The 230686-nt window shown below is 72.8% G+C and carries 202 protein-coding genes (2 of these 202 cut by a window edge); 95 read left to right on the top strand and 107 right to left on the bottom strand.

Annotation, left to right across the window (positions count from 1 at the left end; all coding sequences use genetic code 11):
• The 8 genes from NDW01_RS15100 to NDW01_RS15135 form a co-directional block, all read left to right on the top strand.
• Positions 1-312, top strand: the end of a protein-coding gene (locus tag NDW01_RS15100) for an SDR family oxidoreductase (RefSeq protein WP_252820950.1). The gene continues 456 nt to the left of window position 1, outside the view; only the last 312 of its 768 coding nucleotides appear in the window; its start codon lies off the left edge, out of view; it ends in the stop codon at positions 310-312.
• Positions 309-1208, top strand: coding sequence for an SDR family oxidoreductase (locus NDW01_RS15105; RefSeq protein ID WP_252820951.1), 900 nt, complete (start codon positions 309-311; stop codon positions 1206-1208). The genes NDW01_RS15100 and NDW01_RS15105 overlap by 4 nt, the downstream gene beginning before the upstream one ends.
• Before the next feature lie 148 nt (positions 1209-1356).
• Positions 1357-3759 carry an MFS transporter gene (locus tag NDW01_RS15110; protein WP_252820953.1) on the top strand — a complete coding sequence of 801 codons (2403 nt, stop codon included), beginning with the start codon at positions 1357-1359 and terminating at the stop codon, positions 3757-3759.
• Positions 3760-3761: 2 nt separating this feature from the next.
• Positions 3762-4385, top strand: coding sequence for a MarR family winged helix-turn-helix transcriptional regulator (locus NDW01_RS43795; RefSeq protein ID WP_252820955.1), 624 nt, complete (start codon positions 3762-3764; stop codon positions 4383-4385).
• Entirely contained in the window at positions 4382-5158 is a 777-nt protein-coding gene (locus tag NDW01_RS15120) for an MSCRAMM family protein (RefSeq protein WP_252820957.1), read from the top strand. The genes NDW01_RS43795 and NDW01_RS15120 overlap by 4 nt, the downstream gene beginning before the upstream one ends.
• Positions 5159-5171: 13 nt before the next feature.
• Entirely contained in the window at positions 5172-5978 is an 807-nt protein-coding gene (locus tag NDW01_RS15125) for a YceI family protein (RefSeq protein WP_252820959.1), read from the top strand.
• Positions 5979-6086: 108 nt separating this feature from the next.
• A complete protein-coding gene (locus NDW01_RS15130; RefSeq protein WP_252820961.1) occupies positions 6087-6446 on the top strand; it encodes a hypothetical protein in 360 nt (119 codons plus the stop codon).
• Positions 6439-6846: a hypothetical protein gene (locus NDW01_RS15135; RefSeq protein ID WP_252820963.1), complete on the top strand. Its 408-nt coding sequence runs from the start codon at positions 6439-6441 to the stop codon at positions 6844-6846. The genes NDW01_RS15130 and NDW01_RS15135 overlap by 8 nt, the downstream gene beginning before the upstream one ends.
• Positions 6847-6907: 61 nt before the next feature.
• Here the strand turns inward: NDW01_RS15135 and NDW01_RS15140 are convergent, their stop codons facing one another.
• Complete coding sequence (locus NDW01_RS15140; protein WP_252820966.1) at positions 6908-7288, bottom strand: hypothetical protein; 381 nt, start codon at positions 7286-7288, stop codon at positions 6908-6910.
• 132 nt (positions 7289-7420) lie between these two features.
• On the opposite strand from NDW01_RS15140, the gene NDW01_RS43800 reads away from it, so the two are divergent.
• On the top strand, positions 7421-8602 hold the full coding sequence (locus NDW01_RS43800; RefSeq protein WP_252820968.1) for a sensor histidine kinase: 1182 nt from the start codon (positions 7421-7423) through the stop codon (positions 8600-8602).
• 12 nt (positions 8603-8614) lie between these two features.
• A complete protein-coding gene (locus NDW01_RS15150) occupies positions 8615-9253 on the top strand; it encodes a response regulator (protein ID WP_252820969.1) in 639 nt (212 codons plus the stop codon).
• Between the two features lie 62 nt (positions 9254-9315).
• Here NDW01_RS15150 and NDW01_RS15155 read toward each other — a convergent pair whose 3' ends face one another.
• A complete protein-coding gene (locus NDW01_RS15155; RefSeq protein WP_252820971.1) occupies positions 9316-10407 on the bottom strand; it encodes a lysylphosphatidylglycerol synthase transmembrane domain-containing protein in 1092 nt (363 codons plus the stop codon).
• Positions 10408-10760: 353 nt separating this feature from the next.
• On the opposite strand from NDW01_RS15155, the gene NDW01_RS15160 reads away from it, so the two are divergent.
• Genes NDW01_RS15160 through NDW01_RS15170 form a run of 3 tightly spaced genes read left to right on the top strand, consistent with a single transcriptional unit; the run spans position 10761 to position 13515 of the window.
• The gene (locus tag NDW01_RS15160; protein ID WP_252820974.1) at positions 10761-11303 is read left to right on the top strand and encodes a hypothetical protein; all 543 of its coding nucleotides are present in this window, start codon (positions 10761-10763) and stop codon (positions 11301-11303) included.
• Positions 11303-12388 carry an alpha/beta hydrolase gene (locus NDW01_RS15165; RefSeq protein WP_252820976.1) on the top strand — a complete coding sequence of 362 codons (1086 nt, stop codon included), beginning with the start codon at positions 11303-11305 and terminating at the stop codon, positions 12386-12388. The genes NDW01_RS15160 and NDW01_RS15165 overlap by 1 nt, the downstream gene beginning before the upstream one ends.
• A gap of 5 nt (positions 12389-12393) precedes the next feature.
• Positions 12394-13515, top strand: coding sequence for an alpha/beta hydrolase (locus tag NDW01_RS15170; protein WP_252820978.1), 1122 nt, complete (start codon positions 12394-12396; stop codon positions 13513-13515).
• Positions 13516-13724: 209 nt separating this feature from the next.
• Here NDW01_RS15170 and NDW01_RS15175 read toward each other — a convergent pair whose 3' ends face one another.
• Positions 13725-15338, bottom strand: a complete 1614-nt coding sequence (locus tag NDW01_RS15175; RefSeq protein WP_252820980.1) for an MFS transporter — start codon at positions 15336-15338, stop codon at positions 13725-13727.
• 276 nt (positions 15339-15614) lie between these two features.
• Between NDW01_RS15175 and NDW01_RS43805 the strand changes: the two genes are divergently transcribed.
• The 5 genes from NDW01_RS43805 to NDW01_RS15200 all read left to right on the top strand — a co-directional run bounded on the left by NDW01_RS43805 (position 15615) and on the right by NDW01_RS15200 (position 21465).
• Positions 15615-18647: an FHA domain-containing protein gene (locus NDW01_RS43805; RefSeq protein WP_252820982.1), complete on the top strand. Its 3033-nt coding sequence runs from the start codon at positions 15615-15617 to the stop codon at positions 18645-18647.
• A complete protein-coding gene (locus NDW01_RS15185) occupies positions 18644-19489 on the top strand; it encodes an SAM-dependent methyltransferase (RefSeq protein ID WP_252820984.1) in 846 nt (281 codons plus the stop codon). The genes NDW01_RS43805 and NDW01_RS15185 overlap by 4 nt, the downstream gene beginning before the upstream one ends.
• Before the next feature lie 174 nt (positions 19490-19663).
• The gene (locus tag NDW01_RS15190; RefSeq protein WP_252820986.1) at positions 19664-20680 is read left to right on the top strand and encodes an ROK family protein; all 1017 of its coding nucleotides are present in this window, start codon (positions 19664-19666) and stop codon (positions 20678-20680) included.
• Between the two features lie 75 nt (positions 20681-20755).
• Positions 20756-20953: a hypothetical protein gene (locus tag NDW01_RS15195; protein ID WP_252820988.1), complete on the top strand. Its 198-nt coding sequence runs from the start codon at positions 20756-20758 to the stop codon at positions 20951-20953.
• 38 nt (positions 20954-20991) lie between these two features.
• Entirely contained in the window at positions 20992-21465 is a 474-nt protein-coding gene (locus NDW01_RS15200; RefSeq protein WP_252820991.1) for a MarR family winged helix-turn-helix transcriptional regulator, read from the top strand.
• Between the two features lie 31 nt (positions 21466-21496).
• Here the strand turns inward: NDW01_RS15200 and NDW01_RS15205 are convergent, their stop codons facing one another.
• The 4 genes from NDW01_RS15205 to NDW01_RS15220 form a co-directional block, all read right to left on the bottom strand.
• Positions 21497-22975, bottom strand: a complete 1479-nt coding sequence (locus NDW01_RS15205) for an NADH-quinone oxidoreductase subunit NuoF family protein (RefSeq protein WP_252820993.1) — start codon at positions 22973-22975, stop codon at positions 21497-21499.
• Entirely contained in the window at positions 22972-23877 is a 906-nt protein-coding gene (locus NDW01_RS15210) for a hypothetical protein (protein WP_252820995.1), read from the bottom strand. The genes NDW01_RS15205 and NDW01_RS15210 overlap by 4 nt, the downstream gene beginning before the upstream one ends.
• On the bottom strand, positions 23864-25078 hold the full coding sequence (locus tag NDW01_RS15215) for a M23 family metallopeptidase (RefSeq protein ID WP_252820998.1): 1215 nt from the start codon (positions 25076-25078) through the stop codon (positions 23864-23866). The genes NDW01_RS15210 and NDW01_RS15215 overlap by 14 nt, the downstream gene beginning before the upstream one ends.
• A gap of 343 nt (positions 25079-25421) precedes the next feature.
• Entirely contained in the window at positions 25422-28298 is a 2877-nt protein-coding gene (locus NDW01_RS15220; RefSeq protein WP_252821000.1) for a glycoside hydrolase family 2 protein, read from the bottom strand.
• Positions 28299-28736: 438 nt separating this feature from the next.
• Here NDW01_RS15220 and NDW01_RS15225 point away from each other — a divergent pair, with 438 nt between their 5' ends.
• Entirely contained in the window at positions 28737-30206 is a 1470-nt protein-coding gene (locus NDW01_RS15225; RefSeq protein ID WP_252821002.1) for a cellulose binding domain-containing protein, read from the top strand.
• A 103-nt stretch (positions 30207-30309) separates the two neighbouring features.
• Here NDW01_RS15225 and NDW01_RS15230 read toward each other — a convergent pair whose 3' ends face one another.
• The gene (locus tag NDW01_RS15230; protein ID WP_252821004.1) at positions 30310-31164 is read right to left on the bottom strand and encodes an SDR family oxidoreductase; all 855 of its coding nucleotides are present in this window, start codon (positions 31162-31164) and stop codon (positions 30310-30312) included.
• Between the two features lie 142 nt (positions 31165-31306).
• Between NDW01_RS15230 and NDW01_RS15235 the strand changes: the two genes are divergently transcribed.
• Positions 31307-31747: a winged helix-turn-helix transcriptional regulator gene (locus NDW01_RS15235; protein ID WP_252821006.1), complete on the top strand. Its 441-nt coding sequence runs from the start codon at positions 31307-31309 to the stop codon at positions 31745-31747.
• A gap of 13 nt (positions 31748-31760) precedes the next feature.
• On the opposite strand, the gene NDW01_RS15240 is transcribed toward NDW01_RS15235, so the two are convergent.
• The 6 genes from NDW01_RS15240 to NDW01_RS15265 form a co-directional block, all read right to left on the bottom strand.
• Entirely contained in the window at positions 31761-32285 is a 525-nt protein-coding gene (locus NDW01_RS15240; protein ID WP_252821008.1) for a hypothetical protein, read from the bottom strand.
• A 194-nt stretch (positions 32286-32479) separates the two neighbouring features.
• Entirely contained in the window at positions 32480-34126 is a 1647-nt protein-coding gene (pgm, locus tag NDW01_RS15245; protein ID WP_252821010.1) for a phosphoglucomutase (alpha-D-glucose-1,6-bisphosphate-dependent), read from the bottom strand.
• An 82-nt stretch (positions 34127-34208) separates the two neighbouring features.
• A complete protein-coding gene (locus tag NDW01_RS15250) occupies positions 34209-35384 on the bottom strand; it encodes a cation:proton antiporter (protein ID WP_252821011.1) in 1176 nt (391 codons plus the stop codon).
• Between the two features lie 6 nt (positions 35385-35390).
• Positions 35391-35873: a cation:proton antiporter regulatory subunit gene (locus NDW01_RS15255; protein WP_252821013.1), complete on the bottom strand. Its 483-nt coding sequence runs from the start codon at positions 35871-35873 to the stop codon at positions 35391-35393.
• A gap of 38 nt (positions 35874-35911) precedes the next feature.
• Positions 35912-36073: a hypothetical protein gene (locus NDW01_RS15260; protein WP_252784756.1), complete on the bottom strand. Its 162-nt coding sequence runs from the start codon at positions 36071-36073 to the stop codon at positions 35912-35914.
• A gap of 198 nt (positions 36074-36271) precedes the next feature.
• Positions 36272-36655, bottom strand: a complete 384-nt coding sequence (locus NDW01_RS15265) for a hypothetical protein (RefSeq protein ID WP_252821015.1) — start codon at positions 36653-36655, stop codon at positions 36272-36274.
• A gap of 318 nt (positions 36656-36973) precedes the next feature.
• On the opposite strand from NDW01_RS15265, the gene NDW01_RS15270 reads away from it, so the two are divergent.
• Positions 36974-37900 carry a sensor histidine kinase gene (locus NDW01_RS15270; protein ID WP_252821017.1) on the top strand — a complete coding sequence of 309 codons (927 nt, stop codon included), beginning with the start codon at positions 36974-36976 and terminating at the stop codon, positions 37898-37900.
• Positions 37901-38264: 364 nt separating this feature from the next.
• On the opposite strand, the gene NDW01_RS15275 is transcribed toward NDW01_RS15270, so the two are convergent.
• The gene (locus NDW01_RS15275) at positions 38265-38840 is read right to left on the bottom strand and encodes a hemerythrin domain-containing protein (protein WP_252784759.1); all 576 of its coding nucleotides are present in this window, start codon (positions 38838-38840) and stop codon (positions 38265-38267) included.
• Between the two features lie 289 nt (positions 38841-39129).
• On the opposite strand from NDW01_RS15275, the gene NDW01_RS15280 reads away from it, so the two are divergent.
• Positions 39130-40296 (top strand): glycosyltransferase family 4 protein, encoded by a 1167-nt coding sequence (locus NDW01_RS15280; protein WP_252821019.1) that lies wholly within the window; start codon positions 39130-39132, stop codon positions 40294-40296.
• Positions 40297-40305: 9 nt separating this feature from the next.
• On the opposite strand, the gene NDW01_RS15285 is transcribed toward NDW01_RS15280, so the two are convergent.
• Together NDW01_RS15285 and NDW01_RS15290 are read right to left on the bottom strand one after the other, a co-directional pair.
• Positions 40306-41322 (bottom strand): CNNM domain-containing protein, encoded by a 1017-nt coding sequence (locus NDW01_RS15285; protein WP_252821021.1) that lies wholly within the window; start codon positions 41320-41322, stop codon positions 40306-40308.
• Positions 41310-42845, bottom strand: coding sequence for a hemolysin family protein (locus NDW01_RS15290; RefSeq protein ID WP_454923417.1), 1536 nt, complete (start codon positions 42843-42845; stop codon positions 41310-41312). The genes NDW01_RS15285 and NDW01_RS15290 overlap by 13 nt, the downstream gene beginning before the upstream one ends.
• A gap of 418 nt (positions 42846-43263) precedes the next feature.
• Between NDW01_RS15290 and NDW01_RS15295 the strand changes: the two genes are divergently transcribed.
• From NDW01_RS15295 to NDW01_RS15350, 12 genes are all read left to right on the top strand, one after another.
• Positions 43264-44274: a LacI family DNA-binding transcriptional regulator gene (locus NDW01_RS15295; RefSeq protein ID WP_252784762.1), complete on the top strand. Its 1011-nt coding sequence runs from the start codon at positions 43264-43266 to the stop codon at positions 44272-44274.
• 74 nt (positions 44275-44348) lie between these two features.
• The gene (locus NDW01_RS15300) at positions 44349-45623 is read left to right on the top strand and encodes an ABC transporter substrate-binding protein (RefSeq protein WP_252821025.1); all 1275 of its coding nucleotides are present in this window, start codon (positions 44349-44351) and stop codon (positions 45621-45623) included.
• A gap of 58 nt (positions 45624-45681) precedes the next feature.
• Positions 45682-46698, top strand: coding sequence for a carbohydrate ABC transporter permease (locus tag NDW01_RS15305; protein ID WP_252821027.1), 1017 nt, complete (start codon positions 45682-45684; stop codon positions 46696-46698).
• The gene (locus NDW01_RS15310) at positions 46695-47564 is read left to right on the top strand and encodes a carbohydrate ABC transporter permease (protein ID WP_252821029.1); all 870 of its coding nucleotides are present in this window, start codon (positions 46695-46697) and stop codon (positions 47562-47564) included. Before NDW01_RS15305 ends, NDW01_RS15310 begins: the two co-directional genes overlap by 4 nt.
• 40 nt (positions 47565-47604) lie before the next feature.
• Positions 47605-49239 carry a glycoside hydrolase family 13 protein gene (locus tag NDW01_RS15315; protein ID WP_252821032.1) on the top strand — a complete coding sequence of 545 codons (1635 nt, stop codon included), beginning with the start codon at positions 47605-47607 and terminating at the stop codon, positions 49237-49239.
• Positions 49240-49421: 182 nt separating this feature from the next.
• The gene (locus tag NDW01_RS15320) at positions 49422-52064 is read left to right on the top strand and encodes a glucosidase family protein (RefSeq protein ID WP_252821034.1); all 2643 of its coding nucleotides are present in this window, start codon (positions 49422-49424) and stop codon (positions 52062-52064) included.
• A 70-nt stretch (positions 52065-52134) separates the two neighbouring features.
• Positions 52135-54183: a glycogen debranching N-terminal domain-containing protein gene (locus NDW01_RS15325; protein ID WP_252821036.1), complete on the top strand. Its 2049-nt coding sequence runs from the start codon at positions 52135-52137 to the stop codon at positions 54181-54183.
• 182 nt (positions 54184-54365) lie between these two features.
• Positions 54366-55217: an NAD(P)H-binding protein gene (locus tag NDW01_RS15330; protein ID WP_252821038.1), complete on the top strand. Its 852-nt coding sequence runs from the start codon at positions 54366-54368 to the stop codon at positions 55215-55217.
• Between the two features lie 73 nt (positions 55218-55290).
• Entirely contained in the window at positions 55291-57009 is a 1719-nt protein-coding gene (locus NDW01_RS43520) for an FUSC family protein (protein ID WP_308211709.1), read from the top strand.
• A gap of 19 nt (positions 57010-57028) precedes the next feature.
• Entirely contained in the window at positions 57029-57532 is a 504-nt protein-coding gene (locus NDW01_RS15340; protein ID WP_252821043.1) for a MarR family winged helix-turn-helix transcriptional regulator, read from the top strand.
• A 112-nt stretch (positions 57533-57644) separates the two neighbouring features.
• Complete coding sequence (locus tag NDW01_RS43810; RefSeq protein ID WP_252821045.1) at positions 57645-59063, top strand: serine hydrolase; 1419 nt, start codon at positions 57645-57647, stop codon at positions 59061-59063.
• Positions 59064-59189: 126 nt separating this feature from the next.
• Positions 59190-59867 (top strand): hypothetical protein, encoded by a 678-nt coding sequence (locus NDW01_RS15350; RefSeq protein ID WP_252821048.1) that lies wholly within the window; start codon positions 59190-59192, stop codon positions 59865-59867.
• Between the two features lie 252 nt (positions 59868-60119).
• Here NDW01_RS15350 and NDW01_RS15355 read toward each other — a convergent pair whose 3' ends face one another.
• The 5 genes from NDW01_RS15355 to larE all read right to left on the bottom strand — a co-directional run bounded on the left by NDW01_RS15355 (position 60120) and on the right by larE (position 67201).
• On the bottom strand, positions 60120-61088 hold the full coding sequence (locus NDW01_RS15355) for a lysophospholipid acyltransferase family protein (protein ID WP_252821050.1): 969 nt from the start codon (positions 61086-61088) through the stop codon (positions 60120-60122).
• On the bottom strand, positions 61085-62662 hold the full coding sequence (locus NDW01_RS15360) for a lactate racemase domain-containing protein (RefSeq protein WP_252821052.1): 1578 nt from the start codon (positions 62660-62662) through the stop codon (positions 61085-61087). The genes NDW01_RS15355 and NDW01_RS15360 overlap by 4 nt, the downstream gene beginning before the upstream one ends.
• 73 nt (positions 62663-62735) lie before the next feature.
• Positions 62736-63932, bottom strand: coding sequence for a zinc-dependent alcohol dehydrogenase (locus NDW01_RS15365; RefSeq protein ID WP_252821054.1), 1197 nt, complete (start codon positions 63930-63932; stop codon positions 62736-62738).
• A complete protein-coding gene (locus NDW01_RS15370; protein WP_252821056.1) occupies positions 63929-66214 on the bottom strand; it encodes an HAD-IB family hydrolase in 2286 nt (761 codons plus the stop codon). Before NDW01_RS15370 ends, NDW01_RS15365 begins: the two co-directional genes overlap by 4 nt.
• Before the next feature lie 159 nt (positions 66215-66373).
• Positions 66374-67201 carry an ATP-dependent sacrificial sulfur transferase LarE gene (larE, locus tag NDW01_RS15375; protein WP_252821058.1) on the bottom strand — a complete coding sequence of 276 codons (828 nt, stop codon included), beginning with the start codon at positions 67199-67201 and terminating at the stop codon, positions 66374-66376.
• 27 nt (positions 67202-67228) lie between these two features.
• Between larE and larB the strand changes: the two genes are divergently transcribed.
• The 5 genes from larB (at position 67229) to NDW01_RS15400 (ending at position 72065) form a co-directional block, all read left to right on the top strand.
• A complete protein-coding gene (gene larB, locus NDW01_RS15380) occupies positions 67229-67921 on the top strand; it encodes a nickel pincer cofactor biosynthesis protein LarB (RefSeq protein ID WP_252821060.1) in 693 nt (230 codons plus the stop codon).
• A 95-nt stretch (positions 67922-68016) separates the two neighbouring features.
• Positions 68017-69201: a nickel pincer cofactor biosynthesis protein LarC gene (gene larC, locus NDW01_RS15385; RefSeq protein WP_252821062.1), complete on the top strand. Its 1185-nt coding sequence runs from the start codon at positions 68017-68019 to the stop codon at positions 69199-69201.
• A gap of 144 nt (positions 69202-69345) precedes the next feature.
• Positions 69346-69573, top strand: coding sequence for a FeoA family protein (locus tag NDW01_RS15390; protein ID WP_252784781.1), 228 nt, complete (start codon positions 69346-69348; stop codon positions 69571-69573).
• Entirely contained in the window at positions 69566-71728 is a 2163-nt protein-coding gene (feoB, locus tag NDW01_RS15395) for a ferrous iron transport protein B (RefSeq protein ID WP_252821064.1), read from the top strand. Before NDW01_RS15390 ends, feoB begins: the two co-directional genes overlap by 8 nt.
• Before the next feature lie 64 nt (positions 71729-71792).
• Positions 71793-72065 (top strand): FeoC-like transcriptional regulator, encoded by a 273-nt coding sequence (locus NDW01_RS15400; RefSeq protein ID WP_252784783.1) that lies wholly within the window; start codon positions 71793-71795, stop codon positions 72063-72065.
• Here NDW01_RS15400 and NDW01_RS15405 read toward each other — a convergent pair.
• Positions 72046-73257: an MFS transporter gene (locus tag NDW01_RS15405; protein ID WP_252821066.1), complete on the bottom strand. Its 1212-nt coding sequence runs from the start codon at positions 73255-73257 to the stop codon at positions 72046-72048. The genes NDW01_RS15400 and NDW01_RS15405 overlap by 20 nt on opposite strands.
• Before the next feature lie 48 nt (positions 73258-73305).
• Positions 73306-73779 (bottom strand): RrF2 family transcriptional regulator, encoded by a 474-nt coding sequence (locus NDW01_RS15410; protein ID WP_252821069.1) that lies wholly within the window; start codon positions 73777-73779, stop codon positions 73306-73308.
• A 134-nt stretch (positions 73780-73913) separates the two neighbouring features.
• On the opposite strand from NDW01_RS15410, the gene NDW01_RS15415 reads away from it, so the two are divergent.
• Complete coding sequence (locus NDW01_RS15415) at positions 73914-75245, top strand: PP2C family protein-serine/threonine phosphatase (protein WP_252821071.1); 1332 nt, start codon at positions 73914-73916, stop codon at positions 75243-75245.
• A gap of 50 nt (positions 75246-75295) precedes the next feature.
• Here the strand turns inward: NDW01_RS15415 and NDW01_RS15420 are convergent, their stop codons facing one another.
• Both NDW01_RS15420 and NDW01_RS15425 read right to left on the bottom strand, forming a co-directional pair.
• Positions 75296-75388 (bottom strand): DUF397 domain-containing protein, encoded by a 93-nt coding sequence (locus NDW01_RS15420; RefSeq protein ID WP_252821074.1) that lies wholly within the window; start codon positions 75386-75388, stop codon positions 75296-75298.
• Positions 75379-76155 (bottom strand): helix-turn-helix domain-containing protein, encoded by a 777-nt coding sequence (locus tag NDW01_RS15425; protein ID WP_252821076.1) that lies wholly within the window; start codon positions 76153-76155, stop codon positions 75379-75381. The genes NDW01_RS15420 and NDW01_RS15425 overlap by 10 nt, the downstream gene beginning before the upstream one ends.
• Positions 76156-76347: 192 nt before the next feature.
• On the opposite strand from NDW01_RS15425, the gene NDW01_RS15430 reads away from it, so the two are divergent.
• Together NDW01_RS15430 and NDW01_RS15435 are read left to right on the top strand one after the other, a co-directional pair.
• Positions 76348-76740, top strand: coding sequence for an ATP-binding protein (locus NDW01_RS15430; RefSeq protein WP_252821078.1), 393 nt, complete (start codon positions 76348-76350; stop codon positions 76738-76740).
• Positions 76737-76967 (top strand): hypothetical protein, encoded by a 231-nt coding sequence (locus NDW01_RS15435; protein WP_252821081.1) that lies wholly within the window; start codon positions 76737-76739, stop codon positions 76965-76967. The genes NDW01_RS15430 and NDW01_RS15435 overlap by 4 nt, the downstream gene beginning before the upstream one ends.
• Before the next feature lie 278 nt (positions 76968-77245).
• Here the strand turns inward: NDW01_RS15435 and NDW01_RS15440 are convergent, their stop codons facing one another.
• On the bottom strand, positions 77246-77953 hold the full coding sequence (locus NDW01_RS15440) for a hypothetical protein (protein ID WP_252821083.1): 708 nt from the start codon (positions 77951-77953) through the stop codon (positions 77246-77248).
• Positions 77954-78058: 105 nt separating this feature from the next.
• A complete protein-coding gene (locus NDW01_RS15445) occupies positions 78059-80860 on the bottom strand; it encodes a SpoIIE family protein phosphatase (RefSeq protein ID WP_252821086.1) in 2802 nt (933 codons plus the stop codon).
• 144 nt (positions 80861-81004) lie between these two features.
• Between NDW01_RS15445 and NDW01_RS15450 the strand changes: the two genes are divergently transcribed.
• Positions 81005-82417, top strand: coding sequence for a purine-cytosine permease family protein (locus NDW01_RS15450; RefSeq protein ID WP_252821088.1), 1413 nt, complete (start codon positions 81005-81007; stop codon positions 82415-82417).
• A gap of 142 nt (positions 82418-82559) precedes the next feature.
• Here the strand turns inward: NDW01_RS15450 and NDW01_RS15455 are convergent, their stop codons facing one another.
• The 3 genes from NDW01_RS15455 to NDW01_RS15465 form a co-directional block, all read right to left on the bottom strand.
• The gene (locus NDW01_RS15455) at positions 82560-84266 is read right to left on the bottom strand and encodes a glycerol-3-phosphate dehydrogenase/oxidase (RefSeq protein ID WP_252821090.1); all 1707 of its coding nucleotides are present in this window, start codon (positions 84264-84266) and stop codon (positions 82560-82562) included.
• Positions 84267-84424: 158 nt separating this feature from the next.
• The gene (glpK, locus tag NDW01_RS15460) at positions 84425-85942 is read right to left on the bottom strand and encodes a glycerol kinase GlpK (protein WP_252821091.1); all 1518 of its coding nucleotides are present in this window, start codon (positions 85940-85942) and stop codon (positions 84425-84427) included.
• Between the two features lie 118 nt (positions 85943-86060).
• Positions 86061-86885: an MIP/aquaporin family protein gene (locus tag NDW01_RS15465; protein ID WP_252821092.1), complete on the bottom strand. Its 825-nt coding sequence runs from the start codon at positions 86883-86885 to the stop codon at positions 86061-86063.
• A 295-nt stretch (positions 86886-87180) separates the two neighbouring features.
• Between NDW01_RS15465 and NDW01_RS15470 the strand changes: the two genes are divergently transcribed.
• Positions 87181-87948 carry an IclR family transcriptional regulator gene (locus NDW01_RS15470; protein WP_252784796.1) on the top strand — a complete coding sequence of 256 codons (768 nt, stop codon included), beginning with the start codon at positions 87181-87183 and terminating at the stop codon, positions 87946-87948.
• 34 nt (positions 87949-87982) lie between these two features.
• Positions 87983-89494 carry a glycerol kinase GlpK gene (glpK, locus tag NDW01_RS15475; protein WP_252821093.1) on the top strand — a complete coding sequence of 504 codons (1512 nt, stop codon included), beginning with the start codon at positions 87983-87985 and terminating at the stop codon, positions 89492-89494.
• Between the two features lie 9 nt (positions 89495-89503).
• Here glpK (NDW01_RS15475) and NDW01_RS15480 read toward each other — a convergent pair whose 3' ends face one another.
• The 5 genes from NDW01_RS15480 to NDW01_RS15500 all read right to left on the bottom strand — a co-directional run bounded on the left by NDW01_RS15480 (position 89504) and on the right by NDW01_RS15500 (position 94212).
• Entirely contained in the window at positions 89504-90181 is a 678-nt protein-coding gene (locus NDW01_RS15480; protein WP_252821094.1) for an aggregation-promoting factor C-terminal-like domain-containing protein, read from the bottom strand.
• Positions 90182-90264: 83 nt separating this feature from the next.
• Positions 90265-91233 (bottom strand): carbohydrate kinase family protein, encoded by a 969-nt coding sequence (locus NDW01_RS15485; RefSeq protein WP_252821095.1) that lies wholly within the window; start codon positions 91231-91233, stop codon positions 90265-90267.
• A gap of 70 nt (positions 91234-91303) precedes the next feature.
• A complete protein-coding gene (locus NDW01_RS15490; RefSeq protein ID WP_252821096.1) occupies positions 91304-92116 on the bottom strand; it encodes an ATP-binding cassette domain-containing protein in 813 nt (270 codons plus the stop codon).
• Between the two features lie 64 nt (positions 92117-92180).
• A complete protein-coding gene (locus NDW01_RS15495) occupies positions 92181-93191 on the bottom strand; it encodes an ABC transporter permease (RefSeq protein ID WP_256511918.1) in 1011 nt (336 codons plus the stop codon).
• A 4-nt stretch (positions 93192-93195) separates the two neighbouring features.
• Positions 93196-94212, bottom strand: coding sequence for a sugar ABC transporter substrate-binding protein (locus tag NDW01_RS15500; RefSeq protein WP_252821099.1), 1017 nt, complete (start codon positions 94210-94212; stop codon positions 93196-93198).
• A gap of 168 nt (positions 94213-94380) precedes the next feature.
• On the opposite strand from NDW01_RS15500, the gene NDW01_RS15505 reads away from it, so the two are divergent.
• On the top strand, positions 94381-95421 hold the full coding sequence (locus NDW01_RS15505; RefSeq protein WP_252821102.1) for a LacI family DNA-binding transcriptional regulator: 1041 nt from the start codon (positions 94381-94383) through the stop codon (positions 95419-95421).
• Between the two features lie 73 nt (positions 95422-95494).
• Here NDW01_RS15505 and NDW01_RS15510 read toward each other — a convergent pair whose 3' ends face one another.
• Positions 95495-96778 (bottom strand): extracellular catalytic domain type 1 short-chain-length polyhydroxyalkanoate depolymerase, encoded by a 1284-nt coding sequence (locus NDW01_RS15510; RefSeq protein ID WP_252821104.1) that lies wholly within the window; start codon positions 96776-96778, stop codon positions 95495-95497.
• 240 nt (positions 96779-97018) lie between these two features.
• Between NDW01_RS15510 and NDW01_RS15515 the strand changes: the two genes are divergently transcribed.
• Together NDW01_RS15515 and NDW01_RS15520 are read left to right on the top strand one after the other, a co-directional pair.
• The gene (locus tag NDW01_RS15515) at positions 97019-97489 is read left to right on the top strand and encodes a MarR family winged helix-turn-helix transcriptional regulator (protein ID WP_252821106.1); all 471 of its coding nucleotides are present in this window, start codon (positions 97019-97021) and stop codon (positions 97487-97489) included.
• Between the two features lie 61 nt (positions 97490-97550).
• Positions 97551-100385 (top strand): type 1 periplasmic-binding domain-containing protein, encoded by a 2835-nt coding sequence (locus NDW01_RS15520; RefSeq protein WP_252821109.1) that lies wholly within the window; start codon positions 97551-97553, stop codon positions 100383-100385.
• Positions 100386-100425: 40 nt separating this feature from the next.
• On the opposite strand, the gene NDW01_RS15525 is transcribed toward NDW01_RS15520, so the two are convergent.
• The 5 genes from NDW01_RS15525 to NDW01_RS15545 all read right to left on the bottom strand — a co-directional run bounded on the left by NDW01_RS15525 (position 100426) and on the right by NDW01_RS15545 (position 108536).
• Positions 100426-103746, bottom strand: coding sequence for an error-prone DNA polymerase (locus tag NDW01_RS15525; protein ID WP_252821110.1), 3321 nt, complete (start codon positions 103744-103746; stop codon positions 100426-100428).
• 86 nt (positions 103747-103832) lie between these two features.
• Positions 103833-105620, bottom strand: coding sequence for a DNA polymerase Y family protein (locus NDW01_RS15530; protein ID WP_252821111.1), 1788 nt, complete (start codon positions 105618-105620; stop codon positions 103833-103835).
• Positions 105617-106279, bottom strand: coding sequence for a hypothetical protein (locus NDW01_RS15535; protein ID WP_252821113.1), 663 nt, complete (start codon positions 106277-106279; stop codon positions 105617-105619). The genes NDW01_RS15530 and NDW01_RS15535 overlap by 4 nt, the downstream gene beginning before the upstream one ends.
• Positions 106280-106398: 119 nt before the next feature.
• Positions 106399-107835 (bottom strand): sensor histidine kinase, encoded by a 1437-nt coding sequence (locus NDW01_RS15540; protein WP_252821115.1) that lies wholly within the window; start codon positions 107833-107835, stop codon positions 106399-106401.
• Positions 107835-108536 (bottom strand): response regulator transcription factor, encoded by a 702-nt coding sequence (locus NDW01_RS15545; RefSeq protein ID WP_252821117.1) that lies wholly within the window; start codon positions 108534-108536, stop codon positions 107835-107837. Before NDW01_RS15545 ends, NDW01_RS15540 begins: the two co-directional genes overlap by 1 nt.
• A gap of 109 nt (positions 108537-108645) precedes the next feature.
• On the opposite strand from NDW01_RS15545, the gene NDW01_RS15550 reads away from it, so the two are divergent.
• Positions 108646-110799, top strand: a complete 2154-nt coding sequence (locus NDW01_RS15550; protein ID WP_252821119.1) for an MMPL family transporter — start codon at positions 108646-108648, stop codon at positions 110797-110799.
• 19 nt (positions 110800-110818) lie between these two features.
• Here the strand turns inward: NDW01_RS15550 and NDW01_RS43815 are convergent, their stop codons facing one another.
• Together NDW01_RS43815 and NDW01_RS15560 are read right to left on the bottom strand one after the other, a co-directional pair.
• Entirely contained in the window at positions 110819-113314 is a 2496-nt protein-coding gene (locus NDW01_RS43815; RefSeq protein ID WP_252821121.1) for a poly(A) polymerase, read from the bottom strand.
• Positions 113301-115127, bottom strand: coding sequence for an RNA ligase family protein (locus tag NDW01_RS15560; RefSeq protein ID WP_252821123.1), 1827 nt, complete (start codon positions 115125-115127; stop codon positions 113301-113303). Before NDW01_RS15560 ends, NDW01_RS43815 begins: the two co-directional genes overlap by 14 nt.
• A gap of 222 nt (positions 115128-115349) precedes the next feature.
• Here NDW01_RS15560 and NDW01_RS15565 point away from each other — a divergent pair, with 222 nt between their 5' ends.
• A complete protein-coding gene (locus NDW01_RS15565) occupies positions 115350-115910 on the top strand; it encodes a GtrA family protein (RefSeq protein ID WP_252784814.1) in 561 nt (186 codons plus the stop codon).
• A gap of 33 nt (positions 115911-115943) precedes the next feature.
• Here the strand turns inward: NDW01_RS15565 and NDW01_RS15570 are convergent, their stop codons facing one another.
• Together NDW01_RS15570 and NDW01_RS15575 are read right to left on the bottom strand one after the other, a co-directional pair.
• The gene (locus NDW01_RS15570) at positions 115944-118148 is read right to left on the bottom strand and encodes a molybdopterin oxidoreductase family protein (RefSeq protein ID WP_252821125.1); all 2205 of its coding nucleotides are present in this window, start codon (positions 118146-118148) and stop codon (positions 115944-115946) included.
• A 174-nt stretch (positions 118149-118322) separates the two neighbouring features.
• A complete protein-coding gene (locus NDW01_RS15575; RefSeq protein ID WP_252821127.1) occupies positions 118323-121292 on the bottom strand; it encodes a M36 family metallopeptidase in 2970 nt (989 codons plus the stop codon).
• A gap of 327 nt (positions 121293-121619) precedes the next feature.
• Here NDW01_RS15575 and NDW01_RS15580 point away from each other — a divergent pair, with 327 nt between their 5' ends.
• Together NDW01_RS15580 and NDW01_RS15585 are read left to right on the top strand one after the other, a co-directional pair.
• On the top strand, positions 121620-122306 hold the full coding sequence (locus NDW01_RS15580) for a response regulator transcription factor (protein ID WP_252821129.1): 687 nt from the start codon (positions 121620-121622) through the stop codon (positions 122304-122306).
• A gap of 22 nt (positions 122307-122328) precedes the next feature.
• The gene (locus NDW01_RS15585) at positions 122329-123759 is read left to right on the top strand and encodes a sensor histidine kinase (RefSeq protein WP_252821131.1); all 1431 of its coding nucleotides are present in this window, start codon (positions 122329-122331) and stop codon (positions 123757-123759) included.
• Here the strand turns inward: NDW01_RS15585 and NDW01_RS15590 are convergent.
• Genes NDW01_RS15590 through NDW01_RS15605 form a run of 4 tightly spaced genes read right to left on the bottom strand, consistent with a single transcriptional unit; the run spans position 123707 to position 129186 of the window.
• Positions 123707-125251 carry an MFS transporter gene (locus tag NDW01_RS15590; RefSeq protein ID WP_252821133.1) on the bottom strand — a complete coding sequence of 515 codons (1545 nt, stop codon included), beginning with the start codon at positions 125249-125251 and terminating at the stop codon, positions 123707-123709. The genes NDW01_RS15585 and NDW01_RS15590 overlap by 53 nt on opposite strands.
• Positions 125248-126609, bottom strand: coding sequence for a cytochrome P450 (locus NDW01_RS15595; protein WP_252821135.1), 1362 nt, complete (start codon positions 126607-126609; stop codon positions 125248-125250). The genes NDW01_RS15590 and NDW01_RS15595 overlap by 4 nt, the downstream gene beginning before the upstream one ends.
• Positions 126603-127640, bottom strand: coding sequence for an alpha-hydroxy acid oxidase (locus NDW01_RS15600; protein ID WP_252821137.1), 1038 nt, complete (start codon positions 127638-127640; stop codon positions 126603-126605). The genes NDW01_RS15595 and NDW01_RS15600 overlap by 7 nt, the downstream gene beginning before the upstream one ends.
• A gap of 10 nt (positions 127641-127650) precedes the next feature.
• On the bottom strand, positions 127651-129186 hold the full coding sequence (locus NDW01_RS15605; protein WP_252821139.1) for an NAD(P)-binding domain-containing protein: 1536 nt from the start codon (positions 129184-129186) through the stop codon (positions 127651-127653).
• A 178-nt stretch (positions 129187-129364) separates the two neighbouring features.
• Here NDW01_RS15605 and NDW01_RS15610 point away from each other — a divergent pair, with 178 nt between their 5' ends.
• Positions 129365-130405: a hypothetical protein gene (locus NDW01_RS15610; RefSeq protein WP_252821141.1), complete on the top strand. Its 1041-nt coding sequence runs from the start codon at positions 129365-129367 to the stop codon at positions 130403-130405.
• 67 nt (positions 130406-130472) lie between these two features.
• On the opposite strand, the gene NDW01_RS15615 is transcribed toward NDW01_RS15610, so the two are convergent.
• The 3 genes from NDW01_RS15615 to NDW01_RS15625 form a co-directional block, all read right to left on the bottom strand.
• Entirely contained in the window at positions 130473-131378 is a 906-nt protein-coding gene (locus NDW01_RS15615; protein WP_252821143.1) for a TIGR03619 family F420-dependent LLM class oxidoreductase, read from the bottom strand.
• An 85-nt stretch (positions 131379-131463) separates the two neighbouring features.
• Positions 131464-131823, bottom strand: coding sequence for a hypothetical protein (locus NDW01_RS15620; protein WP_252821145.1), 360 nt, complete (start codon positions 131821-131823; stop codon positions 131464-131466).
• Positions 131820-132122 carry a hypothetical protein gene (locus tag NDW01_RS15625; protein WP_252821147.1) on the bottom strand — a complete coding sequence of 101 codons (303 nt, stop codon included), beginning with the start codon at positions 132120-132122 and terminating at the stop codon, positions 131820-131822. Before NDW01_RS15625 ends, NDW01_RS15620 begins: the two co-directional genes overlap by 4 nt.
• A 144-nt stretch (positions 132123-132266) precedes the next feature.
• Between NDW01_RS15625 and NDW01_RS15630 the strand changes: the two genes are divergently transcribed.
• The 5 genes from NDW01_RS15630 to pip all read left to right on the top strand — a co-directional run bounded on the left by NDW01_RS15630 (position 132267) and on the right by pip (position 136014).
• Positions 132267-133049: a helix-turn-helix domain-containing protein gene (locus tag NDW01_RS15630; RefSeq protein WP_252821149.1), complete on the top strand. Its 783-nt coding sequence runs from the start codon at positions 132267-132269 to the stop codon at positions 133047-133049.
• Positions 133040-133135 (top strand): DUF397 domain-containing protein, encoded by a 96-nt coding sequence (locus tag NDW01_RS15635; RefSeq protein WP_252821151.1) that lies wholly within the window; start codon positions 133040-133042, stop codon positions 133133-133135. The genes NDW01_RS15630 and NDW01_RS15635 overlap by 10 nt, the downstream gene beginning before the upstream one ends.
• A 181-nt stretch (positions 133136-133316) precedes the next feature.
• Complete coding sequence (locus NDW01_RS15640) at positions 133317-133781, top strand: hypothetical protein (RefSeq protein WP_252821155.1); 465 nt, start codon at positions 133317-133319, stop codon at positions 133779-133781.
• Positions 133782-134151: 370 nt separating this feature from the next.
• On the top strand, positions 134152-134988 hold the full coding sequence (locus NDW01_RS15645) for an alpha/beta fold hydrolase (protein WP_252821157.1): 837 nt from the start codon (positions 134152-134154) through the stop codon (positions 134986-134988).
• A 54-nt stretch (positions 134989-135042) separates the two neighbouring features.
• A complete protein-coding gene (gene pip / locus NDW01_RS15650) occupies positions 135043-136014 on the top strand; it encodes a prolyl aminopeptidase (RefSeq protein WP_252821159.1) in 972 nt (323 codons plus the stop codon).
• Here pip and NDW01_RS15655 read toward each other — a convergent pair.
• A complete protein-coding gene (locus NDW01_RS15655) occupies positions 135983-137530 on the bottom strand; it encodes a nitrilase-related carbon-nitrogen hydrolase (RefSeq protein ID WP_252821161.1) in 1548 nt (515 codons plus the stop codon). The genes pip and NDW01_RS15655 overlap by 32 nt on opposite strands.
• A gap of 200 nt (positions 137531-137730) precedes the next feature.
• Between NDW01_RS15655 and NDW01_RS15660 the strand changes: the two genes are divergently transcribed.
• Both NDW01_RS15660 and NDW01_RS15665 read left to right on the top strand, forming a co-directional pair.
• A complete protein-coding gene (locus NDW01_RS15660; RefSeq protein WP_252821163.1) occupies positions 137731-138927 on the top strand; it encodes a sensor histidine kinase in 1197 nt (398 codons plus the stop codon).
• Positions 138924-139619, top strand: coding sequence for a response regulator transcription factor (locus tag NDW01_RS15665; RefSeq protein ID WP_252821164.1), 696 nt, complete (start codon positions 138924-138926; stop codon positions 139617-139619). The genes NDW01_RS15660 and NDW01_RS15665 overlap by 4 nt, the downstream gene beginning before the upstream one ends.
• Before the next feature lie 99 nt (positions 139620-139718).
• Here NDW01_RS15665 and xylB read toward each other — a convergent pair whose 3' ends face one another.
• Both xylB and xylA read right to left on the bottom strand, forming a co-directional pair.
• Entirely contained in the window at positions 139719-141098 is a 1380-nt protein-coding gene (gene xylB, locus NDW01_RS15670; protein ID WP_252821166.1) for a xylulokinase, read from the bottom strand.
• Between the two features lie 34 nt (positions 141099-141132).
• Positions 141133-142275, bottom strand: coding sequence for a xylose isomerase (gene xylA, locus NDW01_RS15675; RefSeq protein ID WP_252821168.1), 1143 nt, complete (start codon positions 142273-142275; stop codon positions 141133-141135).
• A 93-nt stretch (positions 142276-142368) separates the two neighbouring features.
• Here xylA and NDW01_RS15680 point away from each other — a divergent pair, with 93 nt between their 5' ends.
• From NDW01_RS15680 to NDW01_RS15690, 3 genes are all read left to right on the top strand, one after another.
• Positions 142369-143613, top strand: coding sequence for an ROK family transcriptional regulator (locus NDW01_RS15680; protein ID WP_252821170.1), 1245 nt, complete (start codon positions 142369-142371; stop codon positions 143611-143613).
• A 116-nt stretch (positions 143614-143729) separates the two neighbouring features.
• Positions 143730-144569 (top strand): PaaX family transcriptional regulator, encoded by an 840-nt coding sequence (locus tag NDW01_RS15685; protein WP_252821173.1) that lies wholly within the window; start codon positions 143730-143732, stop codon positions 144567-144569.
• Between the two features lie 53 nt (positions 144570-144622).
• Positions 144623-145132 carry a helix-turn-helix transcriptional regulator gene (locus tag NDW01_RS15690; protein ID WP_252784844.1) on the top strand — a complete coding sequence of 170 codons (510 nt, stop codon included), beginning with the start codon at positions 144623-144625 and terminating at the stop codon, positions 145130-145132.
• 185 nt (positions 145133-145317) lie between these two features.
• Here the strand turns inward: NDW01_RS15690 and NDW01_RS15695 are convergent, their stop codons facing one another.
• Both NDW01_RS15695 and NDW01_RS15700 read right to left on the bottom strand, forming a co-directional pair.
• Positions 145318-146997, bottom strand: a complete 1680-nt coding sequence (locus tag NDW01_RS15695; protein ID WP_252821175.1) for a class I adenylate-forming enzyme family protein — start codon at positions 146995-146997, stop codon at positions 145318-145320.
• 68 nt (positions 146998-147065) lie between these two features.
• Positions 147066-147917, bottom strand: coding sequence for an SAM-dependent methyltransferase (locus NDW01_RS15700; protein WP_252821176.1), 852 nt, complete (start codon positions 147915-147917; stop codon positions 147066-147068).
• A gap of 250 nt (positions 147918-148167) precedes the next feature.
• On the opposite strand from NDW01_RS15700, the gene NDW01_RS15705 reads away from it, so the two are divergent.
• Together NDW01_RS15705 and NDW01_RS15710 are read left to right on the top strand one after the other, a co-directional pair.
• A complete protein-coding gene (locus NDW01_RS15705) occupies positions 148168-149022 on the top strand; it encodes a helix-turn-helix domain-containing protein (protein ID WP_252821178.1) in 855 nt (284 codons plus the stop codon).
• A gap of 155 nt (positions 149023-149177) precedes the next feature.
• Positions 149178-149378, top strand: a complete 201-nt coding sequence (locus NDW01_RS15710; protein ID WP_252821180.1) for a hypothetical protein — start codon at positions 149178-149180, stop codon at positions 149376-149378.
• On the opposite strand, the gene NDW01_RS15715 is transcribed toward NDW01_RS15710, so the two are convergent.
• Together NDW01_RS15715 and NDW01_RS15720 are read right to left on the bottom strand one after the other, a co-directional pair.
• Complete coding sequence (locus NDW01_RS15715; protein ID WP_406567723.1) at positions 149375-150373, bottom strand: ADP-ribosylglycohydrolase family protein; 999 nt, start codon at positions 150371-150373, stop codon at positions 149375-149377. The genes NDW01_RS15710 and NDW01_RS15715 overlap by 4 nt on opposite strands.
• Positions 150370-151896 (bottom strand): MFS transporter, encoded by a 1527-nt coding sequence (locus tag NDW01_RS15720; protein WP_252821182.1) that lies wholly within the window; start codon positions 151894-151896, stop codon positions 150370-150372. The genes NDW01_RS15715 and NDW01_RS15720 overlap by 4 nt, the downstream gene beginning before the upstream one ends.
• Before the next feature lie 176 nt (positions 151897-152072).
• On the opposite strand from NDW01_RS15720, the gene NDW01_RS15725 reads away from it, so the two are divergent.
• Both NDW01_RS15725 and NDW01_RS15730 read left to right on the top strand, forming a co-directional pair.
• Positions 152073-152705, top strand: a complete 633-nt coding sequence (locus NDW01_RS15725) for a TetR family transcriptional regulator (RefSeq protein WP_252821184.1) — start codon at positions 152073-152075, stop codon at positions 152703-152705.
• A 12-nt stretch (positions 152706-152717) separates the two neighbouring features.
• Entirely contained in the window at positions 152718-154262 is a 1545-nt protein-coding gene (locus tag NDW01_RS15730; RefSeq protein ID WP_252821186.1) for an AMP-binding protein, read from the top strand.
• Positions 154263-154393: 131 nt separating this feature from the next.
• On the opposite strand, the gene NDW01_RS15735 is transcribed toward NDW01_RS15730, so the two are convergent.
• Positions 154394-155128, bottom strand: coding sequence for a hypothetical protein (locus NDW01_RS15735; protein ID WP_252821188.1), 735 nt, complete (start codon positions 155126-155128; stop codon positions 154394-154396).
• Between the two features lie 144 nt (positions 155129-155272).
• Positions 155273-156346, bottom strand: coding sequence for an alkene reductase (locus NDW01_RS15740; RefSeq protein ID WP_252821190.1), 1074 nt, complete (start codon positions 156344-156346; stop codon positions 155273-155275).
• Between the two features lie 100 nt (positions 156347-156446).
• Between NDW01_RS15740 and NDW01_RS15745 the strand changes: the two genes are divergently transcribed.
• The 3 genes from NDW01_RS15745 to NDW01_RS15755 all read left to right on the top strand — a co-directional run bounded on the left by NDW01_RS15745 (position 156447) and on the right by NDW01_RS15755 (position 160639).
• Entirely contained in the window at positions 156447-159299 is a 2853-nt protein-coding gene (locus NDW01_RS15745) for a helix-turn-helix transcriptional regulator (RefSeq protein ID WP_252821192.1), read from the top strand.
• 19 nt (positions 159300-159318) lie between these two features.
• The gene (locus tag NDW01_RS15750) at positions 159319-159651 is read left to right on the top strand and encodes an ArsR/SmtB family transcription factor (RefSeq protein ID WP_252784855.1); all 333 of its coding nucleotides are present in this window, start codon (positions 159319-159321) and stop codon (positions 159649-159651) included.
• 103 nt (positions 159652-159754) lie between these two features.
• Entirely contained in the window at positions 159755-160639 is an 885-nt protein-coding gene (locus NDW01_RS15755) for a TIGR03620 family F420-dependent LLM class oxidoreductase (RefSeq protein ID WP_252821194.1), read from the top strand.
• A gap of 57 nt (positions 160640-160696) precedes the next feature.
• On the opposite strand, the gene NDW01_RS15760 is transcribed toward NDW01_RS15755, so the two are convergent.
• A complete protein-coding gene (locus tag NDW01_RS15760; protein ID WP_252821196.1) occupies positions 160697-161122 on the bottom strand; it encodes an OsmC family protein in 426 nt (141 codons plus the stop codon).
• Between the two features lie 105 nt (positions 161123-161227).
• Here NDW01_RS15760 and NDW01_RS15765 point away from each other — a divergent pair, with 105 nt between their 5' ends.
• Complete coding sequence (locus NDW01_RS15765; protein ID WP_252821198.1) at positions 161228-162328, top strand: DUF5925 domain-containing protein; 1101 nt, start codon at positions 161228-161230, stop codon at positions 162326-162328.
• Between the two features lie 47 nt (positions 162329-162375).
• On the opposite strand, the gene NDW01_RS15770 is transcribed toward NDW01_RS15765, so the two are convergent.
• The gene (locus NDW01_RS15770) at positions 162376-162933 is read right to left on the bottom strand and encodes a hypothetical protein (protein WP_252821200.1); all 558 of its coding nucleotides are present in this window, start codon (positions 162931-162933) and stop codon (positions 162376-162378) included.
• A gap of 156 nt (positions 162934-163089) precedes the next feature.
• Between NDW01_RS15770 and NDW01_RS15775 the strand changes: the two genes are divergently transcribed.
• On the top strand, positions 163090-163764 hold the full coding sequence (locus NDW01_RS15775) for an esterase/lipase family protein (RefSeq protein ID WP_252784861.1): 675 nt from the start codon (positions 163090-163092) through the stop codon (positions 163762-163764).
• A 62-nt stretch (positions 163765-163826) separates the two neighbouring features.
• Here the strand turns inward: NDW01_RS15775 and NDW01_RS15780 are convergent, their stop codons facing one another.
• Positions 163827-166559 carry an AAA family ATPase gene (locus NDW01_RS15780; RefSeq protein ID WP_252821202.1) on the bottom strand — a complete coding sequence of 911 codons (2733 nt, stop codon included), beginning with the start codon at positions 166557-166559 and terminating at the stop codon, positions 163827-163829.
• A gap of 212 nt (positions 166560-166771) precedes the next feature.
• On the opposite strand from NDW01_RS15780, the gene NDW01_RS15785 reads away from it, so the two are divergent.
• From NDW01_RS15785 to NDW01_RS15805, 5 genes are all read left to right on the top strand, one after another.
• Positions 166772-167977 carry a PucR family transcriptional regulator gene (locus tag NDW01_RS15785; protein ID WP_252821204.1) on the top strand — a complete coding sequence of 402 codons (1206 nt, stop codon included), beginning with the start codon at positions 166772-166774 and terminating at the stop codon, positions 167975-167977.
• Between the two features lie 34 nt (positions 167978-168011).
• Positions 168012-170411: an ATP-dependent helicase HrpB gene (gene hrpB, locus NDW01_RS15790; RefSeq protein ID WP_252821206.1), complete on the top strand. Its 2400-nt coding sequence runs from the start codon at positions 168012-168014 to the stop codon at positions 170409-170411.
• A gap of 335 nt (positions 170412-170746) precedes the next feature.
• Entirely contained in the window at positions 170747-171958 is a 1212-nt protein-coding gene (locus NDW01_RS15795; protein WP_252821207.1) for an MFS transporter, read from the top strand.
• A gap of 212 nt (positions 171959-172170) precedes the next feature.
• Complete coding sequence (locus NDW01_RS15800; protein WP_252821209.1) at positions 172171-172662, top strand: DUF485 domain-containing protein; 492 nt, start codon at positions 172171-172173, stop codon at positions 172660-172662.
• The gene (locus NDW01_RS15805) at positions 172659-174353 is read left to right on the top strand and encodes a solute symporter family protein (RefSeq protein ID WP_252821211.1); all 1695 of its coding nucleotides are present in this window, start codon (positions 172659-172661) and stop codon (positions 174351-174353) included. Before NDW01_RS15800 ends, NDW01_RS15805 begins: the two co-directional genes overlap by 4 nt.
• Here NDW01_RS15805 and NDW01_RS15815 read toward each other — a convergent pair.
• From NDW01_RS15815 to NDW01_RS15830, 4 genes are all read right to left on the bottom strand, one after another.
• A complete protein-coding gene (locus NDW01_RS15815) occupies positions 174305-175354 on the bottom strand; it encodes an ABC transporter permease (protein WP_454923414.1) in 1050 nt (349 codons plus the stop codon). The genes NDW01_RS15805 and NDW01_RS15815 overlap by 49 nt on opposite strands.
• 86 nt (positions 175355-175440) lie before the next feature.
• Positions 175441-176346, bottom strand: coding sequence for an ABC transporter ATP-binding protein (locus tag NDW01_RS15820; protein ID WP_252821213.1), 906 nt, complete (start codon positions 176344-176346; stop codon positions 175441-175443).
• A 103-nt stretch (positions 176347-176449) separates the two neighbouring features.
• Positions 176450-177679 (bottom strand): multidrug effflux MFS transporter, encoded by a 1230-nt coding sequence (locus NDW01_RS15825; protein ID WP_252821216.1) that lies wholly within the window; start codon positions 177677-177679, stop codon positions 176450-176452.
• Positions 177680-177826: 147 nt separating this feature from the next.
• Complete coding sequence (locus NDW01_RS15830; protein ID WP_252821218.1) at positions 177827-178396, bottom strand: TetR/AcrR family transcriptional regulator; 570 nt, start codon at positions 178394-178396, stop codon at positions 177827-177829.
• A gap of 139 nt (positions 178397-178535) precedes the next feature.
• On the opposite strand from NDW01_RS15830, the gene NDW01_RS15835 reads away from it, so the two are divergent.
• Positions 178536-179951, top strand: coding sequence for an MFS transporter (locus NDW01_RS15835; protein ID WP_252821220.1), 1416 nt, complete (start codon positions 178536-178538; stop codon positions 179949-179951).
• A 63-nt stretch (positions 179952-180014) separates the two neighbouring features.
• Here the strand turns inward: NDW01_RS15835 and NDW01_RS15840 are convergent, their stop codons facing one another.
• Positions 180015-181016: an NADP-dependent oxidoreductase gene (locus tag NDW01_RS15840; RefSeq protein WP_252821222.1), complete on the bottom strand. Its 1002-nt coding sequence runs from the start codon at positions 181014-181016 to the stop codon at positions 180015-180017.
• Positions 181017-181291: 275 nt separating this feature from the next.
• Here NDW01_RS15840 and NDW01_RS15845 point away from each other — a divergent pair, with 275 nt between their 5' ends.
• On the top strand, positions 181292-181717 hold the full coding sequence (locus NDW01_RS15845; RefSeq protein WP_252821224.1) for a hypothetical protein: 426 nt from the start codon (positions 181292-181294) through the stop codon (positions 181715-181717).
• Positions 181718-181839: 122 nt separating this feature from the next.
• On the opposite strand, the gene NDW01_RS15850 is transcribed toward NDW01_RS15845, so the two are convergent.
• The 6 genes from NDW01_RS15850 to NDW01_RS15875 are packed head-to-tail and all read right to left on the bottom strand — an operon-like array spanning position 181840 to position 189161.
• Complete coding sequence (locus NDW01_RS15850) at positions 181840-182655, bottom strand: glutamate ABC transporter substrate-binding protein (RefSeq protein ID WP_252821226.1); 816 nt, start codon at positions 182653-182655, stop codon at positions 181840-181842.
• Positions 182656-182667: 12 nt separating this feature from the next.
• Entirely contained in the window at positions 182668-184089 is a 1422-nt protein-coding gene (locus tag NDW01_RS15855; protein ID WP_252821228.1) for a hypothetical protein, read from the bottom strand.
• A complete protein-coding gene (locus tag NDW01_RS15860) occupies positions 184086-184892 on the bottom strand; it encodes an FHA domain-containing protein (RefSeq protein ID WP_252821230.1) in 807 nt (268 codons plus the stop codon). The genes NDW01_RS15855 and NDW01_RS15860 overlap by 4 nt, the downstream gene beginning before the upstream one ends.
• A gap of 2 nt (positions 184893-184894) precedes the next feature.
• Positions 184895-186190 (bottom strand): vWA domain-containing protein, encoded by a 1296-nt coding sequence (locus tag NDW01_RS15865; RefSeq protein WP_252821232.1) that lies wholly within the window; start codon positions 186188-186190, stop codon positions 184895-184897.
• Positions 186187-187185, bottom strand: a complete 999-nt coding sequence (locus NDW01_RS15870; RefSeq protein WP_252821234.1) for a PP2C family protein-serine/threonine phosphatase — start codon at positions 187183-187185, stop codon at positions 186187-186189. Before NDW01_RS15870 ends, NDW01_RS15865 begins: the two co-directional genes overlap by 4 nt.
• 2 nt (positions 187186-187187) lie before the next feature.
• Complete coding sequence (locus tag NDW01_RS15875; protein ID WP_454923418.1) at positions 187188-189161, bottom strand: tetratricopeptide repeat protein; 1974 nt, start codon at positions 189159-189161, stop codon at positions 187188-187190.
• Between NDW01_RS15875 and NDW01_RS44635 the strand changes: the two genes are divergently transcribed.
• Positions 189097-189477 carry a hypothetical protein gene (locus NDW01_RS44635; RefSeq protein WP_454923419.1) on the top strand — a complete coding sequence of 127 codons (381 nt, stop codon included), beginning with the start codon at positions 189097-189099 and terminating at the stop codon, positions 189475-189477. The genes NDW01_RS15875 and NDW01_RS44635 overlap by 65 nt on opposite strands.
• Positions 189478-189673: 196 nt before the next feature.
• On the opposite strand, the gene NDW01_RS15880 is transcribed toward NDW01_RS44635, so the two are convergent.
• Complete coding sequence (locus NDW01_RS15880) at positions 189674-190831, bottom strand: hypothetical protein (RefSeq protein WP_252821235.1); 1158 nt, start codon at positions 190829-190831, stop codon at positions 189674-189676.
• Between the two features lie 329 nt (positions 190832-191160).
• Here NDW01_RS15880 and sigJ (NDW01_RS15885) point away from each other — a divergent pair, with 329 nt between their 5' ends.
• Together sigJ (NDW01_RS15885) and NDW01_RS15890 are read left to right on the top strand one after the other, a co-directional pair.
• Positions 191161-192159 carry an RNA polymerase sigma factor SigJ gene (sigJ, locus tag NDW01_RS15885; protein ID WP_252821237.1) on the top strand — a complete coding sequence of 333 codons (999 nt, stop codon included), beginning with the start codon at positions 191161-191163 and terminating at the stop codon, positions 192157-192159.
• Between the two features lie 31 nt (positions 192160-192190).
• Positions 192191-192547, top strand: coding sequence for a DoxX family protein (locus tag NDW01_RS15890; protein WP_252821239.1), 357 nt, complete (start codon positions 192191-192193; stop codon positions 192545-192547).
• A 29-nt stretch (positions 192548-192576) separates the two neighbouring features.
• Here the strand turns inward: NDW01_RS15890 and NDW01_RS15895 are convergent, their stop codons facing one another.
• From NDW01_RS15895 to NDW01_RS42930, 3 genes are all read right to left on the bottom strand, one after another.
• Complete coding sequence (locus tag NDW01_RS15895) at positions 192577-193854, bottom strand: RNA-guided endonuclease InsQ/TnpB family protein (protein WP_252821241.1); 1278 nt, start codon at positions 193852-193854, stop codon at positions 192577-192579.
• 90 nt (positions 193855-193944) lie between these two features.
• Complete coding sequence (gene pqqB / locus NDW01_RS15900; RefSeq protein ID WP_252821243.1) at positions 193945-194814, bottom strand: pyrroloquinoline quinone biosynthesis protein PqqB; 870 nt, start codon at positions 194812-194814, stop codon at positions 193945-193947.
• A 5-nt stretch (positions 194815-194819) separates the two neighbouring features.
• Positions 194820-194942 carry a hypothetical protein gene (locus NDW01_RS42930; protein ID WP_256511940.1) on the bottom strand — a complete coding sequence of 41 codons (123 nt, stop codon included), beginning with the start codon at positions 194940-194942 and terminating at the stop codon, positions 194820-194822.
• A 215-nt stretch (positions 194943-195157) separates the two neighbouring features.
• Between NDW01_RS42930 and NDW01_RS15905 the strand changes: the two genes are divergently transcribed.
• The gene (locus NDW01_RS15905) at positions 195158-195850 is read left to right on the top strand and encodes a sigma-70 family RNA polymerase sigma factor (protein ID WP_454923415.1); all 693 of its coding nucleotides are present in this window, start codon (positions 195158-195160) and stop codon (positions 195848-195850) included.
• Entirely contained in the window at positions 195847-196668 is an 822-nt protein-coding gene (locus NDW01_RS15910) for a zf-HC2 domain-containing protein (protein ID WP_252821246.1), read from the top strand. The genes NDW01_RS15905 and NDW01_RS15910 overlap by 4 nt, the downstream gene beginning before the upstream one ends.
• A 114-nt stretch (positions 196669-196782) precedes the next feature.
• On the opposite strand, the gene NDW01_RS15915 is transcribed toward NDW01_RS15910, so the two are convergent.
• The 7 genes from NDW01_RS15915 to NDW01_RS15945 form a co-directional block, all read right to left on the bottom strand.
• Positions 196783-197382, bottom strand: coding sequence for a GTP-binding protein (locus NDW01_RS15915; RefSeq protein WP_252784896.1), 600 nt, complete (start codon positions 197380-197382; stop codon positions 196783-196785).
• A complete protein-coding gene (locus NDW01_RS15920) occupies positions 197363-197815 on the bottom strand; it encodes a DUF742 domain-containing protein (RefSeq protein WP_252784897.1) in 453 nt (150 codons plus the stop codon). Before NDW01_RS15920 ends, NDW01_RS15915 begins: the two co-directional genes overlap by 20 nt.
• A gap of 2 nt (positions 197816-197817) precedes the next feature.
• Positions 197818-198231 (bottom strand): roadblock/LC7 domain-containing protein, encoded by a 414-nt coding sequence (locus NDW01_RS15925; protein ID WP_252784898.1) that lies wholly within the window; start codon positions 198229-198231, stop codon positions 197818-197820.
• Between the two features lie 11 nt (positions 198232-198242).
• On the bottom strand, positions 198243-200735 hold the full coding sequence (locus NDW01_RS15930) for a nitrate- and nitrite sensing domain-containing protein (protein ID WP_252821248.1): 2493 nt from the start codon (positions 200733-200735) through the stop codon (positions 198243-198245).
• 229 nt (positions 200736-200964) lie between these two features.
• Positions 200965-202578, bottom strand: coding sequence for a prenyltransferase/squalene oxidase repeat-containing protein (locus NDW01_RS43820; RefSeq protein ID WP_252821250.1), 1614 nt, complete (start codon positions 202576-202578; stop codon positions 200965-200967).
• A complete protein-coding gene (locus NDW01_RS15940) occupies positions 202575-203474 on the bottom strand; it encodes a terpene synthase family protein (RefSeq protein WP_252821252.1) in 900 nt (299 codons plus the stop codon). Before NDW01_RS15940 ends, NDW01_RS43820 begins: the two co-directional genes overlap by 4 nt.
• A 97-nt stretch (positions 203475-203571) precedes the next feature.
• Positions 203572-204936, bottom strand: coding sequence for a cytochrome P450 (locus tag NDW01_RS15945; RefSeq protein ID WP_252821254.1), 1365 nt, complete (start codon positions 204934-204936; stop codon positions 203572-203574).
• A 578-nt stretch (positions 204937-205514) separates the two neighbouring features.
• Here NDW01_RS15945 and NDW01_RS15950 point away from each other — a divergent pair.
• Positions 205515-206582 (top strand): polyprenyl synthetase family protein, encoded by a 1068-nt coding sequence (locus tag NDW01_RS15950; protein WP_252821256.1) that lies wholly within the window; start codon positions 205515-205517, stop codon positions 206580-206582.
• A gap of 77 nt (positions 206583-206659) precedes the next feature.
• Here NDW01_RS15950 and NDW01_RS15955 read toward each other — a convergent pair whose 3' ends face one another.
• Complete coding sequence (locus NDW01_RS15955) at positions 206660-207412, bottom strand: class I SAM-dependent methyltransferase (RefSeq protein ID WP_252821258.1); 753 nt, start codon at positions 207410-207412, stop codon at positions 206660-206662.
• A 172-nt stretch (positions 207413-207584) separates the two neighbouring features.
• Between NDW01_RS15955 and NDW01_RS15960 the strand changes: the two genes are divergently transcribed.
• Positions 207585-207761, top strand: a complete 177-nt coding sequence (locus NDW01_RS15960) for a hypothetical protein (protein WP_252821260.1) — start codon at positions 207585-207587, stop codon at positions 207759-207761.
• A 427-nt stretch (positions 207762-208188) separates the two neighbouring features.
• Here the strand turns inward: NDW01_RS15960 and NDW01_RS15965 are convergent, their stop codons facing one another.
• On the bottom strand, positions 208189-208809 hold the full coding sequence (locus NDW01_RS15965; protein WP_252821262.1) for a DedA family protein: 621 nt from the start codon (positions 208807-208809) through the stop codon (positions 208189-208191).
• A 131-nt stretch (positions 208810-208940) separates the two neighbouring features.
• On the opposite strand from NDW01_RS15965, the gene NDW01_RS15970 reads away from it, so the two are divergent.
• On the top strand, positions 208941-209336 hold the full coding sequence (locus NDW01_RS15970; protein ID WP_252821264.1) for a glycosyltransferase family 2 protein: 396 nt from the start codon (positions 208941-208943) through the stop codon (positions 209334-209336).
• Here the strand turns inward: NDW01_RS15970 and NDW01_RS15975 are convergent.
• Positions 209329-209472 (bottom strand): hypothetical protein, encoded by a 144-nt coding sequence (locus NDW01_RS15975; protein ID WP_252821266.1) that lies wholly within the window; start codon positions 209470-209472, stop codon positions 209329-209331. The two genes, NDW01_RS15970 and NDW01_RS15975, sit on opposite strands and share 8 nt — an antisense overlap.
• 111 nt (positions 209473-209583) lie before the next feature.
• On the opposite strand from NDW01_RS15975, the gene NDW01_RS15980 reads away from it, so the two are divergent.
• From NDW01_RS15980 to NDW01_RS15990, 3 genes are all read left to right on the top strand, one after another.
• Complete coding sequence (locus NDW01_RS15980) at positions 209584-209853, top strand: glycosyltransferase (RefSeq protein WP_252821268.1); 270 nt, start codon at positions 209584-209586, stop codon at positions 209851-209853.
• The gene (locus NDW01_RS15985) at positions 209805-210479 is read left to right on the top strand and encodes a glycosyltransferase family 87 protein (protein ID WP_252821270.1); all 675 of its coding nucleotides are present in this window, start codon (positions 209805-209807) and stop codon (positions 210477-210479) included. The genes NDW01_RS15980 and NDW01_RS15985 overlap by 49 nt, the downstream gene beginning before the upstream one ends.
• A gap of 141 nt (positions 210480-210620) precedes the next feature.
• Entirely contained in the window at positions 210621-211622 is a 1002-nt protein-coding gene (locus tag NDW01_RS15990; RefSeq protein WP_252821272.1) for a lysylphosphatidylglycerol synthase transmembrane domain-containing protein, read from the top strand.
• Between the two features lie 7 nt (positions 211623-211629).
• Here the strand turns inward: NDW01_RS15990 and NDW01_RS15995 are convergent, their stop codons facing one another.
• The gene (locus tag NDW01_RS15995) at positions 211630-211878 is read right to left on the bottom strand and encodes a hypothetical protein (protein ID WP_252821274.1); all 249 of its coding nucleotides are present in this window, start codon (positions 211876-211878) and stop codon (positions 211630-211632) included.
• Between the two features lie 282 nt (positions 211879-212160).
• On the opposite strand from NDW01_RS15995, the gene NDW01_RS16000 reads away from it, so the two are divergent.
• The gene (locus NDW01_RS16000; RefSeq protein WP_252821276.1) at positions 212161-213396 is read left to right on the top strand and encodes an undecaprenyl-diphosphate phosphatase; all 1236 of its coding nucleotides are present in this window, start codon (positions 212161-212163) and stop codon (positions 213394-213396) included.
• Positions 213397-213489: 93 nt separating this feature from the next.
• Here the strand turns inward: NDW01_RS16000 and NDW01_RS16005 are convergent, their stop codons facing one another.
• The 5 genes from NDW01_RS16005 to NDW01_RS16020 all read right to left on the bottom strand — a co-directional run bounded on the left by NDW01_RS16005 (position 213490) and on the right by NDW01_RS16020 (position 216627).
• Entirely contained in the window at positions 213490-213633 is a 144-nt protein-coding gene (locus tag NDW01_RS16005; protein ID WP_252821278.1) for a hypothetical protein, read from the bottom strand.
• Positions 213634-213699, bottom strand: coding sequence for a hypothetical protein (locus tag NDW01_RS44340; protein ID WP_406567726.1), 66 nt, complete (start codon positions 213697-213699; stop codon positions 213634-213636).
• 359 nt (positions 213700-214058) lie between these two features.
• Positions 214059-214868, bottom strand: coding sequence for a hypothetical protein (locus NDW01_RS16010; RefSeq protein WP_252784911.1), 810 nt, complete (start codon positions 214866-214868; stop codon positions 214059-214061).
• Positions 214869-215088: 220 nt separating this feature from the next.
• Complete coding sequence (locus tag NDW01_RS16015; RefSeq protein WP_252821282.1) at positions 215089-215256, bottom strand: helix-turn-helix domain-containing protein; 168 nt, start codon at positions 215254-215256, stop codon at positions 215089-215091.
• A 75-nt stretch (positions 215257-215331) separates the two neighbouring features.
• Positions 215332-216627, bottom strand: a complete 1296-nt coding sequence (locus NDW01_RS16020) for a COG4705 family protein (RefSeq protein ID WP_252821284.1) — start codon at positions 216625-216627, stop codon at positions 215332-215334.
• A 92-nt stretch (positions 216628-216719) separates the two neighbouring features.
• Here NDW01_RS16020 and NDW01_RS16025 point away from each other — a divergent pair, with 92 nt between their 5' ends.
• Both NDW01_RS16025 and NDW01_RS43825 read left to right on the top strand, forming a co-directional pair.
• Positions 216720-217388 carry a response regulator transcription factor gene (locus NDW01_RS16025; RefSeq protein WP_252821286.1) on the top strand — a complete coding sequence of 223 codons (669 nt, stop codon included), beginning with the start codon at positions 216720-216722 and terminating at the stop codon, positions 217386-217388.
• Entirely contained in the window at positions 217385-218686 is a 1302-nt protein-coding gene (locus tag NDW01_RS43825; protein ID WP_252821288.1) for a sensor histidine kinase, read from the top strand. The genes NDW01_RS16025 and NDW01_RS43825 overlap by 4 nt, the downstream gene beginning before the upstream one ends.
• Positions 218687-219093: 407 nt before the next feature.
• Here NDW01_RS43825 and NDW01_RS16035 read toward each other — a convergent pair whose 3' ends face one another.
• The 7 genes from NDW01_RS16035 to NDW01_RS16065 form a co-directional block, all read right to left on the bottom strand.
• Entirely contained in the window at positions 219094-220011 is a 918-nt protein-coding gene (locus tag NDW01_RS16035) for an NADP-dependent oxidoreductase (RefSeq protein WP_252821290.1), read from the bottom strand.
• Between the two features lie 56 nt (positions 220012-220067).
• Complete coding sequence (locus NDW01_RS16040; RefSeq protein ID WP_252821292.1) at positions 220068-220658, bottom strand: PP2C family protein-serine/threonine phosphatase; 591 nt, start codon at positions 220656-220658, stop codon at positions 220068-220070.
• Between the two features lie 354 nt (positions 220659-221012).
• Positions 221013-221972: an RNA polymerase sigma factor SigJ gene (gene sigJ / locus NDW01_RS16045; protein ID WP_252821294.1), complete on the bottom strand. Its 960-nt coding sequence runs from the start codon at positions 221970-221972 to the stop codon at positions 221013-221015.
• 218 nt (positions 221973-222190) lie between these two features.
• Positions 222191-223054, bottom strand: coding sequence for an MIP/aquaporin family protein (locus tag NDW01_RS16050; protein WP_252821296.1), 864 nt, complete (start codon positions 223052-223054; stop codon positions 222191-222193).
• Between the two features lie 220 nt (positions 223055-223274).
• Positions 223275-223928: a class I SAM-dependent methyltransferase gene (locus NDW01_RS16055; protein ID WP_252821299.1), complete on the bottom strand. Its 654-nt coding sequence runs from the start codon at positions 223926-223928 to the stop codon at positions 223275-223277.
• A gap of 13 nt (positions 223929-223941) precedes the next feature.
• Complete coding sequence (locus tag NDW01_RS16060) at positions 223942-225288, bottom strand: hypothetical protein (protein WP_252821300.1); 1347 nt, start codon at positions 225286-225288, stop codon at positions 223942-223944.
• A gap of 157 nt (positions 225289-225445) precedes the next feature.
• Positions 225446-225712 (bottom strand): hypothetical protein, encoded by a 267-nt coding sequence (locus NDW01_RS16065; RefSeq protein ID WP_252821302.1) that lies wholly within the window; start codon positions 225710-225712, stop codon positions 225446-225448.
• 261 nt (positions 225713-225973) lie between these two features.
• Between NDW01_RS16065 and NDW01_RS16070 the strand changes: the two genes are divergently transcribed.
• Positions 225974-227128, top strand: a complete 1155-nt coding sequence (locus NDW01_RS16070; protein WP_252821304.1) for a glycerate kinase — start codon at positions 225974-225976, stop codon at positions 227126-227128.
• 6 nt (positions 227129-227134) lie between these two features.
• Here the strand turns inward: NDW01_RS16070 and NDW01_RS16075 are convergent, their stop codons facing one another.
• Together NDW01_RS16075 and NDW01_RS16080 are read right to left on the bottom strand one after the other, a co-directional pair.
• Positions 227135-227932, bottom strand: coding sequence for an SAM-dependent methyltransferase (locus NDW01_RS16075; protein WP_252821306.1), 798 nt, complete (start codon positions 227930-227932; stop codon positions 227135-227137).
• A 72-nt stretch (positions 227933-228004) separates the two neighbouring features.
• The gene (locus tag NDW01_RS16080) at positions 228005-229498 is read right to left on the bottom strand and encodes a pyridoxal phosphate-dependent decarboxylase family protein (protein WP_252821308.1); all 1494 of its coding nucleotides are present in this window, start codon (positions 229496-229498) and stop codon (positions 228005-228007) included.
• Positions 229499-229598: 100 nt separating this feature from the next.
• On the opposite strand from NDW01_RS16080, the gene NDW01_RS16085 reads away from it, so the two are divergent.
• On the top strand, positions 229599-230060 hold the full coding sequence (locus NDW01_RS16085) for an Lrp/AsnC family transcriptional regulator (RefSeq protein WP_252821310.1): 462 nt from the start codon (positions 229599-229601) through the stop codon (positions 230058-230060).
• A 30-nt stretch (positions 230061-230090) separates the two neighbouring features.
• On the opposite strand, the gene NDW01_RS16090 is transcribed toward NDW01_RS16085, so the two are convergent.
• Both NDW01_RS16090 and NDW01_RS16095 read right to left on the bottom strand, forming a co-directional pair.
• On the bottom strand, positions 230091-230522 hold the full coding sequence (locus NDW01_RS16090; protein WP_252821312.1) for a nuclear transport factor 2 family protein: 432 nt from the start codon (positions 230520-230522) through the stop codon (positions 230091-230093).
• On the bottom strand, positions 230519-230686 hold the 3' portion of the coding sequence (locus NDW01_RS16095; RefSeq protein WP_252821314.1) for a nuclear transport factor 2 family protein. Its footprint extends 279 nt past the window's final position; the window shows 168 of its 447 coding nt (coding positions 280-447); its start codon lies beyond the right edge, outside the window — the gene reads right to left on this strand; it ends in the stop codon at positions 230519-230521. The genes NDW01_RS16090 and NDW01_RS16095 overlap by 4 nt, the downstream gene beginning before the upstream one ends.

Consider the following 230686-nt stretch of genomic DNA (forward strand, 5'->3'; position numbering starts at 1 on the left):
GACAACCTCACCCGCAGCCTGGCCGTCGAGTGGGCGCCGAAGGTGCGCGTCAACGCGCTGACCCTCGGCATGGTCCGCACCGAGCGATCGCACCTGCACTACGGCGACGAGGAGGGCATCGCCGCCGTCGAGCGCACCGTGCCCCTGGGCCGGCTGGCCGACCCGTACGACGCCGGGGCCGCGTGCGTCTTCCTCGCCTCCGACCTCGCCGGGTACGTCAGCGGCTCGGCGCTGCTGGTGCACGGCGGCGGCGAGCGCCCCGCCTTCCTCGGCGCGGCCAACACGGACCGGACGAACCGGGAGGATGAATGATCTGTGAGGGCCGTGTCGTCGTCGTCACCGGGGCCGGGCGCGGGCTCGGGCGTGCCCACGCCCTGGAGTTCGCCCGGCAGGGCGCGGCGGTCGTGGTGAACGACATCGGGGCCGGGCCGGACGGCTCGGGCGGCTCCCCGGGCCCGGCCGACGACGTGGTCGCGGAGATCCGGGGAACGGGCGGGGAGGCGGTCGCCGCGCCGTACGACGTCGCCACCTCCGAGGGCGCGGAGGCGCTGGTGCGGACCGCCCTCGACGCGTTCGGGCGGCTCGACACGCTCGTCTGCAACGCCGGGTTCCTGCGCGACCGCATGCTCGTGAACCTGTCGGAGGAGGAGTGGGACGCGGTCACGCGCGTCCACCTCAAGGGGCACTTCCTGCCGCTGCGGCAGGCGGGTCTGCACTGGCGGGCCGAGGCGAAGGCGGGCCGTCCCGGGACCGGCCGCGTCGTCATGACCTCCTCGGGGGCGGGACTGCTCGGCAGCGTCGGCCAGGGCAACTACGCGGCGGCCAAGGCGGGCGTCGTCGGGCTGGCCCTGGTGGCGGCGGCCGAGCTGGGGCGCTACGGCGTACGGGTCAACGCGATCGCCCCGGCGGCCCGTACCCGTATGACCGAGGAGGTGTTCGCCGCGACGATGGCGGCGCCCGGGGACGGCGGCTTCGACGCGATGGCGCCGGAGAACGTGTCGCCGCTCGTCGCCTGGCTCGGGTCGTCCGGCTGTGACGTCACGGGCCGGGTGTTCGAGGCCGAGGGCGGCCGGATCTGCGTGATGGAGGGGTTCCGGCACGGGCCGGCCGTCGACAAGGGGGCGCGGTGGGACGCCGCGGAGCTGGGGCCCGTGGTCCGCGGCCTGCTGGCCGGGGCCGCGTCACCGGAGCCGGTGTACGGCGCCTGAGACCCGCAGATGGCCGGCGCGTTCTCTCCCTGATTGCCTACTTGGGACGTATCTCGCCGGGCGGGCGTCTCGGACGAACCGGGTTGCTCTATAGTTAGTTAGCGCTAAGCAACATTTGTGCTGACGAACTATCAGGAGCGCATCCCCCATGACGACGGGCGCACACGCGACCGGACGACCAGACCACCGGGCCCTCGGGCCCGGATACAAGTGGATCGCGCTGTCGAACACGACGCTCGGCGTGCTGATGGTCATGATCAATCAGTCGATCGTGCTCATCGCGCTGCCGAACATCTTCGACGGCATCGGTCTCGACCCTCTCGGCGCCGGAAACACCAGTTACCTGCTGTGGATGATGATGGGCTTCATGGTCGTCACCGCGGTACTGGTGGTGTCCTTCGGCCGGCTCGGCGACATGTACGGCCGGGTCCGGATGTACAACCTCGGCTTCGCCGTCTTCACCGTCTGCTCGATCCTGCTGTCGATCTGCTGGATGCACGGATCGGCGGCGGCCCTCTGGCTCATCGGCTGGCGGATCGTCCAGGGCGTCGGCGGCGCGCTGCTGTTCGCCAACTCGACCGCCATTCTCACCGACGCGTTCCCCGCCACCAAGCGCGGCATGGCCCTCGGCATCAACGCGATCGCGGGCATCGCCGGCTCGTTCATCGGGCTGATCCTCGGCGGCATCCTCGGCCCGGTCAACTGGCACTACGTCTTCCTGGTCTCGGTGCCGTTCGGCATCTTCGGGACGTTCTGGGCCTACATCAAGCTGCACGACACCGGTGTCCGCAAGAAGGCCAAGATCGACTGGTGGGGCAACCTCACCTTCGCTATCGGTTTGATCTCGGTTCTGATCGGCATCACCTACGGGATCCAGCCGTACAAGGATCACACCATGGGATGGACCAACCCGTGGGTGCTCACCGCGCTGATCGGCGGCGCGCTCGTCCTGTGCGTCTTCCTCTTCATCGAGACGAGGATCGCCGAGCCGCTGTTCAACCTCTCGCTGTTCAAGAACCGCACCTTCACCGCGGGGAACCTGGCGAGCCTGCTGACCGCGCTCGGCCGCGGTGGCCTGCAGTTCATGCTGATCATCTGGCTGCAGGGCATCTGGCTGCCCCAGCACGGCTACAGCTTCGAGGACACGCCGCTGTGGGCGGGCATCTACATGATCCCGCTGACCGTCGGCTTCCTGCTGTCGGCACCGCTGTCCGGGATCCTGTCGGACCGGCTCGGCGCGCGGGTGTTCACGGTCGGCGGCGCGCTCGTCACGGGGCTCAGCTTCCTGCTGCTCCTCGCCATCCCGGTGAACTTCTCCTACTGGGTCTTCGCCCTGCTGCTCGTGATCAACGGCATCGGGTCCGGCATGTTCGCCTCGCCGAACCGCGCCGACATCATGAACTCGGTCCCGGCCGACCAGCGGGGCGTCGGCGCCGGCATGACCGCGACCTTCCAGAACGCCGCGATGGTGCTGTCGATCGGCATCTTCTTCAGCCTGATGGTGGCGGGCCTGTCGCACAGCCTGCCGTCGTCGATGGAGAGCGGCCTGACGGCCCAGGGCGTCCCGGCCCAGACGGCCCACGGAATCTCGCAGCTGCCGCCGATCGCGGTGCTGTTCGCGGCGTTCCTCGGCTACAACCCGATGCAGCAGCTGCTCGGCCCCGAGCTGCACAAGCTGCCCGCCGACCACGCCTCGTACCTCACCGGGCGCAGCTTCTTCCCGCACCTGATCACGCAGCCGTTCCACGACGGCCTGACGGTCGCGTTCTGGTTCGCGATCGTCGCCTGTGTCGTCGCCGCGATCGCGTCGCTGCTGACCAAGCGGAACAAGCCGGGCCAGGAGCCCGCCGAGCACGAGTCGCTCGGCTCGGAGCTGGCCGGGGTGACCGGCGAGGCCGGGATCGCGCTCAGCGAGCCCACCGTCCCGCAGATGGTCCCGACGGCCGGCCACGCGCCGGCGGACGCCCGGCCCACGGCCCAGGACCTCGTCACCACGCACGCGCCGGGGGCGGCCCAGCGGGCCGTGTCGAACGGCCGGCAGGGCCCGGTCATCGCGGGTCTCATCCACGACGGGTCGGGCGCGCCCGTGAGGGGCGCCGCCGTCACGGTCACCGGCCCCGACGGACACCAGCTCGGGCGGGCCACGACCGGCCCGGACGGCCGGTACTCCATCGCGGTCACGGACGGCGACCACCTCGTGATCGCCACCGCGCCCGGCCGCGTCCCGCAGGCCGCGACCGTCATCGTGGGGGAGGCGTCGGTCGTACGGGACTTCCCGCTCGTTCCCGACAGCGTCGCCCCGACCGGCGCGCTGCACGGCGTGGTGCGCTCCCCGCACGGAGAGCCGGTCGCCGGGATCACCACGACCGTCACCGACGAGAACGGCGAGGTGGTCGCGACCACCGTCACCGACGAGAACGGCGCGTACCGGATCACCGGGCTGGCGGACGGCGGTTACACGCTGGTCGCGGCCGGCCACCGTCCCGTGACGGCGACCGTCCAGGTGACGCCCGGCGTGCCGTCCGACGTGCGCGTGGCGCTGGGCGACTGACCGTGGACGCCGATCCGCGGGCGGACCGCGCGGACGCGGACCGCGCGGACGCGGACCGCCTGGACGGGGTCCGCACGGACGCGGGCGCAACGGACGCGGACCGTACGGCCACGGACCGTGCGAACGGGGAGCGCGCGGGCGCGGGCCGGGAGCACGTCGGCCCGGTCCCCGTCGGCGAGGGGTCCGGGGCCGTCGCGGGGCGGCTCAGGGTCGCCCTCGTCGCCCTCAACCGCAGGATGCGCAAGGACTGGCCGGAGCACCTGACCCCGAGCCGGCTGTCGGCGCTGACCACCATCGCCGCCGACGGGCCGCTCCCCGTCGGGGAGCTCGCCCGTCGGATGGCGGTCAGCACCCCGACCGTCTCCCACATCGTGGACGCGCTGGCGAAACTCGAACTGATCGATCGGCGGCCCGACCCACGGGACCGCCGGGTGTGCCGGCTCGTCCTGAGCGACGCCGGCGACGAACTGCTGGACGATCTCGGGCGGCGTACGACCGGGTTCCTCGAGGAGGAGATTCGGCGGCTGCCGGCGGAGCAGCGGGCCGGCCTCGCCGCCGCGCTGCCCGCCCTCGAAGCCCTGGCCGCGGCCCCGGAACGGCCGCACGACGGAGGAATGGACCGATGACTGAGAACACGGCGCTGAGCGAGACGCTCACCGTCTTCGGCACGGTGCAGCGGACGGAGGGACCGCCGGTCGCCGACGCGGTGGTCACGCTGGCCGACATGGCCGGCCGCAAGATCGGCTCCGCGTACACGGGGATGGACGGGGAGTACCGCCTGACCGTGCAGAAGGGCGGTACCTACCTGATCATCGCCTCGGCGCCCGGACACGAGCCGATCGCCTCGCTCGTGGCGGTCGGAACGGGGACCGTCCGCCACGACATGACGATCGCCGGCGTCGGGGGACTGATCGGCATCGTCCGGTTGTCCGGCACCCGCCGGCCGGTCTCGGACGCCACGATCACCGTGACCGACGTCCAGGGCGACGTGGTCGCGACGGCGCGCAGCACGGAGGGGGGCGGCTTCTCGTTCATCAGCCTCCCCGAGGGCGCCTACACGCTGGTCGCCTCGGCGCCCGGACAGCGACCGGTGGCCGTCGCCGTGACGGTCCGGCAGGGCACGCAGACCCGGCAGGACCTGGAACTCCTGGCCCGCGGCACGCTGAACGGCGAGGTACGGCTGCACGACCGGCCGTATGACGGCGCGCGGATCACGCTGATGGACCAGGCGGGCGGCATCGTCGGGAACGCCGTGAGCGGCGCGGCCGGTGAGTTCTCCTTCGAGGACCTCGAACCGGGGACGTACACCGTCGTCGCCGCGGGTCCCGGCCCGGCCGCCGTCCCCGTCCACATCATCGGCGGCCGGCCCGTCGAGGCCGACGTCACGCTGACCGCCTGAAAGGGGCCTCTGAGTGAACAACGCGAACGCCGTCACGGCCCGGATCGTCGCCCCCGGCGGATGGCCGGTCGAGCACGCGATCCTGACGCTCACCGACGCGACGGGCCGCCAGGCGGCCCGCACCGCGGTCGACTCGACCGGCCGCGCCGCCCTGGAGGGGGTCGCGCCCGGCGTCTACACGCTGATCGTCTCCGCCGCGGGACACCAGCCGGAGGCCCGGACCGCGGTCGTCGGCCCGGCCGGCCTCGACCTCGGTGACATCGAGATCGCGGGGACCGGCGGGCGACGGCTCCCCGAACCGGGGGTCTGGGACATCGACCCGGTGCACTCTTCGGTGCAGGTCCGGGCCCGGCACATCGGGCTCGTCAGCGTGCGCGGGCGGATCGCCGACTTCAGCGGCGAGATCGTCGTCACCGATCCGGTGGAGAACTCCACGGTGGAGGTCGCGCTGCGGGCCGCCAGCATCGACACCGGGAACTCCGACCGCGACACCCACCTGCGCAGCAAGGACTTCCTGTACGTCGACGAGTACCCCGAGATCACCTTCCGCAGCAAGGGACTGCGGCGGCTCGCCGACGACCGGTGGGCGATGGACGGTGAGCTGACCATCCGCGGGACGACGCGCCCGGTGACGCTCGACACCACCTACCTCGGCACGGGCCCGGACCCGTGGGGCGGCGTGCGCTGCGGCTTCCACGCGATCACGGAGCTGAACCGCGACGAGTTCGCCGTCGACTGGAACCAGGCCGTGCGCGTCGGAATCGCCGCGGTGGGCGGGACGCTCCTGGTCGAACTCGACATCGAACTCGTGAAGCGCTGAGGGGCCCGGGCCGGCGCCCCGGGGCCGCCGATCGCCAGTACTACATCCCGTAGTACGGTCTTCGTCCTGGAGAGGAAGCGAACGGCGAACCCAGAGGAAGGCTGACGCGTGGTCCACGCCCTGGCGGTGTCACTGATCATCGGCGCGCTCGTGCTCGCCGGTCTGGCCCTGGTGACGGCCGCCCTGAACCGCCGGGTCGGAGTCGTCCTGCTGGGCGCGGCCGCGCTGGGCGAGGCCGGGCTGCTCCTCCAGGTGATGTGGGCGATCGTCCGGCTGGCGGGCGGCGCCCGGCCGGCCGGCGGGATGCCGATCTTCATCGGCTACCTCGCGGGATCGCTGGTCATCCTGCCCGTCGCCGCCTTCTGGGGACTGGCCGAGCGCACCCGATGGGGCCCGGTCGTCCTCGCCGCCGGCTTCCTCGTGATCGCCGTCCTCGTCGTCCGCATGCAGCAGGTGTGGCATGGCTGAGCCGGTCGCGCGGCGATCCGGACCCGGGCGGGTGCTGGTCGCCGTCTACGGCGTGTTCGCCCTCGCCGCCGGATCGCGGGCGGGCGTGCAGCTCGCCACGAAGTTCCACGAGGCGCCGGTCGCGTACCTGCTGTCGGCGTTCGCCGCGGTCGTGTACGTGCTCGCCACCGTGATGCTGGCCCGCTCCGGTCGTACGTCGTATCGCGTCGCCGTCGTGTCCTGCACCGTCGAACTCGTCGGCGTGCTCGCGGTCGGCACCTACAGCCTGGCCGACCGCGCCGCCTTCCCCGACGCGACGGTGTGGTCGGGCTACGGCAGCGGGTACGGCTTCGTGCCGCTCGTGCTCCCGGTGCTCGGCCTGCTCTGGCTGCGCCGGACCGCGCCCCGTTCCGCCTCCTGAGCCGCGCCGGCCGCCCGTGCCGGCCTCGAGGCGGCGGATCGACCCGGTGCCGTGAGCGTGCTCACCGCCACGTCCGCGTCCAGACGCGCAGCGCGAAGACGGCGCAGGCGGCGCCGAACGGCAGTTCCAGCGCGAGCGCCATCACGATCGACGTGGGCCGGTAGGCGGGCCGGGCCGTCATCACGTCGAACCAGACGTCGGCGAGCATGAGCGCGGCCAGCCCGGCGGCGGTCAGGGCCGCTCGCCCGTCCCGGCGGCGGGCCAGCCATCCGGTCAGCGCCATTCCGGCGACGAGCAGCAGGTCGAATCCGATCCAGAGAGGACGGACGGCGGCGGAGGCGTGGAAGCCGAGCAGCACGGTCCATGCTCCGACGGCGATGGCTCCGCCGAGGAAGACGAACGCCGCGATGGCACTGTCCCGGTGGGCGATGTGTGTCGTCATGCCCCTACCCTCCGCGGCGACGTGCGGGTGGCGCGTCCGCCGAGCGGCCCGACCCGGCGGCCGGTCGGAGGAGCCGCCCTCCTCCCACAGGAGGACCGTGGGGCTTCGGGACAGGCCCTAGTCTCGGGCGGTGTGGACAGGATCCGGCTCGGCCGCCCGCGCGGGAACGACCTCCCCCCGGCGCGGACGGCCCTGCTCGGGAGCGGGTTCGGCCCCCTGCGGGCGGTCCTGCTCGCCTGTGCGTTCGGCTACCTCCTCCTGCACCGGACCACCGCTCCGCAGGCGCCGGCCGACTGGGGCCCGGCGCTCGGCTCGCTCGCACTGGGAACGCTCGGCGGACGGCTGCCGCTGACCGTGGCCCTCGGGCAGGCGGCGCTCCTCGTCATGGCCGAGCGATTCGGACACCTGCCGCCGATCGGCATCAAGATCATGGCGAGCATGGCGCTGTTCGAGGTCGCGCTCCGCCGCTGGGGCGCGCCCGCTCTGCTCACCGCGTCCGCGCTGACCACGGTCTACGTCGCCATCGGCCTGCCGGGCGACGTCCCGGCCCTGCTGTACAAGCTGGCCGCGGTCGTGGGCGGCCCGATGCTGCTCGCCGCGTACGTCCGCTCGCTCGAACAGGTCGCGCGCAGTGCTCAGGAACGCGCCGCGGAGGCGGAGCGAGCCACCCGGATGAGCGAGCGCACCGCGATCGCCCGCGAACTGCACGACATGGTCGCTCACCATCTGGCCTCGGTGGCGCTCCGGGTCGGCGTGGCCCGGCACGTCATCCCGCAAACCGACCCGAGAGTGACCGAGGTACTCGACGACGTGCACGCCAGTGCCTCCAGCGCCCTGGCCGACCTGCGGCGGCTGCTCACCGCGCTGCGCGACCCGGACGACCCCGGCCGCCTGCTCGCCGAGCCGACGGACCTGCCCGTCGCGCTGGACGGTCTCGTGGACCGGGCCCGTCAGGCGGGGCTCACCGTGGTGTCGTCGGTCGCCCCCGAACTCGCCGGGCTCGACGCCGTGCGCGGCCTGACGCTGCTGCGGCTCGTCCAGGAGGGACTCACGAACATCGTCAAGCACGCGGGGCGGCAGGCGTCCGTACGGCTCGACGCGGCGATGACGGGGGACGGCTCCGTCAGCTTGGAGATCCGCAATGACGTTCCCGGCGGCCTCGCGGCGGCCGGCGACCGTCCGGCGGTCGGCGGCGCCGGGCACGGCCTGCTCGGCATGCGCGAGCGCGTGGACCTGGTCGGCGGCAGCCTCCAGGTCGGTGCCACTTCCGGTGGATGGCGGCTGTCCGCCCTGCTGCCGGAGCCGAGGTCGTGATCGGATGAGGGAATGATCCAGGTGCTCATCGTCGACGACCAGCATCTCGTGCGGGCGGGCCTGCGGATGCTGTGCGAATCGACCGACGACATCGAGGTGGCCGGAGAGGCGGCCGGCGGGGCCGAGGCCGTACGGCTCGCGGCGCGCCTGACACCGGACGTCGTCATCATGGACCTGCGGATGCCGGGCGTGGACGGCATCGCCGCGACGGCGCGGATCCTCGCCGAACGGCCCGCCACGCGTGTCGTCGTCCTCACGACGTTCGATGACGACGACCATCTCTACCCGGCGCTCGCCGCCGGGGCATGCGGCTTCCTCGCCAAGGACGTCGCGCCGGGGGCGCTGGTGGACGCGATCCGGAGGGCGGCCGACGGGGACAGCCCCTTCAGCGCGCCGGTGCTGCGGAGGCTGGTCGCCCAGGCGGTCGGCGCTCGCCAGGACGATTCCGCGGCCCCCGGCCTGCACCTCACGGAGCGGGAGCGCACCGTCCTGTCGCTCCTGGCGGAGGGCTCGTCCAACGCGGAGATCGCCGAACGCCTGCACATCGGCGTCACGACGGTGAAGACGCACGTGGCGGGTCTCATGGCCAAGACGGGATGTCCGAACCGGGTGCGCCTCGCGGTCTTCGCCGCCCGGCACGGCCTGGCCTGACCACGGCCTGGCCTGACCACGGCCTGGCCTGACCGGACGGACGGCCCGGTGCCCGGGGAGGGCTACAGCCCGTGCCTGCGGCGCAGGAGCCGGGTGCTGAGCACGCCCACCGGGACCGGCGCCCAGAAGGTCATGGCCCGGAAGAGCAGGACCCCTTCGGCCGCCTGACCGGTCGGGACGTGCGCGGCCGCCAGCGCGGTGATCAGCGCGGCCTCGGTCGATCCCACCCCGGCGGGTGTCGGGATCGCGGCGCCGGCCGTGGCGCCGAGCAGGTAGACGGCCGGCAGCGCGACGAAGCCCCCGCCGACCGTACCGGGGACGGCGAGCAGGCTGACCGCGAACGCCAGCGCCAGCGCGACGTGCGCGCCGGTCGACGCGGCGAGCGTCCACAGCAGGCAGCGCGGCCGATGGAGGAGGTGCCGCAGCGATCGGCCCACCCCGGCGATGGTGGCGCGGGTCCAGGCCCGTGCCCGGCCGCCCGGCCAGCAGAGAACGATCAGGGCGAGCAGGACCGCGGCGCCCGCCACCCCGAGGAGGATCGGGACGATCACCCCGGAGTGACGGCTCACGGCCCGGTCGAGGCGGATGGCCGGCACCGACGGGTCGTCCAGGCCGTTCCACACGCCCACGGCCAGCACCATGAGGCCGAGCTTCGTCACGCCCCGCAGGACACCGGCCGCGGCCATCGCCGCCGTCGCCTCGTACACCGGCAGGCCGCGCCGGGTGAGGTACCGGCACGTGACGGCCGCGGAGCCGAGCCCGCTGGGCGCCAGGCGGTTGGCCGCGGCCCCGGCGAACTGCGACGCCGTCACCTCCCACAGGCGGAGCCGCCGGCCGGAGACGCCGTCGGCCGCGGCGCGTACGCCGAGACCCGACGCGAGGTAGTGCAGCGACGCCAGGGCGGCGATCAGCGGCACGAACTCCCAGCGGATCCGGCCGGCCCGGGCGGACAGATCCTCGGCCCAGTCGCCGACGTCGATGTCGTGGAAGCCGAGGTCGGCCAGGCGCGCGCCGGCGACCACCCCGCACAGCGCGGCGGCGAGCAGTCCGGCGGCCACCCACGTACGCAGCGGGAATCGCGCGGCGATCGACCCGTCGAGTCGCTCGGCGACCGGCTCGGACACCCGTCGTCGGGTCAGGATGCGCGGGCTCATGACCTCGACCTCCCCCGTCGGATCAAGCATTCGTCGAACGGGGGATGAGGGACGGATGACGTGATGGGTTCCTCCAGGTCCACCGGCGGAGGGTGCCGGACTCGACCGGCGGCCGCCGTGGGTCTCACTGCCTGAATGGTACAACGTGACTGCTGTGGGTGATCATTGTTACCGCGTTGCCCGGTGCCGGAGAGACGATCGCACCCGGAGCCGAGCGCCGCATCCAGGGCGACTGGAAGAAAGGTGAGCGTTCCGCTAACCAGGCGTTGAACGAGTGCTGACCATCCGATTCCTACGCTGTCCGCAGCGATGTCGAGGGGATTGGATCAACGCTCCCGCGGGAGCAAGAACACATGCTGAACGCTCATTCGGTCGGCGGTCACCTGGCGCACCTGGCCCTGGTCGGCTGGGCGACGTTCGGACCGGTCCTGTACGCGGCCCTGCTCGTCGGCGGCTGGTGGACGGCCCGGCGCCGGCGCGCCGCCGTCATGGCCGCGGCGATCTGGGCGCCGTTGGGCGTCATCGCCGCCGTGCTGGTCAACCAGCCGATCGAGGAGATGCCGACCGTACGGCTGCCGGTGCCGCACGAGGCGACGGCGCACACGGCCGAGCTTCCCGCGCCGAGTGATCATGTGGCGGTCGCGGCGGCCACCGCCGCCGGCCTGGTCCTCGTCCATCGCCGGCTGGGACTGGTGGCGGCCGGCGCTGCGCTGATCATGGCAGCGACCTTCGCCGTCGGCGGCGTGCCGCTGAAGGACATCGCGGGCGGAGCCGTCGTCGGGTCCACGGTCACGCTGATCGGTTACGTCCTGTTCGAAGGGCCGGTACGGCGTCTCGTCGCGCGAGCCCGCCGGACGCGGCTGCGCCCGATCACCGGGCCGGGGAAGGTGTCCTGATGGGTCTGACCGACGGCCCGTTCGCCGTCCTTCTCGGCGTCCTGGGCCTCGTCGCGTTCACGGCCTGCGTCGTCCTGCTGCCCCGGGTCGCGGGCCGCGGTCCGCGACAGGTGGCGGCGCGGGCGGGGCTCGTGGTGGGCGCCCAGTCCATCGTGGTGTTCGCGGTGCTCGTGGCGGTGAACTCCTCGTTCGGCTTCTTCGGGTCCTGGGCCGACCTGCTCGGCACGGACAAGAGCCGGGTGCGAGTCGTCGGGGGAGCGGCCGTGGCCGCGCCGCCCGCCGCCGCGCAGCCGTCTCTGCGGCCCACCTCCGACGCGTTGTCGCGCGCCCTGTCCCCGAAGGATGGGCGCCTGGACGCGGTGGTCTTCCACGGCCTTCGCTCCGGCGTCACGGCCACGGGCTACGTGTACCTGCCCCCGCAGTACACCCGGCGGGCCTACCGCCATCGGCGGCTGCCCGTCGTGCTCGTCCTCACGGCGGACGTGCGGGGCACGCTCACCCGGCTGCGCCTGCCGGCGGTCGCGGCCGGTCAGATCGCCGGCGGCGCGGTACAGCCGACCGTGTACGTCCTCATGAGCCCGGTCGGCGCCTGCGTCGACGTGCCCGGCGGGCAGCAGGCGAACACCTTCTTCGCCGAGGACGTGCCGATGGCGGTGGCGACCTCCTACCGGGTCGCGCAGGACGGCCCCGGCTGGGGCGTCATCGGCGACGCGTCCGGTGGTTACTGCGCGGCCAAGCTCGCCCTGCGGGACGGTGACCGCTTCACCGCGGCGGCCTCCGCCGCGTCGTCGTACGGCGCTCCGCCCGGCGACCTGTACGGCGACCGGTACGGGCGCAGCACGGCGATCCAGCACGAGAACGACCTGCTCTGGACGCTGGGCCACCGTCCGCCGCCCCCGGCGCACCTCCTCGTCCTCACCGCCGGCGGCACGGGCGAGGCGGCGCGGCGGCTCACCGCACTGGTCCGCCCGCCGACGAGCGCCGACTCCCTCACCGTCCACGGTGGCGGCGCGCTCCCGACCTGGCAGCGGGACCTTCCTGCCGTACTGCGATGGCTCAGCGGCCGGCTGAGTCCGGAGAACTGACGTCAATGGGCCTTACCGGCACCCCGTTCATCCTCCTCATCTGCGTCCTCGCCCTGGCGGCCCTGGCCGGCGTGGTGTGGGCCGCGCCCCGTGCCGGACGCGTGCTCCCGGCGCGGGTGGGCCTGCTCCTGGTCTCCCAGGTCCTCCTCCTGGCGGCCCTGCTCACCGTCGCCAACGCGTACTTCGCCTTCTACGGGTCGTGGGGCGACCTGCTGGGCATGTCCGGGGGCGCGGGAAGCGGCACCGGCGATCCGGCCGGCCACCGTCCTCAGGGCGGGAGCGGCCCGGACGGACCGGACCCGCTGCTCGTCCCGGTGCACGACGCCTTCATCGACGGCCATCGGCTGCCCGCCCAGGACGGGCGGCTGGAGGCGGTGACGATCCACGGCGCGCGGTCGGGGATCACCGCCCTGGCCTACGTCTACCTGCCGCCGCAGTACTTCCAGGACCGGACCCGCCGGTTCCCGGTGACGCTGGCGCTCACCGGCTACCCGGGGAACGCCCAGAACCTCGTCACCCGCCTCCGGCTCCCGCAGACCGCCGCCCAGGAGATCGCCGCCCACCGCATCAAGCCGATGATCTTCGTCATGATGCGGCCCATGGTCACCCCGCCGCGCGACACGGAGTGCACCGACGTCCCGAACGGCCCGCTCGCCGAGACGTTCTTCGCGCGGGACCTGCCCGCCGCGGTCCAGGCGGCGTACCGCACCGCCCCCGCGCCGGCCGGATGGAGCGCGCTGGGGGACTCCACCGGCGGCTACTGCGCGCTGAAGCTGGCCATGCGCCACTCGGACCGCTTCGCCGCGGCGATCTCACTCTCGGGCTACTACAAGGCGCTGCGCGACATCACCACCGGCGATCTGTACGGCGGGAGCCCGGCGTACCGGAACGAGAACGACCTGGACTGGCGGCTCCGGCACCTGCCCGCCCCGCCGGTCGACGTGCTCGTCACGACCAGCCGGGTGGGGGAGAAGGACTACCAGGCGACCCGGCGGTTCATCGCGCTCGTCCGTCCCCCGATGCGCGTCGCCTCGATCACCCTGCCCACGGGCGGGCACCACTTCAGCGTCTGGAACCGCGAGCTCACCCCCGCGCTCCGCTGGCTGAGCGGCCGCCTCGGCGTGTGACCCGCCCGCCGGCGCCCCTCGTTCGTCCGGGCACCGCGCGATCCGGGAACCCGGGGAACCCGGGCGCCGACGCGGCCCAGGACCCGGGATGGCCGACGTGCTCCCAGGAACCCCGGGGTGTCAGCGCGATCCGGACCCCGGGGTGTCGGCGTGCTCCCAGGAGCCCCGGGCGCCGGTGCGGCCGAGGAGCCGGGCCACCGGCGCGTCGTTCAGCTCGGGCAGGAGGAGCCGCGGGGGAGGCGGTACGGAGCGCCGATGCGGTAGCGGCCGGGGGTGGGAGCGTACAGCCGGGTCCAGTCGCCGGCCTTCGCCAGGCAGCCCGGCCGGCCGTCGAGGACCGCCAGCCACGGCGACCAGGGGACCCGGAGCAGCACGGAGCCGGTGGCCGGGACCGTGACGTCCAGTTCGTTGTCGAGCGCGTGGTTCACGGTCGCCGGCGGGTCGGCGAGCGGGACGGCGTCGGTGACGCGGTACAGCCGCCAGTGCCGGTTGTGCCACACCGGCTGCAGCCACGGCTGGCCCGAGCGGACGATGCGGGCCTCGTCGATGGCCTGCCAGTCGGGCTGTGCGGAGGGCAGGACGACATAGCCCACGGCCCAGCGGCGCAGCCACGCGTGGTAGGTGTCCGGGTTCAGCGTCCCGTCATAGAACAGGGCGTTGCGCTGGACGTCGGCCTGGCGGTTCCAGCCGCGCGCCAGGTTGATCTGCGAGGCGAGCTCGGACGCCTCCAGGTGAGTGCGCTCGGGCACGACCTCGACCCGGCTCTGGTCGGCGCGCACCCGGCGCAGTTCGCCGACCAGGCTCGTCGTGTGCCCGACGGTCGCGGCGGTGTTGACGAGGTCGAAGACCGGCCGGGCCACCTGGGAGACGACCGTGGCCGCGAAGGCGACGAACAGGACGGCCGTGCGCCGGTGCAGCGCCGCGGCCAGCAGCGCGGTGCCGCCGAACAGCAGTGCCATCCGGTCGACGTTGCTGCCCACCTGGGACGGGATCACCCAGGTGAGGAGGGTCCCGATCGCGTACACCACCGCTCCCAGGCGCACGGTCCGCCACTCGCGCGGCGCGAACGCGACCAGGGCCACCGAGGCGACGACGGGCGCCACCACGAGGTACCAGGGGAACGGCTGGACGCCCTGGAAGGGGAAGAGCAGCGCGGAGCCGGCCACGACGACCGGCGGACCGGCGGCCACCGCGTACGCGGCCGGGCGGCGCCGGGTGAGGAACAACGCGCCGGCGACCACCTCGAGGAAGAGGCCCGCGACCGGGCTGGCGAGCGTGGCCAGCACGCCGAGGCCGATGATGGCGACCGCTCGGAGCGCGCGAGGGCCGCGCGTCACGAACACCACCGTCACGGCGGCCAGCCCGAAGAACACGCCCAGCGCGAAGGTCACGCGGCCGGACGCGGCGTTGCAGGACAGGGAGAACGCGGCCCACAGCGCGGGCGCCAGCGGGCGTGAGACGCCGGAGCGGACGAGCAGCAGGGCGACGAGGGCGGCGGAGAGTGTGCCGGCGATGACCGCGGCCGTGCGCACCCCGATCAGCGCCATGAGGTACGGCGAGATGACGCTGTAGGACATCGGGTGCATGCCGCCGTACCACGCGAAGTCGTACGCGGAGCCGGGATGACGCCCCACGAATCGCGTCCAGGCGTACTGCGCGGCGAGGTCGCCGCCGTCGGTCGCGGCGTATTTGGCCCACAACAGGTGCAGGACGGCCGCGGCGGCCGTCGCGACCACGATCGGATGGAACAGCCATCGCCGATGGGTCGCGCGGCGGGTACGTGGAACGTCGGCCCTGGGGGCCGGCTGCAGGGTGGTGGTCATCGCCCGGCGGCACTCTCCGGATGCGCCTGGTGAGACGCTTGAGGCTCGGGGGACATTCGGTCAATGATCGAGGATGCGCGGCTCGGGGGCAAATCAGGCGCGCGAATGTGAGATGAATGTCCTCCCCGGCATATCGCTCCCAAGGTGATCCGTCCCAGTTTTGCGAAACATTGCAGCGTTTGTCGGCGAAGCCCTAGTGTTTAGCCTCGGCCAGGGGGCACGCGTGCGGAGAGCCGCTCCACCCGGCTTACGGGGCAGTGACGGGAAGGCGGTTTCGTGACTCAGCTTTTCGTGGATGGCAACGGCACTTCGGTGGCTCTGGATCCACGACGCGCCTACCGCGTGGGCCGGGATCCGGGATCGGACATCGTCATCGCCGTCGACGGCGTCTCCCGGACGCACGCGATCCTTCGCTTCGAAGCCGGTCAGTGGCTTCTTGAGGACAACGGCAGCGCCAACGGAACCTACCAGGACGGCCACCGGATCCAGCGGATCGTCGTCGCCTCCGGCAGCCAGGTCCGCCTCGGCCACCCGGCGGAGGGCGTCCCGCTCGTCTTCCGGGCCGCCCAAGCCGAGCCCCCTGCCGGCCCGGGCGCCATGGGACCGGGCTCGGCCGCCCCAGGCTCGCCCGCCGGTTTCCCGGGCTCGCCCGCCGGTCTCCCGGGCTCGCCCGCCGGCCCCGGGCACCTGCCGCCGGGGTCTCCGGGCGCCGCGCCCGCCACCCAGGGCGGCGGCGCCCCCGCGCCGGGCCGTCCGCCCGTCTCCGAGCCGTCCCCCCGCCCCGCGGCGCCGTACCAGCAGGACGCCTCCTGGCAGGGGGTGCCGCCCGCCGGCCCGTCGCAGCCGGGCGTCCCCGGCCAGTACCCGCCGCCTCCGCAGGCCGCCGCGGGCGGGACCGCGCCCCACGTCTATCCGCCGGTCTCCCCGGGTGTCCCGGCGGGCGGGACCGCGCCCCACGCCTATCCGCCCGTCTCCCCGGGTGCCCCGGCGGGCGGGACCGGCTCGCACGGGTACCCGCCCGCGCCCGAGGCGTACCCCGGTCAGAACGCCCCGACGGTGGATCCGTCCGCCACGGGCCGGCCCGGTCCGTACCCCGGCGGGGCACCCGACCGGCAGGCCGCGCCGTACGGCGGCACCGCCCCTCAGACGCCCCCCGGATACGGCGGCGGCCCGGCCCCGTACCAGGCTCCCCCCGGCCCCGCCCCGGCCCCGTACCAGGCTCCGCCCGCCGCCGGCCCAGGCCCCGCTCCGGGGCCCGGTGGCGCGGCGACCGCGGCCGGTCAGCCCGGACCCGGCCCACGGCCGCGGTCGCCGATCGTGCAGACGATGAGCGGGCAGTACCGCGAGCCGACGCAGATCCGCAGGCTCGAAGGCTCGCGGGTGGTGCGCATCGGCCGCGGCCCCGAGAACGACCTGGTGGTCGCGGACCTGCGGGTCTCGCGCCAGCACGCCGAACTGCGCTCCAACGGCGGGTCGTATGAGATCGTCGACCTGGGCAGCCGGAGCGGCACCTACGTCAACGGCCGGCAGGTGCAGCGCGCGCCGATCGGGCCGCAGGACATCATCGGCATCGGGCCCTCGACGTTCCACCTCGTCGACGACGTCCTCATGCAGTACGTCGACACCGGCGCGGTGCGCCTGAGCGCGCACGACCTCACCGTCACCGTCGACAAGGGCAAGGTGCTGCTCGACCACGTGTCGTTCCCGCTCGGCGAGAAGTGCCTCGTCGCGGTCATCGGGCCCAGCGGCTCGGGCAAGTCGACGCTGCTGCGCGCGCTCACCGGCCTGCGCCCCGCCGACCAGGGCATGGTGTCGTACGACGGGCGTGACCTGTACCGGGACTACGCGGAGCTGCGCTCCCGGATCGGGCTCGTGCCGCAGGACGACATCCTCCACACCCAGCTGACGGTGCGCCGCGCGCTCCTGTACGCCGCGGAGCTGCGGTTCCCCGACGACACCCGGCAGAGCGAGCGCAAGGCGCGCGTCGACGAGGTCCTCAAGGAACTCGCCCTGGACCACCGCAGGGACAACAAGGTCTCCGCGCTGTCCGGCGGCCAGCGCAAGCGCGTCAGCGTCGCCCTGGAGCTGCTGACCAAGCCGTCGCTGCTCTTCCTCGACGAGCCGACCTCCGGCCTGGACCCGGGCCTGGACAAGTCGGTGATGCAGATGTTGCGCGGCCTGGCCGACGACGGCCGCACGGTCGCCGTGGTCACCCACAGCGTCGCGAACCTCGACATCTGCGACCGCCTGCTCGTCATGGCGCCGGGCGGCCGGATCGCCTACTTCGGCCCGCCGAAGGAGGCGCTGCCGTTCCTGGGCTTCGACGACTGGGCGGACGTCTTCCAGGCGTTCGACGACCCGTCCATCGACTGGGGCGGCCGCTACCTGCGGTCCGCCGAGCACCAGCGGTACGTCCAGGCGGAGCTGGTCCAGCCGGTGGCGCCGCAGACCGGGCCGGTCGCCTCGTACCAGCCGCCGCCCAAGCCGCAGAAATGGCCGGAGCAGCTGAGTACGCTGATCCGCCGCTACGTGCGGGGCATCGCCGCCGACCCGATGTTCCTCGGCATCACCGTGCTGCTGCCGATCATCATGGGCCTGCTGGCCCGGGTGGTGCCCACCGGCGACCTGCTCGCGCGCCCCGGCACGAACGGTCAGGCGGCCAACCTCCTGCTCATCCTGTGCATCGGCGGCTGTCTCACCGGCGCCGCGAACGCGGTGCGCGAGCTCGTCAAGGAAAGACCGATCTATCAGCGAGAACGCGCGGTCGGACTGTCCAGATCCGCGTATCTCGCCTCGAAGCTGCTCGTGCTCGGCCTGATCACCATCGGCCAGGGGATCGTGCTGACCCTGGTGGCCATGCTCGGCGTCAAGACGCACGACAAGGGCGTGCTCACGACTCCGCTCACCGAACTGGTGCTCGCGATCGCCCTGCTGTCCTTCACCGCGATGACCCTGGGCCTGCTGATCTCGGCGATGGTCAAGACCAGCGAGATGACGATGCCGCTCCTGGTGATGTCGACGCTCGTCCAGGTCGTCTTCTGCGGTGCCCTCGTCCACCTGGACGGCAAGCCGGTGCTGGAGCAGATCTCGTGGCTGGTGCCCGCCCGATGGGCGCTCGCCGCGATGGCCGGAACGCTGAACGCGGGCCAGCTGATCCCGCACCGGGACACCCCGCCGGACCCCCTCTGGAAGCAGGACCTCGGCACCTGGAGCCTGGACATGGGCATCATGGTCCTGCAGGTCGTCGTGCTGTCCTTCCTGGTCGCCCGGATGCTCCGCCGCCAGGAGCCGGAGGTCATGCGGAAGTGACGCCGGACCCGCGCGGAACGGGCTCGCATCCGGGCATCGACACCTCGGTGCCGCACACGGCCCGCATGTACGACTACCTGCTGGGCGGCAAGGACAACTTCGCGGTCGACCGGGCGGCCGTGCGGAAGGTCCTCGAGGCGATGCCGGACATGCCGCAGAGCATCCGGCTGAGCCGGCTGTTCCTGCGCCGCGCGGTCCGGTACGCCATCCGACGGGGCGTCACCCAGTTCCTCGACATCGGCACCGGGATCCCGACCGCCGGCAACGTGCACGAGGTCGCCCACGAGCTCGCCCCCGGGGCCCGTGTCGCCTACGTCGACCACGATCCGATCGTGCTGACCCACGCGCGGGCGCTCCTCTCGCGCGAGCAGCAGGACCGGGTCACGATCGTGGCGGCCGACCTGCGCGAGCCGGAGAAGATCCTGGCGGCTCCCGAGATACGCGATGTCCTCGACTTCGAGCGGCCGGTCGCGCTGATGCTGGTGTCGGTGCTGCACTTCCTGCGGGACGACGAGGACCCGTACGGCGTGGTGAAGAGGCTCTGCGACGGGCTGGCGCCGGGCAGCATGCTGATGCTGACGCACGCGTCCCTGGACCCGGATCCGGAGACCGGCCTGGCCGCCTCCGCCGGCTGGGCCAACGCCACGTCCACGATGAACATGCGGACCCATGAGGAGATCCTGCGGTTCTTCGACGGCCTGGAGCTGGTCGAGCCGGGCCTGACCGCCACCTGGAACCCCGACGGGGAGCCCACGGAGGTGCTGGAACGCGCCATCCGGAACATCTGGGGTTACGGCGGCGTCGCGGTCAAGGCGCCCGCCGGAACCCACCCCGATCACTGACCCCGGCGGGTCGACCCCGGCGGACCGGAAGGAGTCCCGAGCGACCTCGGGACCAGGGCCGCGGCCGGCCGGGGCCGACCGAGCACGGACGGACGACCCGCGGCCGGATCAGGCCCCTCACGGTGCGCGCGTCGCCGTGAGCCGTACCATCATGGGGCCGAAAGGGGATGCGGAATGCCGGACACGTGGGTGGTCGTCGGACTGGACAACGGCGGTACCAGCAATAACGCGACCGTGCTGGACGCCTCGGGGAACTTCCTCGTCGACCGTCTCGTGGAGACTCCCAGCCGGGTGCTCGAAGGGCCGGAGGTCGCCGTGGAGGCCCTGGCGGCGTCCCTGGCGGGGGTTCTGGAGGTGACCGGCACCGATCCGGCGCGGGTCCGCGCCGTCGGCCTCGACACCCCCGGCCCGGCGAGCGCGACCGGTGTCATCTCCAGCAAGGGCGCCACGAACTTCCCCCAGCCCGAGTGGTGGGGCTTCGACATCCGCGCCGCCCTCGAGGAGCGCCTGGGACTGCCCGTCGTCTACAACAACGACGGGAACGCCGCGGCGCTGTACGCCCACCACGCCCACTTCGGCGCCGACGCGTCCCGGCACTCCTCCGTGTCCGCGATCGTCGGCACCGGCCTGGGCGGCGGCGTGGTCGAGTCCGGAAAGGTCGTCAAGGGCGCCGCCGGGATGGCCGGCGAACTCGGGCACGTCCACATCCCGATGCACGGGCTGCTCGAGGACGGGCAGCCGGTGCCCGCCTGCAACTGCGGCTTCTCCGCCGACGCCGAGAGCGTGGCCTCGCTCACCGGGATCGCCAACAACCTCCTGCCGTACTGGCTCACGAGGTTCGAGGGGCACCCGCTGGCCGACGAGCCGCCGGGCAAGGCCGCCAAGCTCGTGCGGGGCTACGCCGAACAGGACGACCCCCTCGCGCTCAAGATCTTCGAGCAGCAGGCGATCGCGCTCGGCCGCCTCTTCACCATCGCCGCGAACTTCACCGACCCCGGCGCGTACTTCGTCGGCGGCGGCGTCGTCGAGACCGGCCCGAGGTTCCGGGAGTGGTTCCTGGGCAAGGTCCGCGAGCACACCGTGCTGCGGGAGGAGCAGGCCCGCGCCGCGCGGTTCTCCCTGGTGCCCGACCTCGACATGGCGGGGGCGCGCGGCGCCGCGATCGCCGCGCGCGACGCCCTGCCGCGGTAGCGCGTTCCCGGCGTGACGGGCGCCTGCCGCAGGAGCAGTCCCGCGCATCGTCGCAGGTCACCTACGCTTTGCGGCATGGCGGGACGCTGGAGCGCGGCAGGCGGCTGGGTGATCGAGGCGATCGTTCTCGGCGACCGTCCCTGCTATCGCGTGAGCCGGCGGGGCTACCTCGTCGGCGACGGCTACTGCTATCGCCTGGCCGAGCTGGAGCGGCTGCTGCGGCGGCACGGCATCGCGCTGGGCGACCTGACCGAGGAGGGCCCTCCGCCGTAACCGGTTGAAGGCTCAAGCACGTGACTAGACTCGCCGGGATGAGCGAGACGCGATGGCTGAGCCCGGACGAGCAGCACACCTGGCGCGCGTACCTGACCGCCCATCGTCTGCTGCTCGACGAGATCGACGCCCAGCTCCGCCGCGACTCGGGCATTCCGCACGCCTACTACGAGATCCTGGTGCGCCTCTCGGAGACGCCCGGCCGCACGCTGCGGATGTCCGTGCTCGCCGAGGGCACCCGTGTCTCCCCGAGCCGGCTGTCCCACGCGATCACCCGGCTGGAGGAGCGCGGCTGGGTGCGCCGGGAGGACTGCCCCACCGACCGGCGCGGTCAGCTCGCCGTCCTCACCGACGAGGGGTACGCCGCGCTGGCCGCCGCGGCGCCGGGCCACGTCGAGGCCGTACGGCGGGCGCTGTTCGACGCGCTCGACGCCGATCAGGTCCGGTGGCTCGGCGCCATCAGCCAGACCCTCGCCGACCACCTGGACACCGCCGGATCTCCGGAGGCGTGAGCGAGCCGATCTCATGGAGCACGGGCGGGCGTCAGGGCGTCTTGAAGCGCATCGCGAGGGCGGGGCACATCTCGATCGCCTGATGGGCCTGCCGTAGCAGGCGCCGCGGCACGGACTTGCTCTCGACGACCGGGAAGCCGTGCTCGTCCAGGCTCACCAGGTCGGGGACGAGGTGCCCGCACAGTCCGTGCCCGGCGCAGCGCGTCCAGTCCACCGTCAGGCGCAGCCCGGTGTCCTCGGACTCCTCCGCCGCGGCCACCTCCTCGCCGTCGATCGGCAGCAGCCCGCGCACCGGGCGGCCGCAGGTCCCGGAGGACAGGTGGACGGCGACGTCCTCCTGGAAGACCTCGAGCGCCGAGGCGATGAAGCGCGACGTGCCGTCCGGATGGTGGCAGGCTCCGCGGCCCTTGACGACCTGCATGCCCTGCCGCACGGCCGACAGCGCCTCGGACCGTGAGTCGCCCTCCGCCAGCGCGCGCAGCGACCGGGCGAGGGCCGGCAGGCCCAGGCGGCAGGGACCGCACTGCCCGGCGGTCTCCATGCCCATGTAGACGGCGACCCGGGCGACCTCGCCGAGCGGGCAGACGTCCCGGGCGAGCGGCAGGATGATGCCGGCCCCCAGACTGGCGCCCGCCCGGGCGATGTCCTCGCGTGAGACGCGGGCGCGGTTCGCGGCGGTGGGGGTGAGCCAGGCGCCGTGGTAGCCGCCCATCAGGACGCCCTGGCCGACGTCGGCCCGGCACAGGTCGAGCACCTGGAACAACGGGGTGCCGGCCGGGGCCTCGACGACGACGGGCCGCCCGCCGGGCCCCCAGACGGTGAGGAGGACGGTGCCCGGTTCCTCGGCCGTGCCGATGGCCCCGTAGAGGTCCGGGCCGAGCTGGGACAGCAGTGCGAGCTGGGCGAACGTCTCCGCGTTGGACAGCAGGGTGGGCAGCCCGTCGACGCCGCGTTCGGCGGCCCGCACCTTGCGGCCCGGGGGCAGCGCCGGCGCGCCGTTCACCCCGTTGACCAGCGCGCCGCCCTCACCGGTGACGAACCGCTCCGGCAGGCGGACGACGCGGATGAAGCCCCCGAGGTTGCTCTCCACGACCGCGCTGCGGATGGACCGGCCGGCCCGGCCGCCGTCGGTCACGCCGATGACGACCTCGCGGGCGCCGAGCGCGAGGGCGGCCAGCATCGCCCCGTCGAGAATGAGGTGCGGAACGCGGGACATCAGCAGCTTGTCCTTGGCGCTGGCCGGCTCGCCCTCGGTGGCGTTGACCAGGACGACGGTCTGGGCGTCCTGCCGGCGGGCCGCCGAGACGACCGCCTTCAGCTTCCGCGCGAACGGGAAGGCCGCGCCGCCCCGGCCGCGCAGGTCGACCTGCGCGGCCATCGCCTGCAGTTCGCGCACGCTGCGCCGCCGGAACTCCCCGTGCACCTCACGGTGGGCGGTCTGGTCGATGCGCTGATGCCGGTCGAGACCACGGCCGAGGCGCGGCGGCCCCACGTACCGGAAGTCCCTCATCGCCGGTCACCGAGCCAGGGCGAGGTCTCGGCGCGCAACGCCGCCCAGAACTGCTCGTCGGGCAGGTCGCCGGTCTCCGCGGCCGCCCGGGCGTCCGCGCTGACCCGGTCACGGGGGTCGGCGGCGCCGTGGCGCGCCCCGGCCCCCGTGACCCGGCCGTCTCCTCTGGCCCTGCGGGCGCGCAGCATGCGGCGGTCACGGGCCAGGCGCGGCAGCCGGCCCGTCGCCGCGACCAGCACCAGCGCGGCGCAGACGATGTAGCTCCACGTGACCCAGGCCTTGGGCGTACGGCCGGCCGCCAGACCGTGGACGAGCGCCGCGGCCCACATCACGTACGCGAGCGCGTGCACCGTGCGCCACAGCCACGGACGGGGACCGGTGACGAACCGGCCGCGCAGCACGCCGGTGGCGACGATGACGACCAGCAGGTCACCGGCGATGGTGCCCAGGCCGACCAGGACGGCGCGCCGGCCGTGGCCGGTGAAGGGCAGGAACGCGTCGAGGACCGTCGCGTGGGCCTCCATGACCTTCAAGGCGATGTGGGCGACCAGGAAGCCGACGGCCATGACCGCGGTCGCGCGGTGGGCGCCCTGGGCGAGGATCCGCAGTCCGATCGGCAGGATCCGCTGTGCGGCGACGACCCCGGCGACGACCGCCGCGGTCGCGGCCAGGAGGGTGAACACGCCGACGTAGAACTCCAGGAACCGCCGCAGCCGCTCGATCTCGGCCGCTCCCCACGAGGTCCGGCCGACGACCAGGACCACCGCGAGGAGCACCAGGGTCAGGAAGGCGGCCCGGGTCCGCCCGGGTCTTCGGGAGGGACGGCGCCGCGCCCGCCTCCGCCGCGCCCCGGGCTCCCTGGGGGCGTGGCGGGAGGCGGCGGTCCGCTCAGAGGACGCCATCGGGGCTCCCACCGGGCAGGGGGACGTTCGGGACGCGCGTGCTGGGCCCGCCCGGCTTGGGCGTGCGGCTGGGGGAGGGGCTCTTGGACGGTGCGGGGGTCGGGGACGCGGACACGGCCCCGAAGTTCAGCAGCGGGTTGCCCGCGTCGACGCGGACGCCGGCCCGCTCGGCGAACGTCGCCGCCGCCGTCTCGCGCAGGGTCCAGCCGCCCAGCTGGAAGTGGTCGAGCTGCATGGTGCCGGTCGCGTCGCCGATCGCGAACCGCACCATCCGCTGGGGCGCCTCCCCGCCGCCGCACGGCTGCTCCGTGCCGGTCCTGCCCAGGTAGTCGCCGCGTTTCACGAGGCTGCCGTCGCGCACCTTCGTCACGTCGGACAGCTGGTAGTACTGCGTGGCCAGGCCGTTCGGGTGGATCAGGAGCACGAGCCCGTGGCCGGCCGCGGAGGAGCAGAGCCGGTAGATCCGGCCGTCGCCCGGGGCGAGGACGCGCCCGTCCCCGCCGTCGAAGCCGGACACGCCCTTGTCCGTGGCCAGGAGGGTCCAGGACTGCCCGACCCCCCAGGGCAGCATGAGGCCCGTGTCCAGTGGCGTGTCGGCCGTGCCGCTGAACTTCTCCAGCGCCGGGCGTTCGCCGGCCGGCACGACCGAGGCGGGCGCCTTCCGCAGGAGCGTGGTGAACCGCGGGGTGCCGGCCAGGGCCACCTGCCAGCCGGCGCCGGTGCGCTGCGCGACGTAGAGCGAGGACTCCGGCATGACCGCCATCCCGCGCGGCGGCGGGATCGTCTCGGTGCCGAACGCCCAGGTGCGCGTGTGGTCCATCCGGCTCAGCCGCACGATGGGGGCGGACAGTGTGCCGACGCCGTAGTCCTGGCGGACCGTGTGGCTGCGTTCGGCGAGGACGACCGTCTCGACCTTCTTGTTGAGCTGGACGGCCGGGCTGACCGGAGCACGGGACGGCAGGGAGGGGGACGGCGCGGGACGTGGCCGGTGGGAGCGCCCGGCGTGTACGGGACGGCGGTCGGCGACCGGGTGCCGGGCGGCCGGCGGCATGACGGCCTGCTCGACGATGGCGGCCAGCGCGAGGCCCACGGCGACGACGACCACTCCGCCCAGGGCGGAGATCCTGTCGCCCAGCGACGCCGTCAGCCTCCGGCGCCGTGGGGGGCCGGGCCGTCCCTGCCTTCGGTGCGTCCTCGGCATCGACCTGCCCTTCCAAGGACGATCGCATTAGTGATCGAAACCGGATTGCGTGAGGAGTGTAGGAGGCCGGGGGCCTTTAAAGTGTCGAAAACATGAAAAATCGTCATGGAGACGATCGTCTTAGCGGAGCGGAATGGCGCCGTCACCCGATGGCGCCGAACGCGCGGGGCGAGCCGCCGTCAGGCCACGTCAGGCGGGGTGTGCGGAACCGCCCAGAGGGCGGGCCGGACGGAACGGCGTCCTCGCAGAGCCGCCATTTCCGCCGGACACGCGCCTCCGGGCGGTGTCGATTGTCCGGATCCGGTCACGATTCCGGACAGTGCGAAATAAGTCGCGAACGGTATCAGCCGCGTGCGGGCACGGTGAGAGCGGAGAGGTTCCAGCCCGTGATCCCGACCACCGGGGCCGCGCCTCGCAGGTCCGCGACGCGGTACCGCGCGGTCAGCGTCTGGCTCTGCCCCGGCCAGAGGGTGACGGCGTTGTCGCTCCACTCGATCGGCAGGACCTGGTCGTCACCGCCCAGCGCGCGGCCGCCGGACGTGCCCCGGCGGACGTCGGCGCGGGTGAACACCGCGGGCACCGGCTTGGAACCGACGTTGCGGATGGTCACCGTGGTGGTCGCCTCTCCGCCGTTCCGGCGCGTCGACGCGGAGACCCTGACGTTCGCGGCGGGCAGGCTCTGCAGTCCGGTCAGGTCCGCGTAGCCGCCGGGCTTGAACACCGCGCCGAAGCCCTGGCCGAGCGACTTGGACCAGTCGACCTCGTCCTGCTTCGTGGAGAGCCAGTAGACGTTGCGGCTCACTGTCGCGCCCGGCCGTGTCAGCGTCAGCTCCAGGAAGTACGTACGGGAGATCCCCGCCGGCACCTTCGGCGTCAGCACGGTCCGTACGTCCTGGCTGGACAGCGCGGGCACCGCCTGCCGGGCCGTCGCCCGGACCGTGCCGTTCAGGTCGATGAACCGCGCCGTGGCGGTCAGGCCCGACTGCCGGGCGTTGGTCAGGTTGGCCACCCTGATCGAGCCGTCGGCGTAGTCGTACATGACGTGGACGGGCTCGCCGGCCTTCTTCGCGCCGAAGTACACGCCGGGCTGGTCGAAGTCGTAGTTGTACAGGTTCCAGTGCAGCGACGGCCAGGCCTTGTTCATCATCCAGTAGATGACGCCGGTGCTGGGGTTGACCGGGTCCTTGAAGTGCCCGAGGTAGGCCTCGAACTGCGCCCGCGTGACCTCGTAGCCGCCCATCTGTGCGATCCGCTGGTAGGAGGCCATGTCGGACCAGTGGCCGTAGCGGTTCCACAGCGGGGTGTTGTACTGCCCCATCCGGGCGGTCTTCGTGTAGCTCGTGTACTTCTGGTACACGTGGAAGATGTCCGGGCCCGTCCCCGGACCGTTCGTCGTGCTCAGGTCCCAGATCTTCTTCTGGTCCGCCGCGGTCAGGAACCGGTTCAGCGAGTCCTGGGTCGGCACCGTGTTGCCGGCGCTGGTCTCGGTGTCGTACGCCCAGGCGCTCCCCGCGTTCGTGAAGGTCGGGTCGCCGGGATCGACCGTCTCCGGTCCGTTCGCCCACCAGTAGCCCGGCGGGACGTAGTTGTACGGGCCCTCCTTGTTACCGGACGGGCCGAGCTGCGGCGAGGACTTGTACTCCGCGGCGGCGACCTGCGGCGTCGGCCAGTCGGCCGCCGAGAACGCCTTCAGGTAGATGGCCTCCTTGGCCGCGTCGGGCGCCTCGTCACTGCCCTGGTAGAACACGAAGACGCTCGGATGGTCGCGCAGCCATCGCGCCACGTGCGCCGCCTGGACGCCGGCGTTCTCCTTCAGGGCGTCCGGCCACTTCGACGACGGGTCCTCCCACCGGTCGCAGCACTGCCAGCCGGGCATGGCCAGGATGCCCGCGCGGTCCATCTGGGCGAACATGTCGTCGGGCGGCAGGTTCCCCTCGAAGCGCAGGGTGTTCAGGCCCAGGTTCTTCACGTAGGCGAGCTGGTCGCGGATGTTCTGCGGCGAGTAGCGCATGAACATGTCCGGCGACCATCCGCCGCCCCGGATCACCAGCGGGACGCCGTTGATGACGAACTGCCGCGAGCCGTGCGTGGTGTGGGTGCCCGCCTTGACCGGCGTCAGGTGCGAGGTGACGGTGCGGATGCCGAAGTCCTCGTCCGTGCGGTCGGAGACCCCGCCGCCGGCGTTCGCGGTCGCGGTCAGGTGGTAGAGCGGCTGCCCGCCGAGCTGGTACGGCCACCAGACGGCCGGGTGCCTCAGGTGCAGCGCCCGGTGGTCCGCCGGCGTCAGCGTCACCGTCCGGGTGGACCCGGCGGGGACGGTCGCGTTCGCCGACACGGCGATCCGCGTGCCGCCGTGGGTGATCGTGGCGTCCAGCCGCGCCTTCTGCTCGGTGTTCGTGTCGTTGCGCAGGTCGGCCTTGACCGTGAGGTCCGAGCTGGCGAGGTCGGCGGCGTTGTGCTGGACGACGTGCACGTTGCGCAGCGCGACCGGGCCGGCCTGGGCGAGCTGCGGCGCGAAGCGCAGGCCGGTGTTCTGGTCCGGCGCGGGCGGGTTCCAGTCCAGCGTGCTGTCGGTGAGGTACGTCTTCGGGGCGTTCTTGGCGATGTCGAGCGCGATGGCGTTCTGGCCGTCCCGGACGTACGGGGTGATGTCATATTCGAACCGGCCGTACGCGCCCTGCAGCTGTGACCGGTCGGCGACCTTGATGCCGTTGACCCACAGGTCCGCGGTGCCGAGCACCCCGTTCATGATCAGAACGGTGCGGCCGTCACGCCGCGGGTGGACGGTGAGCTGCTCGCGGTACCACCAGTTCGGGGTGAACTGGTCGGTGGGGACCTTGGCCAGGTTGTCGGAGAAGAAGACGTTCGGGTAGCGCCCGTTCTCCAGCAGGCCCGCCATCAGCGTCTCGGGGCGGCTGATCGGCAGCCAGCCGGTGGTCGCGTAGCCGGGCCGGGAGATCGCCGCGCCCGACCCGCCGGCGACGGCCGAGGACTGGATCTTCCAGCCGGTGTTCAGGTCGGTCGCCGAGGAGGGCGTGGCGGAGGTGGTGACCGAGGCCGTGCCGGGCGGCGGTGTGCCCTGGTCCGCGGGGAGTGTGCCGGCCGCCCGCGCCGCGCCACCGGCGGGGGAGGCCGGGCGGGCGGCCGCCGCGGCCGGGGTGGCGACGGCGAGCAGGGCGCATGCCGCCAGGATGATCGGATGTGACCTCAACCTGGTCACGGCGCCTCCTGAGGATCGTCGGATCGCATCCGGTGGTGTCCCGTGCGTGATCGTTAATCACCTTAACGATTTATTGTTAGGAACATTAACGATGGCCGGAAGTGGACAGCGGCCGTCGCGCGGATCGGTTCCGGGCGCCTCCCGGGGCCGGGCGGCGCGGGTGAACGGCCCTGGCGCGGGAAGAGCGCCCGCCGTCAGGGGCCGCGCCGTCGCGTGCGTCGGATCGGTGGCGGCGGTGACGGCCCCGAGCCGGGACGGCGCCGCCGCGCGTTCCTGCCAGCGTACCCGCGGGGCGCGGACCGCCCGATGCCCGGACCTGCGAGGTCTCCGGCGTGAACGGCCGTGAAAAGGCCTTCCCCGGCTCCGGTCCCCGGGGTTACCTTCGCTCGGATTGGGAGCGCTCCCACGTCATCTCCCACCACCCGCATGGAGCCGTCAATGCGACCTCGACGCGCGATCTCCTTCCTCGTGGCCTTCCTGCTGAGCATCTGCGGGGTCGGCCTCGTCACCGGCACGGGCACCGCGCACGCCGCCGTGGCGTGCGACGTCACCTACGCGAAGAACGACTGGGGGTCGGGCTTCAGCGCCACCATCACCCTCAAGAACCTCGGCGACGCGCTGAGCGGATGGACGCTGACCTATGCCTACGCGGGCGACCAGAAGCTGACCCAGGGCTGGAGCGGCACGTGGTCCCAGAGCGGTAGGAACGTCACGGTCACCAACGCCGGCTGGAACGGCGCGCTGGCGAACGGCGCCACCACCCAGATCGGCGCGAACTTCACCTACACCGGTACGAACACCGACCCGACGTCCTTCTCCATCAACGGCACCGTGTGCAACGGCTCGGGCTCCGGTGGCGGTGGCGGTGGCGGTGGCGGTGGAGGCGGCACGACCGGACCCGCGCCCGCGCTGCACGTCTCCGGCAACAGGCTCGTCACCGCGAGCGGCGCGACCGTACGCCTTCGCGGGGCGAACCGCTCCGGCGGCGAGTTCATGTGCGTCCAGGGCCGCGGGATCTGGGACGGCCCGGTCGACGACGCGTCGATCAACGCCATGGTCGCGTGGAAGATCACGGCGGTCCGCATCCCGCTGAACGAGGAGTGCTGGCTCGGCCTGAGCAACATCGACTCGCGGTACGGCGGGACGGCCTACCAGACCGAGGTCAAGGGATTCGTGTCGCGCCTCGAGGCGCACGGCATCACCCCGATCGTCGAGATGCACTGGAACTACGGCACCTACACCGGTCCCTCGTCCGGCTGCTCGGACGTCCACGCCACCTGCCAGAAGCCGATGCCGGACGCCCAGTACGCGCCGTCGTTCTGGACGGGGGTCGCGAACGCCTTCAAGGGCGACGACGCGGTGGTCTTCGACCTGTTCAACGAGCCGTACCCGGAGCGCGCGACCGGCGGCGAGACCTCCGGCTGGACCTGCTGGCGGGACGGCGGGACCTGCTCCGGCATCCCCTACCAGGTGGCCGGCTTCCAGAGCCTCGTGAACGCCGTACGGGCGACGGGCGCCACCAACGTGATCCTCGTCGGCGGGCTGGCCTACTCCAACGACCTGACGCAATGGCTGCAGTACCGGCCGACCGACCCGAAGAACAACCTCGCGGCGTTCGCGCACATCTACAACTTCAACAGCTGCTCGAGCACGTCCTGCTACGACGGTCAGCTCGCTCCGGTGGCCGCGCAGGTGCCGCTGACGCTGAGCGAGATCGGGGAGAACGACTGCTCGCACGGCTTCGTCGACACGCTGATGAACTGGGCCGACGCGCACGCCGTCGGATACCTGGGGTGGACGTGGAACACCTGGGACTGCAGCAGCGGCCCGTCGCTGATCAGCTCCTACGACGGCACCCCCACCTCCTACGGCGTCGGCCTACGGGACCACCTGGTCGCCACCAACTGACGCGCCGCCGCCACGGAGGCGCCGCCGCCGACTGAGGCGGGCGGGGCCTCGTCGAGACCCGCGCGGGCCGGTGTCCGGCCGACGGAACCGGCCCGCGCGCCGTTCAGCCGGCGAGCGCGGCCGCGACGGTGTCGGCGATCGGGGTGGTCGGACGGCCGATGAGGGCCTTCAGGTCGCCCGGCGTGTCGGCCAGCGCCCCGGTCGCGATGCCGCGGTCGACGTCGACGAGCACGTCGGCGAACGCCTCGGGAACACCGGCCGCGATCAGGGCCGCGCGGTGCTCCTCGGCGGGCAGGTTCCGGTACACGATCTCCTTGCCGGACGCCCGGGAGATCTCGGCGGCGAGGTCGCCGAGACTCCAGGCCACGTCCCCGGCGAGCTCGTAGATCCGGTTCTCGTGGCCCGCCTCCGTCAGCACGGCGACCGCCGCGGCCGCGTAGTCCGCGCGGGTGGCGCTGCCGATCCGCCCGTCACCGGCGCCGCCGATGACGGCGCCGGTCTCGACCGCCTGGGTGATCGCCGGCACGTACATCTCGCTGTACCAGTTGTTGCGCAGGAGCGTGTACGTCAGCCCCGTCTCGCGGATGATCTCCTCGGTCGCCTTGTGCTCGGCGGCCAGGCCGAGGACCGAGGTGTCGGCGTGCGGCGCGCTGGTGTAGACGATGTGCGGGAGACCGGCGCCCTGCGCCGCCTGGACCGCCGCGGCGTGCTGCGGGACGCGCCGCCCGACCTCGCTGCCGGAGATGAGCAGCAGCCTGGTCCCTCCCTCGAACGCGGGGCGCAGCGTCTCGGGACGGTCGTAGTCGGCCTCGCGGACCTGCACGCCGCGCGCGGCGAGGTCGGCGGCCTTCTCCGGGCTGCGCACGGCGGCCACCACCTGGTCCGCGGGCACCTTCTCCAGCAGCCCGTCGATCACCAGACGGCCGAGCTGACCGGTGGCGCCGGTAACGATGATCATAAGAGTCTCCCGCTTCGAAAGAACCTCGGCCGCAGGGCCCGAGGTGAGCATGCCTCGACGGTAGTACTAACTTTTTCACAGTGCAATCTGTGAGTGAGTACCTGGCGTGAGGTCAGTGCGGTGGAGAAGTATGCTGGGCGCCATGGACAGCGGCGCGACTGACGGATCGCCGACCCCCGCCCCCGGCGGCGGAGCGGCCTGCGACGCCTACGGCGACATCGTCTTCGACGTGTTCGCCGGCCGGTGCATCTCCCGCGAGGCGCTCGGGCACGTCACCGGGCGCTGGGGGATCCTCGCGCTGGGCGCGCTGAGCGAGGGGACGTACCGATTCAACGCGCTGCGCCGCCGGGTCGACGGCGTGAGCGAGAAGATGCTCGCCCAGACCCTCCAGGCGCTCGAACGCGACGGCTTCGTGCTCAGGAAGGCCGAGCCGACCATTCCGCCGCGCGTGGAGTACAGCCTCACCCCGCTCGGCCGTGAGGCCGCCGAACGGCTCCTGGGCGTCATCGAGTGGCTGGAGGCCCGCATGCCCGAGGTGATGGCGGCGCAGGCCCGCTACGACGAGGCCAGGTCCACCGGCTGACGGCGGGGGCCCCTCAGCCGTCGCGCGGGCCCGGACGGGTGATCGCGGGCACCAGGCGGTAGTCGCGCTGGAAGACGAGGTTGTGCAGGTCGGCCGCTGCGATGGCGCGCATCGTGCACACCTCCGCGGCGGCCTGCTGGTCGGTGAAGACGTTGAGCGGCCACTCGCCCACCGTCGCGCCGCGCAGGTGCGGATGGTGGAAACCCCGCTCGAAGTGGGCCTCCAGCGTGATCGGGCGGACGCCCGCCGCGCGCTGCTCCGGCCAGGACAGGGTCCAGGACGCGGCCAGGCCGCCGTCCTCGGTCCGGCACAGCCCGGACTCGTCGACGCGGCCCGTCCCCTCCAGCAGGGAACGGTCGATCTCGGCCAGCACCCGCCGGGCGTACGGGGCGAGCAGCACGACCGTGTCGGCGAACCGCTCCTCCTTGTCCGCCCGCGCCTCCACGCCGCCGTGGGTGCCGTCCCGCAGGTCCTCGAAGTGCCGTCGCAGGGCCGGCAGCGTCGGGTTGTCCCCGTACGCGGTCGATGGTTCGCTCATACGTTCATTCTGCGCCGCGACGCCCCGGGCGGGCGTCGCGGCGCAGCCTCGGCGAGGAGGCGGACCCGTCGCGCCGGCGCGCGGTCCGGGCCGGGAGGCGCGCGGTGCGGCTCAGGGGGCGTGGCGCCTGGGCCGGAGGCACGCGCGGTCCGGGCCGGGAGGCGTGCCGTCCGGGTCGGAGGCGCGGGGGCGGGTCAGGAGGCGGCGGCGAGCGTCGCGTTGACCAGGTCGCGGGCCTCCTCCTGGACGCGGGCGAGGTGGTCCGGGCCCTGGAAGGACTCGGCGTAGATCTTGTACACGTCCTCGGTCCCGGACGGCCGGGCGGCGAACCAGGCGTTCTCGGTGCAGACCTTCACGCCGCCCAGCGGCGCCCCGTTGCCGGGCGCCTCGGTGAGCACCGCGGTGATCGGCTCGCCGGCGAGCGTGTCCGCGGTGATCTGCTCGGCCGACAGCTTCTTGAGGACCGCCTTCTCCTCGCGGGACGCGGGCGCGTCGACCCGCGCGTACGCGGGGTCGCCGTACCGGGTGACCAGGTCGGCGTAGTTCTCGCTGGGGGACCGGCCGGTGACCGCGGTGATCTCCGAGGCCAGCAGGGCCAGGAGGATCCCGTCCTTGTCGGTGGTCCACACCGAGCCGTCGCGCCGCAGGAACGAGGCGCCCGCGCTCTCCTCACCCCCGAACCCGAGCGAGCCGTCCAGCAGACCGGGCACGAACCACTTGAACCCGACCGGCACCTCGACGAGGCGGCGGCCGAGCCCGGCCGCGACCCTGTCGATCATGCTGCTGCTGACGAGCGTCTTGCCGACGCCGGCGTCACCGGGCCAGTCGGGCCGGTGGGCGTACAGGTAGGAGATGGCGGCCGCGAGGAAGTGGTTGGGGTTCATCAGGCCGCCGTCCGGCGTGACGATGCCGTGCCGGTCGGCGTCCGCGTCGTTGCCCGTGGACACCGCGAACTCGTCCTTGCGGGCGATCAGCGAGGCCATCGCGTACGGCGAGGAGCAGTCCATCCGGATCTTGCCGTCCCAGTCCAGCGTCATGAACCGCCAGGTCGGGTCGGTGTGCGGATTGACGACCGTGAGGTCGAGCCGGTGGCGGTCGGCGATCTCGCCCCAGTACGCGACGCCGGCGCCCCCGAGCGGGTCCGCGCCGATTCGTACGCCCGCCTCGCGGACGGCGTCCAGGTCGAGGACCGAGGGCAGGTCGTCCACGTACGCGCCGAGGAAGTCGTAGCGGCCGGTGGTGTCCGCGGCGAGCGCGCGGGCGTACGGGATGCGCCTGACCTCTTTGAGATCCTCGGCGATCAGCGCGTTCGCACGGTCCTGGATCCACGACGTGGCGTCGGTGTCGGCCGGGCCGCCGGACGGCGGGTTGTACTTGAAACCGCCGTCGGCCGGCGGGTTGTGCGAGGGCGTCACGACGACGCCGTCCGCGAGGCCGGACTCGCGACCGCGGTTGTAGGTGAGGATGGCGTGCGAGACGGCGGGCGTCGGCGTGTAGCCGTCCCGGCTGTCGATGAGCACCCGTACGCCGTTGGCGGCGAAGACCTCGAGCGCCGACACGCGCGCGGGCTCCGACAGGGCGTGCGTGTCGATGCCCAGGAACAGCGGCCCGTCGACCCCCTGGGCCGCGCGGTACTCACAGATGGCCTGGCTGGTGGCCAGGATGTGCGCCTCGTTGAACGCGGTGTTCGACGCGGATCCGCGATGCCCCGACGTGCCGAAGGCCACCCGCTGCTCGACCCGTGCGGGATCGGGTCGGAACGCGTAGTACGCCGTCACCAGCCGCGCGACGTCCACCAGGTCTTCGGGCTGCGCGGGCCGCCCCGCACGCTCATGCGCCATCGGTCACTCCTTCGGCCCTCGCGGGCCGTCGACGTTCGGTTCTCCAAGTCTGTCCCAGCGCCAGGAAGGTAACCGACGCGGGTCACGGCCGGCGCCCGCGGGCGCCGGCCAGGGCGACGGCGCGGGCCAGGGAGTCGGCGCTCCGGGCCAGCAACGGCCCGGCGACCGCGAGGATCAGGACGTACGCCGCGGCGAGCGGCCCGAGCCGCGGGTTCGTGCCGGCGCCGGCCGCCAGGCCGGCGACGACGATGCTGAACTCCCCGCGGGGGACCAGCGCGGTCCCGGCGCGCAGCCGGCCCGCCGGGCCGACACCCGCCCGGCGGGCCGCCACCCACCCCGTGGCGAGCTTGGTCACCACCCCGGCGATCGCCAGGACGGCCGCGACGCCGGCGACCGGCGGCAGGTCCGCCGGATCGGTGTGCAGTCCGAAGAAGACGAAGAACACCGCCGCGAACAGGTCCCGGAGCGGGCTGAGCAGCTGCCGGGCGTCATGGGCGAGCGGCCCGGACAGCGCGATGCCGACGAGGAACGCCCCGACGGCGGCCGACACCTGCAACTGCTGGGCGAGCCCCGCCACCAGGACGGTGAGTCCGAGGACCTTCAGCAGGAGCACCTCCCGGCTGGGGCTGGCGACGAAGCGCTGCACGACCTCGCCGTGGCGGAGCGCGACGAACAGGATCAGGCCGATGGTGACGGCGGCGGCCAGGAGCGCGACCACGCCGCCGAGCAGACCGGCCCCGGCCAGCAGCGCCGTGAGGATCGGCAGGTACGCGGCCATCGTGAGGTCCTCGAAGACCAGGACCGACAGCACGCTGGGAGTCTCGCGGTTCCCGAGCCGGCCCAGGTCGCCCATCACCTTCGCGGTGATCCCGGAGGAGGTGACGTACGTGATGCCGCCCAGCGCCACCGCCGCGACCGGGCCCCAGTGCAGCAGGAGAGCGGCGGCGACGCCCGGGACGGCGTTCAGCATCAGGTCGGACAGGCCGATCGGCGCGGACGTCCGCATGGTGGTCACGAGTTCGTCGGCCGTGTACTCGAGGCCGAGGGTGAACAGCAGGAGGATCACGCCCACCTCGGCGCCGACCGAGACGAAGTCCTCGCTGGTCGTGAGCGGGAGCACGCCGCCGGATCCGAAGGCGAGTCCCGCCAGGAGGTACAACGGGATCGGCGAGACGGAGAACCGGACCGCGACCGCGCCGAGCAGCCCCAGGCCCAGGATGATCGCGCCGAGTTCGATCAGTTGGGTCGTCGAGTGCACGGGCGGCTACCGCGTGCCGAGCAGCGCGGCGACCGCCGCGGTGCCGTCGGCGGTGCCGACCACGAGGACGATGTCGCCCGCCTCGAACACGAAGTCCGGGCGGGGGCTGGCGACCACACCGCCGCCGCGGACGACGGCCACGATCGACGCGCCCGTGCGGGTCCGCGCACGGGTGTCGCCGAGCGGCCGTCCGTCGTAGGGCGAACCGGCGGTGATCGGGACCTGCCGGCTGACCAGGCCCTCGACGTGACGGTGCAGTTCGGCCAGGCGTTCGACGACGCGGGCGGTGCCGAGGAGTTCGGCGACCGCGCCGGCCTCCTCCGACGTCAGCACGATCGTCGTCGCCGCGGTGTCGGGGTCGTCCCGGTCGAAGACGACCAGGTCGCGCCGGCCGCTGTGGTGGGAGACGATCCCGACGCGGCGGCCGCGGGCCGTCGTGAACACGTGCTGCAGGCCGATTCCGGGGAGGGAGGTGCGTTCGATCTCCACGAGAGTCCTCTCAGGCTCGTCGATCGGAGGCAGGGGGATCACTGGTCGAGGGCGGCGTACACCATCGCCATCACGGTGGCGATGATCAGCACCGCCAGCGCGGGCAGGCCGAGACGCGCGTCGTCGCGGCGGAACATCGAGCCGAGCAGGAGCACACCGCCGAGCACGAAGACGGCGATGGCGAGGAACAGGTAGGTCACGGTCGTCTCTCCACGTCGGAACGCCGATGCGGCACACCGGCGGCCCACGGGACGGCGGCACGCGCACGCCGCCCGCGGACAGGGAACGGTCGGGGAACGGGCGCGCGCCGTCACGCGGCGGGGACGCCCGTCTTCCGGGCGGCGGACGCCCGGGCACACGCGCGCCGGCGACCGACGGCGCGGTTCGCGACCGTGCGGCTACGCCGACGCGTACGGGGAGAGGACCGGAGGCGCCCGGCCGCCCCGCGCCGGCAGGTCACCCGCCGGCGTACGGGAGGAGGCCCGGTGCGGCCCACGCCACCAGACGGGCAGCCCGGCCGCCACGGAGGCGCCCTCCGGGCCCGCCGCCCTCAGCGGCGCCTTGCCGGTCTGCCGGTGCTCGCCGAGCCGGGGCGCGTGCCGGCCGTGCTCGGCGGCGGGACTCACGCCGGCGAAGGGAGCGGTCGCCGCGACCGCGGCGGTCAGGGGACGGGCGTCCGGGGAGGAGGACGAGGCGGCGCCGAGCCCGCCTCCGACACCGAGGAACAGCACCAGTGAGACGAGGATCGCCGGAATCCGCCGGCGCGCCCGCTCACCGGACACCGCACACCCTCCCCACCTGGCCGGAGCCGTCCACCTGACCTCGACCCTACCGGGAATCCGCGGACCCGGCCGTGGACCGGTGCGAGGCTCGGCCGCGGATCACGGCCCGCGGACGTGCGGGCGGACCGGCCCGGGGACCGGCCGCGCGGGGGCGGGGCCCGGACGTGAGCGGCGCACTCCCGGACCGGGCGCCCGCGAGCCCTCCGGGACGAGGCCCGGGGGACGGCCCGGCGAGTGGTGCGGAGGCCGCCTTATCCTGGTCGTTCAGCCGTAACCTCACGGTAGTGTTGCTCAGTGGCCGACGAGCGAGGTACCGGGATGAGCATCCCCACCCCCTTCTCCCACCCGGCACTCATGTACCGCGGTGAGCGGGAGTACCTCGCCGGGACGCTGCCCTTCGTGCGAAGCGGTCTCGACGCCGGTGAGCCGGTCGCGATCGCCGTTCCCGGTGACCGGCTAGCGCTGCTGCGCGCCGGCCTCGGCACGGCGGCCGGGCGGGTGCGGCTCATCGACATGAGCGTGGCCGGACGCAATCCGGGCCGGATCATCCCCGGTGTCCTGCGCCATTTCGCCGACGCGCACCCTGGACGACGGGTGCGGATCATCGGCGAGCCGATCTGGCGTGGCCGCTCGGCGGCCGAGTACCCCGCCTGCGCCCAGCACGAGGCCCTCATCAACCTGGCCTTCGCCGGACGCGCGGTCACGATCCTCTGCCCCTACGACGCGACGGCACTCGATCGGCGGGCGCTGGCGGACGCGGCTCTCACCCACCCGGTCCTCATCGAACGCGGCGTCGAGCGTTTCAGTCCCGACTTCGATCCAGAGAAGGTCATCGAGGTGTACAACGACGTGGGCCCCGAGCCCGTGGACACGGCGGCCCTCGACTTCGACGCCGACGCGCTCGGCGAGGTGCGCCTCTTCGCCACGGCCGAGGCCGCCCGGCGCGGTCTCACCGGCGACCGCCTCCTCGACCTCGAGCTCGCGGTCAACGAGCTGGCCGCCAACTCGATCGTGCACGGCGGTGGCCGCGGCACGCTCCGCGTATGGTCGCTGCCCGGATACGTCGTCTGCGAGGTCAGCGACGAGGGTCGGCTCGCCGATCCGCTGGCCGGACGGCGACCGGTGCCCGCCAACGCCCACGGCGGGCGCGGCCTCCTCCTGGTCAACCAGGTCGCCGACCTCGTCCGGATCGCCCGCTCCGACGACGGCACCCGCGTCCAGGCCCATTTCGCCGTGAACCGCTGATCGCGAAGAGCCGTGACCGGCCGCGAAGGCCGAAGATCCACGACCGATCGGGGAGGGCTGAAGGACCAGGACCGATCGGGGAGGGCTGAAGAGCCACGACCGATGGGGGAGTGCCGCGACCGGCCGTGACGGGCGATCGGGATCGTCTCCCGATCGCCCTTCCGGGAAGGCCTGACCCGGATTCGCCGAGTCCGGCCCGGTAGCCCGTACGGCGACCGAGTCAGACGACCGGCGATGAAAGTGCCATCGCTTTCCGAAACGACCGCATTGCGCGGTCCCCTCAACTGTGCCGGTAACGGACAGTAGCGTCAAGAGCGCAAATAGTAAACAATCGTTCACCGCCCAGGGGCGGAATCACCCCGCGTCACTTCCGCTCGCGGCCGAGCGCCTTGCGCACCACGTCCCGCGTCCGGTCGGCGGCGGAGGCGAACGTACCGATGAGGATGTTCTTGGCGGCGGACTCCACGCCCGGGTGCGGGTGCGTCGGCGCCATCGCCTCGGCCGCCTTGATCGCCGCTGCCAGGCCGCGCAGTTCGGTGCCGCCCATCTGGCGCAGCCGGGTGAACTCCTCGCGCTCCTCGTTCTCCGCGTGCTCGATGACGGACTTGCGGAACTCGGCGAACAGCGGTTCGAAGCCGGCGGCCGAGGTGCCCATCTTCTCCAGGGCCTGCAGGACGCGCTTGCCCTCGTTCTCCTCCTCCAGCCGGGCGTCGATCACCCGGTCGCCGTCGGGGATGACCCGGCGGGCCAAGGGGTGCACGACCTCCTCTTCGGCCGTCTCGTGCACGGCCAGGAAGCGGCAGAGCTTCTCGAACGCCTCCTCGCGGGCGTGGCCCGTGCTCCGGTCGACGTCCTCGAACAGGCGACGGATCTCCTCGTGCTGGCGGATCAGCAGGTCGATCGCGTCTCTCTCCGGCATCGTCTCAGGTCGCTGAGTCATCTCGCGGTACCTTCCCCCCTGTGTTCCCCGTATGTGCCTATTGCGACATTTCCGGTGCCGACCTGGTTAAACGCGGTCCCCGGCCGGACGGCGCGGGGTGAAAGGCGGGAAAGGATCGGCCGCCGAGCCCGGGAGGACCGGCCGGACTTTCTTCGATCATGTAGGTCGGGCGACCCTGGTTTTGATCGACGATCTCTAGCCTGATTCCCGGAGTGGTCACGGACGGTGGCGTCCGTCCACAGGGGCCGTCGTCCGACCTCGGGAGGGGCACAATGCCCGGCACGATCAGGTGGGTCGTCGAGAGCGGGCGGCCGTGCCGCCGTGGCTGACGGCGGCGGGCGCGGCCCTCGCCGCGCTCGTGCTGGCCGACATGCTGAGCGCCGGGCTCGGCCGGTACGCCCTGCGGCGCGGGATCGTCGACCGGCCGGGCGTCCGTAAGGCCCACGACCGGCCGACGCCGTACCTCGGCGGGGTCGCGATCGCCGTCGCCGCGCTGACGGGGGGCGCGGTGTCGATCCCTTACTGGGACCGGCGGGTCACGGTCCTCGTCGTGGCCGGCGTCGTCGTCGCGCTGGTCGGGCTGCTCGACGACCTCAGGCCGACGCATCCGGTGCTCCGGCTGGCCGTCGAGGTCGGCGCGGCCACCGCGGTCGTCCTGGCCGGAGGCCGCATCGGCGTCTTCGGCCACTGGACGGACCCGGTGGCGACGGTGACGTGGGTCGTGGTCCTCGCCAACTCCTTCAACCTGCTGGACAACATGGACGGGGCGGCCGCGGCGGTGGCCGTCCCGGTCGGCTGCCTCATCGCCGGCGCGGCCTACCTCCAGGGCCGGAGCGGCCTGGCGCTGCTGCTGATCACGCTCTCCGCGGCATGCTTGGGATTCCTCGTGCACAACTGGGCGCCCGCGCGGATGTTCATGGGGGACGCGGGCTCGCTGTTCATCGGCTTCATCCTGGCGGCGGCCACCGTACTGGTCCGGGTGCCGGGCGGCGCGGGCGCCAGGCTGGCCGAGCTGCTCCTGTTCACCTTCGTCGCCACCGTGGACACCTGCCTCGTCGTCATCGCGCGCCCGCGCGCCGGACTGTCCTGCTTCACCGCCGGCACCGATCACGCGGCGCACCGGCTGCGCGCGATGGGGCTCACCGTCCCGCAGGTCGCCCTGACCCTGTTCGCCGTCGCGGGCCTGGCCGGGCTCTGCGGCGTGGGAGTCACCGCGGCCCGGCTGCCCGGCGTCCTCACCCTGGCGGCGGCCGGCACCGGGGCCGCGGCGCTGATCCTGTTGCTGATCAAGGTGCCGGTGTACGCGATGGTCCCGGAGGAGACGCCGGGCACCGCGGACGTGCTGCCGATGACGGTTCGTCCGGCTGCCGAGCCCGGCCACGGCGACCTCCCGCTGAGGAGGACGCCGGCGGCGGGCCCGGGCTCGGTCCTGCACATCGACGAGTGGCGGAAATGACGCCGGTCGTCAGTGGGGGTTGCCGGCGAGCAGTTCGCTGAGCAGGTCGTCGAGGCTGACGATGCCGATGAACGGGTTCTCCGGCGTCGCGACGAGGGCGAGCTGCGCGCGGGCGCGGCGCAGCGCGCTGACCGCGGCGAGCACCGTGGTGTCCAGGGAGAGGGTCGGGACCGGGTAGGTCATGTCGCCGGCGGTCCGGCCGTCCGGCCCGGGGGAGAGGGCGTCTCGTACGTGCAGCAGCCCGGAGACGCGGGCACGGCCGTCCCGGACGAGCAACCGGGTGTGCCCGCTCGCCGCGGAGGCCCGCCGGATCTCCTCGGGTGCGGCGTCGGCGGGAACCGTGGTGACCCGCTCGGCGGGCACGACCAGATGGTCGATGCCCTCCTGCCGGGTGGTGATGGCCCGGCCGAGGAGGTCGTGCTCGGCCCGGTCGATCAGCCCCAACCGGCGAGACTCGCCGATCAGATGGGACAGGCGCTGCGGGTCGGCCGGCGGGTCCGCCTCCGCGCCCGGCCGTACGCCGCAGAGCCGGAGCAGGCCGTCGGTCACTCCGCCCAGAACGGCGAGGACCGGGCGTGACAGCCGGGCGAACACCCGGAAGGGGATCGCCAGGGCCAGGGCGGAGCGTTCGGGATGGGCGATGGCCCAGGACTTCGGCGCCATCTCCCCGGCCACCATGTGCAGGAAGGTCACGACGCCCAGCGCCAGGGTGAACGCCACCGGGCGCGCGGCGGACTCCGGAAGGCCGACGGCCGCCAGCGGCGCGTCCAGCAGGACCTCGAAGGCCGGCTCGGTGACGACGCCGAGCCCCAGCGAGCACATCGTGATCCCCAGCTGCGCGCCGGCCAGCATCAGTGACAGCTCGTCGATCCCCGCGACGGCGGCCCGGGCGGCGGCGCCGCCCCGCGCGGCCGCCCGCTCCAGGCGCGGGCGTTTGGCGGCGACGAGGGCGAACTCCGAGGCGACGAAGAAGGCGTTGCCCGCCAGCAGCAGGAGCGTGACCAGGGCGGAGGTCAGCGGGCCCACGAGACCTCCTCCTCCGTCGCCCCGGGGGCGGCGGTGGCGAGCGGGAGGACGCGGAGCCGTACGGTCCGGGCCACACGACGGCGTACGGCGATGACCTCGATCGCGGCGCGTCCCGGCGGGCCGTGCTCGGGATCGAGCTCGACCTCGATCCGGTCGCCCGCGCGCGGCAGGCGGTGCAGCCGCGTCATGACGAGCCCGCTGAGGCTGTCGTACGCGGAGCCGGCGGGCAGCGCGAGCCCCGTCAGGTCCCGGACCTGCGCGATCCGGGTGCCGGCGGCCAGCACCCACACCCCGTCGCCGCGGATGGGATCCGCCGCGGCGGCGTCGTTCTCGTCGGCGATCTCACCGACGAGCTCCTCGGCGATGTCCTCGAAGGTGAGGATCCCGGCCAGGCCGCCGTACTCGTCGACGACGGCGGCGAACTCCTGACCGGCCTCGCGCATCCGCGCCGTGACCGCCTGCAGTTCGAGGGTGTCCGGGACGAGCAGCGCGGGGCGCATCACCGCCTCGACGGTGCGTCCGGCACCCGGCACGCCCGTGCCGGCCGTGCCCGTGCCGGCCGTGCCCGTGCCGGCCGTGCCCGTGCCGGCCGTGCCCGTGCCGGCCGTGCCCGTGCCGGCCGTGCCCGTGCCGGCGCCCGGCGTGCCCGTACCCGGCGCGTCGGCGGCGGTCCGGCGGGGCGGGCCGGGCGGGCCGGCGACGTCGAGCGCGGCCAGTTCCCGCACTCCGACGACGCCGATGACGTCGTCGATGTCCCGCCCCCACACCGGATAGTCGGTGTGGCCGGCGCGGGCGACCAGGTCGGTCAGCTCGGTCACGGTCGTGGACCGGGGAACGGCGACGACGTCGGGACGCGGCACCATGACCTCGGCCGCCGTACGGTCCCGGAAGGTCAGCGCGCGCTGGAGCAGGTCGGACAGGTCCGGCGGGAGATGGCCCGCGCGGCGGGACTCGCCGATGATGTCGCCGAGCTCCTCCAGCGTCGCGCCGTGGTGCAGCTCCTCCACGGGCTCGACCCCGAACAGCCGCACCAGCCGGGCGGCCGCCGTGTCGAAGAGTCTGATCACCGGGCCCGCCGCCGTCAGGTAGGCCAGGGTCGAGGCGGCGAGCGCCTTGGCGACCGGCTCGGCGCGGGCCAGCGACAGGTTCTTGGGCAGCAGTTCGCCGAGCACCATCTGGACCGCGGTCGCCAGGAGGAACCCGGCGACGACCGCGGCGCCGCCGGCCGCACCCGCGGACAGGCCCGCGTGCCGCAGCAGCGGAGCGATCAGCCGGGACGTGGCGGGCTCGGCGATGAAGCCGACGACCAGCGCGGTCACCGTGATCCCGAGCTGCGCCCCGGACAGCATGAACGACAGCCGGTTCGTCACGGCCAGGGCCCGCCGGGCCCCGGCGTCGCCGCGCTCGGCCTGCGCGCCGAGCGTCGCGCGGTCGACGGCGACGAAGGCGAACTCCTGGGCGACGAAGTACCCGGTCGCGGCCGTCAACGCCAGGATGGCGGCGATTCCGGCGAGGGCGCTCACCACGGCGGTGCCCCCGCCGCCCCAGGACTGGAAGGGTCCGGCGCCGCGGACACCCACATCCCCCCTCTTGTCGGTCGTACAGCCGGAACGACCGGACTCCGCCCCGGTGTTCCCGGACGGATCGCCGGACGTCCCGGGCGGCCGGCGGAGGCCCTGCCCGGGATCGGCCGTCCTACCCCTCTTCCGAGAACGCGTTCCTCGTGGCATCGTCCTGTCCAAGGGAGAAAACGCCCTGTTTCGGGGGGTTCCGAGTTGCTCGGACCCGAGGGTGCGAGCCGCTTGGACTCGGTACCAACACGCCCGTGTAACGAGCCGGAAACGTGTTGGACATCTGCTTGACACGACTTCTCGCGTGGTGGCAATTTGAACGATCAAATCGCCCCGGTCACCAGGAATTTCGCGAAACGCGAGGGAAAGAATGAGCGGTCGAGACGCCAACGGAGTGACGATCTCCGATGTCGCCGCGGCCGCCGGAGTCTCCCGCCAGACCGTGTCGAACGTGCTGAACCGCCCGGCGCGCGTGGCGCCGGAGACCGCCGAGCGCGTACGGCAGGCGATCGACGAGCTCGGCTACCGGCCGAACCGCGCGGCGCAGAACCTCCGCGAACGTGCCAGCCGGTGCATCGGCCTGAAGATCCCCGCGCCGATCGGCGTGAGCAACTTCCTCGACCGTTTCCTTTACTCGCTGACGGTGGCGGCCGGGTCGGCCGGTTACCACCTGCTGCTGTTCGCCCCGACGGCCGTGGACGAGGAGCTCGCGACCTACGAGGACCTGATCCGCACCGGCACGGTCGACGGCTTCGTGGTGGCCGACGTGTCGGCGCGGGACCGGCGGCTGCCGTGGTTCGCCGAGCGCCGCATCCCCTTCGTCTGCTTCGGCCGGCCCTGGGGGCAGGAGGACGGGCCGTACACCTGGGTGGACGTCGACGGGGCGCACGGCATCGCGCAGGGCGTCGACCACCTGATCGGCCGCGGGCATCGGCGCATCGCCTACCTCGGCTGGCCCGAGGGCACCGGGTTCGGCGACGAGCGGCGGAGGGGCTGGCAGCGGGCCATGAGCCGGCACGGCCTGGACACCGACGGGCTGATCGGCGTGTGCGCCGAGGGCGTCGCCGTCGCCGCCGAGGCGGCCGAGCGGCTGCTGGCGCGGCCCGAGCCGCCGACCGCCTTCGTCTGCGGCAGTGACACGCACGCCGTCGGGGCCAGGCTCGCCGGCGGCCTCGACGCGCAGGGCCGCCCGCGCGTCGAGGTGGTCGGCTTCGACGACTCGCCGGCGGCGACCTTGATCTCGCCTCGGATGTCGAGCATCCGGCAACCGCTCGACGAAGTGGCGCGCCGTGTCGTCAGCCTGCTGACGACACGTGTTCAGGGCAGTGATTCCCCGCCCGAGGGGGTGATGTTGCGCCCAGAGCTCGTGGCACGGGAGTGACGAGGGCCGGGGGTCTCCGGCAGCAGTACCGAAGAAATCCTCAGGATGGAGTGAAGGTGGCATCCGTTTCGAGAATGACCCGCTTCGCGGTCATCGCGGCGAGCGTCGCCGTGGTCGCCGCTGCCTGTGGCGGTAGCAAGAGCGACGACAAGAAGGACGCGTCCGGCGGCAGCGGCGGTGCGCTGACCGGCCGGGGGCCGATCACGCTGGCGACCGGCAAGGACACGTCGGGCAACCTGCAGAACCTGGTCAACACCTGGAACCAGCAGCACCCGAAGGAGCAGGCCCGGATCATCGAGCTGCCCGAGGACGCGGACGCGCAGCGGCAGCAGATGGTGCAGAACGCCCAGACCAAGTCCAACGCGTACAGCGTCCTGAACCTGGACGTGGTGAACACGGCGGAGTTCGCCGCGAACCGGTGGATCGCGCAGCTGCCGAAGGACCAGTTCGACCTGTCGAAGTTCCTGCCCGCGGCGGTTAAGACCGGTGAGTACCGGAACAACCTGTACGCCGCCCCCTGGAAGACCGACTCCGGTCTGCTGTACTACCGCAAGGACCAGCTGGACAAGGCGGGCATCAAGGAGCCGCCGAAGACCTGGGCGGAGATGCAGCAGGACTGCAGCAAGATCAAGGGCTTCAACTGCTACGCCGGCCAGTTCGAGAAGTACGAGGGCCTCACGGTCAACTTCTCCGAGGCCGTCAACAGCGCCGGCGGCCAGGTCGTCGACGACTCGGGCAAGCCGAACGTCAACACCCCGCAGGCCAAGCAGGGCCTGGACTTCCTCGTCAACGGCTTCAAGAGCGGGATGATCCCCAAGGAGGCCATCAGCTTCAAGGAGGAGGAGTCCCGGCGCGCGTTCGAGAAGGGCAACCTCCTCTTCTACCGGCAGTGGCCGTACGCGTACGCCCTGTCGAACAAGAAGGGTGACTCCAAGGTCGTCGACAAGTTCGCCGTCGCCCCGCTGCCGGGTCTGAACGGCCCGGGCGCGCCGACCCTCGGCGGTCACAACCTGGCCATCTCCCAGTTCGCCCCGAACAAGGCCACGGCGCTGGACTTCATCAAGTACCTGACCAGCGAGCAGACCGAGCGCGCCAACCTCATCGCGTCCTCGGAGGCGCCGACCCTGGCCTCGCTGTACGACGACCCCGAGTTGCAGAAGAAGTTCCCCTACCTGCCGACGCTCAAGGCGTCTCTCCTCAACGCCAAGCCCCGGCCGCAGGTCGTGCGCTACAACGACGTGACGACCGCGATCGAGGAGGCCGCCTACTCGGCCCTCACCGGCAAGTCGACCACCGACCAGGCGCTGGCCGACCTGCAGAACAAGCTCGGACAGCTCATCACGCCGTAGCCGCGTTCCCGTGGCGGGACGCCCCCCGCGTCCCGCCACGGGCCCCGAGGAGGGCTCAATGACTACTACGACCGCCGAACCGGGAACCGTGGCCCCGGTAAAGCAGAAAAAGAAGAGCGACGTCCAGGGCTCGGGTCGCCTGGCCGCCATCCTGCTCTCGCCGACCTTCCTGGTCCTCGCCCTGGTGGTCGGCTACCCGCTCATCGACGCGCTCCGTGAGTCGCTGTACCAGAAGAACCAGGGGCTGGACGCCAACGGGTTCGTCGTCAGCGGAGACAAGTTCGTCGGCCTGAAGAACTACACCGACATCCTCACCGGCGCCAACTCCCACGCGTTCTGGAACGCGTTCTACAACACCACCTTCTTCACCGTCGTCGGCGTCATCATCGAGACGATCCTCGGTGTGGCGATGGCGCTGATCATGCACCAGGCCTTCCGCGGCCGGGGCTTCGTCCGGGCGAGCATCCTGGTGCCCTGGGCGATCCCGACGGCGGTGTCCGCGCTGCTGTGGCGCTGGGTGTTCCAGGCCGACGGCGTGGCCAACGCGATCATCGGTCACCAGATCCTCTGGACCACCGAGGGCTTCCACGCGAAGGTCGCCGTGCTCATCGCCGACACGTGGAAGACGGCGCCGTTCGTCGGCCTGCTCGTCCTCGCCGGCCTTCAGCTGATCCCCGCCGAGGTCTACGAGGCCGCCAAGGTGGACGGGGCCGGCACGTGGTACACGTTCCGCAAGATCACCCTGCCGCTGATCAAGCCGGTGCTGCTCGTCGCCGTGCTGTTCCGGCTGCTCGACGTGCTGCGGTTCTTCGACCTGCCGTTCGTGCTGATCGGCGCGCACAAGGACTCGGTCAACACCCTGTCCATGCTCGCCTACGACGAGGCGAACAACCTGCGGTACGGCCCCGCGGCCGCCTACGCGACGATCCTGTTCGTCTACGTCGCGCTCGTCGCGTACGCCTTCGTCAAGCTGCTCGGCGCCGACATCATCGGCGACGCGCGGGCGCGTAAGAAGTCCACGCCCTCCAAGCGCGCCAAGAAGGGCTCGCGCACCATCCGGGAGGCAACGGCATGACCGCCATTTCCACCGCGAAGTCCGGTCCCCCGAGGCGCCGGAGCTTCAGCGCGGGCAGGGCGCTCTCGTATCTGGGCATGATCGTGGTGGCGCTCTACTGTCTGGCGCCGTTCTACTGGATGGTCGTCTCGGCCTTCCGGCGCCCGGAGGACCAGTTCGACAACTCGCCGATCCCCTCGCCCATCTCGATCAAGAACTTCACGGCGGTGTTCAAGCACGACGTGGGGTTCCAGCGGGCGCTGCTGAACAGCGTCATCGTGGCGGGCGTGACGACGGCGCTGACGCTGGTCGTCGGCACCTTCACGGCGTACGCGCTGGCACGGCTGGACTTCCGGTTCAAGAACATGGTGCTCGGCATCATCGTGGCGACCTCGATGTTCCCGACGATCTCCCTGATCGTTCCCCTGCTGCACCTGTTCACGAACATCAAGTGGATCAACTCCTACCAGTCGATGATCATCCCGAACCTCTCGTTCGTGCTGCCGCTGGCGGTCTGGAACCTCAACGCGTTCTTCCGGCAGATGCCGTTCGAGCTGGAGTACGCGGCGATGGTCGACGGGTGCACCCGCGGCCAGGCCTTCCGGAAGATCATCGTGCCGCTCGCGGCACCGGGCGTCTTCACCACCGCGATCATCGCGTTCATCGCCGCGTGGAACGAGTTCATGATCGCACTGAGCATGGTGAACAAGAAGGAGATGCAGACGGCCACCGTGTCGATCTCCAAGTTCACCGGGGCGTACGGTTTCGACCAGCCGTTCGGCACGCAGATGGCGGCCGGCGTCCTCGTCACCGTGCCGCTCGTCATCGTCGTGCTGATCCTCCAGCGCCGCATCATCGCCGGTCTCACCGCCGGTGGCGTGAAGTAGGTTCGCGCGACAACGTCCCCGACCCCCCTGAAGGGAAACCGTGCACGTCAACGCCCCCTGGTGGCGCAGCGCCGTCATCTACCAGATCTACATTCGCAGCTTCGCCGACGCGAACGGTGACGGGATCGGTGACATCGCCGGAATCCGGTCCCGGCTGCCGTACCTGCGCGACCTCGGCGTCGACGCCGTCTGGATCACGCCGTGGTACCCCTCGCCGATGGCCGACGGGGGCTACGACGTGGCGGACTACACCGATATCGATCCGATGTTCGGCACCCTGGCCGACGCGGACGCCCTGATCCGTGACGCACACGACCACGGCATCCGGGTGATCATCGACATCGTTCCCAACCACACCTCCGACCGGCACACGTGGTTCCAGGCCGCGCTCGCGGCCGGCCCCGGCAGCCCCGAACGCGACCGGTACGTCTTCCGGTCCGGGCGCGGGGCCGACGGCGAGCTGCCGCCGAACGACTGGCGCAGCACGTTCGGCGGCAGCGCCTGGACCCGCCTGCCGGACGGAGAGTGGTACCTCCACCTGTTCGCCCCCGAGCAGCCGGACCTGAACTGGGAGAACCCCGAGGTCCGCGCCGAGTTCGAACGGGTGCTGGCGTTCTGGTTCGACCGCGGCGTCGACGGCTTCCGCATCGACGTCGCGCACGGCCTGATCAAGCAGGACGGGCTGCCGGACCTCGGCGGCGAGGCCGAGGACGTCCTGGAGCCGAGCATGCGGCTCGACCACCCGCACTGGGACCGCGACGGGGTCCACGAGATCTACCGCGGCTGGCGGCGGGTGGCCGACCGCTACGACGGCGACCGTACGTTCGTCGCCGAGGCGTGGGTGGCGACGCCGGAGCGGCTGGCGCGGTACCTGCGCTCCGACGAGCTGCACACCGCGTTCAACTTCGACTACCTGCGGGCCTCCTGGGACGCTTCGAGCCTGCGCGAGGTGATCGACGCGAGCCTGGGAGCGTTCGCCCTGGAGCACGCCCCGGCCACGTGGGTCCTGTCCAACCATGACGTGGTCCGCCACGTCACGCGGTACGGCCGGGCCCACACCGGCGGCCGCGGCCCGCAGAGCGACGTCGAGGAGCCCGTCGACCTGGAGCTCGGCACCCGCCGGGCCCGGGCGGCGGCGCTGCTCATGCTGGCCCTGCCCGGCGGCGCGTACGTCTACCAGGGCGAGGAGCTCGGCCTCCCGGAGGTCGAGGACCTGCCCGAGTCCGCGCTGCAGGACCCGGTTTGGGAACGTTCCGGCCACACGTCGCGTGGGCGGGACGGCTGCCGGGTGCCGATTCCGTGGTCCGGGGACGCCGAGCCGTACGGATTCGGCCCGGACGGCAGCACCCCCTGGCTGCCGCAGCCGGAGTCCTGGAAGGGCTACACGGCCGAGGCGGAGGCCGCGGACCCGGCGTCCACGCTCGAGCTGTACCGTGCCGCGCTGCGGCTCCGGCGGGAGCACGCCGCCCTGGGCGACGGCGACCTGACCTGGGACGACGGCGCTCCCGACGGGGTGCTGCGGTTCACCCGCGCGCCGGGCTTCGCCTGCGTCGTGAACCTGTCCGGGACGCCGCAGGAGCTGCCCACCGACGCCGAGGTGCTGCTGGCCAGCGGCCCGCTCGACGGAGGGCTGCTGCCCACGGACACCGCCGCCTGGCTCGCGGTCTCCGACTGATGAGCGTGCGCCGATGCCGGGGCGCCGCCGACCGGCGGCGTCCCGGCACCGGCGCGCCATAACCCCCCGGAGCCGGCCCGACCGGCCGGCTCCGGGGGTCCGCGCACGTTCGGGGGCGATCCACGAGAGGTGATGACATGCGGCTTCCTTCGTCAGAGGAGAGATCCAGAGATGCTGTGCCCATGGTCCGCTCGCTCCGCTCGCTCATGAGAGGACATGTCCTGCGGCCGCTGCCGACGGCGGCGGTCGCGCTCGCACTGGCGGCCGGGACGGTCGCCGCCGCGCGGCCGGCGCCGGCGCGCGCGGCCACGGGCCCCGCGGTGTCGGCGGCGCCGGCCGAACTCTCGGAGACGACCCGGCTGCCGGACCGGCGGTCGGTCGTCATCGGGGACCGCTTCTACTCGGTGTCCACCGAGGACGGGCTGTACCCGGCGGCGGGCTGGCACACGAACGGCGAGATGGGCGGGCTCTGGACGCCGCCGCTCAAGCTGCTCGACGGCGTCTGGTTCGGCCTGGACGGCGCGTGGCTCGGCAAGCAGGCCGCCGCGCAGCGGTTCACCAGTGGGCAGGGGTACACCCGGATCGCGTACGCGGCGGCGGACGGCGTGCGCGCCGAGCGCACGGACGTCGCGCCCGACGGCGTACGCGCCGGGCTCATCGGCATCACCCTCAGCTCCGCGTCCCGCAAGACCGTACGCCTCGACGTGGACGCGCACTCGGAGCTGATGACCGCCTACCCGTGGGGCTCGACGACGCCGAGTCAGCAGGCGATGAACCTCCCGGACACGGGCGCGTACGACAAGGGGACGCTCGTCTTCCGCGAGCAGGGCACCCCGGACGTCCCGAACGCGACCCGGCACGACTACGCCGCGCTCGTCGCCGCCGACCGTACCCCGGCCGCGCACCGGCTCGGCCCCGACCACCGGGGGCCGCAGGACCCCGCCGTCATCTGCCCCGCGAGCGGCGACCAGCCGAAGCGCTGCGACGACACGGCGCTCGGCAAGGGGACCGGCGGGCGGCTCTCCTACGACGTCACCGTTCCGGCGGGCGGCAAGGCCACCGTCTGGATCGCGGTCGCCGGCTCGGACCACGGTCTGCCGGAGGCCCGGGGCGCGCTGCGCACCGCGCTGCGCGACCCGGCCGGCCTGCTCGCCCGTAAGATCGCCGCGCGTCGCGCCGTCGCCGCGAACACCGTCGTCGACCTGCCCGGCGACCGGCTCCTGCAGCAGAGCGTCGAGTGGAGCAAGCAGAACCTCGCCGACTCCGTGCAGGAGGCCCGCGACCTGAAGATGCGGGTCACCCATGAGGGCAAGGACTACCCGGCGCCCAAGGGCACCGTCGCGAAGGCCCGCTGGCTCGGCGCCGGCTGGCCGGACTACCCGTGGCTGTTCGGCACCGACGGGGAGTACACCGCCTACGCGACCGTGGCGGCGGGGCAGTTCTCCTCGATCGAGGACCACCTGCGGGCCGTCCGTGACACGAGCGACATCGTCAACGACCGCAGCGGCAAGGTGATCCACGAGGTCGTCTCGGACGGCTCGGTCTACTTCGGCGCGAACGGCGAGGCGGGCAACACCGACGAGACCGCGAAGTTCCCCAGCGCGGTCGCGCTGGTGTGGCGCTGGACCGGCGACCGGGCCTTCCTCGACTCGATGTACGCCTTCACGAAGCGCAACATGCACTACATCGTGGACAAGCTCGACGCCGACGGCGACGGCTGGCCGGAGGGCTCCGGCAACGTCGAGCGTCCCGGTATGGGCGTCGAGAAGCTCGACAACGCCGTGTACACCATCCGCGGTCTGCGGGACCTGGCCGACCTGGCCACCGCCGAGGGCGACGGCGCCACCGCCGCCTGGGCGGGCGGGCACGCCGACGCGCTGGAGAAGAAGTTCGAGGCGGCCTGGTGGTACGGCGGTGACACCGCCCAGTACGCCGACTCCATCGACCGGCCCGACGACCCGGCGAACGACAACACGAAGATCTTCCAGCGGCACTGGATCGGCGTGACCCCGATGGACGCCGAACTCGTCCGTCCCGGTCAGGTCACCCGGCCACTGGCCGACGACCAGCACGCCCAGGCGGCGCTGGCCCGGCGCGAACAGCCCTGCTACACCGGCACGACCGGGCTCTACCACACGGGTACCGGACCGACCTCGGCCGACGGCGGGAACAAGGGACCGTCGTGCGACGGCGTGGTGTCGTCCGTGCAGAGCGACCGCGAGGTCTTCTCGCTCGGCAACGGCATCATGGCCGTCGCCGAGGGCAACTACGGCCGCCTCGCGCAGCAGCGGACGTACACCACCGACAACGCCCGGATCCAGCTCGACCCGTCGCTGTGGGAGATGCCGGGCGCCATGCCGGAGATCGCGCCGAGCCCCGACTTCGACCCGGCCAACATCGACCGTCCCCTGACCGGACGCTCGATGGTCCTGCAGGCGTGGGGCGCGTACGGCAACCTGTGGCCGGTCGTCCACCAGCAGCTCGGCGTCTCCCCGGACATGGGCCGGGCGCGGCTGGAGGTCGTCCCGCAGGTGCCGCCGGGCCAGTCCCGCGTCGCCGGGCGTCACATCCGGGTGGGCGGCGGCACGGTCGACGTGATCGCCGAGGCCGCGGGCAGGACGCTGCGCACCACCGTCACCGGCCGGTCCACCCGGGCGAGCCTGCTGATCGGCCAGGTCCTGCCGGGCGGCGCGACCGTCGCGTCGGTGACCCTCGACGGGCATGCCGTGAAGTACCGGGTACGGCAGACCGCGCGCGGCTCCGAGATCGTGGCCGACGCCGGATCCGCGGGCGGCACCGCCGTCCTCGCCGTGACCCTCCGCTGATCCCCTGAGGGACGCCCCGCCGGCTTCGGCGGGGCGTCCCTCACGTCTTCCTCACTCCACGGAGCTCCCCGTGTCCCAGTCCCTCCACGAACACCTCACCTGCGTGGCCGCGCCCGCCGTCTGGCTCTCCCCGCCGAGCGGGCAGCTCACCGGCGGCGCCGACGGGCTCTACGTCGCCGACCGCCGTGTCCTGTCACGGCTCGTGCTCACGCTCGACGGCGCCGAGCCCGCGCCCGTCGGCGCCACCATGGCCGGCGCGGACCGCGCCCGCTTCACCGCGGCGTCGGGCGTGCTGACCGTCGAGCGGACCCGTACGGTCGGCCGCGACGGCGGGACCGAGGAGATCCGCGTACGGAACGACGGCGCCGATCCGGTCACCGTGGCCGTCGCGGTCGAGGCGGCCGCGGACCTGGCCGAGATCAGCGACGTCAAGGCCCGGCACGCCGGGGAGCCGGGCCGGGCCGGCGACCGCGACGGTGGGCATGGGACGGACGGGACGTCGCTGCGCGACGGGGTCGCGCACACCGGACCGGACGGCTACACGGTGCTGCTGACCGGGCCCCTGCGGGCGGAACCGACCCTGGCGCCGGGGGAGGAGTTCACGGCCACGCTGACCGTACGGGCGACGCCACCGCCGGTGGAGGGGTTCCGGCCGCTGCCGCCGGGCGCGCCGCCGCCCTGGTCGGCGACGCCCCTCACCGTTCGGTCCGAGGACCGGCGCCTGGACGCGCTGGTCGGCCAGGGGATCGCCGACCTCGGCGCGCTCCTGCTCACCGACGAAGGAGACCTGTACTGCGCGGCCGGCAGCCCGTGGTACCTCACGCTCTTCGGCCGGGACTCCCTGTGGACCGCCCGGCTGGCCCTCCCGCTCGGGTACGAACTCGCCGCCGGGACGCTGCGGACCCTGGCCCGGCACCAGGGCGTCCGCCACGACCCGGAGACGGAGGAGGCGCCCGGCAGGATCCCGCACGAGCTGCGGCCCGCGCATGCCGCGGGGTGGCTGCCGCCGGTGTACTACGGCACGGTCGACGCCACGCCGCTGTTCGTCACCACGCTCGCGGAGGCGTGGCGGTGGGGGATGCCGGAGGCGGAGGTCGCGGCGCTGCTGCCCGCCGCCGAGCGGGCCCTGACCTGGATCGAGGGCTTCGGCGACGCCTTCCTCTCCTACACGGGGTCGCCGGACCGGCTCGTCAACCAGGGCTGGAAGGACTCCACCGACGGCGTCCAGCACGCCGACGGCCGCACGGCGACGCCGCCGGTCGCCCTGTCGGAGGTCCAGGCGTACGCCTACCAGGCCGCCGTGCTCGGCGCCGACCTGCTCGACGCGTTCGGCCGGCCGGGCGGCGAACGCCACCGCGAGTGGGCGGCGGCCCTCGCGGAGCGGTTCCGCGCGCGGTTCTGGGTCGACGGGTACCCGGCGATCGCGCTGGACGGCGGGGGAGAGCCGGTCGACGGCCCGGCCTCCAACATGGGGCACCTCCTCGGCACCGGCCTGCTCACCCCGGCCGAGGAGGACCTGGTCGCGGCCCGCCTCGCCGGACTGGACTCCGGCTGGGGGCTGCGGACGCTGGGCACGGCCTCGGCGGGCTTCGACCCGCTGTCGTACCACCTCGGCTCGGTCTGGCCGCACGACACCGTGATCGCCGTGCTCGGCCTCGTACGGTCCGGTCATCCCGACGTCGCCGCGAGCCTGGCGCGCGGCCTGATCGCCGCGGCGCCGAGCTTCGGTCACCGGCTGCCCGAGTTGTTCGGCGGCCAGGCCGCCCCACCGGGCCACGGGTCCGGCGCCGAGCGGAGCCACCGGAGGGTCGAGGACTCGGGGCACAGCGGCCCGGTCGGCCGGACGGACGATGACGCGGCGGTGGGTCCGGTGCCGTATCCGGCCGCGTGCTCGCCGCAGGCATGGGCCGCCGCGGTCTCGCCGGCCCTGGTCACCGCGCTGCTCGGGCTCGCCGTCGACGTGCCGGCCGGCCGGCTCACCGTGTCCCCGGTCCCCGGCTTCGGACCGCTGTCCGTGAGCAACGTCCGCGTCGGCGCCGCGACCGTCTCGATCGACGTCGACCCTCAGGGCGCCGTGTCGCTCATCGGCGTGCCGCCGGGCCTGACCCTGGACCTCTGAGGCGCGCGGTCGTGACGACCGGACGGGCCGCCCGGCCTGACGCCGGACCGCTGAGCGGCCCGGTCGCGTACGGCCGGGCGGAACGCTCGGGCTGACGCCGGACCTCTGAGGCGCGCGGTCGCGTACGGCCGGTTGGGCCGCCCGGGCCGACGCCGGACCCTGAGCGGCGCGGTCGTGTACGGGTGGACGGGCTCGCCCGGCGGGGGTACACCGGGGATGCCGGGTCGTTCGAGGGCGAGAGGGAGGGTCCCACGAAGATCGCGATCACCGGGGGTACCGGCCGGATCGGCGGGCGCGTGACGCGGCTGCTGGCCGGCGACGGACGCCACGACGTCGTCCCGCTGTCCAGCCGTAGCGCGCCGTACGACGACCCCGAGGCGCTGCGAAGGGCGCTGGACGGGATCGACACGCTCGTGTTCGTCTCCAGCGACGGCGAGGCCGCACGGGTCGTCGTGCACCACCAGAACGTCCTGAACGCGGCGGCCCGGTGCGGGGTCGGCCACATCGTGCTGCTCAGCGGCCTCGACGTGGACCTCGACTCGCCGTTCTGCTACGCGTTCACCAACGGCCACAACGAGCGGTCGCTGCGCGCGTCCGGGTGCCGGTTCTCCATCGTGCGCGCGAGCGTGTACACCGAGTTCCTCCTCGACCTGCTGCGCAAGGCGGCGGTCGGCGGCACCGTCGCGCTTCCGGCCGGCGCCGCCCGCGTGTCGCCGGTCGCCCGGGAGGACGTGGCGCGCTGCCTGGCCGCCCTCGCGCTGCGCGCACCCACCGGCCGGCACCACGACGTGACCGGACCGCGGAGCCTTCCCGTGGGGGAGATCGCCGCCATGGCGGGATACCGGTACGCGCAGACCACTCCGGCCGAGTTCGCCGCCACGCTGCTGCGCCGCGGCGAGGAGCCGTGGTGGGCGTACGCCTACACCGGCATGCTCGCGTCCATGCGGCAGGGCCGGTGGGCCAAGGCGCCGGGCGCGGTCACCGAGCTGACCGGCCGCCCGCCGCTGTCCGTCCGGGACCTGCTGGGCGGGTGACGCCCTCCGCCCGGAATCCGCCGGGCGGGGCGAGGAAAATGTTTACGAGTGAAATACCTGTTAAGCTTCTCGGGTGGATCGACAGGGGACGGACGGGAGGCGGCTGCTGCCGCTGCGGGGCGTGTTGCGGGTCGGCCGGGGCAGCGACATCTGGCGCAAGGTCGCGTTGAGCGTGGTGACGGCCCTCGCCGTTCCGGACTTCACACTTCTCGCCCTCGGCCGGCTCGACCTGGTCCTCTACACCTCCGGCGGGGCGATGTGCGCGCTGTACGCCCACGGCCGGCCGTACGCCGCCCGCGCCCGTACCCTGCTGTGGGTCGTGCTCGGCATGCTCGGGAGCATGGCCGTCGCGCTGCTCACCTCCGCGTCGACCGAGTCGGTGGTGATCCGGGTCGCGGTGGCCGCCCTCCTCGCGGCCGCGCACAAGGTGGTCTGCGACGCCGTCCGCATCGGCCCGCCCGGGAATCTGATCTTCACGTTCATCGCCGCGAGCTGCGCGTTCGTGCCGCAGCGGCTCGGTGACGTCCCCGCCCATGTGGGGCTCGGCCTGCTCGGGGGCTGCGTGGCCTGGCTGGTGTGCATGGCACCGGCGCTGGTCCGCCGGGACGGCCCGGAGCGCGTCGCCGTCGCCCGTGCCCTCGACACGGCGGCCCGGCTCCTCCGCGCCGCGCCCGGGCAGACGGCGCGGGCCCGGCATGACGCCGCCGCCGCGGCCAACGCCGCGTGGCACACCCTGGCCCTCGTGCCCGCCCGTCAGCCTGGCCGGGGCGCCGCCCGTAAGCTCGGCCGGAGCCCCGCACGTACGCCCGGACGGGGCGCGACCCGCGCGACGCTGGAGCGGTTCGTCGCCCGCGCCGAGTCCGCCCTCGCGGCCGGGCCGGGACACGCCGAGGAGGCCGACCGGCTCGCTCGGTGGGCCCGTGACCTGCGCCGCGGCCGGACTCCGATGACGCCCGCGCCCAGTCCCGCCGAGGCGGGCGAGCTGGTCGGGCTCGCGGTCGAACGCGCCCGGGGTTCGCGGCGCCTCCTGCGCGCGCTGCGGCCCGGTTCGCCGGTCATCCCGATCGGCGCGCGGGTGGCCGTCGGCGCCGCCCTCGCCGGGTGGTGCTCGGCCGCCCTCGGCGTGGGCCGCCCCTACTGGGCGGTGGTCACCGCCGCCGCCGTCTTCCAGGCGAACCTGTCGCTCACCTGGCAGCGCGCCGTGCAGCGGGTGCTCGGCAACCTGGTCGGCCTGCTGGTCTTCACGGCGGTCCTGCCGCTGACCCGCACCGCCCAGGTGGCGCTCGTCCTGACCGCGCTGGCCTTCCAGTTCGGCGCCGAGGCGCTGATCGGCCGCAACTACTGGCTCGGGACGGTCTGCGTCACACCGATGGCGCTGCTCGTCGTCGAGTTCGCCGGGGCGCAGCCCGCCGGACGGCTCATCGCCGACCGCTGGCTCGACACCTGCGTGGGCGCGGTCGTCGGCCTGCTCGGCTGCTTCCTGATCGCCGACCGCCGGGCCGGGCACCGGATCGACGAGCTCCTGGACCGGGTCGTCCTCGCGGACGCCACCGCGCGTGCCCTGCTCGGCACGGCCTGGGGCATGGACCCGCGCGACCTGGCCACGGCACGGGACCGCCTGGTGGCGTCGCTGGTGGAGCTGCGCGAGGCGGTCGACGCCGTGAACGGGGAGTGGTGGCGGCACCCGCTCCCGGAGGAGCGGATCGCGTCGGCCGAACGGGAGGGGCACCGCACGCTCGCCCGCACGGCTCTGCGCCTGTCGACGCCGGTCGCCACGGCACTCGCCTCCTGACCGGGGAAGGAGTAAGGACATGGAGGACGCGGTCGCCGAGGTCCTGCGCCAGTGGCAGCGGGTCCATCCCGACCTGGACACCCTCCCGATCGCGGTGATCGGCAGGCTCACCCGCTGCGCGACGCTGCTCCAGCAGGCGGCGGACGCCCCGCTGACCCGCGAGGGGCTCGCCCGCCCGGAGTTCGACCTGCTCGGCGCGCTGCAGCGGGTCGGCCGCGAGCTGACCCCGACGCAACTCGCGCGGGAGACGTTCTCCTCGGGCGCCGCCGTCACCAAGCGCCTGCGCCGGCTGGAGGAACGGGGACTGGTCGAGCGCCGCGCCGACGAGCGCGACCGCCGGGTCGCCCACCTGTCCCTCACCGAGGAGGGCCGGCGGCTCATCGCCCGCCTCGTTCCCGAACAGGTCGGCTACGAGGCCTCCCTGCTCTCCGCGCTCGGGGTGGACCGGCAGCGGGATCTGGCCGACGTCCTGAGCGAGCTGCTCGTCCTCCTCGAAGGCCGTCTCGGCGGCGTGCCGATCTGACCGGTCCGGCCGCCTCCGCCCCCGGCGTGCGCGCCGCGCCGGCGCGCCCGAGTATGTAACCGTTCTGTGACAAGGTGGCATCCAAGATCATCTTTCGGTCTACGCTGGCGCGGTGATCTCACTTCGCATCCGACAACGGCGTCAAGCCGTGGTCGCGCTCGGGGGCGCCGCGGTGCTGCTGGCCACCCTGGGCCGGCCGGCGCACGCGGCCACGCACCCGTCCGACGCGCTCGCCCAGCGGCTCCAGCAGACCATGGCCGGGCTGAACTTCGGCGACCTCATCGACACCACCCCGCCCGGATCGGCCCAGGCCCGCGCCCTCGCCGCCCAGCCGGAGACCGAGTCGGGCCTGCCGGACCACGCTCCCGCGCTCAAGGCCGCCGCCGGCACGACGATCCACCAGCAGCCGCAGGTCGACGTCACCGTCATCGAGCTGGACAAGAAGGGACGGCCGGTCTCCTCCGGCACCGTCCTGATGAGCCCGCAGTACAAGAACGGCGTCGTCGTCCCGGTGGACCGGAACCTCCGCACCACCGCCGTGCGGTACCGCCTGTGGGACGACAACGAGTGGGACGCCAACGGCGGCCAGGGCACGATCGACACCGTCCCGGGCCGTGAGAACGCGCCCATCGACTTCATGGAGCCCTACCCGGCGTCGATCATCAAGCTGACGGTCGGCTTCGGGATCCTGCAGCTGGTGGACAAGGGCGTCATCAAGCTGAGCGACACCTACGCCTACACGCCGACGAAACCCTCCGACCGCTGCGAGGGCGCGACCACCCGGACCATCGGCGAGTACTTCGACCGGATGATCACCATCTCCGACAACGGCGCGACGTGCTCGCTGATCAAGGTGATGCACGAGCATGGCGGGGTCGACTGGCTCAACCAGCGGTTCCAGGACCTCGGCCTGGACATGCTCCAGCTCAAGGGCACGGACCCGGCCAACGGCGACTGGTCCCCGCAGGTCACCATGTCCTCGCTGGACACCGCCAAGCTGCTGATGCTCATCAACGGGGTTCCCGGTGAGGCGTGGACCGCTCCGAACGGCAAGCCGGTCACCAGCGACGTCCTCAGCAGGTCCTCCCGCGAGTACTTCCTGAAGGAACTCGGCGACCAGGGCTGGAACAACGTCCTGTCGACGACCAACTACTGCGGCTACAGCTACCCGACCCAGGGCATGCCGCAGCGGATCTCGCAGCGGTGGATCGGCCCCGACGGGACCGTGACGGTCAACCAGGATCCGACCGACGGGAAGTACCTCTACCCCGTCCAGCCCTGCCAGGACGCCGCGGAGGTGACGTTCGCCCACAAGACGGGGCTGACGGCGGTCGCGGCCGGTGACGCGGGCATCGTGCACTCCCTGCCCGGCAAGGCGAAGCGGAACTACATCATCGTCGCGTTCAGCAACCTCGGCTGGCGTTACCAGGACACCGATCGTCCGAACCCGGGCGTCCAGCCCGCCGTGAACCGCACCGAGAAGTTCGCCGAACTCGGCCGCGCGATGGACGACTACGAGGCCGGACGGTAGCGGTACCGTCCTCAGAGGTCGAGTCCGGGGACACGGGCGAGATCCTCAGGACGAGGAGGGGCCGGATCTGCGGCCCCTCCTCGTCTCACGGGGACGCGCGGCACGGACGCCACGGAGGGGGAGCCGATGGATGAGGTCCGGCTGGTTCCGGTGGTCGAGGCGTACACGGGGGTGCTCGACGACGCCGACCTCGGACCGATCGGCGAACCGCGGTGGGACGCGTACTGCCGGGAGCGGATCGTCGCGGCGGGCCTGCCCGCGCCGGTTGCGGCGCATCCCTGGCTGGTGCCCGCCGCGGGCCTGCGGGGAGCCGGCCTGGCCCGGCTCGTCCGCGCGGTCTCGTTCACGGACGGGCCGGACGACGACCGGCTGCTCGATCGGCTCCGCGACCCGGGGACGCGGCAGGACGCGCTGGAGGAGGTTCCGGCGCTGTCGGGAGGCTACGTGCTGGAGACCCGCGAAGGCCGGTGTCTCGCGCTCCCCGGCTGCTGCGGAGACCTCGGGAATCTCGACGAGTGGCGGGCGGCCGTCCGGCATGACGCCGCGGCGCCCGCCGTGCTGTGGACCGGTCATCCCTGGCTGCTGGTCGGCGGCGACGGGGCCGTGCTGACGCTGAGCGGACCCACCGAGGACGGCGCGGCCCCCGCGCCGGTCGTCGCCCAGGTCTCGCGGGACGCGCTCGCCGCGGCGGTCGTCACGGCGGAACGGGACGTCGCGCACTTCGGCGAAGGACTCCGCGCCGTCTGCGCGGACCTCGTGGGCGCGGAGGCGGCCCCGCTCATGGCCGGCGCGCTCATCGGGTGAGCGCGTTCCCTGAGGACATGCCGGCGCCTCATTCCGCGGACGGCCGATCCGGCGTCGCTGCGCGATTCAGGGGACGGTGGTCCGCGCGACGCGGGCCGGGCGAATCCGCCGGTGCCGGGCGTCCGCTGCCATTCCGTCGGTGCCGGGCGTCCGCTGCCATGAGGGTCGGAGACCGGGCGTCATCCGGAACGAGCGAGCCCCGGGTCGCCTGTACGGCGTGGCCCCCGGGGCTCGTGAGGCGCGATCGACGCGTCAGTTGCGCCAGACGCGGCGGCGACGGCTGGTGAGGGGCTCGGTCGAGGCCCAGATCCGGCGCCAGTCGGCGGTCTCGCCCGCCTTCTCGCCGTCCTCACGGACCGCGCCGGGACGGGTCGGCTGGGAGCCGCCCGGGACCTCGAGGCGGTCGTCGGCCGCGTGGCGCAGCGCGTCGTACCAGCCCAGGTCCTCCTCGGCCGCGAGCGCGGCGACCGCCTTGGCCATCCGCGCGCGGAACGCCCGGACGTCCTCACCCTCCTCGGGAACGAGGGGACGGCCGTACCGGACGGTGACGCGCGGCTTGCCCGGCTGCGGCCAGTTGCGCCCGCGCGGCATCGCGGCGTACGAGCCCCGGATCGCGATCGGCACGCACGGGATGCGCTTGGAGACGCACAGCACGGCCGCGCCGAGCTTGAAGGGGTTCATCCAGCCGTCCTCCGACCGGGTGCCCTCCGGGTACAGCAGCAGGCTCCAGCCGTCGTCGACCAGGTCGAGGGCCAGGCTGCGCAGCCGCTTTGAACCGTACCGCTCGACGGGGAAGGCGTTGAAGAACACCGCCGTCAGCGTCGCGCGCCAGCGTACGTCGAAGAAGTAGTCCGACGCGGCGCCGACGGCGACGCGGTTGGCGAACCGCTCCGGCAGCGAGCCGAGGATCAGCGGGGTGTCCAGGTGGCTGGAGTGGTTCGCCACGAACACCACCGGACCGCGCACGCCGTCGAGGTACTCCGTGCCCTCGATGACCGGCGTGATCTGCCGCCACGCGACGGGCTTCAGCAGCCCCTTGCGCAGCACGGACCGCGCCGCGACCGCGAACGGCGTGCGCGCCCACGCGGTCGGGAAGACCTTCTCCTCCGGCTCGACGACGTGGGGCTCCGCCGAACGGGGCACCGTGGAGCGCCCGCGCCAGTCTCGCCCGTGCCGCAGCAGGCGAAGCTCCCCACGGACGCTCAATCGTTTCCGGCTCATCGCACGTCCGCCAGGGCGAGCGGCGGGGCGTGGAGGTAGGAGATCGACGGGCTGCCGCCGACGGTGTCCTTGGCCATCTCCAGCGCGTCGGCGAGGGTCGTCGCCGAACGGAAGCCCATCCGCGCGGTGGTCTTGCGGTTGCCGCCGACGAAGATGACGTCGCCGAGGTGCTCCAGCGCGTGCGCCCCCCAGTACCACATGTAGAAGGGGTGGACGCCGTGGTAGGCGTAGCTGTTGCGGTACAGCTGGATGTACCACGGGTCCGTGGCGAACTGCTCCTCGTACTTCGTCTCCAGGAGCACCGGGTCGGTGCTCTCGGTGAGGATCTCCTCGAAGAAGTCGATGTAGCTCGGGTGGTGCACCGGGTGGAACTCGTTCGGCACCGGGTGGTAGAAGATCGCCACGCCGCCCTGCCGGACGATCGGCTTGTTCATGTAGAGGTTGAAGAAGTAGCCGAGCCCGAGCGACATCACCAGGATCGGGTTCATCACCGAGTTGACGTTGTACGGGCAGATGTACGGCAGCCCGTAGATCGCGATGTCGGACTGGCCGTTCACCTCGGTGCGCTGCTGCCGGTGGACGTTCTGCAGCGTCAGCGGGTGCACCTCGGACTGTAGGCCGGCGTGCACGCCGGTCACGCCGTACGGCGCGGCGGTGTTCTGCCAGATGCGCCGCCGCGTCTTCTTCGGCATCAGCTCGTTGGCCCGCTTGACCCCGAGGTAGGTCGCCTGGTCGCGGACGTTCCACTCCCACTCGCGCTTGTTCAGGAAGCCCATCGAGGAGGGGAAGGTGTCGTTGTTGAGCGTCGTCTCGATCGTGAAGACCTTGACGTGCTCGTCGATCAGGCCCTTCATCCGCTCGTACGAGTGGTGCATCGCGGAGTTCGGGGGGTCGTTGAAGGAGTTGGAGTGCCGCAGCGTGTGCACGTTGTGGTGGTGCCGGAGGCTGCGGTAGCTCGCCAGGCCGACCGACACGGACTTCGCGCCGCCGCTCATCGCGGTCAGCGTGATGTTCACGTAGACGATCAGGTCGCTCTCGGCGGCGCGCCGGTTGATCTCGACGTCCTCCCCGTGGCGGGTCTTGCCCATGTGGAGGAGGTTGTCGCGGTCCTCGGCGTCGTGGTTCTTCAGGTGCTCGGGGAAGAACGCGCGGAACACCCGGTCGCCGACGGTGCGCCGCAGCTCCGCCGGGGTCATCCGGCGGTGGAGCGCGTTGGCCGCGATCAGCTCGACGTCGTCGACGCCCTTGGCCGCCGCCATCTCCAGGACATGCTCGATGATGCGCTGGCGCACGTCCGGGGTCTGCATCTGCGGCAGCGGCAGCGACAGGTCGTCGAAGACGATCGTGAGCCGCATGCCGGCGCGCAGCAGCTCCGGGAGCGGCTCGGTGCCGTGCGGGTGCAGCAGCGCGTTGCGGATCGCGGCGTCGACGTCGCGGATGCCGGGCAGGGAGTCCGGCGGATAGATGACCTTGGACCCGAGCGGCAGCCGCTCCAGCCGGAAGCCCTCGCCCTGGTGCACGACGAGCGGCGGCGTCCGCTCATCCACATCGAGTACGAAGCCTGGTCTGCTCACTCGTAGTTCCTTTCCAAACCAACCTGCACCCGGCCTACCTCCCGGTCCTTTTCCAACAACCCTGTTACGCCGCTCAGCGCGCCAGGTCGAAGGCGACTTTGACGGTTCCCAGCCGCCCGGAGTCGGCCGCGTGGTTCAGTGCCTCCCGCCAGCGGGCGAGAGGGTAGGTCGTGCCGACGTAGCCGTCCAGCGGAGCCGAGCCGGCGAGCCGGAGCGCGTCGGCGAAGTCGGCCCCGTCGGCGCCGGAGCAGTACGCCCCGACCAGCTCCAGCTCCCGGAACCACAGCGGCGTCAGGTCGACGCCGCCGGACGGCATGCCGGACATCACGACGGTACCTCCCGCGCGCGCGAGCCGCAGGGAGGTGTCCAGACCGCTCGCGCCGCCGGTGCACTCGAAGACGGTGTCGACGCCGCCGAGCAGGAAGTCCGCCCCCATCTCCGGCGTGTGCATCCGCGCGGTGGTGACGCGCCGCAGCGCGCGCACGGCCTTGCGGGGCTCGATGACGGCGGTGGCGCCGAGCGCCTTGGCCTTCTCCTTCTGGTGACCGTGCTTGGCGATGACGTACACCGCGCCGACCTGGGTCAGCTCCCGCAGCGCGATCAGCGTCAGCAGCCCGACCGTGCCCGCCCCGACGATCACGGCCGTGGAGTTCGGCTCGATCGGCACGCGGCGTACGGAGTGCACGGCGCAGGCGAGGGGCTCGGCGAGCACCGCGCGCTCGTCGGGCAGCGCGTCGGGCACGACGTGCAGCTGGCTGGCGTGCGCGACCATCTGGCGGCTCCAGCCACCGCCGGTGTCGGCGCACGTGCCGGTCTGGATGCCCGCCGAGATGCGGCCTGCGGTGACGTGGTCGCAGCGGCTCTGCTGGCCCGAGGCGCACCAGCGGCAGGGCTCCATGCCCCGCACGGCGCACGACAGGACCGGGTCGATGACGACGCGGCTGCCCTTCGGGATGCCGGGCAGCTCGTCCATGGTCCGGCCGACGACCTCGTGTCCCGGCACGAACGGCATGGACGTCATCGGGGACAGGTACGGCGAGGAGTGCCCGGTGAGCAGGCTCAGGTCCGAACCGCAGATGCCGGACAGGATCGGCGTGACGCGCGTCCAGCCGTCGCCGGGCAGCTCGGGCGCCTGCCGGTTGACCAGGCGCAGCGGCGCGACGTTCCCGGCGACCATGCCGCTGAGCCTGCTGCCCATCCGGGTGGAGGTCAGGCCGCGGGCGGCGACGAACCGGCCCGGCGAGCGGTGGTATTCGAGCGCGAGGATCATCGGGCGGACCTCGCTCCCACGGTGTCGATCAGCACGTCGCCCCGTCCACGGGTATGGGCGCCCCACTCATGGATGCGCCAGTGCTTGCGCTTGGCATGGCGGTACAGCGAGGGGTCCGGGTTGACCGCGTTCGCGTTGCCCACCGCCTCCAGCAGCGGCCGGTCGGAGTAGCTGTCCGCGTAGGCGTACGACTGCGACAGGTCCAGGCCGGTGTCGGCGGCGTGGCGGCGCAGCCACGCCGCCCGCGCCTCGTCCACCAGCGGCGGCGCGTCGAGGTAGCCGGTCAGCCTGCCGTCGCGCTCGTGCATCCGGCTGGCGACGACCTCGTCGAACAGCGTCGCGAGCGGCTCGACGAACACGTCGATCGTGCCGGTGATGAGGATCGTCTTGTGCCCGGCCGCGCGGTGCGCCCGGATCCTGCGGACGGCCTCCGGCATGACCCGCTGCAGCACCGCCTCGCCGAGCACGTCCTTGACCAGCGCGTTCAGCTCGGCGACGTCGGCGCCCTGGTAGCGCCGCAGGAACGCCCGGACGAAGTCTCCCCGGTCGCGCCGTTCGGCCCGCAGGTAGCGGGGGAGCGAGCGGGCCAGGTCGGCGAGCTCACCGCTCCACTGCGAACGCGGCATCGACGACAGCCGCGCCCACAGGTACGACTCGATGAGGTTCGAGGCGATGATCGTGCCCTCGAGGTCGAACACCGCGGCCACGTCGGTGCGCTCCGGCAGCACCGGGTCGGCGCTCTTGCGGCCGCCGCCGCGGCCCTTGGAGAAGCCGCGCATCAGCTCGGTGACGCTGGGGGAGTGCACCTCCTGCAGGTAGTGCTCCCAGTCGATGACCGACGGGTCGAAGCCGTGCTCGTCGACCCGGTCGGCCGGCACCGTACGGTGCAGCGCGTGCGTGCGGCTGTCGTCGTAGATGACCTCGGCCTTGGTGTACGCCTGGTACAGGTCGGAGTAGCGGCGCAGGAAGTCGAGGTTCGTCTGCTGCCGGTGCACCGCGGTCATCCACTCGCGCGTCTTGGCCGACGCGGGCAGCCGCAGCAGCGCGCGCTCGGCCGCGGACGTCGCCCGCTCGCTGCTGCTCAGCATCATCTCGACCTGACGGCTGCCCGGGAACCGCCACTGCGGAACGCGGATGTGGCCGCGCTCGCCGGCCGGCATCGGGTGCCGCCGGAAGTAGTCGCGGACGTTCTCGTACAGGCCGCGGAAGGACAGCGGGTTGCGCGAGCCGGAGCCGACGTGGAAGTAGCCGGGCGTGCCGCGCTCGGGCGGCGTGGCCGCGACCGCGATCGTGGCGTTGACGACCAGGTCGACCGGGATGATGTCGACGACGCTGTCGGGCAGGCCGGGGAACTCCGGCAGGACGCCGCGCCCGTACGCGATGATCAGCGGGTCGGCCATCTTGTAGCCGTCGATCCAGCCGGGGTAAGGGTGGCGCAGCGAGCTCTCGACGATCGCCGGGCGGACGATGGACAGCCGCCGCTCGCCCCACAGCTCCTCGGCGGCGCGCTCGCCCAGGGCCTTGGTGAAGGTGTAGACGTCCGGCCAGCCGAGGCTCTGCGCCCGCGCCCGGCCGTAGTCGACGAGACGCTCGGTGACCCACGCCTGCCGGGCCTCCTCGGCGGCCGCGACCACCGACTGCGGACCGGCCTTGCGGTGCTCGCCCTGCGCCCGCGCCATCGACTTGCGCAGCACCTCCGGGCGCCGTGAGTCGCGCTCGACGTCGGCGTGGGCCGCGAGGGCCTCGCCCAGCTCGGTGCGCCAGTCGACGCCGTGGTCCAGCCGGGCCTCCGGCACGACGCCCTTGCGGACGCCCGCGACGTACGCGGTGGAGACGTGGACCACGTGCGGGTCGGCGCCGGCCTTGTGCAGCGCCTCGTACAGCGTCACGACACCGGAGACGTTCGTGCGGAACGCCTCGTCGATCGGCGGGTCGAAGGACACCGTGGACGCGCCGTGGATGACCACGTCGATGTCGGAGGGGAGGGTCACCTCGCCGAGGTCGCCCTCGATGACGTTGACCCGCTCGGCCGCGATGCGGCGCAGCTCGTCCTCGCCGATCCGCTCCCGCATCGTCCGGAAGACGGGCTTGCGCAGCAGGCCGTCGAACCGGCGCTGCGCGGACGTGCCGCCGCGCGGCCGGATCAGCACCGAGACGCGAACGCCCGGGTGCGCCGACAGCAGCTTCTCCAGGGTCGCCTGCCCGAGGAAGCCGGTGGCGCCCGTCAACAGGACGTGGGAGTCACCCAGGGACGGGAACTCGTGAGGTCGGTCTGGCGTCATCCGCTGTTCTTCTCCGATCATGGGCATGAGCCGTCCCGGCCGCGATCTGACAGGGAAACCCTAACGGTTAATGGACACTCCACGAACGGCCGGACGCGTCACCCGTCGTTCATGTCTCGCACATCGAACCGCCGGGTCGGCCCGCGGGCCCGTGCGTGGTCAGCGTTCGGACGCGGCGAGCCGGTCGTTCATCGAACCGGACCGGAACACCTCGACGCGGATCGGCGCCGCCGCGAACCCGGCCTCGCGGATCGCGGCGTGCACGGCCTCGTCGTCGCGGGCGCGGTCGACCAGGTCGGGGTCGACCTCCAGCCGCACGGCGTCGCCCAGGTCACGGACCCGCAGGTCCCGGACCGCCCCGCCGAACAGCCCGCGCACGGCCGTCTCCGCGCGCTCGATCCGCTTGAGCCGCGCCGAGGTCACCTCGATGCCGTACGCGACGCGGCTCGCCATGCACGCCGCGGCCGGCTTGTCCCACATCGGCAGGTCCCAGTGCCGGGCGATGGCGCGCACCGTGTCCTTGTCCAGGCCGAGGTCGGCCAGGGGCGTACGGGCGCCGCGCTCGGCGGCGGCGCGGATGCCGGGCCGGAACCCGGCGACGACGTCCGAGGCGTTCGTGCCGGTCGTGATGGTGGAATAGCCCAGGTGGTCCGCGAGCGCGTTGGCGGTGTCGACCAGGACGCTCTTGCAGAAGTAGCAGCGCTGCGGCCCGTTCTCCCGGTAGCCGGGCACCTCCAGCTCGGACGTGGCGGGCGTGTGATGCGTCACGCCCAGGTCCGCGCAGAACCGCCGCGCCGCGTCGAGTTCGGCGGCCGGCAGCGACGCCGACACGGCCGTCACGGCGGCGACCTGTTCGGGCCCGAGCGCGCGCGCCGCCGCGGCGAGCACGACACTGGAGTCCACGCCGCCGGAGAACGCCACCAGCGTTCTGCCGTAGCCTGCCATCTCGGTCAGCAGTGAGTCGGAGAGGACCACGACGTCCACCATGCAACCCCGATCCGTTGAGGAACATCGATGACGGTATCTCAGCCGGACGGCGTCGCCGATCTCGGCTTCGCGCGGCTCGACGTGGACCGCGCCGCCCGGACCGGCGACCCGGAGGTGGTGTTCGGCCAGGGCAAGACGCCCGAGCAGATCGTCACCGCGCTGCGCACCCTGCACGAGGCACACCCGGACCGCGCCGTGCTCGCGACGCGGCTGGCGGATGAGGCGATCGCGATGTGCGCGGAGCGGCTGCCGGACGCCGAGGTCGACCCGGTCGGCCGCACGGCGGTCCTGGGCACGGCCGAGACGCACGGGACGGTCGCCGTCGTCGCCGCCGGCACGTCCGACCTGCCGGTCGTGCGCGAGTGCGCGACCACCGTGCGGGTGTTCGGCGCCGAGCCGGACGAGATCGTGGACGTCGGCGTGGCGGGCCTGCACCGGCTGCTCGCCCAGCGCGACCGGATCGCCGAGGCCGACGTCGTCGTCGCGGTCGCGGGCATGGAGGCGGCCCTGCCGTCCGTGCTCGGCGGGCTCGTCGGCGCGCCCCTGATCGCGGTGCCGACGAGCGTCGGCTACGGCTGGCATATGGAGGGCGTCACGGCCTGGCTGGCCACGGTGAACAGCTGCGCCCCCGGCATCGTGTCGGTCAACGTCGACAACGGCTTCGGCGCCGGCGTCGCCGCCGCCCGCATCGCCCGCCGCACCGCACGGACGCGCCCGTGAGCCCTTCCGAGGAGCCCATGGGCCCTTCCATGGAGTCAGTGGGCACTTCCGCGGGGCCCGTGGGCCCTTCCGCGGAGACGCGTCCGGCGCGGACGTTGTGGGTAGATGCGGGCAACGGCGCGGCCGGGGACATGCTGCTCGCCGCCCTGCTGGACGCCGGCGCCGACCCGGAGGCCGTGCGCTCCGGGCTGCGGGGGCTGGCCGTCGAGCCCATCGACGTCGAGGTGACCCAGGTGCGCCGGCACGGGCTGCGCGCCCTGCACGCCGACGTACGGGCGCCGCGCAGCGACGTCTCGCGGGACCTCGCCGACGTCACCGCGATCCTCACCGCCGCCGCGCTCCCGGACGAGGCGAGGGCGTTCGCGCTCGCGGTGTTCGAGCGGCTCGCCCGCGCGGAGGCGCGCGTGCACGGCGTGGCCGTCTCGGAGATCCACTTTCACGAGGTCGGGGCCCTGGACGCGATCGCCGACGTCACCGGCTGCGCCCTCGCCCTGCACGACCTCGGCCTGCTCGGGTCCGCCGTGCGCGTCGTGTCGCCGGTCGCGGCCGGCTCCGGCGTCGTGCGGGCCGCGCACGGCCCGCTGCCCGTCCCGGTGCCCGCCGTGCTGGAGCTGCTCACCGAGGCCGGCGCGCCGCTGCGCTCGCACCCCGCCGCGATGGAGCTGTGCACCCCGACCGGCGCCGCGCTGCTCGCCACGCTGGCCACCGGCTGGGGCCCCGCGCCGGACTGCGTGCCGCGCGCCACCGGCACCGGCGCCGGCAGTGCCGACCCCGAGGGCCACCCGAACGTCCTGCGCGTGCTGATCGGGGAGGCCGCCGGAGCCTCCGGGTGGTCGTCCGCGGAGATGCGGCGCGTCGACACGACCGTGGACGACCTGGACCCGCGGTTGTGGCCCGACGTGCTGGAGGCGCTCCGCTCCGCGGGGGCCGCCGACGCCTGGTGCGTGCCCGCGCTCATGCGCAAGGGCCGGCCGGGTCAGGTGCTGAGCGTCCTGGCGCCGCCGGACCGGCTCGACGCCGTGTGCCGCGTCGTCTTCGAGCAGACGACCACCCTCGGCGTCCGGGTGTCGGCGGTGGAGCGGCGCTCGCTGCGCCGCGACCAGGTCACGGTGACCGTGGCCGGGGGAGCGACGGTCGCGGTGAAGCGCGGCCTGCTCGGCGGCCGGGTCGTGACCGCGCAGGCGGAGTACGACGACGCCCGCGCCGCCGCCGAGCGCACCGGCCGTCCCGTGCGCGAGGTGCTCACCGAGGCGCTGACCGCCGCCCGCGCCCTCTCCTGAGCGGCTCCTGAAAAGCCCGGACGGTGAGTCCGGGTTTCCAATGCATTGTCACGGTCATGCCTTAGCGGGTGATTTGAATCTCACGAGGGTTGATATACGCCTAGGTAAGGCTAGCCTTAGCAGCATCGGGCTTCTGGAGGATCGATGACACTGCGGGGCTGCGCGGTCGGGTCGCGTCTCGAGGTCTGCCGGGTCACCGGCGGCCGGCGGCACCGGCGGCGTCTCATCGAGCTGGGTTTCGTGCGGGGCGCCGTCCTCTCGGTCATCGGCAGGGGGACCATGGGCGGGCTCGTCCTCGCCCTCGGCGACTCGCGGATCGCGGTCGACTCGTTCACCGCCGAGACCCTGCTCGTCAAGCCCGCTCATGTCTGAGCGCCCGCTGACCCGGCTCGTCCTGGAGAAGCCCTGCTGCGACGCCGACGCCCCGGGCGTCGACGAGGGGCACGCGCGCGTGGCGCTCGTCGGCAACCCCAACGTCGGCAAGTCGACGCTGTTCAACATCCTCACCGGGGCGCGCCAGCGGGTCGGCAACTGGCCCGGCAAGACCGTGAGCGTCGCGCGCGGCACGTGGCGGACGCCCGACGGCGAGATGACGCTCATCGACCTGCCCGGCACCTACAGCCTGCTGCCCGACTCGCCGGACGAGGCGCTGACCCGCGACCTGCTCGTCGACCGGGGCATGGACGACCGCCCCGACGTCGTCGTCCTCACCCTCGACTGCTCCAACCTCGCCCGGAACCTCTACCTGCTCGCCCAGGTCATGGAGACCGGCGTCCCGATCGTCGTGGCCCTCACGATGGTCGACATCGCCGAGGGCCGCGGCATCCGGGTCGACGCCGACCGGTTCGCCGAGCTCATCGGCGCGCCGGTCGTCCCCGTCGTGCCGCGCCAGAACCGCGGGCTGGACGCGCTGCGCGCGGCCGTCGCGGGCGCGCTCGCCGCGCGCCGCCCGCCGGGCGAGCCGGACCTCGGCGAGGACGTCGAGACGGTCCTGGCGGACGTCGCCGCCCTCCTGCCCGCCGACGCGCTGCTGCGGTACCCGGAGCGCTGGCTGGCCACCGCCCTCCTCACCGGCGAGACGGTCCCGGGCGTGCCGGAGGAGGTCGGCGCGCGGGCGCGGGCCCTCGGCGCGGGACTGCTCGCCGACGACGGGACGGACGACCTCGGCGGGCTCGATGACCTCGACGACCTTGAGATCATCGTCGCCGAGCAGCGGTACGCCTGGGCGCACCGGCTGATCGCCGAGACGGTCCGCCGGAAGAACGACGTACGCGCCACCGTGTCGGACCGGGTGGACCGGCTGCTGACCTCCCGCTGGGTCGGCCTGCCGATCTTCTTCCTGGTCATGTGGGGCGTGTTCATCCTCACGACGAAGATCGCGGCACCGCTCCAGACCGGCCTGCAGGACCTCATCGACGGCCCGGTCACCACGGGGGCGGCGCACGCCCTGCGCGGGATGTCGGCTCCGGGCTGGCTGTCCGGCCTGGTGCTGAACGGCATCATCGGCGGCGTCGGCCAGCTCCTCAGCTTCGTTCCGCTGATGGCGATCATGTTCGTGCTGCTGTCGGTGCTGGAGGACTCCGGTTACATGGCGCGCGCGGCGTTCGTCGTCGACCGGCTGATGCGCCTGATCGGCCTGCCGGGCCGGGCGTTCCTGCCGCTGGTCGTCGGGTTCGGCTGCAACGTGCCCGCCCTGGCCGGCACGCGCATCCTCGCCGACCGGCGGCACCGGCTCCTGACCGGCCTGCTGATCCCCTTCGTGAGCTGCAGCGCACGCCTCACCGTGTACGTCCTGGTGGCGGGCGTCTTCTTCGGCAGTAACGCGGGCACCGTGGTGTTCGCGATGTACGTCCTGTCCATCGTCCTGGTCGTCGGCATGGGCCTGCTGCTGCGGGGCACGCTGTTCCGCGGGATGAGCTACGAACCACTGGTCCTGGACCTGCCGCCGTACCGCCTGCCGACCCTGCGGGTCATCGGCACGCAGACCTGGCAGAAGCTCTGGGCGTTCCTGCGGACCGCGAGCGGCCTCATCGTCGCGACGGTCACGGTGGTGTGGCTCTTCGCCTCCATCCCGGCGGGCGGCGGCCACGGCGGGTTCGGCCGGACCCCGATCGAGCACAGCCTGTTCGGGAGCACCGCGCGGGCGGTCGCCCCGGCGTTCGCCCCTGCGGGGTTCGGTGACTGGCATCCGTCCGCGGCGCTGATCACCGGCTTCGTGGCGAAGGAGGCCGTGGTGTCCACGGTCGCCCAGACCTACAGCATGAGCGAGCCGTCGGACAACCACCGGGCCGGGAGCCTCGGCCCGGCCATGCGGCAGACGTTCGAGCGGACCTCCCACGGCCATCCGATCCCGGCCGTACTGGCGTTCATGGTCTTCCTGCTCGCGTACACCCCGTGCATGACGACCGTCGCGGCCCAGCGCGCCGAACTCGGCGGCAGGATGACCCTGTTCGGCATCGGCATGCAGCTGGTGGTCGCCTGGCTCCTCGCGGTCGCCGTCTTCCAGATCGGAGCGCTGTTCCTGTGAGCGAGCGAAGCGAGCGAACCATGGGCACGGCGTCTCCGGTCCCTCCCCCGACGAAGGAGGGCGCATGACCGCCCTGCGCCAGATTCTGAAGGAGATCACCAACTCGCGCGGGGCCAGCCTCGACGAGATCGCCCGCCGGGTCGGCGTCAGCCGCGAGGAGGCCGAGTCGATGGTCGACTACTGGGTCCGCAAGGGCCGGCTGTCGGCGGAGGACATGGCGGCCGCCTGCCCGAGCGGGGGCTGCGGCGGCTGCCCCCAGGGCGACCACGGCAAGCCGGGCTGCGGCACCCGGCGCGACGGCCCGGTCCTGCTCGCCATCAGCGTCCGCCGCCCCTGATCCCCGCGCCCCGGCCGGTCCAGCGCAGGAAGCCCCAGGCGAGGGCCGCGACCACGGCCGCCAGGCCGTACGTCACGGACGGGCCCGCGCCGAGGGTCGCGCCGCCGAGGGCGGTGCCCGCGCCGATCCCGACGTAGATCGACGAGGCGTTGAGCGAGACGGCGAGCGGCGCCTCCTGCGGCGCCGCGGCGATGAGGCGGTGCTGTTGCGGGGGCGTCTGCGTCCAGGTGCTCGCGCCCCACAGCAGCACGAGCGCCCCGGCCGCCGGCGCGGACCCGGCGCCCGTCGCCGCGACGATCCCGAGCGCCGCCAGGGACGCGGTCAGGACGAGGTAGCCGCCGCTCAGCACGCGCATCGGCCCCCACCGGTCCGTGGCGCAGCCGGCGACGAGGTTCCCCGCCACGGCGCCCGCGCCGTACAGGAAGAGCATCAGGACCATCGAGTCCTCCGGCACGCCGACGCCCTTCAGCGCCGGAACGCTGTAGGCGTACACGGTGTAGCTCGCCCCCATGCCGAGGACGGTCAGCGGCAGCACCGACGCCACGGCCGGCCGCCGCAGCAGCGCCAGGCGCGTCCGCAGCGGCACGCGCGGGCCCCCGGGCAGCGACGGCATGATCAAGGAGACCCCGGCGGCGGCGACCAGGGAGAGCGCCGCCACCAGGCCGAGCGCCGTACGCCAGCCGAACCAGTGCCCGGCCAGGTCGCCCAGCGGCACCCCGATCGCGGTCGCCACCGTCAGCCCGCCCACGACCACGGCCAGCGCGCGCGCCCGCACCTCCGCGCGGACCAGGGCCGCGCTCACCGCGCCGGCGCCCGGCGTGTAGACGGCGGCGCCCGCCGCGGCCAGCACACGGCTCGCGATCAGCAGGGGGAGGTCCGGCGCGAGCGCCGAGGCGAGGTTGGCGAGGCCGAGCACGACGAGCGCGCCGACCAGCAGCGTGCGGCGCGGCAGCCGCGCCGTCGCGGTCGCCAGGACGGGCGCGAGGACGGCGTACGCGACGGCGAACACCGTCACCGACTGGCCCGCCGCCCCGGCGGAGGCGTGCAGCGTACGGGCCATGGAGGGCAGGAAGCCCGCCACGACGAACGCGTCCGTCCCGACGGCGAAGGTCCCCAGGGCCAGGACCAGCGTCGAGGTCAGACCGCCCGTCCGCGCCCGCTCGTCGGCACGATCGATCGGGACATCGGACATCCGGATTCTCCTCACGCGTCGTTCCGTGCTCGTTCGCCGGTGTTCCGGTCAGCCGTTCACGCGCTCGTGCCAGCGCCGGGCGCGGGCGGCGGCGGAGGGCGGCGCCTCGGCCATCAGGTCGGCGAGCGTCTGGGCGGCCAGTTCGCGCCGCCACGCCAGCTCCGCGCGCCGCATCGCGACGGAGACGCCGCACGCGTGCCGGAACTCGCTGGCGGGCGCCTCCGCGCCTGCGCCCCGCTGCCGGATCTCGGAGCAGCGGAACGTCTCTTCCGGCCCCTCGATCGCGGTGACGACGTCCATGAGCGTGATCTTCTCCGGCGGGCGGCCCAGGCGGAATCCGCCGCGCGCGCCGGCGGTCGAGGTCAGCACCCCGGCCCGTACGAGCGCCTGGAGGCGCTTGTTCAGGTACGCGGGCGGCAGCTCGAACCACTTCGCGAGCTTCGCCGTCGACAGCGCCTCGTCGTCGCCGATCCACGCCAGCACCAGACAGCAGTGCAGGCCCCATTCGACCCCTTCGCCCATTCGCACGATCCTGGATATTACATGTCCAGGAAGAACCGTCATGAGCGGTGCGGGCGCCGGGAGGCACCGGTCCTGAATCGAGCTCGCACGGCCCGGCGTAGGCTGTTCGAGAAGCAGCGAACGTGGAGAACGGCATGGTCAGGAAGCCCGTCTCCGACCAGTCCGGCGGGCCGGTCGGGGGCGGAGCGCACAGCGCGCGATTGGACGCCGAGGACCTGGACCGGATTCAGGCAGGCCTGCGCCAGGCGGTGCATGCTCAAGAGCGGATGTGCCAGCTGCTGGATGCGGTGCTCGCCATCAGCAGCGCCCTGGATCTGAGAGTGGTCCTGCATACGATCACGGACACCGCCAGGCAGCTGGTCCAGGCCCGGTATGCCGCGGTCGGTGTGCTGGGCCAGGAAGGGGAGTTCGCCGAGCTGATCACCTCGGGATTCGGCACGGATCAGTCCCGGTCGGCGGGGGACGAGATGCCGCACGGCGCCGGCCTGCTCGGCGACCTGGTGCGCGACCCGCGCCCGCTGCGCGTGGACAACGTGGTCACCCATCCTCACGCGGTCGGCTTTCCTGAGGGACACCCCATCATGACCACCTTGCTCGGGGTGCCGATTCGGGTCCGGGAGACCGTCTACGGCAATCTCTACCTGGCTGACAAGGCGGACGGCCCGTTCACCGGCGAGGACCAGGACATCGTCACCGCGCTGGCCGGCGCCGCCGGCGTGGCGATCGAGAACGCACGTCTGTACGAGCGGCTGCGGCAGGCGACGGAGGAGTTCCAGCGGCGCCTGCTGCCCCGGATGCCGCGCCCGGAGGGCCTGGAACTGGAGGCCCGCTACCAGCCTTCCACCGAGACTCCCAGGATCGGCGGGGACTGGTACGACGTGATCCATTTCCCCGGGAAGGTGTGCTGTCTGGTGGTCGGCGACGTGATGGGTCACGGCCTGGAGTCCGCCACCATCATGAGCCAGATCAGCAACATGCTCCGGGTGATCGCGTTCGAGGAGCGCGAGCCCCCCAGCCGCATCCTGCACCGCCTCGACGACGTCCTGCACGCACTGCACGGCGGCCCCCTGGCGACCGTGCTGGTGGCCCGCCTGGAGCCCGCGGCCGGCGGCGGCAGGCTGATGCGCTGGTCCCCCGCCGGTCATCTGCCACCCCTGCTGGTCACGGCCGATCGAGAGGCCTGCTATCTGCACGCCGATGCGGGCCTGCCGCTCGGCGTCGACCCCACACTGCCCCGGCCCGACAATGAACACTTCATCCCTGCGGACTCCACGGTGCTGCTGTACACCGACGGGCTGGTCGAGCACCCCGCCGACACCCTGGAGGACGGTATGCGTCACGTCGCCGAAATGGCGGCCGCTCGCGCCACCGAGTCACTGCCGCACCTGTGCGACGCGCTGCTCACGCACCGCCGAGGACGCTTCCACGACGACGTCGCTCTCCTCGCCGCACGCGTCACGCACTGACCGAGTGGCCCTGAGGCGACGACGAGATCACCCGACCGGATCGAGCCGGACTAGAGGCCTTCCAGGACGGTCACCTCGACGCAGTTGCCGCCGTTCTCAGTGCTGCGGGTCGCCTTGCGCCAATCAGCGTACTTCAGGTCCATTTTTCCGCCACCACCTTCGTGATGAACTCGACCGATTCCTGTTGTGACAGGGTGAAAGTCCGGATGGACTCCCAGGTATCCGACAGGATAGAGATGTCCTCCCGGTTGCTGGTGACCACGCCACGAACGGCCGTTTCCACGTAGGCTACCTCGCCGCCGTCGACGGTGGCGAGAAGGAATCCACCCCCTCTGTGCGGATTTGCGGTCGCGGGGACCACTTGAACGGTCAACTGCGGAGATACGCGGGAGACCAGATATTCCAGTTGGGTGCGCATGACGGGAGGGCCTCCGATCTGGCGGTGGAGGACCATTTCGTCGATGACGCACCGCAGGGTCGGCGCGGTCTCCCCGGAGAGGATCTCCTGGCGCTCCAGCCTGGCGGCGACCGCTGTTTCGTCTCCACCCAGCAGCGCGCGGGCGTACTCCTCATGCTGGAGCAGCCCGGGGACCACGGTCGGCTCGAACGAGCGAAAAGCCGTTGCGGCGCGTTCCTCTTCGAGCCAGGGGCGGAACCAGCCGGGCGGAGTCTCCTCCATGAGCAGGTCGTAGAGGTCCATGAGGGCACCGCCGGGGAGGCCGAGTGCCTTCTCGACCGAGCCGACGGCCGTGCGCCGGGGGCGGAGCTGGCCGGTCTCCAGGTTGCTGAGCCAGCCCTCGGAGTAAGTGACCCGCTGAGCGAGTTGCGCCTGCGTGAGCCCGCCGGCCTGCCGATAGCGGCGGACGGCCGCGCCGAGTTTGATCAATATCGGGCTGGGGGGATTGCCCATTTGTTCCTCCGTGCCGGAGTTCAGTGTCGCTTCGAGAACTCCTCAGGTCGATTTCGTTGTGCGTGATCCGTGTTCGATCGCCTACGAGTTGTAGTCGACGCGGCGCATCGTAGGAGGTCAATCGCAACGACGGGAGGACGGCTCATGACGTCCCGAGAAATGACCGGGGTGAGGATTCTCGGAGGATTCCGCATGCCGGCGGCGGCTCCGGATGTCGCCCGAATGCGTCACTGGGCGTACGGCATGCTCGTACCGGCCTACGAGGCGATCGCCGACGACACGGTGCTCCTCGCCTGTGAATTGGCGACCAACGCGATTCGCCATTCGGGCTCCGGGACCGTGACGGTCACGCTGCTCTCGCTCACCGACGCGATCCGCGTCGAGGTCGCGGACTCCGGGGCCTCCGGTGACGTTCCACGGATCGTCGAGTCGGGACCGGACGCCACCGGAGGGCGCGGACTGCACATGGTCGCCACCCTCACGTGCGGACGGTGGGGCACCTATGTCGGTGACACCGGGCGGATCGTCTGGTGCGAGGTCACGCTCCCGCTCGGGCGGAACACCGGGGAGGGGCCGACCGTATGACACCGGAGGAAGGGCTGCGGCGCTCACTCGCGGAGTTTCAGGCGACGCTCGACTCGATGCGGCTCGCCGGAGTCTCGCAGGTCGCGGAGGTCCAGCAGTTGAGGCACCTGGTCATGAAGTATCCCGACCGGGCGCGGCACTTCCTGGCCGGTCTCGACCTGCCCGGTAGGCGAGGCCGCCACCGGGCGGAGAAGCGGAGCCGTCCCTTCGGCGCGTCCGGTGGCTGAAGCGAGGTCCGGCCTGCTCGCCAGCCCACGCGAACCGTCCCCTTCCCCGCCGTCCTTTGCTCTGCTCACCCCCGGTATGCATCCGGACCGGACCAGTGCTCACCCCGCGTGAGCAGAGCAAAGGCACTGGGGAGGCGTGCGGCCCTGGCCGGGTCCGGATGACCACCGGCGGACGACCCCCAGGGGGCGCCCGCCGAGCCGACCGGGATGGTCGCGCCGGGTGCCGGAGTCCTCGCCGGACATGCATGCCGGGAGGACTCCGGCTTCTCGGGAAACCCTTAGTGGACGGTCACGCCGGTCGTGGCGGAGACCGCCGCCACGTAGATGCTGCTGCCGGCGTAGCGCGCCTGCCAGGTGCCGGACTTGGACGCGGTGACCTTCTTGGTGAACTTCCCGCCGCTGACGGTCGTCGTCGAACCGGCGTAGGCGTAGGTCTTCGCGCCCTTCTTCTTGAAGTAGAAGGTGACCTTCTGCCCCTTGTAGCCCACGTACTGGTAGGAGCCGTCCCAGCGCTTGAGGGTGCCGGACAGCGTGAACTTCCTGCCCTTCTTGACCTTTGTCGAGGAGGCCTTGAACTTCGAGAGCGAGATGTTCCGCTTGACCGAGATCCGGACCGTCTTCGAGGCGTCCGGACCGTCGGCCTCGTAGTCGATCGCGTCGATGTCGACGTTCCAGGGGCCCGGGGCCTCGAAGTTGTAGATGAAGCCCGAGCCGGTCCACACCCCCGGCGCCGTCTTCTTCAGGACGATGACCGTGCCGCCGCTGCCCTTGACCGGCTGCAGGTCCGCGGTCACATCGTCGGTCTCCGCGCTGGTGTGGACCTGGACGGTGACGGTCTTGCGGTTCGTCGCCGACTGGATGACGGTCGACGGCGTCACCGTGACCGACGTGATGACCGCCTCGCGGGCCTGGGCGGCGGTCGAAAGGCCGGTGAGGGCTGCGGCGCATACCGTGACACCGACACCCATGATGAGGCTTTTACGCATATTTCTCTCTTTTGAGGGGTGATCAGACATGCGTAGGACGCCGGAGGGACTCATGAGGTTGCAAGAGCCCGCGAGGAAGATCGTTTCGGGGTGCGCGGCGGCGGCTCAGAGGGCGGCGGAGTCGAACTGCTCGAGGAGGGCGTCGGCCAGCGCGCCGCCGCCGGCGGCCGGGGCGCCGCCCCCGAGAGCCTGGTCGGCCCAGATGACCTTGCCCCTGGACGTGTACCGCGTCCCCCATCGCTGGGAGAGCTGCGCCACGAGGAACAGGCCCCGCCCGCCCTCGTCGGTGGTCGCGGCGCGCCGCAACCGGGGGGAGGTGCTGCTGCCGTCCCACACCTCACAGGTGAGGCAGCGCCCGTGCAGCAGCCGCACTTTGATCGGCGGTGCGCCGTACCGGATCGCGTTCGTGACCAGCTCGCTCACGATCAGTTCGGTCGTGAAGGCGACCTGCTCCAGGCCCCACTCCCGCAGCGTCTTCGCGCAGTTCGCCCGCACCGTGGGGACCGCCGCCGCGTCGACCGGGACGTCCCACTCGGCCACGCGCGACCGTGGGAACGACCGGGTGCGCGCCACCAGCAGCGCGATGTCATCGGTGGGGTGTTCCGGCGCGACGGCGTCGATCACCGCCTGACACGTCTCCTCCGGGGCGAACCCCTCCGTGCGCTTCAACGCCCGGCGCAGCTCCTCCAGCCCGCCGTCGATGTCGCGGTCCCGGGCCTCGACCAGGCCGTCGGTGTACAGGACCAGGCGCGAGCCCTCCGGCAGGCGCAGCTCGGCGGTCTCGAAGGGGTGGCCGCCCACTCCGAGCGGAGGTGAGGCCGGCACGTCCGGGAAGGCGACCTTCCCGTCCTCGTACACGACCGCCGGGCCGGGGTGCCCCGCGCGGGCGATCGTGCACGTCCCCGCCACCGGGTCGTACACCGCGTACAGGCACGTCGCGCCGGTGACCCCGTCTCCGCCGGGTCCCTTCGGGTCCTCGCCGGTGCTCTCCTCGTTGTCCATCCGCGCGACCAGCTCGTCCAGGTGGCCGAGGACCTCGTCCACCGGGAGGTCCAGCGTGGCGAAGTTGTGCGCCGCGGTGCGCAGCCGCCCCATCGTCACCGCCGCGTGCAGTCCGTGACCGACGACGTCGCCCATCGCCAGCGCCACTCGTGCCCCCGGCAGTGGGATCAGGTCGAACCAGTCCCCGCCGACCCCCGCCTCCGCGGGCAGGTAACGCCAGGCCACCTCCAGCGCGTCCTGTTCGGGCTGCCGGCGCGGCAGCAGGCTGCGCTGCAGCGTGACCGCCATGGCGTGCTCCCGGGCGAAGCGCCGGGCGTTGTCGATGGCCACCGCCGCTCGCGCGGTCAGCTCCTCGGCCAGCAGCAGGTCCTCGTTCTCGAACGCCGGCGTGCCCCGCACCCGGTAGAAGCTCGCCACGCCCAGCGAGACGCCGCGCGCCTGCAACGGCACGGCCACCAGCGAGTGCAATCCCTGCTCCAGCGCCTCGCGGGAGCGCTCCGGCGCCTGCTCCCGCCACCCGCGCGCCTGGTGGAGGTCCGCGTGCAGCACCCCGTACCCCTGCTCCAGCGCTCGCATCTGCGGCGCCGCCGAGGAGAACGTGACCTGCTCGCCCACCGGCCACAGCGGCGAGAGCAGCCGCTCACCGCCGATCGCCACGCGCCGCAGCCCCTGCCACCGCCCCGCGACCGGTTCCTCTCCGCGCAGCACCGCGTCGAGCAGGTCCACCGTTGCCGCGTCGGCGAACCCCGACACGGCCACCTGGGTCAGCTCCCGTGCCTCCCGGGTCACGTCCAGCGTGGTCCCGATCCGTACCCCCGCCTCGTACAGCAGCTTCAGACGCTCCCGGGTCACCTCCGCCCGCCCCGTCACGGCCGCCAGCTCCGTGGTGTCCCGCAGCGTCACCACACTGCCGCCCTCCGCCGTGCCGGGGAACGGGGACCGCTTGTTCACCGCCAGCAGCCGGTCCTCGGTCAGCTGCACCTCATCGGTGACCGCCTCTCCCGACAGCAGCAGGCGCGTCATCTGCTCCGGCAGCCCCAGCTCGCGGACGTGCCGTCCCTCCGCGTCCTCCGGCAGGCACAGCAACCGCCGCGCCTCGTCGTTCGCCACCACCAGCCGCCCGTCGGCGTCGGTGATCAGGACCCCCTCCCGTACGGCGTGCAGGACCGCGTCATGGTGCTCGTACATCCGGGTCATCTCCGCCGGGCCCAGGCCGTGCGTCTGCCGCCGCAGCCGGCGGGACACCAGCACCGTTCCGGCGGCGCCCACGGCCAGCGCGGCCGCTCCGCTCCCGAGGGTCAACGGCAGTTGCGGCGTCCAGACCTTCGCCACGCTCTTGACCGTGATCCCGGCGGCGACCACGCCGACCACGGCGCCGCGGTCATCGGTCACCGGGACCACCGCACGGACGTCCGTGCCCGTGCCCGCCGGCAGGGGCGGCCCGCCTCCCTCCTGGATGACGGTGCGGCCTTCCAGCGCCGGCCGGATGTCGGTGCTGAACTTTCCCCCGATGTACTGCTTGTAGGGGTACGTGTAGCGGATGCCGTGGGTGTTCAGGACGACGATGTAGTCGACGCCGGCCTTCTTCCGGGCCGCCTCGGCGCGCGGTTGCAGCACCGCCGTCGGATCCGGGGCGCGCAGCGCCTGGACGATGCCGGGGGCGTTCGCGAACGTCTGGGCGGCGACGAGCGACTCGCGAATGCCCTCCCGCAGGGCCTCGTGCGCCGCCTGGTACACCTCCATCGCCACGGCCACCGCGACCAGCAGGATCACGATCAGGACCTGGAGAAGGAGCACCTGCCCGGCGACACTGCGCAGGCTGAGCAGCGACACACGGCGGTCGCGCGGACGCCCGTCGGGCGGATGGCGTGGATGCCTCCGGAATCGCCGGAGGAATGCCTCCATGTCCTATTCATAACACCATCTCCGTGCCGCACCGGACTCACCCGGTGCCGCGTCGCCCCGCCTCCGGGCCGCTGTCTCGGATCCGAGACGGTTCATGGAGAAGGGTTCTTGCGGGGTGCGGGGCGTGGGCGTGAGGGTGCGCACATGGCAAAACAGGAGGTCAGCGGCGGCTCGCGGGTCGCCGGCGGGCAGGCGGAGGGCGGTGCGCTCGGAGTCGAGCGGCGATCCATCGACTTCGTCCCGCCCGAGGAGCGGCACGGGTCGGTGCGGAGCCTGTTCACCGTGTGGTTCGGCGCGAACATGCAGGTGACCACGGCGGTCACCGGAGCGCTGGGAGTGATCCTGGGGCTGCCGTTGCCCTGGGCGATCGTCGCCCTGATCCTCGGCAACCTGCTCGGTGCGATCTTCATGGCGCTGCACTCGGCGCAGGGGCCGAAGCTCGGCATCCCGCAGATGATCCAGAGCCGGGCCCAGTTCGGGTTCTACGGCGCGATCCTGCCGCTGCTGCTCGTCGTGCTGATGTACGTCGGGTTCTTCGCGACCAGCGCGGTGCTCGGCGGGTCGGCGCTGGCCGGCTGGTGGGGGATCGGCCGGACGCCGGCCACGATCATCGTGTCGGCGCTCTGCACGATCCTCGCCGCGTACGGGTACCGGTTGATCCACCAGTACGAGCGGTGGATCAGCCTCATCGCCGCGGTCGGATTCCTCTACCTGACGTACCGGCTGCTGGCCGATCACCACGTGGGCCGGGTGTGGCACTCCGGGCACGTCGGGGCGGGCACGTTCCTGCTCGTCATGGCGATCGCGGCGACCTGGCAGATCACGTACGCGCCGTACGTCGCCGACTACTCCCGCTACCTGCCGGAGACCACCTCGGTACGGGCGGCGTTCTGGTGGACCTACGCCGGCAGCGTGATCGGCACGGTCTGGATGATGGCGTTCGGCAGCATCTGCGCCGCCGTGGCGGCCAAGTCGTTCGAGGGCGGGTCGGTGTCGTTCGTGGTCGGCCTGGGCGGCCCGCACTGGGCGTTCTCGCTGATCATCGTCCTGGGCATCATCGCGGTGAACGTGCTGAACCTCTACGGCATGTTCATGTCGGCGACGACGACGCTGACGGCGCTGCGCCCGATGCGGATGAACGGCGGCGTCCGCCTCGGGTTCATCATCGTGGCCGCCCTCGTGGGGACGATCGTCGCGCTCGCCGCCAGCGCCGACTTCCTGCACAACTTCGAGAACTTCATCCTGTTCCTGGCGTACTTCCTGATCCCGTGGACGGCGATCAACCTCGTCGACTTCTACTTCGTCCGCAAGGAGCGGTACGACATCGACGCGATCTTCCGGCCGGACGGCGTGTACGGCGGGGTCAACTGGCGGACCATCGGCGCGTACGTCATCGGCGTCCTGGTGGAGGTCCCCTTCGTGAGCTCCACCTTCTACACCGGCCCGTTCGTGAAGCACCTGGGCGGCGCCGACATCTCGTGGATCATCGGCCTGATCGTCGCCTCCGCGCTGTACTACGCCTGGATGCGCCCGGTCGCCCGGACCGCGACGGCCTGACCGGCGAAGAACACCGGCGCCCGCCGGCCCCTTCGGGCGGCGGACGCCGGTGCTCGGATTCCAGCGGACGTACGGCGGGCGGGGCGGCCCCTGATGACACCCCGCCCGCACGATCCGGCGCGGCGGGCCGCGCGGGGCCCGGTCAGGAGGCGGCCCGCTCGGCGAACAGGCCCGGCGCCCGGCCGCGGGCGGCGGCCGCGGCGGCGTCGTCCGCCTGCCGGCGGGCCTGCCGCTCGGCCTCGACCTGCCGCACGTAGTACTCGGTCTCGCGCTTCACCGTCTCGTCGTCCCAGCCCAGCACCGGCGCGACGAGCGCGGCGACCTCGGCCGCGGCGGCGGCGCCCTGGTCCCATTCCTCGATCGCGGCGCGGGTACGGCGGCGCAGGACGTCCTCGACGTGCAACGCCCCCTCGTGCGACGCCGCGTACACGGCCTCGGCCTTCAGGTAGTCACGGGCGGCGTCGAGCGGCTCGCCGAGGGAGGGATCGTGCTCGATCAGCTCCAGGAGCTCGTCGACGCACGAGCCGTACCGCTTCAGCAGGTGCTCGACGCGGGCGACGTGCAGGCCGCTGCGCCGGGCGAGGCGGTGCCGCTCGTTCCACAGCACCTCGTACCCGACGGCGCCGATGAGCGGCAGCCGGTGGGTGACGGAGGCGGGGACGGTCATGGGCAGGTCCTCGGCCGCCGCGTCGACGGCGTCCTCGGCCATCACCCGGTAGGTCGTGAACTTGCCGCCGGCGATCACGGTGAGCCCCGGGACGGGCTGGGCGACGGTGTGCTCGCGGGACAGTTTGGTGGTGTCGTCGGCCCCGCCGGACAGCAGGGGACGAAGGCCGGCGTACACGCCCTCGATGTCCTCGGGGACGATCGGGGTGCGCAGCACCGCGTTGACGTGCTCGAGGATGTAGTCGACGTCCGCCTGGCTGGCGGCCGGCTCCTCCTTGTCCAGGTCGTACGGCGTGTCGGTGGTGCCGATGATCCAGTGCCGGCCCCACGGGATGACGAACAGCACGCTCTTCTCCGTGCGCAGGATCAGGCCGGTGTCGAGCCGGATCCGGTCGCGCGGGACGAGGAGGTGCACCCCCTTGGACGCGGTCACGTGGGGACCGCCGCGCGCGTGCGCGAGCCGGCCGGCCTCGTCGGTCCACACGCCCGTCGCGTTGATGACGTGCCGGGCCCGTACGGTCAGCTCCCGGTCGTTCTCCAGGTCGCGGACCCGGGCCCCGATGACGCGGTCCGCCTCGCGGAGGAACCCGACGGCGCGGGCGCGCGTCAGCACGGACGCGCCGTACGCGGCGGCCGTACGGGCCAGCGTCAGCGTGAACCGCGCGTCGTCGACCTGCGCGTCGAAGTACTGGATGGCGCCGACGAGGCTGTCGCCGCGCAGCGCCGGGGCGACCTTCAGGGCGGCGCGGTGGCTCAGGTGGCGGTGGCGCGGCATCGACCGGGCGCCGCCCAGCGTGTCGTACAGGCCGACGCCGGCACCGACGTAGAAGCGCTCCCACATGCGGTGGGTGAGCGGGTACAGGAACGGCACGGGCCGTACGAGGTGCGGCGCGAGCCGGTTGAGCAGGAGGCCGCGCTCGCGCAGCGCCTCCCGTACGAGACCGAAGTCGCGCTGTTCCAGGTAGCGCAGGCCGCCGTGGATGAGCTTGCTGGACCGGCTGGACGTCCCGGCCGCCCAGTCCGCGGCCTCGACCAGCGCGACGGACAGGCCGCGTGACACGGCGTCGAGCGCCGCTCCGGCGCCCACGACTCCGCCGCCCACGATCAGCACGTCGAACTCGCCTGCCGCCAGGTCCCGCACGGCCTGCGCGCGGTAGGCCGGTCCGAGGGATACGGCTTTCACGTTCGGGTTCTCCTCCGAGGTGTGCGCGGGCGGGGTGGTCCGGTCGGGCCACCCCGCCCGCTGGGGGAAGGGGCGTCTGCGGGGGTCGGGCGGCGGGCGGACGGTGCGCGGGGATCGGTGTGGGGGCGCACCGGCCCGCCCGCCGCGGGGGGAAGGGGCTAGTCGACGTCGACCCAGTCGAGGGTCCGGGACACGGCCTTCTTCCAGCCCGCGTATCCCTTCTCGCGCTGGTCGCCGTCCCAGCGGGGCACCCAGCGCTCGTCCTCGTTCCAGTTCTGGCGCAGCTCGTCGGTCGAGCCCCAGAAGCCGACGGCCAGGCCGGCGGCGTACGCCGCGCCGAGCGCCGTGGTCTCCGCGACGACCGGCTTGGAGACCGGCACGCCGAGGATGTCGGCCTGCAGTTCCATGCAGAGGCGGTTGGCGGTGATGCCGCCGTCCACCCGGAGGACGTCGAGAGCGACGCCGGAGTCCTGCCGCATCGCCTCGACGACGTCGCGGGTCTGGTAGCAGATCGACTCGAGCGTGGCGCGGGCCAGGTGGGCGTTGGTGTTGTAGCGGGACAGGCCGACGATGGCGCCGCGCGCGTCGGACCGCCAGTACGGCGCGAACAGGCCGGAGAACGCCGGGACGAAGTAGACGCCGCCGTTGTCCTCGACCTGCCGGGCCAGCGACTCGCTCTCCGAGGCGCCGGAGATGATGCCGAGCTGGTCGCGCAGCCACTGCACGGCCGAGCCGGTCACCGCGATCGACCCTTCGAGCGCGTACACCGGCCGTTCGTTGCCGAACTGGTAGCAGACCGTGGTGAGCAGGCCGTTCTTGGACCGGACCACCTCGGTGCCGGTGTTGAGGAGGAGGAAGTTGCCGGTGCCGTAGGTGTTCTTGGCCTCGCCGGCGTCGAAGCAGACCTGGCCGACCGTGGCGGCCTGCTGGTCGCCGAGGATGCCGGACAGCGGGATCTCGCCGCGGACCGGGCCGGCCGCCCGGGTCGTGCCGTAGAAGTCCGGGTTGGAGGAGGGCCGGATCTGCGGCAGCATCTGGCGCGGGATCTCGAAGAACGACAGCAGCTCGTCGTCCCAGTCCAGCGTCTCCAGGTTCATCAGCATGGTGCGGCTGGCGTTGGTCGGGTCGGTGACGTGCACGCCGCCGTCGACGCCGCCGGTGAGGTTCCACAGGAGCCAGGTGTCGGTGTTGCCGAAGATGGCGTCGCCGGCCTCGGCGGCCTCGCGGACTCCGTCGACGTTCTCCAGGATCCACTGGATCTTGCCGCCGGAGAAGTACGTCGCGGGCGGCAGCCCGGCCTTCTTCCGGATGATGTCGCCGCGCCCGTCGCGGTCGAGCGCGGAGGCGATGCGGTCGGTCCGGGTGTCCTGCCAGACGATCGCGTTGTAGTAGGGGCGTCCGGTGCGGCGGTTCCACACGACGGTGGTCTCGCGCTGGTTGGTGATGCCGAGGGCGGCGAGGTCACTCGCCTCGAGGTTCGCCTTGCCCATCGCCGTCTCGATGACGGCGCGGGTGCGCTCCCAGATCTCGGTCGGGTTGTGCTCCACCCACCCGGGGTTCGGCAGGATCTGCTCGTGCTCGAGCTGGTGCTTCGCCACCTCGTTGCCGCCGTGGTCGAAGATCATGAATCGCGTGCTCGTCGTACCCTGGTCAACCGCTCCGACGAAGTCGGCCATGTCTCGCCTTTCTACTTCTTCTAGGCCGTCCGGCCGGGCCATGGGGGGATGCCCGGCCGGACGGGTCACGCGGATCATTCCGCGCGGGGGGAAACCGATCAGGCCTGGTGACGGCGTGTCAGAGCTTTTCGAGTTCGGAGTCGCCGGGGACGCGTCCGGGCTCCTGCTCACCGGCGGGCAGGAACCGCCCGATGAGCACCTCGTAGAGGCCCGCGCCGATGACCCCGCCGATGAGCGGGCCGACGATGGGCACCCAGAAGTACAGCCCGCCGTACTGGTCGCGGAACGCGGTGCCGTACCCGGTGAAGAAGGAGGCGAGGCGGGGGCCGAGGTCACGCGCGGGGTTGATCGCGTAGCCCGCGTCGGTGCCCCAGGCCATGCCGATCGCGACGACGATCAGGCCGACGATGAACGGTGCCAGGTTGGCGGCGGGGGAGGAGTTGCGCAGGTCGGTGACGGCGAGGATGAGGAACAGCAGGATCGCGGTGCCGATGATCTGGTCGCGGAGCGCACCGCCGGTGTGCACGGGGAACGTGCCGTTGCCGGGGAGGGTCGAGAAGACGCCCTGGGACTTGATGGTGTGGCCGGGGTCGAACTTGGCCAGCACCTCGCTGTAGTTCCAGCGCACGATCAGCGCCGCGACGAACGCGCCGACCAGCTGGGCCAGCGAGTACGGCAGGACCTTGCGCCAGGAGAACCCCTTGAAGACCGCCAGCGCGACGGTCACGGCGGGGTTCAGATGCGCGCCGCTGATGCGGCCCGCGACGTACACGCCGAGCGTGACGCCGAGGCCCCAGGCCCACGCGATGCTGTCGTGGTTGCCCACCCCGCCTGCGGCGACCTGGGCCACCACGCCCACGCCGAACAGGATGAGCACCAGGGTTCCCGCGAATTCGGCGGCCAGTTCACCGGCCAGCCCGGGGATCTTGAGTCGCTCTGCCACGTCTCCTCCTAGGGGGCGATGCCCGCTCAGGGCACCGTGAGACACCGTTCGCGAGGAAGCTGTGAACTTCCTCACGACGGGGGGGACGCTAAGTCGCGGGGAACACCCGGTCAACAGACGGGTGCCGACATTGTCGAACGGCGGCCAGCATCATCACCCGTTCCGGGCCCTGACCGAGTGGCGCAACTCACAGAAAGGCCCGAATCATAACTCCCGTCACCCCGATCGAGCCGCTTCACAGGGTGCGAGTGCCGACATTGTCGAATAGGTGTCGACCTGCACTAACATGGCCTGCGTGCCAGGACCGGTCCAGTCGATCGAGCGAGCCGCCGCCATCCTCCGCCTGCTCGCCCGGGGTTCAGGCCGCCTCGGAGTCAGCGAGATCGCGGCCTCTCTCGGGCTGGCCCGGGCCACCGCGCACGGGATCCTGCGGACGCTGCAGGGGGTCGGCTTCGTCGAGCAGGACGAGGAGAGCGGCAAGTACCAGCTCGGCGCCGCGCTGCTCCACCTCGGCACGAGCTACCTGGACGTCAACGAGCTGCGGTCCCGCGCGATCAACTGGGCCGACGCCCTCGCCGCCCGCAGCGGCGAGGCGGTCCGGATCGGCACTCCTCTGGACGGCAGGGTCCTCGTCGTGCACCATGTCTTCCGGCCGGACGACACGCTCCAGGCCCTCGAGGTCGGCGCGCTCCTCCCGGCGCACGCCACCGCGCTGGGCAAGGTGCTGCTCGCCTTCGACGCCGGAGCCGCCGCCGCGCTGCTCGAGACCGGACTCGAGTCCTTCTCCCGGCGGACCATCACCCATCCCCGCGAGCTCAGCCGGGCGCTGGTCGAGATCCGCGAGATGGGCTGGGCGTCCGAGGTGGAGGAGTTCACCGTGGGGGAGGCCGCCGTGGCGGCGCCGATCCGCGGGCAGGGGGGCCTGGTGGTCGGCGCGATGGGCATCTCGGGGGCCGTCGAGCGCCTGTGCGACCCGAGGGGCCGGCCGAAACCGACGCTGGTGACGTACGTGCGCGACGCCGCGCGCGCCGTCTCCCGAGACCTTGGGGCCTCCCGGTGGTGAGCACCGCCCCCGGCGGCCGGAACGGCAGGACACGATGGTAGAGCGCTATGTGATGTCCGTTGACCAGGGCACGACGTCGACGCGATGCATGCTGTTCGACCACGGAGGGCGGCTCGTCTCGGTCACCCAGCGGGAGCACAAGCAGCACTTCCCGCGGCCCGGCTGGGTCGAGCACGACGCCATGGAGATCTGGAAGAACCTCGAGCGGATCGCGCCGGAGGCCCTCGCCCAGGCCGGGGTCGTCCCGGAGCAGGTCGCCGCGCTCGGCATCGCCAACCAGCGCGAGACCTCGGTGCTGTGGGACCGGCACACCGGCCGGCCCGTCGGCCGCGCCGTCGTCTGGCAGGACACCCGCACGGACGCCCTCGTCGGCGAGCTCTCCGCCCGCCCGGACGCCGACATGATCCGCGAGCGGTGCGGCCTGCCCATCGCGACGTACTTCTCGGCGCCCCGCGTCCGGTGGCTCCTCGACAACACGCCGGGCCTGCGCGAGCGCGCCGAACGCGGCGACGTGCTGTTCGGCACGATCGAGAGCTGGCTGATCTGGAACCTCACCGGCGGCCCGAAGGGCGGCCTGCACATCACCGACGTCACCAACGCCAGCCGCACCCTGCTGATGAACATCACCACGCTCGCCTGGGACGACGACCTGCTGGCGTTCTTCGACGTGCCGCGCGCCATGCTGCCCGAGATCCGCCCCTCGACCGAGACGTACGCCCGCGCGAGCCGCGTCCTGCCCGGCGTGCGCATCGCCGCGGCGCTCGGCGACCAGCAGGCCGCGCTGTTCGGCCAGACCTGCTTCGCGCCCGGCGAGGCCAAGTGCACGTACGGGACGGGCAGCTTCCTGCTCCTCAACACCGGCACCGAGCCCGTCCCCTCGACCCACGGGCTGCTCACGACCGTCGGCTACCAGATCGCCGACGAACCGGCGGTGTACGCCCTCGAAGGCTCCATCGCCATCACCGGCGCGCTCGTCCAGTGGTTCCGCGACGGGCTCGGCCTGATCGCCAGCGCCCCGGAGATCGAGACGCTCGCCCGCTCCGTCGAGGACAACGGCGGGTGCTACATCGTGCCCGCGTTCTCCGGGCTGTTCGCGCCGTACTGGCGCAGCGAGGCGCGCGGCATCATCGTCGGGCTGACCTCCTACATCACCAAGGGGCACCTGGCCCGCGCCGTCCTGGAGGCGACCGGCTGGCAGACGCGCGAGGTCGTCGACGCCATGAACGCCGACTCCGGGCTCGCCCTCAAGGCGCTGAAGGTCGACGGCGGCATGACCGCCGACAACCTCCTCATGCAGTTCATCTCCGACGTCCTCGACGTCCCGGTCATCCGCCCGATGGCCGCCGAGACGGTATCCCTGGGAGCCGCGTACGCCGCCGGGCTCGCCGTCGGCTACTGGGCGGACCTGGAGGGACTGCGCCGCAACTGGCACCGCGCCGCGCAGTGGCTGCCGAGCATGGACCCCGGCCGCCGCGAGACCGAGTACGACAACTGGCGGCGGGCGGTGGAGCGGACCTTCGACTGGATCAAGCCCGCCGGCAAGTGACCCGGGCCGTCAGTACCAGTGGTGGGCCTGCCACCAGGCCCAGGCTCGGCAGGGGTCGCCGTAGCGGGAGCCGATGTAGCTCAGGCCCCAGGTGATCTGGGTGATCGCGTTGTTGTGCCAGTCGGGCGCGACCGAGCCCATCTTCGAGCCGGGCAGGGCCTGCGCGATGCCGTAGGCGCCGCTGCTGGGGTTCTCGGCGTGCTCGTTCCAGCCGCTCTCGTGGTTCCACATGGTCAGCAGCGAGGGCCAGCACCGCCCCCAGCCCTTCAGGGCGTTCATCTTCTTGGCGTACTTCTGGTTGTCCGCGGCGCTGGGGTTGTTGCTCATCTTCTTCTTGAACGCCTCCCACTCCCGGCGCTTCCGCTCGGCCGCCGCGCGCTTCTTCGCGTCGCGCTCGGCGGCCTGCTCGGCCTTGTAGGCGCGCTCCCGCGCGCTGGCCTGGGCCTGGGCCATCATCGGGTCCATCGTGTAGCCCTCGAGGGTCCGCGCGAGGTCGTTCGTGGAGGTGTCCGCGGCGGCGCCGGCGGGAGGCTTCCCCTTGCCGAAGTCGATGTTCGCGACGACGAGGACCGCGGCCACGACGACGAGCGTCAGGATCACGCCCGTGTTGCCGAGCGTACGCCGCAGGATCCGCAGCGCGCGGGAACCCGCCGGCCGTTCGGGGGAGGAGGACTTCCGGGGGGACATGCACCCTAGCTTGCACCAGTCGCGACACTGGTGACCCCGTTTGTCCACATATTCGGCTGTGACCTCTGTGACGAAACCGGGTCTCAGGTCGTGAGGGAGGCCGCGAGTTCGGCGCGCGTGGGCGGGTCGGCGCCCCGCCGCCCGCACGTGATCGCGGCCGCCCGCGCCGCCTCGGCGCACACCTCGCTGATCACCGAGCCGGGGGCGGCGCGGAGGGCGTCGCGGCGCTCCGCGCCGAGCAGCCCCCGCTCGTACAGGCCGGCGAGGACGGCGCTCATGTAGGAGTCGCCCGCGCCGACCGTGTCGACGACCTCGACCGCCCGCGCCGGCAGGTGGAGCGGCGCCAGGCGCGGCGCGGCGACGAGAACGCCCTCCGCCCCCAGCGTCACGATCACGACCCCGCCGGTCTCCTCGACCAGTCCGGCCGCGAACCGCCGCGGTTCGGCGCCGGGCCGCAGCCACTCCAGGTCCGCGTCGCTGATCTTGACGACGTCCGCCGTACGCAGGAGCGCCTCGATGCGGGCCCGGGCGTCCGGCACGGCCGCCATGACGTCCGGGCGGCAGTTCGGGTCGTAGCCGATCGTCGCCGTCGCCCGCGCCCGGCGGACGAGACCGGCCAGCGCCTCGGCCCCCGGCGGCAGCACCATGGCGAGGGAGCCGACGTGGAGGGCGGCGACGTCGCCGAGCGGCACGCGGGCCAGCTCCTCGGCGGTCCACTGCCAGTCGGCGGTCCCCGCGAGCCGCAGGTCGTACGTCGGCGGCCCGCCTTCCTCGTGATGCACGAACGCCACCGAGGAGGGCTCCGCGGCGGCCGCCACCGCGCGGGTGTCGACCCCGTTCCGTACCAGGTGGTCCCGGAGCGTCCGGCCGAACGGATCCTCGCCGATCCGGGCGATCATCCGGGTCGGGACGCCGAGCCGGGCCAGCCCGACGGCGACGTTCGCCGGGCTGCCGCCGGGCAGCGCGAGGTACGCGCCGCCGGGCCGCTCGGCGACGAGATCGACGATCGCTTCACCGGCGACCGCGACGACGCGGGCGTCAGGGATCCGCACACACTCTCCTAGGCTCGGGCCGTAAGGGCCGATCGGTTCGTCCGCCCGGCCGGTCGGCCGGGCGGACCGGTCAGGTCGTTCCGTTGCCGTTCGCGGCGTCGTCCAGGTTGCCCGGCGCCGCTCCCGTCATGATCGCAACCGTCTCGGCCATGTCCGTCTCCGCAGGGCGTACGACGGCCACCCGCCGGCCCAGGCGCTGGATGTGGATCCGGTCGGCGACGTCGAAGACGGCGGGCATGTCGTGGCTGATCAGGATGACCGGCAGCCCGCGGTCGCGGACCTGCCGGATCAGCTCCAGCACCATGCCCGACTCCTTGACGCCGAGCGCGGCCGTCGGCTCGTCCATGATGACGACGTGCCGGGCGAACGCCGCACTGCGCGCGACGGCGACGCCCTGGCGCTGACCGCCGGACAGCGTCTCCACGGCCTGCTTGATGGACTTGATACCGATCTTCAGATCCCGCATGTGGTCGCTCGCCTCGGCCTGCATCCGCTTGTGGTCCAGCATGCGGAACACCGAGCCGAGGACACCTTTGCGGCGCATCTCCCGCCCGAGGAACATGTTGCTCGCGATGTCGAGGGCCGGCGCCACCGCCAGATCCTGGTAGACCGTCTCGATTCCCGCCCGCCGGGCGTCCGCCGGGCTGGTGAACCGCACCGGCCTGCCGTCCAGCAGGATCCGGCCCTGGTCCGGGACCAATGCCCCGGACAGCGCCTTGATCAGGGTCGACTTCCCGGCACCGTTGTCGCCGATCACCGCGAGGATCTCGCCGGGCAGCAGCTCGAAGTCCGCGCCGGACAGGGCGGTGACGTGGCCGTACCGCTTGACGAGGCCGTGCGCCTCGAGCACCGGGCGCGTCTCGGTCCCGCTCGTCTCGGTCACGCGCCCTCCTTCACCGGAGGAAGGACCAGAGGTGACGTGCTCATGATTCGCGCGCTCCGCTCGCTCATGTGCGCCTCCTTCGGGCAAGTTGGTCCACGCTCACCGCGAGGATGACCAGGATGCCGGTGATGAGGACCTGGTAGATGGACGGCACTCCGGTCAGTTGCAGACCGTTGCGGATCACTCCGACGATCAGCGCGCCGCACAGGGCGCCGATGATGCTGCCCCGTCCGCCGAACAGGCTGACGCCGCCCAGCACCACCGCGGTGATGCTGTCGAGGTTGTCGGTCTGACCGGCCTGCGGGTCGCCGACCGACGTACGGCCGATCAGCAGCAGCGCGGCGATGCCGTAGATCACCCCGGCGACCGTGTAGACGGTCAGCAGCAGGCGACGGTCCGGGATGCCGGTCAGGCGGGCGGCCTCGCGGTTGTCGCCGACCGCGTACACGTGCCGGCCCGCCGCCGTCTGGCGCAGGACGTACCAGGCGACCGCGAACAGCAGCAGCATCAGCACCGAGCCGTACGTGACGTCGGTGTTCCCGAGGGGGAACGTCCGGCCGAGGAAGGTCAGCGACGTGGGCAACCCGGTGATCGTCTGCTCGTTCGAGTAGACGTGGGTCAGGGCGAAGGCGATGTTCCACGTTCCCAGCGTCACGATGAACGGCGGCAGCTTCGCCATCGTCACCAGCGTGCCGTTGAGCGCGCCGAACGCCGTGCACACGGCGATGCCGATGAGGATCGCCCCGATGCCGGGCATTCCGGAGTGGACGGCCAGCTTGGTCATGAAGATCGAGCCCAGCGCCATGACCGCCCCGTTGGACAGGTCGATCCCGGCGGTCAGGATGACGATCGTCTGACCGACGGCCAGCGCGCCGACGACCATCACCTGCTGCACGACCAGCGACAGGTTGGCGCCGGTGAGGAACCGGTCGGTGCGGACGGAGAAGTAGACGCAGGCCAGCAGCAGCGCGAAGAGCGGGCCCACGGCCGGCAGGGTCAGGAAGTGGGAGGCGCGGGACAGCGCGCTCCGCTGCTGCGACACCTCGGTGCGGTCGGTCGCGGTCACCGTCGACATCGGCTCAGCCCCAGCAGTTGGCCAGGCCGAACTGGACGTCCTTGGAGTCCACCCCCGGCTGCGCCTTGCTCGTGATCAGATTGACGCCGGTGTCGGTGTAGCCGCCGACCTTCTTGCCGCCCTTGGCGAAGTCGACGACCGCGTCCACCCCCTGCGAGGCCATCTTCAGCGGGTACTGCTGCGAGGTGGCCGCGATCTGGCCGGACTGCACGGCCTTGACCCCGGTGCACCCGCCGTCGATCGACACGATCATGACGTTCTTCTCTTTGCCGGCCGCCTTCAGCGCGGTGTACGCGCCCAGCGCCGCCGGCTCATTGATCGTGTAGACGAGGTTGATGTCGGGGGCCTTCTGCAGGCAGTTCTCCATCGCGGTCTGGCCCTTGGCCTGGTCGCCCTGGGTGTCCTGCTGACAGACGATGCCCGGGTCGCCCTGCTTGAGGCCGAAGCCCTGCAGGAAGCCGTTGTGGCGCAGCACGCCGACGGTGATGCCGGGCGCCAGGTCGAGCATGGCGATCTTCGCGGGCTTGGTGCCGAAGGACGCTTTGGCGTACTTGCCGATCAGGATGCCGGCGTTGAGGTTGTTCGTCGCGAACAGTGCGTCGGCGGAGCTCTGCGGGTCCGGCGGCGTGTCCAGGGCGATGACCTCGATGCCCTTGGCCCTGGCCTTCTGGAGGCTGGGCACGATGGCCTTGGTGTCGCTCGGGGTGATCAGGATGCCCTTGACGCCCGCCGCGATCATGTTCTCGACGGCCGTCACCTGGCTGGCGTTGTCGCCGTCGAACTTGCCGGCCGCGGTCATCAGCTTGACGCCCTTGGCCTGGGCCTCCTTCTGCGCGCCCTCCTTCATCTTGACGAAGAACGGGTTGGTGTCGGTCTTGGTGATGAGGCCGACGGTGATCTCGCCGCCGGAGGCGGAGCCCTGCGCGCCCTTGCCGCAGCCGGCCGCCACGAGGGAGAGGGCGGCGATGGCGACCATCGCGCCGGCACGACGGCGGCGTGATGCCCAGACGTCACACTTCATGCTGATTCCTCCAACCCGGCCGCGGACCGTGCCGCGGCAGGTGACAGGGTGGTTCCCCCGAGGTTTCGGAAACGTTTCCGGGAAACGTTTCCGAGAATGTAAGACCCAGGCGTACGGTCTGTCCAGACCTGCGGGCAGAATCGTCCGGGGTGTGAGGGGGAGGACCGGGTGACACTGATTCCGAACGAGGCGCGGCGGCGCCGCAAGGTGACGATGCGCGATGTCGCGGACCGGGCGGGCGTCGGGCTCGCGACCGTCTCACGAGTGATCAACGGCAAGTCCGGTGTCGCCGCCGACCTCGTCGAACGCGTTCACGAGGCGGCCCGCGACCTCGGCTACCGGCACGACCTCACCGCCAGCAGCCTGCGCCGCGCCGACCGCCGCACCGGGACGATCGCGCTGGTTCTCGAGGACGTCGCCAACCCCTTCTCCTCGGCCCTGCACCGCGCCGTCGAGGACACCGCCCACGCCGAGAACCTGCTCGTGCTCACCGGCAGCAGCGACGAGAATCCCGAGCGCGAGCGGGAGCTCATCGACACGTTCACCCTGCGCCGGGTGGACGGCCTGATCGTCATTCCCACCGGCGGCGCGGACACCGAACTGGCGGCCGTCCGGCGGCAGGGCACGCCCGTCGTCTGCGTCGACCGGCTCGTCGAGCTCGACCAGGTCGACACCGTGACCGTGGACAACCGGACGGGCGCGCGCGCCGCCGTCCAGCGGCTGCTCGACCTCGGCCACCGGCGCGTGGCGTTCCTCGGGGACATGGCGTCGATCTGGACCGCCCGTGAGCGGTACGCGGGCTACCTCGAGGGGCACGCCGGACGGCGGGTGGACGAGCGCCTGGTCCGCCGGGAGATCCGCAGTGCCGACGCCGCCGAGCACGCGATCCGCGAGATCCTCGACGGCGACGAGCCGCCGACGGCCGTCTTCGCCGCGCAGAACCTCCTCACCATCGGCGCCGTCCGGGCCCTGCAGCGCCTCGGCCTGCAGGACCGCGTCGCGCTGATCGGCTTCGACGACTTCCCGCTGGCCGACATGCTGTCCCCCGGCGTCTCGGTCGTCGCTCAGGACCCCGCCGAGATCGGTCTGATCGCCGCGAGGCTCCTCCTCGGCCGCATCGCCGACGATGACGACCGGCCGGCCCGGCACGTCGTCGTCCCCACGACCTACGTCGCGCGCGGCTCGGGGGAGATCCCGCCGACGGATTGACCCGCCGGCCGGCGGACGGGGCCGGTTCGATTCCCGGCCGCGTCCGCCGGTCCCGCCGCCCCGGATCGGCGGATCAGGTGACGATGGTGCAGGCGGCGCCGTTCAGGGTGAAGCCTGACGGCGCCGCGTTGGTGCCGCTGTAGGTGCCCTGGAAGCCGAAGCTCGCCTGGGCGCCGGGGGCGATGGTGGCGTTGAAGGAGACGTTGCGGGCGGTGACCTGGGCGCCCGACTGGGTGATGGCGGCGTTCCACATGCCGGTGATCTGCTGGTTCCCGGGCCAGGTCCAGGTGAGGGTCCAGCCGTTGACCGGCGTGGTGCCGTGGTTGGTGATCGTGACGTTGCCGGTGAAGCCGTTGTTCCAGGTGTTCGGGGTGTACGCGACCCAGCAGGCGGAGTCCGGCGGCGGCGGGGTCGGGGAGGTGGGCGGTGTCGGGCCGCCGGTGTCGAGGCCGAAGAACCGGATGGCGGCGGCGGCCATGCCGCTCATCGGGAGACTGTGGCCGGCGCCGGCGACGCTGATCGCCTCGACCTGGACGGCTCCGGAGGAGTCGGCGAAACGCTGCCGGGTCCAGCCGGACTGCGGCGTGTCCGTGGAGGTGGGCGTGGTGCTCAGGCCGTGCACGTTCGTCCACTGCTTGACCTCCTCCGCCAGCTCGGCGTAGGAGACCACGGGGTCGGAGGTGCCGTGCCACAGCTGCATCCGCGGCCACGGCCCCTGGTAGGAGGGGTTCGCCTGGCGCACCGCGTCACCCCACTGCTGCGCGCTCTTGCCGACGCAGGGAGCGGAGTTGCCCCCGGGGTTGTAGGACGCCTCGTTGGGGAAGCAGGTGAACGGCACGCCCATGAACGCCGCGCCGGCCTTGAAGACCTCCGGGTAAAGGGCGGCCATCGCGTTGGTCATCATGGCGCCGGAGGAACTGCCGGTCACGAAGACCTGGTTCGGGTCGCCGTGATATTGCCGCTCCGTATACGTCACCATGGACATGAGCGAAACCGGGTCGGTGCGGCCGCCGCGCACCTTCGACGCGTCGGACCAGTTGTCGAAACAGTTCATCTTCTTGGACGCCGATGGGAAGATCACGATGAAGCCGTACCGATCGGCCAGTGACGCGAACTCGCTGGAGGAGTAGAACCCCGGCCCCGAGCCGCCGCACGGGTGCATGGCCAGCACGATCGCGGGCGACGCGGGAACCGAGTCGGGCCGGTAGACGTACATCTGCAGGTTGCCCGGGTTGTCGCCGAAGTCGGTCACCTGCACGAGGCCGGCCGCGGTGGCCTGGTGCGCGAGCACCACGGCCAGCACGGCGCACAGCACCGCGGCGCAGGCCCCGGCGAGCATCGTGGTGAGTCGTTTCATTCGCCCTCCTCTTATCGGTATTCGGGGCGTTGCCCTATCGACGCGCGCGGCATCGATATCGGTCGCTGGAAAGTAGAACGGCGTCGATCGGGCGTCAACGCCCAACGCGCGCTTTCAAGCGCGCTCCGCCGGAGGAGATCGATTTACGCTGCTTATCAAGGCACTTGCTATCAAGATCCTTGATATAGGCCGGGAAAGTTACATCGGGCGGGCCGCGGGCGACCGCGATATCGTCTCCCGGTGACCGACCGCCGTAACCCCTCGGCCCCCCGGCCGGCCGCGCCCCCGCCGCGCGTCAGCTACCTGGTCTTCCGCCTGGAGCGCCGCATCCGGGCCCGTCTGGACGAGGCGCTCGCCCGGCACGGCGTCACGACCACCGAGTACATGGCGCTCAGCGAACTGCGCCTGCGGGACGGGCCGTCGTCGGCGGAGCTCGCGCGCATCGCCTTCGTCACGCCGCAGGCGATGAGCCTGGTGATCCGTGACCTTGAGGGGCGGGGGCTGGTGCGCCGGGAGCCGCACCCCGACGGCGGCCGGGTGCTGCGCACCCGCCTCACGGCCAAGGGCCTGTCCACCCTGCGCCGCTGTGACCGCTCGCTCGACGACATCGAGGCGGTGATGCTGGCCGGCGTCGACGACGCCGCCCGCAAGGCCCTGGCGGAGAGCCTCATGGGGTGCGCGGGAGCCCTGCGCCCCGACCCTCGTAGCTGATCTGACCGGTTCGTGCCTAGGCTTGATCACCTGGCTTCGTCGGAAGGCTGGCTGTATGGGCATGGACGCCACGGAAGGGTATGTGCTCAACACGGAGGAGGGGCGCCGGCTCCTCGCCCTGTTCGACTCGCTGACGAGGTTGAATCCCTGGCGTCTCACCGGTCGGCCGTTCCCCGTGGTCGCCCTGGAGTCCGCGGATCCGCAGGCCGACGTCGGCGCCTACGTCGACGCGCTGGAACAGGCGGCCGTCGACGCACGAGTGCCCCACATCAGTCCGGTGCTCGAGACGGACGGGGAGGACGCCGACCTTCGCCTGCTCGACACGATGTCCGAAGCCGGAGCCTGGCGATCCGTCCGCCCCGACTTCGGGCGGCTCAAGTTCCCCCGTTCCGACCTGGTCAAGTCACTCGAGCGGGCCATCGCGCGCGCCGGCGCGAACGACACCAACCCCGCCGACGAGTGGAATGACGCCGCCGCGTCGTTCTCCTCGACCCTGCGACCGGGCAGGGCGCCGGTCTGGTGGTCGGCGGCCGGCGTCACCGCGACCGTGCTGCTGGGCGGTTTCGCGCAGGGGTTAGCGGACAAGGTGACCCTTCCCGTGCTGCTCATCGGCGCGGCCCTGCTGCTGGTGCTGCTGGGGTTGCTCGGCCTGCTCCTGCGACCGCGGTCCTGGCTGGCCGTCCTCACCCGGCTGGGGTTCGGAAGCCGCTATCGGTGGTTCGCGACCTCGTCCTTCTTCAGCGTGCTGGGCGGCGAGGGCTTCGAAGGCCGGCTCAAACGGGTGCTCGGCCGCATGACCGCCAAGCGCGGCGCCGACGAGTTCCGGCTGCAGCTGAAGTGCTTCGCGTTCCTGGAGGACCTGCGGGCGGCGCACAGCAGGCTCTCACCCGATCTTCGAGGATTCAAACGTCCCGTGCCGCCGGTCGTCTTCCTCAAGGGCATCACGAAGGACAACGGCGGCATCGAGCTGCTGTCGGCGATGAGCGACATCCGCAGCCGCCGCAGCGAACTGCACCCGCTGCTGGTGATCGCCTCCGTCGACCACGCGCACCGGCGGGACCTCGACGACCTGGCACCCCCGCAGCACCACAACGACGCGTCCATCGACGACCGCTACGACGACTGGGAGGCGTCGCTGGGGATCGCGCAGGCCCCCAGCCAGCAGGTGGCGCTGCCCTGGGTGCTGCGCCTGCCGATCCCTGCCAGGCGGCCGGGCCGTAACCCGCCCGCCCCGCTGCCGGCGCGGCGCCGGCCGCTCTGGACGTGGCTGTGGTCCAGGCGATCCCTCGTGGTCGCCCTGCTCCTCATCGCGGTCGGCGTGCCGTACCTCCACACCCGGCTGGCCGCAAGGTACTGCCACGTCGGGTTCCCCTTCTCCGCCAACACCGACGCACGGCTGCTCACCGACGCCGACGGCAGCCGCGAGTGCGTCGGCATCGCGACGGGGGGCGTCCGGTTCGAACGCGGGGCCACGAGCATCGGGGTCGACGGCAACCGCCTGCCGCCGAGGGACGGCGCGGACCTGGCCCTCTCCCAGGGCAGGTTCACCCTCGCGGACCTGCAGACCCGGATCGACCGTGAGAACCGCACCGTCCTGCGGTTGCACCAGCCGTACGTGACCGTGCTGTACGCCGGGATCCTCACCGCGGCCGAGGGCCACGACCAGAGCGTGGTGAGCGGCATCCGGGCACTGGCCGGCGCGTACCTCGCCCAGATCGGCAACAACCGGACCGGCCAGCCCGGCGCGGTCGGGAACCGGCTGAAGATCCGGCTGCTGCCCGTCAACGTCGGTGAGAACATGAACTTCTCCCGGCAGGCGAGCGACGTCATCCTCGCGCTGGCACGGCGGGACCCGACGGTGGTCGGGGTCGTCGGGATGGAGCGCAACACCGACGCCTCACAGGCCGCGATAACGCGCCTGAACGACGCCGGGCTCGCGGTGCTCGGCACCGTCAACTCCTCGGATCTGCTCCCGCGCCTGTCCCACTACTACGGGCTCGCCTCGACCGACCACGATGAGGCGGCCCTCGCCGCCTACGCGGCGCGGAAGGCGCTCGGCGGACGCCTTCCGCGCCACGCGATGATCGTCTCCCGGGAGCCCGGCGCGACGAAGGACCAGTACAGCGCCGAACTGGCCGCCGACGTCGAGCGGCAGTTGCGTTCGGCGCGCGTGTCGACCGTCCGTTACAGCGGCGCGGACGACATCGGCGGCCAGATCAGGACCGCCTGCGCCGCGGCCGCCGGTGATCCTTTCGACCTGGTCTATTTCGCCGGCCGCGCGGAGGACCTGTACAACCTGATCAACAACCTGGGGGACGGTGGGTGCGCGAAACGGCCGCTGGCGCTGCTGGGCGGCGACGAGGTCGCGCGGGCGCGGTTCGGCAACGGACCCCATGACGTCATCCTTCCGCCGGGGATCAGCGTCTACTTCACGAGCGCGACCTATCCGAGCAATCTCACCGCCGGTGGGAGGGACCGGTTCACGCCTTTCTTCACGCTGGCCCGCAACAACCTCGGCGTGAGCCCGGCGAATCAGGCACTGCTCGCGGACGGCCAGATGGCGCTGACCTATGACGCGACGTCCGTGCTGGCGCAGGCGGCTCAGCAGGCGTTCACCGCCCTCGCCATTCCGGCGAAGAGTGGATCGCTGGTCCCGGGCAGCCGGACGATCACCTCGGGCAGCGTGCTGCTGGAGCTGGAGTCCCGGCGGTGGGACAACGCGGCGACCGGTGCGGTCGACTTCACCAAGGACGATCACGATGCGAACGGTCCGGGGAACCGGGGACTGACCCTGGTCCGGGTCACCGTCGGCGGTGGGGGCGTACCGGGGTACCAGCCGCTCTGCGGCCGGATGAACGGCGGCGGCAAGGTAGCCGATCTGCCGCTCTGCCCGTGACGATTATTGATCTACAATGTAAAGGCGGTCGCCGGCGCGATCAGCGAAAGTCGCGGCTGCGGGTCAACGTGACGACGGGCAGCCGTTGCAGCCGGGTGGCGACGAGGTTCACGGCGCCGTCCTGGCGTTCGAGCCGGCCGTGGATGAGCAGCGCCTGCGCCTGGAACGCGACGGTGCGGTGGCGCTCCCAGATCTGCGGGCGGCACAGGACGTTGAGCATGCCGGTCTCGTCCTCGAGGTTGAAGAAGATCACGCCGTTGGCGGTCCCTGGGCGCTGCCGGTGCGTGACGACGCCCGCGACCAGGATGTTCGTGCCGCCCGGCACGTCCTTGATCGCTGCCAGGGGGACGGCCCCGCGCTCGTCGAGGGCGGCCCGGACGTGCGCCATCGGGTGGTGCTCGGCCGTTCCGGTGGCCCACAGGTCGGCGATGGTCTGCTCGACCATGGTCATCGGCGGCAGTTCGGGCGCGGCGGTGCCCGGCGCGGTGCCGGGCAGATGGCCGGGGCGGGTGTGGGCCAGCGCGCCCGCCGCCCACAGCGCCTCGCGGCGGCCGAGGCCGAAGCAGCCGAACGCGCCCGCCGTCGCGAGGGCCTCCAGCGCCGCCGTCGGCGGCGCGGCCCGGCGCACCAGGTCCTCCAGGTCGGCGTACGGCCGGCCCGCGGCGATCCGCCTCGCGGCGTCCTCACCGAGGTTCCGCACGGACGACAGGCCCAGGCGGATCGCCGGCTGCGGCTCCCCGGGCGCGTGCGGGAGGTCCCCGGCGGGCGTGTACGGCGCCTCCAGCGTCGCCTGGTCGGAACTGGCGTTGACGTCGACGCCGAGGACGCGTACGCCGTGCCGGCGGGCGTCGCCGAGCAGCGTGTGCGGGCTGTAGAACCCCATCGGCTGGTTGCGCAGCAGCCCGGTGGTGAACGCCGCCGGATAGTGCCGCTTCAGGTACGCGCTGGCGTACACGATGTGCGCGAAGCTCTGCGCGTGCGACTCGGGGAACCCGAAGCTGGCGAAGCCGAGGATCTTGTCGTACACCTCCTCGGCGATCCCGGCGGGGATGCCGCGCTCGGCCATACCGCTCAGCAGCCGGTCGCGGAGCCGTTCGACACGCTCCGGCGCCCGCTTGGCGCTCATCGCCTGCCGCAGCGCGTCGGACTCCGCCGGGGTGAACCCCGCGCAGTCCACGGCCAGTTGCATCATCTGCTCCTGGAACAGCGGCACGCCCATCGTCCGCTCCAGCGCGTTCTTCATCAGCGGATGCGGGATGTCCGGGGGTTCGTGCCCGTTCCGGCGGCGCAGGTACGGGTGGACCGAACCGCCCTGGATCGGGCCGGGCCGGATCAGCGCGACCTCCACCACCAGGTCGTAGAACGTCCGGGGCTTGAGCCGGGGCAGCGTCGCCATCTGCGCGCGGGACTCGACCTGGAACACCCCGACCGTGTCGGCGTCGCACAGCATCGCGTACACGTCCAGGTCGTCCGGCGGGATCGTGTGCAGGTCGTAGCGCCGCCCGTGGAACTCGCCCACCAGGTCGAACGTGTCGTGCAGCGCCGCCAGCATGCCCAGCCCGAGCAGGTCGAACTTGACCAGCCCGACGGCGGCGCAGTCCTCCTTGTCCCACTGCAGCACGCTCCGGCCCGGCATCCGCGCCCACTCGACCGGGCACACCTCGCCGATCGGCCGGTCGCAGATCACCATGCCGCCCGAGTGGATGCCCAGGTGCCGGGGGAGCCGCTGCATCCGGCCCGCCAGCGCGGTCACCGCCTCCGGGATGCCCTCCGGCGGCCGGGAGTCCACCTGGGGGTGGTGGGGCGCAGCCATGGGGGTGGAAAGCGCGGAGAACTGCCGGGACCAGGCGTCCTGCTGGCCGGGGGAGAAGCCGAGCGCGCGGGCGGCGTCGCGGACCGCCATCCGCGGCCGGTACGTGATCACGTTGGCAACCTGGGCGGCCCGGTCCCGCCCGTACTTGTCGTAGACGTGCTGGATGACCTCCTCGCGCCGGCGGTTCTCGATGTCCAGGTCGATGTCGGGAGGCCCGTCGCGGCCGGGCGACAGGAACCGCTCGAACAGCAGGTTGTGCCGTACGGGGTCGACGCCGGTGATGCCCAGCGCGTAACAGACCGCGGAGTTCACCGCCGAGCCCCGGCCCTGGCACAGGATGTCGTTGTCCCGGCAGAACTCCACGATCTCGTGCACGATCAGGAAGTAGCCGGGGAAGCCGAGCTGCTCGATGACGCCCAGTTCCCACGCGATCTGCCGGTACGCCCGTGGCGCCCGCCGCCGTGTCCCGTACCGCTCCCGGGCCCCCTCCTCGACGAGGTGCCGCAGCCAGGTCGCCTCGGTGTGCCCGGGAGGCACGAGCCAGTCCGGCAGGTTCGGCGCGACCAGGTCCAGGTCGAACACGCAGGAGCGGCCCAGCTCGACCGTCCGCTCCAGCACGCCGGGGAAGCGGGCCAGCCGCGCCGCCATCTCCGCCGCCGACCGCAGGTGCGCGGTGCCGGTCGCGGGCAGCCAGGAGTCCATGTCGTCCAGGCCGCGCCGGGCCCGTACGGCGGCGAGCGCCTCGGCGAGCGGAGCGTCCCTCGGCGCGGCGTAGTGCACGTTGTTCGAGGCCACGACGCCGACGCCGACACGCCGGGCGAGGTCGTCCAGGGCGTCGTTGCGCGCGTCGTCGAGGGGCTGGTCGTGGTCGATCAGCTCGGCGAAGACGTTCTCCCGCCCGAACATCTCCACCAGCGCCCGCAGCTCCGCCTCGGGGTCCGCGCCCGCGTGCACCGCGCCCTTGCGGCAGCCGGTGAGGACCACCCAGTGCCCGCCGTGCGCCGCCGCCAGGTCCGCCAGGTCGTAGACCGGGCGGCCTTTCCCACCCCCGGCCAGCTGCGCGCGGCTGATCGCGGCGCTCAGTCGCCCGTACCCCTCGACGTCGCGGGCCAGCACCAGCAGGTGCCGCCCGCCCGGATCGGGCTCGCCCGCCGCGGCGGCGGGCAGGTCCAGGCTCAGCTCCGCCCCGAAGATCGTGCCCACGCCGGTCCCCCTGGCGGCCTCCTTGAGGCGCACGGCCCCGTACATGCCGTCGTGGTCGGTGATCGCCAGCGCCTCGACGCCGAGCCGGACCGCCTCCTCGACCAGCTCCTCCGGGCTGGACGCGCCGTCGAGGAAGCTGTACGACGAATGGCAGTGCAGCTCCGCCCAGCCGCCCCGGAGCGACGGCAGCCGTACGGGCGGGGCGGGGCGGGTCGCCGGTGCGGGCCGCCCGCGCGGGGTGGGCCGGTCCGCCGGTTCGGTGGTCTCGCTCGCGGGCGGGGACGTGCCCCAGGACAGCCGCCGCTCGAACTGCCGCCACGGAATCCGCGGATTATCGAATCCCATGACGCCCTCCCCAGCGGGGCGCGGCCGGCCGGTCCAGGGCGGCACTCGCGGATGACGGGAGGGTCTCCCGGCTCGAGACGGACCGGTCAGGCATAGTCGGCCTCGACGTACCAGCGGCCGCCTTCGACGACGAGCAGGCGCGCGCCGCCGTCGGCGGTGACGACCTGGAACCGCGCGCGGCGGCGGAACCGCGCCGGGTCCCACCAGCGCTCCCGGGCCGGCCAGGGGCCCGCCCACGCGGTCACCGGCAGGACGCGCCCGTCGATCTCGATCTGGCGGGGCGGGGCGGAGACCGCGCAGCGTGCGCTGACCGTGACCGGCGCGCCGTCGGCGCCGGTCACGCGGACGGGCAGCGGGTCCGGATGGACGACCGCCGGCGCCGGGTCGGGGATCCGCCCGGGCCACCGCCCCTCCGAGGCGGCCGGCCCGGGCGGGAGGTCGCCGACGGGGACCCGGACGACGCGCTCGCCGGGCGCGCGGCCGCCCGCGGGGTACGGCCGGGTGATCGCCTGGTGGCCGAGCATGGCCTGGACGCGCGCGGCCGCCCGCATGATGCGGTCGGAGATCGTGACCTGTCCCCACAGCGCCTCCTGCCGTCCCTCGTCCGGGACGAGCTGGTCGGGCAGGAGCCGCAGGAGGACGATGCCGCCGACCCCCTCATCGTCGGGCGGAGCCTCCCAGGACGACAGCTGCCAGCGGACCCGCTCGGCGACGGCGAGGGCGGACAGCGCGCCCCCTTCACCCCCGTTGCTACGCCCCGCCACCCCCGTTTCACCCCCGTGGCCACGCCCCACCACCCCCCCGTCGTACCGCCACAGCCGGGACTGCGTACGGCCGTGGGCGTCCGTCACCTCGACGCCGATCCGCACGCAGGTCAGGGCCTCGGCGGCGAGCGCCTCGTGCAGGCGCTCGGCGAGCGTCTTGGCGGCGAAGACGACCTGTTCGGCGGCCGTGGCGGGCGGGTCGAACTCCGTCGCCACGCTCAGATCCGCGTGCGGCGGCCGTGGCGCGGGCGGCCGGACGTCCAGGCCGCGGGCCAGCCGGTGCGCGCGCACCTCGTCCGCGCCGAAACGGCTCGCGACGTGCCGGGCCGGCAGCGCCGCGAACGCGCCCAGCGTGCGGATGCCGAGCCGGGGCAGCAGGTCGGCGAGCTCCGGCCGGTTCAGGACGGTCACCGGGTACGGCGCGAGGAACTCCGCCGCCCCGCCCGGCGGCACGATCGCGCCGCCGTCCGCGGTGCGCGCGGCCAGCTCGGCGGCGAACAGGCCGTCCGCGATCCCCACGCCGCAGTCGAAGCCGCGCTCGACCACGGTGTCCTGGACATGGATCCGCAGCGACTCCTCCGCCGTCTCCCGGTCCGCGCCGCCGTGGTAGCGGGCGGCGCCGCGCACCGGGATCGCGCAGACGCCGGGGCGTACGACCTCGACCCACGGGGTGATCGTCGAGACGGCGGCGGCGACCGTCTCGAAGAGCCGGCCCTCGGCGTCGGGGTCGCGGTCGCGGACCACCAGGCCGGGGCAGTGCCGCTGCGCGTCGCGGAGCCGCTGCCCCCGGCGTACTCCGGTAGCGCGCGCCGCCGCCGAGCACGCCTCGACCCGGCCCGAGGCGACCACCGCCGCGGGGACGCTCGCGTCCAGGCCGACCGCGGTGACCGGCCAGTCCGGGCACCACACGACGAGCACGCGCGGCACGGTCCCCGCCCCACCGCCGGTGCCCGGCCCACCGGAGTCCTGCGAACCGGGCGTCCCAGGGCCCGGCACCTCGGCGCCCGGCGTCCCCGGGCTCGGCACCTCGAAGCCAGGGGTCCTGGAGTCCGGCGCCTCGGCGCCCGGCCCGCCGGGACCCGGCGCATCGGGGAGTGACGCACGGCTCATCCCGCCAAGGCCTCCAGACGCGCCGGACCCTCGTGCTCGGCGACGGTCACGGTGCCGTCCGGGCCCGGCAGCCACAGCCAGACCCGGCGGCCGGGACCCGCCGCGCCGCGCCCGGAGACCGTCACGAGCGCACGGCGGCCGCGCAGGTGACCGGTGCCGTCCCCGACGCCGGCCCAGTGGTTCGCCTCAACGCGCAGCCGCAGGGCCGCGCCCGCCCACGGTCCGGTCGTGACCAGCGCGCAGCCGTTCCGGCGCGCCAGCGTGGTCAGCCGCCGGGCGACGGGCGCGGGAGGCTCCTCCGGCGGCCGTACGATCACCATCGCGCACCCGTCGGTCAGTGCCGCGACCACGTCGGCCCACCGACGGCCCGGGGCGTCGACGAGCAGGACCCGCATCGGATCGAGGCCGCCGTCCGCGCCGCCGAACGCCGCGGCGGCCGGGACGTATGCCTCCGGAAGGCCGACGACCGCGCACCAGCGGTCCCCGAGCCCGGCCGCCAGCGCGAGGGCCAGCGCGGTCGAGCCGTCCACGCCGGTGACCGTGCCGGGACGCAGCCCGCCTCCGGGGATCACCGCGCGCAGCGCAGGCAGGACAGGGACGAGGTCCATGCCCGCCAGAGGCGAGAAGCCCTCTGTGACCTGCGGCGATAGCTCACTCACTCGACCATCATCGAACATCCATTCGACTGAAATCAAGTCGATCGCCACGCGCAACGTCGGTCGGTATCCGTGAGGCGGAACGTTCCGGTTCCGGAGACCTCATGGTCACGATGGATGTGTCAGGAGTGAGACCGGGCTTCGGCGGCCGGGGCCCGGGGGAGGCGGACGACGAAGGTGGTGCCCTCGCCCGGCACGGAGGTGACGGCGACGGTGCCGTCGTGGGCCTCGGCGACGGCGGCGACGATGGACAGGCCCAGCCCGGCGCCGCCGTGTTCGCGGGAGCGGGAGGAGTCGGTCCGGTAGAAGCGTTCGAAGACCAGCGCGCACTGGCCCTCGGTTAGCCCGGGGCCGTGATCGGACACGGCGATCTCCACCTCGCCGTCGGCGGCGCCGATCCGCACGGTGGCGGGGGCGCCCGCGGGCGTGTGCCGCCGTACGTTGGCGAGCAGGTTGTCCAGGACCTGGCGCAGGCGCATCGCGTCGCCGAGCACCACGGCGCCCTCCGCCGCCTCCAGGCCGATGGGTCGGTCCGGCTCGACGGCGCGACCGCCGGCCACGGCCTCGGCCGCGATCCGGGCCAGGTCCACCGGTTCGCGGTCGAGCGGGCGCCCCTGGTCGAGCCGGGCCAGGAGGAGCAGTTCGTCGACGAGCACCCCCATCCGTTCGGCCTCCGCCTCGATCCGGGCCATCGTCTTGGCCAGGTCGTCCGGGCGGTCGGCCGCACCCCGCCGGAACAGCTCGGCGTACCCCCGGACGGTGGCGACCGGCGTGCGCAGCTCGTGCGAGGCGTCGGCGACGAACCGCCGGAGCCGCTCCTCGGACGCCTCGCGTTCGCGGAAGGCCGTCTCGATCTGGCCGAGCATGTCGTTCAGCGCCTGGCCGAGGCGGCCGACCTCGGTGCGGGGTTCGGCGGGCTCGACACGGCGGGACAGGTCGCCGGCGCCGATCGCGCGCGCCGTCCCGCTGATCTCCTCCAGCGGGCGCAGGCCGCGGCGGATCGACCGGCGCGCGAGGAGCCCGACGGCGGCCAGCGCGACGATCGAGACGGCCACCTCGACCCGTGCCAGGTGATGGATGGCGCTGTCGGAGTCCCGCGTCGGATCGCCGATCAGCAGGATCCACCCGTTCGGCAGCCGGGAGACACGGATCCGCCAGGGGTGGATATCACCGACTTTGAAGATCCGCGCGCCGTCGGGGTTCCGCGCCGTGACGGCCGAGGGGGCGGGGTGGGGCGGCAGCGGCGGCGCGCCGTGCGCGGCGAACGTCTGGACGATCCGGCCGTCCGCCGCGCGGACCTGCATGAGGGACGGGATGGCGCCGCTCTCCGCCAGCGCCTGGGCCAGCGACGCGCCGTGCGCGCCGACCGGGAGGGCGCCGCCGGACGCGGCGCGGTCACCGATCGCCGTCTCCATCGCCCTGCCCACCGCGGTCAGCTGCCGGTCGGTCCGGCGGACGATGTCGTGCCGCAGCGTCGCGAAACTGCCCAGCGCCGCGACGGCCAGGCCCGCCGCGAGCAGGCCGAGCAGGGTGAGGACGAGGCGTCCGCGCAGGGACATCACGACGACCGGGGAAGGCGCAGGACGTACCCGACGCGGGGCACCGTGTGGATCAGCGGCGGGTCGACGACGTCGACCTTGCGGCGCAGGTAGCTGATGTAGGTCTGGACGACGCCGTCGTTGCCGCCGAAGTCGTAGTCCCAGACGTGATCGAGGATCTGCCGCTTGGACAGCACCCGCCCGGCGTTGATGACGAGGTACCGCAGCAGCTTGAACTCGGTCGGCGTGAGCTCCAGCGGAGCACCGCCCCGCGACACCTCATAGGCGTCCTCGTCGATCTCCAGGTCGGCGAAGCCGAGCCGTGCGGCCTCGGACCCGCCGGGGCGGCTCGTCCGGCGCAGCACGGCGCGGATCCGCGCGATGAGCTCCTCCAGGCTGAACGGCTTGGTGACGTAGTCGTCGCCGCCGACGGTCAGTCCGGCGATCTTGTCCTCCGTGGCGTCGCGGGCGGTCAGGAAGACGACGGGCGCCTCACACCCCTCGCGGCGCAGCCTCCGGCAGGTGTCGATCCCGGACCCGTCCGGCAGCATCACGTCCAGCACGATGAGGTCCGGCCGGAACGCCGTGACCTGCGCGAGCGCCTCGGCGCCCGTGCCGGCCACGGCGGGCTCGAAGCCCTCGTAGCGCAGCGCGGTCGCGACCAGGTCGGCGAGGTAGGGCTCGTCGTCGACGACGAGGACGCGGATGGGGCGGTCGGTCACGGGCCCAGTGTCCCGCGCCGTTCTGTGAGAACGCTGTGAGAACCCTGTGACAGGGAACTCCCAGAACACCCACACGGCGCCGGAAGCGCGGGCTGCTGTGCTGGCCCGCATGGAAGGATTCTCCCGATTCGTGCTGCGGCACAAGCTCGCCGTGACGCTCGCCTGGCTCGCCCTCACGGTCGCGGGCGTGCTCGCGACGTCGCAGATCGGCGGGCGGCTCACCGCGCGCAACGCGGTCCCCGGGCAGCCCTCGTACGAGGCGAACGCGGCCATCGCGAGGACGTACGGCACCGGCGGGCGCGACCCGCTGGTCCCGGTGATCACCCTGCCCGCGGGGAGCACCGTCGACTCGCCCGGCGTCCGCGCCGGGATCGGCCGGGCCTACGCGGCGGCCGCCACGGCCGTGCACGGACGCGCCGTCTCCTACGCCGACACCGGCGACCGCCGTCTCGTCGGCCGCGACGCCCGTACGACCTTCGGCCTCGTCTACGGGCCGGCGGCCGGGCAGGCCGGCGGGATGCGCGCCCCGGACCTGACCGGACGCGTCACGACGGCGATGCGCGCGACGCTCCCGCCCGGCGCGACGCTGCGGGTCACGGGGATGCAACCGCTGGAGTCCGGCGGCGGCGGATCCGGCCGGGGCCCGAACGTCCTGTCCGAGACACTGATCGGCGGGCTCGGCGCGCTGGCCGTGCTGGCGTTCGTCTTCGGTTCCCTGCTCGCCCTCGTCCCGCTGCTGATCGCGGTCTGCTCGATCCTCACCTCGTTCCTCGTCGTTTACGGGCTCACGACGTTCACCGACGTCAGCGTGATCGTCCAGTTCATCGTCGCGCTGATCGGCCTCGGCGTGGCCATCGACTACTCCCTGCTGCTGGTCACCCGGTGGCGTGAGGAACAGGCCGCCGGGCACCGGGGCGACGACGCGGTACGCCGTGCGATGGCCACTGCCGGGCGCGCGATCGTCTTCAGCGGAGGGGCGGTCGCCATCGGCCTGGTCGCGATGGTCGTCCTCCCCGTGCCGTTCCTGCGCAGCGTCGGCTACGGCGGCATCATCATCCCGACCGTCAGCGTCGTCGCCGTCCTCACTCTGCTGCCGGTGCTGCTGGCGAGGTTCGGCGCGCGGATCGACCGGCCCCGGCTGCGCCGGGGCGGCGGCGCCGGGCGCGGCTGGTCCGCCTGGGCGCGGGGCGTCGTACGGTTCCGGTGGGCGGCGGTCGCCGTATCGAGCGCGGTCCTCGTCGCCCTCGCGATCGCGGCCCTGGGCCTGCACCTGGGCGACCCGGAGAGCGACGCGCTCGCCTCGTCGGGGCCCGCGTACGAGGGGCGGGCCGCCCTGGTCCACTCGGGCGTGCCGACCGGCGTCCTCACCCCGATCGACGTCCTCGTCCCCCGGGGCGGCGATCCCGTGGCGACGGCCGCGCGCCTGTCCCGGCTGCCCGGCGTCGCCGCCGCGGTCGCCCCGGACACGCCCTCCTGGCGGCGCGACGGGACGGCGCTGATCGAGGTGCTCCCCGTCGCCGAGGGCGGCTCCGCCGCGGGGAAGGACACGGTCCGGCGCGTCCGCGCCGCCGTTCCCGCCGGAACCGGGGTCACCGGCTCCGCGGCCGCCGGCGTCGACTTCGCCAAGGCCGTGTACGGGGCGTTCCCCCTGATGCTGACGCTGATCGCGCTGGCGACGTTCGTGCTGCTCGCCCGGGCGTTCCGGTCCCTGTTGCTGCCTCTGAAGGCGGTGCTGCTGAACCTGCTGTCGCTGGCCGCGATCCTCGGCGCCATGGTCCTGGTCTGGCAGGAGGGTTACGGGTCCAAACCGATCTGGGGCATCGCCGCGACCGGCTCGATCACGGAGTTCGTCCCCGTGATGGTGTTCGCGTTCCTGTACGGGCTGTCCATGGACTACGAGGTCTTCATCCTGGCCCGGATGCGCGAGGAGTACGACCGGACCGGGTCGACGCGGACCGCCGTCGTCGAGGGCATCGGCCGTACCGGCCGGCTGGTCACGAGTGCCGCGCTCATCCTCTTCCTGGCGTTCGCCTCGCTGGCGTCCGCGCCGATCACCGAGCTGAAGGTGTTCGCGACCGGCCTCGGCCTCGGCGTGCTCCTGGACGCGACGGTCATCCGCGCCCTCCTGGTGCCCGCCCTCGTGTCACTGTTCGGCCGCTGGAACTGGTGGCTGCCCGCCTGGGCCGCCCGGGCGCTGCGGGTCCGCCCCGCCCCGCTCCCGCCGACGGCCGCCCCGGAGCCGGTCCCCGCCGGCCACCCCTGACCGCCGGCCGTGCCCGAGGTCAGGGGAGCGGCGGCACCTCACCGCAGGGCGCCCACTCGACCGTGACGCCGCGCAGAGTCGAGGCCCAGGGCCCGGCGATCGCGGCCAGCCGGGCGGCGTCCGGCGGGGTGCGGCCCAGCCCCACCGCGAAGCGCGTCGCCTCCGGCCCCGTCTCGAACGGACGGGGCCAGGCGTGCGCGTCCGCGATCCCGGCGTCCTCCAGCCCGGCCAGCAGGGCCCGGACCCGGCCGCGGGCCCGGCCGAGCGTCACTCCGAACTCCTCCACCGGCGTCCGCCGTACGGTGACGACCGCCCACGCGGCGTGCCGCCGGTGCATCGGCGGCGGCGACAGGAGCGCGGCCGGCGGATCGCCGCCGGCCCCGGCCTCCTCCAGGACCTCCCACGCGCGGTAGAACTCTCGCGTGAGGAGGTCACGCACGCCGGGCCCGACCTGGTCGGAGCAGGACCGTACGGGCGCGGTCGGCGTCATGACGCGTACGGCCGCCGGCACGGCCGAATCCGGCCCGGCGACGTCGGAGGCGGAGGATTCCGCTGCGGGAGCGCCGGAGGCGGAGGGCTCCGCTGCGGAGGCGTCGCGGGCGTGGGGCTCCGGCCGGAGCACGACCGGCCGCCGCCAGTCCCAGGCGGCCCAGGTGCCGAAGAAGTGGCGGAGCAGGTCGCCGGGCGGCAGATCCTCCGCCTCGCGCACCGTACGCGCCGCCAGGATCGCCCAGGCCAGGCCGGGCAGGCCGCCGAACGGGGCCGAGTCCAGGCCGCGCGCCCGCGCCCAAGCCTTCACCATTCGGGCGAGGCCGGAGAACCGGTCACGGCGCCCGGCGACCGCGGCCAGGACGGCGTCGGCGTCGCTGACGGCGCTCAGCGCGATCGCGGACGTCTCGCCCAGCTCCGTACGGCGTGCCACCGCCTCGGCCGGCGCGACGTCGCCCGCGGCGACCACCATGAGGTCGACGGCGAGCCCGGCGTTCCGGAACCGGAGGCCGGGCACCCGCGCGCCGGTCACGTGGCGTACGCCGGCCGCCTCCGGCAGCGCCGCCGTGACCCGCCTCCGGACGTCCGCGGGATCGGGGGTTCCCGGCAGCACCGCGACCAGGTCCAGGTCCGCGCCGGCCGGCGCGCATTCCATGCGCCGGGATCCGGCGACCTCGACGAGGCCCTCCGCCAGGCAGGCGCGGAGCTGCTCGGCCACCGTCCGCGCCGGCGCGTCGTCCGCCGCGGGGACGACGAGCGGCGCCGCCGGCTCGGGCCCCGCGCCGGCGGAGACGTCGACGACCACGCCGTAGTGGTCGGAGGCGAACAGGCCGCCCGGCGTCATGGGAGAGTCTCCGGTGAGACGCGCGGCGGTGGCGTGCAGGACGGAGCCGCCCAGGAACACCCGGTCGAGCCGGGACGCGCGGCCGGACAGCGAGGACACGGCGGCCAGCGGATTGGCCGCCGGATCGAACGTCACGGTCCGGTCGCCGGGGCCGTGGACCTCGCTCCAGGCGTCCCGTACCCCGAGTAGACCGGCCAGGCCGTCGTCGCCGTCGTTGAAGTCGCCGAGGAGGACGACCTCGCCGTCCACGTGCGCCGGCATCTCGGCGAGCCGCGTGAGCTCGGCCGCGCGCCGGACGGCGCCGTTCTCGGTGTGGTCGCTGGTCAGATGGGTCGCCGCGACGACGACCGTACCGGCGGCGGACTCCACGGTGACGGCCGCGACGCCCTTGTGCGGGCCGAGGACGTGCAGGCCCGCCTCGCGTACGGGCAGGCGGCTGAGCAGGAGCAGCCCGGTCTCGTCGACGTCGGGCCCGGCCGGGTCGGTGCCCAGCGTGTAGCCGGCCCGCACCCACGGGGCCCGCAGCAGCAGGTCGAGCAGCCCGGCCTCGACCTCCTGCAGCGCGATGACGTCCGCGTCCGCGCGTTCGAGGGCCGCCAGCAGCAGCGGCCTGCGGCGGGCGGTGTCGATGCGGTCGGCGTCGTAGCGGTCCCACAGGGTGTTCCACGTCAGCACCCGGAGGCGGCCCGGCGCGGTACCCGCGGCGGCAGCGGGGCCACCGGCGGCCGTGTGACCGGCGACGATGGCGGCGGTGGCGATGGGGGCGGTGGCGATGGGGGCGGTGGCGGCCGTCGGGCCGTTCGCGTCCGGCGCCGGACGCGCCGTCGATCCCCGGTCGCGGCCGGAGGCGTCCGCCTCGGCGGAGCGCCAGCCCGCGGCGGGATCCCACGCCACCGGTGTCCTGGCGGCGAAGAACGGCGCCCGGAGCCGGCGCGCCTCCCGTGCCCGCCCGGCCGGGGACGAGTCGACGCGGTCCACGCCCGCCCGGCGGTCCCAGACGACCTCGCCGTCGGCCTCGACGAACAGGACGCGGTGCCAGGGGATGTCTCCGCCGGGAACGAACGCGGGCAGGGGAACCCGCTTGGGCGGCGCTCCGCGGACGTTGATCCCCACCAGGAACCGCGCGGGGTCGAACCGCGGATCCCAGCGGATCCGGTGGTAGATCTCCTCACTGGTCCGCACGGCCGCTCCTCGTGTCCGCCGGGATCGCGTCGTCGATGGCCCCGGCCACGTCCTCCACCCGTCCGTCCGGGCCGGCGTACCAGGTGCGGTGGGCCTCACCCGGATAGGGCGGGGAGAAGCGGCGGAGCTGGGCGGCGAGCACGTCCGGGGGGACCGGATGCGCGCGGTCCGCGTTGCGCCGGGCCAGCAGGTCGCCGGGGACGAGCATGACCGCGTGCGTCGTCAGCGCGTCGTACCGCTCGGCCACGGCGTGCACCAGAGAACGCTGGTGCCGGTTCAGCGCGGTGGCGTCCCAGACGACGGTCGCGCCGTCCGCCAGGAGCGCGCCGAGCCGGCGCAGGCCGTCCCGGAGGATCTCCGGGTTGGCCCGCTGGTCGGCGCGCGAGCCGCGGGCCTCGCGCAGGTCGTCGAGGGAGACGACGGCGTCCACCCCGGCCAGGCCGCGGGCGAGGGTGCTCTTCCCGCTGCCCGCCGGTCCGGTCATGACGACGAGACGGGGGAAGGCCCCGGTCCGCCACCGCCAGGTGAGCGCCACGGCCTCCTCCGGCGTGGCGATCCGGCCCGCCGCGTACGCCTCCCGCGCCTCCGCCCAGCAGCGGTCCAGAACGTCCCGGTCGGTGACCGCCCCCGGGCCGCCGGCGAGAGCCCGCCGCAGGCCGGCCCGCAGCGGTTCCAGCGGCGACTCGGCGAGGAGTCCCGCCTCGTCGGCGTGCAACTCGGACCATCCGGCCTGCTCACGGGCCTCGGCGGCCTCGGCGTCGTCGCGCCCGGTCAGCGCCGCGGCGGCGACCGCGTGCAGCACGCCGACGTCGGCCGTGCCCGCCAGCCGGGTCAGGCCGGCGCGCCGCGCCTCGTCCGGGAAGGGACGGTACAGCCGGGGGTACGAGCCGACGAGGTCCGCGACCCGCCGGGCCGCCGACACGCCGAGGGACGTCACGAGCCGCGGCATCAGCCGGGCCCGGTCGGCGTCGTGGAAGAGGCCGGCCAGCAGACCCGCGAGGCGTTCGTCGCCGGAGCGCCCGAGCAGGTCGAGACGGGCGGAGACCTCGGCGACGACCGCCTCGGCACGTTCGAGGGCCGCCTCGTCGCCCCGGCCTCCTCCGATGTCGGGCAGGTCGCCGGGCGTCATGCCCACCGCGTCGAGGAGCGCCGCCGGGTCCGGGGTCGCCCCGGACCGGGCCTGCCAGAGCGCGGCGGCGGGGCTCAGGCCGTTCTCGACGACCGGGCCGAGCATCCAGTGCTCGTCCGTGCGCACGTGTCCCGGCCGCACCCACTTGGCGACCCGGTGGGCGAACTCGTCCCGGCCGAAGCCGTCGGCGGTCCGCACGACGTAGCCCTCCTGCCGCTCCGCGTCGAGGCGGAGCGCCCGCAGGCGCCGCTCGTCGAAGACGCCGCGCCACAGCACGGCGGGGACGGGCACGCCGAGCCGCCGGGCGAACGGCACGGTAGCGTCCCAGTCCAGGCAGTGGTCGCCGTCCCAGACGGAGAAGAGGTAGAACCAGCTGTCCAGGTCGCGGTAGGCGATCGAGTGCCGGGCGTAGAGATTCTCCCCGCAGACGCGCATGCCCGCGGGGATCCGGCGCGCGATCCTGCCGTGCAGCGCCTTGACCCAGGCGCGGGACGGGTGGTGCGCGCTGTCCAGCGAGCGGGCGTGCAACCCGTCCGGGTACAGCGTGGTGTTCTCCCCGTCGAGCTTCTCGGTGACGACGACCTCCCGGCCGGCGAACCCGGCCAGGTCGCCCGCGCGCACGTCGTCCGGCGTGGCTCCCGGAGACCAGGGCAGGTGGGGAGTGCGGGGGTAGTGCACTCGCATGATCCACTCCTGCCGGCGACCTGAACGACTTCGAAACCGCGACGACCCTAGAGCGCACCGGGTCGGCGAATCCATCGAATTACCGGCCGCTCCGCGCGTTCGTCGGCCGGGCCCGGCGGGAGGGCCGGTGAGGTACGCGGGGTGGGTGGGGGATACGACACGACCGGTCGGACATGTCTGGGTCGGGCCCCCGCAATGACCCACGGCCCGTAGACTGCCCGGGTGTCGCTTACCCGGATCACGCTCTCCCGCGTCCCCGCGCCACTGCGCCCGCTGCTGGTCAAGCACCGTGAGCTGGTGAAGTTCGCCTTCACCGGCGGTGTCTGCTTCCTGCTGACCGCCGGGGTCAACTACGGGCTCAAGTTCACGGTCATGCGGACGAAGCCGGTCACGGCGCTCACGATCGCGATCATCGTCGCGACGATCGCGTCGTACCTGCTGAACAGCGGCTGGTCGTTCCGGGCCCGGGGCGGCCGCAGGCGTCACGTCGAGGCGGTGCTGTTCTTCGTCGTGAGCGCCCTGGGCGTCGTCGTCAACGACATCCCGCTCTACCTGGCGCGCTACGCGTTCGACCTGCAGTACCCGAACGTCAGCCATGTCGCGCAGGAGGTCTCCGACTTCCTCAGCGGCATGATCATCGGCACTCTGCTCGGGATGGCCTTCCGCTGGTGGGCCATGAAGAAGTGGGTCTTCCCGCACGAGAAGACGGCGGGTCTCGCCTCGACGGCGAGCGTGGCACCGGTCGCCGCCCCCGCCGACGAGGAGTCCGAGCTCGTCGCCTGAGGCCCGGTTCGCCGTCCGGCCTCCCCGCCAGGGTCAGGCGGGCTGCACCTCCACCGGTACGCCGTTGAGCACGGCGTTGCCGGACAGCGGGTCGAGGGTGAGCGGGTCGGTGACGGCGTTGGCGTTGACGCCGGCGTGCGCGGCGGCGACGGACATCCGCGTGCCGGGCCGCCCGTGACCCCATCCGTGGGGGAGGCTGACGACGCCGGGCATGACCTCGTCGGTGACCTCCACCTCGGCCTCGATCGTTCCGCCGGCGCCCGTCACCTTCGCCGTTCCCGCGTCGGCCAGCCCGAGGCGGCCGGCGTCCTCGGGGTGGACCTGCAGCGTGCAGCGGTTCGAGCCCCGGACCAGGCCCGGCAGGTTGTGCAGCCAGCTGTTGTTGGACCGCAGGTGACGGCGGCCGATGAGGACCAGGCCGGTACGCCGCCGGGCGAGGCCGCCGCGGAGCCGTGAGACGTCCTCGGCCAGCGGCGGCGGGCACAGGTCGACCCGGCCGGACGGTGTCCGCAGCACCTCGGGCAGCCGGGGTTTCAGCGGGCCGAGGTCGACGCCGTGCGGCGCGTCCCGCAGCGCGGCCAGGGACAGGCCGCCCGGCACCGTCCCGAATCCGTCGCCGTACGCGCCGAGGCGCAGCATGAGGTCGAGCCGGCGCAGCGCCGGGGTCTCTCCGGTGAGCAGCGGCAGCAGCTCCGCCGGGTCCCGGCCGTGGACGGGCGAGGACGGGTCGGCGATCGCCTTGCCGAGCAGGTGGGCGATCACCGGCTCGTCGACGTCGGCGCCGGCGTCCTGCCCGGACACGATGGCGATGAGGCGGGCAAGGATCGCGCACTCGTCGAGCTCGCCGTCCCGGAGCGGGATCGCGGGCGGGGAGTAGCGCGCGGTGTTGCGCACCGCGAGGTCCCCGAACGCGATGTCGAAGTGCGGTGAGCGGCTCGGCGGGGGCGGCGGGAGGATCACGTGGGCGTGCCGCGTCGTCTCGTTCAGGTACGGGTCGACGCTGACCATGAACTCCAGGTCGCCGAGCGCGTCGCCGAGGCGTTCGCCGCCGGGCAGGGACAGCACGGGGTTGCCGGCCACCGTGATCAGGGCGCGCACCCGGCCCTCGCCGGGCGTGAGGATCTCGTCGGCCAGGGTCGTGGCGGGCAGTTCGCCGCGCACCTCGGGCAGCCCCCGGACGCGGCTGTGCCAGCGGCCGGTACGGAACCCGCGCCCGTTCCCCGTACCCGGCCGGCGGTGCGGGGCGAGGGGGAACATCGCGCCGCCGGGACGGTCCAGGTTGCCGGTGAGGACGTTGACGACGTCGACCAGCCAGCTGGTCAGCGTGCCGAACTCGGCGGTGCAGGTGCCGATGCGGGCGTACACGGCGGCGCTCGGGGCGGCGGCCAGCTCGCGGGCGAGCCGCCGGATCTCCCCGGCCGGGACGCCGCAGACGTCCGCGACGTCCTCGGGGGCGAAGTCGCGGCTCAGCCGCTCCACGTCCGCGACGCCGTCGACGCCGGGCGTGTCGGCGACCAGGCCCTCGGTGAACAGGGTGCGCACGACGCCGAACAGCAGGTAGGCGTCCGCACCGGGCCGGATCGGCAGGTGCCGGTCGGCGAGACGCGCGGTCCGGGTGCGGCGCGGGTCGACGACGACGAGGGTGCCGCCGCGCCGGCGCAGCGCCTTGAGCCTGCCGGGGAAGTCGGCGGCGGTGCACAGGCTGCCGTTGGACTCCAGCGGGTTGGCGCCGAGCATGAGCAGGTACGACGTGCGGTCCAGGTCCGGCACGGGGATGGCCAGGGGGTCGCCGAACAGCAGACCGCTGGAGACGTGCTTGGGCATCTGGTCGACGGTGCTGGCCGAGTAGAGGTGCGTGCTGCCCAGCGCCCGGGCCAGCGGACCGGCGTACAGGCCGCCCGCCAGGGTGTGGACGTTCGGGTTGCCGAGGTACAGGGCGAGCGCCTGCCGGCCGTGGCGCCCGGCGACCTCGCCGAGGCCGCGGCGCACCACCGCGAACGCCTCGTCCCAGCCCGCCTCGCGCCAGTGGTCGCCGTCGCGGACCATGGGGGAGCGCAGCCGGTCGGGGTCGTCTTCGAGCTCGCCGATGGTGGCGCCCTTGGGGCAGATGAAGCCGTGACTGAAGACGTCGGCGCCGTCGCCCCTGGCGCCGGTGACCCGGCCGTCGCTGATCGTCAGCTCGAGACCGCAGGTGGCCTCGCACAGGGGACAGATCCGGTACGCGGTCGTCTCGGGCATCGGCCCTCCGCAGCGCTGGGTTGTTTCACGCAACCATAGGACCGCCGACCAAGAATTGGAACCCGATTCGGTTTGCCGGATCGGAACGCGGGAACCTCGGACCCGGGGTGGCGGAACGGCGACGGGCGCCGGCGGACCCACCGAAGTGGGTTCACCGGCGCCCGCACGCGCGTGTCAGCGGGCGAAGACCTCGAAGTCGGCCGCCCGGACCTGCCCGGAATAGGGGCTCGCGGTCGTGCAGTCGGTCGGGACGTTCGGGTCGTTCGTCTGCTGCCCCGCGTAGTCCGGCCCGCCGGTGCACTGCGAGGCGGCCACCTCGAGGCGCAGGTGCGTGGCGGTGGTGCGCGGGATGGTGAAGGACCGCATGGTCAGGTCCGGCGCCACCGGGCGGGGCCGGACGGACGGGAAGGCGTCCTTGGCGCTCGTGTAGACGGTGCGGTAATCGGCGGCGTTGGAGCAGTCGACGGTGGCGGAGGCCGTGCAGGCCAGGACCTTGAACGACCGCAGCGCGGTGAACCGGTTCTGGGAGCCGGTGTCGCCGCCCGGGTCCTTGGAGTCGGCCGGCCGCAGCAGCGCGCTGACCTGGATCCGCCGCACCTGCTGCGGCGTGGCGCCCGCGAGCCGTACGGTGACGCCGCGGCCCGCCACCGGGGTCCCGGCCGCGGCGAGCGAGGCCCACGTGGTGCCCTCGTCGTCGTCGATGAGCGCGCCGAGGTCGACGCCGTCGCCGGTCGCCGTGGCGCCGTTCGCCGCCGAGGCGAGGTTGCGCGGCAGCGACACCCGCACGGTGCGGTGCGAGCCCGCCGTCACCCGCTCGGTGATCCGGGCGAGGCCGTGCCCGGGCGCCTGGGCGATGAAGCGGTACCGGCCCGCCACCATGGCCGCGGTGTCCGCCAGGCCGGTGGTGGTGTCGGTGTCGGCGACCGGGACGGCGCGGGCCTGGTAGTCGCCCACGTAGAAGCGGGCGCCCGGCACGGGCCTGCCCGCCTCGTCGACGGCCTCGAACCGTACGGTGGCGTTCTTCGCGCTCGGCGAGGCGAAGCTCGGCGTCGCGTCGGCGTCGGCGTTCGTGGTGCTGGCCGCGCCGTCGCCCATGCCGCGCGCCGCGAAGGCGTTCCACAGCAGGGTCTGGTTCGCGCCGCCGAACCGCATCCGGTCGGCGGCGAGCATCGCGTCACGGGCGTCGAGCATCGTCACGTCGCCCCGGGCCATCAGCAGCCACGCGTCGAAGACGAGCTGGACCCAGCGGCGGTCGCCCGGGCAGGCGGTGACCGGGGTGCGTCCCTCCGCGCAGGACCTGCGCAGGGGGGCGGTGCCCTTGCCGTAGCGGTCGAGGAACGCCTGCCGGATGTCATAGTTGACGGCGTTCCAGATCTCGCCGTCCGCGTGGACCTCCGGGCCGGTCAGGTCGAAGCCGAGGTCGCCGTAGTTGAGCGGGTTCTTCGCCAGGTCGTAGTCGCGAATGCCCCGCACCTTGTTGCCGGTGACGTACTGGCCCGTGACGGACTCCTTCTGGCCGGCGGGCACGAGGCCGTTCGAGGCGAGGTACTCCATCGAGACCAGGTCGGACCAGGACTCGCCCATCGCGCCCGCCTGGTAGCCGGTGAGCCGGTCGTCCGGCCCGGCCACCATCCGGTTGGAGATCGCGTGGGTGTACTCGTGGCCGATGACCGACATGTCGTAGTCACCGTCGACGCAGGGGGAGTAGAACGAGCCGGCGATCGACTGCCACAGGTACATGTTCGTGGTCGGCGGGTTGCCGTCGGGCGGCGTGGCCTGGTTGGCGTTGTCCCGGATCAGGCTCGTCGCGACCCGCGCTCCCGACTGCGCGTTGCCGTGCTCGGGGTCGCCGCCGAGCCCGCCCTTGCCGAAGTTGTCGTCCTGCAGGTTCCAGGCGCTCTCGGTGAACCCGAGGTTGTAGGAGAAGTCGTGCATGCGGTTGTGCATGGCCAGCAGGTTCGCGTCCGCGGCGTCGATGTCACCCCGCTGCGGGCTGTCGAAGATGCCGGGGGCGCACTTCTGGGCGTACCACTGGTTGGTCCAGGGGTAGGTGTACCGCCGGTCCGGGCGCGGGGTGGCGAAGCCGTTCAGGTTGAAACCCGTGCCGGTGGCGTTGTTCCACGCCTCGGCGGCCCACTCGTTGTTGCCGCGCGTCGTCTGCGTGGAGGCGGTGCCGCTCACGCCCGGGTCGACGTCCCAGGCGAGCGGGGAGGCGGGGTTGGCCACGACGCGGTCGCAGCCGGCGGCCTTCGCCGGGCACCACGTCTCGCGGGTGTCCTTCGTGGAGTAGTCGGCCGGCGGGTTCTCCGGGAACGCCTTCCACCGCGGGTCGTCGGTCTCGTCGTCCACGTTGTCCTGGCGGATGAGGACCTCGCCGGTACGGGCGTCGACGTAGCTGGTGTAGGAGCGTACGCCGTCGGGCGCGTCGTCGTTGAGCGACACCTCGTAGGCCGCCCGCGCGCCGCCGGCCGGCATCGGCACCGCGACGAGCTTGACGCCCTGCGTGCCCTTCAGCCCGTCGGCCGCGTACCGCCGCCAGCCGCCGGCGGCCTCCTTGGCGGTCACGGTTCCGGCGTCCAGCCGCACGTCGCGGGCCGCGGCGCGTACCGCGTCCTTCTCGGTGAGCGTCGCCGGGGCCGGGGACGGGACGTCCGGCGCGAGCGACGAGCTGACCTGGTAGACCTTGCCGTCGGCGACGCCGACGACCGCGAGACCGTCATGGCCGGCCGGCAGGCCGCCGAACCGCTGACGGAATAGCACGGCGGCGCCGGAGCCGATCGGGTTCTTCGCCACGACCTCGAGGGAGTCGACCGCCTGCTGCGACAGCCCGAGCAGGTCGCGGTGCTGCGTCAGGTAGGTCCGCGCGGCCGTCACCGGGTCGGCGGGCAGGCCGGTCGCCAGGGCCGTGGTCCCCTGGGGGACCAGGCCGGCGGGCGTGCCCAGCCGGTTCCAGCGGGCGGCGACCCGCTGCCGCCGGGCCAGGTCGCGCTGCGTGCTCGACGGGGCGCGACCACCCGGGCGGGCGTCACGGTCGCCCGCCCCCTGGTGGTCCGTCTGGACGCGTGTCTTGGGGGTGGCCGCGGCGGTCGGCTGGGCGGCGGCGACCGCGCCCTCTCCGAGCGCGAGCAGCGCTCCCGCCGACATCACCGCGATCAGCCGATTGGCCCTTGCGTGTCTGCGCCACTTGCGCACGGCACACCGCCTTTGGGGTCTTTGGGGCAATTGCGGCGCGAGCTTAAAGCGGGAGTAAAAGCCGCGTCAATGAAATGAAAGGCACGATCCAGCAACGCTTATGGTAACTCACGGTAAGGTTGTCATCTGGCCTGATCGCGGCGTGTGACGGGGCGATGGGGTCACTGGTGCGGGACGCCGGACGGTCGGCACCCCTCTCTTGTCGCCGCACTCGCGAGGATCTACGGTTTTCCCGAGTCCTGACCAAGATCCGCTCTGGGATGACATGTGCTGTCAATGATGGCGGAGGCCGAGTCACGCGACGCGTCGCGCGCTCGCCTCCTGCTCGTCGAGGACGACGACGAGCTCAGCGAGATGCTGGTCCGGCTGTTCACCGAGGAGGGCTACTCGGTCGAGCTCGCGCGCGACGGCCAGCGAGGCCTGCACCTCGGCCTGAGCCGGCCGTACGACGCGATGATCATCGACCGGGGGCTTCCCGCGCTCGACGGCCTGGACCTGCTGGTCCGGCTGCGCCGCCGGGCGGTCGTCACCCCGGTGCTGGTGCTCACCGCGCTCGGTGCCGTCGCCGACCGGGTGGCGGGCCTCGACGCGGGCGCGGAGGACTACCTCGTCAAGCCGTTCGAGATCGACGAACTGCTGGCACGGGTGCGCGCGCTGCGCCGCCGCAACCGGGACAGTGCGCAGGTCCTGCCGCTGGGTGCCGGCCGGTTCGACCTCGCGACCAGGGTCGTGACCCTTCCGGACGGCGCGCAGGTGACCCTGTCGGGGCGGGAGTACGAACTGCTGCGCGTGCTGACGAGCCGTCCCGACCAGGTGCACACGCGGGCCGTGCTGCGCGAGCGGGTCTTCGACGCCGCGCCGGCGGAGTCGATCGTCGACACCTACGTGTACTACCTGCGCACCAAGCTCGGCCGGACGGTCATCCGCACCGTACGCGGCGTGGGCTATAGAGCGGGAGAGCTGTGACCCCACGACCGGACGAGGCGCCGTGAGCAGAACCCCGGACCTGGAACGGCGGCTGCTGGTCCGTGCCCGCGCCGTCATCACCGCGGAGGTGGCCGGGGCGGTGACCCTGGTGGTGGCCCTCGTCGGGATGCTGGTCTACTGCGTCACGATCGAGGGCCAGGAGTCCTCCGCGCGACGCGACCTGGCCGTCGCGGTCGAGCGGGCCGACACCGCCCACCCGCCGCCCTGCGTCTGGCTGTTCGACCTGCGCGGCAACGCCCTGACCACCTCGCCCGGCGCGCCCGCGGACCTGCCCGTGCGCTCGGTGCTCCGCCGCGTCGCGGCCGACCACCGCACCCGTGTCGGGCGGGTCACGGTCGGCGGCCGGGCCTACGTCGTACGGACGGCGGTCCACGGCGGCGTGGTCCGGCAGGCGGCCATCGACCTGCGCTACCAGATGGAGGAGCGCCGCCGGCTCTATGTCGCGCTCGCCGTGGCGGAGGCGGCCGGGCTCGCGGCGGCGCTGCTCGTGGGTCAGCTGCTCTCCCGCCGGGCGATCGCGCCGCTGGGCGAGGCCCTCGCCCGCCAGCGCCGGTTCGTCGCCGACGCGAGTCATGAGCTGCGCACGCCGCTGACCCAGCTGCACACCCGCGCGCAGTTGCTGGAGCGGCGGCTGCGTCCCGGCGGCGACCCGTCCGACCTGGCGACCGAGCTGGGACGCATGGTCACCGGCACTCGCCGGCTCGGCGAGGTGATCGACGATCTACTCCTGTCGGCGCAGCTGAGCCAGAGCCGGCGGCCGTTCGGCGTGGTCGACCTCGGAGCCCTCGCCGACGATCTGGCCGCCGCCGAGAGCGCCCGTGCCGAGGAGCGGAGGGCGACCGTCGAGGTCCGGCGCCGGGGCGCGGGACCGTACGTCGTCCGGGGCGTCGAACCCGCGCTGCGGCGCGTGGTCACCTCGCTGATCGACAACGCCTTCGGCCACATCGCCCCCGGCGGGCACATCACGGTGACGCTCACCCGGAGCGGCGCGACGGTCGAGTTGGAGGTCCGCGACGACGGCGTCGGGCTCGATCCGCGGGACGCCGAGCGGCTGTTCACCCGCTTCGCCCGCGGGGAGCACGGGACCGGGCGCAGGTTCGGCCTCGGCCTGGCCCTCGTCCGCGAGGTCGTCGACGGCCACGGCGGCACGATCGAGGTGGACGGGCGGCCCGGCGCGGGCGCGGCCTTCACGGTCCGGCTGCCCGCCGAACTCCAGACCGTCCGCACCGAAGCCGCTCGCGCCGAAGCCGTCCGCGCCGAGGCCGCTCCCGAGCCCGTCCGCGCCGCGGCCGAACCCCGGACGGGGCGCGTCTCGGCCGAGCCCCGGACCGTTCGCGCCGCGGCCGAGTCCCGGGCCGGTCGCGCCGAGCCTGTCGAGGTCACCCCGTCTCCGCCTCCACCAGTGGCCGCCCCGCCGTCTCCATCCCGGTGAGCCACAGCACCAGCGCCGCCGCGCCGACGGGCGCGGCGACGACCAGCGCCATCGTGGGGAGCTTCGGCGCCGAGGTCAGCAGCAGCGGGCCGAGCATTCCGCCGATCTTGCCCGCCGCGGCGGCCAGGCCGCTGCCGCCCGCGCGCAGGGCGGTCGGATAGACCTCGGTGGAGTACGGGGACAGCAGCGCGATCATGCCGCCGGCCCCGGCCAGCAGCGTGACCAGCAGGACGAGGAGGAGCGCCCGGCCCCGGTCCGCGTCCACGCCGAACACCGGGAACAGCACGAGCACCACGCCGGTGACCGCGGCGTAGCAGAACATGGCCCGGCGGCTGCCCCACCGCCCGTACAGGTAGGCGGCCAGGGCGGTGTTCGGCACGGCGAACAGCGAGGAGAAGAACAGCAGCCCGCCCGCCGAGTGCTTGCCGCCGTCGCCCAGGAACGTCGGCAGGAACGTGATGAACCCCCAGTTCACGATGCCCCAGCCCAGGCCGTACAGGGTGATGGTGGCCGTGCGGCGGCGGAACGGCGGCACCACGAGCGCGCGGATCCGGGACCGGAACGACGACCAGGCGGGCGGCGTCACGGGTGCGGCGCCGGACGCGCGGGTCGTGATCCCGTACCGCGCCATCACCCGCGCCGCCTCCTCCTCCCGGCCCACCGACAGCAGGAACCGCGGTGACTCGGGGATCCAGTGGCTCAGCACGAGGAGCAGCGCGCCGGTCGGCGCGCCCAGCACCCACAGGATCCGCCAGCTGAAGTGCGGGACCAGCAGGGCGGACGCGCCGCTGGCCACGAGGTACCCCAGCGCCGCGCCCAGCCCGCTCTGCAGCACGATCAGCCCGCCGCGCCGCCGGGCCGGGATCGACTCGGCCATCAGCGAGTACACGGTCGGCAGCATTCCGCCCGCCGACGCGCCCATGAAGAAGCACATGACGAGGTTCCAGCCGAGGCTGGGCATGAAGCCGCAGATCGAGGTCGCGATGTAGATGATCGAGGACAGCAGGATCGTCGACCGGCGGCCGAAGACGTCGGCGAGGAAACCCCACAGCACGGACCCGGTGACGGTCCCGGTGATGGCGACGAAGGGCAGCGACGCGGCCTCCCGCGTGCTGATGCCGTACTCCTTCGCCATGCCGGGCACCACGAAGCCGAGCGAGGCGGGCTTCATCGTGTCGACGACCAGGCCGATCGTCAGCACGGCGACGAGCAGCCAGTGCGCGCGCGTCAGCGGCGCCTCGTCGAGCGCGGCGTACGGCACGGCCGAGGCGCGCCGCGCCCGGGCGGCCCGTTCCTCCCGGCCGGGTAGCAGGGACCAGGTGCACAGGGCGAGGCCGAGCACGATCAGCGCCATGCCGAGCGACATCACCCGGCCCATCGCCATCCCGGCCATCATGAAGTGGTCGTGCCGCATCATCACGTAGTCGGGGACGTGCATCAGCACCCCGGCCGTGACCAGCAGCGCGCCGATCCAGAAGCCGTGTCGTTTCACCGTGTCCTCCCGGTGACGGGGCAGGCCGCCTCGGCGTCCGCGAAGTGGCGCTCGCACAGCCGTTGCCGGCGGGCGTCCCACACCATGAAGGCGCCGAGGACGAGCTGGACGACGCTGCGCCAGACGTCCTCCCATCGATCCCGGATCCGCATGGCCGCCAGCAGCGCGGCCCGCCGTACGCGCGGCACGTCGGCGTCGCGGGGGACGAGCAGGCAGGGGCCCCGGTTCGGGACGGACCGGGTGTGCGCGGCGGACGTCCGCAGCGCGAACCGCCGGAGGACCTCACGCGCCGCGATCCGCATCGTGATCGGCGTCAGACGCCAGGCGGGGCAGGGCCGGTTCGCGGCGATCCCGAACGGGATGTGGTCGGCGTCCCGCGCCGACAGGGTCTCCCAGCGCTCGGGCCGGAACTCGTCCGGGTTCTCGAACCGGGCGCGGTGGAACTCCGGATAGGAGAAGAGAAGCACCGAGCCCGCCGGGATCGTCGTGCGGTCGTCGACCTGGATCTCGCCCGAGGTGATCCGGTGCGCGACGCCGAACAGCGGGTACAGCCGCAGCGTCTCGTCGATCACCCGCTGGACGTACCGGTCGTCGGCGTCGCGCAGCCGCTCCTGCGCGTCCGGGTGGTCCGCCAGCACCATGAGCAGGTGCGTCATGGCCTCCGACGTCTGCACGACCGCGGTGTTGAAGAACGTGCCCTGCAGGTACAGCGCCCGTTCCCGCGCCGACAGGCCCGCCGGCAGCGGGTGCCGCACGTCGGCGAGGCGGTGTTCCAGGTAGTCGGTGAGCCGGATCCGCCGGTCCATGTGCCGCAGCCCGCAGCACTTCAGCGAGGTCACCACGTCGTCGGCGTTGGCGGCGATGAGGTCGCGCGCCTCCGGCGGGCACGGCTCGCCGAACACCACCTCGTAGAAGAACTCCGCCCAGATCGGCATCATCAGGTCCCGGAGCCGTACGGTCGTCATGCCGTCGATCCCGCGCAGGCCCCGCTCGACGCACCGGGCCGTGAGCTCCTCGACCCGGGCGGTCGGCATGGCCAGGAACGCCCGCGTCGTCCGGGCGACCTCGTCGTACCGCGGCCCGGGCTCGAGGTGCTCCTGGTGGATGTGCGGGCCGGGTGCCAGCCAGTACCAGAACAGGTCGGACAGGGCCGCGCCCCTGCTGCGGCCGTCCGCCGCCGGATGGGCGTACACCTCCTTGAACCGGGACACGTCCACCAGGGGACCCGGGATCGGGATGCCCTCGTCGCCGTTGACGCGGGCGAAGATCCACACGCGCAGCGCGACGACCCGGCCGGGCAGCCAGTACGGCAGGCTGAGCACGAGAAGGGCCGCGACGGCCAGGACGGTGATCAGCATCGGACGTACGTCCTGTCGAGGTCACGGACCGACGCGCAGCCGCACTGGACGAGGGCGTCGCCGACCTCGGCGCGGATCCGTTCCAGCACGCCCTTGACGCCCTGCTCGCCCTCGGCGGCCAGGCCCCAGACGACCGGGCGGCCGATCGCCACCGCGCTCGCGCCGAGGGCGAGGGCCTTGAGCACGTCGGTGCCGCGCCGGATCCCGCCGTCCATCAGCACGGGCAGGCCGTCCGCGGCGGCCACGACCTCCGGGAGCACGTCGATCGTGGCGGGCGTCGTGTCGAGCTGGCGGCCGCCGTGGTTGGACACGATGAGGCCCGCGACGCCGGCGCGGGCGGCGAGCCGGGCGTCTTCGGGGTGCAGGACGCCCTTGAGCACGATCGGCAGGTCGGTGACGCCCCGCAGCCACGCGATGTGCTGCCAGGAGATCTCCGGCGACATCGCGATCTGCCGCACGTGCCCGGGGGGGTCGCCGGTCCGGAGGTTCTCGCAGTACAGGCCGTCGGGCAGGTCGTGGAAGCCGTTGCGGTCGTCGCGTTCGTGCCGGCCGCGGGCGGGGGAGTCGACGGTGACGACCAGGGCCCGGCAGCCCGCCGCCTCCGCCCGCCGGACGATCGCCTCGGTGAAGGCCAGGTCCGGCTGGACGTACAGCTGGAACCACAGTTTCGCGCCCGGCGCCGCGGCCGCGATGTCCTCCACCGCCACGGTCGCGGCCATGCTCACGATCATGATGGTGTCGGCGGCGGCCACCGCCCGTACGGTGGCGCGCTCGCCGTCGGGAGCGGCGAGGCGGTGGAACGCCGTCGGCGCGACCAGCACCGGCATGGACGCGTCGGTGCCGAGCAGGGTCACGCCGAGCTCGTGCCGCGCATCACCCCGCAGGATGCGCGGCACGAGTGCCAGGCGGGCCAGTGCGGCCTCGTTCGCCCGCAGCGTGACCTCGTCGCCCGCGCCGCCGGCGAAGTAGTCGTAGTGGACGGGGTCGAGGCGCTCGCGCGCCACCGCCTCGTACTCGCGCAGGGTCCGCACCGGCACTCCCTCAGGCCGGCACGGCCGCGGCCTGCGCGGCGAAGAACGCCCGCAGGGGTTCCCGGTGGACGTCCGGGGAGTCCCACTCGTTCTCGAGGTTCTCGGTGATGTGGTGGGTGGCGACGAGCTCCCCGCCCCGGTAGTGCCGGACGATCGGGTGCAGGTAGTGGCCCTCGTCCGCCCGGCCGGCGTCGCTCTGCGCGATGCGGCGGACGGAGATGTCGAACGGGTCGTGCTTGTCGTGGTCCGGGCCGTAGTCCAGCGTGATCCGGTAGTGGTCGGGCAGGTCGACGTGGTCGAACGGCATCTCCTCCAGGTACCGCGCGCCGTCGCCGTCGATCGCGATCACGTCGGCCAGGAACCCGAACTGCTGCCACAGCGCCGACGTGCGGTTGACCCGTTCGAGCACCGCGTCCGCGAGCGCGTCCGGCGTGTTCGGCAGGGCACGGTGCGGCCACTCCACGCCCTCGTACCTGCTCTCCAGGATCCGGTGCAGGGCGCGCACGCCGTACCGGAACCCGTGGATGAACCCGCTCGTCCCCTTCTTGAAATCACGCGACTGGGTGATCGTCCCGGCGAAGTACAGGTCGGGGACGTTCACCGACTCCCACGCCGTCGTCAGGGAGGGGAACCGGTCGCGGATGATCAGCTCGGGCCGGCAGGTCTCATCGAAGATCGACGCGTCGAAGCGGAAGCCCGTGCACACGATCACCCGGTCGTACGGCACGTCCTTGGTGACCTCGTTCGCGCGGGCGAAGCTCACGGTGACGAGGTAACCGCCGTCGTCCCGCCGCTCGATGTTCTTGACGCTCCCGTCGAGGATCGCGTTCTGCGCCTTGAGCTGGTACGTGTCGAGGAAGTTGTTGTTGACCGCGCGCAGGTGCCCGACGAAGTGCGTCTGCCACGCCAGCCGTACGGAGTGCGGCCCCGCGACGTGGATCACCGCGGCCTTCTCGATCAGGTTGTCCGCGGTCTCGAACGCCGAGTTGCCCTTCCCGAGGATCAGCACCCGCTGGTCGGTGAAGTCCGCCGGGTCCACCGACACGTCCGTGTACAGCTCGGCCGTCTCGATGCCGGGGATCGGCGGGACGTACGGCTTCGAGGGGCCGGTCGCCGCGATGACCCGCCGGGCGCGGTGGACCTCACCGCCCTCGGTCCGCACCGTGAAGCCCTCGTCGTCGCGGCTGACCCGCACGACCCGGCTGTCGCAGGCGATCCGCAGCTTCGTCGCCTCGGCGAAGTCGCTCAGGTAGCGCACCATCTCGTCGGCGGGCGGGAAGTACCGCTCGCTGTACCGGGTGAACAGCAGCTCCGAGTCGTCGGTCAGCAGCGAGTTCCAGTCCGCCCGCAGGTTCAGCTCCGGGTCGGTCCACCCGGTGTGCACCTTGTTGTTGGAGATCAGCGTGCGGTGCCGGGGGTACGTCCTGAAGAAGTGCCCGGCGGTCGGCCCGGCCTCGAGGATCAGGTAGTCGCGGCCCGCTTTCTCCAGCAGGTATCCGAGCTGCAGCCCGGCCGGTCCCGCGCCGATCACCAGATAGTCCTTCACCACGCCACCTCAGCCGTTCAGTCAGGGGTCGGACGCGGTAAGGATGGGCTCGCGAATCTCAGAGCTTCCTCAGAGGCCGTCCGGCGGTGTGGCCGCGCTCCCCAGTGTCACGAACCGGTCATCTGGCGTGATTGCCGAAAGTGATCTTGAGTGCGATGGTAACGCTATGTCGCGTTCCATGCACTTTGTTGGAAGCCTGCCGCCGGACGTGTGCGGCACCCCGCGTCAGGCGATGGAGTGGATCACCGACCAGGTCGGCGGCCACCGGCTGACGGCGCTCCCCTGTGACGTCGATTCCGACTGGATCGTCGCCTACCTGCGGACCATCGCCGAACGGCCGGCCTTCGAGGTCAAGCGGCCCGGCGAGTACACCGGCTACGAGGACATGCGCAGGTACGGCGTCCGGCACGGCCACCGGCTCCGGCCCGCCGACGTGTCGATGGAGCGGGAGGACGTGCTGCGCGGGATGCTGGAGGACTTCCGCGCGCTGCGCGCCGAACGCCCCGAACTCGCCGACGTCCGCCTGCAGCTCAGCCTGCCGAGCCCGCTCGACCTGGCGATCTTCGTCTTCGAGGGACGGCCGTGGCTGTCCCTGCGGCACCTGTCGGTGTTCGCTCAGGCGACCGTCGACGAGGTGACCGCCTTCACCCCCGTCGGCGGCGGGGACGTCGTCTGGCATCTGGAGACGCCGTCCGTCCTGGTCGGCATGGACATGGCCAAGCGCCTGCCGGGCGGCCGGTCCCTCGCCGCGCGGTTGCTCGCCCGCCAGGTCGCCGGCCTGCTCGGCCGCCTCCCCGCCGAGGCGGAGGTGATCCTGCACCTGTGCTACGGCAACCTCGGGAACACCGAGCTCATCGCGCCGCGCGACCTCGGCCCGGCCGTGACCTACCTCAACCTCCTGGCCCCCGCGCTGCGCCGCCACGGCCGCGCGCTGCCGCCCGTGCACATCCCCGCGGCGTACGGCGCGCACCCGTCACCGCGGACCGAGGAGTTCTACCGGCCGCTGCGGCGGCTCGACCCGGAATGGCGGATCATCGCCGGCATCGCCGCCGCGGCCGACCCGGAGGGCGGTGCCGAGAGCCTGCGGCTCCTCGAAGCCGCCGCCGGCCGCGAGGCGTACGCGGTCGCCACGGCCTGCGGCCTGGGACGCCACACCGTCGACCAGGCCGAGCAGGCGGTCGCGGCGATGGCCGTCGCGGCCGACTCCGACCCGCACTGACGCGCCGGCGCCGACCCCGCTGCCGCGCCGGCCCCCGCTGAGGTGCGCAGGCCCGGGCGCCGTGCCGTCAGGACGGCGCCCGGGCCAGCAGGTCCTCCATCACCGCCAACTGCTCGTCCGGGTGCGTCCGCATCGCCCACAGCACGTGCGCGGCGCCCAGCGCCCGCACCCGGTCCAGGTCCTCCAGCACCTGGTCCACCGACCCGGTGAGCGGCGTACGCTCCTCGCGCGGCTTCGTGGTGATGGAGCCGTTGACCCGCACGACGATGGGCAGCGAGGCCGGGTCGTGCCCGGCCTCCTCCGCCGCGCGCCGGAACGTCGAGACCGTGTCGTCGAGCTGCTCCCATGCCATGACCACCGGGTTCAGCCCCAGCCCCAGCCGCGCGGCGCGCTGCACGGCGGCCGGCGCGACCGCGCCGACGACCAGCGGCGGCCCGCCCGGCCGTACGGGCTTGGGCCCGATCTGCGACTCGGGGATCGCGTAGAAGTCACCGTCGAACCGCACGGGGTCCGGCCCCCACACCGCCCGCATCGCCGCGATGTGCTCGGCGAACCGCTCGCCGCGCCGCTCCCGTGGCACACCGGCCACCGCGAACTCCTGCGCCATCCACCCCTGCCCGAGACCGACGACGAGGCGCCCGCCGCTCAGCACGTCCAGGGTCGCCAGCCGCCGCGCCAGCACGACCGGAGGGTGCAGGGGAGCGGCCATCACGCTGGTGCCGAGCCGGATCCGGCTCGTCCGCGCCGCCAGGAAGCTCAGCGTCTCCAGCGGGTCGTAGACCGTGGCGTACGCCTCCGGCAGCGGCGCGAGGGGCGCGAACCCGCCGTACGAGACCGGCTCCATCGGGCGCAGCAGCCGCTCGAACGTCCAGATCGCGCCCAGCCCGATCCGCTCGGCCTGCTCCGCCACCCGGACCACCGTCTCGGGCGACGCCCCGGAACCGTACGAGGGAAGGTTGAGCCCGAAGTCCATTCGCCACTCCCGTCGGCCGTGCGGAGAGATCCGTTCCAAACTACGTACCCGGGCACCCGTCGTCCGGTCACCCGGCTCTCCTCCGTCATTCCTCGACGTACGCGCGGAGTTGCTCGGCCGTCATGCGGTCGAATCGGGACAGCGATACCCCGAGGAAGTGGAGCTGGTCCAGATCGGCCGTAGCCACGTACGGGGTGCCGCCGTGCCATTGCCACAGCGGGATGCCGTTGAGGCTCGCGGCGGCCGACCAGCCGGGAGGCGCGGGAAGGTCGGCGGGGATTCGCTGCGCCAGCCTCAGGCCCAGCGCCGCGGCGGCTGGATATTTGCGGATAAGGCGGTCGAGTTGCAGCAACTCGGCCGACGTCGAAGGCGTTTCCTCGGTCAAAGCGCCGACCAACTCGCGAAGCCTGGAGAGGGAGCACATCAGACCTTCCTCCGGCGTCATCGCCGACGGATTTGAATCGAGACGACGTTCTTGATCGCCGCGACGAGGTCGTCGACTTCGTCGGTGGTGAGAATTCGCGTCGCGTCGCGGAGGTGGGCGATCGGCTTCCCCCAGGACCAGTACCACCGGAGGACGTCGTTCTCGTCGACCTGGCAGGTGACCTGCTCGGACAGGAAGTGGTCGGTCGCGATGATCAAAACCGTCCGCCCGTACTGCTCCGCGTCGAGGCCGGCCTCCTGGCAGGCTTGCGTCAGCCATCTCGCGTAGGCGGATATCTCTTCGACCGTGGGCTCTTTCATTCCGGATCCCCTTTTCTCTCGAAGGGAACCCAGAATCACCGCCTCCCGCTTATGATCGGAATATCTTCGAGCCTTTGTCACGGCGAGGCCATGCGGGGATCGCGCAAGATAGTGCGCGTTATGGTCCGGCGAAAGGGGACAAAAATGGGCAGGATGCCGAGCCCGGCACTGATAACTCTCGGCCGTCAGGTACGGCGGTACCGCGACGCCGCAGGGCTCCGCCAGCGGGAGCTGGCCGACCACCTCGGGTACAGCGAGCCCTGGGTCAGCGCGCTGGAGACCGGCCGGCTGCTCCCGAAGGCCGACCAGGTCGCGGCCCTCGAAGCGGCGCTGCACATCCCGTCCGGCGTCCTCCTGGAGGTCTGCCGGCAGCTCGACATCGACCCCACACCCCAGTGGTTCCGCGAGTGGCGCGACGTCGAGACGGACTCCGACATGCTCCGGTGGGTCGAGCTGTCGATCGTCCCCGGCCTGCTCCAGACCGAGGACTACGCGGCCGCTCTGCTGGGCGGCGACGAGGCGGCCGTGGCCGCGCGGATGGAGCGCCGTGAAATCCTCACCAGGAACGACCCGCCGCCGCCCGTCCTGCATTTCGTGCTCGACGAAGCGGTCCTTTATCGAGGACGCGGCGGGCCGAAAGTCATGCACGACCAGTTGATGCATCTCGCCGACTCCGTCGGGCCTCGTCTCACGATCCAGGTTGTACGCTCGGACGTGAATCCCCGATCGTTGGGGGCGTACATCCTCGCGACCGTGGACGGGCGCGACGTGGCATATCTGGAGACGGCGGTGCGCGGACTCGTCACCAGCACCCAGGAGGACATCGCGATCCTCTCGGGGGCGTGGGAGTCCGTCCGGTCCTTCGCGATGCCACAGCACGAGTCGATCGATTTCATTCGCAGGACGGCGGAGGAACGATGGGGCTGATCACCGACTGGCGGAAGTCGAAGCGCAGCGGAGAGAACGGCGGCGCCTGCGTCGAAGTGGCCGTGGCGGAGAAGGCGGCCGGATGACCGGGAGGGCCGCTTCGAGGTCACGGGGCGGCCCCTCACGGGTCATGTGACGGGCTCCGGGCCGAGGCCGAGGTCGATCGACGGCCTGCGGCGAGCCGTGAAGAGCGCGGTTTCGGAAAGGGAGACCCTCCACCGGGTCATTCCGGATCGCATGGTGTCCGGTGTGCACGATGATACGTGCATGCGTCGTTTCCTGATCATGACCGTTGCCGCGCTCGCGGTGACGTCGGCCTGTTCGAGCGGTTCTCACCCGGCCAAGTCGACCGGTGCCACGCGCGCGGACTCGCCGAAGCCGAACGCCGCGACCGAGTCGGCGACCAAGGCCAACATCCCCGGTTTCTCCGGGCCGATCGAGTCGTCCAGCGGCGTCACCCACGTGTTCGGCACGTGCCTGAAGTCCTGGTACACCCCGGCGAAGGCCGGCACGCGGGTCCACGTGGCGTACCCGGGGCCGGCGAACGTCAGCGTCGACCTGCTGATGACGGACCACTCCGAGCCGCCGCCCGAGGCGCACAAGCAGTTCACGCTCGCCCAGGGGCAGCAGACGAAGGACCTGCGGTTCCCGGCGATCCCGCATGCCGGTTACGCGCAGATCACCGTGACCTCCGGAAGCAAGACGCTGACCTGCGACGCGGCGAAGCACTAAATCGTCGCACAGCGCGGGTTGCGGCCTGGTGAGATCAGGCGGATACCCGCGTTACCGCCGATTCCCCCTCGCCGACCGGCCCATCGCATTCTGCGCCGTCTACTCAGAGGAGACGAATTCTCCTCTGAGTAGACGGCCTCGGAAACGAGCTACCGCCGCCGGTGCCCGACATGCTCCAATTCGAAGGTTTGCCCCGGTAGTGCGACAGCACTCCCATTCCCGGGACCGCGAGCGAGGTGCCGACCGGCGGTGACCAGGTCGGCCGGGAACCAGGTCCTGCCGTCCAACCGGCTCCCCGCCCGATGCGATGGGCGGTCGCCTGAGGCCCGAGTTGACCTTCACATCAATGTGAAGGCTGCATCGTGTGGCCATGCGAACGACTGCGGACACACTGCACCACGTCGAGTTCGGCCGGGGAGTGCCCGTGCTGATGGTCCACGGGTTCACGGTCGACCACCGCCTCATGCTGCCGCTGGAGTCCGCGTTCACCGATCGACCGGGATGGCGCCGCGTGTACGTGGACCTGCCCGGGTCGGGGCGGTCGCCGCGGCTACCGGCTCCCGTCACGGCCGATCGTACGGCGGCGGCGCTCATGACCTTCATCGACGAGGTGATCGGCCGTGAACCCTTCGCGATCGTCGGCATCTCGTTCGGCGGCCAGCTCGTCCGGCATGTCGTCGCCGAGCTCGGCGCACAGGTGATGGGCATGTGCCTGCTCGCGCCCGTCGTCGCCCCGGTCGGGCGGCGCGAACTGCCGGCGCGACAGGTACTCGATCGCGACGATGAGCTCCTCGCCTCGCTCGACCCGGCGGACCGGGCCGTCTTCTCGGACATCGCCATCTGGCAGACGGCTGCGGGATGGGCGGCGTTCCGAGACCATGTCCTTCCCGGCCTCCGCGCCCATCACCGGGATGACGCGAGGGAGCTGGCTGCGGCGTACATGCTCTCCGCCACTCCCGAGACCCGCTTCACCACGCACGACGGTCCGCATCTCCTCGTGACCGGGCGGCAGGATCACATGGTCGGCTGGCGGGATCAACTGGCCTTGCTCGAGCACTATCCACGCATGACGTACGCCGTCCTCGACGGATGCGGCCACAACGTGCACCTCGACCAGCCGGAGCAGGTCAACGCGCTGCTCCGGTCGTGGCTGGACGCTCTGGAGGCCGAGTCGGCGGTGGACCGGGCGCTCCGAGCCGGCCGGTGATCATCGATATCGTCGGGCGACGCAGGCGCCAGGCCCTGAGGAGGAGGAGATCCGGTGCTCTATCCGGAGATCGAGCCGTACGACCACGGCATGCTGGACGTCGGCGACGGGCAGCGCGTCTACTGGGAGGTCTGCGGCAACCCGGACGGCAGACCGGCCGTCGCGCTGCGGCCGGGCTCGGGCTGCGGGCCGTGGTGGCGCCGGTACTTCGATCCCGGGGCCTACCGGGTCGTGCTGTTCGACCAGCGCGGCTGCGGCCGCAGCACGCCGCACGCGAGCGCACCGGTCATCGACCTGAGCACCAACACGACCGACCATCTGATCGCCGACATCGAACTCCTGCGCGGCCACCTGGGCATCGACCGGTGGTTGGTGCTCGGTGGATCCTGGGGATCCACGCTCGGGCTGGCCTACGCCGAACGCCATCCCGAGCGGGTCGGCGAGCTCATCCTCTTCGCGGTCGCCTTGACGGTCCGCCGGGACGTCGAATGGATCACCCGTGACGTCGGCCGGCTCTTCCCCGAGCAGTGGGCGCGCTTCCGCGACGGCGTGCCGGCCGCCGACCGGAACGGCAGCCTTGTGGAGGCGTACAGCCGGCTCCTGCACCATCCCGACCCCGCCGTCCGCGAGAAGGCGGCGCGGGACTGGTGTGCGTGGGAGGACGCGCACGTGGCCGTACTGCCGGATCACCGTCCCGATCCACGGTACGAGGATCCGGCCTTCCGGATGTGCTTCGCCCGGCTGGTGACGCACTACTGGCGGCACGCCGGATTCCTCGAGGACGGCGCACTGCTGCGCGACGCGGGACGCCTCGCCGGAATCCCCGGCGTGCTGATCCACGGTCGCCTCGACGTCAGCAGCCCGCTCCAGTCGGCCTGGGAGCTGTCCCAGGCCTGGCCGGACGGGGAGCTGGTCGTGGTCGGCGACGCGGGACACGGCGGGGGCGGCATGTCCGACGCCATCGTGGCGGCCACGGACCGCTTCGCCGCCCCGGTCAGGAGACCGGCTCGGCCGGAGCGGACCTGAGCGGCGGACTCACGCGGGCGGGCTCGGGACGGTACGGGCGGGCCAGACCGATGACGGTCAGTGCGGCGACGGCCAGCAGGCAGAGCCAGGCGAAGGCATCGCCCACCACGTCGTACACGGTCGTCGCACCGTGCGTCGGCACGTCGGCCACCGTCGTCTGCCGGTCGGTCGTGAAGTAGTCGGTGGCGGCCAGGACGTGCCCCCGGTCGTCGAAGGCGGCGGACAGGCCGTCGGCGTCCTGGCGCACCAGCGCGTACCCGCCTTCGATCGCGCGCAGGGCGGCCTTCTCGGTGTGCGCCCGGCCGTACTCCCGCCAGTCGTGCGCGGGGACGAGCATGATGTCCGCCCGTACGCGCATGAGGTCGGGGAAGTCGGCGTCGTAGCAGATGACGTTCGCGATCCGGCCGTACGGCGTGTCGACGACCGGCACGTGCCCGTCTCCCGGCGTGAACGTCTCCGAGCCGGGAATGGGATGGGCCTTCTGGTACGTCCACAGGACGCGCCCGTCCGGGCCGATGAACACCGCCTCGTCGCGCCCGTAGGCCGGGGCGGTCGTGCTGTACACGCCGAGGCCGATCTCCAGGTAGACGCCCGACCTGCGCGCCTCCTCCCGCGCCCGCGTGATGGCGGTGGGCTCGTCGGCCTCCAGCGTCTTGACGCCCTCTTCGGGCCAGACCACGATCCTGGCGCCGGCTTCGGCCTCGCGCCGGGTGGTCGCCAGCAGGTCGTTCTCCACGGCCGCCATGGCGGGCCGGACCGCCGAGGGCGGGGCGGCGGCGACGTCACGGCGGCCACCGGGGATCCGCTGGAGCGCCGCCTGCAGGGCGTCGGTCGCCTCCCGGCCGGGGCTGACCCCGGCGATCCGGACCGTCGTGCCGCCCTGCGAGAACGCGAGCCGCGCGCCGCCGCCGAGGAGGACCGTGGACAGCACGGCCCCGTACACGACGGCGCTGCGGGCCGACCGCCAGGAGGGCCGCTCCCAGAACCGGTTGACGGCACTGGCGGCCCAGGCGATCAGGAAGCCGATGCCGTACGAGCCGATGATCGAGGTGACCTGCAGCAGCGGCAGGTCGCCGTACTGGGTGACGGCGCGCGAACCGTACGCCGTGCCGAACGGCGACAGCAGCGTGATGAGGAACTCCGACCCGGCGGCCGCGGCGGGGAACGTCAGCACCGACATCCACGGGCGCAGCCGGCCGACGAGCAGCCGGTCGAGCAGGAACGGCAGCGTCTGCAACAGGCTCAGGCCGGCCGCTCCCGCGATGATGACGACGTTGAAGCCCATCGCCGACTCGTCGATCCAGAACACGGCCGCGGCGAGGTTCGCGAGCAGGATCCACGGAGTCGCCGACCACGCGCGGCCGGTACGGGCGAAGCGCAGCAGGAGCACCGGGGAGATCCAGGCGGCGAGGGGGATGTCCCATCGGCCGCCGACCGCGAACAGCGTCGCGGCGGTTCCCAGGATGAGGAGCGCGTAGCGCGCCCACGTCGGCGTCGCACGCCGGGCATCGTCCATCTCGTGACTTCCGTTCTCAGGAGGGTTCGTCCGCACACCGTGCGGGAGCGCCGTTCACCGGCCGTGCTCAGAACGCTACGAGCGCCCGCCCGCCCGCCGCCTCGTCCTCTTCGCCGATTCCTCGCCGATCCGCGCAACTTTGGATGCGGCCGCGAGGACGAGTACGTGACCTCGTGAACGGAATACCGTTGCGCTCAGAGATGACGACCCATGTGAGAGCCGGCCTGCGCCGGACACGCGGATGGCTGACCGGCAGGCCGTGGCTGACCGACCTGGCGCTGGGCGGCGGGCTCACCGCGTTCGACGTGATGACGCTGTCGGCCCGGACGCCGGCGCCGAGCGTGGCGGGCCTGGCCCTCTGGGGGCTGCAGACCGTTCCGTTGTTCTGGCGGCGCCGCCGCCCGGGTCTGGCGCTGGCGGCGATGACGATCGCCTTCGCGGTGTTCGAGGCGGCCGACCCGGTCCCGGGGAAGACACCGGGCCCGTACTTCCTGATCTTCGGCGTGTTCGCGGTCGCCCGCCGGGCCTCGGCACGGGTGAGCCTGGCCTGGACGCTGCCCGCGCTCGCCGTCGCGGTGACGGCGGACCTCCTCACCGGCCGGTCCGGGCCGCCCCGTCTCGACTCCCTCGAACCGATCACCGCGACGACCTTCGTCGCGTACTTCCTCGTCGCCTGGCTCCTGGGGTACGGCGCACGGCGGATCGACCTCGACGCCCGCCGGCTCCGGGACCTCAACGAACGGCTCCGCGCCCAGCAGGAGATCAACGCGCGTCAGGCCGTCGTCACGGAGCGGGCGCGCATCGCCCGCGACCTGCACGACGTCGTCGCGCACCACGTCAGTGCGATCGCCGTGCAGGCGCGTTCCACCGAGGAGATCGTTCAGGACGATCCGCGGCTCGGCCGGCGGGGCGTGGCGCGCATCGCGGAGACGGCCGACACCGCGCTGGTCGAGATGCGCCGCATCCTCGGCCTGCTCGCCGCCGAGCCCGAGAGCGTCGGCCCGGAACCGTCTCTCCGCAACGTCGACCGCCTCATCGAGGCGGCGGAGGCCACCGGCTGCCGCGTCACGGCGGCGCTCGACGCGCCGGCCGACGCGGTGCCGGCCGCGATCCAGGTCTCGGCCTACCGGATCCTGCAGGAGGCGGTGACGAACGTCTTCCGGCACGCCGGTCCCGTCGACGTCCGGGTCGCCGTGCGCGTCGGCGACCGCGGCCTGACGATCGAGGTCGAGAACGCCCCGGCCGCCGCCGGCCACCGGCCGGTCCCGGGATCCGGCCGCGGGCTAATCGGCATCCGCGAGCGCGTCACGGCCTTCGACGGGACCCTTCACGCCGGCCCGCGCCCGCACGGCGGGTGGCGGATCCACGCCACGCTTCCACTCCAGGGGCTTCGATGACCATCCGGGTGCTGCTCGCCGACGATCAGGAGATGGTACGGGCGGCGCTGCGCGCCGTCATCGACCGCCGCGAGGACCTGTGCGTCGTCGGGGAGGCCGCCGACGGCGATCAGGCGGTCGAGGCCGCGTCCCGCCTGCGGCCCGACGTCGTGGTCATGGACGTCCGCATGCCCGGGACGACCGGTGTCGAGGCCACCCGCCGCATCCTCACCGAATGGCCGTACGAGGACGCGCCGCCACGGATCCTCGTGCTCACGACCTTCGACCTGGACGAGTACGTGCACGCGGCCCTGCGCGCCGGCGCCTCCGGCTTCCTCCTGAAGAACAGCCCGCCCGACCAGCTCGCGCATGCGATCCGGGTCGTCGCCGGCGGTGAGGCCATGCTGGCCCCGAGCGTCACGCACCGGCTCATCAGCGCGTTCACCGCACTGCCCACCGGCCTCGTCCCCGGCACGCCCGCTCCGGCGCCGGACCACCGGGGACGCCTCGACGCGCTCACCGAACGCGAACGGGAGGTGCTCATCCTGATCGCCCGCGGGCTGTCCAACGCCCAGATCGCAGACGCGCTCGGTCTCACCCAGGCCAACGTGAAGAGCCGCGTCAACCGCATCCTCACCCGGCTCGGCCTCGAGAACCGCGTCCAGGCCGCCATCCTCGCCCGGGACGCGGGCCTGATCCCGCCCGGGCAGTGAAGCGGAGGCTCCGCCGGTGGCAGAGCGGCGGAGCCTCCACGGCGCCCGCCCGCCGAGGACGACGGCGGCCCGGCCGCACCGGGACCGCCGTCGTACCGATCAGCGGGACAGGATGTGGTCGCGGGCCTCGGCGTACCGTTCGCGGATCGACGGGACCGCGTCGGCCTCGTACGTCTCCAGGCCCGCGCGTTCCCAGCGCGGCGGCTCGGCCGCGCCGGACAGCGCCCAGGCGGCCTGGGCGGCCGCGCCCTCGGCGACGTACTCGCCGGTGGGCGGAACCAGCACCGGCCGGCCGAAGACGGTCGGCGCGATGCGGCGTACGGCCTCCGAGCGGGCGGCGCCCCCGATGAGCAGCACCCGGTCGGCCCGCGCACCCTGGGCGAGCAGCGCGTCCAGCCCGTCGGCGAGGCCGCACAGCATGCCCTCGATCGCCGCGCGGGCCAGGTGCGCCGGCGTGGACGTGGCCAGGCGCAGGCCGTGCACCGAGCCGGTGGCGTCCGGCCGGTTCGGCGTGCGCTCGCCCTCCAGGTACGGCACGAGGACGAGGCCGTCCGCGCCGGGCGGCGCGGACAGGGCCAGCCGGGAGACCTCCTGGTGGTCGACGCCGAGCAGGGCCGCGGCGGCGTCGAGCACCCGGGCGGCGTTCAGCGTGCAGACCAGCGGCAGGAACCGGCCCGTCGCGTCGGCGAACCCGGCGACGTCACCCGCTGGGTCGGCGGACGCCCGCTCCGCCGCGGTGAACACCGTCCCGGAGGTGCCGAGGGACACCACCACGTCGCCGGGCCGCAGGCCCAGTCCGAGTGCCGCGCCCATGTTGTCGCCCGTGCCGGCCGACACCAGCGCGCCGGACGGCGTACGCCCGGCGGCCTCCGCCGGGCCGAGGACGCGCGGGAGCTCCGGCACCCGCCCGAGCGCCAGCTCCAGCAGGTCCGGCCGGTACTCCCCGGTGGCGGGGGACCAGTAGCCGGTGCCGGACGCGTCGCCCCGGTCGGTGACGAACTCACCGGTCAGCCGCCACGTGAGGTAGTCGTGCGGCAGGCACACCGACGCCGTACGGGCGGCGGCCTCCGGCTCGTGCCGGGCCAGCCAGCGCAGCTTGGTCACCGTGAACGACGCGACCGGCACGCTGCCGACCGCGTCGGCCCACTTGGCGGGCCCGCCGAACTCCTCGACGAGGTCCCCGGCCGCGCCGGCCGAGCGGGTGTCGTTCCACAGCAGCGCCGGCCGGACGACCTCACCGGTCTCCGTACGGCACACCATGCCGTGCTGCTGGGCCGCGACGCCGATCGCGGCCACGTCGTCCAGGCCGCCCGCCGCCTCCGTGGCGCGGCCGAGCGCGTCCCACCAGGCGGCGGGGTCCGCCTCGGTGCCGTCCGGGTGCGGCGCCTGACCGGCGCGGACGACCGCGCCGGTCTCGGCGTCGGCGACGACGACCTTGCAGGACTGGGTCGACGAGTCGACCCCCGCGACGAGACTCATCGCCGCCCCCGGGACGGCGCCGTCAGGACGCGGTTCACCGGGCGCCGAGGATGTGCTCGACGGCCAGCTGGTCGAGGCGCTCGTAGTGGTAGCCCCGCTCGGCGGCGGCCTCGACGTCGAAGTCGTCCTGCGCCAGGGACTCGTAGGTCTCGCCCTCCGCGAGGGTCGGCACCGCGAGCTGGTCGGTGCGCGAGGCGGCCAGGGCCTCCTGCACCTCCGGGTCGGCGCGGAACGCCCGCGCGCGCTCCTTCAGGATGAGGTAGGTGCGCATGTTCGCGGCGGCCGAGGCCCACACGCCGGAGAAGTCCTCGGTGCGGGTCGGCTTGTAGTCGAAGTGGCGCGGCCCGTCGTACCCGCCGTTCTCCAGCAGGTCGACGAGGAAGAAGGCGCTCTTCAGGTCGCCGTGGCCGAAGACCAGGTCCTGGTCGTACTTCGGGCCGTGCTGGCCGTTCAGGTCGATGTGGAACAGCTTGCCGTGCCACAGCGCCTGGGCGATGCCGTGGACGAAGTTCATCCCGGCCATCTGCTCGTGCCCGACCTCGGGGTTGAGGCCGACCATGTCGGCGTGCTCCAGCGAGCCGATGAACGCCAGCGCGTGGCCGATGGTCGGCAGCAGGATGTCGCCGCGCGGCTCGTTCGGCTTCGGCTCGAGCGCGAACCGGATGCCGTAGCCCTTGTCGGTGACGTACGTGGCGAGGGTGTCGATGGCCTCGCGGAACCGGTCGAGGGCGACCCGCACGTCCTTGGCGGCGTCGGACTCGGCGCCCTCGCGGCCGCCCCAGAAGACGTACGTCTTGGCGCCCAGCTCGGCGGCCAGGTCGAGGTTGCGCATGACCTTGCGGAGGGCGTACCGGCGGATGTCGCGGTCGTTGGAGGTGAACGCGCCGTCCTTGAACACCGGGTGGGTGAACAGGTTCGTCGTCGCCATCGGGACCTTGAGGCCGGTCTCGTCGAGCGCCTTGCGGAAGGCGGCGATCGCCTTGTCCCGGTCCGGCTCGACGGCGAGGAGGTCGTCGTCGTGGAACGTCACCCCGTAGGCGCCGAGCTCCGCGAGCCGGTGCACCGACTCCACCGGGTCGAGCGGCGGCCGGGTCGCGTCACCGAACGGGTCGCGCGCCTGCCAGCCGACGGTCCACAGCCCGAAGGTGAACTTGTCCTCAGGGGTGGGTTCGAACATCTCGTCTCCTCATTTCGTTCAAGCTCTGGACTAATTAAAACCCGCAGGTGCCCGGTGTCAACAGGGGAGGGGTTGCATGATTAGTCTGTGAACATGCGAAATGAGATCACGCCCGTCCGGCACGGCACCATGCGGGCCCGTAACCTGGCCGTGGTGCTGGGCGAGATCTCCCGTCGCCAGCCGGTCAGCCGCGCTCGTCTCGCCGACGTCACCGGCTTCACCAAGACCACCGTATCCAGTCTCGTCGCCGCGTTGAAGGCCGCGGGCCTGGTCCGCGAGGACGGGCCCGTGCGCGACGGCGAGCGCGGGCGCCCCGCCACGGCCGTGTCGGTCAACGGCGACCGCGTCGCCGGCCTCGGCCTGGAGGTCAACGTCGACTACCTCGCCGCCTGCGTGCTCGACCTCGGGCGGCGGATCCGGCACCGGCACATCGTCGCCGCCGACAACCGGGGACGCGCGCCCGAGCGCGTCATCGGCGCGCTGACGGACCTCGCCGAACGGGCGATCGCCGCGGCGGGGGACCAGGGCCTGACGGTCGCCGGCGCCGTGGTCGCGCTGCCGGGCACGCTCGACCGGGCGGGCGGCCGCGTGCGCACCGCCCCGAACCTCGGCTGGCGCGACGTCGCGGCCGGGGAACTGCTGGCCGGCGGCCTGCCGACCCTCGCGCTGCCCGCCGACCAGGACAACGAGGCGAACCTCGCCGCCCTCGGCGAACTGTGGTTCGGCCACGGGCCGGAACTCGGCTCCTACGTTCACGTCTCCGGCGAGATCGGCGTCGGCGCGGGCATCGTCGTCGACGGCCGGGTGTTCCGCGGCGCGCACGGGTTCGCCGGCGAGCTCGGCCACGTCGTCGTCGACCCGGCCGGGCCGCCCTGCGCGTGCGGCGGCCGGGGCTGCCTGGAACAGGTCGCGGGCCAGGAGGCGATCCTGCGGGCGGCGGGCATCCCCGACACCGTCGGGACGTCCACCGCCGGGCCCGACGGCCCGCTCGCCGCGCTGGTCGCGCTCCTGCGCGACGGCGACGGCCCGGCCCTGGCGGCGGTGCGCCGGGCGGGGGAGGCGCTGGGCCAGGCCCTGTCCGCGGCGGTCAACCTGTTCGACCCGGACACGATCGTGCTCGGCGGCATCTTCTCCGCGCTCGCCCCGTGGGCGTCCCCGGCCGTCGAGGAGGCACTCGGCGGCGGCACCGGCGTCGTACGGCACGCGCCGCCCCGCCTGACCGTCTCCCGCCTGGGCGGCGACGCCGCCGCCCTGGGCGCCGCCGCGCTCGTCGTCGAACGCGTCATGAACGACCCCGCGCTCCTCATGGAGGCATCGGCCCATCCGCACGGCCGGTGACGCGGGAATTCGGCAGCGTTACCCTAATGCCGAGTCGGTGCCCGGCCGGTGCCGTCTGGGGCGGCGTAAGTTCGACGAAACCGCGGATTTGGCGCTGGTTTATGTAGAATTTATGGGTGACCGCTCCGCGACCCACGCTGACTCGACGGCATGCCCTGGGCGAGACGAGCGCGCGCTCTCTGCTGCTGACCCTCCTGGGCGAGTTCGTCCTGCGGTACCAGGAGCCGGTCTGGACCTCCACGCTGGTCGAGGTGCTCGACGAGCTCGGCGTGGAGGAGAAGTCCGCGCGGCAGGCGCTGGCCCGTACGGCCGCCGACGGATGGCTCACCTCCGAGCGGGTCGGGCGGAGCGTCCGCTGGTCTCTCACCCCGCCCGGACGGCAGCTGCTCACGGAGGGCGCGGAGCGCATCTACGGCTTCGGCGCCGAGGCCGCCGCCTGGGACGGCGTCTGGCTCATCGTGTACGTCTCCGTCCCCGAGTCCAGGCGCCGCCTCCGGCACCAGCTCCGTACGAAGCTGAGCTGGGCCGGCTTCGGATCGCCCGGCCCGGGCATGTGGATCGCGCCGTCGGCGGCGCGTGAGGCGGAGGCGCGGTCCGTCATCGAGGGCCTCGGACTGCAGGCCGGCGCGATGTCGTTCACCGCGCGGTTCGCCGGGGTCGGCAGCGAGCGGGCGATGGTCGAGCGGGCGTGGGACCTGGACGGCGTCGCGGCCGAGTACGAGGCGTTCATCGACGAGTTCGGCGCCCTGCGCCCCGCCTCGCCCGAGTCGATCCTGCTGGCGCAGGCGCGGCTCGTGCACGAATGGCGGCGCTTCCCGTTCCTGGACCCCCGGCTGCCCGCGGCGCTGCTGCCGGCCGGCTGGGTCGGCGTCCAGGCCCGCGAGCTGTTCGACGCCCGCCACGACGAGTGGCACGCCGTCGCCCAGCGGCGCTGGCGCGAGCTCGCCACCGGCTGACGGACCCCTCGCACGGCCTCCACAATGTCAGTGTTCGAACGTATGATCGAACCATGGCCGAGAACGCGACGCTCGCAAGCCGTACCCGTCCCCCACTTCCGGCCCCTGAGGTGGCGGCCCTCGCCCTCTCGCTCGCCCACCTGGGCGCCGGCCCGCAGGCCGCCACGGCCCGCCGGGCCCTGCGCCGCCTGTTCGACGATCTCGATCCGGCCGAGACCGTCGGCACGACACTCGACACCCTGGCCCGCCCACTCGACCCGGCGACGGCGCACCGGGCACGGACCGCGGCGAGCGCGATCACCGCGCGGCTCGTGGTCCGCCTGCACTACGTCGACGCCAAGGGCAACGTCACGGTCCGCGAGGTGGAGCCGGTGACCTGCCTCGTCCACCGCGACCACTGGTACCTCGTCGGCTGGTGCCGGCTGCGCCGGCACATCCGCGCCTTCCGTTTCGACCGGATGCTGGCGCTGGAGGCCACCGAGATCCCGGCGCGCCCGCATCGCGCCGAGCGCTTCCTGCCCTTCCAGCCACGCGCGACGCGGACCGCGCACTGCCGCCGGTGACCCTTCGCCGTGGGTGACTCCTCACCGCGGGTGCGGACGGCGGGCGGTCCGGTTCATCCGGGCCGCCCGCCCGCACCGGCGGACGGAGCCCCGCGGCCGACCGGTTCCGCGGTCCGTCCGTGTCGGCGGCGCGGTGGCGTCGGCGGACCGGCTCCGCACTCCGTCCGCGCGGGCGCGGAGCCGTCTCAGCCGACCAGTTCCGTGCGCAGCTTCGTCTTCAGGATCTTGCCCGCGGGGTTGCGCGGCAGTTCTCCCGCGCGGAACCAGATGTGGGCCGGCACCTTGAACGACGCGATCCGCTCGCGGAGGAACGCCTGCAGCTCCTCCGGCGTGACCGTCATGCCGGGGCGGAGGCAGACGACCGCGCCGACCTCCTCGCCGAGCGCCTCGTGCGGCACCCCGATCACGGCGGCGTCGGCGATCGCGGGGTGGTCGTACATGGCGGACTCGACCTCGGCGCAGTAGACGTTCTCCCCGCCGCGGATCAGCATGTCCTTGGCCCGGTCGACGATGTAGACGAATCCCTCCGCGTCGATACGGGCCAGATCCCCGGTGTGGAACCAGCCGTCGCGGAACGACCGGGCGGTGGCCTCGGGGGCGTTCCAGTAGCCCTTGATGACGTTCGGCCCGCGGACGAGGAGCTCGCCGACCTCGCCGGCGGGCAGCTCCGCGCCCGCCGGGTCCACGACCTTGACGTCGCACACCGGGACCGGCGGGCCGACGCTGTCGGGGTGGGTCAGGTAGTTGATCCCGCTGTTGTACGTGGTCACCGCCGACGTCTCGGTCAGGCCGTACCCGTTGCTCGGGACGCGATCGGGGAGCAGCTCCTTGATCTTCTCGACCAGGGCGGGCGGTGCGGGCGAACCGCCGTACGACACGGACCCGAGGCTGGAGGTGTCGTACTTGTCGAACTCGGGGGACGTCAGCAGCTGCCAGGCCATCGTCGGCACTCCGCCGAACGCCGTGACCCTCTCGCGTTCGATGAGCTGGAGCGCGCGCTCGGCGTCCCACTTGCGCATCAGGACGATGGTGCTGCCGAGGACCGCGCTCGCCACGAGCACCGTGTGGCAGCCGGTCGCGTGGAAGAGCGGCAGGCTCGTCAGCGTGATGCGCTGCTGGGGGTTGGCCAGTTCATCGATCCGGCCGCCCGCCTGCAGGCCGGCGCCCAGCATGGCGTACGCCAGGCTCAGGGTGTTGCCGGTGATGTTGCGCTGCGTGCCGAGCGCGCCCTTCGGCCGCCCCGTCGTGCCGGAGGTGTAGAAGATCGTGGCGTCGTCCTCCGGCCCGATCTCGGCGTCCGGGAGCGCGGTCTCGGTGACCTCGCCGAGCACGGTCTCGTACGCGTCGGCGCCGGGCGGCGGCGTGCCCTCGCCGCGTACGACGATCACGGCGAGGCCGAGGTCCGGCAGGACGTCCGTGAGCCGGCCGGCGCGCTCCTCGTCGGCCACCAGCACGCTCGCGCCGCTGTCCCGCAGGCCGTACTCCAGCTCCGGCCCCGTCCACCAGGCGTTCAGCGGGACGACGACGGCGCCGATGGCCGCGGCGCCCCAGAACGCGACGAACCACTCGGGGCGGTTGCGCATGGCGATGGCGACCCGGTCGCCCTTGCGCACGCCGTACCGCTCGGTGAGCCGGCGCGCGAAGGTCGCGGCGTGCCGGAAGTGCTCTTCGAAGGTCAGGCGCTCGTCCTCGTAGACGATGTACGTCTTGTCGCCGTGCCCCCGGCTGTTCTCGAGGACGGCGCGCAGGGACGGGGAAGCGTACTTCCAGACACGGGTCGCCGCGCCGCGGATCTCGACCTCTTCCATCTCGAACAGCTGCCCGGGCGCGGTCAGCTCGGCCCTGACCTCATCCACACTCTTCATCCGCACCTCCGGATCGGAGCCTACGATCCGAACGCCATTCTAGAAAAGCCCCATCCGGGGGACCGCTGCTACGGTTTGCGGGCGACCCCGGCCCAGCAGACGGAACGGCCCGGGGTCTCCCGGAGCGGGCTCGACGCCTCGTCGGGACGCCACAGCGGTGTCCACACCACGCCCGGCTCGATCAGCTCCAGGCCCGCGAAGAACGCCTCGACCTGGGCGTGCGTGCGGACGTGGGCCGAACTCGAGGTCTTGTAGTTGTCCTTCAGGGCCGTCTCCACCTCGTCGTCCCCGTCGTCGGTGGCATGGGAGATCACCAGGTGGCTGCCCGCCGGGAGCGGTTTGACGAGCCGGCGGACCAGGCCGTACGGGTCCTCGTCGTCGGCGATGAAGTGCAGGACCGCGACGAGCAGGAGCGCGACGGGCCGGTCGAGGTCCAGCAGCCGGCGCAGCGCGGGATCGGCCAGGATGCCCTCGGGGTCACGCAGGTCGTGGCGCACGATCGCGGTGCCGTCGACCCCGTGCAGCATGTCCCGCCCGTGGGCGAGCACGACCGGGTCGTTGTCGACGTACACGATCCGGGATTCGGGTGCGATCTCCTGGACGATCTCGTGGACCTGCCCGTACGACGGCAGGCCGGTGCCGATGTCGAGGAACTGCCGGACACCCGCCTCGGCCGCGAGATGGCGGACGGCGCGGCGGAGGAACCCGCGGTTCTCAAGGGCGGCGTGCCGTGCGCTCGGCAGGGCCGCCATGGTGTTCTCCGCCACGACGCGGTCGGCGGGATAGTGGTCCTTGCCGCCCAGGATGTAGTTGTACACGCGCGCCGGGCTGGGGATGTCGGGCCGGAACTCGTCCTGCCGGTCGTCGTCGGTCACGAAGAGCCTCATCGCCGGGATGTCGGAGGCGGCTGATTCTTCCATGAACGTCCGTGCCCGGCGGCTGGATCCGGGAATCCGCCGCCGAACACGGACGACCGTTGGGCGGCCACAGGATCGCCCACATCACCATCACATGCCTGGCCACGGCTGACAATGGGATTGCATCCAGCTATGGGATAGCATCGCGTCACGACGCTGAGGATGCAAGCCCATTGGGAGGTGGGATTGCATCGCGGCGGCCCCCGGCCGGTCGTGCAAGACTCGGGGATCCGCCGCGAGGGAGGTCGAGGTCATGGCGAACGCTGGAGCGAGCGGCCCCACCGCGCTCCGCATCCTTCTCGGATCGGAGCTGCGCCGGCTGCGGGACAAGGCCGGAGTCGCCTCGGCCCAGGCGGCCAGGGCCATCGGCGGATCCGAGTCGAAGATCAGCCGGATGGAGCTCGGGCGCAGCGGCTTCAAGGAGGCGGACGTCGCGATCCTGCTGTCGCTGTACGGCATCACCGACGAGGAGGAGCGCGACCAGCTGCTGACGCTCGCCCGCCGCGCCAACCAGCCCGGCTGGTGGCACAGCTACGGCGACGTCCTGCCCTCCTGGTTCCAGTCCTACATCGGACTCGAGCAGGCGGCGGCCCGCATCCGCACCTACGAGCCGCAGTTCGTCCCCGGCCTGCTGCAGACCGAGGACTATGCCGCGGCCGTCATCTCCCTGGGCGACTTCCCGCCCGAGGAGGTGGAGCGCCGGGTCTCGCTGCGGGCCACACGGCAGCGGCGCTTCCGCGAAGGCGCGCTGCGGCTGTGGGCGGTGATCGACGAGATGGCGCTGCGCCGTCCCGTCGGCGGCCCCGCGGTGCTGCGCGGGCAGCTGGAGTACCTCATGACCGTGGCCAAGCAGCCGGGGCTCACGCTCCAGGTCACGCCGTTCGAGGCCGGCGCGCTGCACGCCGCGCCCGGCGGGTTCACCATCCTGCGGTTCGCCGACCCGCAGCTGCCCGACGTGGTCTACGTCGAGCAACTGGGCAACGCCCTCTACCTCGACAAGCGCGAGGACATCGACCGGTACACCCTCGCCATGGACCGTCTCAGCGTCATCAGCGCCACTCCCGAAGAGTCCATCGATCTCATCGGCACGATCCTGGAGGGCCTCTGATGCACACCGACGACCTGTGGCGAAAGAGCTCCAAGAGCACCCCGGAGGGCAACTGCGTCGAGGTGCGGGTCGTCGCCCGCTGACCCGCCGCCCCGCCGGACACGCGGTATGACGGAAGTGGAGCGACCGGACACGCTCCGTGTACGGTGCGGGCCGTGGAGAACCTGCGGATAGGCGTGGTCGACATCGTCCACGACGACCAGACCACCAACGACCACCTGGCCTGCGCGGTGTGCACCTGGCGGCTCGGAGTGTCGCCGCGCGAGTACGCCCTGCGCCTCGCCCGCCGGCACGACGAGTCCCACCAGGGCGGGCCGCGTCGTCCTCGCCCGGGCGGCGTCACGCGGACGGGCTAGCCGGCGGCCCGCTCGGGCTCGGCCGCGCGGCGGGCCAGGTCCACCAGGTCGTCGGCGCGCAGATCGGGCCAGCCGTGCACCTTCGCCCGCCACTCGGCCGGGACCGCGGACAGGCCGTACCGCGCGCCCAGCATCGCCCCGGCGATGGCCGCGACCGTGTCGGTGTCGTTGCCGACGCGGACCGCGGTGACGAGGCCGTCCGGGAGGCTCCCGGTGCAGGTGACCGCCGACCAGGCGGCCTGCAGCGCGGGCACGACGAAGCCGTTCGGGCTGAAACGCCACGGCGGGCCGGTCTCCGCGTCGCGGAGCCAGGCCGCCCAGTGGCCACGGCGCTCGGCGGGCAGCAGGTCCAGGCCCTCCCGTATGCCGTCGAGCGTCGCGTCCAGCACCGCCCGCCGTACGCCCGAGCACCACAGCACGCAGGCGTCGCCCGCCAGGTCGTCGAAGTGGGTGAGCGAGCTGACCAGCCGCGCGGCCTCGGCGAGTCCCTCCGGGTCGGCCAGGTAGGACAGGGCCACGACGCCGGTCCGCATGAGCGAGCCGTTCCCGGCCGTGCGCCCCGTCTTGCGGTGCAGGTCCGCCGAGGCCTCCCGCATGGCGCGGGACAGCCCGTCGGCGCGTGCGGTGGCCGCCAGCACGCCGGCCGTCTGCAGGCCGACGTCGCTCGCACCCTCGTGGAACCATCGCAGGAACCGCTCGGCGATGCCGTCGAGCGCCTCCTCGGAGCGCAGGTCGGCCCCCGACGCGGCGACCTCGGCCACGCAGACCTGCATCTGGGTGTCGTCGCTGTACTCGCCGGGCGCGTAGGGGCCCAGCCCGCCGCCGGCCATCTCGGGCACGGCGGTCTCCGGCAGGGGCTCGGCGAACTCGTACGGCACGCCGAGCGCGTCTCCGCAGGCCGCGCCCAGGAGCACGCCGGCCGCCCGGTCTCGCTGATCACTGGTGAGCATCATGAGTACGGACGTGCCGGCGGCCCCGGTGGTTCCGTCGGTCATCCCGCGGAGCCGGTGAGCCGGGCGACCTCGCGTTCGTGCGCCTCGGCGTCGGTGCGGGCCGCCTTGGGGCTCCACCGCCCCGCCAGCGGCAGCATGAGGAGGACGAAGGCCACTTCGGCGACGATGCAGATCCACCACCAGTGCTGCCACTGGTGCGGCCCGTCGGCCGCCGCCTTCTTGAGCTTGCCGAGCTCCTGCAGCAGCGCGGGCGGCGGGGGCGTGCCGGGCGGCACCTTCTTGGCGGCGGCCAGGATCTCCGGCGCCCGCGTGAGCGTGTCCATCGCGCCGACCACGTACGGCAGGATGAAGTAGGCGACGCAGACGACGATCCGCAGGGTCCAGCCCCAGACGGCCAGGCCGGTGGCGGTCAGCGCGGGGTTGCGCCGCTCGACCGTCTCGGTGAACGCCGCCATCCAGGGGGTGTACGCCACGCCGAGGCCGACGGCGAGCAGGCTGATGATCCAGATCAGGGTCGACGCGCTCGTGTGCGGATGGGTCGTGCGGGTCATGAACACGTACGTCATCACCACCGCGAGGACCGTGCCGCCCACCATGAAGGGCTTGCGCACCCGCAGCCGGTCAGACACCACGCCCACGATGACGAGGGAGATCGCGTTCATCGCCCAGTACCAGCTGTTGACGCCGTTGGCCTTCGCGGTCGTGAGGCCGAAGTTCGAGGTCAGGTAGATGGTGAAGAACGCGACCGCCGTGTAGTAGATGAGCAGGAACACGCTGACCCCGAGCGCGGGGGCGAGGATGTTCAGGCGCAGCATCTGCCGCCAGGGGTTGCGCAGGTCGGCCTCGCGCTCGGCGGTCGCGGCGCGGGCCTCGACCAGCGTGCGGTCCGCCATGCTCACCATCACCTGGTCCCGCAGCCCCGGCCGCAGTTCCCGCAGGCCGAACAGCGCGACGGCGAACGCCACGAGCCCGACGACGCCGACGATGTAGTACTGGCTGGACCAGGACTCGTCGAAGTGCGGCAGGGTGCGGTTGGCCACGAAGCTGACCACCAGGCTGCCGATCACCGGGCCCAGCGTCCAGAAGCCCATCGCCGAGGCGCGGCCGATCTGCGGGGAGAAGTCGCGGACGAGCGCGGGGGTGGCCACCAGGCACATCCCCTCGACGAGCCCGGACAGGATGGCGAAGACCGCGAAGGTCGCCTTGTTCGGCGCGGCCGGGGTCAGGATCGCGAGGACGCCGGTGGCCAGCAGCCCGTAGGTCACGAGGTTGGCGCGGCCCCACCGGTCGGCGACGCCCGCGGCCAGCGACCCGAACGCGCCGACCAGGTTCGACAGCACCAGGATGTTCACGTAGTAGATGAACGACATCTTGAAGTGCGCGAGCATCAGCGGGGCGACGCCGCCCGCGACGTACAGCTCGTAGTACAGGACGATCGTGACGAGCACCGCCACCGCCAGGTAGCGGTAGCGGGCGGCGGTGTCCGGATAGCGGTCGAGGCCGCGCCGCCACAGTCGGTCCGGCGAGAGGCCGGACGGGGTCGTCGTGCGATCGGTGGGGGCCATCGCCACCTCGTTTCCTGCGGAGATCGATACGGGCGCAACGCTCCGGAGCGCGCACGGCACCCCGCCCCCGAGAACCCGGATGAGCTGTGCCATCCTGGTAAATGAGCGTTCATTCACAGATTGAGATCAATTAGTACGCTCGGGTCGGGCGGCCGTCAAGAGGAGGAGCGAAGCCGGTGACCGAATCGGATCTGCCGCTCGGGGGGTCGCGCGTCCAGCGCCGGCTCGCCGGCGCCGCGGTCGAGCTGTTCTACCGTCAGGGCGCGCTGGCGACCCCGGTCCGGCAGATCACCGAGGCGTGCGACCTGACGCCCGGTGCGCTGTACAACCACTTCGGGTCCAAGGACGAGCTGCTGTACGTCCTCGTCCGCGACATCCACCTGCGGCTGGAGGACGAGGTGGCCGAGGCGCTGGAGGCCGTCGCGGGCGACCCGCTCGAAGAGCTGCGGGCGATCGTCGCGGTGTACGTCCGGCGGCACGCCGACCACCGGGAGACGGCGCGGGTCGCCAACCGGGAGTACCGGCTGCTCGACGGCGGGTGGTACGACGAGATCGTGGCCATTCGCCGTCGACTGCGCGACCGCCTGGCAGACGTCCTGCTCGCCGGGCACGAGAAGGGGATGTTCCGGCTGGTCGGCGACGTCGGCGGCGACGGCCGGGCCGCCGCCGTGCGCACCGCGGTCCCGATCCTGGACATGTGCGTGCACATCAGCGAGTGGTTCCACGACCGCCATCCGCTCGGCGCCGCCGAGCTGCAGGCCCACTACGTGGAGCTCGCGCTGCGCATGGCGGGTGCCCGCACCGACTGATCGGAGGTCCTCATGGCGCGACTTCTCCGCCCGTACGCCCAGGCCCGGCCCGACGAGCCCGCCGTCGTCGACGAACACGGCGCGACCACCTGGCGGGAGTTCGAGGCGCGGGTCGACCGGCTCGCGGGCGCCCTCCGCGCGCTCGGCCTGGAGACGGGCGACGTCATCGCCCTGCACTCGGGGAACCGCCGCGAGTGCGTCGAGGTCATGGCGGCGGCCACGCACACCGGTCTGCGGTACGTCCTCGTCAACTGGCACTGGAGCGCGGACGAACTGGCGTACGTGCTCGCCGACTCGGGGGCGACGGCGCTGTTCTCCGAGGATCGCTTCGCCGAGACCGCCGTGGCCGCCACCGCGGAGGCGGGTCCGCGGATCAAAATCGGGATCGGCGACGTGCCGGGCTTCCGGCCGTACGAGGACCTCCTCGCCGCCGGCCCGGACGGCGAGCCCGGCGACCAGGCGCTCGGCTGGCCGATGATCTACACCTCGGGCACCACCGGCCGTCCGAAGGGGGTCAGCCGCAAGCTCGTACGGGCGGGCGCGCCGATCGACACGATGGCGACGGTCGCCCCCACGTACGCGCAGGCCCTCCACATCCCCGAGGGCGGCCGGTCCCTGCTGGTCGGCCCGGTGTACCACTCGGCGCAGTGGCTGTTCTCGTACGTCCTGCTCTGCGCCGGGCGCCCGCTCGTCATGCGGCAGGGCTTCGACCCGGAGGAGACGCTGCGGCTGATCGAGCGGTACCGGATCACCAACGTGCACCTCGTGCCGACGCAGTTCGTCCGGCTCCTGCGCCTCGACGAGGCAACCCGGCACGCGTATGACCTGTCGAGCCTCACCGCCGTGTGGCACGGCGCCGCGCCGTGCCCGCCGGAGGTCAAGCACCGGATGATCGAGTGGCTCGGGCCGGTCGTGTACGAGTACTACGGGTCGACCGAGGCGTCCATCAACACGGTCGTGACGTCCGAGGAGTGGCTGGAACGGCCGGGCACGGTCGGGCGGCCGCTGCCCACGGTGGAGACCCACGTGCTGCGCCCCGACGGCACCCCCTCCAAGCCCGGCGAGCCGGGGCAGCTGTGGTTCCGCTACGCGAGCGGCGACGACGTCGAGTACTGGGGCGACCCCGAGAAGACCGCGTCGATCCACCGGAACGGGCTGTTCACCACCGGCGACATCGGCCACCTGGACGAGGACGGGTACCTCTTCCTCGCCGACCGGGTCATCGACATGATCATCAGTGGCGGCGTCAACATCTATCCGGCCGAGATCGAGAACGTGCTCATCACCCACCCGGCGGTGCGCGACGTCGCGGTGTTCGGCGTGCCCGACGAGGAGTACGGCGAGCAGGTCAAGGCGGTGGTCGAGCTGGAGGAGGGCCACGAGCCCTCGCCCGCGCTGGCCGGGGAGCTGATCGACCACTCCCGCGCCTCGCTGGCCCGCTACAAGGCCCCGCGCTCGGTCGACTTCACCGACGCCCTGCCGCGCACACCCACCGGCAAGCTCTACAAGCGACTCCTCCGCGACCCCTACTGGACCGGCCGGGACAGGCGCATCTGACCCGGACACGCGAGGGCCTGTGACGGGGCCGCGGCCGGGCGTCCTGGCCGAGGTGCGGCCGGGCGCCCTGGCCGGGGTGCGCGCGGTTCAGTACCGGGCGCGGCCGGGCGTCCTCGCCGCGTACGCGTGGCTCAGCACCAGGGGCGGAGCTCGGCGTCCTCGAGGATCCGGCGAAGCTCCTCCTGATCGGCCCGCCAGCCGACCAGGTCGTGGTAGCGCTCGGTCGGCTCGTGGACGACGGGGACCCCGGGAGCGTGCGCGCGCATCGCCCGGGCCAGGGGCGTGGCGCGGTACCGCCAGCCACGGGTCTCGGCGTGGACGCTGACGGCGAGCACGAGCCCCTCTCTCGACGGCCGCCGGTCGAGCCGGCGAATCCGGTCCCACGCGTCCAGCGGAAGGTCGTGCCGGGAGACCGCCTGATCGAACTCGGCGAGGTGCCGCTCGGGGGAGCCCGGGGCGGTGGGGTGCAGCCGGAGCCCCACGCACCGGACCGTGCCCTGGATGAACTCCGTGCGCCGCGAGAACAGCACCAGCGCGCTCACCTCGTCCCAGGGGAACCGCCGCGCGCCGTCCGGGGACGCGACCATGAAGATACCGTCCGCGTCGACGGCGAAGGCGATCCCGCCGGTGCGCCGGGCCCGCGCCAGGCGCACCGCACCGGCGGCGGTCAGCAGGATCGACGCGACCGCCAGCGCGAGGGGTGGGGGGATGCGCTCCGGATGCCCGCCGTGCGCGGCGCCGGCGATCCAGCGGATCGCCTTGCCGCAGAGCAGCGCCCCGGCCGCGACCATGAGGACCGGCGGGAGACGCCGGAACCGCACGACGTACGGCGCCGGCGCGGATTCGGCCGGGAGCTCCGTGGTCACCGCGCGAATCCTCCGCCCCTGAGGCAATCCTCCTCCGGCGCACTGTACTGCGCGGCGTCCGGGATCGCATGAGGAAGGGCGGCCCCCGGGCCCCGACGGACGGGGGCCGGTGTGCCAGGCCCGAACGGACGGGTGGTCGGTGTCTCAGGCGCCGAGTGAGGGGTAGTCGGTGTAGCCGCGGTGGTCGCCGCCGTAGAAGGTCGCCGGGTCCGCCTCGTTGTACGGGCCGCCCGCCGCGATCCGCTCCGGCAGGTCCGGGTTGGCGAGCCACAGCCGGGCGTACGCGATCGCGTCGGCCAGCCCCTCCCGCAGCGCGCCGGCACCGGCCTCGGGCGCCGATGGGAGCGGATTCGCCTCCGGATGCGGGTTGAGGATGAGCGCGCCCGGCCACGCCGCCCGGATCGCGCGCGTCGACTCGCGGTCGCCCGTCTCCATCACGTGCAGGTACGCGAGGCCGAGCGGTGCGAGCGCGCGGGCCAGCGCCGGGTAGAGCTCCGCGGTGTCGGACTCGGTGATGCCGTTCACCGCCGCGCCGGGGGAGACCCGGATCCCGGTCCGCTCGGGTCCGATCGCGTCCGCGACCGCCCCGGCGACCTCCACCGCGAACCGGATCCGGCCCGCGACCGCGCCGCCGTACGCGTCGGTCCGCCGGTTGCTGCCGTCGGCGAGGAACTGGTGGATCAGGTAGCCGTTGGCGCCGTGCAGTTCCACGCCGTCGAAACCGGCCTCCCTCGCGTTCCGCGCGGCGGCCGCGAAGTCCTCGATCGTCCGGGCGATGTCCTCGGCCGTCATCTCCCGCGGCGTCGGGTGGTCGAGCATCCCGTCGGCGGTGAACAGCTTCTGCCCGGAGGCGAGCGCCGAGGGGGCGACGGGCAGAGCGCCGTCCGGGTACAGGACCGGGTGGCCGATCCGGCCGGAGTGCATGAGCTGCACGACGATCCGGCCGCCCTTCTCGTGGACCGCGTCGGTCACCTTCCGCCAGGCCGCCACCTGCTCGGGGGAGTGCAGGCCCGGCGTGTTGACGTAGCCCTGGCCGATCACGCTCGGCTGGGTGCCCTCCGTCACGATCAGCCCGGCGCCCGCCCGCTGCGCGTAGTACTCCGCGGTCAGCTCGGTGGCGAGACCGCCGTACGCGCGGCTGCGCGTCATCGGCGCCATCACGAGGCGGTTGGGCAGCTCCAGCGCGCCGACGGTCACCGGCTCGAACAGTTCCCTCATCGAGGTTCTCCTTCGTGAAATCGCTGGTGAGAACGCTAGAACCCGGTGACCGCAGGGCGAATCAGTAATGTTTCGGTACTCGGCCACGTAGGTTTGTGGGGTGCTGTACGGGCGGGACGCCGAACGCGAGCGGCTGACACGACTGATCGACGACGCGCGTACCCTGCGCCGGAGCGGCGCCCTTCTGCTGCGCGGAGAGGCCGGGATCGGCAAGTCCGCGCTGCTCGACCACGCCGCGGGCGCGGCCTCCGGGTCGCGGGTCCTGCGCGCCACGGGCGTCGAGGCCGAGCGGGACCTGGCGTACGCCGGGCTCCTGCAGCTCCTGTGGCCGGTGCAGGAGCGGCTGGCGGACCTGCCGGATCCGCAGGCGGACGCGCTGCGCACGGTGTTCGGCTCGGGCGGCTCCGCGGGCTCCAGAGACTCTGCCGGCTCCGGAGACTCTGCCGGCTCCGGAGACTCTGCCGGCTCCGGAGACGCTGACGGCTCCGGGGCTCCGGGTGGCTCCGAGGGTTCGGGCGGATCCCGAAGCTCAGGCGGACGCCGGGGGCCGGGTGGCTCCGAGGGGCCGGGCGTCGGACGGGGCGACCGTTTCCTGATCGGGCTGGCCCTGCTGACGCTGCTGGCCGACCTCGCCGACGAGGAGCCCGTGGTGTGCCTGGTCGACGACGCCCAGTGGATCGACCGCGCGAGCGTGGACGCCTTGTTCTTCGCGGCGCGCCGGCTGTCGGCGGAAGGCGTCGTCATGGTGTTCGCCGCCCGCGACGACGGCGTCGCCGGGCACGGCCTGCCCGAGATCGAGCTGGCCCGGCTCGACCACGCCGACGCCGGGCGCGTGCTCGCCGGCCGGCGGCTCCCTCCAGACCACCGGGCGCGGATCCTGGCCGAGGCCGACGGCAATCCACTCGCGCTGCTGGAGCTGGGCGCCGCCGGGTGGCGGCACGACGGCGGGCACGGGCCGCTGCCGGTGGCCGACCGGGTGCTCGCGGCCTTCCGTGCCCAGATCGGCCGGCTGCCCGAGCGGACCCGGCTGATGATGCTCATCGCCGCCGCCGAGGGGCGTGGCCACCTGCCGACGATGCTCGGCGCGGCGACGGACCTGGGCGTGTCCCTCGACGACCTCGAGCCGGCCGAGCAGGCGCGGCTGATGGAGGTGACCGGCACGGCCGTCTCCTTCCGGCACCCCTTGGTCCGCACCGCCGCCTACCAGGGCACCTCGCTCGCCCGCCGCGTCACCGTGCACCGGGCCCTCGCCGCGGCCGCGAGCGACCCGGACTGCGGGGTGCGCCACCGCGCCGCGGCGGCGACCGCGCCCGATGAGGACGTCGCCGCCGACCTCGAGGCGGCCGCCGTGCGCGCCCGCGACCGCGCGGCCGGGGCGGCCGCCGCGGCCCTGTTCCAGCAGGCCGCCCAGCTGACGCCCGAGACCGGCGGTCAGGCCCGGCGCCTCACCGAGGCGGCCGGGGCGGCCCTGCTCGCGGGCGGCGCCGACCGCGCCGGCGAACTCGCCCTACGGGCCGAAGGGCTCACCGCGGATCCGGCCGCCCTCACCCGGCTGGCGCGGATCCGCGCCGCCGTGGAGTTCGAGCGCGGCGACCCCCGGCAGGCGGCCCGCATCCTCGTCGGGCAGGTCGCCGACGACCGCCCGGCGGCCGCCATGCTGCGCATGGGCGCCTCGTACGCCTGGCTCTCCGGCGACGCGGAGACGATCCGCGCCGCCGCCGAACGATCCGCTGCCGCCGGCCGGCGTGATCCGCTGATCCAGGGCCTGGCGCACCTCGTGAACGACGAGTTCGCGCGCGGCGTCCCCCTGCTGCGGGAGGTCCTCGACGGCGCGCCCGACCTGCCGGACGACGGCCGTACGGGCGTGTCCGGCGTGAGGGCCGAGGAGCCCGGCGCGCTCGTCGAGGCGATCCACGCCGGCCTGATCCTCGGCGACGACGACGCGGCGATCCGGCTGGCCACCGCCGAGGTCGCCCGCTGCCGGGAGCGCGGCCAGATCGGCGAGCTGGCGGGTGCCCTGCAGCGGCTGGCCCAGGCGCAGGTCGCCGCGGGGCTGTTCCGCGACGCCGAGGCGAACGTCGCCGAGGCGATCACGGTCGCCCGTGACACCGGCCGGTCGCAACGGGTCGGCCGGCTGGAGATCGTGCTCGCCCGCGTCGCCGCCGTCCAGGGCGACGAGGAGCGCTGCCGCGCGCTGACCGATGAGGCGCTCGGCGCCGACGGGAGCGCGCCGGGCGCGGAGGCCGCCGCCGCGGCGTGCGCGCGCGGCCTCCTCGACCTCGGCCTCGGCCGGTACGACGACGCGCTGGACCGGCTGGAGGAGGCGCGGCGCCGTCCAGGCGGCTTCACGACCGTCGTGACCGTCGGGGCCGCCGACCAGGTCGAGGCGGCGATCCGTGCCGGGCGTCCCGAGCGGGCGGAGCCGGCGCTCCGCCGGTTCGAGGAGTGGGCGCGGGTCGGCGGCCTGCCCTGGGCGCGGGCGGCCGCGCTCCGCTGCCGCGCGCTCCTGCACGACGACGAGGCGGCGTACGCGGAGGCGCTGTGCCTGCACGACAAGGGCGGGCGGCCGTTCGAACGGGCCCGGACCGAGCTGCTGTACGGGGAGTGGCTCCGACGCGCCCGCCGCCGCTCCGACGCCCGCGAACCGCTCCGCTCGGCGCTGGAGATCTTCGAGCGTCTTCGCGCCGAGCCGTGGGCCGAGCGCGCGCGGATCGAGCTGCGCGCGACGGGCGGGTCCGCCGCCACCACACGCCCCGCCGCCGACCTCCTGGAGCGGCTCACCCCGCAGGAGCTGCAGGTCGTACGGCTGGCGGCGGAGGGGAACAGCAGCCGGGACATCGCCGCGCAGTTGTTCCTCAGCCCGCGGACGGTGGAGTACCACCTCTACAAGGCGTATCCGAAACTCGGCGTGTCCTCCCGCCGTGAGCTCGCCCGCCTGGAGCTGACCGGGTAGCGATTTATACTCCGGGTCCATGGCCGACGAAGCGCTCTCCCCGGATCCCGACCTGGTCCGCGCGTTGCAGGCGCTGTCGAACCCGATGCGGCTGCAGATGCTGTCGTGGCTGCGCGAGCCGGAGCGGCACTTCCCGCCGGAGCAGGCGATCGCCGACCCGGCCGAGGTGGGGGTGTGCGTGAGCCACATCCAGGCCAAGGCGGGCCTGGCCCAGTCGACGGTGTCCGCGTACATGGCCGAACTGCAGCGTGCCGGCCTCGTGCGGGCCACGCGCGTCGGCAAGTGGACGCACTACAAGCGCGACGAGCGGCGCATCGCCGAGCTCGTCGCCGCGCTCGGCCGCACGCTCTGACCCGCGCCGGACATCCTCGCCGGGGTTTCGGGTTGCACCTCATATCGAAGATCTGCGATATTTCGATGCGTTCGCCACGGTGACGTGAACGAGGAGATGTTCGATGGGCGACATCAACGGCCTGGATCTGGGGACGTTCGGGATCTACACGTTCGACTTCGAGCACCAGCCGCCCGCGCTCATGCGCGAGTCGATCCAGGAGCTGGAGCAGACGGGCTGGCGGGCGTTCTGGTTCCCCGAGGTCGGCGGGCGCGAAGCCCTCACACACGCCGCCTACCTGCTGTCCTGTACCCAGCGGATCCACGTCGTCAACGGCATCGCGCAGATCTGGGCGCGCAGCGCCCGGGCCGCGTACGGCGGCGGCCGTCTCCTCGCCGACGCCTACCCGGACCGGCACGTGCTCGGCCTCGGGTTCGGCGGCGAGCGGCGGCCGGGCGTTCAGCCCCTGGCGGCCATGCGCGAGTACCTCGACGAGATGGACGCCCTCGAGGCGGTGAGCCCCGCCCCGCGGATTCGCCGGGTCCTCGCCGCGTACGGGCCCAAGATGCTGGAGCTGGCCCGCGACCGCGCCGCCGGCGCCCACACGTACCACGTCACGGTCGCGCACACCCGGCAGGCGCGGGAGGTCCTCGGGCCGGACGCGTTCCTGGGCGTCGAGCACCCGGTGCTCTTCGAGACCGATCCGGACAAGGCCCGCGCGACCGCGCGCGAGCACCTTCACACCTACCTGACGACCCCGTACAACGTCGCGAAGTTCCGCCGGCTGGGCTACTCGGAGGAGGAGATCGCCGGCGGCGGCAGCGACCGCATCGTCGACGACCTCGTCTTCTGGGGCGACCCGGACACCATCGTGGAGCGGCTCCGCGGCCACGTCGAGGCCGGCGCCGACCACGTCGCCGTCCAGGTCATCGGCGTCGAGCCCGGCCGGTCGGCGATGCCGCACTGGCGCGCGCTCGCCGACGCGCTCCTGCCCCCGTCCGGCGCCTGAGCCCCGGGACACGGCGTGGGCACGGCCCGTACGGGCGAGCGCCCACGCCGGACCGGCTCAGGCCAGCGACGCGTCGAGCGTGATCTTCGTGCCGGCCAGCGCCTTGCTCACCGGGCAGTTGGCCTTCGCCTGCTCGGCGGCGTTCTGGAAGTCCTCGGCGGACAGGCCGGGAACCGACGCGCGCACGGTCAGATGGATGCCGGTGATGCCCTCACCCGGCTGAAAGGTCACGTCGGCGCGGGTGTCGACCGACTCCGGCGGCGTGCCGGCCCCGGCGAGACCGTGCGACAGCGCCATGGAGAAGCACGTGCTGTGCGCGGCGGCGATCAGCTCCTCCGGGCTGGTCTTCCCCTCGGCCTTCTCCGCACGGGACGGCCAGTCGACCTCGAACTCCCCGACCTTCGAGGAGTCCAGCGACACCTTGCCCTGCCCGCCCATGAGCGGGCCTTCCCAGTGAGCGTTCGTGGTACGGACGGTGGCCATGTCATGCTCCTTCTGGACGTGCGCGGGGTCCGCCGCCGAGCGGCGGCGCGCCCGGATGGTGTAATTCACTGGACTCGGCGCAACGACGCCCCGATCATCGAGGGCATGTCCGAACCCGTCGTTCCGATCATAGGGGCGGAGCCCGAGGCGCCCGTGGACTACCGCCTCGAGACGGCCGACACGCTCGGAGACGCCATCGAGGTCCTCGCCCTGCAGCCGTTCACGATGGGCCGGCAGCCGTACGCCCGGAGCAGGCGACTGGACCGCGTACGCCCCGACGCGCCGCTGCGCCCGAAGGACGCGCGGGTGCTCCGCGCCGCGCGCGAGGAGACCCGCGACTCGTTCCTGGCCTGCGGCGAGGGCTGGACGCTCCGGGCGGTCCGCTGGCGCGGCGGGTCGGGCACCGTCGAGGTCACCGCCATCAGCGACGAACTGGCCGCGGCGGTGATCGAGGAGTCCGTCCGCGACGCCGTCGAGGAGTCACCGGACCAGGACCGCGTCGACATGGGCTTCTGGTACGCCGGCCAACGCGGGGCGGAGCGCCGCGAGCGATCGATCACGGCGCCGACGTGGGCGGAGATCCGGCGCAACTACGCGGCCGAGGCCGCGGCGGCCGTCGACCGGCTCGCGGCGTTCCACGCCACCGATGTGGCCGGCCGGCTGCTCCTCCTGCACGGACCACCCGGCACCGGGAAGACCACGGCCCTGCGGGCACTGGCCCGCGAGTGGGTGAAGTGGTGCCAGTTCGACTGCGTCCTCGACCCGGAGGAGCTCTTCCGGAACCCCGCGTACCTCATGGAGGTCGCCGTGGGTGAGGAGGACGACGAGGACGAGGACCGCCGCTGGCGGCTGCTGATCCTCGAGGACTGCGACGACCTGATCCGCGCCGACGGCGGCGAGAAGACCGGGCAGGAGCTCTCCCGCCTGCTCAACCTCACCGACGGCCTGGTGGGCCAGGGCCGCGACGTGCTCGTCGCGCTCACCACGAACCGGCCCCTCGCCGGCCTGCATCCCGCCGTCGTCCGTCCCGGCCGCTGCCTGGCGCAGATCGAGATGGGACGGCTGTCCCACGCCGAGGCGGCGGCCTGGCTCGGCACCACGGAGGGCGTCCCGGACGGCGCGACACTGGCCGAGCTGTACGCCATCCGCGACGGCCGCCCCTTCGAGAGCGCGCCCCCGGCCTCCGGCACCGGCTTCTACCTCTGAGCCCGCCGGCGCACCCGGGCAGGCCGGCCCCGCTCCGGGTGCGCGGCTCAGTCATCGTGCTCTGCCGTGGCGACGATCGTGAACGGTGAGCGGACACCGGTGGAGAAGTGCGCTGCGGCCTCGAGCGCGGCGATGGCGCGGGCTTGGAGCGGCATGCCCGTGCCGGCCGTGGCGTGGAGGGCGCCGAGAGCGATCTCCGCCCCGCACCCGACCGCCGTGTACCCGTCCGCCATCTCGCCCACCTGGTAGTCCGCGCAGATCTCGAAGAGACGGCCGCGGATGCCGACGAGGAACGACCCGCCTTCCTCCTGATCGTTGTCCTTGCTGGCCCATCCGCCCTCTTTGAGGCTTTCCCGGACGCCGTTGATGAAGCCGGTGCACATGAACGCGTGCAGGCCGTCCTCATCGTCGGGCGGGACCGGGGCCTTGAAGGCGTAACGGAGGATCTGGCCCATGCGGAACGAGGTGGTGTAGCCGACCACGTAGGGCCCGTTCGTGAAGACCTTGGGGTCCAGACGGGGCTGAGTGATGTCTCCGCCCACTCCGGCGGAGTCTCCGGCGATGACGACGGTGCTGCCGTCAGTGATGCCGACGATCGCGGTCATATGGGGGCTTCCAGGCGTTGGGGGACGAGTCACTGACAGTCTGCAACGCCGGAAGACGCCGTGGCGTCGAACACTGGCGATTTCACCGATGCCGGGCGCGTTCCCGGAGCGGACACTTTGCGGCGTATCTCCCGTCCCACCCCGCAGGAGGAGTTCATGCGCCGAACACTCGGCTCGCTGCTGGCGGCCGTCCTCGCCGCCGTCGGCGTCGTCTTCGGCACCGTCGGGCCCGCGCACGCCGCCGGCCACACGCCCGTCGTGTTCGTCCACGGCTACACCGGCAACTCGACCAACTGGGTGACCGCCGAGGCGGTGTTCGAGGCGGCCGGCTACAGCGCGAACGAGCTGTACGCCTTCAACTACGACTCGTACGGCGACAACAAGACCAACGCGGCGTCCCTCGCCTCGTACGTGCAGCAGGTACTGCGGCAGACCGGCGCGTCCAAGGTCGACATCGTCAACCACTCGATGGGCGGCCTGGTCAGCCTCTGGTACATCAAGGAGCTCGGCGGTCAGCAGTACGTCCGGCACCTGGCGTCGCTCGCCGGCGCGAACCACGGCACCACCGCCGCGCTGGCGTGCGAGATCTACGTCACCTGCCAGGAGATGACTCCCGGCTCGTCGTTCATCACCACGCTGTCGTCGGGTGACGAGACGCCGGGCGACACGAAGTACGCGACCTGGTACTCACCGTGCGACGGGGTCATCAACCCCTACACCAGCACGGAGCTGAACGGCGCCACCAACAACTACGTGGCCTGCGAGAACCACCTCACGTACCTGACCGACACGGTCGTGCTGTCCGCCGTCCGCGCCTTCCTGGCCACCTGAGCCGAGATCAGGGGGACGGCCCGCCGGGGATGTCCGGCGGGCCGTCCGCGCGTGGGCCCGGCTCAGCGGAAGAGGTGGACCAGTTCCACTCTCGAGCGGACGCCCAGGCGTACGAAGATGTTGCGCAGGTGGTGGTCGACCGTCCGGGGGCTGAGGACGAGGCGCGCCGCGATCTCCCGGTTGGTGGCCCCGTCGGCGACCAGCCGGGCGATCTCCTGCTGGTGGGGGGTGAGGTCGTCGGTACGGCGCCGGGCGCCCGGCTCGGCCGGTTCGCCCGCCGCGCGCAGCTCCGCCTGGGCGCGCTCGGCCCAGAGGGCGGCGCCGCAGTGCTCGAACAGCTGCCGGGCGTCGCGGAGGTGGCCCCGGGCGGCGCGCGGCCGGCGGCTCCGGCGCAGCCGCCGGCCGTACATGAACTCCGTGCGCGCCAGCTCGAACGCCGAGCCGCCCTGACGATGCAGCCGCAGCGCCTCGGTGAAGTGCTCCTCGGCGGCGGCGTCGTCCTCGGCGAGCAGCGCGCGGCAGCGTTCGGCCAGGGCGGCCCGGGCGGGACCGGCCGAGCTGCGCGCCCAGCGGTCGAACGCCGCCAGGGCGGCCTCCGTCCCCTCCCGGTCGCCGCAGCGGACCGCCGCCTCGACGAGGTCGGGGGTCGCGAGGACGCCGGTGAACAGGTCCGCCGGACGGGTTCCGGCCAGCGCGCGCAGGCGGGCCGCGCCCTCCTCGGGGCGGTCCTCCGCAAGGTCGAGGCAGCCGAGGGCCCAGGCCGCGAACGCCGCGGGGCGGGTCAGGCCGCGTCTCTTCGCCGTCTCGGTGACGCTCTTCGCGCGGGTCCGCGCGGTCTCACGGTCGCCCTGCACGGCGGCGAGCAGCGTGAGCATGGCGAGATGGTCGGCGGCGCCGTTCTCCTGGCCGCACGCCCGCGCGGCGCGCAGCCCCTCCAGGCTCACGGCCGTCGCCGCCGAGAACTCGCCGAGGACCATCTGGGTCAGCGCGAGCGTGCTCAGCGCCCACGGCAGGAGGGCGGCGGTGCCGCGCAGCCGCGCCCGGTTGACCGCCATGGTGGCCAGATCCCGCGCCTTGCGGTCCTCCCCGAGCGCGAACGCCGCGAGGCTCGCCCAGGACTTCATCGCGCAGCCGTCCAGGCTCTCGGCGAGCTTCAGCACCCGCCGGAGCGGGCCGATGGCCTCCTCGTGCCGGCCGCCGAACGTCGCGGCCATCCCGTCGAGATGCGCGAGCATCAGCTCGGTCACCGGCGTGCGGGCGCCGTCCCGGCCGATCGCGGCCGCCCGCTCGCCGATCCTCCGGTACTGCCGGTGGTCCCCGGCCACGCAGCCGGCCTCCGCCGCGAACATCAGCGCCAGCACCGCCCGCGTACGGTGCGTCCCGGCCAGCCGGTCGGCGGCGTCGACCAGGATCTGCACCGCCGAGGCCGGCGCGCCGTCGCGCAGCTCGATCTGCCCGTACAGCAGCCCGGACAGCCCGCGCAGCTCGTCGGACCGCGCGTACGGGCGCGCGGCGCGCAGCAGGGAACGGGCCGTCCGCGTGCGGCCGGCCAGCCAGGAGTCGGTGGCGGCCGCCAGCAGCCGGACGGCCCTGCCACCGGCGTCTGCGGTCAGCGCGGCGGCCTGCCGCCAGGCCGGCGCGGCGTCCGCGTGCCGGCCGGACCGGCGCGCCGCGGCCGCCTCGCAGGCCAGTTCCTCGCACAACCGGGCGTCCGGCTCCCCGGCGCTCGCCGCCCGGTGCCGGCTCTGCCGCAACCGGTCCTGGTCCAGCACGGCGGCGAGGGCGCGGTGCGCGGCCAGGCGTTCGGTGAGGGAGGCGTCGGCGTACAGGGAGGACCGGACCAGCGGGTCCGTGGTCTCCACGGTCTCACCGTCCACGCGGATCAGGCCGGATCGCCGGGCCGTCTCCAGCGCCCGCGCGTCGCCGCCCGCGCGGGCGGCCGCACGGGCCAGCGTCCGCAGCTCCAGCCGCTCGTCGCAGGCGGCCAGCAGCACGACCCGCCTCGCGTCGGGCGGGAGGGCGCCGTAGCGCCGCCGGTGGAGGGCGCGCAGCCGGCTGTGGACGGGCAGCGCGACCGGGGGCGGTGCCACGCCGGCGAGCTGGTCCGGCGTCAGCGCGGCGGCGAGCTCGGACAGGGCCAGCGGGTTGCCCGCGGCCAGGTCGATGAGGTCGGCCGCCAGGTCCGTGCCCGGCTCGGCGCCGAGGAGGTCGTCCAGCATGGCGCGGGCCGCCCGGTCACCGAGCGGGCCGAGCCGCAGCGACGGGACGCCGCACAGGGAGTCCGACACCGCGGGCGCCTCCGGGCCCGCGGTGAGCAGCATGGCGAGCGGCCGGTCACCGGGCCGGCGGGCGGCGAAGGCGAGCGCCTCCAGCGACACGCGGTCCAGGAGGTGGGCGTCGTCCACCCAGCACAGCACCGGGCCGCCGGCCGTGGCGTCCGTCAGCAGCCGGTGCACCGCCGTGCCCACGAGGAACGGCCCCGCCGGCGGAGCCGCGTCCTCTCCGGCCACCGGGGCCAGGGCGGCCGCCTGGGCCGGCGGCAGCCCGCCGATCCGCTCGGAGACCGGCCACAGCAGCTTGTGCAGGCCCGCGTACGCTAACGCCGTCTCCTGCTCGAAGCCCGACGTGCCGAGGGTGCGGAACGACGCCGCGGCCCGCCCGAGCATGTGCTCGAGCAGCGCCGTCCGCCCCGTTCCCGGCTCCCCGACGATCGCCAGCGCCGCGCCGTTCCCGTCTCGTACGCGGCTCAGGGTCTCCTCCACGACCGCGAGCTCGCGCTCCCGCCCATGCAACACGAGGGCTCCTCCAAAAAAGGGACGTTCGCGCCCATACGGCAGCAGGCTTCCGGCGGTAAGTCCAGAGGGCGGTTCGGAACCGGGGCGACGGCACAACACGAAGGCACCCCGCCTGTGCCCGGCCACAGAGCGGACGGCGAGGGCGGCGGGACGCTGGCGGCCGTGCGCCGGCGGTGGCACGATGAGCGATCACCGGCCCTCGGAGGTGACGTGTGGACGCCCGTACCGTCACGACCGGCCACACCGCGGGCGCGCTGACCCGCAGGGCGGCCTCACGTCTCGTCGCGCGGCTGCCCGACCTCGCCGACCGGCTGACCGCCGAGATCCTCAGCGGCGACGGCGCCATGCGGCCCCCCGGCCTGACCGACGACCTGTGGGACGTCTGCCACATCGGCCTGCGGCACGGCATCGAGGCCATCCTCGATCCGAGCAGCCGGCCCGACCTGAGCTGGGCCCGCGAGCTCGGCCGCCGCCGGGCCGAGCAGGGGCTGCCCCTCGACCAGCTTCTGCGCTCGTACCGGCTGGCGGGCCGGGTGTTCTGGGAGTCGCTCGTCGAGGTCGCCGCGCAGCAGGACCCCGACCAGCTGCCCGCCCTGGCCCACCACGCCGTACGGGTCTGGCAGACCATCGACCAGCAGTCGAGCGTCGCCGCGGAGGCGTACCGCCGCACCGAGTTCGAACTGCTCCGGCGCGACGAGGAGCAGGTGCAGGCCATCGTCGACGCGCTGCTGGAGGGCCGCGGCGCGGACGGGCGGCTGCTCGCGGCCGCGACGACCGTGCTCGGCCTGCCGGCGCGCGGCCGGTTCGCCGTGGCGGTGCTCCGGCAGGACGACGCGCTGAGCCGGCCCGTCGCCGGCCGCCCCGAGACGGCCGGCGGGATCCGTTTCCTGTGGCGGCTGCGCGCCGACGCCCGGATCGCCGTGGTCGACCTCGGCGACGCGGACCTGGACGACCTGGCCGAGGTGCTGCGCGTGCACGCCTGCCACCACGCCGGCCTGAGCCCGGTCGTCGACTCGCCCGCCGACCTGGGCCACGCCCGGTGGCTCGCCGAGCTCGCGCTGCGCACCTGCCGGTCGCCGCGCCAGGAGGTGGCCCGTCTGGACCGGCGGCTGCCGGCGGCGCTCGTGGTCTCCCAGCCGGAGCTGGCCGAGCACCTGCGGCGTTCGGTCCTCGACGGTCTGACCGCGCTCGACCCGGCGAAGCGGGGCCTGCTGCTGGAGACCCTGGACGCCTGGCTGGAGTGCGGCGGGTCGGCGACCGCGGCGGCGCGGCGCCTGTACTGCCATCCCAACACGGTGCTCAACCGGCTGCGCCACCTCGAACGGATCTCCGGCCGTTCGACCTCCCGGCCCCTCGACCTGGTCGAACTCGTCCTCGCCCGCCACGCCCTGCACCGGATCGACGGCAACCCGGCCTGACGGGCACCGCCCGCGGGTCCGCCACACTGGTGGGGTGCGTTCGTCCGACCTGCCCGTCTCCACCGCCCTGCCGGAACTGCGCGCCGTCCTCGACACGGCCGGGACGGCGGTGCTGGCCGCGCCGCCGGGAACCGGCAAGACCACCCTCGTGCCGCTCGCCCTGGCGGAGACCGGCCGCCGGGTGATCGTGGCCGAGCCCCGCCGGCTCGCCGCGCGCGCCGCCGCACGCCGGATGGCCTGGATGCTCGGCGAGCCGGTCGGCGAACGCGTCGGGTACGCCATCCGCGGCGAGCGCCGGCCGGGCAGCGCCGTCGAGGTCGTCACGACCGGCGTGCTGCTGCGCCGCCTGCAGCACGACCCCGACATTCGTGCGGACGTCGTCATCCTCGACGAGTGCCACGAGCGCCACCTCGACGCCGACACCGCGTTCGCGTTCCTCCTCGACGTCCGCGCCACCCTGCGCCCCGACCTCGGCCTCGTCGCGGCGTCCGCGACCGCCGACACCGGGCCGTGGGCGGAGCTGATGGGCGGCGCCCCGGTGGTCGCCGCGGACGGCGCCGCGCACCCGGTCGAGGTGGTCTGGGCACCGCCGCCCCGTCCCGTACGCCCGCCGCACGGCCTGTCCGTCGACCCGGCGCTGCTCGACCACGTCGCGGCCACGGTCCGCCGGGCGCTGGCCGAGCGGGACGGCGACGTGCTGTGCTTCCTGCCCGGCGCCGCCGAGATCGACCGGGTCGCGCGGGCCCTCGGCGACCGGCGCGTGCTGCGCCTGCACGGCCGCGCCCCCGCCGAGGTGCAGGAGGAGGTCCTGCGCGGCCCGGACGGCGGCCGGCGCGTCGTCCTGGCGACGGCGGTCGCCGAGTCGAGCCTGACCGTGCCGGGCGTACGCGTCGTCGTGGACGCCGGGCTGTCACGGGAGCCCCGCACCGACCACGCGCGCGGGCTCGGCGCGCTGACCACCGTACGGGCGTCGCGGGCCGCCGCCGACCAGCGGGCCGGGCGCGCCGGACGGGAGGCGCCGGGAACGGTGTACCGGTGCTGGTCGCAGGCCGAGCACGACCGGTTGCCCGAGCGCCCGCGGCCGGAGATCACGCTCGCCGACCTGACCGGGTTCGCGCTGGAGGCGGCGTGCTGGGGCGATCCGGACGCCACCGGCCTCGCGCTGCTGGACGCCCCGCCGCCCGCCGCGATGCGCGCCGCCCGCGACACGCTGCGGGCGATCGGCGCGGTGGACGACGACGGGAGGGTCACCGGCCGGGGCCGGAGGATGGCCCGCGCCGGCGTCCACCCTCGCCTGGCCCGCGCCCTCCTCGACGGGGCCGGGCACGTCGGCGCGCGGGCCGCCGAGGTGGTGGCGGTGCTGTCCGACCAGCAGCGCGCGGACGAGGACCTCATCCGGCAGTGGCGCGGCCTGCGGGGCGACCCGCGGTGGCGGGACGAGGCGCGCCGGCTGCGGCGCGCCGTCCCCGACGCCCCCGACTCCGGGCCGGACGACGAGACGACGGCGGGCGTGGTCGTCGCCCTCGCCTTCCCCGAGCGGGTCGCCCGCGCCCGTACGGGCGGCGGATACCTGATGGCCTCCGGGACCGCCGCCGAACCCGCCAGGGGCTCCGCGCTCGGCGGCGCCGAGTGGCTGGCCATCGCCGTCGCCGACCGGCCCCCGGGCGCGCCCGCCGCGCGGATCCGCCAGGCGGTGCCCATCGACGAGGAGACGGCCCGGCTGGCGGTCGGCGCGGTGGTGGAGGAGGAGGTCGCCTGGCGCGGCGACGTCGTCGCACGCCGCGTCGAACGGCTCGGCGCGATCGAACTGTCGGCCGTGCCCCTGCCGGACCCGGACCCCGGCCTCGTACGCGCGGCGCTGCGCGAGGGCCTGCGCCGCGAGGGACTCGGCCTGCTGAGGTGGACCCGCGAGGCGGAGGAACTGCGCGCCCGGCTGGCGTTCTGCCACCGCGTCCTCGGCCCGCCGTGGCCGGCCGTGGACGACGACGCCCTGCTCGCCACCCTCGACCCGGCCGCGAGCGGAGCCCGGAGCCGCGCCGACCTGGCGCGCCTCGACGTGACCGCGCTGCTGCGCGGCCTGCTCCCGTGGGAGTGCGCCGCCCGGCTCGACGAGGTCGCCCCCGAACGCGTCACGGTGCCGAGCGGGTCACGGATCCGGATCGACTACTCCGGCGAGCGGCCGGTGCTGGCCGCCAAGCTGCAGGAGCTGTTCGGCTGGACCGAGACGCCGCGCGTCGCCGGGGTGCCGCTGCTCGTCCACCTGCTGTCGCCCGCCGGCCGTCCCGCCGCCGTGACCGCCGACCTGGCCTCCTTCTGGCACGAGGGCTACCGGGCCGTCCGCGCCGAGTTGCGCGGCCGCTACCCCCGCCACCCCTGGCCCGAGGACCCCGCGACGGCGGAGCCCACGAGGAAGGCGAACCCCCGCCGCCGCTGACCCGGCCGCAACCGTTGTGACCACTTGATCTCCGTGCGGTGCCCGGCCACGGCGAAGCTGAACGCCCGCGACCGCGCCCAGCTCGTGATCATCGCCTACCGGTCGGGTCTGGTCGAGCCGTACTGACCCCGAGGCCGGCGTCGAGGACTCTCGTCGCCGGGACGACGGAGATCCTCGGCACAAGTCCGCGGCCGGGCGCTAAGGTGGCGGTGTGTTCGTTCCCTGTGTCTAGACACCGCTCCTGACCGCGCCGCCACGGTCGCGCGGTCCTTCGGTGTCCCCTGACGCTCCCGGCGCCGACTGCGTGCGCGCCGGTCCCCCCGAGGAACGTTCCCGTGTCTTCCCCCTCCCTCTCGTACGCCGCCGTCCTGCGCGCCCCGTACGCTCGGCGCACCTTCGGCGCCGCGCTGCTGGGACGCCTCTCGTACGGCATGGTCCCGCTGTCCCTGACGCTGGCGGTGGCCGGCGCGACCGGCTCGTACGCCACGGCCGGCGCCGCCGTCGCGCTGTTCGGGCTGGCCATCTCGGTGCTGTCCCCGGTGCGCGCCCGGCTGATCGACCGGTACGGGCCCCGGCGCGCGCTGCCGCCGATGGCGGCCGGGTACGCGCTACTGCTGGCGGCCCTCGCGCTCGTCACCGTGCGGCATCACGTTCCCGCGGCCACGGTCGCCGTCCTGGCGCTCGGGGCGGGCGTGTTCCCGCCGCCGCTCGGCCCGGTCATGCGCACGCTGTGGAGCGATCTGCTGCCCGACCGGCGGCTGCTCCAGCGCGCGTACAGCCTGGACACCGTCGCGGAGGAGTTGCTGTTCGTGACGGGGCCGCTGCTGGCGGGCCTGTTCGCCGCGCTCCTCGACCCGGCCGTGGGAGTGGCCGTCAGCGCGGGGCTCGTCCTCGCCGGGACCATCGCCCTGGTCTCGTCACCGGTCGCCCGGTCCCGGAGCGGCGGCGCGGTCGCGGCCGAGGACGACCTCACGCCGCACCGGCCGCGCGGAGGCTCCTTCGGCGGGCTCGGGCGGCCGGTCGCCCTGTCGGCGGGGATCGGCATGTGCCTGGGCGCGCTCGGCCTGCTGGTGGTCGCCTTCGCCGCCCGTCGCCACGAGGCCGCCGGGGCCGCGTGGGTCGAGGCGGCGCTCTCCGTCGGGAGCGCGGCCGGCGGCCTGGCGTACGGGTCGCTCTCCTGGCGGGCGGCGGCGCGGGTGCGGCTCCCGCTGCTGACCACCGCCCTCGCGGTGCCGCTCGCGGTCGCCGGCGTGGCACCGGGCCTGTACGTGCTGTCGGCGGTGGCCTGCGTCGCGGGGCTGTTCGTCGCGCCCGCGCTGACGACGGCGTACCTGCTCGCGGAGGAGTCCGCCGCCCCCGGCGGCCGTACCCGGGCGGGCACCTGGGTCAACACCGCGTTCAACGCCGGGTCCTCGGCCGGTGCGGCGGCGGTCGGTCAGCTGGTCGGCCGGCTGCCGCTCGGGTGGTGCTTCGCGGCGGCGGCGGCTCCGGCGTTGCTGCTCGCGCTGACCGCGCTGGCGCGCCGGGGCGGGCCGGCCCGCTCCTGAGCGCGAGGGCTCCCGGCGGTCCTCGCCGGGAGCCCGGCTTTTCCCCGGACGAATTCCTGTGAAGTGGCGAATGCGATGCGGCCTGGTCTGATCTCATACCGGAGTGGGAGGACCGCGTACGGTCACGGCCGAGTAGAGAGGGGTGTCTGGTGCCCACCGGGTCACGGCCATCGCCGCGGCGCAGAACGGAGTCGCGAGATCGCGCCCGTTTTGTGGCGATAAGGAACGATGAAAGGTTCGCCATCCTGAAGGGGAGATCCCGGAGATTAGCGCTGATCATCCTTTCGACGTTCCTCGGGTGGTATTTCCTCTATGTCCTGGCGGCGGCCTTCGCTCGCGACGTCATGGCGTACCGGCTCTTCGGGAACGTCAACGTCGCGCTCGTGTCCGGGCTGTTGCAGTTCGTCGCGGTGTTCGTGCTCGCCTGGCGCTACACGCGCCATGCCCGGGCGGTGCTCGACCCCCTCGCAGCCCAGATCGTCGCGGACGCGGAGGAACGCGTCGACGAGGCGGTCCACCGCCGCGCGGCGGGCTCGTCCGCCGTCTCGTACGGCACCGCGTTCGGCGATGAGCGGCCGTACCTGGGGCCCACGCCGCCGGACGGCACGACGTCGTATCCGGGCCCCACGCCGCCGGACGGGATGGTCGCGTACCCGGGGCCGACACCCCCGGACGGTATGCCGCTGACGGGAGGGACGCGATGACCCTCGCGGGTGCGGCCTCTCTCACCGGGAACGGACGGGCCATCACGTTCGCCCTGTTCATCGCGTTCGTCTGCGTGACCCTGGCCATCACGGTCTGGGCGCGGATGCACACCGACGGGGCCGTCGACTTCTACGCGGGCGGGCGGAAATTCTCCGGCCCGCAGAACGGCCTCGCGCTCGCGGGCGACCACATGTCCGCGGCGTCCTTCCTCGGCATCGCCGGGATCATCGCGCTGTCCGGGTACGACGGCCTCCTGTACTCCGTCGGGTTTCTCGTCGCCTGGCTGCCGGTGCTGCTGCTCGTGGAGCTGATGCGCAACACCGGCCGGTTCACGATGGCCGACGTGCTCGCCCGGCGCGTACGCCGGCAGTCCTCGGTGCGGATCGCCGCGGCGGTGTCGACGGTGACGGTGTCGGTCTTCTCCCTCATCGCGCAGATGGTCGGGGCCGGCGCGCTCGTCACCCTGCTCCTCGGAGTGCGACCGGGGGCCTCCTTCCTGGGCATGTCCGCGGGCACGGCCGAGGTGGTCACGATCGTCGTGGTCGGCGCGCTGATGACCTCCTACGTGACCTTCGGCGGGATGAAGGGCACCACCTGGGTGCAGATCGTCAAGACGGCGCTGCTGATGTTCGGCGCGGCGCTGATGACGGTGCTCGTCCTCGGTCGGTTCGGCTTCGACCTCAGCCGGCTGCTGGGCGCGGCGGCCGGAGCGAGCGGCAAGGGGCACGCCTTCCTCGAACCCGGCCTGAGGTACGGCAGGGACGTCGCCGGGCACTCGTCGCGGACGCTGTTCGACAAGCTGGACTTCGTGAGCCTGGCGCTCGCCCTCGTGCTGGGCACCGCCGGTCTGCCGCACATCGTGACGCGCTTCTACACCGTGCCGGACGCCCGCGCCGCGCGCACCTCGGTGAACTGGGCGATCGGCCTGGTCGGCGCGTTCTACCTGATGACGATCGCGCTGGGGTTCGGCGCGACCGCGCTGGTCGGGCGGCGGGAGATCCTCGCCCGCGATCCGGCCGGCAACACGGCCGCGCCGCTGCTGGCCCGCGAACTCGGCCGGCACGTCGCGGGACGGATCGGCGGGGACGTCATGCTGGCGTTCGTCGCCTCGGTGACGTTCGCGACGATCCTGGCGGTGGTCGCCGGGCTGGTCATGGCGTCGGCGACGTCGCTGGCGCACGACTACTTCGGCAACGTGCTGATGCTGGGCCGGCCGCGCGAGCGGCAGGAGGTGGCGGTGGCGCGGTTCGCGGCGATCCTCGTCGGCGCGGTCGCCATCGTGCCGGCCGTCTTCGCCAGGCACCTGAACGTCGCCTTCCTGGTCGCGCTCGCCTTCGCCATGGCCGCGTCGGCGAACCTCCCGGCGATCGTTCTCTCGCTCTTCTGGCGCCGGTTCAACGCGACCGGGATGGTGGCCGGGATCTACGGCGGGCTGGCCGCCTCGATCGTGCTGGTCGTCTTCTCGCCGGTGGTGTCGGGGAAGGTCGACCCGGTCACCGGGCAGAGCCTGTCGCTGTTCCCGAAGGGCACCGACTTCCACTGGTTCCCGCTCGACAACCCGGGCCTGGTGTCGATCCCGTTCGGGTTCCTGTGCGCGGTCGCGGGCACGTTCCTCCGGCGGGGCGAGAGCGACCCGGACCGCTACGCCGAACTGTCCGTACGGTCGCTGACCGGGGCCGGAGCGCACTGAGACCACGGCCGCCGCAGTCCCGTCAGGGGAGGAGACCCCGTTCGTACGCCTTGGCGACGGCGGCGGCACGGTCCCGGACGCCGAGCTTGTCGTAGATGTGCAGCAGGTGCGTCTTGATGGTCGCCTCGCTGACGAACAGCCGCCGCGCCACCTCCCGGTTGGTGGTGCCGTCGGCGACGAGGGCGAGCACCTCGCGCTCCCGCTTGCTGAGCGCGCCGGGGGAGGGGCCGCGCACCCGGCCCATCAGCTGGCCGGCGGGTGAAGCCCTGCGCCAGGGTGTCGTGGATCTCGCGGGCCATGCGCTGCCGCTCGTCCAGCACGCCCGCCTCACGTGCCTGGACCAGCAGCTGGGCGTGCAGCCCGGCGTTCTCCTCCAGCGCCACCTCGAGTGAGGCGTTGGCCTCGGCCAGCCGGTCGAGGATCTCCCGCCGTCTCATCTCGAGGACCGTGAACAGCATGCCCACGGCTCCCGTGCTCGGGAAGAACAGCAGCATGCCGATCCCGGTGCCCGCCTTGGAGCTCGGCGCGACGGCGGCGATGACCAGCCCGATCCCGAACAGGGCGCCCATCCCGAGGACGAACGCCGCGAGGAACGCGGGGAACCGCTCGGGTACGGGAGTGCCGAACAGGATCCGGGCGGCGACGATCAGCATGGCGACGGCGGCGATCGCCATGGCGACGTAGATCAGGAGCTGGACCATCAGCAGGTACGCGGGACGGACCGGGGTCGTCGCCATCCGGCGCAGCACGCCCTTCTCCCGGTATCCGGCGAGCGTGGTGGGCAGGATGGACAGACCGAGGATCGTCACCGCGATCCCCACGCCCAGCGCGGCCATGTACTCGGGGGCCGTCTGGCCGCCGAGGTTGTGCTGGGCCTTGTTCGCACCGGGCTGGAAGCCGAATCCGAGCAGCAGCGCGAGCGGCAGCAGCAGGACGACCGCGGGCACGATGACCTCGCGGGCGAGGAGCTTCAGCTCCAGGTAGGTGAGCTTGGCGAGCATGGACGTCTCCCAGGTGAGTCGGTCGGTCGGTCGAGGGTGCGGCGGGTCGGTCGAGGGTGCGGACGGTCGGCCGAGGGGCGGCCGGGTCAGTCGAGGGGACGGCCGGTGAGCGCGACGAAGGCGTCGTCGAGGCTGCTCTGCTCGACGCGCAGGTCGGCGGCGATGATGTGGTTGCGGGCCAGGACCGAGGTGACCGCCTGCAGGAGGCCGTCGGTGCCGGTGACCACGATCTGCCCGCCCGTCCTGGTCACGGTCCGTACCTCGGGCAGGTCCCGCAGCAGGTGGTCCTCCAGCGGCGCGGAGGGCCGGAACCGTACCCGCTGCTCGGGGCTGACCCGTGACACCAGACCCGAGGGCGTGTCGACCGCGACCACCCGGCCGGCGTCGATGATGGCGAGCCGGTCGCAGAGGCGCTCGGCCTCCTCCATGAAGTGGGTGACGAGCACGATCGTGACGCCCCGGTCGCGTACGTCCTCGATCAGCCGCCAGGTGTCGCGGCGCGCCTGCGGGTCCAGGCCGGTGGTCAGTTCGTCCAGGACCGCGATCCGCGGGTCGCCGACCAGGGCGAGCGCGATCGACACCCGCTGCTGCTGGCCGCCCGAGAGCCGGCCGAAGCGCGTGTCCCGCTGCTCGGCGAGGCCGAGCTCCTCGATCAGCCGTCCGGGGTCGGCGGGCCGGTCGTAGAAGGAGGCGTACAGCTCCACGGCCTCGCGGACCTTCATCTTGTCCGGCAGCCGGCCGGCCTGGAGCTGTACGCCGAGCCGGCGGGTCAGCTCGGCGCGGTCCCGGCGCGGGTCGAGTCCGAGCACCGAGACCGTGCCCCCGTCGGAGGCGCGCAGCCCCGCGACGCACTCGACCGTGGTGGTCTTGCCCGCGCCGTTCGGGCCGAGGACGCCGAAGATCTCCCCTTCCTCCACGGCGAAGGACACGTCCTCGACCGCGACCTTCGCTCCGTACCGCTTGTGCAGGTTCCTGACGTCGATGACCGGCATGGCCCCTCGCTCCTCGTCTCCGGGGTGGTGGATCTCGAGGATGGCCCGCGGCGGGGTGCGCGCGGATCGACCGGTCGGGTACGGCTCCGGTGGATCCCGGGCATCAACCGATCGGTCGATGTCCCCGGCTGAGGGCCAGGTACGTGAGGAACGCGGCGGCGGTCAGCGCGGCGATGACCACGCCCATCGGGACAGCGGTGTGGGAGCCGGCGACGCCGACGAGCGGCGCCGCGGCCCCGCCGATGACGAACTGCCCCAGGCCGAGCAGGGCGGAGGCGCTGCCCGCCACGGCGGGCGGGCGGCCGGTCAGGGCGAGGGCGGTGGAGCTCGGCATGATGAGTCCGACCGCGGCCACGACGAGGAACAGCGCGGGCAGCACGCCCGGCAGGCCGAGGCCGGTCCCGATCGCCACGGCGAGGGCCACGCCGCCGGCGAGGGACATGCAGAGCCCGGCGGCGAGCAGCGTGCGCAGCGGCACCCGGCCGGCCAGCCGGCCGCTGACCTGGCCGGCCGCCACGATGCCGAGGGCGTTCACCGCGAAGATCAGGCTGAAGTCCTGGGGCGACAGACCGTAGATGTCCTGGACGACGAACGGCGACCCGGAGATGTAGGCGAACATCGCGGCGAAGGCCAGGCCACCGGACAGGGCGTAGCCGACGAAGACGCGGTCAGCGAAGAGGCCCGCGAACGTCCGGAGCGTCGAGCCCGGCCCGCCGGTGTGGCGCGCGCCCGGCGGGAGGGTCTCACGCAGCCCGGCCCACGTGGCGGCGACCATGAGCGCGCCGATGACCGTGATCAGTACGAACACGCCGCGCCACGACGTGGCGCGCAGCAGCTGCCCGCCGACGACGGGTGCCGCGACCGGCGCGACGCCGTTGACCAGCATCAGCAGGGAGAAGAACCGGGCGGCCTCCGGCCCGTCGTACAGGTCGCGGACGACGGCCCGGGCGATCACGATGGCCGCCGCGCCCGCCGCGCCCTGGACCAGGCGCAGCGCGATCAGCGTCGGCACGTTCGGCGCGACCGCGCAGAGGAGTGAGGCGAGCGCGTACAGGGTCACGCCGGCGAGGAGCGGCCGGCGTCGTCCCCAGGTGTCGCTGAGCGGTCCGGCGACGACCTGCCCGACGGCGAGGCCCACGAGGCAGGCGGTCAGGGTGAGCTGGACGAGCGACGCCCCCGCCGACAGGTCGTGGGTCAGCTTCGGCAGGGCCGGCAGGTACATGTCGATCGACAGGGGACCGATGGCGCTGAGCGCTCCGAGGATGAGGGCCAGCCGGAGCCGGTCGGTGCGGGTCGGCGTCACCTCGATGGTCTCGCTGGCCGTCGCGGGCATGTCACCTCTCTTCGTCGACGCGCCGCGGGGCGGGCGCGGGTCCGATGGAGGCAACCTGCTCTCCTGCGGGGCGATTCCCGCTGAGATCCGAGAATGCGACGAATCACCTCCCGGCCGCCCCTGGCCGGGGTGCCGGGAGGGGCGTCGTCAGGAGCGGGGCCGCAGCCCGTCCATCATGAACGACAGCAGCAGTTCGGTGTCCTCGGGTGCCCGTTCGCTCGCCACGGAGAGGGCGTGGGCCAGGCGGAGCACGTCGCAGGGCCGCAGATCGGGCCGGGCGGTGCCGGCCTCCTGCGCCCGGGTCAGGACCGTCTCGGCCGCCTGCTCGATGTCCTCGTGACAGCGGACGAACGTCTCCGACTGCAGGTCGATGACGGCCTTCAGGGTCTGCGTGAGCCCGCGCTTCTTCCGGGAGTACTGCGAGATGGTCAGGATCCAGGCCGTCAGCCCCTCCTCGGGAGGAGCGGTCTCGGCGAGCTCGTACGCCTTGGCCGCGAGCTCGTCCATCTCGACGCGGTAGACGGCCTCCTGGAGGGCCAGGCGAGTGGGGAAGTGGCGGTAGAGCGTGCCGATCCCGACGCCCGCGCGCCGGGCGATCTCCTCCAGGGACGCGTCCGCGCCGTGCTCGAGGAACGACGCCTTGGCCTCGGCCAGCAGCCGCTCGTAGTTGCGGCGCGCGTCGGCCCGCATCGGACGCTGCCCGGTGGTCGTCGACATCGCCCCTCCCAAAGCACGGTTGCCAACCGGAGGCTACCTCCGTATTGTTGCGGAGGCACCCTCCGGTTAGATCGGCCGATCCCCGACAGCCACTTCGGGGGACGGCCGTAACCCTTCCTGCACGAGGAGTCTACGACCCATGTCCCAGCAGACCGTCCAGATGGGCGACCCGCCGCTCGACTCCGAGCGGCGACGACGAACACGGCACCCGGGACTCTCGCTCGCCGTCATCGTGGCCTGCCAGTTGATGGTGGTCCTCGACGCGAGCGTCATGTTCGTCGCCCTTCCCAAGATCCAGCACAGCCTCCACTTCTCCGCGACCGGCCTCTCGTGGGTGACCAACGCCTACTCGCTCGCCTTCGGCGGGCTGCTCCTCCTCGGCGGCCGGGCCGGGGACATCCTCGGGCGGCGGCGGATGTTCATCACCGGCATCGCGCTCTTCACCCTCGCCTCTCTGCTCGGCGGATTCTCCGGGTCGGCCGCGTGGCTGCTCGCCGCCCGCACCGCCCAGGGCGTCGGCGCCGCCCTGGCCGCGCCGAGCGCGCTCGCCCTCATCGCCACGAACTTCCAGGAGGGACCGGAGCGCAACCGGGCGCTCGGGGTCTTCTCGGCCACGTCGTCGGCCGGCGCCTCCATCGGCCTGGTCCTGGGCGGCCTGCTCACCGACTGGGCGTCGTGGCGCTGGGTGTTGTTCATCAACGTCCCGGTCGGCGCCGTCGTCCTGTTCCTCGCCCCGCGGATCCTCCAGGAGACCGAGCGGCACCGCGGCCGCCTCGACGTCGCGGGCGCCGTCACGGTCGTCACCGGCATGGTCGCGCTGGTGTACGGCTTCATCCGCGCGGCGGACGCGGGCTGGGGTGACGGCGTGACCCTGGCGGCCTTCGCCGGCGGCGTCGTCCTCCTCGGCGCGTTCGTCGCCGTGGAGACGCGGGCGGAACAGCCGATCATCCCGCTGCGGCTGCTCGCCGACGGCGCGCGCGCCGGCTCGTACCTGAACATGCTCCTGCTGGCCGCGGCGATGTTCGGGATGTTCTTCTTCATCGTCCAGTTCCTGCAGAACATCCTGGGCTTCAGTCCGCTGAAGGCGGGCGTGGCGTTCCTGCCGATGTCGGGGCTGCTGTTCGTCATGGCGCGGATCACGCCGCGACTGGTCCCACGGGTCGGCCCGCGGCGGCTTCTGCTCGTCGGCCTGCCGCTCATCGCGGTGGGCATGGTGTGGTTCACCCGGCTGTCCGCGCACAGCGGGTACGCGTCGGGCGTGCTCGGTCCGATGCTGTTCTTCGGGCTGGGCGCCGGTCTGGTGTTCCTGCCGATCACCGCGACCGTGCTGGCGGGAGTGCGGCCCGAGGACTCCGGCGCCGCGTCCGGCACGCTGCAGACCACGCAGCAGGTCGGCGGCGCGCTGGGGATGGCCGTGCTGGTCTCGGTGTACGGACCGGCGCTCCGGCACGGCGGCCTGACTCACGGCGTGAACGTCGCCTTCACGGTCGGCACGGTCTTCGTGCTGGTGTCGCTGGTCGTCACCGCGCTCTTCCTCCGGCCGCGCGCCGCCTGAAGCGGAGCGGCGGCCCTGACGCCCGCCGGGCCCGCGCGACCGCGGCCCGGCGGGGTCGCCAGGTCAGAGCCGGACGACCATCTTGCCGGTGTTGCCTCCGCGGAGCATGGCGAGGAACGCGTCGACGGCGTGGTCGATGCCCTCGAACACCGTCTCGTCGAACTCGATCCGCCCCTCCGCCAGCCAGCCGCCGACCTCGCGGACGAAGTCGCCGAACCTGGCGGAGTGGTCGCTGACGATGAAGCCCCGCAGGGTGAGACGCTTGCCGATCATGAGGGCCAGGTTGCGCGGGGCGGGCTGGGGCTCGGTGGCGTTGTAGATCGAGATCGCGCCGCAGATCGCCGCCCGCCCGTGGTCGTTGAACGCCTCGATCGCCGCCTCGAGGTGATCGCCTCCGACGTTGTCGAAGTAGACGTCGATGCCGTCGGGCGCGGCCTCGGCCAGCAGCCTGCGCACCGGGCCGGACTTGTAGTTGAAGGCCGCGTCGAAGCCGAGCGGGCCGGTGAGATGGGCGACCTTCTCGTCGGAGCCGGCGCTGCCGATGACGCGGGCGGCCCCGCGCAACCGGGCGATCTGGCCGACGAGCGAGCCGACCGCCCCGGCCGCGCCGGACACGAAGACCGTGTCGCCCTCCTTGAGCCCGGCGACGTCGAGCAGGCCGACGTACGCCGTCAGCCCCGGCATGCCGAGGACTCCCAGGTAGGCCGACAGCGGCACGCCGTCGACCGGCCGCACCGCGCGGAACCGCCGCGCGGGCGCCACCGCGTGCTCCCGCCAGCCGAGGTCGTGCAGGACGAGGTCGCCCTCCTCCAGGTCGGGGGAGCGGGACTCCACGACCTCGCCGATCGCGCCGCCGGTCATGGCCTCGTCCAGGCCGAACGGCGGAACGTAGGACTTCACGTCGTTCATCCGCCCGCGCATGTACGGGTCGACGGACATGAAGTGGTTCCGGACGAGCACCTCACCTTCGCCGGGATCCGGCAACTCCCTCTCCACCAGCGCGAAGTCCGTCGGCTCCGGCCAGCCGTGCGGGCGGGACACGAGGTGCACCTCACGCGTCTTCATGGCGTACGTCTCCTCTGCGGGTGAAGGAAGGCTTGTGCCGCCTACGTTACTCACGGGTAGGTGCCGGTCGCCGAGGCGGGTCGACGGTAACGGGACGGTGGCGACTTTCGGATCGGTCGAAATCGGGCGTTAGTGACACTTTGTCGCGGGTACTCAGGGCGCACCGAGGCACTGACCGGTCGTCGAGACAGGAGGCTCGAACCATGACCGCAACCCGATGGGCGAGCGGAAGAACGCCATACCGACACGTCCCGGCGCGAGAAGGGTGAGGGGCCATGGCCGCGCTGTTCGCCCTGCCCGCGGTGGCCTTCGCCGTCCTGGTGACCATCCTGTACGAGGACCGTCTCCTGCCGCAGACCGGCTCCGGGCCCGAGCCGTCCGCCGACGCCGAACCGGCGCGGGGAACGGCCCTCGCGTCCCCTTCCGCCGCGACCGCGACGGCGGAGGAGACCGTCTCCCTCTCTTCGCCCGTCATGGCCGCCGAATCCGCGGCCGCCGAACCCGCGGGTGCTCCGGCCCCGTCCCACGCCGCCCGGCCGCGTGGCCGGCAGTGCGACGTCCGCCGGGACGCCGTCTCCCAGGGCCGCTCGCGGATCCACCGGCCCGTCGCGGGCTCCGCCGCACCCCGGGTGGCCGCCGCGCAGGCGCGTTCCGTCCGTGAGGTCAGCCTCGAAGGTGCCGTCTCGATCCCGCGGCACTGATCCGCCGCCGTTCGGCGCTGCTACGGGACCCCATGCGTTCCGCGGCACGACTCGTCAGGACGAGTCGCGCCGCGGCGGCACGTCAGGGCGCCGATCCGCGCCGGAGGAGACGAACCTCCGCCTCAGCCACAGCCCTCGAACTGCGGGACCGTCGTCGTGACGTTCAGTCCCGTCGAGCCGAACCACCGCTTGAGCAGCTTCGCCGCCGTGCCGTCCTGGTACATCTCGGTGATCGCCTTGTTGACGTCCTCGCAGCCCCGGATGTCGCCCGGGCGCAGCCCGACGCCGTACCGTTCGTCGGAGAACGGCGCGTTGACGAACCGGACCTGGTTCCCGCGCTGCGCGGCGAAGCCCGCCAGGATCAGGTCGTCGGTGGAGATGGCGTCGACCTTGCCCGCGATGAGGTCGTCCAGGCACTCGCCGTACGTCGAGGCCGGCACGAGCCGGGCGTCGATCTTGTGCTCCTCGGTGACGCGCCGCCAGGACACCGAACCGGTGACCTGGCACAGCCGTCTCCCGCGCAGGTCCCGTACGTTCCGCACCGCCGTCTCCGCGCCGCGCACGAGGATGTCCTGGTGCGCGACGTAGTACGGGCCGGCGAAGACGACCTGGGTCTTGCGCTCCTGCGTGATCGAGTAGCTCGACACGACCATGTCGACGTCGCCGCTCCGCAGCGCCCCCTCCCGCTGGCCGCTGGTCAGCGGCTTGAACGTCAGGTGCGTGGCGCCGAGCCGCCGCGCGACGTCACGGGCGACGTCGATGTCGAAGCCCTTGTAGGTGCCGCTCGAGTCGCGGAAGCCGAGGCCCGGCTGGTCCTGGGCGACGCCGACGACCAGGTGGTCCCTGCCGCTGACCGACGCGGTCGCCCCGCCGGCCACCCCGCATCCGGCCGACGCCAGCAACAGCGTGACGGCGATGCCGATTCGACGTAGTCGCATCTGCGCGCTCCCTTACCGGTACTCGGACAGCCGCGGCCGGACCCCGGCGAGGATGAGGATGATGAGGACGATCGCCGCGCCGGGCAGGATGACGTTCCACCCGCGCAGCCCGTGGTCCCCGGAGGCGATCGCCCGGTCGAAGGCGCGACCGTGCAGGTCCTTCAGCGCGACCAGCGCCTGGTCGTAGGCGTCGAAGTCGCCGGTGCCGCCGCCGAGCTTGGTCGTGAGGGCCGCGCGCCGGTCGCCGGAGGTCGCGACCAGCCGGATCGCACGGTCGTCGTGCTGGACCTTCTGGTATCCGGCCAGCACCTTCCGCAGCGCCGCCTGCTGCCCGGGCAGCGTGATGTGGTGCGCCTCGGTGCCGTAGAAGCCGAGGAAGTCGCTGCCGCCGATCTTCTCGTCGAGCAGGGAGTAGTAGCCGTCGAGGTTGCCGGCCGGGACGTAGAGGATCGCCTCGGACTTGTCCAGGTAGACCTGCTCGTACGTGTCGGCGCGCCCGGGGTCGAGCAGGTAGCGGCTCTCGTCCGCGTGGGCGCTGTTGCTGATCGCCCGGGCCCGCGACAGCGCCAGCACCGAGTCGAAGCCGTCCTCCTTGGCGGTCCGCAGGCGCCCGGCCTCGCTGGACAGGAGTGCCACGCTCACCACGACGAGCACGAACGCGCCCACCGTCGCGAGGGCGAGGAACGGGTTGACCAGGCGCCGGAAGCGAGCGGCGAAGTAGATCTGCACGCCGACGAGGACGACGACGAGCAGCAGGCCCGTGAGCGCCACCCAGACGCGGCCCCGCAGCACCGCCGACCGCTTCGCCTCGTACGTGCGGCGCACCTTCGTGCCGTTGTCCAGCGTCAGGTTGTACGCCTTCGGCAGGATGTCCAGCTTCATCAGGTCGGTCGCCTGCCGGTACAGGGCGGTGACGGCGGCCGGCGGCGGCCCGGCGGCGTGCCTGGACTGCTCGTCGGTGAGCAGCGCCTGGCCCGCCAGGCGCTCGTACCGGCCGAGCGCGTCCAGCATCTCCTGCGCGGTCCGCTGCTCGGTCGGGTCCGTGCCCGCCAGCCGCGACCCCTGCAGCAGCGCGCCGTTCGCCTCGGACCGGCGCTGCTCGTACACCTTCAGCGCCGCGGCCCGGCGGCCGGCCAGCCCGGCGTCCCCGCCGATCAGGAGCGCGTCGGCGAGCTGGGCGTCCATGTCGCTGAGCGCGAAGTACAGGTCGCCGGTGGCGACCACCTGCGGGCCCGCGTCGTGGCCGATCACCCGCAGCCCGTCGCGTGCGTTCCGTACGGTCAGCGTGGTGACGAGGAGCACGACGAGCACCGCCAGGGCCGCCAGCGCGGCCAGCGCGCGGATCCGGCCGGGCATCGTCCGGATCCGCAGGCGCCCGGTCACCCGCCCTTCCCGCCGGGCCGGGGCGGGCGGGGGAGTCGTCGTGATCGTCACCGCAGCCTCCGCAGCGTGATGGTGGTCCAGACGCCCACGTGCACGCGGTCGCCGTCGCGCAGCGGCACCTCCACGTTGACGGGGATGGGCGTGTCGCCCTCGTTGATGGTCGTGCCGTTCGTGGACCCGGGGTCGACCAGCGTCCAGGTGCCGTCGGGCTTGGCCAGCAGGACGGCGTGCGTGTGCGAGACGCCCGGGTCGGCGGGCGGCTCACTGAGGTCGATCTCCGGGGTGATGCCGCGCGACGCGCTCCGCCGCCCGATCAGCAGCTGTTCTCCGGTGAGCGGGATGCGCCGGGACGGGCAGTACGGCGGGAACGTGAAGTCCTCGTCCTCGGTCACCACGCGGTCGTAGTACTCCCGGTCCGCGATGACGATGGCCGCCCAGTCGGTGGCCGGCGGCTCGGGCGGCGGGGCCTTCGCGGGCGCCCAGTCACGCGTGACCGGATCCTCCTCGTCCGGGTTCCCGGGCGCCGCGGCCTGCGGCGTGGGCGGAACCGGCACGGCGGGGGAGGACACGGGCGCGGCCGCCGGGGGACGCGGGGTGGGCCGGCCGCCGCCGACCGCGTAGTCATACCCGCAGTCCTCGCAGAAGCGCCCGGTGCGGGGCGCGCCGCAGTCGGGGCACGCCTCACCGCCCGCGGGCGTCCCCGTCGTGGGCAGCCCGGGTGCGGGAGTCCCGAGCGACGGCGTCACCGGCGCGGAGGACGCCGGCGGGACGGCCGGAGCCCCGCCGATGCGGGCGCCGCACACGTCGCAGTAGTCGGTGGCCGTCGAGGTGTGCCCGGCCGGACAGATCGCCATGCTCAGCCCTCGCCCCGGCGCGTGCGCACGGTCTTGGTGGAACGTGTGTCGAGGGACATCTCGTCCGCCTTGTCGACGTCCTTCTTGAGCCGTACGCGGCCGGTCGCCGGGTCGTCGACGTCGACGACCTTGCCCAGGAGCGAGGCGATCGCCTCGTTGCCCGACTGGTGGGCCAGCGCGACGGCCCGGCCCAGCCGCGCCGTCGCGGTGTCGAGGTCGCCGTCCTTACGGGCCTGCAGGCCGACCTGGATGTTCTCGGCGAGCTCGGCCTGGCCGGTGTAGTGGGCGACCTTCGGGTTGATCCGGGTGGACTGGGCCTCGTCGTCGGTCCACTCGGCCAGGACGTTCCCGCTGGCCACCACCTGGTCGCCGAGCATCAGCTTGACCCACGCCGCCCGCATCTCCCGGCCGACCTCGCCGGCCGGGACCTCGACGCAGATGTGGTAGTCGCGGCTCTCGCTGCCCCAGGCGCCGAGCGGGTAGTCCCCCGACCGCTCGTCGACGTCGGTCCGCCGTCCGGTGAGGTCCTCCACGGTCGGCAGCACCTGCTTGACGAACCGCAACTTGGCGAACTGCGGCGTCCACACCCGCAGCGCGACGTCCGCGACGGCCTTGCCCATCGCGGCCTCGGTCATCGCGCGGAAGTCGGCCTCCAGGGCCTCCGGGCTCGCCACCATGTCCAGGCTGCCGAGCAGCGCGGAGGCGACCTTCCGCAGCTCGGCGACCTCCCAGTCGGTGCCCACGCCGCGGCAGTCGCAGACGAACCGGCCGACGACCTGGGCGATCGCCGCGTCGAGCTGTTCCGGCGACTCGTGCTGGTTCTTGCCGTCGGTGAGCAGGATCGCGTGCCGGATGCCGTCCGGGTGCCCGGCGAACAGCCGCCCGGCGAGGGTCAGCCACGCGCCCATCGCGGTGCCGCCCGTCGCCTTGAGCCTGCTCAGGGCGGCCTTGGCCTCCGCGCGGGTCTGCGCGTTCGCGGGGACGAGCTCCTCGGCCTGCGGGTACACCATCTTCGCGCGGCTCGACCCGGACACCACGGCGAAGTTCACCCCGTCGCGCAGCGTGTCCACCGCCGCCTGCGCCGCCTTGACCGCCGAGGTCATCTTGTTCCGCGGGTAGTCCATCGACCCGGAGGTGTCGATGATGATGACTTCGGCCGCGGACGCCCCGGTGCCGGTCGCGACGCCGACCGGCGCCCCGGTCGACTCGACCGTGACGATCGCGTGGACCTCCTGGCCGCCCTGCGGCAGGTACTTGTTCTGGTCGATCCGGATGCTGAATTCCGGCTGTTCGGTCATGCGGCGTGCTCCTGTGTCAGGGGGATCACCACCACGGTGATGTTGTCGCGGCCTCCGGCCTCCAGCGCGAGGCGTACGAGATGGCGGGCCGCGGTGAGCGGGTCCGCGTCCGGCAGAACGGCGGTCAGGGCCGCCGCCTCCGGGTAGTAGTTCCACAGCCCGTCGCTGCACAGCAGCAGCGTGCCGGGCCCCTCAGGGACGAACGTCGTGACGTGCGGCTCGATCTCGCCCGCGTCCGCGCCGAGCCAGGCGACGATGGCGTGGGCGTTCGGGTGGACCCGCGCCTCCGCCTCGGTCAGCACGCCGTGCGCCACCATCTCGGCGGCCCAGGAGTCGTCGGTGGTGAGCCGCCGTGACGCCTGCCCGGCGAGCCAGTACGCGCGGCTGTCGCCGACCCAGCCGACGGTGACGCCGGACGGCCCGGCGTACGCCGAGACGTACGTGCAGGCCGGCGCGTCGTTCGGAGAGCCGGCGAGCGCCGTGACCGCCTCGACGGCGCGCCCCAGCGCGGCGCGCGTGGCCTTCTCGGGGTCGTCGCCCGCCTCGAGGCGTTCGGCGAGCGCGGCCAGGCCCGTGTCTGCGGCGGTCCGGGAGGCCGCCTGCGGCAGGGGAGAGCTCGACACGCCGTCGCAGACGACCGCCGCGACGCCCCCGGTGACCGCGGCCAGGGCCATGGCGTCCTCGTTGCGGCTGTGCCGCAGGCCCCGGTCGGTCACCCCGGCGGCGGCGCCCGCCTCCGTCTCGACGTGGTCGCGGTCGCCGGGCCGCAGCAGGCCGCACCGCTCGCAGTACCCGTCCTCGCTGAACACCGTCGAACCGCATCCCGCGCAGGCCCCGGCGGGCGCGGCCCCGCGCTCCGGTGAGGACGCGCCGGCCGGGAACCGGCCGTCTCCGACGGCGGGCGCCTCGGCCAGGGACCTGCCGCACGCCTCGCAGAACGCCTCACCGGCGAACACCTCGCTGCCGCACCACGGGCAGCTCTCCTGGGCGCCCACGCTCAGATCACCGTCACCGGGCGTACGGCGTTGGCCTGGTCGACCAGCCGGTGCCGTTCGGCGCGGGTGGTGGCCAGCCGGGCGAGCGACCGGTAGGTCTCCTCCAGCTTGCGGCGCAGCCCCGACTCGGTCAGCGGCGTGCCGAGCACCGAGCCGGTGCCGTCGCCGGCGCGGCGCACCCGGTCGAGCGCCGCCTCCAGCACGCCGAGGGCGAGCAGCCCGTGGCGGCCGGGGTCGAGGTCCAGGGCGGCGAGCCGGGCGCCGGCGCCGACGAGGTCCTCCTCGCCGATCTCGGCGGGGTCCCGGTCGCGTACGGCCGTGTTCACCGCGGAGATCTGCGCCGCGACGTGGTGGCTGGAGATCCTCGGCACCGAGTCCAGCGCCCGCAGGGCGCCCGCGCGGTCCCCCATGGCGAGCCGCGACCGGGCCAGCCCGTAGCACGCCGAGACGAACGCCCGGTCGGTGCGCCACACGGCCTCATGCAGGCCCGCCGCGCCGGCCGGGTCGCCGAGCAGCTCCCGGCAGTACGCCAGGCCCAGCTTGGGCGCCGCCTCGCCCGGCATGAGGGTGTACAGCTCGTCGAACAGGCCCGCCGCCTCCGCGACGTTGCCGGCCGCCAGCACCGCGACCGCGCGGTACCAGCCGACCCGCCAGTCCTCCTGCGGCAGGGCGTCCAGGACCGCGTGCGCACCCGCCGCGTCGCCCAGCTCGATGCGCACCCGGGCCAGTGTCAGGTCGACCTCGGGCGTACGCGTGGGCGCGCTCGTCAGGGCGTCGGCGAGCCGCTCCGGCTCCAGTGCGGTCAGGCCGGCGAGGAACCCGGCGGCCGGGTCGGCGGACTCCACGAGCGGCGCCGGCAGTGTCGCGGCGGCGTCCGCCGGCAGGAGGAGCTCGAACACGTCCCCGGCCGTGAACCGCTCCGGCCCGAACAACGTCGAGGCGGCCGGGCGAGGCTCGCCGTCCTCGGCGGACAGCACCTCGCGCAGCACGCCGGTGAGCTGGTCCGCCATGTCGGAGGCGTCCTGGAACCGGAAGTCCGGGTCGGGATGGGTGGCGCGGCGCAGCAGCCGGTCGTAGGACTCATGGCGAGCGAGGATCGGCACCTCCGCGCGCGGCGGCAGGTCCGCCGCCCACTTGGTGGTGTAGCCCTTGAAGGGGAAGCTCAGCACGGCGAGCGTCCGGCCCACCGTGTACAGGTCGGAGCTCACCGAGGGGCCGACGTCGGCGATCTCGGGAGCCTGGTAGCCGACCGTGCCGTAGATCGCGCCGTCCACGTCGTCCACGCGCCGGACGCCGCCGAGGTCGATCAGCTTGAGCTGCTCCTCGGACTGGATGGCGTTGTCCGGCTTGAAATCGCAGTACAGCACCCCGAGGCCGTGCAGGTAGTCGAAGGCGCGCAGCACCTCGATGCCGTACGCGATCACCTGGGGGAGCGGCAGCGCGGCGTCCGGACCCTCCCGCTCGCGCCGGTCCTTGAGGATGTCCTTGAGCGGCCGGCCGCCGACGTACTCCATGACGATGTAGCCGGAGCCGTCGTGCTGGACGAAGTTGTAGATCTTGACGATGTTGGGGTGCTCGACCTCCGCGAGGAACGCGCGTTCGGCCGCCGCGGCGGCCAGCGCGTCGGCGTCCCCGGCGTCGAGCAGGCCCTTGAGAACGACCCACCGGTCGCTGACGTTCCGGTCGCGGGCGAGGTAGATCCAGCCCAGGCCGCCGTGCGCGAGACAGCCGAGCACCTCGTACTGCCCGCCGACCAGGTCGCCCGCCTTGAGCTTCGGCGTGAACGAGAAGGGGGTGCCGTCCTTCGGGCAGAACCCCTCCGTGCGGCCCGGCCGGTCGCCGCGCGACCGCCCCACCGGCTCGCCGCAGACGCTGCAGAAGCGCTTGCTCTCCGCGACGACCGCGTCGGCCATGATCGCCGAGGCGGGGTCGCGGTACGGCACGCGCGGCACCTCGACCAGGCCCGCTCCCAGCATCCCGCGCCGGCGCGACGACGACCGCGACGAGCCGGTGCGGACGCTGCGGCTCGACGTGCTGCCCGTGCTCCCCGTGATCCCGGTGGACCCGGTGACGCCCGTCCCGCGGCCGGCCGTCGTGACCGATGCGGACCGCGCCGACGTCGGCGTCCCGCCCGACGCCGATCCGCTCGCCGAGGGCGGGGCCGATCCCGCTCCGGCGGCCGGGGCCAGCCCGCAGACGTCGCAGTACCCGTCCACGATCGTTCCACCGCAGCCCGGACGCGCGCAGCGGTCATCGGGCGCCGCGGCGGGAGGCGGCACGGCGGCCGCCTGAGGAGCGGCCGAGGCGGCCGCCGGGGCCGGAGCGCCGGCGGCCATGCCGCAGACGTCGCAGTAGCCGTCCTGGATGGTCCCGGAACAGCCGGGCCGAGCGCACCGGTCGTTCACCGGCGCGGCAGCGGTGGGTGCCATACCGCATACGACGCAATAGCCGTCCTCGACGGTTCCGGCGCAGCCGGGCTGAGTGCAGTTCACTTTCTGTCTCCGATCGCGCGCTGGTACTCCGCCAGCGCCGCCGTGGATCGCCGCAGGTCGCAGGGGGAGGTCCAGAGCAGGTCGTAGGCCCGCTGGTAGAGCGCCGTCAGCTCGGGGTCCTCCAGGCCGCCGAGCCGCCCGGCCTTCGCGCGGTAGGCGTCGAGCCGGCCGCGCAGCTCGTCCCGACGCTCCAGGAGCCCGGCGATCGTCGCCACGGTCGTCCGCGCCTGGTCGAGGGCGCTCGCGGCGGCCTCCTCCAGCCGCGCGACGCGCACCGCGACGTCGGTCCACCGGCCCCGTACGGCGCCGAGCGCGGCCAGCCGGTCGGCCAGCGCCGCCGACGAGTCCGGCAGGTCCGGCAGCATCGGTGCGGCGATCTTCGCGAGGACCCGGTCGCGCACGGTCCTGGCCTCGTCCTCGGCCGCGCGGATCAGGCCGATCGTCTCCTCGACGCGCCGCAGCCGCTCGTCGTACTCGGCCCGGACGCGTGCCGCCTCCTCCAGCCGGGAGCGCAGCGCGTCGAGGGCGGCGTCGACGCCGTCGAAGGCGCCCGGGCCGATCGACAGCGGGTCCGTCCGCACGGTCTCGCGGAGGCCGTCGAGCTCACCCTTCACCCGGTCGTACTCCGGGTCGGGGCCGAGGGAGTCCAGCATCCCCTCCACGGCCCGTGCGGTCCCGGACGCCCGATCCAGCCGGGTGAGCAGCGCCGACCAGGCGGTGTCCACCTCGGCGATGTCCCGCGCCGCCTCCTCGTACAGCGCGGTCATCCGGGCCACCACGTCGTCCAGGGACAGGCGCTCGGTGGACGGGCCGAGCAGCGTCCGCCGCTCGAGGGGGATCCGGGTGGCCAGCTCGATCGACGGGCCGCGCGTCAGGTGTTCGAGCTCGGCGAGCTGCCCCTGGTCCGGCCGGCCGCGTCGCGCCCGGATCTCCTCGGCGCGGGCGAGCACCCCGCCGTACGCCTCGAACAGCCGCCACAGCGACGCCATCCGGTCGCCGATCACGGCCCAGCGGTCGGCGGTGAGCCCGGTCAGCGGCGCGCCCTTGAGGAGCTTGTAGCCCTGCTGCGCCTCGAGATCGAGCAGCCCGGCCGTGATGCGGTCCCGCTCGTCGCGCAGGCGGCCGAGGACGCGGTCGACCTCATCCCGGTTCACCGGCCCCCGCCCCACTTCTAGCCCGCGCGCGCCGACCCCGGAAAGGGCGCCATGCGGACGAATTTTGCGCTGTTATGGCTTTTTGTCGGGTGCCTAGTTTTCCCCAAAGCCGGAGCCGTCACAAGCGATCCCGGCGCCATCCCCGAGTGGCCGGGCCGACCGCCCCGCCTTCCACCCCGCCGCCGAGCGGCGCTCCCATCGGCCGCCTGCGGTGAGCCCGGAATCGTCGGTGAAGAACCGCCCGCACGTTTTGAGGGCCGATGTCACACTTCCGGGACGGCGTCGCTCTCAGGTGGTGACCCGAATGCCGACGGCAGAAGGAACCCGCCATGTCCCACAGCCCTCCCGACCCCGCGCCGAATCCCGCCGTGCCGGACGCGGTGCCGGACGCTGCGGTGCCGACTTCCGCCGTGCCCGACTCCGCCGCCGCGGCCGAGTGGGCCACGCGGGCCTTCGTCGACCACCGCGAGCTGCTGTTCTCCGTCGTCTACACGATGCTCGGCAGCGTCGCCGACACCGAGGACGTGCTGCAGGAGACGTGGCTCGCGTGGCACACCCGCAGCCGCGCGTCCGGTGGCGAGCCGATCGCGAACCCGCGCGCCTACCTCGTCCGGGTCGCGGTCAACGGGGCGCTGGCCCGGCAGGCGAGCATCAGCCGCCGCCGGGAGGAGTACGTCGGGCCGTGGCTGCCCGAGCCGATCGCCACCGCGCCGGACGCGGGCGCCGGCGACGCCGCCCACGGCGTCCTGCGCGCCGAGTCGGTGTCGATGGCGCTGCTCGTGGTGCTGGAGACGCTGTCCCCCCTGGAGCGGGCGGTCTTCGTGCTGCACGAGGTCTTCGGCTACTCGCATCCGGAGACGGCCGCCGCCCTCGGCCGCAGCACCTCGGCGATCCGGCAACTGGCGCATCGCGCCCGCGAGCACGTGCACGCGCGCCGTCCCCGTTACGAGGCCGACTCGCGCGTACGGCGTCAGGTGACCGAACGGTTCATCGCCGCCGTGACCGGCGGTGACATCCAGGCGCTCATCCAGGTGCTGTCACCCGACGTGACCCTGTGGGCCGACGGCGGCGGCAAGGCGCGCGCGGCCGGTCCGCGGCCGCTCCGGGGCCGGGACAGGATCGCCCGCCTGATCGTCGGGGACGCGGCCCGGCATCCCATCCCCGGCCTCACGGTCCGCTACCAGTACGTCAACGGCGATCCCTCGGCGGTGCTGCTGTCGGGCGGCGCGGTCCACGCGGTGGTCGTCCTCGACCTGACCGCCGACGGCACTCAGGTGAGCGGCATCTACACCGTGACGAACCCGGAAAAACTCTCCCACCTCGGCTGACCGCCGGGCTCACCGTCTCCAGGAGTCCCCAGTGTTCACCGCCTATGTCATCGTCGCCGCACTCGCCATCGCGGCCAACGGCTTCTCGGGCGTCGCGGCCATCGCCCACTTCAAGCCGATCCTCCCGCCCATGGCCCGGGCCGGGGTGCCGGAGTCGTGGCTGGCGTTCCCGATCGGCACGTTGAAGCTCGCGGGCGCCGTGGGGCTGCTGCTCGGCCTCGCCGGCGTTCCGCTGATCGGCGCCGCCGCCGCGATCGGGCTGATCCTCTACTTCGTCTGCGCCCTCTACACCCACATTCGCGCGAGCGACTACTCGGCCCAGTTCGGCCTGGCCAACGGCTTCCTGGCCTTGGCGGTCGCCGCGCTGGCCCTCGACCTGGCGACCTGACGGACCCCTCGCCGCGTGCATCCGCAGAGTCAGCTTCTTGGTCGTGAACGGCTGAGCTTGGAGCCCGGACGTTCGCACCTCGTTGCGCTCCCCGTCGCGGCTGGGTGTCGCGTCGGGGTCGCATCTCCCCTCGCCCTGCTGTTGGGGCGGGGGACGGGCATGCTGACGAATGCCCACGCCACGCACGCCCGTTTCCGGATGTTGGTGGCGGCGATGACGTCGGCGGGGCCAGCGAACCCACACCGGCGGCAACAGAAGACATCCCGGTCGGGCCGGTTGGCCCGCTCGGTGTGCCCGCACCATGGCACGGGACACCGCTGGGAGGTGTAGGCCGGGTCCACTTCCACGAACGGCACCCCGGCTCGTTGGGCCTTGTACTGGATGAAGGTGCCGAGTTGGTGGAAGGGCCAGGAGGAGTGCGTGGCCCGCTGGTGCCGCTTGAGCCGTACCCGGTCGCGTATCCCGCTCAGTTCCTCGAGTGCGATACCGCGTCCGGTGCGTTGGGCATCGGCCACGATTCGCTTACTGATCTTGTGGTTCTCGTTCGAGGCGTGCCGCGCCTCCCGCTGTGACCGGCGGGCCAGCCGGCGGGCGGCCGACCGGCTGCCTGCGGCTTTCTTGGCCTGAAGTTCGGCGCGCAACCGGGCCTGCCGGCGGCGGTATCGGGCAAGGCCCTTGCCCTGGTGGTCGTCTCCGTCGGAGGTGGTGGCCAGGTTCACGATCCCCCGGTCCACTCCGATCCAATCGGCAGGCTCGAACCGCGGGGCTGTTTGGACGTCACAGGTGGCGATCAGGAAGAACATCCCGTCGCGGTGGACAAGGTCGGTTTCACCCATTCTGTGGGTCGCCAGGAACTTAAGCTGCCCGGGCTCGCCGGTGAAGGCGATGCTCCGGAGGCGGCCGTGCACCGTCCAGATCGACACGGTCCGGGCGTCCATCTGCCACGATAGGCACCGGTCATCGAACGGCTGGGCGGCATCGGCCCGCACCATGATGGGCTTGGAGACCGCCTTACGACGCCGCCGAGAGTGCTCACCACCCAGCAGACCAGCCGCGATCTGGGCGTGCAGCGTCGTGTATGCGTCGGCGACCTTACGGATCACATGCAACGCGGGCTGCGCCGACAGCCCTCGAGCCTTCAACTCCGCGTACACCATCTTCTGCAGCTTCTGCCGGGCGAACACGCCGCGGGTGAACGCGACCGCCGACACCTCATTCGCCACGGTGTTGCACAGCGACAGGGTCGCCGCCAGTGCCGCCGCCTGCTCAGGCGTCGGCAGCAGCTTCATCTGCACCGCTAGCTTCACGATCCGTGACGTTATCATTACGATTGGTTGATGTCACGGTGGCGGACGCCAGACCTGAACGTTCGTCGAGGCCGTACTCGGTGGAGGTGCTCACAGCTCGATCACCGTCCTGTCGGGCGCGACCTCGATGCCCAGGGCCGCCAGTGAGGCGTGGGCCGGGGCGGTGGGGTCGACCAGCGGGTTGGTGTTGTTCAGGTGGGTGTACAGACGGCGCCGGGCCGGCAGCCGCGACAGCGGGCCGGCGGTCCACGTGATCGGCAGGTGACCCATCTGGGTCGCGGTCCGGTCCGAGATCCCCATCCGGCGGGGCTCGTCGTCGTCCCAGAACGTGCCGTCGATGATCACGCAGTCCGCCGCCCCGAGGACCTTGTCGAGGGCGGGCGACCAGTCGGCCACGCAGGGCGCGTAGACCGCGGTCCGGTCACCGTCGGCGAGGACGAGGGCCACCGACCACGCTCCGTCGGCGGAGGCGTCCGCGGCGTAGCGCGGCCGCTTGCCCGACACGCGCACGGCCCGCACCGTGACGGCGCCGCCGAGCCGCAGGGGGCGGTCCTCGGGCAGTTCGTGCCAGGCCAGGCGGGTGTACGGGGCCAGGACGTCGTTCAGGCGGAGCCGGTCGGACAGCGCGCCGGAGACCGCGGGTGTCGCGATGACCTCGATGGACGCGGCCTCACGCAGCCGTGCGAGGCCGAGGGTGTGGTCGAGCTCGGCATCCGTGAGGATCACCCCGGCGAGCGGGGTGGCCCGCGAGCCGGGGACCGGCGTGCCGCAGAACTCGACCTGGTCGGCGATGTCCGGCGTGGCGTTGATGACGAACCATCGGTCGCCGACGCGGACCGCCGCCGAGGCGTGCCGGCGCCGCCGCTCCGGATGGGAGCGGGCACCGGCGCACCCCGGGCACGCGCAGTTCCACTGGGGCACGCCACCACCGGCGGCCGTGCCGAGGATCTGCAGCAGCAACGGTGTTACCGGGTGGAGAGGAAGTACGCGGACGCCTCCATCGGCGTCTCGACGATCTCGTAGTCCGGCTTCCTCCAGGTGGTCTGCTCGCCACCCCGCTGCTTCCCCTTGCCGTGGATGTCTGCCATCGTCACCATCCCTTCGATCGATCGGTGCCTCCGGCGGAGATCGTCACCTGCCCTTGGTAGGACGGGTAAGCCTCCGAGTCAAGACATTCCCGGCCGCCTTGTGGCCCAGCCCATCCGCTTGAACCCCGCGCTGGGCGGATCCGTACCCCCTGGTGCCCGCCGGCACCGGAACACGGGAGGGACACGATGAAGCCGCACCCGCGAAGGCGCGCCTCATGGGTCCGCGCGGCCACCGAGGCGCCGGCGTACGCGGCGGCACGCTCCCGGCCCGGCCGCCGCCGGGTCTATCGTTGATCACCGCGTTCCCGACCGCCCGGAGCACCCCCGCCATGGCCCTTCCCGGAGCGCGCGGCAGGACGAAGGCACGGACCTGGTTGCGCGCGCTGCGCCCGGTGACCGATGCCGACGACGAGCTGATCATCGCTCGCCTGTACGAGGAGTACCGCGGCCCGCTGCTCGCCTTCGTGATCCGGCAGACCGGCGGTGACCTGCAGTGGGCGGAGGACATCGTGCAGGAGACGATGATCCGCGCCTGGCGCAACCTCGACCAGCTGGACGCGGACGCGGCCAGCCTGATGCCTTGGCTGGCGACGGTCGCCCGCCGTATCGTCATCGACGAGAGGCGCCGCCGGGGAGCACGGCCCCAGGAGGCGGGCGAGGCCCCTCTGGAAGGGCTCCAGTCCCCGGACGGCATGGAGGATCTACTGCGCGGCGTGGTCGTATCCGAGGCGTTGCAGGCGCTCAGCCCCGCGCACCGCGAGGTGCTCACCGAGACCGTGCTGCGCGATCGCACGGTCAACGAGGCCGCCGAGGTGCTCGGCATCCCCGTCGGCACGGTCAAGTCCCGGGTCTACTACGCACTCCGGGCGCTGCGCGTCGTCCTCGACGAGATGGGGGTGACGCCGTGACCGACGATGGGCCCGTTCGGCACACCGACGTCGGAGCGTACGCCCTCGGACTGCTCGAGGAGGACGACCGGCGGGCCTTCGAGGCCCACCTGGCCGGCTGCCCCGCGTGCTCGGCCGAGGTGGCCGACCTGACCGGTCTGCGTGAGCTGCTGCTCGCCGCCCGACCTGTGCCCACGACGACCGAGCCCGGCACGACCGGGTCCGGCACGACCGGGTCCGGCACGGCGGAGACCGCCTCTGCCGCCGGGCGCGGCACGGCGGGAGCGGGCCAGGCCGGGGGCCCGGCCGATCTCGGGAGTTCGGCGGACGTCGCGAGTCTGCTGCGCCGGCGGAGAGTGGCCGCGCGACGCCGGCGCCGGGGCACCGCGATCCTGGGCGCGGCGGCCGGTCTGGCGCTCCTGGCGGGCGGGGCCACCGTCGGCGCCGCCCTGGCCGGGCACGGCGACGGAACGATCACGGCGCACGGCCACCCGAACATGCCCGCGGACCTCCTCGGATGGGGCGAGACGCACCGGGCCGTGAACCCCCGTACCGGGGCGAGCGGCATCGTGGCGCTGGAGGTGAAGGCCTGGGGCACCCACGTCGCCCTCGACCTCGGCGGCATCAGGGGCCCGCTCACCTGCCGGCTCATCGCGGTCGACCGGTCCGGGCAGCGGCACGTGGTGACCGAGTGGGCCGTGCCGCCCAGGGGCTACGGCGTCGCCGGCTCGCCCGGCCACCTGCAGGTCCACGGCGGTACGGCCGTCCCGCGCCGGGACCTGGACAGGTTCGACGTGGAGGTGGAGGGCGGCGGCGTCCTCCTGAGCATCCCGGTCTGACCCGGCATCCCGGTCGGACCGGGGCTCTCCCGTCCGGCCGCGGAACGCGCCGACGGCCGGAGCGGTGCGCGCCCGGGCCGTTCGGAGCGGCCGCCCGGGGCCGGCGGCGCGGGCCTACACCTCGACGGGCCGCTTCTCCCGGCGCGTCTTCATGGCGTGCCGGACGAGCGTCACCAGGACGTCTTTGCAGGACTCCTTGTCGCGCGCGTCGCACAACACGATCGGCACCTGCTCCCCGAGGTTGAGCGCCATCTCCACCTCGTCCAGCTGGAACCGCCGGGCCCCCTCGAAGCAGTTCACGGCGACGATGAACGGCGTGCCGCGCCGTTCGAAGTAGTCGACCGCGGGGAAACAGTCGGCCAGCCGCCGGGTGTCGGCGAGGACGACCGCGCCGAGCGCCCCGAGCGTGATCTCGTCCCACATGAACCAGAACCTCTCCTGGCCGGGGGTGCCGAAGAGGTAGAGGACGAACTCGTCCTTGATCGTGATGCGCCCGAAGTCCATGGCCACCGTGGTCGTGGACTTGGCCTCCACACCCTCGACGTCGTCGACGCCGACGCTCTTGTCGGTGAGGAGCTCCTCGGTCCGCAGGGGCTTGGTCTCGGAGACGGTCCCGACCAGGGTCGTCTTTCCCACGCCGAAACCGCCGGCGACCACTATCTTGGTCGCCTTCGGCAGCCTCCGGCCCCGTCGGTCAAAGCGCCTTGAGTCCATCGATCACCGCCAGGTACAGGTCGTCGTCGTCCGCCAGCTCGGCCTCCGTCTGCGGGTCCTCGACCGTGATGAGGCCCTTGGCGAGCAGGTCTCCGAGCAGGACGCGGACGGTGACGGTCGGAAGGTTCAGGTGCCCGGCGATCTCGGCCACCGACATCGGCTCCTCACAGAGCCGGACGACGGCCTGATGCTCGGGATCGAGGCCGAGCTCCGGGGCCGCCGGCAGCCCCGTCGCCACGACCATCGTGATGAGGTCGAAGGTGCCGCGGACCGGTTCCGTACGGCCGCGGGTCATGACGTACGGGCGGACGAGCGGCCCGGCCTGCTCGTCGAGCCACCGTTCGTGTGACTCCTCCCCGTCCACGATCACTCCCTCGGGCTCGGCGTCGGGCAGATCCCTGGATACGTCCTCCGGCTCCTGCGAGTCGCTCATCGTCACGGCACCGAGTCCGCGGTACGGGACGCGGCGGTCAGGTGGTGACCGAGCCCGGTGACGAGCATCTCCATCTCGTAGGCGATCAGACCGATGTCGGCCTCCTCGCTGCTGAGCACGGCGAGACAGGCGCCCTGGCCGGCGACGGTCACCAGGAGGTACGCCTTGCGCATCTCCACGATCGTCTGCAGCACGGGGCCGCCGTCGAACCGCTCGCCCACGCCCTTGGCCAGGGACTGGATACCGGCGGCCACCGCGGACAGGTGCTCGGCGTCGTCCTGGTCGAAGTCCTTCGACGCGGCCATCAGCAGGCCGTCGGCGGACAGGACGATCGCGTGTCTGGCCTCCTTGACACGCCCGACGAGGTCGTCGAGCAGCCAGGCCAGTTCGGCGGGAGGTTCTGTCTTCTGCGCCACTAGTAGTCCTTCTACGCTTCGTCGTCTGCGGTCTCAGCGGTCTCGGTGCGGGACTCCGGATGCGACTTGGCCGCGTCGGCCCGGCCGCGCCGGGTGCCGGCCTGGAGACCGCTGAGGGACCTGCGGACGTTCTCGGGTGACCGGCCGCCGGCGGCGTTCCTGTCCTCGTCCTCGGCCGCGGCGGGCGGTCCGTCCGTCCGCAGGGGAGCGGCGATGCTCGCCTGGGGGACGCGGATCGGCAGGCCGGAGGGCGTGAGCGAGCCCTCGGCCGAGGGGGCGGCCTCGCCGGGTTCGTCGGCCGGCGTCGTGTCGGGGATGTCCCGTGGTGGCGAGGGGAACGCCGTCACGGGCGCCACCGTCCGTCCGGCCGGGGTTCCGCCCGGACGGCGGATGGGGCTCTTCCGCCGTCTCCGGGGGAACCCTTCCGGGGTCTTCTCCTGCGGCTCGTCTCCGGGCCCGGTGCTGTGTTCGTCATGGGAACCGTGGGATTCGTCAGGGAACGGGTCGGGCGGGGTGGCGGTCGCCACGGCCGTGGTGGTGGCCGCGGGCGCGGCGCCGATCGCCGCGGGCCGGCTCTCGGCCACGGCGCGGGCACCCCTCTTGGGGGCCGTGTCATCGGGTGCGGTCTCACTGATCAGCTCGCGGGGGATCAGTACCACCGCGGTGGTCCCGCCGTAGGACGAGTGTTTGAGCGAGACGCGCACGTCATAGCGTTCGGCCAGCCGGCCGACGACGTACAGGCCGAGGTGGACCGAGCTCGACAGGTTGAACTCGGGCGGGTCGCTGATCCGGTCGTTCAGGGAGGCCAGCAGCTCGTCGGTCATGCCGAGACCGTGGTCCTCGACCTCGACCACGTAGCCCTTGGCGACCCTGCGGCCGCTGACCTCCACCTGCGTGTACGGCGGGGAGTAGGACAGCGCGTTCTCGATCAGCTCGGCGAGCAGGTGGACGATGTCGCCGACGGACCGGCCGGCCAGTGAGACGTCGCCGATGGTGGAGGCGACGGTCACCCGCGTGTAGTCCTCGACCTCCGCCACCGCGGACCGTACGACGTCGATCATCGGGACCGGGTACCGCCAGCCGCGGGCGGGGGTCGCGCCGGACAGGACGATGAGGTTCTCGGCGTTGCGCCGCATCCGGGTGGCGAGGTGGTCGACGCGGAACAGCTCCTCCAGGTCCTTGGGGTCGTCCCTGCGGCGTTCCATCTCGTCGAGAAGGGTGAGCTGCCGGTGGACGAGCGCCTGGGAACGCCGCGCGAGGCTGAGCAGGATGTCGCGGAAGCCGCGCCGCAACTCGGCCTGCTCGACGGCGGTGCGGATCGCGGTCTCCTGCACGGAGTTGAACGCGCGGCCGACCTGGCCGATCTCGTCGGTGCCGAAGGACAGTGGCGGCGCCTCGGCCGCGACGTCGACGTTCTCGCCGTGGCCGAGGCGTTCGACGACGCTCGGCAGCCGCGTGTCGGCCAGTTCGCGCGCCGCGTTGCGCAGCTTCTCCAACTGCCGGAGCAGTGCCCGCGTGGTGGTGATGGAGACGACGATGGAGGCGATGACGGCCGCGAGGCCGAGGCCGCCGGCCAGGGCGAGCCGGGCGACGACGCCGATCGCGATGGGCTGTGCCCGCTTGACCAGTCGGCTGCCGCCGCCGAACACCGCCTTTGACAATTGTGCCAACGCGGGATCGGCGGTGGCCCGCCATTGGGTCGCGGTGATCGGGAGCCGCCTGCCGGCCTTGGCCTTCGTCAGGAGGGTCTGCTCGGTCGTCTCGAAAGCGCGGACGTCGCTGCCATTGGCCGCCAGGTCATAAGAAGTACGATCGGCGGATCCCAGTTTCGTGAGGACTTCGGCGAAGGCGTGACGCCGGGCCCCGATGAGCTGGACGAGTTGTACGTAATCCGCGGTCGTGAAGCGCTTGGTCGCGAGCATTCCGGACAATGCCGCGTCCTCTTGTGAGAGCACCTCTCGTGCCCGGTTGAGCTCGACGAGGGTCCGGACGTCCTTGGCGAAGTCCTTGTCGTCGAGGGTCGCGAGCGAGTCGTTGATGTCGAAGATCGCCTCGACGGCGCCGTCGTAGGCCGTGGCGGCGGCGGACCGGTCGATCAGGCCGGAGTCGATCGCCGCACGGCTGGTGGCGAGCCCGTTGAACCGCGCGATGCCCGCGTCGATCGCCCGCTTGAGTTCCGGGCTCTGGGCGAACTTCACGTTGCCGCCGCGGGCCAGCCGCTCGAATTTGGCGATGGCCTGGTCGGTGCGGGCCCGCTGTTCCTGAAGCGCCGTGCGCTGCTGCGGGCGGGGATCGGAGATCCGGATCAGCGACAGGCGGCGTTCCATCTGGAGTTCGGGCTGCAGTGCGTCGAGAGGTTCCGCGACCCCGGTGTTGATCACGGAGACCCAGAGAAGGTTCACCCCTTCACGCAAGGTCACCCAGGCCGCGAACGCCCAGAGGGCGACCAGTGACAGCAGCAGAGCGGTGATCTTCGTTCGAAGACGCGAGTTACGGAAACGCATTGTGCCCGCCCTGCGCTGACGAAGGAATCAGTATTCTGTTCATCTGGGATTTCGTGACGTGAATCGATTTATTGGGGTAATCTGCAGTCCGCCGCGCACTGTCGTCGCGCAACGCGCATGCCGCCGCACTCCCTGGCGATGTTGGACTCTAGCAACGGTCGCCATACCTATTCAAGGCGACAAGTGGCGAAAGCGGTGCGAATAGCCCGGTTTGGGAGGATTTTGGGGCTCACTCGCCCTCTCGGCCGGATGACAGCGGTAGCCGTTCATGCAGGTGGAGAGCCGCCAATGTGGCGGAGCGCACAATGCCGAGCGGCAGATAGAGGTCCTTGTCGTGCCAGAGCGGCGGATCGTCCGGGCCGGCCGGAGACCTGCGCAGGCGCTCACATCCCCGGGCGACCGCCCGGAGGCGCGCCGAGTCCGACCCGGCGTCCACTCGCGAACCGCGTGTCAGCAGGAGGATCTGAACCGCGTACGCCGTCTCCTCGGCGGTGCCGGTCCAGCGGCCCCAGGAGCCGTCCGCCCGCTGCGTCCCGACGACCCAGCGGACGGCCCGGTCGACGGCGTCCGCCGACTCCGGTCCGCCGAAGTCGTGCAGGGCCAGCGCGCAACAGAAGGTGGCGTAGTACGGCGACACGTGCCAGCGGTCGTCCCAGTGCCCGTCGTCGCGCTGACGGTCGCGCAGCCAGGCCGAAACCTTGGCGATCGTGGCGTCGTACCGCGCCGCGGACCCGTCGTCCCGCCGCGCGCTCCGGCGGTACCCTCCGAACGCCTCGAGCACGTGCGCGTTCGTGGTGGCCGACTCGCCGTCCTCGCCGGGCCAGGTGCAGAAGTGGGTGTCCAGTTCGAACGTCCAGAGCGGATCGGGCCGCCGCGGCGCGCCGGCGAGCGCGAGCGCGTACAGCGCCCCCGCCGTCGTATCGGCGTCGACCGGCAGGCCCGCCGCCGCGGCCGTTCCCGTAGGACCGACCGCCGCATCCAGATCCGCCACCAGGGCCGGCGGCACGTCGACCGGAACGCCCGCGCGCCTCAGCCCGCCGAGCACCCAGGCGCGTTCGAAGACGGTGATCGGCAGCCCGCAGGGCACCGGCCCGCCCTGCCGCGTCGCGGCCGTCTCCAGGAAGCGCAGGGCCGGAGCGCCCGCGGAGTCCGGCCGCGGGCCGCCGAGCCAGGCGGCCGTGGCGGCGGGGGAGGCCCCGACCGTCCCCGTCGCCTCCGGCCGTACCGCGGGGTGGCGCCAGGCGGCGGCACCACCGGCCTCGAGAACGTGCAGCAGCTTCAGCGGCGGTGCCGCACCGGAGGCGAAGAGGGCCCGTACGGAGGCCAGCGCGGCGCCGGCCAGGCCCTCGGGGAGGCGCAGCCGCCCGGTGCCCGGCCACGGGACCGCTCCGGCGTCCAGGTGGTCGTTGATCGCGTCGACGAGACCGGGGACGATGAGCTCGATCGCCGGCAGGTCGGGCAGACCGGCCCTCGTCAGCGCCCCGGGCCCGTGCGTCCACTCGAACAGCGGGCGCAGTCCCGCGAGCGCCGCGCCGCCGGTGGCGGCGCCTCTGCGGGCCTCGCGGAGGAGCGCCTCGGTCGCGCTGAGCGTCGGGACCAGGGCGTACCCGGGGTCGGGGGCGCCCCACCCGCCGTCCGGGCGCTGGGCGGCCAGGAGGTGCCGGACCCGCTCCGTGTGCCCGGTCAGCCAGGGCGCCAGCGTCACCAGCCGTCCGGTCTCGTACGCCGACGCGGAGACCTGCCCCCACGGCTCGCCGAGGAGCCCGGCGACCAGCGCACCGGCCTCGGCCTCGATGCCACCGAGAGGGGAGACCGAGTCCCCGACGGGCTCGGCGGGCCTCACCGGTCGCCCCAGTAGTCACTCGTCCCGTAGAAGCCGATGCTGTATCCGAGCTGCCGCCGCAGGTACGCCGCCTCACGGGGCAGGCCGTCCTCGAGCGGCGCGATGAGCCGCTCGCAGCGGTCGGCGAGCTCGTCGACCCGCCGGGTGATCTCCTCGCGCCCCGCGCCGAGCATCAGGCTGTTCAGGTCGCCCCAGGCGAGATCCCGCTCGTAGGTCGCCAGGTCGTTCACCAGGCGCAGCGCGCGCTGCACCTCCTCACCGGCGGCCGCGAGCGGCCGCAGCCGCTCCAACGTGTCCACGGTCTCGCCCGCGATCCAGTGGGAGACGTTGACGAGGTGCGAACCGAAGTTGTCGGCGTTGGCGAGGTACTCCTCCACGGTCGGGAGCGCGGACCGCTCGCCCCGGGCGGCCGCCGCCTTCCACCTCCACTCGCGCGCGCTCGCCTCCACGTACCTGCGCAGGGCGTCGCGCCAGGCGGGGGCGAGGGCCGGCCACACCGCACTGGCCGTCAGTTCCGCGCGGACGCTCGCGAGCAGACGTTCCAGGGGCACGTTCCCGGCGGCGCCCTCCGCGACGGCCGTGCATCCTTCCGCGAAGGCGTCGATCTCCTCCGGGGACGTCGCGACGTGATCGACGAGCCAGTCGGCGGCGAACGCCCACAGGGCCGTACGCGCGGCGATCCTGATCCGGCCGGCGTCGGCCCAGGGCGATCCGAAGGCGTTCGCGAGGGCGACACCGCTGAACACGGTCGGTCCGAACGGGTCGGGCGGGAACAGGTCCGGATACGCGGCCGCGCACTCCTGCAGGTCGCGCAGGCACTCGGTGGCGAGTGCACAGATCCGTCCGTGCTCCGCCGCCGCCTCACGCTCGTCGCGGCTCGCCAGGGGAATCGCCATGCCTGCCCTTCTGTCGTGGGACATCCGTACGGGGGACATGCGTACGGACGGGTGCGAGTGAGGATCATGGGGGCGGCCGCGCGCCCGGGCGCGCCCGTCAGATCGGCCGGAGCGTCAGTTCGACGTCGCGGCGCGGCCGGAGCGTCGGCCCGATCCGGGGGCGGGCGGGGACCGCGCTGCAGGAGGCAGGCCGGAACCGGCGCAGCAGCCCGGCGACGATCAGTTCGGACTCGGTGTTGAAGACGTGCATCCCGATGCACTGGTGGGGACCGCCCCCGAACGGGAAGTACGCGTAGCGGTGCCGCCGCCGGCCGCCCGGGGTCCGGCCGGCCGCGAACCGGTCCGGGTCGAAGGCCCGCGGCCGGTCCCAGAACCGTTCCAGCCGGTGCGTCAGGAACGGGCTGAGCAGCACGGTCTCCCCGGCTTCGATCCGCACCGCGCCGAGACCGGTGGGAGTGACCGCTCTCCGGGGGAACAGCCAGCCGATCGGATACAGGCGCAGGATCTCCTGGATCACCTGCCGGGTGTAGGTGAGGCCCGGCAGGTGCTCGGCCCGGACGGGGTCGCGGCCCACGACCCGGTCGATCTCCTCGTACAGCCGGGCCGCCACCCGCGGATGGCCGTCGAGGAGTGGCCACAGCCAGGTGAGCGCGCCGACCGTCGTCTCCGTGGCCGTGGCGAACATCGCGACGAGGTTGTCGCGGATCCAGCGTTCGGAGACCTCGCCGCCGTCGGCCTTCCGCGCGTGGCAGAGCGCGGAGAAGAAGTCGGGCGAGTCGTCCTTCACGCGCCGTTGCCGGCGGATGAGGGGCAGGAGCACGTCGTCGATCCGCTGGACGGCGTCCTTGAAGGCCCGGTCGCCCGGAACCGGGATCGACTCGGGCAGGAACGGCAGGAGGAACCGGAACGCCACCGCCTTGGCGACCTTGTCGAAGGCCGGGGCGAGCCGGGCGTTGGCGGCGGGAGAGATCTTGTCGCCGAAGAAGACCCGCAGGACGGTGCGGTTGACGATCCTGGCCATCTCCCGCGTCGCGTCGATGGGCCGCCCGTCCCGCGCCGGGTCGGCCAGCGGTTCGATCGCCTCGTTGATCGTCTCGGCCATTCTGCCGGTCACCGAATGGATGTGCCGGGTCGTGAGGACGGGCTGAAGGGCCTTTCGGCTGAGCTCCCAATCAGGGCCCTCGCCGAGAACACTGTCGCCGAAAAGACGGTGGAGAGGCCGCCACGCGACGCCTTCCCGGCGGTAATTATCCGCATTCTCGCGCAGAATCTGCTGCACGTGGTCCGGATGGGTCGCCAGATAGGCCTTGAAGATCCCGAAATCGACGCGGACGAGCTCGCCCGAGAAGCGGCCGAGCCGCTCGATCTCCGCCATCGGGTCGCGGACCAGGGCGGGGATGGAACGATAGAGCCGGACGCTGGGGGCCGTTCGCGGCGGATCGGTGTCGAGGACGGCGGACATCGATTGCTCACCTGTTCCCGGTTCGGATTGGTGCGAGGGATCCGTGCCCGGTGCGCCACCGGGCCGATGGTGCTGGTCTTGACGGATGTGGCAAGAATCCTTGTCGAGGACAGTTGCGCTGTGCGTGCGAGATGGGCGGATATAGGGCGGGGTGTCGCGACTGACTATCGGGAGTATTGCATAAGTAGTCGACGGAAGGGAGATATGTGACGCACGCTACGTTTGTCCGCTTATGGCCGTATACGCTCTGTATCCATGGCTCCGAGACGGCGGGACGGGCCGGTCGCGTGCGCTGTGGTCGGGGTCGGCGGGACGCCCGGCCGGGAGGGCCGGGGTGGCGGCGCCCGTGACCAGCGGCGCTCACGGTGGGTGACGCGTCGCCCCGTAAGCGACCCGTGGAGTGCGGAAGGGGAGTGGCCGGCGGTGGGGCGCGGCGTTACGGCGGATTCCCACCGGCTGCGGTCGTCACGATGCGTTGTGTGATTCTTTTCTCCCCGAATGTCGGGTTTGGGGTCCCTGCTCGGGTGGGAACGCGTACCTTCGTCGATCTTCGTCCCTGGTCGCGGAGCGGAGACCCCATGACCCTTGATCCGTCCTCGCCCGCGGAGGCCGAAGACCGTGCCGCCGAGGTGCTCTCCCGCTGGGCTTCGCCGGCCGGGCCCGCGCTGCGGGCGGCGGTCGAGACGCTGCATCCCTGGCCCGCCCGGATGGCGGCGTATTCCTTCGGCTGGGCCGACCGCGACGGACGGCCGGTCGACCGGCGCACGGCCGCCGATGGCAAGGGGCTCCGCCCCGCCCTCGTCCTGCTGTGCGCCAGGGCGGCCGGCGCGCCGGCCGAGTCCGCGCTGACCGGCGCGGTCGCCGTCGAGCTGGTGCACGCGTTCTCCCTCGTGCACGACGACATCATGGACGGCGACGAGCGCCGCCGGCACCGCGCGTCGGTATGGCGTGCCCACGGGGTCGGGCCGGCGATCCTGGCCGGTGACGCGCTCCTCGCCCTGGCCGTGGCGACGCTCGCCCGGGCGCCGGGGCCCGGCTCGGCGGCCGCCATGGAACGGCTGTCGGCCACGCTCATCGAACTCGTGCACGGCCAGGCCGAGGACATCGCGTTCGAGGGGCGGCCGTGGACCGGGCCGGACGCGGTCACCGTCGAGGAGTACGTCGCCATGGCGGAGGCCAAGACGGGTTCGTTGCTCGGCTGCGCCGCGGCCGTCGGGTGCCTGCTCGGCGGGGGATCGCCGGAGCGGGCGGACAGGATGGCGCTGATGGGCCGGCAGGCCGGCCTGGCGTTCCAGGTGACCGACGACCTGCTCGGCATCTGGGGCGATCCCGCCGTCACCGGCAAGCCGGCGTCGAGCGACCTGCGGCGCGGCAAGAAGACCCTGCCCGTCCTGGCCGCGCTGCAGGCCGGTACGCCGGCCGCCCGGAGACTGGGCGAGGCGCTCGCGGCACCGCTCACCGGCGAGGAGGATCTCGAACGGGCGCGGGCCCTGATCGAGGCCGCCGGCGGGCGGCGGCGCGCGCGAGAGCTGGCCGGCTCCTGTCTGGGCCGGGCGCTGGACGCCCTTCACGCCGAAGGCGCGAGCGGCCCGGCCGCCGAGGATCTCGCCGTGCTCCTCCGCTTCCTCGTCGAGCGGGCCCGCTGACCGGGTCACCCGAAAGTGATCTACATTGTAAAGGCGGCGGCCTGTGCCGACTGACCGAGGACCGCCGCCCGTCAGGGTCAGGCCCCGGCGCGACGCGCGGAGAACTCCAGGCGCACGTAGTCGACCACCGGCTCGGGCAGTTCCGCCGCGACGGCGCGTACGAAGTCCCGGTGCTCGGCGGCCGGGAGCCGGTCGAGTTGCGCACCGAGGACCACAGTGGCCAGGTAGCTCTCGAACTGCTCACCCTCCTTGAGCCGGGCCGGGTCGGGCACCAGGGCGACCTCGACCTCGGTGAAGCCGGCCGCCTCCAGGCGTCGCCGCGTCTCCTCCGCCCCGGCGAAGTACCACGGCGCGGGCTCCTCCCCGGTGACCTTCGCCAGGGCGGCGCGCACCCGTGCGACGTTGCCTCGTCCGCCGCAGTCGGCGACGAACGGCGCTCCCGGCCGGAGCACCCGCGCGATGTTCGTGAACAGCGCGTCGTGGTCGTGGATCCAGTGGAAGGTCGCGACGCTGAACGCCGCGTCGGCGTCCGTGATCGGCAACGGCTCGGTCAGGTCGGCCTGGAGCACGTCGACCTGGTCGAGGCGGTCCCCGAGCTTGGTGCGGAGCCGCTCCAGCATCCGTGTGGACCCGTCGACCGCGATGACGCGTCCCCGCGGCAGCAGGTCGAGCAGTGCCGCGGTGTCGCGGCCGGTGCCGCAACCGGCCTCCAGTACCGTCTCGTCGCCGGAGAGCGGCAGTCGCTCGAGAGTGCGCCGGCCCCAGCGCAGGTGCGGCAGCGGGAGGGCGTCATAGGCCGTGGCGTCCCATTCTCTGATCAAGGTGATCACCCCTTCTCATCGATCACCTTAGCGCTCATCTCATATGACAAGAAGATTCGTCTCATATAGTGAGCAGAGCGGTAGATGGCTTGCCAATGCGAAAAGTGATGGCTTGACTACATAGTGTGCAAACTCCGTGCTGCCCGCGCAGCCGTCATCTCGCCTTCCGGGCTCAGCGCACATGAACGACGACCTCGCCCGTGCGCTGCAGGAGTTCCGCAAGGTGCTGGCGTTGCCGACCGTCGGGCGCGCGAGCCGCTGCGGGGATCTGGCGGAGTTGCGGCGGCTGATCGAGACCTACCCCGACGAGGCACGCGCGATCCTGCGGGAGGTCATCGGCGACTCGCCGGTCCGATGACCCCGGCGCTCAGAAGCCGGCGCCGCCGCCGTCATCGTGCCCCTTCGTCTCGGGGTTGCCGCCGGCCCGTGTCCTGCCACGGGAATGGGCGCGGTCGGGTTCGACCCACCCGGTCCTGGCCTGTGAGGGGGCCGGCGTCGCCCGATGACCGGTGATGACGCCGACCGCCTGTCGGCGTCGGACGGCGTAAATGTTGACCGGGGCCCGTCCGTCGGCGCTCAGCCGACGGGTACCTGTGCCGCGTCGAGGGCGACCGGCCCGCCATCTGACCCCGACGACCATCCCGACATCTTGGCCGACCTCCTGGCCCACGTGCCGGCTGCCGCCATCGCCTGGATGGCCGAGCCGACCGAACTGCCCCGCCGTGCGATGGGCGGATTGGACGGGCCCGGAGTTCCTCGGCGTGGCCTGCCGCTGACGCGCCGTCTCAGATCGAGCGGCCGGTGGCCTGGCCCGTACGGCGTCGCCGGCGGACGAAGATGATGACGGCGACGACCGCGGCCACGGCGACGATGGCGGCGATGGCGTAACTGGGGCCGTGGAAGGCGTCGGCGACGCGCTGCCAGTTGCGTCCGACGGCGTAGCCGGCGATTCCGAGCGCCGCGGTCCACGGGATGCAGCCGGCCAGCGTGTAGACGCCGAACCGGCCCGGTGACATGCGGGCGAACCCGGCCGGCAGGGAGATGAAGGTCCGCACGACGGGCAACAGCCGTCCGAAGAAGACCGCCTTGCCGCCGTACCGGTCGAACCAGCGGGTGGCCCTGTCGATGTCCTCCTCCTTCAGCCAGACGTACCGGCCCCAGCGGCGGAGCGCGGCCTGGCCGCCGTACCGCCCGACGGCCCAGGCGACGTAACTGCCGGCGACGTTCCCTGCGGTGCCGCTCAGGATCATCAGGGTGAGATCCGGGCTGCTTCCCGGGACGGCACCGGCCGCCAGCGCACCGGCGAACAGCATGATCAGCTCGGACGGCACGGGGATGCAGGCGGACTCGGCGGCCATCAACAAGAAGACGGCGACGTATCCGAAGTTGGCGATGAAGTGCTGCATTGCCCTCGTTTCACCTGCCGATCCGTCCGGACCGGCGTCTTACGTTGCAATGACTACCTGAATAGTACTATCGCGATAGTAGTTACGCTCATGGACGAAGGTGGTGGGACCGCTTGCCTCTGGGACCCGATGTGACCGTCGTCGTGATCGTCTACAACGACGCGGGTCGGCTCGCCCGCGCGGTCCGCTCGGTGCTGGATCAGTCGCTGCCGGGGGTCGAGGTCGTCATCGTTGACGACGCGAGCACGGACGCGACGCCGGAGGTGACCGTGGCTGAGACCCGCGACGTCTTCATCGTCTGCAACAACGTCGAAGAGCTCGGCGGCCTGCAGCGCTGGGCGCACGACATCGGCCGGATGTTCGCCACCCGTGGTCACCGCGTGCCCTCGTCGGCATCACGCACGCCGAACACCCCCACGACTACGGCCGCGACCTGCCGTACACCGTCACCGTGCTGCACGAACGCGCCCTGCCGCCGGCCCGTGGGCCGGTCGGAGCGCGCCTGCGGAGAGTGCGTCATCAGCTGAGGGTCCGGCGCGGCGCCGCACGCCTCAGCGCGCTGTTCCGCACCGCGAGCCCGGGCGGCGTCGTCATCGCGGCGCAGGTCTGGGCCATGGAGTGGGTGGCGCGCGCCGACACCGCGGGCATGCCGGTGATCGGCATGAGCCATGAGTCCTACGAGGCGACCCGCCGGTCCTCGCGGTACAAGCGGGTGAAGCGCCACTTCGCCGGCGCCGACCTCCTGCTCGCGCTCACCGACGCCGACGCGGACGCGTGGGCCTTCGACGACATGTCCAACGCCGGCGCGCTGCCGAACCCCTGCACGTCACCCCGCGTACGGTCTCGCCGCGCACTGAACCGGTCGTCGTCCGGCACGGACGCCTGGCCTTCGAGAAGGGCCAGGACTTGCTGCTGGAAGCGTGGGCCGAAGTCGCAGCGCGCCACCCGTCCTGGCGGCTGCGCCTGTACGGCTCCGGGCCCGAGGAGGCGGCGATGTGGACCGAGCGGTGCAGAAGACGCTGTGGTTCGGCCAGATCAATCTGATCCTGATGGCGCTGGTCCTGACCGACCTCCGGCAGGGCGACGGTCGCCGCTGGGAGGGCGTCGGGATCGGCATCGCCACGGGCATCAAGCTGACGCCCGGCATCTTCATCGCCTACCTGCTCTTTACCCGCGGGTTTCGCGCGGCCGCAGTCGCGATCGCCGCGTTCCTGTCGACGATCGTCGTGGGTTTCGTGGCCCTCCCGCATGAGTCCCGGCAGTACTGGGGCGACGGGCTGTTCATGTCGCCGAGCCGGGTTGGCCCGGCCGACTGGGTGGGGAACCAGTCGCTGTACGGCATGCTCGTACGCTTCTTCGGCGGCGAGAACGCCGCCCGGCCGTACTGGCTGGGCACCGTAGTGGTGGTCGGAGCCGTCGGCCTGTGGCTCGCGGCCCGGCAGAGCCGCGGCGGCCGCGAGCCGGCCGTCGCCGTGATCACCGCCGCCCGGCCGAGCGATCTCGGTCCCTCGGGAAGGTACTTCGTGCTCGCATCGCGGTTGAAGGCCGTCGCGCACTACCACGACGGGGAAGGTGGCATGACTGCCGGCTGCAGGCTGGTCGAGCCGAGCATCCGGTCGTGGAACCCGCCGCGGCCCCGGGGACCCACGACGACCAGGCGCGCTTGCTGATTCCCCGCAACAGGGCGGCCCGATCACTGGATCTCCACGTGACGCGACCAGATCAGGCTGAGCACCGATTCGACGGTTACTATCTCTGTAGTAGTCGGTGGCTCTTCCGGAGCGGGACGGCGGTAGGGGAGTGGGGCTGGTGTGACCGAACACTCCGGGCGATCGGGCTCGTCCCTTCCCAAGGTGCTGCTGGGTGCCGGTGTCGCCGGTGCCGTCATCGTGCTGGGAGTCATGCACCGCGCGGCCGTGGACGCCGGCGGGGACAGTCTGGCCGGTGCCGACGGGGAGTGGCTGCTGCTCGCCGTGCTCGGCACCGTGGCGCTGTGGGCGGCGTGCACGGTGTCGCTGCTCGGGTCGATGCCGGTACGCCTTCCGGTGGCGCGGGTGTTCGCGGTGCAGGTCGCCGCGTCGTTCGTGAACCATCTGCTGCCCGCCGGGTCGGGCGGTATCGCGGTCAACGTGAGGTTCATGCAACGGCACGGCGTCAGCCGCGGCTCGGCCGTGGGCGCCGTCGGGTTGAACGCCCTGGCGACCGGTATCACGCACCTCGCCCTGCTGGCGGGCGTCGTCCTGATCGCCCCGTCCACGGTGGGTCGGCTGGGCGCCCGCGCGTCACGGCCCACCGGGCTCCTGCCCCATCCCGGGCCGGGCGCGGCGCTGGTGATCGGCGCGGTAGCGTCGGCGGCCGCGTTCGCGCTGACGCTGAACCGGCCGAGACGGTGGCTCGGCCGGCTCGCCGTGGGGTCGATGTCGGCCGCCCGGCAGATGGTGCGTGAGATGGCGGAGCTGAAGGCGGTCCTCCGGCACCCGGGTCGTGCCGCGGCGCTATGGCTCGGCTCGCTGACCCTGCCGTTCTTCCACACGCTCGTGCTGTTCTCAATACTCCAGGGACTCCGAGTGCCCATCGCGCTCAGCAGCGTCATGGTGCTCTACCTCGGGGTATCGTCCGTGGCGGCTCTCATCCCCTCGCCCGGTGGGATCGGCGGGCTGGACGTGGCGCTCGTCGCGGGGCTGGCCGCCACAGGCGCACCCTCCACGTTGGCCGTTGGAGCAGTGCTCGGCTATCGGATGATCACCGTGTGGCTGCCGCTGCTTCCCGCCGCCGGCATGTTCGCCGTGTTGCTGCGCCGCCGGATCATCTGATATCAGGTCATGTACGGGCCGCTCGGTCGACTGAGCAGGTGAAATTCCTGGCTCGGAGCGAGACGTCCCGCCCGGCGACGAAGCGCCGGAGGGCCCCGGTGCCGACCACGAGGCCACCGATCCCGAACTCCGAACGCGTCGGGGCGGCCGGTGCGCCGCGCTCCAGCTGCACGCGTACGCGGGCGTCCTGCGCCGGCGCGAAGGGCCTGGCCGGGTAGTCGCCGGCACCAACCTCCAGGCCCACGATGACGTCCATCTCATCCTGCGCCTGGCGGTGAGCTACGTGGTATCGCGACATGGCCGGGCTCACCCGCACCCGCCTTGGCTCCTCCTTGGTGCGGCCCGTTGACCGCATCGGCTCGCGGGATCGTTCACCGAGTGTTCACAATTCCGACAATCTTCTATCCGCGTGTAGAAGATAAACCTGTGCCCTTGGTGAACCCGAGGTCATAGGTATGCCGCAACCGATCAGCGATCCATGTCGATCAACTGGCCGGCGGCCGACGGTCGCGGCTGCATCTCTTGCGCGAGGAAGTCGATGTCCCTTTCATATCCCGAGGCGATCGTGATCGGGGCGCTGCAAGGCGTCGCCGAACTGTTCCCGGTCTCCAGTCTGGGCCACAGCATCCTGATTCCCGCCCTGATCGGCGGCCGATGGGCAAGTGACCTCAGCGTCACCGCCGACAAGTCGCCGTACCTGGCGTTCGTCGTCGGATTGCATGTCGCCACCGCCCTGGCCTTGGTCCTGTTCTTCTGGCGAGACTGGGTACGCATCATCGGCGGGCTGTTCAGCTCGATCCGGAACCGGCGGATTCAAAGCCCCAGCGAACGCCTCGCCTGGCTGCTGATCGCCGCCACCATCCCCGTCGGCGTGGCCGGAGTCGCCCTCGACCACCTCTTCCGCACCATGCTCGGCAAGCCCACCCCCGTCGCCGTCTTCCTCGCCCTCAACGGCCTCGTCATCTTCGCCGGGGAGCGACTGAGAAAGAAAGGCGGCTCGACCGAGCACGTGCGGCAGCACGGCAACGTCAGCGTCACCGAGACCGTGCCCGACCTGCAGCTGTACGGGCTGAACATGGGGCAGCAGCACCTACGACAGCCCAACCCGCAGCAGCCCCACCAGCCTGCGGGACACCCTCCGTACGCCGGAGGCGGCTCCTACCCGGCGCAGCAGCCCTACTCGGGGCAGCATCGGCTCGCCCCCGATTGGCAGCCTCAGTCCGGGTATGAACGCCAGGGCGCCCCGTACGCCCAGCAGCCCCACGCACAGCCCCGTCAGGGCGGGCAGCCCGACCCGCAGGGCAGGTACCGCTCCGCCACGCCGTACGAGCCGGCGGTTGCCGCCTCCGTCGACCACGCCGACGCCGACGCCAACCAGGCGTCCGACGAGCGGATCGCGGGACTCGGATTCCTGTCCGGGATCCTCATCGGTGCAGCGCAGATCCTCGCGCTCGCACCCGGCATCAGCCGCTCCGGCGTCACCATGATCGCCGGCCTGGCCAAGGGACTGTCCCATGAGGACGCCGCCCGCTTCGCCTTCCTGCTGGCCACACCCGCGATCCTCGGCGCCGGCGTGCTGAAACTCCCCGAACTGTTCGGGCCGATGGGCAACGGCATCCACGGCCAGATCCTCGTCGGAAGCCTGCTGTCCTTCGTCGGCGCCTACGTTTCGGTGCGGTTCCTCACCAAGTACTTCGAAACCCGCACCCTGACCCCGTTCGCCATCTACTGCACCCTGTTCGGCATCGGCAGTCTCGTCTACCTCAACATCTGAAGCACGACATCCGGCCGATCAGTCTTCGTCGCCATCGTCAAGGTCCACGCGCACGTTCGCATGCCGGCCGGCGCGCCACCAGGCGTGGATGCTTCAAGCGGTGAAGATGAGGCCGAGATAGCTGGTGAGAACGCCGTACGCGAGCGTGGCGGTGTGGGTGAGCGCGCCGATACCGGCCAGGAGCGTCCGGCCGTCCCAGCCGAGGCCGGCGCGGAAGACCCAGGCGGCGGGCCACATTCACTGCCGGGTGCGGTAGACCGTGTCGTAGTGGTGGTAGGCCAGGACGCCCAGCAGGGCGTACACCAGCGGTTCGGGAACGCCGTGGGCGAGCCCCAGGGCGGCGAGATCGGCCTACTCGATGATGCGGATGACGGGGGGCGCGAGCCAGTCCAGCTTGCCGGTGTGCGGATGGGTCGAGCCTGACCCGGCCGGCAGCAGCACCAGCGCCGGGGCGAGCAGTGTGGGGCTGTCGCGGTCGCCGAACTCCGCTGATCAGCACGACCACGCTGACGATCGTGACCACGATCAGTGGCGGCAACGGCGGTACATGCCCGCGGGCCGGCCGTCCCCCGTGCCTGGGCGATCGGGCACTGTGTGACGCGGTGCCGGTCTTCGGCCGGAGCGGCTCTGCGTCGGAAACGACACGGGGGAACTGAATAGATTTACGATCGGGGATCCGCCACCGTGCGGAGACTCAGGATGTCCTTCGCGGCGGAGGCGGGAGACCACTTTCCGGAGCTGGCCGTCCAGGTTTCGCCGCCGAACGTCACCTGCTTGACGCCGAGCCGCACCGCGTGGGCGACGAGCCAGCTGCTGAACGCCCAGCCGCGGGCGGGGCCGTCGCTGCCGCTGATGCTCGGGGTACCGAGTTCGGCGAGCGCGGTCGACCTCAGCGTGGCCGTTGCCGTGGTGATCGCGAGATTGTGACAACTCAGTGCGGCGGCCCGCTCGCCGGTGAGGGCGCTCGCGACGGCCCGCGCCTCCGGCTCCCATTTGGCGTACGCCTCCGGCGTCGCCGAATGCTGGACGCGCTGGGCGGCCTGGGTGATGCTGATCGTCATCCAGCCGGGCTGCTGCCGCAGATGTTCGTAGAACGCCGTACTCGCGTGCACCGGGTCGACGACCTGGCTGTAGGTCCCCCAGCCTTCGCTCGGGCGCTGCTGGAAAAGCCCGGCGGAGTCCCGGTCCCCGCTGGACAGGTTCACGAGCTGTGACTCTTGCAGCGCCGTGGCGATCGCGACGGACACGGCATGGTCGGGGACACCCATCCGCAGGCCGACGCCCGCGATCGTCGCGGCATTGTCGGCCTGCGTGGTCGTGAGCGTGTAGTCACCCGAACCCGTGCCCGACACGGCGGTGACCGTGCAACCCGGCCCGGGCTTGACGATGCGGTACACGTACCAGCCGGCCGCCGAACCGATGACGAGGAGAAGGATGACACCGACCGCGACACCCAGACGAGCACTCGACATCAGCAGGCGTCCTCACCGTAGGAGACGGAGCGATCTACTACTCGGATAGTAGCAACGCCCCCCAAAACGGCACACAACAGCCACGATTACTCGTCCGCGGAGTGTGACGATCAGCGGCATGGCGGCGTGAGAACTTGCTGCGAGTTTCGACCGGTGCGTCGCCACGCGACGCCCAGCGTCTTGGCCGAGCCGAACCAGCGCTCGTCCCACACGCCGGCCATCAGATCCGGCGGCTGACCGCCTTCCCGGCATCGGCGGCCAGCCGGCTGAGCAGGTCGAACTCCCTGGCCCGGAGCGCAAACTCCCGCCCGGCGACGAAGCACCGGCGGGCGCCGGGTGTCCACCATGAGACCACCGATCCGCACTTCGGGCGCGCCGGGGTCTTCATGGGCTTCTACCGTCGGCCGCCCGTACCGGCCACCCCGCGGGACAGAAGGGTGATCCGCCTACTTCACGCGCCCATTCAGAAGCGGTCGCTCTTGAAGTCGGCCAGCAGGACCTTGAGTTGCTTCTCCTGCTTGGCGGCTGGGGCCGGCTTGATGTGGCCGTGGTCGATGGCGTACGTCTTGAGGACCGCGTCCATCTGATTGTCGAGCAGGGTCCAGGTCTTCTTGTTGACCGCCTGCAGCGAGGTGGCGTCGGCGTCCCAGTCATCGCGCATCTTCTGCACGGTGGCGTGGGAGGCCGCGGCCTTCGCGGCCCGGTCCTGGGCGATCGCCGTCTGGGCGAGGTTCTCGTACTTCGCCACTGCGGCGGTCGTCTGGTCGCTGGTCAGGGCCGGCTTCGGGCAGGCCGGCATCGTCTCGCTCTGACCGGTCGGGTCGCAGGTGACGTGGGGCTGGTTGTGGGCCCAGACCATCAGCGCGGCGGTGCCGGCGGCGATCACGCCGAAGGCTCCCAGCGCGATGCGCTCCCGGCGCACGTTGGTGGTGACCGACGGCGCGTGCGTCGCCTCGTACCTCTCGGCGACGTCGCTACGGCTGATCGACAGGTAGATGACCGTCGCCAGGATGGCGCTGAGGAAGATCAGGCTCGTGATGAAGGTGCCCAGGCCGAGTCCGACCGGGTCGCCGGGGTTGGCCGCGACCTTCGGGGAGGCGAGCCAGTCACCGATGTTGGCTCCGAGCGGGCGGGTGAGGATGTAGGCCAGCCAGAACGAAAGCACCGGGTTGGCGCCGAACTTCCACAGGCCGGTGATCAACACGATGAGGCCCAGCGGCAGGAACACCGACTGCGCGGGCGTCCAGTTGGTCAGCTCCAGCGTCCAGTCGCCGGTGGCGGTGCCCAGCGCGAACGTCACCAGGACGGTCAGCCAGTAGAACGCCTCACGCGGGAAGGTGGTGATGCTGTGGATCGACAGGGTCCGCTCGCGCAGCCACCAGACTCCGAAGACGATGGCCAGCAGGACCGAGAAGACCGTCGAGCTCAGCCACAGCGGGACATGCTGCTTATCGGTGAGCATGTCGGTGTACAGCGTGCCGGTGACGCTGACCACCACCACGGTCAGCCAGTACGGGAACGGGCTGTACCGCTTCGTACGGAACTGGACCGTTAGCACGACCGCGAATACCGCGGTGAACAACAGCATGGTGTTGGTCAGGCCGAAGCCGAGGGTTTCGTTGATGTAGTCGGCGAAACTCTCGCCGACGGTCGTGCAGAGGATCTTGATGATCCAGAACCAGACTGTGACCTCAGGCACCTTGTTGAGCATCTGCCGGCCGGTCGGTTCGCCCATCCGGATCTGCTGGGTTGTTGTCATCGGGGAAGGCTGGCATGGCTTGCCTGAACAGAACCTGAGCACTTCGGCAGGCAGGTGGGCTCAGGTTACGGGAAGGTCCGTAACCTGACGATGTGACCATCCACCGCGTCCTGGTCGTCGAGGACGACCACGGACTTCGTGACGTTCTCGCCCGGGGCCTGCGCGAGGAGCATTTCGAGGTGTTGACAGCCGCGGACGGAGCAGGCGCGCTGCGGACGATAGATGACCAGATCGACGCAGTCGTGCTGGACATCGGGTTGCCCGACTCCGATGGCCGGGACGTCTGTCAGGCCATGCGCGCTGCCGGGTTGGACATGCCGGTCATCTTCTTGACCGCTCGTGATGGCCTCACGTCCCGGCTTTCGGGCTTCTCCGCGGGCGGCGACGACTATCTCGCCAAGCCCTTCCACCTGGCCGAACTCGCTGCCAGGGTCCGCGCGGTGCTGCGCAGAGCCGGTCGCGAGGCGGTCACCGAGGTCGACGGGCTGCGGCTGGATCCGGTCGCACACGTGCTGAAGACCGCGGACGGCACACAGATACCCCTTACACCCACCGAGTTCCGGCTGCTGGCCTCCTTGATGGCGGCCCCTGGGGCGGTCGTCCGGCGCCATGCCCTGGTGCTCTCGGCCTGGCCCGAAGGCGCCCAGGTCAATGACAACACCCTCGACCAGTACTTGACGCGCCTGCGCCGTAAGCTCCGTGACGCCGGGTGCGAGCGGGGCATCAGCACCGTACGCGGCGTCGGCTACCGATTCACGTGAGGGCCCTCACGCCGGCGACTCTACGCGGCCGCCTCGCTCTGCTCGCGCTGACCACGACGGCGATCTGGGTCACGCTGCTCACCGTCATCTTCAACATGGCGCTTCACGCACAGCTGCGTAGACAGTCTGATGACCTGCTGCGGACTCGCGCGACGGCCGTGGCAGCGACCCTGCAGACCTGGCCGGACGGCCATATCCGAGTGCTGGAACCCTCCGACGACCGTGCTTTGGACGTCGGAGTCTGGATCTACCAGGGCCACACGGCCATCGAGCGCCCCAGAGCACCCAAAGGGCTGCAGGCGAGTGCGGACCGCATGGCCGGGCAGCGCAAGACCTTCATGGATATCAAGACGCCGTACGCCTGGAGGGTCTACTCGCTGCCGGTGATGTCCGGAGGCCGGCGGGTGGGCACGGTGGTCAGCGCGGTTGATCTTGACCCCTACAGCGACCTGGCCCGTCTGGTGCTGGCCGGTTCCGCCATCCTCGGCCTGCTGTTGCTCTTCGGCGTCTACCTGCTGACTCGCGCGGTCGTTCGCGGTGCCCTCCGGTCGGTAACACAGATGAGCGAGCAGGCCACGCAATGGGGAGAGCACGGAACCCATCACCGGTTCGGCGGGGAAGACCGTCCTGCCGAACTCGCCGGGCTGGCGAGAAACCTTGATCAGCTACTCGATCGGCTCTCCGCCGTCCTCCGCCACGAACAACAACTCACCGCTGAACTCTCCCACGAACTACGGACCCCGCTGGCTCGGATCACTGCGGAGATCGACTGGCTGATCGCGCGAAACCGCACCGCCGCCGAACGAGACACCTCACATCAAGCGATCGCGGCGAGCGCGGCCACCATGCAGCAGATCTGTGAGTCCCTTCTCACCTTCCCCACCGATCGCATCCGTGACCGATGCTCGCTCCTCCACCTGGCCCGTGATCTGGCCGAGCGCAACACGGAGGGGCCGTCGATCGTGGTAACCGGTAAGAACGTGACGGCTGGGGTACCCGCGAACCTGGTCGAGCGGATCCTCATGCCACTGCTGAACAACGCACGCCGCTACGCGCGTACCCAGATCACCGTAGAGTGCACGGCCGACGTGGAGATCATCGTCACCGATGACGGTCCCGGCGTACCGGTGGAACTCCGTAACGCAGTGTTCGAACCGGGCCGGCGCGCCAACCCCGACGACGGTCACGACGGCGTCGGCCTCGGGCTCGCGCTCGCTCGACGCCTGGCCCGGACCGCTGACGGAGACATCGCCATCGACGCGGCCGGACGGTTCGTCATCTCCCTGCCCCGCGGCTGATCACCCCGATCCCGGTCAGGGCTTCCCGCTGATCCTCAGGGAGACCGGGAGGAACCGTGGGAAGGCATCTCCGGATCAGCCAGCAGGGCGGTCACCGGTTCGGACGTCATCGAGGTCCCGTTGTCGGAATGGGTGGTTCCGGGAACGATCCCCCTGTTGGGGACGAAAGAGTTCTGCATGAACCGCTCGGTCAGCTCACCCGACTCACGCAGCTCCGTGGGTGCTCGTATGCCGCGGTACCGCCTGGCAGCACCCGGTACGCCGTCGGGCCGATATGCCATGAAGCGAATGGCGAACGCGGACCAAATGGCACAGCAGCACTGTGGAACAGGACGCGGTAGCGCGTTGAGTAGGGCCGGCCCCTGACCACGTCCACTGATGGCCCGACCTTCTCGGACACGCTCTCCTCATGGACGAACGTGGGTGATCGTCTTTCCCTTGCGGCGCTCGGTCGAGTTGAGGGCCGCAACGGCGTTGTCGAGGGTCACGATGTCGCCGATGTTCGTCCGCAGTCGTCCGTCCCGCACCCGCTGCACGATCTCACCCAGTTGGGCCCGATCGGACTCGACAACGAAGTCGACCGCCAAGCCGTCGGTGGGCCGCACATCGGTCGGCCCGACGACGGACACGAGCGTTCCTCCGGCTCGAACCAGGCCTGCGGAACGCCTCTGGATGTCGCCGCCGATGACGTCGAACACCAGATCGACGCTGCCGGCGTCCTCCAGCGCGTCGTTCTCAAGGTCGACGAACTCCTGCGCGCCGAAGTCGAGCGTCTTCTGACGGTCGGCCGTGCGTCCGGTGCCGATGACGTAGGCGCCGGCCTCACGTGCGAGCTGAGTCACCATCGTGCCGACCGCGCCGGCCGCGCCGTGCACGAGGACGGTCTGCCCCGCCTGAAGACGGCCGTGCTCGAACAATCCTTGCCACGCGGTCAAGCCCGAGATCGGCAGGCTCGCACCCACCGTGAAGTCGACGTCGCCCGGCAGCGGCGCGAGGTTGCGCGCCTCGACGGCCACGTACTCCGCCAGGGTGCCGTCGCGATGCCAGTCCGTGATGCCGAACACCCGCTGGCCCACCGACAGCCCCGTCGTGCCATAGCCGAGAGCGGTGACCACTCCGGCCACCTCGTGCCCGGGGATCGACGGTGTTCGGTCGCGGCCGGCGCGATCGATCCAGGTCGAGGGCCACTCCATCTCAGTCGGGACGAATCCCGACGCATGAACCTGCACGACGACGTCGTTTATCGCTGCCGGCGGCTCGGGCCGCTCCGCCAGCGTCATCCCGGCCGTTCCCGCGGCCTGGTCCGTCACCACGATCGCTTTCATGGGGAATCGTCTCCTCGGTCATTCGTCTATTCGGTCTGAGTTGTTCACCGGAGTGATCAGCCCGAGGGCCGGCGCCCCTCGGACACGGCTCCGAAGGCGAGTGATGCCGCCCCGGCCGCCAGCGGTTCCTCGCGCCGAACCGCGATCATGGCCATGTCGTCGCACAACGCGCCGGGTACGTACTCACCCAGATCCGCCGCGATCTTCTGTACGAGAGCCTGCGGAGCGCAGTCGGACCAGGCCGCGGCCCGCCGGGCCAGGGGATAGAAGGTCCCCTCCACGTTCCGGGCCTCGGTGAGGCCGTCGGTGTAGAGCAACAGCAGGTCGCCCATTCCGAAGGGAAAGGTTTCCACGGCGTAGGAGTCGAGGTCCCCGAGCCCGAACGGCGGCGCGGGCTGGGACACCTGCAACGGCGACGCCTTGCCGTCGTGGAGCAGCAAGGGCGGCGGATGCCCACGGCTGACCAGGCGTACGAAGGGTTCGTCGTCCGGTATGTCCACCACCACCGCCGTGACGAACCGCTCACCGGCGTCCACGCCGGCGCCGGAGAACTCCGCCATTCCCCAGCGGATACTCTCCTCCAGGTCGGCGACCATCTTCTGGAGCGACGTCCGGAGCCGTGCGGAGGCACGGAAGGCCTCCAGCATGATCGCGGTATCGCTGATCGAGGCGAGCCGCCCCCACGCCGATCAACGCGGTGACCAGCGTCGATGCGAAGGTCGCGGTCATGGCGGCCGCCACGAACAGCGTCGGAGCGAGATGAACGTGGGGCGGCGTCACGTGGTCGATCGCCGGGACGGCCAGGACCAGGAACACGGGGATCATGATCAGTGCTTGTCTCGGTATTCGCGCCCCCGGCAGGGCGGTGGGAGCAAACCACTGCATATCAGCTCTCTCCGGCGTCACGGTCTCGAACGGTGATGGCTCGCCTACGGGTCCTTACTGGGGAGGGGATGATTCGAGCGTGCAACCCCTGCACACGCAGGACTCATCGCGGCTCGTCATCGAGGCGATGCGTCACCCCGTTCTGGGTTCTCACCAGGAAGACGAGGTAGTCCCTCCAAACGTGACAGCTCAGACGCGCACAGTTTGTCTGGGTTGATGACCCTGCGATACGCGGTGATCAGACCGTCTGTGATCTGAACGGTGTCGACGGAGTAGACCCGGCCTTCCCGGTGGAACACGAGAGCCGGCTCACCGCCGACCTCGACGAAGTCGATGCGGTCCGGACGCCACTGGCGCCCCACACGCACCATTAGCTCGGCGACGCGCTCACCGCCGTGAATGGGCTTGCGTGCCGCGAAGGCCTTGCCGCCGCCGTCGGTGACGTAGACGGCGTCCGGGTGCAGGAGGCTGACCAGGCCGGCCAGGTCCCCGGCTTCGTAGGCGGCGCGGAAGGCCATGAGGACGCGTTTACGCTCCGCCTTCGACGCCTGCGGCGTGGACTGCTTCGCTTCGGCCACCCGCCGTCGTGCCCGCGAGGCGAGCTGCCGGGCACCTGGTACAGAGACATCCAAAATTTCGGCGATCCGGCCGAACTCAAGACCGAAGACGTCGTAGAGGACGAAGGCCACCCGCTCCGGCGGGCTCAGCTCTTCCAAGATCAGCAGCATCGCCGAACTGACGGACTCGTCGACGAGTACCGGCTTCGACGCGTCCGGCCCTGTCAGCAGCGGCTCCGGCAGCCACGGTCCGACATAGGTCTCCCGGCGGAAACGGGCACTCTTGAGAATGTCGTACGACCGTCGCGCGGCCACCGTCACCAGCCAGGCCCGCAGATCACCGATGCCCTGCAGATCGGCTCCGGCCGCCCGCAGCCACACGTCCTGGGTCACATCCTCGGCATCGGCCACACTCCCCAGCAGCCGGTAGGCCACACCGAAGACCGCCGGCCGGTGCATCTCCCAATCGGCTCCGAGCGGGTCCTGCTCGGACCGTTCGGGCCCGTCCCCGTCACCCATACGGATCGCAACCTCCTCCACCGTCAAACGCCGGCCGACGCGGCCGGTGGCACCTCCCGTACGGCGTCGCTGGACCGTTCGTGCGGCCTGCGGGCCATTGATTCGCCCCCCGATTCCCTGACCACAAGCCTATGACCAGGGAGAACGCGCCCGGAGCGTTGCGGAGATCTTCGGAAGCACCGAGAAGAACATCGCCCGGGCCGCGACCGGGCTCGACGTTACCCAGGCGCGAGGGTCCTCCCGAGCTGCACGGCGACGCTTCGTGATCGTCTTCGTTGTGTGAATCTCTCACGACGGGACCGCCGCGCATGGATGCGCATCGCGGGCGGCGAGTAGCGGCAGTCGAGAAAATGGCATGCGTACGCGCTGTCGTGGATGAGCTTTCCGCAGGCCACCGTCCTGCGACGCCGCCGATACAGCAACGCCGCGGCCAGGGCACCGAGGGGTGGCGCCGTCAGGTAGACCCAAAGCCCTGTCCAGACGAAGCCGACGAGCGCGGGTCCGAAGCTGCGGGCCGGGTTGAGACTGGCGCCGGACACCGGACGCTCGACGAAGAACAGCACCGCCACCAGGAGACCGACCGCCGCCCCGGTGAAGGGCATGAGGCGTGGTCGGTCGACGAAATCGAGGATCAGTGTCACCAGCAGGAAGGTCATGACGGCCTCCGCGCCCAGGGACGCCGCCGGCCCGCCGAGCGCGGGGACGGTGGCCCCGAGACGAACGTCGGCGGCAGAGCGGTCCCACGTGAACAGGGCCAGCAGCGCGCCGGTGACGGCTCCGCCGAACTGGGCGGCGGCGTACGCGGCGGTCGAGCGCGGGGTGAGCTTGCGGAGCAGGAAGAAGGCCAGGGTGACCGCCGGGTTCATGTGCCCGCCGCTGGTCCGGCCGAGCGGAGAATAGACGATGACCACGGCGACGCCCGCGATCAGGGCCCCCGTCAGCAGCCGCCGAAGGTCGTGGCACGGGATGGCCGTGACGATGGGCGAGCCGGTCGCGAACCCCGCAACGATCGCGCTGACACTCAGCGCCAGCAGAATCGCCGTCGCCGCGAACTCGGCGATGATCTCACGCCATCCGGCCACGTCTTCTCCCTGGATTCAGGCGGCGTTGCGCCGTTCGGCCTGATCGATGGCGCAGGTACTGCGTTGACCAGGCCGATGTGGTTGAAACGCCCGGCAGTTCCGAGCGATTCGCCACTGGATGGACCGGCCTCCTCGGCCGGCAGGCCCAGTCGTTGGCGTACGCGGCGTCCGGTGGGGATCCGCCGTCCGGTGGGGATCCGCCGTCCAATGGCCCCGGGGGTCAGGAGACCGCGGGCCTGCGGAACTCCGCGCGCCAGCGGCGTACGGGCGGGTCCTCGTCGTCGAGGAGATCCTCGATCCGCACGGCGGGCAGGGGGAACGACTCGATCTCGGCGCGGGTCAGCGGCCAGGGCATCCGGCCCGGGTCGTCGCTCTCCTCCCTGGCACGGGCGATGACGAGCAGCGTGCCGCCCGGGGCGACCAGGTCGGCGGTATGGGCGATGGCGCGTTCGCGTGCGTCCCCGCGCAGCACCTGGACCGTGTAGCTCTCCACGACGAGGTCGAAGGCGCGCCGCCACTGCGGAGGCGGCGCGAGCAGGTCCGCCGTCCGGTACCGCACGCGGGAGCCCGGAAAACGGGACCGGGCCCGCGCGACGGCCGTCCCGGAGACGTCGAAGGCGGTCACGTCATGACCGAGCCCGGCGAGGTACTCGGCGTCGTCCCCCAGCCCGCAGCCGACGACGACCGCGCGACCCGGCTCCGGACGCGCCCAGGCCCGCAGCAGCGGGTTCGGCTCCAGATCGGCCCAGGGGACCGCCGTCTCCCCGCGTTCGGCCGCCGCGTACAGGCGCTCGAACCACCCGGTGGCGTCGCCCTGGGCGATCGACTCGGCGGCCAGCCGCCGCGCGTACGCCCGCTGCTCCTCGACGTTCATCGCGGTGATCCCGTCAGGATGTGGGGCAGGCGGGGAACAGCCCGCGCGTGCCGGAGGGATAGGCCGCCGCGTCGGTGAACCGGCAGCCGAAGTCGGGCCGCGCGACCATCGCGGGGTCGGTGACCGGGTCCCCGGCCGGCCGGGGACCGTCGTGGACCCAGCGGGCCAGGTCGTCCCAGGCATGCCCGGCCTCGGTGGGCGAGAACTCGCAGTGCTGCGCGGTCCGGATGGCGCGCTGCACGACGAGCCCGGACCGGTGGGCACGGGCGGCCTCCGCCCCGTAGATCTCCTCCATCGAGAACGGCACGAACATGTCGCCCAGGCCGTGCAGGGTCACGACCTTGGCGGTGGGGATCCCGAAGATCCGCGGGATCTGGGACAGCCGCGGGGAGTACCGGTCGGCCGGGTCGGCGGGGCGGACCCGCTGCACGGTGGCGTTCACGTCCACCGGGGTGTTCGGCGTGTACCGCGTGGCGGCGTTGCCGGCGACCTGCGCCGGGTCCTGCGCCAGGCTCGTGCCGGCCGCCGGAGCACCCAGGCTGAACAGGTAGTCCTTCCAGACCGGGAAGGCCGCCTCGGCGCCGGGGCGGGGTCCGCCCGACCGGTCGATCGTGATGGCCCGCAGCTGCTTGCCGAGATCGTTGGCGGTGTCCGGGCCGCCCGGCTTCAGGCTTGCGAGCCCGAGCGCCTGCTCGATCCTGGGCACGGCGTTCGTCAGGTAGTCGGCCGGTGGGGGATAGGCGCGCACGCCGGCCAGGTCCTGCGCGACCAGGTTGTAGTCCAGGAAGAAGTCGAAGAGCCGGTCGTCGCCCAGCACCCCGCACATCGGGAGAGCGCCGGAGTAGAAGCCCGGGTACTGCTCGATCGACCGGCCGATCACATGGCCGCCCATGGACACGCCCGCGACATAGGTGCGGCGCGGGCGGTGCTGGAGCCGGGCGAACAGGTCGGCGAGGTCGCGGGTCTGCACGACTCCGGAGCGCACGTCGTAGTCGTTGTCGGCGTACGAGGACGCGGCCCAGGCGTAACCCTCGCCGACCAGCTTCTGACGAAGCCCGAAGGCGGGCGGGTCGACGGTCAGCGTCGTCGTCGCGCCGCGGTAGCCGTGCGCCCACATCACCAGCTCGCCGTTCCAGTGCGGCGGGACCTCGATGTCGTACGCGGCGTGGTGGAACACGCCCTGGTGCACGGTCGTCGTCCGGCCGTCCACCGCCAGCGGCGGCAGCGCGGGGTTGCTGATCGTGTACGGCGGCAACGGCCGGTCGTCGGGGACCGTCGCCGCGGCCGCGGCCGGAGCGGTGCCGAGCGACACGGCGACGACGGCGGCGGACAAGAGGGAGGCGAGCCGGCGAAGACGCATGAACGATCTCCTCGAGGGCAGCCGTCGTGACCCGAGAGCACCGGATCACCGGGAACGGCCGGCGCGCCGTCGTCGGCGGGCGTTCACCGGTCGGACTTCGCACCTTAGAGGCGCGGCCGGGGCGACGGCAAGATCGTTGTCCGCTTCGCGCCGGACGTCAGTGCATGCCGCTCAGCATCATGATGATGAGGACCAGCACGTGGCCGATGACGACGAACCCGATGACGAACATGAACACGAACTTGGCGGGACCGTGCTCGAAGACCTTGCCCTCTTTGAGGGGCTTCCGCCCGGCCTGCCGCCTGGCGAGGCGCTCCGCGAACTTCTCCTCGTAGGACTTCCTGCGCGGAGCCAGCTGCTCGCCGGTGGTGGGCTGCTCGCCGGTGGTGAGCTGGTCGCCGGTGGTGAGCTGGTCGCCGGTCATCGATGGAACTCCAATCGTGTGCTGCCAGAGAGAGTAACAACCGCGGCCTACGCGCGATTCCGGTCATGTGTCCCGTCGGCCCTGCTCAGCGGCCCGGAGGCGGCGGCGACGCGGCCGCGCGCGGAGTGGGCTGACGGCGGGGCCCGGCGCCGGGTCCGGGCCGCGGGGCGACCGGACCGTCGATCCGTGCGGAAGGACTCGGACGAGACTGGATAATCGGCGGCACAAGATCGTGATTCCGGTCCGGTGAGAAGGGAATCCATGAGCAGCCACGTCGTCATCGCACCCGACAAGTTCAAAGGGTCGCTGACCGCTCCCGAGGTGGCCGCGCGCGTCGCAGCCGGGCTGCGTCGCGTCCATCCGGAGGTCCTGCTGATGACCATGCCGGTCGCGGACGGCGGTGACGGCACCGTGGACGCCGCGGTCGCCGCCGGATTCACCCGGCGTCGCGCCGTCGTCAGCGGGCCGACCGGTGAGCCCGTCACGGCGTCGTACGCGATCCGCGACGAGACCGCCGTCGTCGAGCTGGCCGAGGCGTCCGGGCTGCGTGTGCTGCCCGGCGGCGTGCCCGCGCCGCTGACCGCCTCAAGCCACGGCACCGGCGAGCTGATCGCCGCGGCGGTGGCGGACGGGGCGCGTCAGGTCGTCCTCGGCCTGGGCGGCAGCGCCTGCACCGACGGCGGCGCGGGCATGGCCGCCGCCCTGGGCGCCCGCCTCCTCGACTCCCAGGGCCGCGACCTCCCGCCGGGCGGCGCCGCGCTGCGGGACCTGGACGCCGTCGACACGTCCGCGCTGACCGACCGGCTGCGCGGGGTCACCGTCGTGGTGGCGGGCGACGTCGACAGCCCGCTGCTCGGGCCGGACGGCGCCGCCCGCGTGTTCGCGCCGCAGAAGGGGGCCGGCCCGGACCAGGTCGAGATCCTCGAGGCGGGGCTGACCCGCCTGGACGCGGTCGTCCGCCGTGACCTCGGCCTCGTGATGGCCGGGCTCCCAGGGGCCGGCGCGGCCGGCGGGGTGGGGTTCGGCGCGATGACGTTCCTGTCCGCCCGGATGGAGCCGGGCATCGCCTACCTGCTCGACCTGCTCGGGTTCGACGCCCGGCTCGACGGCGCGCGGCTCGTGGTGACGGGGGAGGGTTCCCTGGACGCCCAGAGCCTGCGCGGCAAGGCGCCGGTGGGCGTGGCGCAGGCGGCCCGGCGGGCGGGGGTGCCGGTCGTCGCCGTGTCCGGGCGGCGGGCGCTGAGCGACGAGCAGCTCCGCGCCGCGGGGTTCGCCCGCGCGTACGCGCTCACCGATCTGGAACCCGACCCGGGCCGCTGCATGGAGGACGCGGGCCCGTTGCTCGAACGGCTCGCCGAGGAGATCGGCCGGACCGTGCTGGCGGAACCGCTGAGCCGCCGGGAGCCGACCTGCTGACCGCGCTCAGGAGCCCGCGGACGACGACGTCCCGAGCCGGCCCACGCCGGCCAGCAGCCGGCCCTGGGTCTCCGGACCGTCGGCCCGCCACTTGGCGACGTGGACGATGCCGGGGTCGACGACGTCGAAGCCGGTGAACAGCCGCTCGATCTCCGCGCGGGAGCGGATCACGGCGGGGGCGCTGGCCTTGGCGTAGGCGTTCTCTATGCGTTCGCGCTGCTCCGGGCTGAGTCCTTCGTACGTGCCGGTGGACAGGGCCAGGAAGCTGCCGGGCGCCATGGTCTTCCGCAGCGTCGCGATCACCTCTTCGCCCTCCGGGACGAAGTGGAGGACGGCGACGGCGAGCAGGCCGACCGGCCGGTCGAAGTCGATCAGCCGCTTGACGGCCGGGTCGCCCAGGATCTCGCCGGGGCGGCGGATGTCGGCGTGCACGGTGGCGACCCGGTCGTCGGTGGCGCGGAACGCCTGGTTGTGCGCGAACACGATCGGGTCGTTGTCGACGTAGACGACGCGTGCGGCCGGGCGGATCTCGCGGGCGACCTCGTGCACGTTCGGCGAGGTCGGGATGCCCGTGCCCAGGTCGAGGAACTGCTCGATCCCCTGTTCCGCGAGGTAGGCCACCGCGCGTACGAGGAAGTCGCGGTTGGCGCGTACGAGCTCCCGCTGCTCGGGGTGGGCGGCGATGACCTTCTCGGCCGCCTCCCGGTCGGCGGCGAAGTTGTCCTTGCCGCCCAGCCAGTAGTCGTACATGCGAGCGGGGGACGGCGTGTGAACGTCGATGACGTCGTGAATCCGTTCCTCCATGATCGACAAGCCTAGGGGTGGACCCGACAAAGAGTAATGGCCCCGGTAAATCATGGCCACCTTGGGCCACTCTCAAGGCCGTCTCGAGGCGTCCTGCCGCTCACGAACGGGGGCCTTCTTGCCTGGGGGGAACGTCCGCCCCAGCTCGTCGGCCACCTCCAGGACCGTCTTGACGACGTCGGGGGTGGTGCGGAAGTTCACGAAGCACGCGCGCAGGCAGGTGCGGCCGTCGACGATGGCCGGTGCGAGGTAGACGCGGCCGTCGGCCTGCATGGCGCGGGCGAGCCGTTCGTTGTGGGCGTCGAGCTCGTCGTCGCCCGCCCCGGGCGGGACGTGCCGGAAGCAGACGGTCGACAGCATCGGCTCGTGCAGCAGCTCGAAGGAGGCGTGCGCCCGCACCTCATCGGCGAGCAGCGCCGCGTTGGCGAGCGTGCCCTCGATCCAGGAACGGAACCGAGCGGCGCCGTGGACCCGCATCGACAGCCACAGGCGCAGGGAGCGGAAGGGCCGGGAGTACTCGAAGGTGCGGTCGACCGGGTTGCCGGTGTCCTCCGCGTGGAGCATGTAGCGCTCTTCGTGGCCGAACGCCGCCCGCAGCGGGCCGCGGCGGCGCATCAGGATGACGCTGCAGCTCTTCTGCATGCCGAGCCACTTGTGCGCGTCGATGGTGACCGAGTCGGCGCGGTCCAGTCCGGTGAACCAGTGCCCGGCCGTGGAGGTGGCGGCGGCCGGCAGCCCGTAGGCCCCGTCCACGTGCAGCCACACCCCCTCGCGCTCGCACACGTCGGCGATCGCGGCGAGGGGGTCGACCGCTCCGGTCAAGGTCGTGCCGGCGGTCGCGACGACGGCCACGGGCGTGCAGCCCTCCGCCCGGTCGCGCCGAAGGGCTCCACGGAGCAGGTCCACGCGCATCCGGCGCCGTTCGTCGGTCGGTATCCGCCGCAGTGCCCGGCGGCCCAGGCCCGCCGTCTCCACGGCGCGCGCGATGGAGTGGTGCGCCTCGTCGGAGCAGTAGACGGTGGCCCGGCGGCCGGCGACCCCCTCCTCGCGGGCGCCCGGCAGTGCCTGCTCCCGCGCCGCGAGCAGGGCGGTCAGGTTGGAGGTCTGGCCCCCGCCGGTGAAGTGTCCCTCTCCCAGCGGGAAGCCGACGAAGTCGGCCACCCAGCGCACGGCCTGCCGGTCGAGGAGGTCCGCGGCCCCGGCGGCGGTGGCCAGGTTCGCGTCATAGGCGGCGGACAGCGCCGAGGCCAGCACGCTCACCTCCAGGCCGCTGGAGCCGACATAGGCGAGGAACAGCGGTCGCGACGGCGACACGCTGGCCTCCAGGATGTTCACCGCGTCGTCCAGCGCGGCCCGCGCATCGTCCGGCCGCTCCGGCAGCGGGGCTCGCAGGCGCCCGACCAGGTCCGCGTCGACCTCCGGCTCGCACGGCCGCGGGCGGTCGAACGACTCCCACGCCGCGGTCAGGTAGCGGGACAGGTCCTGGAGGATCTCCTGCCGGTCGGCGAGGGCCGAAGGCGAGGCGGCAATCGATTCCGGAAGGGTCTTATCGGTAGAAAGAGTCATGCCGAAACCGTGGCGACCTCATGGGCATCGGCGCAACAGGCCGTCATCTGGTTGAGCACGATGACAAGTACGGGAGAGATCAAGTGCCATACTGCGCACCGTGGATGCCCTCGACGCCCGAATCCTCCTCGCGGTCGACGACGACCCCGACGCCACCATCCTCGCCCTCGCCAAGAGGCTCGGCATCGCCCGCAACACTCTCCACGCCCGGCTGCGGCGGCTCCAGGAGGCCGGTGCCGTACGGGAGTTCACCCGCCGCGTCGACCCCGCCGCCCTCGGCCACGGCCTCGTCGCGTTCGTCTCGATCGCCCTGAGCCAGACCACCGGGCGCCGAGCGACCTCCGCCCTCGCGGCCTTCCCCGAAGTCGTCGAGATGCACTCCACGACGGGCGAGGCCGACCTGCTGCTGAAGGTCGTCGCCCGCGACACCGCCGACCTGCACCGCATCAGCGGGGAACTGCTCGCGGTCCCGGACGTCGTGCGCATCAGCACGGTGATCTCTCTGTGCGAGGAGCTGCCCCTCCGCACCCGCGCACTGATCGAGCGGGCCGCACGCGCGTGAATCCCGGCCGGACGTGACCGCGGCCGCGTCTCAGGGGGAGTCGTCCGCGAGGGCGGCGGCGAGCGGGCCGGGCGGCCGGCCGATCGCGAGGCCGAACCGCAGGTGGTCGGCGTAGTCCCGGGCCTCGACGATCAGGCCGTCGCGGACCCGGAAGACGAAGATGTTGCGGATGGTGAACCGGCGGCCGGTCGTCGTGATCCGTCCCGCGTACTCGAACTCCCCGATGACGACCTCCGGATCCGCGGTCTCGTGGACCACGACGTCCCGCGCGCTCATCTCCAAGGGGAGGGTGGCGGCGTGCTCGAAGTGCCGTCGCAGCGCGTCCCGGCCGACGAGGGGCTCGCCCGGCGCGGCCATCGGATGCGCGACGACGGCGTCCTCGGCGTACAGCTCGGGCAGCCGGTCCCAGTCCCCGGCCGTGACGCCCTCGATCAGCCGCTCGAAGACCTCGCGCGGCGTCATGAGGCCTCCCCGGCGAGGGGCGTGGCGAGAGCGCGGAGGCCGCCGGTGGCGCGGGCGATGGTGAGGTGGTCGTGGTAGTCGCGCGTCTCGACGATCAGCCCGTCGCGGACGCGGAGCACCTGGATGTTGGCGGCGGTCAGCACCTCGTCACCGGCCGGAATGTC

This window comes from Actinoallomurus soli (genome assembly GCF_024055715.1).
GTDB lineage: Bacteria > Actinomycetota > Actinomycetes > Streptosporangiales > Streptosporangiaceae > Actinoallomurus > Actinoallomurus soli.

Bases quoted from the DNA above. Each gene is read 5' to 3' on its own strand.
- NDW01_RS15105 (WP_252820951.1), top strand. From the start codon at position 309: ATGATCTGTGAGGGCCGTGTCGTCGTCGTCACCGGGGCCGGGCGCGGG.
- NDW01_RS15110 (WP_252820953.1), top strand. From the start codon at position 1,357: ATGACGACGGGCGCACACGCGACCGGACGACCAGACCACCGGGCCCTC.
- NDW01_RS15120 (WP_252820957.1), top strand. From the start codon at position 4,382: ATGACTGAGAACACGGCGCTGAGCGAGACGCTCACCGTCTTCGGCACG.
- NDW01_RS15135 (WP_252820963.1), top strand. From the start codon at position 6,439: ATGGCTGAGCCGGTCGCGCGGCGATCCGGACCCGGGCGGGTGCTGGTC.
- NDW01_RS15140 (WP_252820966.1), bottom strand. From the start codon at position 7,288: ATGACGACACACATCGCCCACCGGGACAGTGCCATCGCGGCGTTCGTC.
- NDW01_RS15150 (WP_252820969.1), top strand. From the start codon at position 8,615: ATGATCCAGGTGCTCATCGTCGACGACCAGCATCTCGTGCGGGCGGGC.
- NDW01_RS15155 (WP_252820971.1), bottom strand. From the start codon at position 10,407: ATGAGCCCGCGCATCCTGACCCGACGACGGGTGTCCGAGCCGGTCGCC.
- NDW01_RS15160 (WP_252820974.1), top strand. From the start codon at position 10,761: ATGCTGAACGCTCATTCGGTCGGCGGTCACCTGGCGCACCTGGCCCTG.
- NDW01_RS15165 (WP_252820976.1), top strand. From the start codon at position 11,303: ATGGGTCTGACCGACGGCCCGTTCGCCGTCCTTCTCGGCGTCCTGGGC.
- NDW01_RS15170 (WP_252820978.1), top strand. From the start codon at position 12,394: ATGGGCCTTACCGGCACCCCGTTCATCCTCCTCATCTGCGTCCTCGCC.
- NDW01_RS15175 (WP_252820980.1), bottom strand. From the start codon at position 15,338: ATGACCACCACCCTGCAGCCGGCCCCCAGGGCCGACGTTCCACGTACC.
- NDW01_RS15190 (WP_252820986.1), top strand. From the start codon at position 19,664: ATGCCGGACACGTGGGTGGTCGTCGGACTGGACAACGGCGGTACCAGC.
- NDW01_RS15195 (WP_252820988.1), top strand. From the start codon at position 20,756: ATGGCGGGACGCTGGAGCGCGGCAGGCGGCTGGGTGATCGAGGCGATC.
- NDW01_RS15200 (WP_252820991.1), top strand. From the start codon at position 20,992: ATGAGCGAGACGCGATGGCTGAGCCCGGACGAGCAGCACACCTGGCGC.
- NDW01_RS15205 (WP_252820993.1), bottom strand. From the start codon at position 22,975: ATGAGGGACTTCCGGTACGTGGGGCCGCCGCGCCTCGGCCGTGGTCTC.
- NDW01_RS15210 (WP_252820995.1), bottom strand. From the start codon at position 23,877: ATGGCGTCCTCTGAGCGGACCGCCGCCTCCCGCCACGCCCCCAGGGAG.
- NDW01_RS15215 (WP_252820998.1), bottom strand. From the start codon at position 25,078: ATGCCGAGGACGCACCGAAGGCAGGGACGGCCCGGCCCCCCACGGCGC.
- NDW01_RS15225 (WP_252821002.1), top strand. From the start codon at position 28,737: ATGCGACCTCGACGCGCGATCTCCTTCCTCGTGGCCTTCCTGCTGAGC.
- NDW01_RS15230 (WP_252821004.1), bottom strand. From the start codon at position 31,164: ATGATCATCGTTACCGGCGCCACCGGTCAGCTCGGCCGTCTGGTGATC.
- NDW01_RS15235 (WP_252821006.1), top strand. From the start codon at position 31,307: ATGGACAGCGGCGCGACTGACGGATCGCCGACCCCCGCCCCCGGCGGC.
- NDW01_RS15240 (WP_252821008.1), bottom strand. From the start codon at position 32,285: ATGAGCGAACCATCGACCGCGTACGGGGACAACCCGACGCTGCCGGCC.
- pgm (WP_252821010.1), bottom strand. From the start codon at position 34,126: ATGGCGCATGAGCGTGCGGGGCGGCCCGCGCAGCCCGAAGACCTGGTG.
- NDW01_RS15270 (WP_252821017.1), top strand. From the start codon at position 36,974: ATGAGCATCCCCACCCCCTTCTCCCACCCGGCACTCATGTACCGCGGT.
- NDW01_RS15275 (WP_252784759.1), bottom strand. From the start codon at position 38,840: ATGACTCAGCGACCTGAGACGATGCCGGAGAGAGACGCGATCGACCTG.
- NDW01_RS15295 (WP_252784762.1), top strand. From the start codon at position 43,264: ATGAGCGGTCGAGACGCCAACGGAGTGACGATCTCCGATGTCGCCGCG.
- NDW01_RS15300 (WP_252821025.1), top strand. From the start codon at position 44,349: ATGACCCGCTTCGCGGTCATCGCGGCGAGCGTCGCCGTGGTCGCCGCT.
- NDW01_RS15305 (WP_252821027.1), top strand. From the start codon at position 45,682: ATGACTACTACGACCGCCGAACCGGGAACCGTGGCCCCGGTAAAGCAG.
- NDW01_RS15310 (WP_252821029.1), top strand. From the start codon at position 46,695: ATGACCGCCATTTCCACCGCGAAGTCCGGTCCCCCGAGGCGCCGGAGC.
- NDW01_RS15320 (WP_252821034.1), top strand. From the start codon at position 49,422: ATGGTCCGCTCGCTCCGCTCGCTCATGAGAGGACATGTCCTGCGGCCG.
- NDW01_RS15340 (WP_252821043.1), top strand. From the start codon at position 57,029: ATGGAGGACGCGGTCGCCGAGGTCCTGCGCCAGTGGCAGCGGGTCCAT.
- NDW01_RS15350 (WP_252821048.1), top strand. From the start codon at position 59,190: ATGGATGAGGTCCGGCTGGTTCCGGTGGTCGAGGCGTACACGGGGGTG.
- NDW01_RS15355 (WP_252821050.1), bottom strand. From the start codon at position 61,088: ATGAGCCGGAAACGATTGAGCGTCCGTGGGGAGCTTCGCCTGCTGCGG.
- NDW01_RS15365 (WP_252821054.1), bottom strand. From the start codon at position 63,932: ATGATCCTCGCGCTCGAATACCACCGCTCGCCGGGCCGGTTCGTCGCC.
- NDW01_RS15370 (WP_252821056.1), bottom strand. From the start codon at position 66,214: ATGACGCCAGACCGACCTCACGAGTTCCCGTCCCTGGGTGACTCCCAC.
- larE (WP_252821058.1), bottom strand. From the start codon at position 67,201: ATGGTGGACGTCGTGGTCCTCTCCGACTCACTGCTGACCGAGATGGCA.
- larB (WP_252821060.1), top strand. From the start codon at position 67,229: ATGACGGTATCTCAGCCGGACGGCGTCGCCGATCTCGGCTTCGCGCGG.
- NDW01_RS15390 (WP_252784781.1), top strand. From the start codon at position 69,346: ATGACACTGCGGGGCTGCGCGGTCGGGTCGCGTCTCGAGGTCTGCCGG.
- feoB (WP_252821064.1), top strand. From the start codon at position 69,566: ATGTCTGAGCGCCCGCTGACCCGGCTCGTCCTGGAGAAGCCCTGCTGC.
- NDW01_RS15400 (WP_252784783.1), top strand. From the start codon at position 71,793: ATGACCGCCCTGCGCCAGATTCTGAAGGAGATCACCAACTCGCGCGGG.
- NDW01_RS15405 (WP_252821066.1), bottom strand. From the start codon at position 73,257: ATGTCCGATGTCCCGATCGATCGTGCCGACGAGCGGGCGCGGACGGGC.
- NDW01_RS15410 (WP_252821069.1), bottom strand. From the start codon at position 73,779: ATGGGCGAAGGGGTCGAATGGGGCCTGCACTGCTGTCTGGTGCTGGCG.
- NDW01_RS15415 (WP_252821071.1), top strand. From the start codon at position 73,914: ATGGTCAGGAAGCCCGTCTCCGACCAGTCCGGCGGGCCGGTCGGGGGC.
- NDW01_RS15420 (WP_252821074.1), bottom strand. From the start codon at position 75,388: ATGGACCTGAAGTACGCTGATTGGCGCAAGGCGACCCGCAGCACTGAG.
- NDW01_RS15425 (WP_252821076.1), bottom strand. From the start codon at position 76,155: ATGGGCAATCCCCCCAGCCCGATATTGATCAAACTCGGCGCGGCCGTC.
- NDW01_RS15430 (WP_252821078.1), top strand. From the start codon at position 76,348: ATGCCGGCGGCGGCTCCGGATGTCGCCCGAATGCGTCACTGGGCGTAC.
- NDW01_RS15435 (WP_252821081.1), top strand. From the start codon at position 76,737: ATGACACCGGAGGAAGGGCTGCGGCGCTCACTCGCGGAGTTTCAGGCG.
- NDW01_RS15440 (WP_252821083.1), bottom strand. From the start codon at position 77,953: ATGCGTAAAAGCCTCATCATGGGTGTCGGTGTCACGGTATGCGCCGCA.
- NDW01_RS15445 (WP_252821086.1), bottom strand. From the start codon at position 80,860: ATGGAGGCATTCCTCCGGCGATTCCGGAGGCATCCACGCCATCCGCCC.
- NDW01_RS15450 (WP_252821088.1), top strand. From the start codon at position 81,005: ATGGCAAAACAGGAGGTCAGCGGCGGCTCGCGGGTCGCCGGCGGGCAG.
- glpK (WP_252821091.1), bottom strand. From the start codon at position 85,942: ATGGCCGACTTCGTCGGAGCGGTTGACCAGGGTACGACGAGCACGCGA.
- glpK (WP_252821093.1), top strand. From the start codon at position 87,983: ATGGTAGAGCGCTATGTGATGTCCGTTGACCAGGGCACGACGTCGACG.
- NDW01_RS15480 (WP_252821094.1), bottom strand. From the start codon at position 90,181: ATGTCCCCCCGGAAGTCCTCCTCCCCCGAACGGCCGGCGGGTTCCCGC.
- NDW01_RS15495 (WP_256511918.1), bottom strand. From the start codon at position 93,191: ATGTCGACGGTGACCGCGACCGACCGCACCGAGGTGTCGCAGCAGCGG.
- NDW01_RS15500 (WP_252821099.1), bottom strand. From the start codon at position 94,212: ATGAAGTGTGACGTCTGGGCATCACGCCGCCGTCGTGCCGGCGCGATG.
- NDW01_RS15510 (WP_252821104.1), bottom strand. From the start codon at position 96,778: ATGAAACGACTCACCACGATGCTCGCCGGGGCCTGCGCCGCGGTGCTG.
- NDW01_RS15520 (WP_252821109.1), top strand. From the start codon at position 97,551: ATGGACGCCACGGAAGGGTATGTGCTCAACACGGAGGAGGGGCGCCGG.
- NDW01_RS15525 (WP_252821110.1), bottom strand. From the start codon at position 103,746: ATGGGATTCGATAATCCGCGGATTCCGTGGCGGCAGTTCGAGCGGCGG.
- NDW01_RS15530 (WP_252821111.1), bottom strand. From the start codon at position 105,620: ATGAGCCGTGCGTCACTCCCCGATGCGCCGGGTCCCGGCGGGCCGGGC.
- NDW01_RS15540 (WP_252821115.1), bottom strand. From the start codon at position 107,835: ATGTCCCTGCGCGGACGCCTCGTCCTCACCCTGCTCGGCCTGCTCGCG.
- NDW01_RS15550 (WP_252821119.1), top strand. From the start codon at position 108,646: ATGGAAGGATTCTCCCGATTCGTGCTGCGGCACAAGCTCGCCGTGACG.
- NDW01_RS15560 (WP_252821123.1), bottom strand. From the start codon at position 115,127: ATGCGAGTGCACTACCCCCGCACTCCCCACCTGCCCTGGTCTCCGGGA.
- NDW01_RS15570 (WP_252821125.1), bottom strand. From the start codon at position 118,148: ATGCCCGAGACGACCGCGTACCGGATCTGTCCCCTGTGCGAGGCCACC.
- NDW01_RS15575 (WP_252821127.1), bottom strand. From the start codon at position 121,292: ATGTCGGCGGGAGCGCTGCTCGCGCTCGGAGAGGGCGCGGTCGCCGCC.
- NDW01_RS15580 (WP_252821129.1), top strand. From the start codon at position 121,620: ATGGCGGAGGCCGAGTCACGCGACGCGTCGCGCGCTCGCCTCCTGCTC.
- NDW01_RS15595 (WP_252821135.1), bottom strand. From the start codon at position 126,609: ATGCTGATCACCGTCCTGGCCGTCGCGGCCCTTCTCGTGCTCAGCCTG.
- NDW01_RS15610 (WP_252821141.1), top strand. From the start codon at position 129,365: ATGCACTTTGTTGGAAGCCTGCCGCCGGACGTGTGCGGCACCCCGCGT.
- NDW01_RS15615 (WP_252821143.1), bottom strand. From the start codon at position 131,378: ATGGACTTCGGGCTCAACCTTCCCTCGTACGGTTCCGGGGCGTCGCCC.
- NDW01_RS15620 (WP_252821145.1), bottom strand. From the start codon at position 131,823: ATGACGCCGGAGGAAGGTCTGATGTGCTCCCTCTCCAGGCTTCGCGAG.
- NDW01_RS15625 (WP_252821147.1), bottom strand. From the start codon at position 132,122: ATGAAAGAGCCCACGGTCGAAGAGATATCCGCCTACGCGAGATGGCTG.
- NDW01_RS15630 (WP_252821149.1), top strand. From the start codon at position 132,267: ATGGGCAGGATGCCGAGCCCGGCACTGATAACTCTCGGCCGTCAGGTA.
- NDW01_RS15635 (WP_252821151.1), top strand. From the start codon at position 133,040: ATGGGGCTGATCACCGACTGGCGGAAGTCGAAGCGCAGCGGAGAGAAC.
- NDW01_RS15640 (WP_252821155.1), top strand. From the start codon at position 133,317: ATGCGTCGTTTCCTGATCATGACCGTTGCCGCGCTCGCGGTGACGTCG.
- NDW01_RS15645 (WP_252821157.1), top strand. From the start codon at position 134,152: ATGCGAACGACTGCGGACACACTGCACCACGTCGAGTTCGGCCGGGGA.
- NDW01_RS15655 (WP_252821161.1), bottom strand. From the start codon at position 137,530: ATGGACGATGCCCGGCGTGCGACGCCGACGTGGGCGCGCTACGCGCTC.
- NDW01_RS15660 (WP_252821163.1), top strand. From the start codon at position 137,731: ATGACGACCCATGTGAGAGCCGGCCTGCGCCGGACACGCGGATGGCTG.
- NDW01_RS15665 (WP_252821164.1), top strand. From the start codon at position 138,924: ATGACCATCCGGGTGCTGCTCGCCGACGATCAGGAGATGGTACGGGCG.
- xylB (WP_252821166.1), bottom strand. From the start codon at position 141,098: ATGAGTCTCGTCGCGGGGGTCGACTCGTCGACCCAGTCCTGCAAGGTC.
- xylA (WP_252821168.1), bottom strand. From the start codon at position 142,275: ATGTTCGAACCCACCCCTGAGGACAAGTTCACCTTCGGGCTGTGGACC.
- NDW01_RS15680 (WP_252821170.1), top strand. From the start codon at position 142,369: ATGCGAAATGAGATCACGCCCGTCCGGCACGGCACCATGCGGGCCCGT.
- NDW01_RS15690 (WP_252784844.1), top strand. From the start codon at position 144,623: ATGGCCGAGAACGCGACGCTCGCAAGCCGTACCCGTCCCCCACTTCCG.
- NDW01_RS15695 (WP_252821175.1), bottom strand. From the start codon at position 146,997: ATGAAGAGTGTGGATGAGGTCAGGGCCGAGCTGACCGCGCCCGGGCAG.
- NDW01_RS15700 (WP_252821176.1), bottom strand. From the start codon at position 147,917: ATGGAAGAATCAGCCGCCTCCGACATCCCGGCGATGAGGCTCTTCGTG.
- NDW01_RS15705 (WP_252821178.1), top strand. From the start codon at position 148,168: ATGGCGAACGCTGGAGCGAGCGGCCCCACCGCGCTCCGCATCCTTCTC.
- NDW01_RS15715 (WP_406567723.1), bottom strand. From the start codon at position 150,373: ATGACCGACGGAACCACCGGGGCCGCCGGCACGTCCGTACTCATGATG.
- NDW01_RS15720 (WP_252821182.1), bottom strand. From the start codon at position 151,896: ATGGCCCCCACCGATCGCACGACGACCCCGTCCGGCCTCTCGCCGGAC.
- NDW01_RS15730 (WP_252821186.1), top strand. From the start codon at position 152,718: ATGGCGCGACTTCTCCGCCCGTACGCCCAGGCCCGGCCCGACGAGCCC.
- NDW01_RS15740 (WP_252821190.1), bottom strand. From the start codon at position 156,346: ATGAGGGAACTGTTCGAGCCGGTGACCGTCGGCGCGCTGGAGCTGCCC.
- NDW01_RS15750 (WP_252784855.1), top strand. From the start codon at position 159,319: ATGGCCGACGAAGCGCTCTCCCCGGATCCCGACCTGGTCCGCGCGTTG.
- NDW01_RS15755 (WP_252821194.1), top strand. From the start codon at position 159,755: ATGGGCGACATCAACGGCCTGGATCTGGGGACGTTCGGGATCTACACG.
- NDW01_RS15760 (WP_252821196.1), bottom strand. From the start codon at position 161,122: ATGGCCACCGTCCGTACCACGAACGCTCACTGGGAAGGCCCGCTCATG.
- NDW01_RS15765 (WP_252821198.1), top strand. From the start codon at position 161,228: ATGTCCGAACCCGTCGTTCCGATCATAGGGGCGGAGCCCGAGGCGCCC.
- NDW01_RS15770 (WP_252821200.1), bottom strand. From the start codon at position 162,933: ATGACCGCGATCGTCGGCATCACTGACGGCAGCACCGTCGTCATCGCC.
- NDW01_RS15775 (WP_252784861.1), top strand. From the start codon at position 163,090: ATGCGCCGAACACTCGGCTCGCTGCTGGCGGCCGTCCTCGCCGCCGTC.
- NDW01_RS15805 (WP_252821211.1), top strand. From the start codon at position 172,659: ATGACCCTCGCGGGTGCGGCCTCTCTCACCGGGAACGGACGGGCCATC.
- NDW01_RS15815 (WP_454923414.1), bottom strand. From the start codon at position 175,354: ATGCTCGCCAAGCTCACCTACCTGGAGCTGAAGCTCCTCGCCCGCGAG.
- NDW01_RS15820 (WP_252821213.1), bottom strand. From the start codon at position 176,346: ATGCCGGTCATCGACGTCAGGAACCTGCACAAGCGGTACGGAGCGAAG.
- NDW01_RS15825 (WP_252821216.1), bottom strand. From the start codon at position 177,679: ATGCCCGCGACGGCCAGCGAGACCATCGAGGTGACGCCGACCCGCACC.
- NDW01_RS15830 (WP_252821218.1), bottom strand. From the start codon at position 178,396: ATGTCGACGACCACCGGGCAGCGTCCGATGCGGGCCGACGCGCGCCGC.
- NDW01_RS15835 (WP_252821220.1), top strand. From the start codon at position 178,536: ATGTCCCAGCAGACCGTCCAGATGGGCGACCCGCCGCTCGACTCCGAG.
- NDW01_RS15840 (WP_252821222.1), bottom strand. From the start codon at position 181,016: ATGAAGACGCGTGAGGTGCACCTCGTGTCCCGCCCGCACGGCTGGCCG.
- NDW01_RS15845 (WP_252821224.1), top strand. From the start codon at position 181,292: ATGGCCGCGCTGTTCGCCCTGCCCGCGGTGGCCTTCGCCGTCCTGGTG.
- NDW01_RS15850 (WP_252821226.1), bottom strand. From the start codon at position 182,655: ATGCGACTACGTCGAATCGGCATCGCCGTCACGCTGTTGCTGGCGTCG.
- NDW01_RS15860 (WP_252821230.1), bottom strand. From the start codon at position 184,892: ATGGCGATCTGTCCGGCCGGGCACACCTCGACGGCCACCGACTACTGC.
- NDW01_RS15865 (WP_252821232.1), bottom strand. From the start codon at position 186,190: ATGACCGAACAGCCGGAATTCAGCATCCGGATCGACCAGAACAAGTAC.
- NDW01_RS44635 (WP_454923419.1), top strand. From the start codon at position 189,097: ATGATCGCCGAGGCGGGGTCGCGGTACGGCACGCGCGGCACCTCGACC.
- NDW01_RS15875 (WP_454923418.1), bottom strand. From the start codon at position 189,161: ATGCTGGGAGCGGGCCTGGTCGAGGTGCCGCGCGTGCCGTACCGCGAC.
- sigJ (WP_252821237.1), top strand. From the start codon at position 191,161: ATGTCCCACAGCCCTCCCGACCCCGCGCCGAATCCCGCCGTGCCGGAC.
- NDW01_RS42930 (WP_256511940.1), bottom strand. From the start codon at position 194,942: ATGGCAGACATCCACGGCAAGGGGAAGCAGCGGGGTGGCGAGCAGACC.
- NDW01_RS15905 (WP_454923415.1), top strand. From the start codon at position 195,158: ATGGGTCCGCGCGGCCACCGAGGCGCCGGCGTACGCGGCGGCACGCTC.
- NDW01_RS15915 (WP_252784896.1), bottom strand. From the start codon at position 197,382: ATGGACTCAAGGCGCTTTGACCGACGGGGCCGGAGGCTGCCGAAGGCG.
- NDW01_RS15920 (WP_252784897.1), bottom strand. From the start codon at position 197,815: ATGAGCGACTCGCAGGAGCCGGAGGACGTATCCAGGGATCTGCCCGAC.
- NDW01_RS15930 (WP_252821248.1), bottom strand. From the start codon at position 200,735: ATGCGTTTCCGTAACTCGCGTCTTCGAACGAAGATCACCGCTCTGCTG.
- NDW01_RS15940 (WP_252821252.1), bottom strand. From the start codon at position 203,474: ATGGCGATTCCCCTGGCGAGCCGCGACGAGCGTGAGGCGGCGGCGGAG.
- NDW01_RS15945 (WP_252821254.1), bottom strand. From the start codon at position 204,936: ATGTCCGCCGTCCTCGACACCGATCCGCCGCGAACGGCCCCCAGCGTC.
- NDW01_RS15950 (WP_252821256.1), top strand. From the start codon at position 205,515: ATGACCCTTGATCCGTCCTCGCCCGCGGAGGCCGAAGACCGTGCCGCC.
- NDW01_RS15960 (WP_252821260.1), top strand. From the start codon at position 207,585: ATGAACGACGACCTCGCCCGTGCGCTGCAGGAGTTCCGCAAGGTGCTG.
- NDW01_RS15965 (WP_252821262.1), bottom strand. From the start codon at position 208,809: ATGCAGCACTTCATCGCCAACTTCGGATACGTCGCCGTCTTCTTGTTG.
- NDW01_RS15975 (WP_252821266.1), bottom strand. From the start codon at position 209,472: ATGCCGATCACCGGCATGCCCGCGGTGTCGGCGCGCGCCACCCACTCC.
- NDW01_RS15995 (WP_252821274.1), bottom strand. From the start codon at position 211,878: ATGGACGTCATCGTGGGCCTGGAGGTTGGTGCCGGCGACTACCCGGCC.
- NDW01_RS16000 (WP_252821276.1), top strand. From the start codon at position 212,161: ATGTCCCTTTCATATCCCGAGGCGATCGTGATCGGGGCGCTGCAAGGC.
- NDW01_RS16005 (WP_252821278.1), bottom strand. From the start codon at position 213,633: ATGTGGCCCGCCGCCTGGGTCTTCCGCGCCGGCCTCGGCTGGGACGGC.
- NDW01_RS16010 (WP_252784911.1), bottom strand. From the start codon at position 214,868: ATGTCGAGTGCTCGTCTGGGTGTCGCGGTCGGTGTCATCCTTCTCCTC.
- NDW01_RS16015 (WP_252821282.1), bottom strand. From the start codon at position 215,256: ATGAAGACCCCGGCGCGCCCGAAGTGCGGATCGGTGGTCTCATGGTGG.
- NDW01_RS16020 (WP_252821284.1), bottom strand. From the start codon at position 216,627: ATGACAACAACCCAGCAGATCCGGATGGGCGAACCGACCGGCCGGCAG.
- NDW01_RS16035 (WP_252821290.1), bottom strand. From the start codon at position 220,011: ATGAAAGCGATCGTGGTGACGGACCAGGCCGCGGGAACGGCCGGGATG.
- NDW01_RS16040 (WP_252821292.1), bottom strand. From the start codon at position 220,658: ATGCTGGAGGCCTTCCGTGCCTCCGCACGGCTCCGGACGTCGCTCCAG.
- sigJ (WP_252821294.1), bottom strand. From the start codon at position 221,972: ATGGGTGACGGGGACGGGCCCGAACGGTCCGAGCAGGACCCGCTCGGA.
- NDW01_RS16055 (WP_252821299.1), bottom strand. From the start codon at position 223,928: ATGAACGTCGAGGAGCAGCGGGCGTACGCGCGGCGGCTGGCCGCCGAG.
- NDW01_RS16060 (WP_252821300.1), bottom strand. From the start codon at position 225,288: ATGCGTCTTCGCCGGCTCGCCTCCCTCTTGTCCGCCGCCGTCGTCGCC.
- NDW01_RS16065 (WP_252821302.1), bottom strand. From the start codon at position 225,712: ATGACCGGCGACCAGCTCACCACCGGCGACCAGCTCACCACCGGCGAG.
- NDW01_RS16070 (WP_252821304.1), top strand. From the start codon at position 225,974: ATGAGCAGCCACGTCGTCATCGCACCCGACAAGTTCAAAGGGTCGCTG.
- NDW01_RS16075 (WP_252821306.1), bottom strand. From the start codon at position 227,932: ATGGAGGAACGGATTCACGACGTCATCGACGTTCACACGCCGTCCCCC.
- NDW01_RS16080 (WP_252821308.1), bottom strand. From the start codon at position 229,498: ATGACTCTTTCTACCGATAAGACCCTTCCGGAATCGATTGCCGCCTCG.
- NDW01_RS16090 (WP_252821312.1), bottom strand. From the start codon at position 230,522: ATGACGCCGCGCGAGGTCTTCGAGCGGCTGATCGAGGGCGTCACGGCC.